218 protein-coding genes and 3 pseudogenes (2 of these 221 only partly in view) are annotated in these 226,245 nt (G+C 68.5%); 106 read left to right on the top strand and 115 right to left on the bottom strand.

Annotated features, from left to right (window positions below):
- Positions 1 to 2,108, top strand: the end of a protein-coding gene (locus tag AB0F43_RS25365) for a PxKF domain-containing protein (protein WP_360481550.1). The gene continues 4,270 nt to the left of window position 1, outside the view; 2,108 of the gene's 6,378 nt are visible here — the last part of the coding sequence; its start codon lies beyond the left edge, outside the window; it ends in the stop codon at positions 2,106 to 2,108.
- Positions 2,109 to 2,291: 183 nt separating this feature from the next.
- On the opposite strand, the gene AB0F43_RS25360 is transcribed toward AB0F43_RS25365, so the two are convergent.
- Positions 2,292 to 2,921 (bottom strand): helix-turn-helix domain-containing protein, encoded by a 630-nt coding sequence (locus AB0F43_RS25360; protein ID WP_360481547.1) that lies wholly within the window; start codon positions 2,919 to 2,921, stop codon positions 2,292 to 2,294.
- A 60-nt stretch (positions 2,922 to 2,981) separates the two neighbouring features.
- On the opposite strand from AB0F43_RS25360, the gene AB0F43_RS25355 reads away from it, so the two are divergent.
- Complete coding sequence (locus AB0F43_RS25355; protein ID WP_360481544.1) at positions 2,982 to 3,281, top strand: hypothetical protein; 300 nt, start codon at positions 2,982 to 2,984, stop codon at positions 3,279 to 3,281.
- Positions 3,282 to 3,344: 63 nt separating this feature from the next.
- On the opposite strand, the gene AB0F43_RS25350 is transcribed toward AB0F43_RS25355, so the two are convergent.
- The 9 genes and pseudogenes from AB0F43_RS25350 to AB0F43_RS25310 all read right to left on the bottom strand — a co-directional run bounded on the left by AB0F43_RS25350 (position 3,345) and on the right by AB0F43_RS25310 (position 13,822).
- Positions 3,345 to 3,842, bottom strand: a complete 498-nt coding sequence (locus AB0F43_RS25350; RefSeq protein ID WP_360481541.1) for a carbonic anhydrase — start codon at positions 3,840 to 3,842, stop codon at positions 3,345 to 3,347.
- Positions 3,839 to 4,780 carry a sucrase ferredoxin gene (locus AB0F43_RS25345; protein WP_360481539.1) on the bottom strand — a complete coding sequence of 314 codons (942 nt, stop codon included), beginning with the start codon at positions 4,778 to 4,780 and terminating at the stop codon, positions 3,839 to 3,841. The genes AB0F43_RS25350 and AB0F43_RS25345 overlap by 4 nt, the downstream gene beginning before the upstream one ends.
- A 46-nt stretch (positions 4,781 to 4,826) precedes the next feature.
- Positions 4,827 to 6,536 (bottom strand): MFS transporter, encoded by a 1,710-nt coding sequence (locus AB0F43_RS25340; protein WP_360481536.1) that lies wholly within the window; start codon positions 6,534 to 6,536, stop codon positions 4,827 to 4,829.
- The gene (locus AB0F43_RS25335) at positions 6,533 to 7,243 is read right to left on the bottom strand and encodes an LppX_LprAFG lipoprotein (protein ID WP_360481533.1); all 711 of its coding nucleotides are present in this window, start codon (positions 7,241 to 7,243) and stop codon (positions 6,533 to 6,535) included. The genes AB0F43_RS25340 and AB0F43_RS25335 overlap by 4 nt, the downstream gene beginning before the upstream one ends.
- 4 nt (positions 7,244 to 7,247) lie before the next feature.
- Positions 7,248 to 9,317: pseudogene (locus AB0F43_RS25330) on the bottom strand (DNA gyrase subunit A); the annotation flags it as partial.
- Between the two features lie 390 nt (positions 9,318 to 9,707).
- A pseudogene (locus AB0F43_RS25325) lies at positions 9,708 to 10,322 on the bottom strand (LAGLIDADG family homing endonuclease); the annotation flags it as partial.
- A 39-nt stretch (positions 10,323 to 10,361) separates the two neighbouring features.
- Positions 10,362 to 10,973, bottom strand: a pseudogene (locus tag AB0F43_RS25320) (DNA gyrase subunit A); the annotation flags it as partial.
- Positions 10,974 to 11,105: 132 nt separating this feature from the next.
- The gene (locus AB0F43_RS25315; protein ID WP_360481530.1) at positions 11,106 to 13,046 is read right to left on the bottom strand and encodes an FtsX-like permease family protein; all 1,941 of its coding nucleotides are present in this window, start codon (positions 13,044 to 13,046) and stop codon (positions 11,106 to 11,108) included.
- On the bottom strand, positions 13,043 to 13,822 hold the full coding sequence (locus tag AB0F43_RS25310) for an ABC transporter ATP-binding protein (protein ID WP_360481527.1): 780 nt from the start codon (positions 13,820 to 13,822) through the stop codon (positions 13,043 to 13,045). The genes AB0F43_RS25315 and AB0F43_RS25310 overlap by 4 nt, the downstream gene beginning before the upstream one ends.
- Positions 13,823 to 13,931: 109 nt before the next feature.
- Here AB0F43_RS25310 and AB0F43_RS25305 point away from each other — a divergent pair, with 109 nt between their 5' ends.
- The 4 genes from AB0F43_RS25305 to AB0F43_RS25290 are packed head-to-tail and all read left to right on the top strand — an operon-like array spanning position 13,932 to position 16,737.
- Positions 13,932 to 15,206: a sensor domain-containing protein gene (locus tag AB0F43_RS25305; RefSeq protein ID WP_360481525.1), complete on the top strand. Its 1,275-nt coding sequence runs from the start codon at positions 13,932 to 13,934 to the stop codon at positions 15,204 to 15,206.
- A complete protein-coding gene (locus AB0F43_RS25300; protein WP_360481522.1) occupies positions 15,188 to 15,841 on the top strand; it encodes a response regulator transcription factor in 654 nt (217 codons plus the stop codon). Before AB0F43_RS25305 ends, AB0F43_RS25300 begins: the two co-directional genes overlap by 19 nt.
- Before the next feature lie 56 nt (positions 15,842 to 15,897).
- Positions 15,898 to 16,302, top strand: a complete 405-nt coding sequence (locus AB0F43_RS25295; protein ID WP_360481519.1) for a CoA-binding protein — start codon at positions 15,898 to 15,900, stop codon at positions 16,300 to 16,302.
- A 12-nt stretch (positions 16,303 to 16,314) separates the two neighbouring features.
- The gene (locus AB0F43_RS25290) at positions 16,315 to 16,737 is read left to right on the top strand and encodes a TIGR03667 family PPOX class F420-dependent oxidoreductase (RefSeq protein ID WP_360481516.1); all 423 of its coding nucleotides are present in this window, start codon (positions 16,315 to 16,317) and stop codon (positions 16,735 to 16,737) included.
- A 99-nt stretch (positions 16,738 to 16,836) separates the two neighbouring features.
- On the opposite strand, the gene AB0F43_RS25285 is transcribed toward AB0F43_RS25290, so the two are convergent.
- From AB0F43_RS25285 to AB0F43_RS25270, 4 genes are read right to left on the bottom strand one after another with little or no spacing between them, the layout of a single operon-like run.
- Positions 16,837 to 17,085, bottom strand: coding sequence for a DUF2630 family protein (locus tag AB0F43_RS25285; protein WP_360481513.1), 249 nt, complete (start codon positions 17,083 to 17,085; stop codon positions 16,837 to 16,839).
- Complete coding sequence (locus tag AB0F43_RS25280) at positions 17,082 to 17,849, bottom strand: ABC transporter permease (RefSeq protein ID WP_360481510.1); 768 nt, start codon at positions 17,847 to 17,849, stop codon at positions 17,082 to 17,084. Before AB0F43_RS25280 ends, AB0F43_RS25285 begins: the two co-directional genes overlap by 4 nt.
- Before the next feature lie 42 nt (positions 17,850 to 17,891).
- Positions 17,892 to 19,601: an AMP-binding protein gene (locus AB0F43_RS25275; RefSeq protein WP_360481508.1), complete on the bottom strand. Its 1,710-nt coding sequence runs from the start codon at positions 19,599 to 19,601 to the stop codon at positions 17,892 to 17,894.
- A gap of 10 nt (positions 19,602 to 19,611) precedes the next feature.
- Positions 19,612 to 20,637, bottom strand: coding sequence for an SLC13 family permease (locus AB0F43_RS25270; protein ID WP_360481505.1), 1,026 nt, complete (start codon positions 20,635 to 20,637; stop codon positions 19,612 to 19,614).
- A 63-nt stretch (positions 20,638 to 20,700) separates the two neighbouring features.
- Between AB0F43_RS25270 and AB0F43_RS25265 the strand changes: the two genes are divergently transcribed.
- Positions 20,701 to 23,406: a GNAT family N-acetyltransferase gene (locus AB0F43_RS25265; RefSeq protein WP_360481502.1), complete on the top strand. Its 2,706-nt coding sequence runs from the start codon at positions 20,701 to 20,703 to the stop codon at positions 23,404 to 23,406.
- On the opposite strand, the gene AB0F43_RS25260 is transcribed toward AB0F43_RS25265, so the two are convergent.
- Entirely contained in the window at positions 23,399 to 25,423 is a 2,025-nt protein-coding gene (locus AB0F43_RS25260; protein WP_360481499.1) for a serine/threonine-protein kinase, read from the bottom strand. The two genes, AB0F43_RS25265 and AB0F43_RS25260, sit on opposite strands and share 8 nt — an antisense overlap.
- Before the next feature lie 51 nt (positions 25,424 to 25,474).
- Positions 25,475 to 25,999, bottom strand: a complete 525-nt coding sequence (locus AB0F43_RS25255; RefSeq protein WP_360481496.1) for a DUF2087 domain-containing protein — start codon at positions 25,997 to 25,999, stop codon at positions 25,475 to 25,477.
- Positions 26,000 to 26,056: 57 nt separating this feature from the next.
- Between AB0F43_RS25255 and AB0F43_RS25250 the strand changes: the two genes are divergently transcribed.
- From AB0F43_RS25250 to AB0F43_RS25230, 5 genes are all read left to right on the top strand, one after another.
- On the top strand, positions 26,057 to 27,124 hold the full coding sequence (locus AB0F43_RS25250; protein WP_360481493.1) for a P1 family peptidase: 1,068 nt from the start codon (positions 26,057 to 26,059) through the stop codon (positions 27,122 to 27,124).
- Positions 27,125 to 27,232: 108 nt separating this feature from the next.
- Entirely contained in the window at positions 27,233 to 27,931 is a 699-nt protein-coding gene (locus tag AB0F43_RS25245; RefSeq protein ID WP_360481490.1) for an ABC transporter ATP-binding protein, read from the top strand.
- Complete coding sequence (locus AB0F43_RS25240; protein ID WP_360481488.1) at positions 27,928 to 29,577, top strand: FtsX-like permease family protein; 1,650 nt, start codon at positions 27,928 to 27,930, stop codon at positions 29,575 to 29,577. The genes AB0F43_RS25245 and AB0F43_RS25240 overlap by 4 nt, the downstream gene beginning before the upstream one ends.
- A 56-nt stretch (positions 29,578 to 29,633) precedes the next feature.
- Positions 29,634 to 30,245: a DUF5998 family protein gene (locus tag AB0F43_RS25235; RefSeq protein WP_360481485.1), complete on the top strand. Its 612-nt coding sequence runs from the start codon at positions 29,634 to 29,636 to the stop codon at positions 30,243 to 30,245.
- Positions 30,246 to 30,250: 5 nt separating this feature from the next.
- The gene (locus AB0F43_RS25230) at positions 30,251 to 31,375 is read left to right on the top strand and encodes a nucleotide pyrophosphatase/phosphodiesterase family protein (protein ID WP_360481482.1); all 1,125 of its coding nucleotides are present in this window, start codon (positions 30,251 to 30,253) and stop codon (positions 31,373 to 31,375) included.
- Positions 31,376 to 31,385: 10 nt separating this feature from the next.
- On the opposite strand, the gene AB0F43_RS25225 is transcribed toward AB0F43_RS25230, so the two are convergent.
- The gene (locus tag AB0F43_RS25225) at positions 31,386 to 33,032 is read right to left on the bottom strand and encodes a S8 family serine peptidase (RefSeq protein WP_360481479.1); all 1,647 of its coding nucleotides are present in this window, start codon (positions 33,030 to 33,032) and stop codon (positions 31,386 to 31,388) included.
- A gap of 121 nt (positions 33,033 to 33,153) precedes the next feature.
- Here AB0F43_RS25225 and AB0F43_RS25220 point away from each other — a divergent pair, with 121 nt between their 5' ends.
- Together AB0F43_RS25220 and AB0F43_RS25215 are read left to right on the top strand one after the other, a co-directional pair.
- On the top strand, positions 33,154 to 33,807 hold the full coding sequence (locus tag AB0F43_RS25220) for a thymidine kinase (protein WP_360481476.1): 654 nt from the start codon (positions 33,154 to 33,156) through the stop codon (positions 33,805 to 33,807).
- 76 nt (positions 33,808 to 33,883) lie between these two features.
- Positions 33,884 to 34,699: a sulfurtransferase gene (locus AB0F43_RS25215; protein ID WP_360481473.1), complete on the top strand. Its 816-nt coding sequence runs from the start codon at positions 33,884 to 33,886 to the stop codon at positions 34,697 to 34,699.
- 29 nt (positions 34,700 to 34,728) lie between these two features.
- Here the strand turns inward: AB0F43_RS25215 and AB0F43_RS25210 are convergent, their stop codons facing one another.
- A complete protein-coding gene (locus AB0F43_RS25210; RefSeq protein ID WP_360481470.1) occupies positions 34,729 to 35,721 on the bottom strand; it encodes a zinc-binding dehydrogenase in 993 nt (330 codons plus the stop codon).
- 204 nt (positions 35,722 to 35,925) lie between these two features.
- Here AB0F43_RS25210 and AB0F43_RS25205 point away from each other — a divergent pair, with 204 nt between their 5' ends.
- Positions 35,926 to 36,552 carry an AraC family transcriptional regulator gene (locus tag AB0F43_RS25205; RefSeq protein ID WP_360481467.1) on the top strand — a complete coding sequence of 209 codons (627 nt, stop codon included), beginning with the start codon at positions 35,926 to 35,928 and terminating at the stop codon, positions 36,550 to 36,552.
- Here the strand turns inward: AB0F43_RS25205 and AB0F43_RS25200 are convergent.
- The gene (locus AB0F43_RS25200; protein ID WP_360481464.1) at positions 36,536 to 36,970 is read right to left on the bottom strand and encodes an N-acetyltransferase; all 435 of its coding nucleotides are present in this window, start codon (positions 36,968 to 36,970) and stop codon (positions 36,536 to 36,538) included. The genes AB0F43_RS25205 and AB0F43_RS25200 overlap by 17 nt on opposite strands.
- 181 nt (positions 36,971 to 37,151) lie before the next feature.
- On the opposite strand from AB0F43_RS25200, the gene AB0F43_RS25195 reads away from it, so the two are divergent.
- The 3 genes from AB0F43_RS25195 to AB0F43_RS25185 are packed head-to-tail and all read left to right on the top strand — an operon-like array spanning position 37,152 to position 39,882.
- On the top strand, positions 37,152 to 38,030 hold the full coding sequence (locus AB0F43_RS25195) for an NAD(P)-dependent oxidoreductase (RefSeq protein ID WP_360481461.1): 879 nt from the start codon (positions 37,152 to 37,154) through the stop codon (positions 38,028 to 38,030).
- Positions 38,031 to 39,284, top strand: a complete 1,254-nt coding sequence (locus AB0F43_RS25190) for an enolase C-terminal domain-like protein (protein WP_360481458.1) — start codon at positions 38,031 to 38,033, stop codon at positions 39,282 to 39,284.
- Between the two features lie 40 nt (positions 39,285 to 39,324).
- Entirely contained in the window at positions 39,325 to 39,882 is a 558-nt protein-coding gene (locus tag AB0F43_RS25185) for a GNAT family protein (protein ID WP_360481455.1), read from the top strand.
- A 59-nt stretch (positions 39,883 to 39,941) separates the two neighbouring features.
- Here the strand turns inward: AB0F43_RS25185 and AB0F43_RS25180 are convergent, their stop codons facing one another.
- Genes AB0F43_RS25180 through AB0F43_RS25170 form a run of 3 tightly spaced genes read right to left on the bottom strand, consistent with a single transcriptional unit; the run spans position 39,942 to position 42,159 of the window.
- Positions 39,942 to 41,045: a Gfo/Idh/MocA family oxidoreductase gene (locus tag AB0F43_RS25180; protein WP_360481452.1), complete on the bottom strand. Its 1,104-nt coding sequence runs from the start codon at positions 41,043 to 41,045 to the stop codon at positions 39,942 to 39,944.
- Positions 41,046 to 41,052: 7 nt separating this feature from the next.
- Entirely contained in the window at positions 41,053 to 41,307 is a 255-nt protein-coding gene (locus AB0F43_RS25175; RefSeq protein WP_360481449.1) for a hypothetical protein, read from the bottom strand.
- 33 nt (positions 41,308 to 41,340) lie between these two features.
- A complete protein-coding gene (locus tag AB0F43_RS25170) occupies positions 41,341 to 42,159 on the bottom strand; it encodes an NAD(P)H-binding protein (RefSeq protein ID WP_360481447.1) in 819 nt (272 codons plus the stop codon).
- A 90-nt stretch (positions 42,160 to 42,249) separates the two neighbouring features.
- Here AB0F43_RS25170 and AB0F43_RS25165 point away from each other — a divergent pair, with 90 nt between their 5' ends.
- On the top strand, positions 42,250 to 42,633 hold the full coding sequence (locus tag AB0F43_RS25165; RefSeq protein WP_360481444.1) for a helix-turn-helix domain-containing protein: 384 nt from the start codon (positions 42,250 to 42,252) through the stop codon (positions 42,631 to 42,633).
- Between the two features lie 68 nt (positions 42,634 to 42,701).
- On the opposite strand, the gene AB0F43_RS25160 is transcribed toward AB0F43_RS25165, so the two are convergent.
- Positions 42,702 to 43,115: a hypothetical protein gene (locus tag AB0F43_RS25160; protein WP_360481441.1), complete on the bottom strand. Its 414-nt coding sequence runs from the start codon at positions 43,113 to 43,115 to the stop codon at positions 42,702 to 42,704.
- Positions 43,116 to 43,362: 247 nt separating this feature from the next.
- Here AB0F43_RS25160 and AB0F43_RS25155 point away from each other — a divergent pair, with 247 nt between their 5' ends.
- Entirely contained in the window at positions 43,363 to 44,367 is a 1,005-nt protein-coding gene (locus tag AB0F43_RS25155; RefSeq protein WP_360481438.1) for a BtrH N-terminal domain-containing protein, read from the top strand.
- Between the two features lie 31 nt (positions 44,368 to 44,398).
- On the opposite strand, the gene sepH is transcribed toward AB0F43_RS25155, so the two are convergent.
- Together sepH and pepN are read right to left on the bottom strand one after the other, a co-directional pair.
- On the bottom strand, positions 44,399 to 45,685 hold the full coding sequence (sepH, locus tag AB0F43_RS25150) for a septation protein SepH (RefSeq protein WP_360481435.1): 1,287 nt from the start codon (positions 45,683 to 45,685) through the stop codon (positions 44,399 to 44,401).
- 188 nt (positions 45,686 to 45,873) lie between these two features.
- Positions 45,874 to 48,330 (bottom strand): aminopeptidase N, encoded by a 2,457-nt coding sequence (gene pepN, locus AB0F43_RS25145; RefSeq protein ID WP_360481432.1) that lies wholly within the window; start codon positions 48,328 to 48,330, stop codon positions 45,874 to 45,876.
- 114 nt (positions 48,331 to 48,444) lie between these two features.
- Between pepN and AB0F43_RS25140 the strand changes: the two genes are divergently transcribed.
- From AB0F43_RS25140 to AB0F43_RS25125, 4 genes are all read left to right on the top strand, one after another.
- Positions 48,445 to 49,392 carry an aldo/keto reductase gene (locus AB0F43_RS25140; RefSeq protein WP_360481429.1) on the top strand — a complete coding sequence of 316 codons (948 nt, stop codon included), beginning with the start codon at positions 48,445 to 48,447 and terminating at the stop codon, positions 49,390 to 49,392.
- Positions 49,389 to 50,150, top strand: a complete 762-nt coding sequence (locus AB0F43_RS25135; RefSeq protein ID WP_360481426.1) for a peroxide stress protein YaaA — start codon at positions 49,389 to 49,391, stop codon at positions 50,148 to 50,150. Before AB0F43_RS25140 ends, AB0F43_RS25135 begins: the two co-directional genes overlap by 4 nt.
- A gap of 221 nt (positions 50,151 to 50,371) precedes the next feature.
- Positions 50,372 to 51,193: an MBL fold metallo-hydrolase gene (locus tag AB0F43_RS25130; protein WP_360481424.1), complete on the top strand. Its 822-nt coding sequence runs from the start codon at positions 50,372 to 50,374 to the stop codon at positions 51,191 to 51,193.
- A 139-nt stretch (positions 51,194 to 51,332) separates the two neighbouring features.
- The gene (locus tag AB0F43_RS25125) at positions 51,333 to 51,938 is read left to right on the top strand and encodes an HNH endonuclease family protein (RefSeq protein WP_360481421.1); all 606 of its coding nucleotides are present in this window, start codon (positions 51,333 to 51,335) and stop codon (positions 51,936 to 51,938) included.
- Positions 51,939 to 52,000: 62 nt separating this feature from the next.
- Here AB0F43_RS25125 and AB0F43_RS25120 read toward each other — a convergent pair whose 3' ends face one another.
- Positions 52,001 to 52,951, bottom strand: a complete 951-nt coding sequence (locus AB0F43_RS25120; protein ID WP_360481418.1) for a helix-turn-helix transcriptional regulator — start codon at positions 52,949 to 52,951, stop codon at positions 52,001 to 52,003.
- A gap of 189 nt (positions 52,952 to 53,140) precedes the next feature.
- Entirely contained in the window at positions 53,141 to 54,100 is a 960-nt protein-coding gene (locus AB0F43_RS25115; protein ID WP_360482056.1) for a DUF389 domain-containing protein, read from the bottom strand.
- A 114-nt stretch (positions 54,101 to 54,214) separates the two neighbouring features.
- Between AB0F43_RS25115 and AB0F43_RS25110 the strand changes: the two genes are divergently transcribed.
- On the top strand, positions 54,215 to 55,633 hold the full coding sequence (locus AB0F43_RS25110) for an APC family permease (RefSeq protein WP_360481415.1): 1,419 nt from the start codon (positions 54,215 to 54,217) through the stop codon (positions 55,631 to 55,633).
- On the opposite strand, the gene AB0F43_RS25105 is transcribed toward AB0F43_RS25110, so the two are convergent.
- Positions 55,575 to 56,777 (bottom strand): Cmx/CmrA family chloramphenicol efflux MFS transporter, encoded by a 1,203-nt coding sequence (locus AB0F43_RS25105; RefSeq protein WP_360481412.1) that lies wholly within the window; start codon positions 56,775 to 56,777, stop codon positions 55,575 to 55,577. The genes AB0F43_RS25110 and AB0F43_RS25105 overlap by 59 nt on opposite strands.
- 224 nt (positions 56,778 to 57,001) lie before the next feature.
- Between AB0F43_RS25105 and AB0F43_RS25100 the strand changes: the two genes are divergently transcribed.
- Positions 57,002 to 57,607: a rhomboid family intramembrane serine protease gene (locus AB0F43_RS25100; RefSeq protein WP_360481409.1), complete on the top strand. Its 606-nt coding sequence runs from the start codon at positions 57,002 to 57,004 to the stop codon at positions 57,605 to 57,607.
- On the opposite strand, the gene AB0F43_RS25095 is transcribed toward AB0F43_RS25100, so the two are convergent.
- Positions 57,604 to 58,524, bottom strand: coding sequence for a serine/threonine dehydratase (locus tag AB0F43_RS25095; protein ID WP_360481406.1), 921 nt, complete (start codon positions 58,522 to 58,524; stop codon positions 57,604 to 57,606). The two genes, AB0F43_RS25100 and AB0F43_RS25095, sit on opposite strands and share 4 nt — an antisense overlap.
- 39 nt (positions 58,525 to 58,563) lie before the next feature.
- Here AB0F43_RS25095 and AB0F43_RS25090 point away from each other — a divergent pair, with 39 nt between their 5' ends.
- Positions 58,564 to 60,444, top strand: coding sequence for a propionyl-CoA synthetase (locus AB0F43_RS25090; RefSeq protein ID WP_360481403.1), 1,881 nt, complete (start codon positions 58,564 to 58,566; stop codon positions 60,442 to 60,444).
- A 22-nt stretch (positions 60,445 to 60,466) separates the two neighbouring features.
- On the opposite strand, the gene AB0F43_RS25085 is transcribed toward AB0F43_RS25090, so the two are convergent.
- Positions 60,467 to 61,234 carry an alpha/beta fold hydrolase gene (locus AB0F43_RS25085; RefSeq protein ID WP_360481401.1) on the bottom strand — a complete coding sequence of 256 codons (768 nt, stop codon included), beginning with the start codon at positions 61,232 to 61,234 and terminating at the stop codon, positions 60,467 to 60,469.
- Positions 61,235 to 61,287: 53 nt separating this feature from the next.
- Between AB0F43_RS25085 and AB0F43_RS25080 the strand changes: the two genes are divergently transcribed.
- Together AB0F43_RS25080 and AB0F43_RS25075 are read left to right on the top strand one after the other, a co-directional pair.
- Positions 61,288 to 61,938: an SDR family oxidoreductase gene (locus AB0F43_RS25080; RefSeq protein WP_360481398.1), complete on the top strand. Its 651-nt coding sequence runs from the start codon at positions 61,288 to 61,290 to the stop codon at positions 61,936 to 61,938.
- 30 nt (positions 61,939 to 61,968) lie between these two features.
- A complete protein-coding gene (locus AB0F43_RS25075) occupies positions 61,969 to 62,403 on the top strand; it encodes an OsmC family protein (RefSeq protein WP_360481395.1) in 435 nt (144 codons plus the stop codon).
- Here the strand turns inward: AB0F43_RS25075 and AB0F43_RS25070 are convergent.
- Positions 62,400 to 63,173 (bottom strand): sugar nucleotide-binding protein, encoded by a 774-nt coding sequence (locus AB0F43_RS25070; RefSeq protein WP_360481392.1) that lies wholly within the window; start codon positions 63,171 to 63,173, stop codon positions 62,400 to 62,402. The genes AB0F43_RS25075 and AB0F43_RS25070 overlap by 4 nt on opposite strands.
- 9 nt (positions 63,174 to 63,182) lie before the next feature.
- Positions 63,183 to 63,644, bottom strand: coding sequence for an Lrp/AsnC family transcriptional regulator (locus AB0F43_RS25065; protein ID WP_360481389.1), 462 nt, complete (start codon positions 63,642 to 63,644; stop codon positions 63,183 to 63,185).
- Between the two features lie 94 nt (positions 63,645 to 63,738).
- Here AB0F43_RS25065 and AB0F43_RS25060 point away from each other — a divergent pair, with 94 nt between their 5' ends.
- Both AB0F43_RS25060 and AB0F43_RS25055 read left to right on the top strand, forming a co-directional pair.
- On the top strand, positions 63,739 to 64,572 hold the full coding sequence (locus AB0F43_RS25060) for an LLM class flavin-dependent oxidoreductase (RefSeq protein WP_360481387.1): 834 nt from the start codon (positions 63,739 to 63,741) through the stop codon (positions 64,570 to 64,572).
- Positions 64,573 to 64,583: 11 nt separating this feature from the next.
- Positions 64,584 to 65,009, top strand: coding sequence for a nucleoside deaminase (locus tag AB0F43_RS25055; protein ID WP_360481384.1), 426 nt, complete (start codon positions 64,584 to 64,586; stop codon positions 65,007 to 65,009).
- Positions 65,010 to 65,027: 18 nt separating this feature from the next.
- On the opposite strand, the gene AB0F43_RS25050 is transcribed toward AB0F43_RS25055, so the two are convergent.
- Entirely contained in the window at positions 65,028 to 65,897 is an 870-nt protein-coding gene (locus AB0F43_RS25050; RefSeq protein ID WP_360481381.1) for a toxin-antitoxin system, toxin component, read from the bottom strand.
- Between the two features lie 97 nt (positions 65,898 to 65,994).
- Here AB0F43_RS25050 and AB0F43_RS25045 point away from each other — a divergent pair, with 97 nt between their 5' ends.
- Positions 65,995 to 66,429 carry a GNAT family N-acetyltransferase gene (locus AB0F43_RS25045; RefSeq protein ID WP_360481378.1) on the top strand — a complete coding sequence of 145 codons (435 nt, stop codon included), beginning with the start codon at positions 65,995 to 65,997 and terminating at the stop codon, positions 66,427 to 66,429.
- 54 nt (positions 66,430 to 66,483) lie between these two features.
- Here the strand turns inward: AB0F43_RS25045 and AB0F43_RS25040 are convergent, their stop codons facing one another.
- Positions 66,484 to 67,425, bottom strand: coding sequence for a WYL domain-containing protein (locus AB0F43_RS25040; protein WP_360481375.1), 942 nt, complete (start codon positions 67,423 to 67,425; stop codon positions 66,484 to 66,486).
- A gap of 122 nt (positions 67,426 to 67,547) precedes the next feature.
- Between AB0F43_RS25040 and AB0F43_RS25035 the strand changes: the two genes are divergently transcribed.
- Genes AB0F43_RS25035 through AB0F43_RS25015 form a run of 5 tightly spaced genes read left to right on the top strand, consistent with a single transcriptional unit; the run spans position 67,548 to position 71,257 of the window.
- Positions 67,548 to 68,105, top strand: a complete 558-nt coding sequence (locus AB0F43_RS25035; RefSeq protein WP_360481372.1) for an RNA polymerase sigma factor — start codon at positions 67,548 to 67,550, stop codon at positions 68,103 to 68,105.
- Positions 68,105 to 68,920 (top strand): zf-HC2 domain-containing protein, encoded by an 816-nt coding sequence (locus tag AB0F43_RS25030; RefSeq protein WP_360481369.1) that lies wholly within the window; start codon positions 68,105 to 68,107, stop codon positions 68,918 to 68,920. The genes AB0F43_RS25035 and AB0F43_RS25030 overlap by 1 nt, the downstream gene beginning before the upstream one ends.
- On the top strand, positions 68,917 to 69,786 hold the full coding sequence (locus AB0F43_RS25025; RefSeq protein WP_360481366.1) for an ATP-binding cassette domain-containing protein: 870 nt from the start codon (positions 68,917 to 68,919) through the stop codon (positions 69,784 to 69,786). Before AB0F43_RS25030 ends, AB0F43_RS25025 begins: the two co-directional genes overlap by 4 nt.
- A complete protein-coding gene (locus AB0F43_RS25020; RefSeq protein ID WP_360481363.1) occupies positions 69,783 to 70,661 on the top strand; it encodes a hypothetical protein in 879 nt (292 codons plus the stop codon). The genes AB0F43_RS25025 and AB0F43_RS25020 overlap by 4 nt, the downstream gene beginning before the upstream one ends.
- Positions 70,658 to 71,257 (top strand): hypothetical protein, encoded by a 600-nt coding sequence (locus AB0F43_RS25015; protein ID WP_360481360.1) that lies wholly within the window; start codon positions 70,658 to 70,660, stop codon positions 71,255 to 71,257. The genes AB0F43_RS25020 and AB0F43_RS25015 overlap by 4 nt, the downstream gene beginning before the upstream one ends.
- Here the strand turns inward: AB0F43_RS25015 and AB0F43_RS25010 are convergent.
- A complete protein-coding gene (locus AB0F43_RS25010; protein WP_360481357.1) occupies positions 71,208 to 71,873 on the bottom strand; it encodes a DinB family protein in 666 nt (221 codons plus the stop codon). The genes AB0F43_RS25015 and AB0F43_RS25010 overlap by 50 nt on opposite strands.
- On the opposite strand from AB0F43_RS25010, the gene AB0F43_RS25005 reads away from it, so the two are divergent.
- The 3 genes from AB0F43_RS25005 to AB0F43_RS24995 all read left to right on the top strand — a co-directional run bounded on the left by AB0F43_RS25005 (position 71,836) and on the right by AB0F43_RS24995 (position 73,674).
- A complete protein-coding gene (locus tag AB0F43_RS25005; RefSeq protein WP_360481354.1) occupies positions 71,836 to 72,750 on the top strand; it encodes a WYL domain-containing protein in 915 nt (304 codons plus the stop codon). The two genes, AB0F43_RS25010 and AB0F43_RS25005, sit on opposite strands and share 38 nt — an antisense overlap.
- Positions 72,743 to 73,045 (top strand): DUF1905 domain-containing protein, encoded by a 303-nt coding sequence (locus tag AB0F43_RS25000; protein ID WP_360481351.1) that lies wholly within the window; start codon positions 72,743 to 72,745, stop codon positions 73,043 to 73,045. Before AB0F43_RS25005 ends, AB0F43_RS25000 begins: the two co-directional genes overlap by 8 nt.
- A gap of 71 nt (positions 73,046 to 73,116) precedes the next feature.
- The gene (locus AB0F43_RS24995) at positions 73,117 to 73,674 is read left to right on the top strand and encodes an isochorismatase family protein (RefSeq protein ID WP_360481349.1); all 558 of its coding nucleotides are present in this window, start codon (positions 73,117 to 73,119) and stop codon (positions 73,672 to 73,674) included.
- A gap of 164 nt (positions 73,675 to 73,838) precedes the next feature.
- On the opposite strand, the gene AB0F43_RS24990 is transcribed toward AB0F43_RS24995, so the two are convergent.
- Positions 73,839 to 74,327 carry a MarR family transcriptional regulator gene (locus tag AB0F43_RS24990; RefSeq protein WP_360481347.1) on the bottom strand — a complete coding sequence of 163 codons (489 nt, stop codon included), beginning with the start codon at positions 74,325 to 74,327 and terminating at the stop codon, positions 73,839 to 73,841.
- 323 nt (positions 74,328 to 74,650) lie between these two features.
- On the opposite strand from AB0F43_RS24990, the gene AB0F43_RS24985 reads away from it, so the two are divergent.
- On the top strand, positions 74,651 to 75,028 hold the full coding sequence (locus AB0F43_RS24985; protein WP_360481345.1) for a DUF4267 domain-containing protein: 378 nt from the start codon (positions 74,651 to 74,653) through the stop codon (positions 75,026 to 75,028).
- A gap of 201 nt (positions 75,029 to 75,229) precedes the next feature.
- Here AB0F43_RS24985 and AB0F43_RS24980 read toward each other — a convergent pair whose 3' ends face one another.
- A complete protein-coding gene (locus AB0F43_RS24980; RefSeq protein WP_360481342.1) occupies positions 75,230 to 76,156 on the bottom strand; it encodes an NAD(P)-dependent oxidoreductase in 927 nt (308 codons plus the stop codon).
- Between the two features lie 261 nt (positions 76,157 to 76,417).
- Here AB0F43_RS24980 and AB0F43_RS24975 point away from each other — a divergent pair, with 261 nt between their 5' ends.
- On the top strand, positions 76,418 to 77,416 hold the full coding sequence (locus tag AB0F43_RS24975; RefSeq protein ID WP_360481339.1) for a right-handed parallel beta-helix repeat-containing protein: 999 nt from the start codon (positions 76,418 to 76,420) through the stop codon (positions 77,414 to 77,416).
- 150 nt (positions 77,417 to 77,566) lie between these two features.
- Positions 77,567 to 78,436: a metallophosphoesterase gene (locus tag AB0F43_RS24970; RefSeq protein ID WP_360481337.1), complete on the top strand. Its 870-nt coding sequence runs from the start codon at positions 77,567 to 77,569 to the stop codon at positions 78,434 to 78,436.
- 172 nt (positions 78,437 to 78,608) lie between these two features.
- Here AB0F43_RS24970 and AB0F43_RS24965 read toward each other — a convergent pair whose 3' ends face one another.
- Together AB0F43_RS24965 and AB0F43_RS24960 are read right to left on the bottom strand one after the other, a co-directional pair.
- Positions 78,609 to 79,247, bottom strand: a complete 639-nt coding sequence (locus AB0F43_RS24965) for a haloacid dehalogenase-like hydrolase (protein WP_360481334.1) — start codon at positions 79,245 to 79,247, stop codon at positions 78,609 to 78,611.
- Positions 79,248 to 79,257: 10 nt separating this feature from the next.
- Entirely contained in the window at positions 79,258 to 80,139 is an 882-nt protein-coding gene (locus AB0F43_RS24960) for a LysR family transcriptional regulator (RefSeq protein WP_360481331.1), read from the bottom strand.
- 75 nt (positions 80,140 to 80,214) lie between these two features.
- Here AB0F43_RS24960 and AB0F43_RS24955 point away from each other — a divergent pair, with 75 nt between their 5' ends.
- The 4 genes from AB0F43_RS24955 to AB0F43_RS24940 all read left to right on the top strand — a co-directional run bounded on the left by AB0F43_RS24955 (position 80,215) and on the right by AB0F43_RS24940 (position 82,821).
- Positions 80,215 to 80,718: a cysteine dioxygenase family protein gene (locus tag AB0F43_RS24955; protein ID WP_360481328.1), complete on the top strand. Its 504-nt coding sequence runs from the start codon at positions 80,215 to 80,217 to the stop codon at positions 80,716 to 80,718.
- Between the two features lie 225 nt (positions 80,719 to 80,943).
- A complete protein-coding gene (locus AB0F43_RS24950) occupies positions 80,944 to 81,075 on the top strand; it encodes a hypothetical protein (RefSeq protein ID WP_360481326.1) in 132 nt (43 codons plus the stop codon).
- 147 nt (positions 81,076 to 81,222) lie between these two features.
- A complete protein-coding gene (locus AB0F43_RS24945) occupies positions 81,223 to 82,164 on the top strand; it encodes an LLM class flavin-dependent oxidoreductase (protein ID WP_360481323.1) in 942 nt (313 codons plus the stop codon).
- A gap of 99 nt (positions 82,165 to 82,263) precedes the next feature.
- Entirely contained in the window at positions 82,264 to 82,821 is a 558-nt protein-coding gene (locus AB0F43_RS24940) for a dihydrofolate reductase family protein (RefSeq protein WP_360481320.1), read from the top strand.
- A gap of 544 nt (positions 82,822 to 83,365) precedes the next feature.
- On the opposite strand, the gene AB0F43_RS24935 is transcribed toward AB0F43_RS24940, so the two are convergent.
- Positions 83,366 to 83,629 (bottom strand): hypothetical protein, encoded by a 264-nt coding sequence (locus AB0F43_RS24935; RefSeq protein ID WP_360481318.1) that lies wholly within the window; start codon positions 83,627 to 83,629, stop codon positions 83,366 to 83,368.
- Between the two features lie 685 nt (positions 83,630 to 84,314).
- Between AB0F43_RS24935 and AB0F43_RS24930 the strand changes: the two genes are divergently transcribed.
- The 6 genes from AB0F43_RS24930 (at position 84,315) to AB0F43_RS24905 (ending at position 93,571) form a co-directional block, all read left to right on the top strand.
- The gene (locus AB0F43_RS24930; RefSeq protein WP_360481315.1) at positions 84,315 to 87,080 is read left to right on the top strand and encodes a LuxR family transcriptional regulator; all 2,766 of its coding nucleotides are present in this window, start codon (positions 84,315 to 84,317) and stop codon (positions 87,078 to 87,080) included.
- A 269-nt stretch (positions 87,081 to 87,349) separates the two neighbouring features.
- On the top strand, positions 87,350 to 88,132 hold the full coding sequence (locus AB0F43_RS24925) for an SDR family oxidoreductase (protein ID WP_360481312.1): 783 nt from the start codon (positions 87,350 to 87,352) through the stop codon (positions 88,130 to 88,132).
- Positions 88,133 to 88,147: 15 nt separating this feature from the next.
- Positions 88,148 to 88,897: an SDR family oxidoreductase gene (locus AB0F43_RS24920; protein WP_360481310.1), complete on the top strand. Its 750-nt coding sequence runs from the start codon at positions 88,148 to 88,150 to the stop codon at positions 88,895 to 88,897.
- 24 nt (positions 88,898 to 88,921) lie between these two features.
- Positions 88,922 to 90,100, top strand: a complete 1,179-nt coding sequence (locus tag AB0F43_RS24915) for a low temperature requirement protein A (protein WP_360481306.1) — start codon at positions 88,922 to 88,924, stop codon at positions 90,098 to 90,100.
- A gap of 536 nt (positions 90,101 to 90,636) precedes the next feature.
- On the top strand, positions 90,637 to 91,455 hold the full coding sequence (locus AB0F43_RS24910) for an LLM class flavin-dependent oxidoreductase (RefSeq protein ID WP_360481303.1): 819 nt from the start codon (positions 90,637 to 90,639) through the stop codon (positions 91,453 to 91,455).
- A gap of 484 nt (positions 91,456 to 91,939) precedes the next feature.
- Positions 91,940 to 93,571 (top strand): PAS domain S-box protein, encoded by a 1,632-nt coding sequence (locus tag AB0F43_RS24905; protein ID WP_360481300.1) that lies wholly within the window; start codon positions 91,940 to 91,942, stop codon positions 93,569 to 93,571.
- Here the strand turns inward: AB0F43_RS24905 and AB0F43_RS24900 are convergent.
- Together AB0F43_RS24900 and AB0F43_RS24895 are read right to left on the bottom strand one after the other, a co-directional pair.
- Positions 93,522 to 93,764 (bottom strand): hypothetical protein, encoded by a 243-nt coding sequence (locus AB0F43_RS24900; protein ID WP_360481297.1) that lies wholly within the window; start codon positions 93,762 to 93,764, stop codon positions 93,522 to 93,524. The two genes, AB0F43_RS24905 and AB0F43_RS24900, sit on opposite strands and share 50 nt — an antisense overlap.
- Positions 93,749 to 93,967, bottom strand: a complete 219-nt coding sequence (locus tag AB0F43_RS24895) for a hypothetical protein (protein ID WP_360481294.1) — start codon at positions 93,965 to 93,967, stop codon at positions 93,749 to 93,751. The genes AB0F43_RS24900 and AB0F43_RS24895 overlap by 16 nt, the downstream gene beginning before the upstream one ends.
- A gap of 166 nt (positions 93,968 to 94,133) precedes the next feature.
- Here AB0F43_RS24895 and AB0F43_RS24890 point away from each other — a divergent pair, with 166 nt between their 5' ends.
- Complete coding sequence (locus AB0F43_RS24890) at positions 94,134 to 95,183, top strand: HAMP domain-containing sensor histidine kinase (protein WP_360481291.1); 1,050 nt, start codon at positions 94,134 to 94,136, stop codon at positions 95,181 to 95,183.
- Positions 95,183 to 95,866 carry a response regulator transcription factor gene (locus AB0F43_RS24885; RefSeq protein WP_360481288.1) on the top strand — a complete coding sequence of 228 codons (684 nt, stop codon included), beginning with the start codon at positions 95,183 to 95,185 and terminating at the stop codon, positions 95,864 to 95,866. The genes AB0F43_RS24890 and AB0F43_RS24885 overlap by 1 nt, the downstream gene beginning before the upstream one ends.
- Before the next feature lie 15 nt (positions 95,867 to 95,881).
- On the opposite strand, the gene AB0F43_RS24880 is transcribed toward AB0F43_RS24885, so the two are convergent.
- On the bottom strand, positions 95,882 to 96,343 hold the full coding sequence (locus AB0F43_RS24880; protein ID WP_360481285.1) for an NUDIX domain-containing protein: 462 nt from the start codon (positions 96,341 to 96,343) through the stop codon (positions 95,882 to 95,884).
- A gap of 112 nt (positions 96,344 to 96,455) precedes the next feature.
- Here AB0F43_RS24880 and AB0F43_RS24875 point away from each other — a divergent pair, with 112 nt between their 5' ends.
- Both AB0F43_RS24875 and AB0F43_RS24870 read left to right on the top strand, forming a co-directional pair.
- The gene (locus AB0F43_RS24875; RefSeq protein ID WP_360481282.1) at positions 96,456 to 97,370 is read left to right on the top strand and encodes a metalloregulator ArsR/SmtB family transcription factor; all 915 of its coding nucleotides are present in this window, start codon (positions 96,456 to 96,458) and stop codon (positions 97,368 to 97,370) included.
- Positions 97,367 to 97,969 (top strand): dihydrofolate reductase family protein, encoded by a 603-nt coding sequence (locus AB0F43_RS24870; RefSeq protein WP_360481279.1) that lies wholly within the window; start codon positions 97,367 to 97,369, stop codon positions 97,967 to 97,969. The genes AB0F43_RS24875 and AB0F43_RS24870 overlap by 4 nt, the downstream gene beginning before the upstream one ends.
- A gap of 144 nt (positions 97,970 to 98,113) precedes the next feature.
- Here AB0F43_RS24870 and AB0F43_RS24865 read toward each other — a convergent pair whose 3' ends face one another.
- Positions 98,114 to 98,857: a VOC family protein gene (locus AB0F43_RS24865; protein ID WP_360481276.1), complete on the bottom strand. Its 744-nt coding sequence runs from the start codon at positions 98,855 to 98,857 to the stop codon at positions 98,114 to 98,116.
- A gap of 78 nt (positions 98,858 to 98,935) precedes the next feature.
- Positions 98,936 to 99,397, bottom strand: coding sequence for a VOC family protein (locus tag AB0F43_RS24860; RefSeq protein WP_360481273.1), 462 nt, complete (start codon positions 99,395 to 99,397; stop codon positions 98,936 to 98,938).
- A gap of 90 nt (positions 99,398 to 99,487) precedes the next feature.
- On the opposite strand from AB0F43_RS24860, the gene AB0F43_RS24855 reads away from it, so the two are divergent.
- Positions 99,488 to 100,456: a YafY family protein gene (locus AB0F43_RS24855; protein WP_360481270.1), complete on the top strand. Its 969-nt coding sequence runs from the start codon at positions 99,488 to 99,490 to the stop codon at positions 100,454 to 100,456.
- A 115-nt stretch (positions 100,457 to 100,571) separates the two neighbouring features.
- Here the strand turns inward: AB0F43_RS24855 and AB0F43_RS24850 are convergent, their stop codons facing one another.
- From AB0F43_RS24850 to AB0F43_RS24830, 5 genes are all read right to left on the bottom strand, one after another.
- The gene (locus AB0F43_RS24850; RefSeq protein ID WP_360481267.1) at positions 100,572 to 102,959 is read right to left on the bottom strand and encodes an excinuclease ABC subunit UvrA; all 2,388 of its coding nucleotides are present in this window, start codon (positions 102,957 to 102,959) and stop codon (positions 100,572 to 100,574) included.
- A gap of 174 nt (positions 102,960 to 103,133) precedes the next feature.
- Complete coding sequence (locus tag AB0F43_RS24845) at positions 103,134 to 103,541, bottom strand: VOC family protein (RefSeq protein WP_360481265.1); 408 nt, start codon at positions 103,539 to 103,541, stop codon at positions 103,134 to 103,136.
- Between the two features lie 5 nt (positions 103,542 to 103,546).
- Positions 103,547 to 103,987, bottom strand: a complete 441-nt coding sequence (locus tag AB0F43_RS24840; RefSeq protein WP_360481264.1) for a helix-turn-helix transcriptional regulator — start codon at positions 103,985 to 103,987, stop codon at positions 103,547 to 103,549.
- 112 nt (positions 103,988 to 104,099) lie between these two features.
- Positions 104,100 to 105,677, bottom strand: a complete 1,578-nt coding sequence (locus tag AB0F43_RS24835; protein ID WP_360481261.1) for a twin-arginine translocation signal domain-containing protein — start codon at positions 105,675 to 105,677, stop codon at positions 104,100 to 104,102.
- Positions 105,678 to 105,749: 72 nt separating this feature from the next.
- Positions 105,750 to 106,709, bottom strand: a complete 960-nt coding sequence (locus tag AB0F43_RS24830; RefSeq protein WP_360481259.1) for a saccharopine dehydrogenase NADP-binding domain-containing protein — start codon at positions 106,707 to 106,709, stop codon at positions 105,750 to 105,752.
- 94 nt (positions 106,710 to 106,803) lie between these two features.
- On the opposite strand from AB0F43_RS24830, the gene AB0F43_RS24825 reads away from it, so the two are divergent.
- Together AB0F43_RS24825 and AB0F43_RS24820 are read left to right on the top strand one after the other, a co-directional pair.
- A complete protein-coding gene (locus AB0F43_RS24825; RefSeq protein WP_360481256.1) occupies positions 106,804 to 107,739 on the top strand; it encodes a helix-turn-helix domain-containing protein in 936 nt (311 codons plus the stop codon).
- 14 nt (positions 107,740 to 107,753) lie between these two features.
- Complete coding sequence (locus AB0F43_RS24820) at positions 107,754 to 108,584, top strand: hypothetical protein (RefSeq protein ID WP_360481254.1); 831 nt, start codon at positions 107,754 to 107,756, stop codon at positions 108,582 to 108,584.
- Between the two features lie 44 nt (positions 108,585 to 108,628).
- Here the strand turns inward: AB0F43_RS24820 and AB0F43_RS24815 are convergent, their stop codons facing one another.
- A complete protein-coding gene (locus AB0F43_RS24815; protein ID WP_360481251.1) occupies positions 108,629 to 109,630 on the bottom strand; it encodes a DUF4037 domain-containing protein in 1,002 nt (333 codons plus the stop codon).
- A gap of 70 nt (positions 109,631 to 109,700) precedes the next feature.
- On the opposite strand from AB0F43_RS24815, the gene AB0F43_RS24810 reads away from it, so the two are divergent.
- Positions 109,701 to 110,042 carry an ASCH domain-containing protein gene (locus AB0F43_RS24810; RefSeq protein WP_360481248.1) on the top strand — a complete coding sequence of 114 codons (342 nt, stop codon included), beginning with the start codon at positions 109,701 to 109,703 and terminating at the stop codon, positions 110,040 to 110,042.
- A 138-nt stretch (positions 110,043 to 110,180) separates the two neighbouring features.
- On the opposite strand, the gene AB0F43_RS24805 is transcribed toward AB0F43_RS24810, so the two are convergent.
- A complete protein-coding gene (locus tag AB0F43_RS24805; protein ID WP_360481245.1) occupies positions 110,181 to 110,939 on the bottom strand; it encodes a phosphotransferase in 759 nt (252 codons plus the stop codon).
- Between the two features lie 117 nt (positions 110,940 to 111,056).
- A complete protein-coding gene (locus AB0F43_RS24800) occupies positions 111,057 to 113,234 on the bottom strand; it encodes an MMPL family transporter (protein ID WP_360481242.1) in 2,178 nt (725 codons plus the stop codon).
- A gap of 158 nt (positions 113,235 to 113,392) precedes the next feature.
- Here AB0F43_RS24800 and AB0F43_RS24795 point away from each other — a divergent pair, with 158 nt between their 5' ends.
- Both AB0F43_RS24795 and AB0F43_RS24790 read left to right on the top strand, forming a co-directional pair.
- Positions 113,393 to 114,535 (top strand): sensor histidine kinase, encoded by a 1,143-nt coding sequence (locus AB0F43_RS24795; RefSeq protein ID WP_360481239.1) that lies wholly within the window; start codon positions 113,393 to 113,395, stop codon positions 114,533 to 114,535.
- Positions 114,532 to 115,188, top strand: a complete 657-nt coding sequence (locus AB0F43_RS24790; protein WP_360481236.1) for a response regulator transcription factor — start codon at positions 114,532 to 114,534, stop codon at positions 115,186 to 115,188. The genes AB0F43_RS24795 and AB0F43_RS24790 overlap by 4 nt, the downstream gene beginning before the upstream one ends.
- A gap of 14 nt (positions 115,189 to 115,202) precedes the next feature.
- On the opposite strand, the gene AB0F43_RS24785 is transcribed toward AB0F43_RS24790, so the two are convergent.
- The 3 genes from AB0F43_RS24785 to AB0F43_RS24775 form a co-directional block, all read right to left on the bottom strand.
- Positions 115,203 to 116,168, bottom strand: coding sequence for a small ribosomal subunit Rsm22 family protein (locus AB0F43_RS24785; RefSeq protein ID WP_360481233.1), 966 nt, complete (start codon positions 116,166 to 116,168; stop codon positions 115,203 to 115,205).
- Positions 116,169 to 116,380: 212 nt separating this feature from the next.
- A complete protein-coding gene (locus tag AB0F43_RS24780) occupies positions 116,381 to 117,040 on the bottom strand; it encodes a VOC family protein (protein ID WP_360481230.1) in 660 nt (219 codons plus the stop codon).
- 60 nt (positions 117,041 to 117,100) lie between these two features.
- Complete coding sequence (locus tag AB0F43_RS24775) at positions 117,101 to 117,760, bottom strand: dihydrofolate reductase family protein (RefSeq protein WP_360481227.1); 660 nt, start codon at positions 117,758 to 117,760, stop codon at positions 117,101 to 117,103.
- Positions 117,761 to 117,964: 204 nt separating this feature from the next.
- On the opposite strand from AB0F43_RS24775, the gene AB0F43_RS24770 reads away from it, so the two are divergent.
- Positions 117,965 to 118,423, top strand: a complete 459-nt coding sequence (locus AB0F43_RS24770) for a hypothetical protein (protein WP_360481224.1) — start codon at positions 117,965 to 117,967, stop codon at positions 118,421 to 118,423.
- Between the two features lie 86 nt (positions 118,424 to 118,509).
- Here AB0F43_RS24770 and AB0F43_RS24765 read toward each other — a convergent pair whose 3' ends face one another.
- A complete protein-coding gene (locus AB0F43_RS24765) occupies positions 118,510 to 119,292 on the bottom strand; it encodes an aminoglycoside phosphotransferase family protein (protein WP_360481221.1) in 783 nt (260 codons plus the stop codon).
- 181 nt (positions 119,293 to 119,473) lie between these two features.
- Here AB0F43_RS24765 and AB0F43_RS24760 point away from each other — a divergent pair, with 181 nt between their 5' ends.
- Complete coding sequence (locus AB0F43_RS24760) at positions 119,474 to 121,456, top strand: translation factor GTPase family protein (RefSeq protein ID WP_360481218.1); 1,983 nt, start codon at positions 119,474 to 119,476, stop codon at positions 121,454 to 121,456.
- A 47-nt stretch (positions 121,457 to 121,503) separates the two neighbouring features.
- Here AB0F43_RS24760 and AB0F43_RS24755 read toward each other — a convergent pair whose 3' ends face one another.
- A complete protein-coding gene (locus tag AB0F43_RS24755) occupies positions 121,504 to 121,884 on the bottom strand; it encodes a VOC family protein (RefSeq protein WP_360481215.1) in 381 nt (126 codons plus the stop codon).
- 43 nt (positions 121,885 to 121,927) lie between these two features.
- Complete coding sequence (locus AB0F43_RS24750; protein WP_360481212.1) at positions 121,928 to 122,071, bottom strand: hypothetical protein; 144 nt, start codon at positions 122,069 to 122,071, stop codon at positions 121,928 to 121,930.
- A 99-nt stretch (positions 122,072 to 122,170) separates the two neighbouring features.
- On the opposite strand from AB0F43_RS24750, the gene AB0F43_RS24745 reads away from it, so the two are divergent.
- A complete protein-coding gene (locus tag AB0F43_RS24745; protein WP_360481209.1) occupies positions 122,171 to 122,809 on the top strand; it encodes a TetR family transcriptional regulator in 639 nt (212 codons plus the stop codon).
- On the opposite strand, the gene AB0F43_RS24740 is transcribed toward AB0F43_RS24745, so the two are convergent.
- Together AB0F43_RS24740 and AB0F43_RS24735 are read right to left on the bottom strand one after the other, a co-directional pair.
- Entirely contained in the window at positions 122,794 to 123,606 is an 813-nt protein-coding gene (locus AB0F43_RS24740; protein WP_360481206.1) for a putative protein N(5)-glutamine methyltransferase, read from the bottom strand. The genes AB0F43_RS24745 and AB0F43_RS24740 overlap by 16 nt on opposite strands.
- A 175-nt stretch (positions 123,607 to 123,781) precedes the next feature.
- The gene (locus AB0F43_RS24735; protein ID WP_360481203.1) at positions 123,782 to 124,675 is read right to left on the bottom strand and encodes a LysR substrate-binding domain-containing protein; all 894 of its coding nucleotides are present in this window, start codon (positions 124,673 to 124,675) and stop codon (positions 123,782 to 123,784) included.
- Between the two features lie 115 nt (positions 124,676 to 124,790).
- Between AB0F43_RS24735 and AB0F43_RS24730 the strand changes: the two genes are divergently transcribed.
- From AB0F43_RS24730 to AB0F43_RS24710, 5 genes are all read left to right on the top strand, one after another.
- On the top strand, positions 124,791 to 125,816 hold the full coding sequence (locus AB0F43_RS24730; protein WP_360481200.1) for a hydroxyacid dehydrogenase: 1,026 nt from the start codon (positions 124,791 to 124,793) through the stop codon (positions 125,814 to 125,816).
- Positions 125,817 to 125,835: 19 nt separating this feature from the next.
- Entirely contained in the window at positions 125,836 to 126,978 is a 1,143-nt protein-coding gene (locus tag AB0F43_RS24725; protein ID WP_360481197.1) for an enolase C-terminal domain-like protein, read from the top strand.
- 9 nt (positions 126,979 to 126,987) lie between these two features.
- A complete protein-coding gene (locus AB0F43_RS24720) occupies positions 126,988 to 127,752 on the top strand; it encodes a sugar phosphate isomerase/epimerase family protein (protein ID WP_360481194.1) in 765 nt (254 codons plus the stop codon).
- 52 nt (positions 127,753 to 127,804) lie between these two features.
- Positions 127,805 to 128,260, top strand: coding sequence for a carboxymuconolactone decarboxylase family protein (locus tag AB0F43_RS24715; RefSeq protein ID WP_360481191.1), 456 nt, complete (start codon positions 127,805 to 127,807; stop codon positions 128,258 to 128,260).
- An 81-nt stretch (positions 128,261 to 128,341) separates the two neighbouring features.
- Positions 128,342 to 128,692 carry a YciI family protein gene (locus AB0F43_RS24710; protein ID WP_360481189.1) on the top strand — a complete coding sequence of 117 codons (351 nt, stop codon included), beginning with the start codon at positions 128,342 to 128,344 and terminating at the stop codon, positions 128,690 to 128,692.
- A 98-nt stretch (positions 128,693 to 128,790) separates the two neighbouring features.
- Here AB0F43_RS24710 and AB0F43_RS24705 read toward each other — a convergent pair whose 3' ends face one another.
- From AB0F43_RS24705 to AB0F43_RS24695, 3 genes are all read right to left on the bottom strand, one after another.
- Positions 128,791 to 129,102, bottom strand: a complete 312-nt coding sequence (locus AB0F43_RS24705) for a hypothetical protein (RefSeq protein ID WP_360481186.1) — start codon at positions 129,100 to 129,102, stop codon at positions 128,791 to 128,793.
- Positions 129,103 to 129,593: 491 nt separating this feature from the next.
- The gene (locus AB0F43_RS24700) at positions 129,594 to 130,643 is read right to left on the bottom strand and encodes a LacI family DNA-binding transcriptional regulator (RefSeq protein WP_360481183.1); all 1,050 of its coding nucleotides are present in this window, start codon (positions 130,641 to 130,643) and stop codon (positions 129,594 to 129,596) included.
- A gap of 36 nt (positions 130,644 to 130,679) precedes the next feature.
- A complete protein-coding gene (locus tag AB0F43_RS24695) occupies positions 130,680 to 131,390 on the bottom strand; it encodes an SDR family oxidoreductase (RefSeq protein WP_360481180.1) in 711 nt (236 codons plus the stop codon).
- Positions 131,391 to 131,444: 54 nt separating this feature from the next.
- Here AB0F43_RS24695 and AB0F43_RS24690 point away from each other — a divergent pair, with 54 nt between their 5' ends.
- Together AB0F43_RS24690 and AB0F43_RS24685 are read left to right on the top strand one after the other, a co-directional pair.
- Positions 131,445 to 131,999 (top strand): MarR family transcriptional regulator, encoded by a 555-nt coding sequence (locus tag AB0F43_RS24690; protein ID WP_360481177.1) that lies wholly within the window; start codon positions 131,445 to 131,447, stop codon positions 131,997 to 131,999.
- 71 nt (positions 132,000 to 132,070) lie between these two features.
- The gene (locus AB0F43_RS24685) at positions 132,071 to 134,365 is read left to right on the top strand and encodes an excinuclease ABC subunit UvrA (protein ID WP_360481175.1); all 2,295 of its coding nucleotides are present in this window, start codon (positions 132,071 to 132,073) and stop codon (positions 134,363 to 134,365) included.
- On the opposite strand, the gene AB0F43_RS24680 is transcribed toward AB0F43_RS24685, so the two are convergent.
- The 7 genes from AB0F43_RS24680 to AB0F43_RS24650 form a co-directional block, all read right to left on the bottom strand.
- Positions 134,339 to 135,172 (bottom strand): SRPBCC family protein, encoded by an 834-nt coding sequence (locus AB0F43_RS24680; protein ID WP_360481172.1) that lies wholly within the window; start codon positions 135,170 to 135,172, stop codon positions 134,339 to 134,341. The two genes, AB0F43_RS24685 and AB0F43_RS24680, sit on opposite strands and share 27 nt — an antisense overlap.
- Positions 135,173 to 135,204: 32 nt before the next feature.
- The gene (locus AB0F43_RS24675) at positions 135,205 to 136,263 is read right to left on the bottom strand and encodes a winged helix DNA-binding domain-containing protein (RefSeq protein WP_360481169.1); all 1,059 of its coding nucleotides are present in this window, start codon (positions 136,261 to 136,263) and stop codon (positions 135,205 to 135,207) included.
- A gap of 150 nt (positions 136,264 to 136,413) precedes the next feature.
- Positions 136,414 to 137,202 carry an SGNH/GDSL hydrolase family protein gene (locus tag AB0F43_RS24670; protein ID WP_360481167.1) on the bottom strand — a complete coding sequence of 263 codons (789 nt, stop codon included), beginning with the start codon at positions 137,200 to 137,202 and terminating at the stop codon, positions 136,414 to 136,416.
- Between the two features lie 165 nt (positions 137,203 to 137,367).
- Positions 137,368 to 138,138, bottom strand: a complete 771-nt coding sequence (locus AB0F43_RS24665) for an ABC transporter ATP-binding protein (RefSeq protein WP_360481164.1) — start codon at positions 138,136 to 138,138, stop codon at positions 137,368 to 137,370.
- Positions 138,135 to 138,893, bottom strand: a complete 759-nt coding sequence (gene cbiQ / locus AB0F43_RS24660) for a cobalt ECF transporter T component CbiQ (RefSeq protein ID WP_360481162.1) — start codon at positions 138,891 to 138,893, stop codon at positions 138,135 to 138,137. The genes AB0F43_RS24665 and cbiQ overlap by 4 nt, the downstream gene beginning before the upstream one ends.
- 12 nt (positions 138,894 to 138,905) lie before the next feature.
- Positions 138,906 to 139,925, bottom strand: coding sequence for an energy-coupling factor ABC transporter permease (locus AB0F43_RS24655; RefSeq protein WP_360481159.1), 1,020 nt, complete (start codon positions 139,923 to 139,925; stop codon positions 138,906 to 138,908).
- Positions 139,926 to 139,968: 43 nt separating this feature from the next.
- A complete protein-coding gene (locus AB0F43_RS24650) occupies positions 139,969 to 141,327 on the bottom strand; it encodes an NAD(P)/FAD-dependent oxidoreductase (protein WP_360481156.1) in 1,359 nt (452 codons plus the stop codon).
- Between the two features lie 197 nt (positions 141,328 to 141,524).
- Here AB0F43_RS24650 and AB0F43_RS24645 point away from each other — a divergent pair, with 197 nt between their 5' ends.
- From AB0F43_RS24645 to AB0F43_RS24635, 3 genes are all read left to right on the top strand, one after another.
- Complete coding sequence (locus tag AB0F43_RS24645; protein ID WP_360481154.1) at positions 141,525 to 142,394, top strand: hypothetical protein; 870 nt, start codon at positions 141,525 to 141,527, stop codon at positions 142,392 to 142,394.
- A 964-nt stretch (positions 142,395 to 143,358) separates the two neighbouring features.
- Positions 143,359 to 143,607 (top strand): hypothetical protein, encoded by a 249-nt coding sequence (locus tag AB0F43_RS24640; RefSeq protein ID WP_360481151.1) that lies wholly within the window; start codon positions 143,359 to 143,361, stop codon positions 143,605 to 143,607.
- Entirely contained in the window at positions 143,607 to 144,671 is a 1,065-nt protein-coding gene (locus AB0F43_RS24635) for a hypothetical protein (protein ID WP_360481148.1), read from the top strand. Before AB0F43_RS24640 ends, AB0F43_RS24635 begins: the two co-directional genes overlap by 1 nt.
- 164 nt (positions 144,672 to 144,835) lie before the next feature.
- Here the strand turns inward: AB0F43_RS24635 and AB0F43_RS24630 are convergent, their stop codons facing one another.
- Complete coding sequence (locus tag AB0F43_RS24630; protein ID WP_360481145.1) at positions 144,836 to 146,959, bottom strand: peptidoglycan DD-metalloendopeptidase family protein; 2,124 nt, start codon at positions 146,957 to 146,959, stop codon at positions 144,836 to 144,838.
- Between the two features lie 169 nt (positions 146,960 to 147,128).
- Here AB0F43_RS24630 and lpdA point away from each other — a divergent pair, with 169 nt between their 5' ends.
- Together lpdA and AB0F43_RS24620 are read left to right on the top strand one after the other, a co-directional pair.
- Complete coding sequence (lpdA, locus tag AB0F43_RS24625; RefSeq protein ID WP_360481143.1) at positions 147,129 to 148,526, top strand: dihydrolipoyl dehydrogenase; 1,398 nt, start codon at positions 147,129 to 147,131, stop codon at positions 148,524 to 148,526.
- Between the two features lie 99 nt (positions 148,527 to 148,625).
- Positions 148,626 to 149,084 carry a PGPGW domain-containing protein gene (locus tag AB0F43_RS24620; RefSeq protein ID WP_360481140.1) on the top strand — a complete coding sequence of 153 codons (459 nt, stop codon included), beginning with the start codon at positions 148,626 to 148,628 and terminating at the stop codon, positions 149,082 to 149,084.
- On the opposite strand, the gene AB0F43_RS24615 is transcribed toward AB0F43_RS24620, so the two are convergent.
- On the bottom strand, positions 149,052 to 150,245 hold the full coding sequence (locus AB0F43_RS24615) for an FAD-dependent monooxygenase (protein WP_360481137.1): 1,194 nt from the start codon (positions 150,243 to 150,245) through the stop codon (positions 149,052 to 149,054). The genes AB0F43_RS24620 and AB0F43_RS24615 overlap by 33 nt on opposite strands.
- An 80-nt stretch (positions 150,246 to 150,325) precedes the next feature.
- Between AB0F43_RS24615 and AB0F43_RS24610 the strand changes: the two genes are divergently transcribed.
- Entirely contained in the window at positions 150,326 to 150,997 is a 672-nt protein-coding gene (locus AB0F43_RS24610) for a TetR/AcrR family transcriptional regulator (protein WP_360481135.1), read from the top strand.
- On the opposite strand, the gene AB0F43_RS24605 is transcribed toward AB0F43_RS24610, so the two are convergent.
- Entirely contained in the window at positions 150,978 to 151,874 is an 897-nt protein-coding gene (locus AB0F43_RS24605; protein WP_360481132.1) for an AraC family transcriptional regulator, read from the bottom strand. The two genes, AB0F43_RS24610 and AB0F43_RS24605, sit on opposite strands and share 20 nt — an antisense overlap.
- Before the next feature lie 181 nt (positions 151,875 to 152,055).
- On the opposite strand from AB0F43_RS24605, the gene AB0F43_RS24600 reads away from it, so the two are divergent.
- Genes AB0F43_RS24600 through AB0F43_RS24585 form a run of 4 tightly spaced genes read left to right on the top strand, consistent with a single transcriptional unit; the run spans position 152,056 to position 158,065 of the window.
- Entirely contained in the window at positions 152,056 to 154,869 is a 2,814-nt protein-coding gene (locus tag AB0F43_RS24600; RefSeq protein ID WP_360481129.1) for a glycoside hydrolase family 78 protein, read from the top strand.
- Positions 154,870 to 154,927: 58 nt separating this feature from the next.
- Positions 154,928 to 156,259 (top strand): ABC transporter substrate-binding protein, encoded by a 1,332-nt coding sequence (locus tag AB0F43_RS24595; protein WP_360481126.1) that lies wholly within the window; start codon positions 154,928 to 154,930, stop codon positions 156,257 to 156,259.
- Between the two features lie 31 nt (positions 156,260 to 156,290).
- Positions 156,291 to 157,217, top strand: coding sequence for a sugar ABC transporter permease (locus AB0F43_RS24590; protein WP_360481123.1), 927 nt, complete (start codon positions 156,291 to 156,293; stop codon positions 157,215 to 157,217).
- Positions 157,214 to 158,065, top strand: coding sequence for a carbohydrate ABC transporter permease (locus AB0F43_RS24585; RefSeq protein ID WP_360481120.1), 852 nt, complete (start codon positions 157,214 to 157,216; stop codon positions 158,063 to 158,065). Before AB0F43_RS24590 ends, AB0F43_RS24585 begins: the two co-directional genes overlap by 4 nt.
- Before the next feature lie 69 nt (positions 158,066 to 158,134).
- Here the strand turns inward: AB0F43_RS24585 and AB0F43_RS24580 are convergent, their stop codons facing one another.
- Positions 158,135 to 158,752, bottom strand: a complete 618-nt coding sequence (locus AB0F43_RS24580; protein WP_360481117.1) for a methyltransferase domain-containing protein — start codon at positions 158,750 to 158,752, stop codon at positions 158,135 to 158,137.
- Entirely contained in the window at positions 158,749 to 159,882 is a 1,134-nt protein-coding gene (locus tag AB0F43_RS24575) for an aminotransferase class I/II-fold pyridoxal phosphate-dependent enzyme (protein WP_360481114.1), read from the bottom strand. Before AB0F43_RS24575 ends, AB0F43_RS24580 begins: the two co-directional genes overlap by 4 nt.
- 26 nt (positions 159,883 to 159,908) lie before the next feature.
- On the opposite strand from AB0F43_RS24575, the gene AB0F43_RS24570 reads away from it, so the two are divergent.
- Together AB0F43_RS24570 and AB0F43_RS24565 are read left to right on the top strand one after the other, a co-directional pair.
- Positions 159,909 to 160,661: a glycerophosphodiester phosphodiesterase family protein gene (locus AB0F43_RS24570; RefSeq protein ID WP_360481111.1), complete on the top strand. Its 753-nt coding sequence runs from the start codon at positions 159,909 to 159,911 to the stop codon at positions 160,659 to 160,661.
- A gap of 54 nt (positions 160,662 to 160,715) precedes the next feature.
- Positions 160,716 to 162,089, top strand: coding sequence for an MFS transporter (locus tag AB0F43_RS24565; RefSeq protein WP_360481108.1), 1,374 nt, complete (start codon positions 160,716 to 160,718; stop codon positions 162,087 to 162,089).
- 132 nt (positions 162,090 to 162,221) lie between these two features.
- On the opposite strand, the gene AB0F43_RS24560 is transcribed toward AB0F43_RS24565, so the two are convergent.
- The 3 genes from AB0F43_RS24560 to AB0F43_RS24550 all read right to left on the bottom strand — a co-directional run bounded on the left by AB0F43_RS24560 (position 162,222) and on the right by AB0F43_RS24550 (position 164,555).
- On the bottom strand, positions 162,222 to 162,956 hold the full coding sequence (locus AB0F43_RS24560) for a GAF and ANTAR domain-containing protein (RefSeq protein WP_360481105.1): 735 nt from the start codon (positions 162,954 to 162,956) through the stop codon (positions 162,222 to 162,224).
- A 46-nt stretch (positions 162,957 to 163,002) separates the two neighbouring features.
- Positions 163,003 to 163,710: an ANTAR domain-containing protein gene (locus AB0F43_RS24555; protein ID WP_360481102.1), complete on the bottom strand. Its 708-nt coding sequence runs from the start codon at positions 163,708 to 163,710 to the stop codon at positions 163,003 to 163,005.
- 473 nt (positions 163,711 to 164,183) lie between these two features.
- Positions 164,184 to 164,555: an RNA polymerase-binding protein RbpA gene (locus AB0F43_RS24550; RefSeq protein WP_130448290.1), complete on the bottom strand. Its 372-nt coding sequence runs from the start codon at positions 164,553 to 164,555 to the stop codon at positions 164,184 to 164,186.
- Positions 164,556 to 164,843: 288 nt separating this feature from the next.
- Between AB0F43_RS24550 and AB0F43_RS24545 the strand changes: the two genes are divergently transcribed.
- Positions 164,844 to 166,028, top strand: a complete 1,185-nt coding sequence (locus AB0F43_RS24545) for a GDSL-type esterase/lipase family protein (RefSeq protein ID WP_360481099.1) — start codon at positions 164,844 to 164,846, stop codon at positions 166,026 to 166,028.
- Here AB0F43_RS24545 and AB0F43_RS24540 read toward each other — a convergent pair.
- The 8 genes from AB0F43_RS24540 to AB0F43_RS24505 all read right to left on the bottom strand — a co-directional run bounded on the left by AB0F43_RS24540 (position 166,000) and on the right by AB0F43_RS24505 (position 174,809).
- On the bottom strand, positions 166,000 to 166,509 hold the full coding sequence (locus AB0F43_RS24540) for an FxsA family protein (protein WP_360481096.1): 510 nt from the start codon (positions 166,507 to 166,509) through the stop codon (positions 166,000 to 166,002). The two genes, AB0F43_RS24545 and AB0F43_RS24540, sit on opposite strands and share 29 nt — an antisense overlap.
- Positions 166,510 to 166,511: 2 nt before the next feature.
- Positions 166,512 to 167,270, bottom strand: coding sequence for a polyprenol monophosphomannose synthase (locus AB0F43_RS24535; protein WP_360481093.1), 759 nt, complete (start codon positions 167,268 to 167,270; stop codon positions 166,512 to 166,514).
- A gap of 61 nt (positions 167,271 to 167,331) precedes the next feature.
- Positions 167,332 to 168,897 (bottom strand): apolipoprotein N-acyltransferase, encoded by a 1,566-nt coding sequence (gene lnt, locus AB0F43_RS24530; RefSeq protein ID WP_360481090.1) that lies wholly within the window; start codon positions 168,895 to 168,897, stop codon positions 167,332 to 167,334.
- Between the two features lie 573 nt (positions 168,898 to 169,470).
- On the bottom strand, positions 169,471 to 169,860 hold the full coding sequence (locus tag AB0F43_RS24525; protein ID WP_360481087.1) for a hotdog domain-containing protein: 390 nt from the start codon (positions 169,858 to 169,860) through the stop codon (positions 169,471 to 169,473).
- A 4-nt stretch (positions 169,861 to 169,864) separates the two neighbouring features.
- Positions 169,865 to 170,617 carry an OAM dimerization domain-containing protein gene (locus AB0F43_RS24520; protein ID WP_360481084.1) on the bottom strand — a complete coding sequence of 251 codons (753 nt, stop codon included), beginning with the start codon at positions 170,615 to 170,617 and terminating at the stop codon, positions 169,865 to 169,867.
- On the bottom strand, positions 170,614 to 172,191 hold the full coding sequence (locus tag AB0F43_RS24515) for a lysine 5,6-aminomutase subunit alpha (RefSeq protein ID WP_360481081.1): 1,578 nt from the start codon (positions 172,189 to 172,191) through the stop codon (positions 170,614 to 170,616). Before AB0F43_RS24515 ends, AB0F43_RS24520 begins: the two co-directional genes overlap by 4 nt.
- Positions 172,179 to 173,762: an amidohydrolase family protein gene (locus tag AB0F43_RS24510; protein WP_360481078.1), complete on the bottom strand. Its 1,584-nt coding sequence runs from the start codon at positions 173,760 to 173,762 to the stop codon at positions 172,179 to 172,181. The genes AB0F43_RS24515 and AB0F43_RS24510 overlap by 13 nt, the downstream gene beginning before the upstream one ends.
- Before the next feature lie 3 nt (positions 173,763 to 173,765).
- On the bottom strand, positions 173,766 to 174,809 hold the full coding sequence (locus AB0F43_RS24505; RefSeq protein ID WP_360481075.1) for an L-erythro-3,5-diaminohexanoate dehydrogenase: 1,044 nt from the start codon (positions 174,807 to 174,809) through the stop codon (positions 173,766 to 173,768).
- Positions 174,810 to 174,960: 151 nt separating this feature from the next.
- Here AB0F43_RS24505 and AB0F43_RS24500 point away from each other — a divergent pair, with 151 nt between their 5' ends.
- Both AB0F43_RS24500 and AB0F43_RS24495 read left to right on the top strand, forming a co-directional pair.
- Positions 174,961 to 176,433 carry a lysine 2,3-aminomutase gene (locus AB0F43_RS24500; RefSeq protein WP_360482053.1) on the top strand — a complete coding sequence of 491 codons (1,473 nt, stop codon included), beginning with the start codon at positions 174,961 to 174,963 and terminating at the stop codon, positions 176,431 to 176,433.
- 66 nt (positions 176,434 to 176,499) lie between these two features.
- Entirely contained in the window at positions 176,500 to 177,042 is a 543-nt protein-coding gene (locus AB0F43_RS24495; RefSeq protein WP_360481072.1) for an MOSC domain-containing protein, read from the top strand.
- Positions 177,043 to 177,048: 6 nt separating this feature from the next.
- Here AB0F43_RS24495 and AB0F43_RS24490 read toward each other — a convergent pair whose 3' ends face one another.
- Both AB0F43_RS24490 and AB0F43_RS24485 read right to left on the bottom strand, forming a co-directional pair.
- Entirely contained in the window at positions 177,049 to 177,729 is a 681-nt protein-coding gene (locus tag AB0F43_RS24490; protein ID WP_360481069.1) for an HAD family hydrolase, read from the bottom strand.
- Positions 177,726 to 178,166 (bottom strand): AsnC family transcriptional regulator, encoded by a 441-nt coding sequence (locus AB0F43_RS24485; RefSeq protein WP_360481067.1) that lies wholly within the window; start codon positions 178,164 to 178,166, stop codon positions 177,726 to 177,728. Before AB0F43_RS24485 ends, AB0F43_RS24490 begins: the two co-directional genes overlap by 4 nt.
- 72 nt (positions 178,167 to 178,238) lie before the next feature.
- On the opposite strand from AB0F43_RS24485, the gene AB0F43_RS24480 reads away from it, so the two are divergent.
- On the top strand, positions 178,239 to 179,159 hold the full coding sequence (locus tag AB0F43_RS24480) for a 5'-3' exonuclease H3TH domain-containing protein (RefSeq protein WP_360482050.1): 921 nt from the start codon (positions 178,239 to 178,241) through the stop codon (positions 179,157 to 179,159).
- A complete protein-coding gene (locus AB0F43_RS24475) occupies positions 179,156 to 180,358 on the top strand; it encodes a M20 family metallopeptidase (protein ID WP_360481064.1) in 1,203 nt (400 codons plus the stop codon). The genes AB0F43_RS24480 and AB0F43_RS24475 overlap by 4 nt, the downstream gene beginning before the upstream one ends.
- On the opposite strand, the gene AB0F43_RS24470 is transcribed toward AB0F43_RS24475, so the two are convergent.
- The 4 genes from AB0F43_RS24470 to AB0F43_RS24455 all read right to left on the bottom strand — a co-directional run bounded on the left by AB0F43_RS24470 (position 180,355) and on the right by AB0F43_RS24455 (position 184,945).
- The gene (locus tag AB0F43_RS24470) at positions 180,355 to 181,554 is read right to left on the bottom strand and encodes an MFS transporter (protein ID WP_360481061.1); all 1,200 of its coding nucleotides are present in this window, start codon (positions 181,552 to 181,554) and stop codon (positions 180,355 to 180,357) included. The genes AB0F43_RS24475 and AB0F43_RS24470 overlap by 4 nt on opposite strands.
- A gap of 71 nt (positions 181,555 to 181,625) precedes the next feature.
- The gene (locus AB0F43_RS24465; protein ID WP_360481058.1) at positions 181,626 to 182,207 is read right to left on the bottom strand and encodes a TetR/AcrR family transcriptional regulator; all 582 of its coding nucleotides are present in this window, start codon (positions 182,205 to 182,207) and stop codon (positions 181,626 to 181,628) included.
- 40 nt (positions 182,208 to 182,247) lie between these two features.
- Complete coding sequence (locus AB0F43_RS24460) at positions 182,248 to 182,898, bottom strand: response regulator transcription factor (protein WP_360481055.1); 651 nt, start codon at positions 182,896 to 182,898, stop codon at positions 182,248 to 182,250.
- The gene (locus AB0F43_RS24455) at positions 182,891 to 184,945 is read right to left on the bottom strand and encodes a sensor histidine kinase (RefSeq protein ID WP_360481052.1); all 2,055 of its coding nucleotides are present in this window, start codon (positions 184,943 to 184,945) and stop codon (positions 182,891 to 182,893) included. Before AB0F43_RS24455 ends, AB0F43_RS24460 begins: the two co-directional genes overlap by 8 nt.
- Before the next feature lie 151 nt (positions 184,946 to 185,096).
- Between AB0F43_RS24455 and AB0F43_RS24450 the strand changes: the two genes are divergently transcribed.
- Entirely contained in the window at positions 185,097 to 185,732 is a 636-nt protein-coding gene (locus tag AB0F43_RS24450) for a hypothetical protein (RefSeq protein WP_360481049.1), read from the top strand.
- Between the two features lie 47 nt (positions 185,733 to 185,779).
- On the opposite strand, the gene AB0F43_RS24445 is transcribed toward AB0F43_RS24450, so the two are convergent.
- The 7 genes from AB0F43_RS24445 to AB0F43_RS24415 form a co-directional block, all read right to left on the bottom strand.
- On the bottom strand, positions 185,780 to 185,923 hold the full coding sequence (locus tag AB0F43_RS24445; RefSeq protein ID WP_360481046.1) for a hypothetical protein: 144 nt from the start codon (positions 185,921 to 185,923) through the stop codon (positions 185,780 to 185,782).
- A complete protein-coding gene (locus AB0F43_RS24440) occupies positions 185,899 to 186,648 on the bottom strand; it encodes a nucleoside hydrolase (protein WP_360481043.1) in 750 nt (249 codons plus the stop codon). The genes AB0F43_RS24445 and AB0F43_RS24440 overlap by 25 nt, the downstream gene beginning before the upstream one ends.
- Positions 186,649 to 186,730: 82 nt before the next feature.
- Positions 186,731 to 187,840, bottom strand: coding sequence for a hypothetical protein (locus tag AB0F43_RS24435; RefSeq protein WP_360481040.1), 1,110 nt, complete (start codon positions 187,838 to 187,840; stop codon positions 186,731 to 186,733).
- Between the two features lie 315 nt (positions 187,841 to 188,155).
- The gene (locus tag AB0F43_RS24430; RefSeq protein ID WP_360482048.1) at positions 188,156 to 190,078 is read right to left on the bottom strand and encodes an ABC transporter ATP-binding protein; all 1,923 of its coding nucleotides are present in this window, start codon (positions 190,076 to 190,078) and stop codon (positions 188,156 to 188,158) included.
- Between the two features lie 149 nt (positions 190,079 to 190,227).
- Positions 190,228 to 191,961: an ABC transporter ATP-binding protein gene (locus AB0F43_RS24425; RefSeq protein ID WP_360481037.1), complete on the bottom strand. Its 1,734-nt coding sequence runs from the start codon at positions 191,959 to 191,961 to the stop codon at positions 190,228 to 190,230.
- Positions 191,961 to 192,623 (bottom strand): TetR/AcrR family transcriptional regulator, encoded by a 663-nt coding sequence (locus tag AB0F43_RS24420; protein ID WP_360481034.1) that lies wholly within the window; start codon positions 192,621 to 192,623, stop codon positions 191,961 to 191,963. The genes AB0F43_RS24425 and AB0F43_RS24420 overlap by 1 nt, the downstream gene beginning before the upstream one ends.
- A gap of 42 nt (positions 192,624 to 192,665) precedes the next feature.
- Positions 192,666 to 193,436, bottom strand: coding sequence for a TetR/AcrR family transcriptional regulator (locus tag AB0F43_RS24415; RefSeq protein ID WP_360481031.1), 771 nt, complete (start codon positions 193,434 to 193,436; stop codon positions 192,666 to 192,668).
- Positions 193,437 to 193,653: 217 nt separating this feature from the next.
- Between AB0F43_RS24415 and AB0F43_RS24410 the strand changes: the two genes are divergently transcribed.
- The 6 genes from AB0F43_RS24410 (at position 193,654) to AB0F43_RS24385 (ending at position 202,507) form a co-directional block, all read left to right on the top strand.
- Positions 193,654 to 195,540: an ABC transporter ATP-binding protein gene (locus tag AB0F43_RS24410; RefSeq protein ID WP_360482045.1), complete on the top strand. Its 1,887-nt coding sequence runs from the start codon at positions 193,654 to 193,656 to the stop codon at positions 195,538 to 195,540.
- Between the two features lie 175 nt (positions 195,541 to 195,715).
- Positions 195,716 to 198,373 carry a DEAD/DEAH box helicase gene (locus tag AB0F43_RS24405; protein WP_360481028.1) on the top strand — a complete coding sequence of 886 codons (2,658 nt, stop codon included), beginning with the start codon at positions 195,716 to 195,718 and terminating at the stop codon, positions 198,371 to 198,373.
- The gene (locus AB0F43_RS24400; RefSeq protein WP_360481025.1) at positions 198,370 to 199,542 is read left to right on the top strand and encodes an SWIM zinc finger family protein; all 1,173 of its coding nucleotides are present in this window, start codon (positions 198,370 to 198,372) and stop codon (positions 199,540 to 199,542) included. Before AB0F43_RS24405 ends, AB0F43_RS24400 begins: the two co-directional genes overlap by 4 nt.
- A gap of 177 nt (positions 199,543 to 199,719) precedes the next feature.
- A complete protein-coding gene (locus AB0F43_RS24395; protein ID WP_360481022.1) occupies positions 199,720 to 200,010 on the top strand; it encodes a hypothetical protein in 291 nt (96 codons plus the stop codon).
- Complete coding sequence (locus AB0F43_RS24390; protein WP_360481020.1) at positions 199,965 to 200,216, top strand: hypothetical protein; 252 nt, start codon at positions 199,965 to 199,967, stop codon at positions 200,214 to 200,216. The genes AB0F43_RS24395 and AB0F43_RS24390 overlap by 46 nt, the downstream gene beginning before the upstream one ends.
- Positions 200,217 to 200,749: 533 nt before the next feature.
- Positions 200,750 to 202,507, top strand: a complete 1,758-nt coding sequence (locus tag AB0F43_RS24385) for a gamma-glutamyltransferase family protein (RefSeq protein WP_360481017.1) — start codon at positions 200,750 to 200,752, stop codon at positions 202,505 to 202,507.
- On the opposite strand, the gene AB0F43_RS24380 is transcribed toward AB0F43_RS24385, so the two are convergent.
- Positions 202,489 to 203,169, bottom strand: a complete 681-nt coding sequence (locus AB0F43_RS24380; RefSeq protein ID WP_360481014.1) for a GntR family transcriptional regulator — start codon at positions 203,167 to 203,169, stop codon at positions 202,489 to 202,491. The two genes, AB0F43_RS24385 and AB0F43_RS24380, sit on opposite strands and share 19 nt — an antisense overlap.
- Before the next feature lie 97 nt (positions 203,170 to 203,266).
- On the opposite strand from AB0F43_RS24380, the gene AB0F43_RS24375 reads away from it, so the two are divergent.
- Positions 203,267 to 204,160, top strand: coding sequence for a GNAT family N-acetyltransferase (locus AB0F43_RS24375; RefSeq protein ID WP_360481011.1), 894 nt, complete (start codon positions 203,267 to 203,269; stop codon positions 204,158 to 204,160).
- Here the strand turns inward: AB0F43_RS24375 and AB0F43_RS24370 are convergent.
- The 3 genes from AB0F43_RS24370 to AB0F43_RS24360 all read right to left on the bottom strand — a co-directional run bounded on the left by AB0F43_RS24370 (position 204,128) and on the right by AB0F43_RS24360 (position 206,877).
- A complete protein-coding gene (locus AB0F43_RS24370; RefSeq protein ID WP_360481008.1) occupies positions 204,128 to 204,655 on the bottom strand; it encodes a TrmH family RNA methyltransferase in 528 nt (175 codons plus the stop codon). The genes AB0F43_RS24375 and AB0F43_RS24370 overlap by 33 nt on opposite strands.
- A gap of 105 nt (positions 204,656 to 204,760) precedes the next feature.
- On the bottom strand, positions 204,761 to 206,527 hold the full coding sequence (locus AB0F43_RS24365; RefSeq protein ID WP_360481005.1) for a M1 family metallopeptidase: 1,767 nt from the start codon (positions 206,525 to 206,527) through the stop codon (positions 204,761 to 204,763).
- Positions 206,528 to 206,634: 107 nt separating this feature from the next.
- Complete coding sequence (locus AB0F43_RS24360) at positions 206,635 to 206,877, bottom strand: hypothetical protein (protein ID WP_360481002.1); 243 nt, start codon at positions 206,875 to 206,877, stop codon at positions 206,635 to 206,637.
- Here AB0F43_RS24360 and AB0F43_RS24355 point away from each other — a divergent pair.
- On the top strand, positions 206,876 to 207,634 hold the full coding sequence (locus AB0F43_RS24355; protein ID WP_360480999.1) for a M28 family peptidase: 759 nt from the start codon (positions 206,876 to 206,878) through the stop codon (positions 207,632 to 207,634). The genes AB0F43_RS24360 and AB0F43_RS24355 overlap by 2 nt on opposite strands.
- Here AB0F43_RS24355 and AB0F43_RS24350 read toward each other — a convergent pair.
- A complete protein-coding gene (locus AB0F43_RS24350; RefSeq protein ID WP_360480997.1) occupies positions 207,631 to 208,989 on the bottom strand; it encodes a CapA family protein in 1,359 nt (452 codons plus the stop codon). The two genes, AB0F43_RS24355 and AB0F43_RS24350, sit on opposite strands and share 4 nt — an antisense overlap.
- 75 nt (positions 208,990 to 209,064) lie before the next feature.
- Between AB0F43_RS24350 and AB0F43_RS24345 the strand changes: the two genes are divergently transcribed.
- Complete coding sequence (locus AB0F43_RS24345; protein WP_360480994.1) at positions 209,065 to 210,621, top strand: adenylate/guanylate cyclase domain-containing protein; 1,557 nt, start codon at positions 209,065 to 209,067, stop codon at positions 210,619 to 210,621.
- Here AB0F43_RS24345 and AB0F43_RS24340 read toward each other — a convergent pair.
- The 3 genes from AB0F43_RS24340 to AB0F43_RS24330 all read right to left on the bottom strand — a co-directional run bounded on the left by AB0F43_RS24340 (position 210,604) and on the right by AB0F43_RS24330 (position 213,001).
- Positions 210,604 to 211,320, bottom strand: a complete 717-nt coding sequence (locus AB0F43_RS24340) for a TioE family transcriptional regulator (protein ID WP_360480991.1) — start codon at positions 211,318 to 211,320, stop codon at positions 210,604 to 210,606. The two genes, AB0F43_RS24345 and AB0F43_RS24340, sit on opposite strands and share 18 nt — an antisense overlap.
- A 124-nt stretch (positions 211,321 to 211,444) precedes the next feature.
- Positions 211,445 to 212,197, bottom strand: a complete 753-nt coding sequence (locus tag AB0F43_RS24335) for an SDR family oxidoreductase (RefSeq protein ID WP_360480988.1) — start codon at positions 212,195 to 212,197, stop codon at positions 211,445 to 211,447.
- Positions 212,198 to 212,206: 9 nt separating this feature from the next.
- The gene (locus AB0F43_RS24330) at positions 212,207 to 213,001 is read right to left on the bottom strand and encodes a GNAT family N-acetyltransferase (protein ID WP_360480985.1); all 795 of its coding nucleotides are present in this window, start codon (positions 212,999 to 213,001) and stop codon (positions 212,207 to 212,209) included.
- A gap of 121 nt (positions 213,002 to 213,122) precedes the next feature.
- On the opposite strand from AB0F43_RS24330, the gene AB0F43_RS24325 reads away from it, so the two are divergent.
- Positions 213,123 to 213,929, top strand: coding sequence for a metalloregulator ArsR/SmtB family transcription factor (locus tag AB0F43_RS24325; RefSeq protein ID WP_360480983.1), 807 nt, complete (start codon positions 213,123 to 213,125; stop codon positions 213,927 to 213,929).
- A gap of 107 nt (positions 213,930 to 214,036) precedes the next feature.
- Here the strand turns inward: AB0F43_RS24325 and AB0F43_RS24320 are convergent, their stop codons facing one another.
- Positions 214,037 to 216,169, bottom strand: coding sequence for a DEAD/DEAH box helicase (locus tag AB0F43_RS24320; protein WP_360480980.1), 2,133 nt, complete (start codon positions 216,167 to 216,169; stop codon positions 214,037 to 214,039).
- A 158-nt stretch (positions 216,170 to 216,327) separates the two neighbouring features.
- On the opposite strand from AB0F43_RS24320, the gene AB0F43_RS24315 reads away from it, so the two are divergent.
- Positions 216,328 to 216,801, top strand: coding sequence for a carboxymuconolactone decarboxylase family protein (locus AB0F43_RS24315; protein ID WP_360480977.1), 474 nt, complete (start codon positions 216,328 to 216,330; stop codon positions 216,799 to 216,801).
- Between the two features lie 116 nt (positions 216,802 to 216,917).
- On the opposite strand, the gene soxR is transcribed toward AB0F43_RS24315, so the two are convergent.
- Together soxR and AB0F43_RS24305 are read right to left on the bottom strand one after the other, a co-directional pair.
- On the bottom strand, positions 216,918 to 217,397 hold the full coding sequence (gene soxR / locus AB0F43_RS24310) for a redox-sensitive transcriptional activator SoxR (RefSeq protein WP_360480974.1): 480 nt from the start codon (positions 217,395 to 217,397) through the stop codon (positions 216,918 to 216,920).
- A gap of 48 nt (positions 217,398 to 217,445) precedes the next feature.
- A complete protein-coding gene (locus AB0F43_RS24305) occupies positions 217,446 to 218,720 on the bottom strand; it encodes an MFS transporter (RefSeq protein ID WP_360480972.1) in 1,275 nt (424 codons plus the stop codon).
- A 70-nt stretch (positions 218,721 to 218,790) separates the two neighbouring features.
- Between AB0F43_RS24305 and AB0F43_RS24300 the strand changes: the two genes are divergently transcribed.
- Entirely contained in the window at positions 218,791 to 219,786 is a 996-nt protein-coding gene (locus AB0F43_RS24300; protein WP_360480969.1) for a helix-turn-helix domain-containing protein, read from the top strand.
- A gap of 1 nt (position 219,787) precedes the next feature.
- Here the strand turns inward: AB0F43_RS24300 and AB0F43_RS24295 are convergent, their stop codons facing one another.
- Entirely contained in the window at positions 219,788 to 220,915 is a 1,128-nt protein-coding gene (locus AB0F43_RS24295; RefSeq protein ID WP_360480966.1) for a Xaa-Pro peptidase family protein, read from the bottom strand.
- Between the two features lie 146 nt (positions 220,916 to 221,061).
- Here AB0F43_RS24295 and AB0F43_RS24290 point away from each other — a divergent pair, with 146 nt between their 5' ends.
- Positions 221,062 to 221,859, top strand: coding sequence for an alpha/beta hydrolase (locus AB0F43_RS24290; RefSeq protein ID WP_360480963.1), 798 nt, complete (start codon positions 221,062 to 221,064; stop codon positions 221,857 to 221,859).
- A 10-nt stretch (positions 221,860 to 221,869) separates the two neighbouring features.
- On the opposite strand, the gene AB0F43_RS24285 is transcribed toward AB0F43_RS24290, so the two are convergent.
- The gene (locus AB0F43_RS24285) at positions 221,870 to 222,646 is read right to left on the bottom strand and encodes an SDR family oxidoreductase (RefSeq protein WP_360480960.1); all 777 of its coding nucleotides are present in this window, start codon (positions 222,644 to 222,646) and stop codon (positions 221,870 to 221,872) included.
- Between the two features lie 183 nt (positions 222,647 to 222,829).
- Between AB0F43_RS24285 and AB0F43_RS24280 the strand changes: the two genes are divergently transcribed.
- Positions 222,830 to 223,693 (top strand): helix-turn-helix transcriptional regulator, encoded by an 864-nt coding sequence (locus AB0F43_RS24280; protein WP_360480957.1) that lies wholly within the window; start codon positions 222,830 to 222,832, stop codon positions 223,691 to 223,693.
- Between the two features lie 46 nt (positions 223,694 to 223,739).
- Here AB0F43_RS24280 and AB0F43_RS24275 read toward each other — a convergent pair whose 3' ends face one another.
- Positions 223,740 to 224,591: an EamA family transporter gene (locus tag AB0F43_RS24275; RefSeq protein ID WP_360480954.1), complete on the bottom strand. Its 852-nt coding sequence runs from the start codon at positions 224,589 to 224,591 to the stop codon at positions 223,740 to 223,742.
- A 251-nt stretch (positions 224,592 to 224,842) separates the two neighbouring features.
- On the opposite strand from AB0F43_RS24275, the gene AB0F43_RS24270 reads away from it, so the two are divergent.
- Entirely contained in the window at positions 224,843 to 225,595 is a 753-nt protein-coding gene (locus AB0F43_RS24270) for a hypothetical protein (RefSeq protein ID WP_360480951.1), read from the top strand.
- Positions 225,596 to 225,610: 15 nt separating this feature from the next.
- Here AB0F43_RS24270 and AB0F43_RS24265 read toward each other — a convergent pair whose 3' ends face one another.
- Positions 225,611 to 226,245, bottom strand: the 3' portion of a protein-coding gene (locus tag AB0F43_RS24265) for an SDR family oxidoreductase (protein ID WP_360480948.1). 109 nt of this gene lie beyond the right edge of the window; 635 of the gene's 744 nt are visible here — the last part of the coding sequence; its start codon lies off the right edge, out of view; its stop codon occupies positions 225,611 to 225,613.

Raw genomic sequence — 226,245 nt, 5'->3', positions numbered from 1 at the left:
CCGGCAACGTCGAGAACGCAGGCAGCAACGGCATCACGCTGTCGGTGGACACGGTTGCCCCGGGCATCGAAGGCGCCCGTACGCCGGACGCGAACAAGCACGGCTGGAACAACACCAACGTCGATGTCACGTTCATCTGCCGCGACTCCGACTCCGACATCGCCGGCTGTAGCCCCAGGACCATCGTCAGCAATGAGGGCGCCGGTCAGAAGGTCGTGGGAGACGCTCAGGACGTTGCGGGGAACAAGAGCTCGGCGACGGTCGACAAGATCAACATCGACAAGACCGCGCCCGGCTTGACCGGTGTGGCCACCACCACCCCGAACGCGGGCGGCTGGTACAAGGGCGACGTCCAAATCAAGTGGAACGGCACGGACGGTCTGTCGAGCATCGACCCGGCGACCCAGCCGAACAACAGCACCATCACCGGCGAGGGCGACAACCTCGGCGCTACGGCGAGCATCTCCGACAAGGCCGGCAACGAGACGACCGCTTCGGTGAGTGGGGTCAAGATCGACCGCACCGCGCCGGTCGTCACCGGGGCTCCGACCACCAACCCGAACGAGGACGGCTGGTACCGCGACCAGGTCAAGGTGGACTTCAAGTGCACCGACAACCTGTCCGGGGTGGCGGCCTGCCCGACCAGCAAGGTGGTCGCGGGTAACGGCGCTAACCAGAGCGTCTCCAGCGACCCGGCCACCGACAACGCCGGCAACGACAGCGCCGGCACGACGGTTGGCGGTATCAACATCGACGGAAGTGCCCCGAGCACGACCGCGAACAACCAGTGCACCAAGCTCAACGGTTGGTGCACCGGCGACACCGCTGACGTCGTACTAACCGCGACCGACCAGGCCGCTCTGGCTGGGGTGAAGGAGATCCACTACAAGGTGGACGGCGGCGCCGAGCAGGTGGCCGCGGGTTCCACCAAGACGGTCACCGTCCCGCTCAACGGCAGCGGCGAGGGCACCGTGACCTACTGGTCGGTCGACAAGGCCGGCAACGTCGAAACGGCGAGCGCTGTGGCTCTGAAGTGGGACAACATCGCCCCCACGGTGACCCACACGCTCAGCCCGGCGGCGAACGCGAACGGCTGGAACAAGAGCAATACCACCGTGACGTTCACCGCGAAGGACGATGACGCCGGATCTGATGTGGCCAACGTGACCGAGCCGGTCACCGTCTCTACCGAGACCACGGGCCAGGTCGTCGAGGGTTCAGCGACCGACACCGCCGGCAACGTCGGCAAGGACTCGGTCACCGTCAAGCTCGACAAGACCGCTCCGAGCATCACTGGAGCGATCGTCAGCGGCGACATGGGCAGCAACGGCTGGTACGTCGGACCGGTGAAGGTCCACTTCACCTGCGCCGACGCGCTCTCCGGGATCGCCATCTGCCCCGACGACGTGACGCTGAACGACAACGGCACCAACTCGGCCAGCGGTACGGCGACCGACAACGCCGGCAACACCGCGACCGCGACGGTGTCGGGGATCAAGATCGACAGGGAACTGCCGACGATCACCAGCGTCAACGTGGCGAACGGGTTCTACACGCTGGGTGCCGTCCCGGCCGCCACCTGCACGGCGAGCGACAGCTTCTCCGGGTTGGCCGCATCCTGCACTGTCACGGTGACCGGTGGCACGCCGAACGGGGTAGGCACATTCACCTACACCGCCACGGCCGTCGACAACGCCGGTAACACGAACACGGCGACAGGCACCTACAAGGTGGTCTACCGGTTCGACGGGTTCCTGCAGCCGATCAACGACACCGCGCACCAGGTCGGCAGCTCGACCAGCGTGTTCAAGGCCGGCAGCACCGTTCCGGTGAAGCTCCAGCTCAAGAAGTCCAACGGGACTGTAGTGCAGACGAACGCCACACCGGTTTGGCTGACGCCCGTCAAGGGCAGCGCGATGAGCCTGCCGGTGGACGAGAGCCTGTACACGGCGTCGGCGGATAGTGGCAGCACCTACCGGTACGACTCATCCGCACAGCAGTACATCTACAACTGGAAGACGCCGAACACCGGAGGCAGCTACTACCGCATCGGTGTCACCCTCGATGACGGTCAGTCCTACTACGTCAACATCGGCCTGAGGAACTGACCATCTGAGCCGAGCAGCTCCCTGCACTCCCGTCGGGGAGTTGCTCGAGTGGCCGGCAGGACCCCGTGTCCTGCCGGCCACCGCCATGTCTGGCCGACGTTCGGTCGAGGTCACGGTGATCAGGATCTCCCAGCGCGACAGATCGAGCAGACTCATCTCCTTGTGAAGGATTACCGAGCCATGTCAGTCGCAGAGCTGAGTGTGGAGGGTTCTTGTTGCCCACTGCACCCAGTTGCCGTGGGGCCAGTTGCGGTCGCGGACGAAGAGTAGGTAGAGCTCCGGGCTGAGGATCCCGTACAGCACGTCGGCCGCCTCGTCGGCGGTCAGGCCTTTGCGGGCGTCTGGTTTGGCGACGAGTGCATCGGCGGCTGCGCGTTGGACGACGTACCGCATGTCCTCGTCCTGCGGCCAGAGGGTGGCGACCTCTGGGTCGTTGGCGACGGCGGCCTCCAGGACCCGCATGATCGGCGCGACCCTGGCCAGTACGGCGCTCGACCCGGGGACATAGGCGGTCAGCATCTCCCCGGCTGTGGGTGCGGCCACGGCCTCGGTGAACCACGGGCGGTCCATCGTGGCGACCGGCTCCGTGTCGCCGGCGATGGTGACGTCGACGAGTTCCTTGAGCAACGCGCGTTTGTTGCCGAAGACGAAGTAGATCGTCTGTACGGCGACACCGGCCCGATCGGCCACGTCCTGCAGGTTGGTCGCGCCGTACCCGGCCTCGACGAACAGGTCTGTCGCGGCCTGGACGATCCGACGCCGGGTCTCCTGTGCCTTCTCCGCGCGCTTGTTGGGTCGCTTGACAACGGTCATGACTAGAGCCTATCTCTAGATTCATTCGCTATAAGTCAACTCTAGAGAAAGGCGCTAGTCATGTCGCTGATCGCAGTCACCCGCTTCGAGGCCGTGGACCCCGTCGAGGCGACCGAGGTCCGGGATCGTCACACCGCACTGGTCGAGGCCGTCCGGGCCGCGACACCTGGCCTGACCGAGGCACGCCTCGGCCGGCTGGCGGACGGCCAGTGGGTCGGTGTGTGGCGCTGGGACTCCCCGGCCACGCTGAAGTCCGTCCGCGAGCTGGCACCGAACCTGCCGGAGGTGAAAGCCGCCTTCGCACTCGTCCGGGAAGGCACCGCCGCGGTCGACGAGATCGAGGTCGTCGACGAACTCTGACGCACGGGTCGTCCCCGCAGCCACCTTCGGGGCGGGGACGACCCGGTCGGCTCGGCGGAGGTGTCAGTCGACCTGGGCGAGGCGGCCGGTGTCCACGTCGTACATGAAGCCGCCGACCAGGATGTCGTCGCCGATCAGCGGGTGGTCGCGGACGGCGGCGACGTCGTGCCGGAGCGCTTCGAGCTGGTCGGGGATGACGTGGATCGGCAGGTAACCGGCCGGTTTCCCCGCCGCGGCCGCGACCTTGGCGCGCAGCTCATCCTCGGACATCGCGGCCATCGCGCAGCGGGTGTGCGGAATGATCATGATCCGGCGGACGCCGAGCAGTTGAACCCCGAGCACCAGCCCGGTCATCGTCACCTCGGTGACCCGGCTGCCCGCGCTCCGCAGGACTTTCGCGTCACCCGGCTTGAGCCCGAGCATCTCCAGCGGCGGGATGCGCGAGTCCATACAGGTGACGACACCGACGCCGGCGTGCGCGATCCCGTCGAATCCGCCGTACGCGAAGTCGGCGGCGTAGTCGGCGTTGGCGGCGAGCAGGTCCTCGAATCCAGTGGTCATCGGACATCACCCGGCACAGGTGTTCCGGCATGCAGGATCGACATGGCGAACGGCTCCTTTCCACAGGATTCCGGACGGGGTGGATCGGCGGGTGCGCTGGTGACCGGTACGTTCCAGCACCGGCCGTCGCGGTGTGCGACGGTCACGGTGCCAAGGTCTTCGCCCACGACTCTGAGGGCATCCAGCGCGAGCTCACCGATGAGCTGACGTACGGCGATCTCCGCGGCCTGACCGCGTTTGGTCCAGGTCGACCGGCCGCGCAGCCCGGTCAGCACTGTCTCACCACGAGCACCGGCCTCGAGCACCGCGACCGCGGTCTTGACCGAGAGCTGACCGTGCATCGTGCCGGCGGGCAGCAGTGTCGCGGTCGGCGCGAACCGGTGCCCGCCGAGGTGGTTCGCCTCCCAGACCCGGCCTGGCGCGACCGCCGAGAGCGCGGCGACGAGCGGCCGCCCGAGGAGCGCGCAGCACTCGTCGCGCTTCCCGTTCGTGCACACCAGCATGACCGGCTCGTCCACGGCACTCAGCGCGGACAGCGAATCGACCACGGCGTCTCGATCACCTCGGCCGACCGCTTCGAGATCGAGGTCGTTGAGCTCCAGCGGGTCGGCGACCACACCACCGAGCAGCCAGGTCCGGCCCGGCGCGGTCGAGGCGACGTACACCTGGTGGGACCGTTCGACCGCGTCCGGATGCCGGCCGGGGGAGCGGATCAGCCCGAACCGGACGTCCGCCTTCTTGCACGCCTCGTCGATGGCGCCGCCGAAGTCCGGATCGAGATGACTCTGTGTCGGCGCCTTGGCGCCCCACGGTCCGGATTGCTCGACCAGGACCCAGCCGTCGGCGACGACCGCCGTACCGGCGAGCGGCTCGCGCAGCTCGCGGCAGAAGGTCGAGCACAGGCCTGGCCGGCCGGGCGCGTCGAGTCGTGCGGTCACGGCATCACGGTACGACAGCCGGGACCGGCATCCGGCACGGTGACCATCATCTGTGCACAACGCCACGTCGGCCGAGCAGCAGGACGGCCAGGACGGCGGCCAGAAACGCGCAGCCGGCCGCCCCGGCGAAGATCGCGTGAACTTGTGAAATGGCCGCGTCGCGGAGCGCGTCGACGAACGGCCGGCACGAACCCGGCGCGGACGGGCACAACTCGTTCGGTGACGGGATGTCCTCGACGATCGCGAAGTACCGCCGCAGGCCGATCGCGGTGAGCGCCGACACGCCGACGAGCATGCCGACCATCCGGGCGACCACGACCAACGCGCTGACCAGGCCGTGGCTGTCCGGGGGAGTGGCACCGAGCATGGCCGTGTTCACCGGCGACAACGCCAGGCCGAACCCGAACCCGCACAGCAGCAGTACGACGGTCGCCGGCCAGTGATCGAGCGCGTCCCGCCCCCAGAATGTCATCACCACGAACATCACCCCGGCCAGCGCGAGCCCGGCCCCGGTGATGAGCCCGAGCCCGTAGCGCCGGGTCAGCCAGCCGCCGACGACCGCACCGACCGGCAACGCGATCAGGAACCGCAGCAACACCAGCGCTGCCGCCAACTGCCCGCCGCCCTGGGTGGTCCGCGCGAACACCGGTACGTCGACCAGCGCCGCGATGAGCGCGCAGCCGACAAGGAAGCTGACCACCAGCGATCCCCAGGCCGGCCGTGCGCCGAGTAAACCGTGCGGCACGATCGCCCGCGACGTACGCCGCTGCCAGATCGCGAAGGCCACGGCGAACACCGCCGCTCCGACCAGCAACCACGGCCCGGCCGGCGCCATCAACTCCCGCTCGGGATCCGCGGTGGCGAACGCGAGCACCACCCCGGCAAGGGCGACCCCGAGTAGTACAGCGCCGAAGACGTCGACCTGACCAACCAGCTCGCGCAGGCGGCTCTTCCGCAGCAGGAGTGCGATCCAGAGCAGCAGCAGGAAAGCGGTGACGACGCCGATCGGTGTCAGCAGGCGCGAATCGCCGGAGAACGGTATGAAGGGAATGCCCAGCGTGACACCGTTCGCCAGCCGTTCGGGTGCGGTGAGAGTGAGGCCGAGAGCCACGCAGGCGATGAAGCCGACCGCGGCTGAGAGCGGGGGTGGGCGTAGACCGCGCAGCAGCACCGCGAGCACGAGTGCGACGACGAGATTCAGCCAGAAGATGTACCGCCAGTCGGCCACCGCCAGCACAAGCGCACCCAGCAACGGGCCCAGCACCGACCCGAGCTCCTGGACGGCACCCACCACACCGAGAGGTAGTCCACGCCGGCCGGCCGGCCACAGGTCGGCGACCAGTGCCAACGTGGCCGGCACCAGCCCACCACCGCCGACGCCTTGGAGGAACCGACCGGTCACCACCAGGGACAGGTCATACGCCCCGGCCGTGATCAGCGACCCCACCGCGAACAACACCAGCGCCCCGATCAGGACTGGCGTACGCCCGACGACATCGGCGATCCGCCCGATCAGCGGCAGTACGGCGATGTAGCCGAGCAGGAACCCGGAGATGATCGGCGCCGCCCGCTGCAACTCGTCCGCGGACAGCCCGACGCCGGCCATCATGTCCGGCAACGCCAGGACGACGACATAGGTGTCCGCGGCCGCGAACGCCACCGCGATCGAGGCGAGCGTGAGTCGGACCCGAGGACTGCTCACCGGCGAGGGGGCGGCCGCACCGGACCGCTGGCTGACAGTCGGCTCCTCGCTCACGGCTTGGTGATCTCGACCTGTTCGCCGTACCTGTCCAGGGTCACGTCGTAGCTGCTGGTGGCGCCGTCGTAGAACGGGCCGGTGATCGTTGCCGACACCAACTGCTTGGCGTCCTTGTCGATCTTGAACGTGCTCGGGAAGTCCTGGTCGGCCGGCGCTTTCGGGAAGATGCCCTGCAGCGACTTGCCCTGGACCGCGCCGGTGATCTCGGTCAGCACCTTCGCGCCGTCTCGGGTCTCGCCCTTGATCTTCGGGTCCTTCAGCGTCGGCAGCACCGAGGTCAGGCCCTTGTTCGGGTCCAGCAGGATCGCCGGGTCCGGCGCGCCGAGCGCGGTCAACTGCTCGGGCGGCAGCTCGGCGAACTTCGTCGTGAACGGCAGCTTGACGTAGACCTTGCTGCTAACCGCGACCACCTCGGCGTCGACCGGCGAGCCGGCCATCCGTACGGTCAGCTTGCCCTTGAACGCCGGCGCGTGCGTCGCCACACCGTCACCGCTGTTGAGGGTCTGCGCGTTCTCCGGAAGGTCGCGGCCGGTCAGCACGATGTGCACGCTGGCCGCTTCGTCGATGGTCTTCTTGGCAGCCGTCAGCAGCGCGACCGGATCGTCGGCGGACCGGCCGTCGCCGCCGTCGGCGTCCTTCTTGTCGTCGCTGCAGCCCGCCAGCGCCAGTACCAGCACCGCGCCCAGCGCGAGCAGTCTCTTCATGCCGTCAGCCTGCCATGTAACTGACACTGTCCGGAGCGCAGGCGGCAATAGGTTGCGCAACCGGTACGCCGGAGCCGTCGCGCCGCGGGTCGATCGGCGGCAGCTCCACCGGCGCACCGCTGTTCGCGCTCGCCCGGACCGGCGCCGCACCGACGAACCCGAGCAGCAGCCCGTCCTCGCCCTTGAGCAGCCGCTGGCAGCGCACACCGCCGGTGCCGCGGCCCTTGCCCGGGTACTCGCTGAACGGCGTCACCTTCACCGCGCCGACCTCGGTCCCCGGCAGCGCCGACGACGAGCCCGCGATGGTGACGACCTGCGCCTCCCGGCTGCTGTCGACGGCACCGAAGAAGACGACCTTCGCGTCCTTGCCCAGCCGGACACCGGCCATACCGCCCGCCGTCCGGCCCTGTGGACGCACCGCCGAGGCAGGGAAGTGCAGCAGTTGGGCGTCGGACGTGATGAAGCACAGCTCCTCGTCGCCGGTGGTCAGCTCAACCGCGCCGACGACCTCGTCGCCGTCGTTGAGCCGGATGATCTCCCACGCGTCCCGGTTGCTCAGGTGGTCGGGCACGACCCGCTTCACCACGCCACCCGCCGTACCCAGCGCGACACCGATCGAGTCGGGATCCATCGTGGTCAGCGCGAGCGCCCGCTCACCGGGCTCGAGCGACACGAACTCCGCCACCGGCGCGCCACCCTGCAGGTTCGGCGCGTTGGCGGTCGTCGGTACGGCGGGGAGGTCGAGCGACTCGAGCCGGATCAGCCGGCCGGCGCTGGTGAGCAGTCCGTACTGACCGCGGGCCGTGCTCTTCACCGCGGACACGATCGCGTCGTGCTTGGCCCGGGTGTCGCCGGTGCCGAACGGCTCGACCCCGTTCGTCCGGGCGAGCAGGCCGGTCGAGCTCATCAGCACCCAGCACGGGTCGTCGGTCACCTCGAGTGGCACGGCCGCGGTCTTGGTTGCGCCGGACGACTCCAGCAGCACGGTCCGGCGCGGCGTTCCGTAGGTCTTGGCGACCTCGGCCAGCTCGTCCGACACCGTCTTCTTCAGCAGGTTCTCGTCCTCGAGGATGGCGGTCAGCCGCTCGATCTCGCGCTCCAGCTCGCCCTTCTCGGTCTCCAGCTCGAGCTTGGAGTACTTGGTCAGGCGGCGCAGCGGCATGTCGAGGATGTAGTTGGCCTGCACCTCGGACAGGTCGTAGATCTCGATCAGCCGGCCACGGGCCTCACCCGCGTCGTCGCTGCCGCGAATGATCTGGATGACCTCGTCGATGTCGAGGATCGCGATCAGCAGGCCGTCGACGATGTGCAGCCGGTCCTGCGCCTTCTTCCGGCGGAACTCGCTGCGCCGGCGGACCACGTCGTACCGGTGCTCCAGGTAGACCTCGAGCAGTTCCTTCAGGCCGAGGGTGCGCGGCTGGCCGTCGACCAGGCAGACCGCGTTGACGTGGAAGGCGTCCTCGAGCGGGGTCAGCTTGTAGAGCTGCTCCAGCAGCGCCTCGGGGACGAAGCCGTTCTTGACCTCGATCACCAGCTGGGTGCCGTGGGTCCGGTCGGTCAGGTCCTTGACGTCTGCGATGCCCTGCAGCTTCTTCGCCTGGACCAGGGTCTTGATCTTCTCGATCACCTTCTCCGGGCCGACCGAGTACGGCAGCTCGGTGACCACGATGCCCTTGCGCCGCGGGGTGACGTTCTCGATCCGGGCGGTGGCGCGCATCTTGAAGCTGCCCCGGCCGGTGGCGTAGGCGTCCTTGATCCCTTCCAGGCCGACGATCTTGCCGCCGGTCGGCAGGTCCGGGCCGGGGACGAACCGCATCAGGTCGTCGAGGTCCGCGCCCGGGGTCTTGATCAGGTGGCGCAGCGCCTGGATCACCTCGACCAGGTTGTGCGGCGCCATGTTGGTCGCCATCCCGACCGCGATCCCGGCGGCGCCGTTGACCAGCAGGTTCGGGAACGCGGCCGGCAGCACCGACGGCTCCTGCTCCTGGCCGTCGTAGTTCGGCCGGAAGTCGACCACATTCTCGTCCAGGCCGTTGGTCATCGCCATCGCGGGCGGGGCCATCCGGCACTCGGTGTTGTGATTGACGAACCCGCCGGCGAGGAACGAGTGATCGGCGCTGTCGACCCGTATTGAATAGACCTCCTCGGGCGCACAGTCCTCGACCGCGGCTACCTCGACGAAGCGATAGCCCGAGTCCATGATCGGCGCGACCACACCCAGGATCTCAGGATCCTTGAACTTGGTGACGAGCAGGCTTCGATCGTTCTGCCAGCGCTCGATCCGATCGAAATTGTGGTTGAGCAGCCAACTCTTGCCCGTGCCTCTGCCCGGGCCGAGTGCTTCGCGCACAAAATCCGCCACGTACGGCGCGTGGTCCCGGGTCAAGCGATGCGTGTAGCGAGGAGCCTTCCGCAGCAGCGACCGGAGCTTGTGACGCTTAGCTGCGAGGAATCCGATCCGCTCGCCGAAAGCATGGATGTTGTGCTGCCCCGAAATGACCAGGCGATATTCACCGCGGCTGTAATGGGTGAGGTTGCTGTGCACGCCGAACTCGAGCAGGAGTTCCTGCAATTCGGCTGCCAGGACCTGGCTGTACGTCGAATACTGGATGGTCATCGACGCGTCGTTGGCGCGGCGGATTCCACCATCGCCTTCGTACAGCGCCATTAGAAACGCACGCTTCAGACCAACGGTGCCCGTCCACACGGCTTCTGGGATGTGCTTGTCGGCCGCTTTGAAGCCGATCAGGTCCGCCAGGGGGCTCTCGCGGAACGCGCTCAGGTTCTGGATGTCGAGCTCATGAATCGTCTGTTGCGATCGGCGAGCCTTCCTGGAGTACACGTACCGCGGACCGCCGACGACGGCGTCGTACGCCGTGAGAACGTACTGGAAGTAGTCTTCGTCGGTGTTGTTGAAGCCCGCTCGTTCGGCCGAGGCGAATCCTTCGGAGACCCAGGCGCCGAAGAGGGTGCCCAGCATCATCTCGTGGGCCATCGGAACATCTGTGGTCCACGCGTTGCGCGCTAGGCAGACGACCGTGCCGGGCGTCACCTCGTCCAGACGCAGCCACTGGAACATCGGTACGCCGGCGACCGGCACGAGGCACAACACTGGATGGTTGTGGCTGCCGCGCAACGCGTGGCCGCTCTTCGTCACCAGCTTCTTCACAGGGTGGACCCCGGAGTTGAAGAGCTTGGTGGCGCGAACTGGCTTGCCGTCCTTGTCGAGCACCTCCAGGTCCGTGTCGGCCTCGGAGTTCGCCGGTAGGTCCACGAGGTCGGCGATCTTGATGGAACGGCCGTCCGCGAGCCGTACCCGGGTGTCGCCCGTCAGGCAGTACCGCATCGCGGCCGGGCCGTCGTCGAGGGAGCCGAAGTTCCCGTGGCCGTCGATCAGCGGAACCCGCATCGACCACGGCTGCGCGGTCCGGACCAGGGCGTCATAGATCGCGCCGTCTCCGTGCGGGTGGTACTTACCCATCACCTCACCGACGACGCGGGCCGACTTCACGTGACCGCGGTCGGGGCGGATGTTGTTCTCCGCCATCGAGAACAGGATCCGCCGCTGGACCGGTTTCAGCCCGTCCCGCGCGTCCGGCAGGGCCCGGGAGTAGATCACCGAGTAGGCGTACTCCAGGTAGCTGGTGCGCATCTCGTCGGAGACGTCGACGTCGAGGATGTGCTCCTCGAAGTCCTCGGGCTCGGCGGTTTTGCTGGTACGGCGTGCCATGCGGGTCTACGAACTCCTCGATCAAACCGGTACGACGCCGCGACGGTCCGGCGCCGTGCCCATTGTCCCTGGTCAACGGCCATTTGCCCGGCCGCGACCCGCCATCCGTGCCGAACCGTCGCCGCAACCGGTCTAGTCCACCGCTGCGGACGGCTGCGACCGGCGCAGGATGTACGTCGTCGGGGCCAGAGCGGACCCTACCGCCAGCGTCAGACAGATTCCTCCGATACCCAGCAGCACACCCCACGGCACGGTCACGGGCACGTCTGTCAGCCCCTCGTTCATGGCCCGCCGGATCAGGACCCCGACCGTGACCATGATCGCCGTACCGAGGCTGAGCGCGACCGCGCCGACCAGGGACGCCTCCCACAGCACCATCCGGCGGATCTGCGCCGGGGTGGCGCCGAGCAGCCGCGAAGTGATGAACTCGCGCCGGCGCTGCAGACTGCCCATCAGCAGGGTGTTGGCGATCGCGATCGCGCTGTAGAGCGCAGCCGGCCCGAGCAGCAGGATCAGACCGAGCCGGTTGCCCTCCCGGACCCCCACGGCCTGCTCCGCTTCCCACTCGGCCGCCGGTACGGCGTTCGGCAGCCTGGTCACCAAGGTGGCAGGGTCGACCCCATCGGCGGGCAGGACGAACTGGCGGTCCGGCTGTGCCGTCGGAGCGTGCTTGCGGGCCAGGTCGAGCGGGATGAGGAACGACGGGTTCACGCCGAAAGCGTCCTTGACGATCGCGACGACCTTCAGCTTGACCGCGGTCCGGTCCAGGAACGTCACCGGGATCTCGTCGCCGACCCGGTAGCCCTCGAACCCCGACATCTCCTTGCCGATGGCAACAGTGTTGCCGGAGAGCCCGCCGATGTCGCCGGAGAGCGCGGTCAGGTCGCGGGTCCGGGCGGCGATCGCCGGATCGATGCCCTCGGCGTCCTCGAGTTCCGCGTAGTCCGGGGCGATCCGCACCAGCTGGAGCGGCAGTCCGGCATCGACCGCGCCGACGCCTGGCACTGAATCGACGTCCGCGGGGCCGGTGACCACGATCGGGGCGCGGACGGTGTCACGAATGGCGGCCTCGGCGCTGTCGGCGGCGAAGCTGAGGCTGAGCACCATGGACCCGGCGATCGCCGAGATCGCCAGGATCGGGGCCGCGAGTGACGCGCTGCGGCGGGGAGCGGCGACGACGTTGCTGCGCGCGAGCAGGCCCGACACCTGGGTCCACGCGGTCAGCGGTACCGCCCACAGCCGGGCGATCCACGGCACGACCAGCGGCGCGAGCAGGGTCAGCGCGATCACGAGCAACATCGGCGTGAACATAGCCAGCGGCATCACGCCCTCGCCGGTCGACGGCCGGATCAGCGCCAATAGAGTGATGGACCCGGCCAGGAAGAGCAACCCGAAGGCGATGCGCACCGGACCGATCCGCGGCGGCTCCAAGGCGGCCTCCCGCAGCGCGTCGATCGGCCCCACCCGCCCGGCACGACGCGCCGCGGACCTGGCCCCGAGCATCGCCACGATCAACCCGGCACCGACCGCGATCGCCAACGGCACCCAGGGCGAGGCGGGCTCGAGTTTGACCGGCGCGAGATCGGTGTACGACGCCTTGCTCAGCAGCAGCGGAGTCGTCAACTGGGCGAGCGCCGCCCCGGTCAGTGCGGCCGCGAGTGCGACGACGAACGCTTCACCGAGGACCATCCGCCGAACCTGCGAGGGCGTAGCGCCGATGAGGCGGAGGAGCCCGAGCTCCTGGCGCCGCGATGCGACTGCGAAGGCGAAGGTGCTGGCGATGACGAAGATCGTGATGAACGCGCTGATCGTGCCGACCAGACTGAGGACAACTTGCAGGCCGGACGCGTCCGCACCGGACAGTGGTATGCGGACCTGCGTCGGTGCGGTGTCGTCGCCGCCGAGCGTCATGACGGTCATGCTCTCGGCGAGCGGCCCGCGGTAGGCGATGGTGGCGGCCGTGGCGGTGGCTGCGAGGCCGAGCAGGAACACGCCGACCGCCAGCGCGATGAACGAACCGGCGTACAACGAACGGTTGCGGCCGACCGTCTGGCGGCTGAGGTAGAACATCATCGCTCCAGCGAACTCATGGCCGCGGCGATCTGGGCCGGCGTACCGCGGTCGATGTGTCCCGCGATCAGACCGTCGGAGAGGAACAGCACACGCTCGGCGTACGCGGCCGCGACCGGGTCGTGGGTGACCATCACCACGGTCTGCCCGGACCGCTCGGTTGCCTCACGCAACAGACTCAGGATCTGCCTGCTGGTCGAGCTGTCCAGCGCGCCGGTCGGCTCGTCGGCGAAGAACACCGATGGCTTGGTGATCAACGCCCGCGCGATCGCGACCCGCTGCTGCTGTCCACCGGACAACTCCGCGGGCCGCCGCTTGGCCTTGCCCTCCAGCCCGACCTGCTCGAGCACCCGGTGTATGTCGCTGCGGCTCGGACGACGACCGGTCAGCCGTAGGGGAAGTGCGACGTTGTCGTAGACCGTGAGCGACGGCAGCAGGTTGTAGGCCTGGAAGACAAAGCCCATCTCCTTGCGGCGCAGCTTGGTGAGTGCGACCTCGTTGAGGCCGCGCAGTTCCACTCCGCCGAGTACGACGGTCCCGCCGGTGGGCTGGTCGAGTCCGGCCGCGCACTGCAGCAGCGTGGACTTGCCGGACCCGGACGGGCCCATCACGGCCGTGAACGAGCCTCGGAGGAAGTGGTACGTCACGCCTCGCAGCGCGTCGACCGCACCGGCCTTGGACCGGTAGGTCTTGGTGATGCCGTCCAGCAGCAGGGCCGGCGGTTCGGTGGGTACGACGCTCGGGTACGTCGGCCCGGAATTCGTCACGGTAGCGGTCATGGAACCAGCCAACCGTCCAGCGCGGGTTCGCACCCTGGCCCAAACACGAGACCTGAAGTAGCGCACACGCTACCGTCCAACGGTCCGTCGCAGACCTAGGGTTGACGCCGTGGCGAGACCAATGACGACCTGGGGGGCGATGGCGTCGCCGCGCTATCTGGTGTCGTCGTGGCCTTGGCGTAGCTACGCGTACCTGTTCACGTCGGTGCCGGTCGGTGCGGTGACCATAGCGGTGCTCGGCGGGATCGCGGCGGTCAGTGCGCTGCTGAGCCCTATCCTGATCGGGATCCTGCTGATCGCCATGTTCCCGCTGATCGGGGTGGTGATCGGCCGGGTCGAACGGTGGCGGGCCCGGCTGGTGCTGATCGACGGGATCAGCAGTCCGCACGCGACCATTCCGGAGTCGTTGTCACTGCGGGAGAAGCTGAAGTTCCGCCGCCGGGAGCAGGCGTCGCTGCGGGCGCTCGGGTACGGGTTCGTGCTGGGTGTGTTCGTCTGGCCGCTCAGCGCCCTGGTCGCCGGCGTGAGCGCGACCATCCTCGGCATCACACTCGCGGCGCCGGTGATCGCCGACGGCGACCAGATGGGGATGGGGCCGTGGATCCTGGACAGCGCGCAGGAGGGCTTCATCTTCCTGCTCTGCTTCGGCCCGGTCTTCTACGTCCTGAGCTCCTACCTGCTGGGCGTCTTCGCCGGTGCCGAGGCCGCGCTCGCGAAGGTGATGCTCGGGCCTCGGCAGGACGAGCTGCAGCGGAACCTGGCCGAGTTGCGCCGGTCCCGGCTCGACCTGGTGGATGCGTTCGAGACCGAGCGGGCGCGGATCGAGCGGCATCTGCACGACGGCGTACAGCAGCGGCTGGTCGGGCTGACCATGACGCTGGGGTTGGCCGAGCTGGATCTGCCCGAGGGTGAAGGCAAGCGGCTGGTCGTGAAGGCGCACACGGAGGCGGAGGCGGCGCTGGCCGACCTGCGGGAGGCGGTCCGGGGGATCCATCCGCGGGTGCTGGTCGACCATGGACTCGAGGCCGCCGTACTGGAGGTTGCGGACCGGAGTCCGCTGCCGGTGAATGTTCAGCTGACGCTGCCGTCGCGACTGCCGCCGCCGATCGAGGCCGCGGCGTACTTCGTCGTCAGCGAGGCGCTGGCCAATGTCGCAAAGCACGCCTGGGCGTCCAGTTGCGACGTGACTGGGTGGGTCGAGCGCGATCGGCTGGTCATCATGATCACCGACGACGGCGTCGGCGGTGCCCGGACCGGCGCCGGCACCGGACTGATCGGGCTGGTGACCCGGTTGGACGCGTTGGGAGGCACACTCGACATCGACAGCCCACCCGGTGGGCCGACTCGATTGAGGATGGAGTGCCCGTGCCGACTCGGCGACTGAGCATCGTGCTGGCCGAAGACTCGCTGCTGTTGCGGGAGGGACTGGCCAGCATCCTGGACCGCGCCGGCCACGAGGTACGAGACGCTGTCGGCGATGCGGACACGCTGCTGGCCGTCGTACGCAAGGCACCGCCGGATGTCGTCATCACCGACGTACGGATGCCACCCGGTCACAGTGACGAGGGACTGCGGGCGGCGGCCGCGATCCGGGCCGAGCTCCCGTCGATCGGGATCCTGGTGTTGTCCCAGTACGTAGCCGACGCGTATCTGTCGTCGTTGCTCGAGACAACGACCGGTGGAATCGGGTACCTGCTGAAGGACCGGGTCGGGCACGTTGCGGAGTTCCTCGAGTCCTTGGACCGGGTCGCCGACGGCGGAACCGTCGTGGACCCGGAGGTGGTCCGGCAGTTGCTGGCGCGGCGGCGGAACGACGGGCCGCTGTCGGCGCTCACGCCGCGCGAGCTCGAGGTGCTCGCGCTGATGGCGGAGGGGCGGGTGAACGCGTCGATCGCGGAGCAGCTGGTCGTGAGTGAGGCCGCCGTACGCAAGCACGTCGGCAACATCTTCGCGAAGCTACAGTTGAACGACGGTCTGGATCGTCGCGTGTCCGCCGTCCTCACCTACTTGCGGGGCTGACACTCTCAGCAACCGCAGCGGTGGTGAGCAGTTGAGCGGCGAGGGAGGATCTCTGTATGGACAGTGACATCCGCAAGATCCTCGCGGACTGCGAGACGTGGGCCGTGGTCGGGCTGTCGAACAACACCAGCCGGGCGGCGTACGGCGTGGCGCGCTTCCTGCAGGGGCATGGCAAGCGGATCGTGCCGGTGCATCCGTCGGCGGAGACGGTGCACGGCGAGCAGGGCTATGCGATGCTCGCGGACATCCCGTTCCCGGTGGACTGCGTCGACGTGTTCGTCCGGTCGGAGCTGGCCGGCGACATCGCGGACCAGGCGGTGGGAATCAACGCGAAGGCGGTGTGGTTCCAGCTGGGTGTAGTGGATCCGGATGCCTACACGCGTACGACGGCCGCGGGGCTGACCATGGTGATGAACCGCTGCCCGGCGATCGAGTGGGGGCGCCTGGGTCCTAGTCACTGACGAAGGGCTCAGATGATCATCATCGACACCTCCACCGGCTTCGGCAAGCGGATCGCGCGGCAACTGGACGACGAGCGGGTGCTCTGGCTGACCACCGTCAGCAAGTCCGGAACGCCGGTGCCGACTCCGGTCTGGTTCCTCTGGTACGACGACCAGCTGCTGATCTCCAGTCAGCCGGACAAGGCCAAACTGCGCAACATCGCGGCCAACCCCCGGGTATCGCTCAACTTCAACGCCACCCACGGCGGCGGCGACGTCGGCGTCATCTCCGGTACGGCGGTGATCGAGGACACCCCGCTCACCGGTGATGCGCTGGCGGCGTACAACAACAAGTACGGCGACGACATCGCCCACCTGGGGATGACGAACGAACAGTTCCACGCCGACTACTCAGTCGTCATCCGCGTCACGCCCGACAAACTCCGCGGCTTCTGACCCCCCGACGTTCGAGGGGATCTCCCCTCCACTGCAGCCTTCTCCCCTCGTATACCAGGGGAGAAGGCATCGTTCGAGGTGAGATCCCCTCGAACGCGGTCAGCCCAGGTAGCCCTCGACGGTGCCGGGGGAGCGGGGCTGGGCGTCGTCGGGGTTCTCGCCGAACTCGCGCTTGGCGCGGCGCTGCCGGAGCAGGTCCCAGCACTGGTCGAGCTCGACCTCGAGGGCCTGCAGGCGCTCCCGCTCGTCCCCGTCGGCGATCTGCCCGGAGGCGTGCTTGGTGCGCAGCTCGTGCTCCTCGGCGACCAGCTCGTCGATCCGGCTGAACAGGCTCTTGTCATCACTCATGGGGAAACCGTACGCCCGTCCGGCAGGGACGAGCGGGCCAGCAGCTCGGTGATGGTGAGGATGGCGATGGCCTCGGCCGCGATCAGCCCGATCAGGACCACCAGTTGCAGCGCCGCGGCCTCGGTGGGGGATGCCCCGCCGAGCACCATCCCGACGAAGGCGCCGGGCAGCGAGACGAGCCCGACCGTCCGCGTCTGGTCGAGCGCCGGCAGGAGGGCATCACCCGCGACCGGCCCGACGACCAGCTTGAACGCGTCGGGCGACAGCAGCCCGATCGACAGTCCGGCCTCGAACTCGCCGTACCGGGTGTGGTACTCGCTCAGCACCCGGCGGCCGGCCAGCGTGGTGGCGGTCATGGCGCCGCCGATGATGATGCCCCCCATCGGCAGGATCGTGGCCGGGTTCCGCGGCACCACCCCGGGCAGGATCAGCAGCAGCAGTACGGCGAACGCGCCGCAGCCGATCGCGGTCGCGCAGTAGACCCACTGCCGGGGAATGACGGCCGCGGAGTGGATTCGCCGGGTACTGGTGATGGTCGCGACGACGAACATCACCAGCACGAACGCGATCGCGCCCAGAGTGTGCCGGAGCGCGACACCCACGACGAGACCGACCGCGGTCAGCTGCAGGACGGCGCGCAAGGCCGCCGTGACGACGCCTCTGTCGTGCCGGAGCCCGGCGTATCGCGACGCGCCGACGCCGATCGCGATCAACAGCGGCAGAACGACGACCGCCGCGAGCCCCAGCCCGGTGTCGAAGGACATCCGCCCATTTCAGCATGTAGGCCGACGGTTGCGCGGCTTGACTCACCCCTGCTTGAAGTCGTTCTCGTCATACTCGTGCTGGCCGGGCTTGCCGGTTTCGGCCTTGGTTGCCTCGTCGGCGCGGAGCTCGACGCGGCGGATCTTGCCGGAGATCGTCTTCGGGAGTTCGGCGAACTCGATCCGGCGGATCCGCTTGTACGGCGCCAGGTGCTCGCGGCAGAAGGACAGGATCTCGCCGGCCAGCTCCCGCGACGGCTCATGTCCCGCGGCCAGGACGACGTACGCCTTGGGCACCGCGAGCCGGACCGGATCGGGCGAAGGTACGACGGCTGCCTCCGCGACCGCCGGATGCTCGATCAGCACGGACTCGAGCTCGAACGGCGAGATGCGGTAGTCGCTGGCCTTGAACACGTCGTCGGAGCGGCCGACGTACGTGATGTAGCCGTCCTCGTCCCGGCTGGCGACGTCGCCGGTGTGGTAGTACCCACCGCGCATGACCTCGGCGGTGAGTTCCCGGGCATCGCGGTAGCCGCGCATCAGCGGGACCGGCGCGGGCGCCAGTTCGATGCAGATCTCGCCGTCGTCGCCGATCTCGTCGGTCGAGGGGGCGATCAGCGCGATCGTGTAGCCGGGCAGCGGACGGCCCATCGAGCCGAGTTTGACCGGCTGGCCGGGAGGGTTGCCGATCTGCGCGGTTGTCTCGGTCTGCCCGTAGCCGTCCCGGATGGTGATGCCCCACGCGTTGCGGACCTGCTCGATCACCTCGGGGTTGAGCGGCTCGCCGGCCGAGATGCACTCGCGGATCTGCACCTGCACCGCGGACAGGTCGGCCTGGATGAGCATTCGCCAGACCGTCGGCGGCGCACAGAACGTGGTCACGCCGTACGTCTGCAGGACCTGCAGCATCTTCTCGGCGTCGAAGCGCGTGTAGTTGTACAGGAAGACGGTCGCGCCCGCGTTCCACGGGGCGAAGACGTTGCTCCAGGAGTGCTTGGCCCAGCCGGGGGAGGAGATGTTGAGATGGACGTCGCCGGGCTGGAGGCCGATCCAGTACATGGTCGACAGGTGGCCGACGGGATAGCTGACCTGGGTGTGCTCGACCAGCTTCGGCTGGCTCGTCGTACCGGAAGTGAAGTAGAGCAGCAGCGAGTCGTTCGCCGCCGTGTCCACCTCGGGCATCGGCCCGTCGTACTCGGCCGAGTCGTCGTAGTGCAGCCAGTTGTCCACGGGTTCGCCGACGGCGACCCGGATGCAGTGGTCCGCGATACCGGCGTACCTGCCGGTGTCCGCGCTGCTGGTGACCACGACCCGTACTCCGCCGCGCTCGATCCGGTCCGCGAGGTCGGCATCGGTGAGCAGCGTGGTCGCGGGGATCATCACCGCGCCGGCCCGGATACAGCCGAGCATGGTCTCCCACAGCGGCACGGTGTTGCCGAGCACGATCAGGACCCGGTCACCCGGTTGCAGCCCGGCCTGGGTGAGCCAGCCGGCCACCTGGCGGGACCGCTCGGCCATCTCGGCGTACGTCCGGGAGTTGACCTCGCCGTCCTCCTCGACGATCGTCAGCGCGGCGACCTCGGGCTGCTCGACCGCGAGCGCGTCGAACCAGTCCCGCGCCCAGTTGAACCGGTCGAAGGCCGGCCAGCTGAAGTCCCGGTACGCCGTCTCGTAGTCCTCCCGGTGTGCCACCAGGAAGTCCCGGGCCGCCCGGAACTCCCGCGTCACGTCCGCCGTGCTCTGCTCCGGAGCCATGTCCCGCACCTTACCCACCCAGCGCGAGGACGGACCCCGCCACGACGAGCGGGGTCAGGATCAGGCCGCGCCAGAGAAAGGACCACCAGGAGATGTCGACCCGGGCGGCGTCGCAGCGGTCGCGCCACAGCAGAGTCGCGAGCGAACCCCAGAGGGTGAGCAGGCAGCCGCAGTTGACGCCGATCAGGAGCGCCATCATGCGGTGCGGGTCGCTCGACGCGACCGGCTCCATAGCCAGGTAGGCGGGGAGGTTGTCGGCCAGGTTCGCGCCGAGTGCCGCGGTCACGCTCAGCCTCAGCTCCGAGCTCGTTCCGGCTATGCGGCTCAGCAACTCCTCCAGTCCGTGGTCGCTGAGGAAACCGACGACGGCGAACAACACCACAACGGTGAGCACCAGCTTGGCTGGGATCAACGACCACCGCAGAACGCTCCGTCGCCGGACCGCGAACAACACGACCAGCACGACCGCGCCCACGGTGGCCGGCCAGGCGACCTCGATGCCGGACACGAAGGCCGGTCCGAGCAGCAGACACACCCCTGCCGACCCCCAGAACAGGACCTTGTCGTCCACGTGCGGAGTCGGCGGTACGACGTACGCCTGGCGCAGATCGCGGTGGAACAGGACGGCCAGCACGGCGACCGTGATCAGGATCGCCGCGATCGCCGGTCGCCAGCTCACCGCCACGAAGTGAGCGTCCAGGGCACGGAACTGGTGCAGCGCGAGCAGATTGGTCAGGTTCGAGACCGGAAGCAGCAGGGAGGCGGTGCCGGCCAGCCAGACGGTCGTGAAGGCAAAAAGTTTCGGCGGGATGCCGAGCTGACGGGCCATCGAGAGGACAACCGGGGTCAGCAGCACCGCGCACGTGTCCAACGAGAGGACGATCGTCAGCCCGGTGGCGAGCGCGACCACCAGCAGCCACAGCCGCCAGACCCGCCCGCGAGCGAGGTGAGCGGCTTCGCGGGCGGCGACGTCGAACACCTTGGCCCGGTCGGCCAGTTCGGCGATGACGGTGACGGCTATCAGGAAGACCAGCACGGGCGCGATCCGTGCAACCAAAATTCATGACCTCCGCTGTGGCTGGTTGAGTACGCTGGCCGCGTGACGCCGCCGCCGGACAAGTATGACTCGCAGCCGCCAGCCGGGTATCCGGCTGACTTCGAGGCGGACGTCGTACTGCGTGATGGCGCCACCGCGCACCTGCGGCCGATCACCCCGGACGATGCCGACCTGCTGGTGGCGTTCTACGCGCGCGTGTCCGAGCAGTCGAAGTACTACCGGTTCTTCGCGCCGTACCCGCAGCTGTCCGACCGGGATGTGGCGAGGTTCACGCAGGTTGACTACCACGACCGGCTGGCGCTGATCGTCACCGTCGGCAACGAGATGATCGGCGTCGGGCGGTATGAGCGGACCGGGCGGCGGACCGCGGAGGTCGCGTTCCTGATCGAGGACGCGCACCAGGGGCGCGGCCTAGGCCAGTTGCTGCTGGAGCATCTCGCCCAGGGCGCCCGGGAGAACGGGATCACCCAGTTCGTCGCCGAGGTGCTGCCGGACAACCGGAAGATGATCACCGTCTTCACCGAGGCCGGGTACAAGGTCGCCCGCGAGTTCGAGGACGGCGTGATCATGGTCGAGTTCGACATCGCCCCCACCGACACGTCGTTCGGCGTGATGCAGGCACGGGAGCAGCGGTCCGAGGCGTTGTCGATCGCGCGGCTGCTGACCCCGGCGAGTGTCGCGGTGATCGGGGCCAGCCGGCGGGAGGGGACGATCGGCAACGCGCTCCTGCGCAACCTCCGCGACGGCGGTTTCACCGGCCGGCTGTACGCCGTGAACACCGATACCGACGCGGACGAGATCGAGGGTGTCCCGGCGTACCCGACGATCCGGGATGTGGACGACACGGTCGACCTGGCCGTGGTCGCCGTCCGGGCCGAGATGGTGGCCGACGTGGTGCTGGACTGCGCCGCCAAGGGCGTGCGCGGGCTGGTCGTGGTGTCGAGCGGGTTCGCCGAGATCGGGGACGAGGGGCGGAAGCGGCAGCGGTACCTGGCCGGCCTGGCCCGGTCGTACGGGATGCGCGTGATCGGGCCGAACGCGCTCGGGCTGATCAACACCGCGCCCGGCGTGTCGCTGAACGCGACGCTCTCGCCGTTGATGCCGAGCCGGGGCCGGGTGGCGTTCTTCTGCCAGTCCGGCGCGCTCGGGGTGCCGATCCTGGCCGACATGGTCCGGCGTGGCCTGGGGCTGTCGAGTTTTGTGTCGGCGGGCAACCGGGCCGATGTGTCGGGCAACGACCTGATGCAGTTCTGGTACTCCGACGAGGCGACCGAGGTCGTGCTGCTGTACCTGGAGTCGCTGGGCAACCCGCGCAAGTTCAGCCGGGTGTCGCGCCGGCTGGCCGGTCGCAAGCCGGTGGTCGCGCTGAAGTCCGGCCGGACCACCCAGGGCGTGCCGCTCGGCCAGATGGTCCGGCGCAGCCAGTTGCCAGCGGCAACTGTCGACTCGATGTTCCGGCAGAGTGGTTTGATTGGCGTCGATACCACCGGCGAGCTGTTCGACGTCGCCCAGTTGCTCGCCCACCAGCCGCTGCCGAAGGGCCGCCGGGTCGCGATCGTCAGCAACTCGGACGCGCTGACACTGCTCGCGCTCGACACGATGGCCGGCTGCGGGCTGGTCGTCGCGGGGGAGCCGCGCAACCTGAGCGCGGACGCGACCGCCGCTGACTTCGGCGCGGCGTTGTCAGAGGTCTTCGCCGACGACCGCGTGCACTCGGTCGTGGTGATCTACACGCCACCGGTGCAGTCCAATGGTGCCGAGGTCGCACAGGTCCTGGCCGCCGCGGCTGCGGGGTCGGACAAGCCGGTCGTCTCGACGTTCCTCGCGTCGCGCAGCGTGCCCGAGGAGCTTCGGGTGCCGGATGCCGACGGCGGTGCGGCCCGCGGTTCGATTCCGTCGTTCCTGAACCCTCAGTACGCCGTGGGTGCGCTGGCCAAGGCGACGCGGTACGCCGAGTGGCGGCGGCGCTCGGACAGCCAGATCCCCGACCTGCCGGACATCGACACCCGGGCGGCGGAGGACTTCGTCGCGGAGTATCTGCAGCGGCATCCGAACGGCGCCGACCTGGACGACACCGACCGGCAACGGCTGCTCAGCTTCTACGGGATCTCGGTGCTGCCGGCGTTCGGGGTGCAGAGCGCCGACGAGGCGGTGCAACGGGCCGCGGATCTCGGTTTCGAGGTGATCCTGAAGGCGACGGCCGAGCAGTGGCGGATGCGTCCGGACCTGGCCGACATCTGGCGGCACATCCACGACGAGGACGACATGCGCGAGGCCTGGGCCGAGATGACCCGGACCTTCGGGGTCGCGTCCGACCCGAGCCGGGCGCAATTCGTCGTACAAAAGATGGCGCCGCCTGGTGTGCCCGTCGTCATCTCGGCGCTGGAGGATGTGTCCTTCGGGCCGGTGGTGTCCTTCGGCCTCTCCGGTGTCGCCACCGATCTGCTGGGCGATCGTTCGTACCGGATGCCGCCGCTGACCACTCGCGACGCCGCCGAGATGGTCCGTGAGGTCCGGGCGGCCCCGCTGCTGTACGGCTACCGCGGCACCGACCCGGTCGACATCTCCGCGATCGAAAACCTGCTGCACCGGGTCTCGCGCCTGACGCTCGACCTCGAGGAGGTCGTCAAGCTCGATCTCCGCTCGGTCCTCGTCGCGGCCGAAGGCGCCACCGTCCTCGACACCGCCATCCGCATCGCCCCCAACGAAAAACCCCGCCAAGACACCCCAGCCCGCCGCCTCACCTAGCCGGGACGGTCCACAGTCGGGTGGTCTGGTCCTTGCCGGCGGTGGCGAACGTGCGGCTGTCGGGGCTGAAAGCCATCATCACGATGTCTTCGATGGAGTCACCGATCTGCTTGCCGTCAGCAACGTTCCACAGGCGCATCCAGCGCTTGTCGGAGAGCTCGACGGTCGCGAGGGTACGGCCGTCCGGGCTGAGGACCGCCTGGAAGAGAGGGCCGGGAACCTTGACGGGCTGGAGCGTCTGAGTCCGCCTGGACACGTCCCAGAAGCGGACGGTCTCGTCGGAGCCCGTGGTCACCAGCAGGCGGCCGTCCGGGCTGAACGCGAAGACGCCGAACTTGGTGCCCGATGGCGCTCTGATGGTGCGGCCGAGGGACTGCCCGCCGGCGACATCGCGCAGTACCAGGTTGTTCAGTTGGGACTGATCACCGGACACCTCCGTCTCACGGCCGATGATGGTCTGCCCATCGGGGCTGAGCACCGAGGCCGTGCCGTAGGTTTCGGGCTGCAGGCCGGTGACCTGCGCGATCGGCCGACGGGTGGCCACGTCCCAGACCTGCAGGTGGGCTGCCCCGGTGAGGATCGCCAGCTTCCGGCCATCCTGACTGAGGGCCGGAAGATTGCCGCTGACGACGAGCGGCTGCCCGATCTGGGCCCCGGTCTCCACGTTCCATTGCTGGATGCTGACGCCGGGCTTTTGCCTGCTGGCGGTGACCAGGACCTTGCCACTCGGGCTGAAGGCCACATCTTGCACCGCCGACGCTCTCTCGTCGTCGCCAAGTGGGCCGATGATCTGACCGGTTCGCCGGTGGGTGTCCGTGTTCCACAGTTCGATGGTGCTGTCCTGATAGACGCTGGCCAGGACGCTGCCGTTTTGGCTGAAGGTCACGGAGTAGACGACTGAGAAGCCGCTCAGCTTGGCGACCTGACCGATACCTGACGGCCACAACACCCAACCCAGTACGACGGCCAGCACCAGCGCACCGACACCGGCACCCAGGTACGTCCGGCGCCGGCGCCGAGCTCCGGTTGGTACGTTGGACCTCGCAGGGCTGGTGTCCAGCCTGGTCGCCGCCGCTACGGTCGCCTGCTCGGGACCGGTGGTGTCCGGGACCGGAGTGACCACTGGCGGCAGGTCGGCTGCATCGAGGAGCTGGGAGAGCTCGGTCTGCCGCTGGGCGATCAGCCGGTGGATTGAGCCGGGCCAGGGTTGCGCGGACGGCGTGACAGACCCGATCGCGTCGAGCAGAGCGCTCGGCGTCGGCCGGTGTGCGGGGTCTTTGGCAAAGCATGGCTCGACGACGCGACGGATCGCGACGGGGACCTTGGAGAGGTCCGGCTCGGCGCGCGTGACGCTGTTCAAGGTCTGCAGTGCGGACCCGTCGGCAAACGGGCTCGCGCCGGTACACGCCGCGACCAGCACCGACCCGAGGGAGAAGATGTCACTGGCCGCAGTGACGGCCTGGCCGCCGGCCTGCTCGGGCGACATGAATGCGGGTGAGCCGACCAGCCAGCCCGTTCGGGTGACGTCCGGCCGGTCGTCGTCGATCGCGCGGACGATGCCGAAGTCGATGACTCTGGGGCCGTCGTCGGCCAGCAGCACGTTCGATGGCTTCAGGTCCCGGTGGACCAGCCCGGCGCGATGAATCTGGATCAAGGCTGTCGCGAGTCCGGCGGCCAACCGCAGTACCGACTGCTCTGGTAGTGGACCGAGCATCCGAAGGGTGTCATCCAGCGACGGGCCGGGGACGAAGACCGAGGCCAGCCACGGCGTCGGCGCATCCGGGGCGGCGTCGACCACCGCGGCGGTGTATGCGCCGGACACCGTTCGGGACGCGTCCACCTCACGGCGAAACCGGGCCCGGAACCCGGCGTCCTCGACGAACTGCTCGTGGATCAGCTTCACCGCGACCAGTCGCCCGTCCCGCCCGGCAGCCAAGAGCACCCGGCCCATTCCGCCGCGGCCCAGTTCGGCGAGCACCCGGTACTGCCCGACCTCACGCGGGTCTGCCGATCCCAACAGCCTCAATGCACCCTCCGGCGATCACATGAAGTCAGAGGGTGAATCCTCTCAGGCAGCAGGTTCAGCGGGGCGGGTGTAGATGGAGTTGGTGCGGCTCAAAAGGCGGGCGTCGACCAGTTCGCGGCGGAGGGCTGCGTGGTCGGGGTGCCAGCGGTTGAGGAGCTCGTTGACCTCGGACTCGGGGTAGCTGCGGCCGGGCTCGAAGCTCTTGACGATGTGCTCGAGGACGACCCGGAACTTGGCCGGCCAGGTCGGGAAGTGGGTCAGCCGGCCGTCGCGGATGAACGCCTTGAGCACCGCGTCGCGATCGGGGTCCGGGTCGAGCGGCACCCGCTCGGGCCGGCTCTCGCGAACTGCCTGCTTGAAGGCGTCCTCATCCGCCCCCAGACGGCCACCGGTGTCAGCGATGAGCCCGCCTTTGGCCAAGCGCTGCAAGGCTTTGTGGACGACGGGCGCGGAGAGACCGGTGCTTCCGGCAACCTGCTCGGGAGTGGTGGCGCCGAGGACGACCGCGGAGAACGTCCGCAACCTCGACGGTTCGGCCAGCAGACCACAGAGCAGCTCGGTGTTCATGCCATCCAAGTTAGTGTCCGTCGCAACCGGATTTCGGCGGAGTGCTAAACAGTGCGCATGACGATGACGCCGGGTCCGCACAACTCGATCACTGATGTTCCCGGGGTGCTGGTCGGTCAGGTGGAGCGGGTGGAGGCGCCGTACCTGACCGGGACGACGGTGGTGCACGTGCCTGGTACGGCGGTGGCCGGAGTGGATGTTCGCGGGGGTGCGCCGGGGACGCGGGAGACGGAGCTGCTGGAGCCGGTGAACGCGAATCCGGGGGCGAACGCGGTCGTGCTGACCGGTGGGAGTGCGTACGGGCTCGACACGGCGGGCAGTGTGATGCGGTGGCTCGAGGAGCGGGGAGAAGGCGTGCGGGTCGGGCCGGGGGAGCGCGACGTCGTACCGATCGTGCCGACCGCGGTGATCTTCGACCTCGGCCGTGGTGGTGACTTCCGCGCACGTCCCGAGCCCTCCTGGGGTGCCGAAGCGATCACCACCGCCACCGACGGTCCTGTTGCCCTCGGCAACCATGGCGCCGGCGCCGGTGCCCGGGCGCGCTCGCTCAAGGGCGGCGTGGGCTCGGCGAGTGTCCGGCTGGAGGACGGTACGACGGTCGGCGCGCTGGTGATCGTGAACGCGTCCGGCTCGACGGTGGACGCCGAGGGCCGATTGTACGGCGCCCGGCTCGGTCTCGGCGACGAGTTCGCCCACCTGCGACCGCCCACTGAGCGGCCGTCACTCATCACTCCCGGCCGGAACCTGATCCCCGGTCCGACGTCCGGGATGAACACGGTGATCGCGGTGGTGGTGACCGACGTACCGCTGGACAAGCCGGCGACGAAGCGGATGGCGATGATCGCGCACGACGGGCTGGCCCGGGCGATCGACCCGATCCACACGCTGGTCGACGGCGACAGCATCTTCGCGCTCTCCACCCGCACCCCCGGCGACGACCGTCCCCGGCTGAGCGTCACCGACCCGGCGGCACTCGGCCAACTGGAGACGGTCTACGCGGCCGGCGCCCGGACGCTGTCCCGGGCAGTCGTGCACGCGATGCTCAACGCGGAGACGGTCGAGACCCCGGCCGGCCGGATCCTGAGCTACCGCGACGCGTACCCGTCAGCCTTCCGGACCGATTGACGTACGACCCCGGTACTACGTCCACGCAACGAAGGACGCCGGAAGACGACATCAGGACCGGTCCGCGGGCCGACGAACTGTGCGCTGACTCGCGAAAGGCTCTGCACCATGAGCTTTCAGAGTCCCCAACAGGTGGTCCTCAGCGGCCACGGCCTGGTCAAGTACTACGGCGACGTCGTCGGTCTCGCCGGTGTGGATGTCGCCGTACGGTCGGGTGAAGCGCTCGCCGTCATGGGTCCGAGCGGCAACGGCAAGACCACTCTTCTGCACGTCCTGGCCGGCATCCTCACCCCGGACCAGGGTGAGGTCTGGCTGGCCGGTGAACGGGTCGATCAGCTGCACGACGCCGCCCGGACGGTACTGCGGCGACGCCGGCTCGGGTTCGTCTTCCAGGACAACCAGTTGCTCGCCGAGCTGCCCGCCGACGAGAACGTGGCGCTGCCCTTGATGGTCGACGGTGTGAGCAGGCGTGAGGCTATCGGCCGGGCCCGGACGATGCTCGCCCAGGTCGGCCTGTCCGCCGAAGCAGGTCGCCGTCCCGGCGAGCTCTCCGGTGGTCAGGCGCAACGGGTCGCGATCGCCCGGGCCCTGGTCGGCGAGCCGCAGGCCGTCTTCGCGGACGAACCGACCGGCGCTCTCGACGCCGCCACCGGCGCTCAGGTGATCGACCTGCTCGTCGGTGCCGCCACGCATCGCGGCGCCGCCGTCGTGGTGGTCACACACGACAACGCCGTCGCGGCCCACTGCCACCGGGTGCTGACGATTGTCGACGGCCGCGTGAGCGAGTCGCTGGGAGCCGGCCGATGAACCCCATGACCGGCCTCGGGCTGCGGTTTGTCCGCCGGCCTGGCCCCGGCGGTCGGGCGGCCAATCTCGCCGCCCTCGGAGCCACCGCCGTCGTGTCCTTGCTCGTCACCTTCCTGATCGCCGGATCGCTCGGCCTGGTGCACCGCTCGGACCGGATCGGCTGGCGCGGCGCCGACAAGGCGGACCCGGCGACCGCGATTGGCGCGATCAACCAGGACGACGACCAGCGGGTCCAGGGCGAACCGATGCTCCGCCTCGACCTGGCGACCCTCCGACCCAACGAGCTCCCGCCACCGCCGGGTCTCGACCACACCCCGAAACCAGGCGAGGTCTTCGTCTCACCCGAGCTCGCCAAGCGATGGTCCAGCCTCAGCAAGCAGTACGGCGTCGCACAGCCGACCGGAGTGATCAGCGACAAGGGCCTGTCGTCTCCGGAAGAGCTGGTGCTGATCAGAGGTGTCGCCACCAGCACCATCGGAGAACACCCGCAGTACGTCGCAAGTTGGCGCGAGAACGTGATGGACAGCCGGATGTTCGGCCTGCTGATAGCGGTTGCCTTCGGCATCGCTCTGGTGCTGTTCCCCCTGCTCAGCCTGGTCGGTCAGGCCGCAGGCGTCGCGGCCAAGCGTCGTGAGCACCGCCTGGCCGCCCTGCGACTTGCCGGCGCCACCAGGATCCAGGTGCTGTGGTTGAGCGCAGTGGAACAGGCGGTCATCGGCCTGGCCGGTGCCGTTGTCGGTCTGGTCGGCTACACGGTGCTGACTCCGCTCATCGCACGGATCCCGCTGGGTGGCGGTCGCTGGTTCGTGCAGGACATCACGGTCGACTGGTGGAACGTGCTCGTCGTGCTGGCCGCCGTACCCGTCCTGTCTGTTGTCAGCGCGCTGATCGGTCTCGGCCGGGTCAGCATCACACCGCTGGGCGTCGTACGCGGTCAGACTCGCAAGGCGACCAGTGCGCTGCGGTTGGGATTGTTGGCGATTGGACCAATCGTGCTTGCGTACTACGGCATGCAGGCGGCCGTGGTGCCGTTGCTGATTGGGATTGGTATGGCTGCGTTCGCCGTACGGGTGATCGGTCCGTGGGCGGTGCAGGTGATCGGCAAGACCCTGGCCAACCTGGCCAATGGACCGGTGGCGTTGCTGGCCGGCCGACGGCTGGCTGATGATCCCAAGGGTGCGTTCCGTCCGGTGGCCGCGCTGGTGCTGAGTGGCTTCGTCACCGGCTTCATCTCGGTGTTCATGCCGTCCGGGAACGATGATCCGTCGTTCCAGGACATGCGGATCGGCGTGGCTTTGCTGCTGGGCTTGGTGTTCATGACTGTGGCTGCCTCCACGGCGGCAGGTGCGGTCGGCACGGCGCTCGATCAAGCGGGTCCGGCGCGGGCACTGCGGCGGTCCGGTGTGCCGCTGTCTGTGATCGAGCGATCGGCGCGCCTGGCGGCCGTCGTACCGGTGATCGGAGTCGGGCTGCCGGTGGTCGGGTTCGGTGCGCTGTGCGGGCTCGCCCTGAGCGGCGGAAAGATCGTCACCGAAGGCAATTCGGGCCTCTTCCTGCTGATCGGGCAGGTCGTGGCCGGCCTGGTGCTGGTCGCCGTCGCGGGCGCCGCCGGGGCGCCGGTGCTGCGGAAGGCAAGTGCGAACTAGCGCGGTTGTCCACAAGGCGGAATCGAGCTGGGATCAGATCGTGCAAGGATGAGGGCATGCGTGACCTGAATGCGCCCCAACTGGCGGACGTCTCCGCCGCCTTGCGCGAGGCGATCGACCGGTGCGGCTACTACCCGGACGTGGTGACGGATTCGCTCGCGGTGGCGACCGCGGGCGAGCCGATCACCGCGTTCGTCCTGCAGCACGAGCCGACGTTCGACCGCGACGAGGTCCGGCGGCACATCACCATCCTGGCGCTGACCCCGACCCGGCTGATCGTCGGGCACACCGACGAGCACGCGGCCGACGAGCTGATCCGGGCGCCGTACGCGTCGACCTCGACCGAGGCGATCCCGCTGAGCCGGGTGAACGCGGTGGTGGTGAACCGGGTGGTGCCCAATCCGGCCGGCTACGCCTCCGGCAAGTCCGACCCGGCGGTGGCCGGCAGCGGCGAGGTCGTGCTCACGATCGGCTGGGGGATGGTGAACCGGATCGACCTCGAGCCGGCCGTCTGCGCCGACCCGAACTGCGAGGCCGACCACGGCTACACCGGTTCCGTCGCGGCCGACGACATCTCGTTGCGGATCAGCGCCGCCGCCGACGGCCCGGCCGGGATCCAGCAGGTGCTCGACTTCGCCCAGGCGCTGTCGTTCGCCACCAGCAGGTAGTGCCCATGTTCGTACCGGTGAGCCCGCGATACGGCGGTGGCTCGCTCGCCGACGTACTGCCCTCGGTGGCCGGTGCCCTCTCAGTTCCACACGAGCAGAACGTGCTCGGCCTCCCACCCGCACCCAGGTACGCCGTCCTGCTGCTCGACGGACTCGGGTGGAACCTGCTGCACCGGCATGCCGACGTCGCGCCGTACCTGGCGTCGCTGCTGCCGACCGGTCGCAGTCTGACGGCCGGAGTGCCGTCGACCACGGCAGTGAGCCTGACCAGCCTGGGGACAGGACTCCCGCCGGGTGCGCACGGCATCGTCGGCTACACGTCGATCGTGCCGGAGTCAGGTGCCCTGCTGAACGCCCTGCAGTGGGACGCCCCCGTCGACCCGCGAAAGTGGCAGCCGCACGGGACCGTCTTCGAGCGGATCGCCGCGTCGGGTGTCGCCACGCGCAACGTGAGCAAGGCGCGGTTCGACACGTCCGGGCTCACCGCCGCGGCCTTCCGGGGCAGTGCGCACCGCGGCGCGGACACGGTGGAGGACCGGCTGGACGCGACCCGGTTCGCCAGTCGCGAGGGGAAGTCGTCGCTGGTCTACGTGTACGACTCCCAGTTGGACTACACCGGTCACAACCAGGGATCCGAGTCCTGGCAGTGGCGCAAGGAGCTGGCCGCCGCGGACATGTTCGCGCTCCAGGTCCGGTCGGCGCTGCCGCGCGACGCCGTCCTGGTCGTGGTCGCCGACCACGGGATGGTCGACGTCGCGCCGGAGAACCGGGTCGACCTCGACCTCGAGCCCGCGCTGACCGAGGGCGTGCGGCTCATCGGCGGTGAGTCGCGGTTCCGCCACTTGTACTGCGTCGAAGGCGCCGAGGCCGACGTCCTGGCGACGTACCGCGAACGGCTCGGCGACTCCGCGCTGGTGCTCAGCCGCGATGATGCGGTCGGGCTCGGATGGTTCGGCGGCGTGGAGGATCGGGTCGCGCCGCGGCTCGGCGATGTCGTGGTGGCGTCCCTCGGGCCGGTCGCGTTGGTGGCGAGCCGGCGGAATGCCCCGGAGGCCGGGCTGATCGGCCTGCACGGATCGCTGACCGACGACGAGATGGCGATCCCGCTCCTCGTCGACGCCGGTAGCTGAGCTAGCCCACCTAGAAGCTCCAGACGTTCCAGAAGAAGCTGGTCTGGGCGGTCTTCGCCTCGCCGTCACGGGCGGTGACGGTCACCTTGTAGCGCCCGGAGCCCGGGGTGAGCACTCCGGTGATCCAGCCGCGCTCGGCGTCGATGCTCAGGCCCGGCGGCAGCCCGGACGCCGAGTAGCTGATCTCGCCCGTCCCGCCGGAACCCTTCATCAGCAGCGGAATCGCCGGTGCGCTGCCGAACCCGAGCTGATCGGACGGCTTGGTGATCGACACCGCACCGTTCGGTTGCGCGGCCGCGGCGCCCACCGCCTCGGCGGCGTCGACCATGCCCTCGCCGTAGTAGGAGTTGTTCGCCTGGGTGCCGATGCACTCGCCGGCGGCGCCGGGCGGGCAGGCCAGGTCGTTCGCCTGCTGGGCGAGCTGGCCGCGGACCTGAGCGGTTGTCAGCTTGGGGTTCAGGCTGCGGAGCAGCGCGGCGACACCGGCTACGTGCGGCGCGGCCATCGACGTACCGCTCATCGACTGGTAGCCGCCGCCCGGCACGGTCGAGTAGACGTTCTCGCCGGGGGCGGCGACGTTGATCTTGTTCTCGCCGAAGTTGGAGAACCGCGACTTCGCACTACTGCCGTCGACGGACGCGACCACGACCACGTTCGGCAGCTCGGTCGGCAAGCTGAGGCAATCGTTCGTGACTGTGCGCAGGGCCGGAGTCGAGTCGTTCGGGCTGGAGTCGTCGTCGGTCTTCTGGGCGAGGTTGTAGTCCTCGTTGCCGGCCGCGGCCACGTTCACGACGCCCTTGGAGTCCGAGTACGCGACCGAACGCCGCACCGCTTCGGCGATGGCGTCCTGGTCCTGGTCCGACGGGCAGAGGAACAGCCACGGGTCGGTGTAGTAGCTGTTGTTGGTGACCGACACGCCCTTGTCGGCGGCGAACATGAACGCGCAGACCGTGTTCTCCGGGAAGAACAGCTGGCTGTCGGCCTCGGCGACCCGGACCGACGACACCTTCACGCCGGGCGCGACACCGATCATGCCGGTGCCGTTGCGAGCGGCCGCGATCGTGCCGGCGACGTGCGTCCCGTGCTCGCCGACCGGCCGCCAGGCGCCTGGCCGGGTGTCGACCTTGCCGTAGGCGCAGGAGGCGGACTTGGTGGCGTCGAAGTTCGCCTTCAGGTCCGGGTGCTGGTCGTCCACACCGGTGTCGAGCACACCGACGGTGATGGTCTTGGCGCCCGGGTTCTTCTCCCAGGCCCGGTCGGCGCCGATCTGGGCCATGTCCGGCCGGTCGGTCTCCGGCGTACTGCTCGGGACCTCGGGGACCTGCTGCGGGATGGCCGGGGCGCCGACCTCGGCGGGCAGGTCCGAGGTGCGGGTGGCACCGGCCTTCTGGACACCGTCGACCCCGCGCATCTTGGCGGCGAAGTCGGTCGCGGTCGAGTGCGCCACGATCACGCCGATCGCGTCGTACGTCGCGTAGACGGCGCCGCCGTTGGAGGTGATCGCGCCGGTGACCTTGCCGGTCTGCTTCGGCTCGGTGATGACGAAGTACGCCCGGAGCCCGGCGTCGGCGCGAACCGGTACGGCGGCGGCCGCCGGAACGGTGGCGGACCCGGTCATCAGACAGGCCGCGAGGAGCAGGGCCAGAGGTTTGCGCACGATCCATTCAAACCGGACAGGGGCCCAGAACCCAAGCCGACCCCCGGGAACGGTACCGACCCGGTACGACGCGCCACCCCGGGGTGCGGGGTGATCCGCTGACTTGGCAGGATGAACGCCCGTGGCTGAGCTGCTCTACTTCACCGGGACCATGGACTGCGGTAAGTCCACCCTCGCTCTGCAGATGGACCACAACCACAAGGCGCGGGGCCGGATCGGCCGGATCTTCACCAGCCACGACCGGGCCGGCGATTCGGTGCTCTCGTCCCGGCTCGGGCTGGCGGCCAAGGCGATCGAGGTGCGGCCCGAGTTCGACTTCTGGGAGTACGTCGTCGGCGAGCTGACCCACGGCGGCCGGATCGACTACGTGGTCTGCGACGAGGCGCAGTTCTACAGCCCGGCGCAGATCGAGCAGCTGGCCCGGCTGGTCGACGAGCTGCAGATCGACGTGTTCTGCTTCGGCATCCTGACCGACTTCCGCGCCACGTTGTTCCCGGGGTCGGCCCGGCTGGTCGAGCTGGCCGACCGGATGGAACTGCTCCAGGTCGAGGCGTTGTGCTGGTGCGGTGAACGGGCCACGCACAACGCCCGTACGATCGGTGGGGAGATGGTGACCGAGGGCGAGCAGCTGGTGGTGGGTGACATCGTGTCGCACGACCACGAGGTCGCGTACGAAGTACTGTGCCGGCGGCATCACCGGCGCCGGCTCACCCAGGCCCGCGCCCGCGCCACGCTGTCACCCGAGGTACTGCCGTTCGGAGGAGCCGCGTCATGAACGAGCGCAGCGAGTTCATCAGAAAGCACAGTGCGGACCGTGTCTCATCCGCGCCCGGAGCGAAGCGAGGACGTGGATGAGCGCATTGATCACCGTCGAAGAGCTGCGGGCCCTGGGCGAGCGTCCGGTGCTGATCGATGTCACCTGGAACCTCGCCGGCCCGCCTGGCAAGGAGGCGTACGACGCCGGCCACATCCCCGGCGCGTACTTCGTCGACCTGGACACCGAGCTCGCCGGACCTCCCGGACCCGGCCGCCACCCGTTGCCGGCAGCAACCACAGTCACCGCGGCACTGCGCCGGGCCGGGGTCGGCCCGAGTACGCCGGTGGTCGTCTACGACGCGGCGAACTCGATGGCGGCCGCGCGGGCGTGGTGGATCTTCCGGTACTTCGGCGTCCGCGACGTACGCGTGCTCGACGGCGGACTCGCGGCCTGGCAGGCGGCCGGGGGAGAGGTCACCACCGAGGTCCCGGCCGCCGGGAACGGTTCCTTCATCGCGACGGCCGGCCACATCCCGATGCTGGACGCCGACGGCGCGGCTGAGGTAGCCGCAGCCGGGGTCCTGCTGGATGCGCGGGCCCCTGAGCGTTTCGCCGGTGAGGTCGAGCCGATGGACCCCGTCGCCGGCCACATCCCCCGCGCGGTCAACGCTCCCACCACCGCCAACGTGGACGAGACCGGTCACTTCCTCCTGCCCGACGAGCTCCGGGAACGCTTCGAAAAGCTTGGCGTCGACGGCTCGACCCAGGTAGGCGTCTACTGCGGCTCCGGCGTCACCGCCGCCCACGAAGCCCTCGCCCTCGAAATCACCGGCATCTCCTCCGCCGTGTACATCGGCTCCTGGTCAGAATGGATCACCGACCCGTCCCGCCCAATCGCCATCGGGCGCTGACGGCGAAGGCCGCAGCAGTCGCGGTGCGTCTAGGGCACCATGACGAGCTTTCCGGTGGCTTGGTTGGTTTCCATGTAGTGGTGGGCGGCGACGATGTCGTCCAGGGCGAAGGCACGGTCGATGTTGGGTCGATAGACGCCGGCCTCGACCTCCTGGATGATCCGCTGCAACACGATCGTGCCCGCGTTGCCCTGGATGTTCTTGCTGTGAAAAGCCGTGAGCTTGGTTCCGGACGGGATCATCGCGATCGCTTCGAAGTCCGGGATCGTCCATCCACTGAGCGAGCCCGCCACGCAGACCGTTCCGCCACGACGGACCACCTGCAGCGAGTCCACCGTCGTACTCGCCCCGACGAGATCCAGGACGTAGTCGGGACCCTCGGGCCAGACCGCGTCCATACTCGGCGCCAGCGATCCGCCGAGGTCGACGAGTGCGTAGTCGACGCCAGCGGCGGTCAACGCATCGACCTTGCTGCGCCGTCGAGTCGTCGCCATGGTGCGGACACCGTAGCCGGACGCGATCGACGCCGCAGCCATCCCCACCGACGAGGTCCCACCACGGATCAGCAACCGCCCCTGGTCACCCGGGACGACCCCCAACGTGTCCAGCGCGCCCTGTGCGGTCAAGTACGTCTCAGGTAGTGCCGCCAAGATGTCCCAGGGCAGCGTGGTACTGACCGGCATCAGCAGCGAGTTCGGCAACAACGCGTACTCCGCATAGCCGCCGTCGAACTCCCGGCCCATCTCACCCATCACCGCCGCGACGGTGGTCCCGTCCGGCAACCTGGGATCGGTCGACGCCGCCACGACTCCGACACATTCGATTCCAAGCACACGCGGGAAGGTCACGGTCGGCGAATGCCCCTGACGCGTCCTCAACTCCGACCGGTTCAAGCCCGCGGCCTTCACCTGCACCAGGCTCCAGCCCTCCCGCACCGCTGGAACAGGCACCTCACGGATCTCCAGAACGTCCGGGCCACCCGGCCGCCCACAGACCACCGCTCGCATCGTCGTACTCATCATGTCTGCAGTCTCGCCACCAGCCGGTGTGACCGGCCACCGTTAGAATGCCAACTTATGCCCGTTGGCCGCCAAGGTTCCCGCTCCAAGGTGACGTCGCAGCTGTGGCCATCCGGAGGGATCCATCTGTGGCCGTCGGGGGGCACAAGCTCGGTGCATTCCCATCCACGCGGACACCTGGTGTACGCCGCCCGCGGTGTCCTGTCGGTGCACACGGAACGTGGGACCTCGATCGTTCCGGCCAATCGAGTCACCTGGACCCCCGCCGGGTTCACGCACTACCACCGCGCTCACGGCAACACCGATATGCGCATCCTCTTCCTGCCGGCATCGCTGGCCAGGCTCGTACCAGGCCACCCGGCCGTGTTCATGGTCTCCGACCTGGCCCGCGAAATCCTGCTCACGCTCACCGGCCCGAGCCCCCGTGCCCGGGCTGCCCGCGTCCGTCTTCGTCGAGTTCTCGTCGACGAACTCCATGAAGCACAGGAGCGGCCGCTGCAATTGCCAGAACCACGCGACGACAGGTTGCGAGCCCTTGCGCAGTTGCTGTACCAGGAGCCCGCGAACAACACCTCGCTGGCCGAGCTGGGGCAGACGATCGGCGCCAGCGCCCGCACGCTCAGCCGACTGTTCCACAGCGAACTCGGCATGACCTTCTACGAGTGGCGCACGCAACTACGCATCTATCGCGCACTGGTTCTGCTCGCCGACGGGCACGACACGACGCACGTTGCCCACGCCTGCGGCTGGGCGAACCCCAGCAGCTTCATCGCAGCCTTCAGCAACCTCGTCGGAACCACACCAGGCCGTTACCGCCTCAGCGGCTTCGGCTAGAGCTCCAGGAGCATTGTGTCGGAGGTTTCGACTGTGCCGACCTTTTGAAGCCGAGGGAGTGGTAGAGAGCGGCCGCGGGGTTGGCCGGGTCGACGCTGAGGCTGAAACGTTTGTACGGCGAAGTCCGGATGAGCTCGGTCATAAGGGCGCGGGCGATGCCTTGGCGGCGGAACGCGGGGGAGACGCCGAGCGAGAGCTCGGGGACGTCGTCGGCGAGGTAGCCGTAACCGGGGGCTGCTCCGACATCGTCGACGCCAACGTAGAACAGGGCCTTCGGCTGAAGGCTCGGTCCGCCACCCACGCCGCCGTTCGGGCCGGTGCCGTCACCGTCGTACTCCCCATCGACGAAGCCGTAGCCACCGGGCTCGTACACCTGCCCGGAGACGCTGTCACCGACCTCGAACTCCCACCCGAACAATTCGCCGGTGATCGGTGGCGCTCACCGGGAACCGACCATCGGGGAGGTCGCCCTGCTGACCGTGATCGGCTCCTGGAAGGATTACCCCTGGCCACTCCTGGTGCTGCCGGATCCACGGCTGCGGCCGATCTCCGTAGCACTAGTTCCTGAGAGGTGTCGGAATGTCGGAAGGACTCAAGGCATGAGCGAAGCGCTCAACGGTCGGCGGGTGTTGGTTACCGGGGCCACGGGGCGGATCGGGCTGGTGGCGGTGCGGCATCTGACCGAGTTGGGGGCGCTGGTGACGACGCTGTCGAATGCGGAGCACCCGGATCTCAAGGCGGACCGGATCGTGGTGGGGGACACCCGGTCCGAGACCGACGTGGCCGAGGCGCTCACGGACGTCGAGTTCGTCGTCCATCTCGCCGCGCTGGCGCACCCTTCCGCCGGTACGCCGTACGACGTGTACTCGATCAACGTGGTGTCGACGTTCAACGTGCTCGCGCAGGCCGGTGCGCTCGGCATCCGGCGGGCGGTGATCGCGAGCAGCATCAACGCGACCGGGATCCCGTTCAACCCGCACGAGATCCTGCCGGCCTACTTCCCGCTGGACGAGAAGATCCCGGCCGACATCGGGGACGCCTACTCGCTGTCCAAGCAGAACGACGAGAACACCGCCCGGATGGCCTGGCGGACGTGGGGGATCGACGTGGTCGCGTTCCGGTTCCCGCACGTGAACTCGGTCGACGTCCTCCAGCAGCAGGCCGACGGGGCGCGTCGTGATCCCCGTGGTGGGCTGCGGGAGGCCTGGAGCTACCTGGATGCGCGGGACGCGGCGTACGCGATCGAGCTGGGCCTGACCGCACCGTTGTCCGGGGCCCACACCTTCTTCGTTGCCGCGAACAACACCAACGCGCCGTACGAGACCGAGGCCCTGCTGGAGGCCTTCGCGCCGAAGGTGCCGCGGTTGCGGCGCTTCATCGGGCGTGAGGTGCCGATCGACCTGACCGCGGTCCGGACCGTGCTCGGTTTCCAGGCCCGCCACGAAATGGAGCTGCCGACCCTTCCCCTGGAGATCTGAATGCCCTCGAACTTCGACCAGCCCTGGCCGGTCCGGGACGACGTACGGATCCGGGAAGTGAAGGCGATCGTCACCGCGCCGCAGGGCATCCCGCTGGTGGTGGTGAAGATCGACACCACCGAGCCGGGTCTGTACGGGCTGGGCTGTGCGACCTTCACCCAGCGGTGGAAGGCGGTGCAGACGTTCGTCGACGAGCACCTGGCCCGGCTGCTGATCGGGCGCTACCCGGGTGACATCGGCGACCTCACCCGGCTGGCGGCGTACTCGGGCTACTGGCGCGGCGGACCGGTGACCAACAACGCGATCTCCGGGATCGACCAGGCGTTGTGGGACATCGCCGGCAAACGGGCCGGTATGCCGGTCTACGAGCTGCTCGGCGGCAAGGTCCGGGCGGCCGCCGACACCTACATCCATGCCACCGGCCGCACGATCGAGGAAACCCTCGACCAGGCGCAGAAGTTCGTCGCGCAGGGCTGGCGCCACGTCCGCCTGCAGATGTCGACACCGGGCGGCGGTGGGTACGGCGCTCCGCTGGTGCCAACGCTTTACCCCGATTCGCCGTACCACAACGGCTGGTCGGCGCGGGACTACCTGCGCACAACTCCCGACCTCTTCGCGGCGGCCCGTGAGACGCTTCCCGACAACGTCGAGCTGCTGCACGACGTACATTCCCGGCTCACCCCGAAGGAGGCCGTGCTGCTTGCGCGCTCGCTCGAGCCGTACGGGCTGTTCTTCCTCGAGGACGTGCTGGCGCCGGAGCTGTGGGACCGGTTGCCCGAGGTGCGGGCCGCGTCGCCGGTGCCGCTGGCCGTCGGCGAGCTGACCACGTCGATGGGTGATGCCGTCCGCCTGGTCCGCGACGGCGGTGTCGACTTCATCCGATCGCACGTGTCCGACATCGGCGGCCTCACGCCGGCCCGCAAGCTGGCCGACCTGGCCGAGCTGTGCGGTGTCCGTACGGCGTGGCACGGCCCGGGCGACACGTCGCCGATCGGCGCCGCCGCGAACGTCGCACTCGACGTCAGCTCCGTTGCCTTCGGCATCCAGGAGGGACACATCTACAACGAGGCGACGCACGAGGTGTTCCCCGGCACGCTGAGGATCGAGAACGGCTGGCTGACCCCGAACGAGGCTCCCGGCTGGGGAATCGACCTCGACGTCGAGGCGGCCGCGCGTTATCCCGCGCGACTGTCCGCGCACGACGAGTGGGCGGCCGGCGTACGACGCATCGACGGGGCCCTGGAAGCACCGTGACGGCGTCGGCAGCGCCCTGTGCGCCGCGTAGGCTGTCGAAGTGATTGCTCCCCGCTCACTGACACCCGACGTACTGCTCCGGATCGCCACCCTGGACGACGCCGCCGGTCTCGCCGACGCCTACATCCGCAGCTGGGACCACCTGAAGCCGTGGGAACCCGACCGGCCGGACAGCTGGTTCACCGCGGCCGGCCAGCGCGATCGGTTGACCAGCTCGCTGGAGCGGTACAAGGACGGCCGGACCGTGCCCTGGGTCCTGGTCGAGGCTGACCGCATCGTCGGTGCGATCACGTTGAACGACCTCGTGCCGGGACCGTTCCGGAGCGCGAGCCTCGGCTACTGGCTCGCGATCGACGCGGTCGGTCGCGGCCTGGCGACCCGCGCGGTCGAGGCCGTCGCCGAGATCGCCGACACGGAGTTGAGGCTGCACCGGATCGAAGCCAGCACGCTGACGCACAACGAGGCCTCCCAACGAGTTCTCCTGCGCAACGGCTTCGCCCAGATCGGCATGGCCCCGACGTACCTGCACATCGCCGGCGCCTGGCAGGACTGCAACCTCTACCAGCGCATCCTCAACGACAGGGCTCCCGGCGCCTGACCGCTGATGGGTTGTGTCACCGCTGGCGGGTTGTAACCCGCCAGCGGTGACACAAGCCGCTAGTCGGGTGGGAGGCGGATGCCGCGGGAGACGTCGACGTCGTCGTAGCGGCCTTCCAGTACGTCGACGAACTTCACCGGTCGCTGGAGCGTCGAGGCGATGTAGACGGCGCGGACGGTCGCCAGCGCGTCGATCGCGTCCTGGACCGTGACACCAGGCTGCCCGCCGTTCGCGATCGCGTCGAAGATGTCGTCGTACTGTGCCAGGTGCTGGCCGGGCGGGCCCGCGTCGACCGGGACATCCTCGGTCGAGCCGTCGACGTTGAACCGCCGGAGCAGGTCGTTCTCCACCTCGGCACCGCCTGCGGTCCCGTGCACCGACACCCGCGTCCGGCCACCAGGAAAGGCCGCGGTCGTCGCGTGCAGGGTGGCGACCGCGCCGGACTCGAAGGTCAGTGTCGCGACGACGGTGTCCTCGACCTCGATCGCGTGGTGTGCCGCGCGGAGCGCCTGCGCCTGGATGTTCACCGGTCGGCCCATGAACCACAGCAGCAGGTCGACGGTGTGCACACCCTGGTTCATCAGCGCGCCACCGCCGTCCTGAGCCCAGGTCCCTCGCCAGCCGGCCGAGGCGTAGTACTCGTCGCTGCGCCACCAGGCCACCGTCGCGACGGCCGACGTCAGCTGCCCGAACCGGCCGGCCTTGATCGCCTCGTGCACGAGGGCGCTGCCCGCGTCGAACCGGTGCTGGCTGATCACCGACGACACCACACCATGGCCGGCCGCCCGGGTCGCGGCCGCGCCGAGACGACGCGCCCGGATCAGGTCGACGTCGAGCGGTTTCTCGATGACGACGTGCTTCTTCTCGTTCAGCGCCTGCTCGGCCAGCGCCGCGTGCGTCCCGCTGGGCGTGCAGATCGCGACCAGAGAGATGTCCGACCCGCTCAGCGCCGCGGACAGGTCGTCGTACACCTTGGGCTCCGGGTGCCCGGCCTCCGTCAACCGGGCGGCCATCGCCTCGCGGGCGGCGGCGTCGCCGTCGACGAGCGCGGTCACGGTCGCATCGGGCCGTGCGGCGATGGTGTCCGCGTGGGTTCGGCCGATGATGCCGCACCCCACGATCGCGACCTGGTGTTCTGTCGGGCCATTGGTTGGCGCAGCCATCTCGCTCCTACCTGAAGTTCGCGGTCAGGACCTGGTCCGTGCTGACGGTGACGGTGGACGACACCTCGGCCGAGACCACCGTGCCGTCCACGGACCAGTTCTGGAAAACGCTATCCGATGTTCGCGTCGCCGTCACGGTGACCTGCGCGCCGACCTCGGACGTCCCCGGCTCGGCTCGTTGCCGGCGAGCAGTAGGGCAGGGAGAACTCCCGCGAGCAGGCGTCTGGTCATGCCGAACCTCCAGGTCGCGGCCGATCCTCACTGAGCTGTTGCCCGCTGGCGCAGGCTCGGTCGGCTACTTGAAGGCTGCCGCGTTGCGGACTGCCCACTCGGCGAAGGACCGGGGCGGGCGGCCGATGACTCGTTCGACGTCCGGGCTGACGCGCTGCTCCTCGGCGGACGGTTCACCGAGGATGCCGAGGGTGGCCTCGACGACCGGTTCCGGCATGTAGGTCAGCATCCGGCTGTGCGCCTCCTCCCGGCTGAGCTCGATGAAGCGCACCGGCTCACCCACGGCCTGACCGATGGCTTCGGCCTGCTGCCGGGGTGAGACCCCTGCTGGTCCGGTCAGTGTGTAGATGGCGCCGGCGTGGTCAGGGTTGCGCAGTGCGACGGCCGCGACCGCGGCGATGTCGGCCGGGTCGACGGCCGGCAGGGCGACGTCGCCGAACGGTGCCTCGAGCACTCGGCGGGTTCGGATCGACTCAGCCCATTGGAAGGCGTTGCTGGCGAAGTTGCCTGGTCGCAGCATCGTCCACTCCAGTCCGGAATCCCTCACCACGTCTTCCAGGTCAGACGGGTGGCGCTGCGTGCCGACGCCCTGCGACGACAGATATACGACCCGCTGTACGCCGGACGCTTGTACGACGTCCATGACGTTGCCGAGATTGCCGTTCGCCAGGAAGAAGTCTGGCGAGGTGAGCAGGAAGGCAGCATCGGCTCCGTCGAGTGCGGGCTTCAGGCTCTCGGGCTCGGTCATGTCAGCCTGGACGTGCCGAACACTGCTGGTCTCCGCGATCCTCCGCGACACCGCCGTGACCTGCTCGCCTGCGGCGAGCAGAGCCTCCACCAGCGGCCGTCCGACGTTTCCCGTTGCACCGGTTACCACGATCATGTTCGCTCCTCGTTCGGTTGATCTGACGAGGACGCTACGTGCCGTGGGATAGTAGGTACCTAGAGGAAAGTACTGGGATTTGGGGTAGATGTGATCGACGGCACACAGGTGGACCCGGTCCAGGCGTGCCCGATCGCGCCGGTGGTCGACGTCGTGTTCAGCCGGTGGACGACACCGATTCTGTGGACGCTGAACGAGTTCGGCCGGCAGCGGTTCGTGGAGCTCGAACGGCGGATCGGGGTGATCACGCCGAAGGTGCTGACCCAGCGGTTGCGGCAACTGGAGCGTGACGGCCTGATCCTGCGGACCTACTACCCGGAGGTCCCGCCACGGGTCGAGTACGAGATCAGCGACCTGGGCCGCAGCCTCGCGCCGTTGTTCCAGTCACTCGCCGAGTGGTCGCCGAACCTCGCGAAGGTCGAAGAAGCGCGTCGCCACTACGACACCCACGAACCACCCCGCCGCCGCCCCTGACGATCCGCGCGACTTTGTGCACGCGTCAGCGCGTTCCGGCGTGCTCGAGGGGTGCACAACGTGCTGTTTCAGACGGCGACGAGGACGCGTTCGGGTGTCGTCTGGAGTTGGTCGACAAGGGTGAAGAAGTGCGTGGCCGCGTCGGGGAGGCGGAGGAGACCGGCCTCGTAGGACTGCCAGCCGAAGAGGAGCTCGCCGTCGATCGTGCGCTCGTCGAACGGTACGGCGTACCGGCTGAGCGTCAGGCGGGTCGGGCCGGTCTGCGGGTGGTGGTCGCCGCAACCGCACTCGGCGGCGATCGTGATCGCGGTCAGCGCGTCGGGGGAGAAGCGGCTCATCCGGAGCGTGGTGCCGCGCGCGGTGAACCGGGCAATCGTTGCGTCAGGCAACTGAACGAGCAGCTCGACCGGTACGGCGTGGGAGCCGGGCAGCAGCCGGAGGCCACGGGACGCGAGCAGATCGGCGAAGGCCGGGAGATTCATGTGCGGAAGATCCTGTGAGTGCTGGTGTCGGCGGGCGGGCCACGGAAAGGGGCAGGGCCTCGTGCGCCGGGACGGCGCGCGTCAGCGACAACAGCAACAACACAGCATCTGCATGCCGAAGATGATGGCAGAGCACCCACGGGATGCCAAACACCGTCCGCCATCTGGGACAACTGTCCGTGATGCGTCAGCCATGGCCTGGCGCGGCGGTGGACTCTTCCCCTGCCGGAGGGTCCACCATGAGGGCGTGCACGACGAACCTCTGACCACGGTGACCGACATCGATGCCCGCGGTGCCCAGCACTGCGAGACCACTGCGCTGGGTGTACTGCTGCGCCACCGAGGGCTCGATCTGTCCGAGCCGATGCTTTTCGGCCTCGGCTCTGGCCTGTCCTTCATCTACTGGGACAGTAAGAACATGGGCTTCCCCTTCCTCGGGGGCCGGGTCAAGCCGTTCGAGCTCACCAGAAACCTGGCCACCAGACTCGAGCTGGAGCTCCTGTTCCAGGAGACCACCTCGCCCCGCAGAGCCTGGCAGAACGTGGTGGCCGCCATCGACGCCGGCCACCCTGTCGGACTGCAGCTCGACAGCTACTACCTGGACTACTTCACGTCGAAGGTGCATTTCGGCGGTCACATCGTCGCCATGTACGGCTACGACGACCACGACGCGTACTTGGTGGACACCGACCAGCAAGGGGGAGCAGTGTCCACCAGCCTGACCAGCCTCGCCGAGGCCAGGGCCGCGCGGGGCCCGATGACCGCCAAGCACCGGTCCTTCACCCTCACCGCTCCCCGGGAGCTGCCCTCCCTGCCGGACCAGATCATTCCGGCCATCACCGCCTGCGCCGACGCCTTCCTCAACCCGCCCATCGCCAATCTCGGCCATCGAGGCATCGAGAAGACCGGCAAGCTGGTACGCACCTGGCTCGGGCGCACCGACAACGCGCAGCGCGACCTGCCGCAGGCCGCCCTCCTGATGGAGAAGGCCGGCACCGGCGGCGCCCTGTTCCGCAACCTCTACCGCGACTTCCTCGGCGAATGCACCCAACTGCTCGACAGTAGCCACTTGCGCACTGGCCACGCGCTCTACACCGAGGCAGCCAACCTGTGGACCGAAGCCGCGGCACTGATCGCCACAGCGGGAGAGTCAGGCGATGCTCAGTGTCTGGTGCAGGCAGGCAGCATCCTCTGTGAGCTCTCACAGCTGGAGCGCGAGGCCATGCAGGCACTCAGCAGGTTGGGAAGGTAGTCCGGCAGACCTCAATGCCTCGCGGACGAAGTCAGTCGGCCTTCTTGCCGAACATGATTTCGTCCCAGCTCGGGACGCTTGCGCGCTTGTTGTTCCGCCGGGCCGGCTTCTTCTTCGGCTCGGCGGGTGGTTCCTCCGCAGCGGCCGGCTCCGCGGTCGCGGCCGGCTCGGTGACCGGGGCGGGTTCGGGCTGGGCCGGCTCAGGCCGCGGGCGCTCGACCGGCTGCTGGGCCGGTGCAGCCGGTTCCGCGGTTTTCGCCGGGGTGGTGCGGTCTTCAGGAGTACGGCGGGCACCGGGTGTGCGGCGCTCGGTGAACGGGCTCTCCGGGGCGGCGGCGCGCTCTTCCGGTGGAGCCATCGACGCTGTTTCGGCCGGGGGCTGGGTCGGACGCTCGACTGCCCGCACAGCAGGTCGCAACGTCGGCGGCTGCTCGATCGGTACGTCGATCAGCGTCGGCTCGGTGTCCGGGTCCGGAACCGAGTGGACCCGGCGCGGACCACGCTCATCCCCGCGACTGGCGAAACCTTCGCGTCCCGGATGATCGCGTCCGGCGTCGCGGGAAACAGGGTGGTTTCTGCGCGGCAGGCTGACCGTGTCCTCGAAGCCGGCCTCGTAGCTGTCGGCGCCGTGGTCGGGGGCGAGGGACAGGTCGATGTCGGCGACGGCCGCGAGCCGGCGCTCACCGGGCTGCGGCTGAACCGGCGGAGGAGTCACCTGGGCCTGTTCGCCGACCAGCCAGCGGGCCTCGTCGTCGTCCGGGACCGCGTACCGACCGGGAGCGTCGTACGCGAACATCGCGATCTTCTCGTCCTTCTGCTCCGGCTCGTCGGCGCCCTCGACGAAGTAGGAGACGCGCACCGCCCAGCGGCCGTCCTCGCGCCGCCACGCGTCCCACTCCGCCGACGCGGGGTCGACCTGGCGGGTGCGGAGCCGCTCGGTGACCCAGGCGCCGAGGTTACGGGTCGGAGCCTCCGCGCCGCCGCGACGACGCACGGAGGCGCGCTGCGCGAGGCTGGCGATGTGGTCGCGCTCGGCCAGCACCGGGCCGGCGAACGCCATCACGCGTTCCATCGGCATCTGGGCGACGGCAGCGACCGCCTCGGGACTTTCGCCGGCGCGGATACGAGCCTGGATGTCTCGTGGGCGCAGCGCGCTCTCCATTTGAATCTCCAGCTGGCCGAGTCGGGCACGGTCACCGCGGAGGGCCGCACGCAACCGGTCGTCGACCGGGATGGCGAATTCCTCACCCGTCTCTGCCATCGCCAGGATGAGCTGCTTGCCATCCTGGCTCAGACCGACGAGCCTCGCCTCGCGCATTGCCTTTGTTCTCCTGTGCGGTTCTCGACAGTCTCTCCCGGGACGTGCTGCCTGACCAAGACCGGCGCGCCGTGCCGCGCAGTCATTGTGGAGGTTACGTCACGAAATCACATCTTGCCTGCTCACAAGGGTCCTTGTGATCACACCAGTCACATTAGTCACAACACGGTGTGACCGCGACTCAGTAGCTATCCAACGAACGCGGAACGGACCGCAAGAGCACGTTTCAGGTCGTCCACACCGTCGCCGACGGACCGCCGGATTCCGGCCGCGACCGAGTCGTCCGCGACCAGGTCGGAGGCGCGCGCGACGATGACCTGTTCGACGGCGTACCGGGGGAAGGCGAGCTTGGCGCTGGAGGCGACCACCCAGCCGGACCGCAGCTTCTCGGTGCCGGCGATCTCGGCGAAGTACCGGTCGACGTACGGCGCGGTGAGCCCGAGCTGGCCGGGGTGCCAGAAGCCTTCGCAGGCGGCGTACAACTCGTAGTTCGGGACGTCGGCGTCGGTCATGATCAGCGTCCAGGCGCGTTCCTTGGCCTCGGGTGTCGGCAGCGCGGCCCGGCACCGGGTGGCGTGCACGACGCCCTCGGACGACGTGTCGCGCTCGAGCTCGGCGTCGATCTCAGCGTCGCCGACGGCACCGAGCCGGGCGAGCTGGAGCAGGACCGTCCAGCGCAGGTCGGCGTCCATCGCGAGCCCGTCTGGCACGCCGTCGCCGTTCAGCCAGCCGGTCAGCACGTCGGCCTCATCGGTGAACCGGACATAGCCGCGGGCGGCCGCCAGCTGCAGGCTGCTCCCGGCCGGCGCCGTCCGGAGGCGCGCGGCGAGGGCGTCGGCCAGTCGGCCGCGGTACGGCTCGTAGGGAAGGTAGACACCGAGCAGGTGCGAGTTCGCCCAGCCGACCATCGTGCCGACCGCGATGTCGCTGGTCTCGTGCGGCAGCATCCCGAGCAGGACGTCGAACCCGAGCTTCGGGTCGAGCTCGGCGTCGGCGACCGCGTCCCGGATGCTGTTCAGTACGACGGCGCGCGTCACGCCGTCCGAGATCTTCGGCAGCACCGACGTCAGGTTCGCGAGGCTGTCCGCGTCGAGCCGGATCTTGGCCCAGGTGTCATCACCCGCGTCCGGGATCACGACGGCGACCGAGGGGTCGAGCGCGACCTCCACCTCGTCCGCGTCCAGCAATACGTCGACCGCCGTACCCTGACCGTCCGCGTCGTACCCGGCGACCGTCAGTTTGTGCGGACGCTCGGCCGGGAACTCGGCCGGCGCGACCCGGCGAAGGACGATCCCGGTGTCGGTGCGGGCAGCGCTGATCGTGTCCAGGCCTGGGGTGCGGAGCCACTGCTGTGCCCAGTTGTCCAGGTCGGCCGCGCCTGCCTCGGTCCACTTGGCGACCAGGTCGGCGAACGTCGCGTTGCCGAACTCGTTCGACCGGATGTGCGCCCGGACGCCGGCCAGGAAGACGTCGTCACCCAGGTAGGCGGCCAGCTGCTTGAGGACTGCGGCGCCCTTGGCGTAGGAGATGCCGTCGAAGTCGTCGAGCGAGGCGAGTGCGTCCTTGACCGGGTCGGCCGCGACCGGGTGGGTCGACGACCGCTGGTCGGCCTGCAGACCCCACCACTTACGGATGAAGGCGAAGTCGATCCAGTTGTCGGTGTACTGGGTCGCGTCGGTCGACACCCGGTGCGCCATGTACTCCGCGAACGACTCGTTCAGCCACAGGTCGTTCCACCACTCCATCGTGACGATGTCGCCGAACCACTGGTGCGCCATCTCGTGCACGACCGTCCGGGCCCGGCTGCTCCGCTCGCCGTCAGTCACGGCGGACCGGAACACCATCGGGTCGCGGAAGGTCACGCAGCCCGGGTTCTCCATCGCGCCGGCGTTGAACTCCGGCACGAATGCCTGGTTGTACTCACCGAACGGGTACCGGTAGCCGAACATCCGGTGGTACTCGTCGAACGACTGCTTGCTGACCGTGAAGATGTCCTCGGCCTCCCGCTCCAGCGCCTCCTTGAGCGACTGCCGGGCGACCACGCTGAGCGGGATCCCGTCGTGTTCGTCGGTGATCTGGTGGTACGGCCCGGCCACCACGGTGACGAAGTACGTCGACAGCGGCGGCGTCTCGGCCAGCTCCCAGCGACCGGGGGAGACCTGGGTGGCCGCGCCGTTCCCGAGCACCAGCCACTCCGGTGGCGCAGTGACCTTCATCCGGTACGGCGCCTTGAGGTCGGGCTGGTCGAAACACGCGAAGATCCGGGGCGCGGCGTCCAGGAACGACATCGCGTAGGTGTAGGCGAGTCCGTCGGCGGCGTCGACCGCGCGGTGCAGTCCCTCGCCGTCGTGCGAGTAGAGCATCGACGCGACCGCGACCAGTTCGTTGTCCGGCTGCAGGCCGGTCAGCTCCAGCCGTCCGTCGGTCAGCCCGGCAACGTCGACCGGCGTACCGTTCAGGGTCACCGAGACGAGCTCGTCCGGTTTGACGTCCAGCCACGTCGTCGTACTGCTGGCGGTGAACCTGATCGTGGTGGTGGACCCGAACGTCCGCTCACCCTGGGTCAGGTCGAGGTCGACGTCGTAGGACTGGACGGAGAGCGCGGCGGCCCGGGTACGGGCGCCGTCGACGGTGAGACTCGGCATGCCGGCAACTCTATGCCGTCACTAGGCTGGGTCCATGAGCGAGCGGAGCGAGGTCATCATCAAGCACAGTCGGACTCGTGCCTCATCCGCGCCCGGAGCGAAGCGAGGACGTGGATGAGTGCTATGGAGTACCGGCAGCTGGGTGACTCCGGCCTCACGGTCAGCGTGGTGGGACTGGGCTGCAACAACTTCGGGCGGCGGCTGGACGCGACCCGGACGGACGCTGTCGTGAACGCCGCGGTGGATGCGGGGATCACGCTGTTCGACACCGCGGACATCTATCACGGACCGCACGGGTACAGCGAGGAGCTGCTCGGCAAGGCGCTCGGCAGCCGCCGTGACGAGGTGGTGGTCGCGACCAAGTTCGGCGGTGACATGCAGGGTGTCAACGGCCCGGACTGGGGGGTCCGCGGTTCCCGCCGGTACATCCGCAAGGCGGTCGAGTCGAGCCTGCAGCGGCTCGGCACCGACTGGATCGACCTGTACCAGCTGCACGTCCCGGATCCGGTCACCCCGATCGAAGAGACGCTAGCAGCGTTGTCCGAACTGGTTGCCGAAGGCAAGGTCAGGTACATCGGCAGCTCCCAGTTCGCGGCCTGGCAGGTGGTCGACGCCGACTGGACCGCCCGGTCCAACGGCCTGGAGCACTTCGTCAGCGCGCAGAACCAGTACTCCCTGCTCGAGCGTGACGTCGAGGACGAACTGGTCCCGGCCTGCGAGCACCTCGGCATCGGCATCCTGCCGTTCTTCCCGCTCGCGTCCGGCCTGCTCACCGGCAAGTACAAGCGCGGTGAGGCGGCGCCGGAGGGCACCCGGCTGGCGACCCAGCCCGAGCGGCTGGCCCAAGCGGACTTCGACAAGATCGAGGCGCTGGAGACGTTCGCGGCCGAGCGCGACCTGACCCTGATCGACGTCGCGATCGGTGGTCTCGCGGCGCAGCCCGCGGTCGCGTCGGTGATCGCGGGCGCGACCAAGCCGGAGCAGATCGAGCAGAATGTCGCGGCCGGGCTGTGGGACCCGACCGCCGCCGACCTCGCCGCCCTGGACGAGCTGACCCCATGACACTGATTCTGCTGCCGCCGTCGGAGGGCAAGACCGGACGGACTCGTGGCCGCGCGGTCGACCACTCGTCGCTGTCGTTCCCGGAGCTGAATCCCGTCCGCGAGCAGGTCCTCGACACGCTGGCGAAAGTGTCCGCCTCCGCCGACGCGTACGACGTACTGAGTGTCGGCGCCTCGCTCCAAGGTGAGGTCGACCGGAACACCCGCTGGCGGACGGAGCCGGCGGTGCCGGTGTCGGAGCTGTACTCCGGCGTGCTGTACGACGCTCTCGGCTACGCGACGCTGTCCGCTGGCAGCAAGCGCCGGGCCGGCAACCGGCTGCTCGTCGTGTCCGCCGCCTGGGGTGCACTACGGATGGCTGACCGCGTACCGCCGTACCGGCTGTCGATGGGTACGACGTTGCCCGGCCTCGGACCGCTCGCGTCGGTGTGGCGCGACCCGCTGGCCGCCGTACTCGCAGAGGCCGACGGGGTGATCGTCGACTGCAGATCGTCCACCTACGTGGCCGCCTGGCGACCGACCGGTGACCAAGCTGCCAAGTGGGTCTCGGTGAACGTCGTCCGCGAACGCAACGGCGTCCGGTCAGTCGTCTCGCACAACGCCAAACACACCCGCGGACTGGTCGCCCGGCACCTGCTGGAGTCCGGCAAAGATCCCGGCACCCCCAAGTCCCTGCACAAACTGGTCAGCGAGCGCTGGAACGCAGAACTCGACCGCACCGGCGCCGGCTGGACACTGACCGTCGTCGAACACGACTGATCGAAGTCGGCCAAAGGTTGCCATCGGCATCTCTGTGTAAAGATGCACCGCCCTGGCGTTTCGGCACCGTGAAGTGCCGTAAACGGCAGATGTCAGCGGGACGAACTAGCGCTGATGGCCGGAATCTTGACACCGCCCGGTGGGCGGCGGACGCTCCGAAGAAGAGCAGTTCCGGCGTTCTCGCCGTGGGTGATGGCGAGGCTGCAAAGGGGGAAATCATCATGCGGATCAACCGTGTCGGCGCTGACATCAGTGTGCTGAGTGATCAGCTTCCGGTGCCTGGAATCGGCTTCCTGCCGATCAACGCGTTCGTTCTGCTCGCGGCCGAGCCGCTGGTGGTGGATACCGGGTTGAGCCTGCCGGACCGGGGTTTCATGGATGCGCTCGGCTCGGTCGTCGATCCGGCCGACGTGCGGTGGATCTGGCTGACCCACCCCGACCGCGACCACACCGGCTCTCTGTTCGACTTGCTCGAAGCGGCACCGCAAGCGCGCCTGATCACGACCTTCATCGGCGCGGGGATCATGTCGACCGAGCGGCCGCTGCCGATGGACCGGCTCTACCTGCTGAACCCGGGACAGTCGCTCTCGCTGGGGGATCGGACGGTGACCGCGTTCCGGCCGCCGTTGTACGACAGCCCGGCGACCGTTGGCTTCTACGACGACCGTTCGCGGGCGTGCTTCAGTTCGGACTGTTTCGGCGCGCCGATGCCGACCGCCGAGCTCGCCGACTGCGGTGACGTGAGCGACGCTCCGAGTGACGCGCTGCGCGGCGGACAGCTGCTATGGGCAACTCTCGACAGTCCCTGGGTGCACAACGTTGACCAGGAAGCGTTCCGGCGTACCATCCAGCCGCTGCGGGAGATGGATCCGGAGGTCATCCTGAGCACTCACTTGCCGCCGGCCCCGAGACATACCACCGAGTTCCTGGACCTGTTGGAGACGGCACCGCGCGCTGATCCGTTCGTCGGACCGGATCAGCGCGCCCTGGAGGAGATGCTGGCCGGCTTCGAGCCGGCCGGAGCCGCCCCTGCAGCGACCTGATCGGCAGGCGTTCACACGGCTTTCATCCGTGAGTGGTTTCTCACCGCGCGTGATCGGGGAAGGCTGAGGGCAGCACGTCAGGGGGGATCCGCCCGACCCTTCGGAGGCCTGACCGATGCGACGTTTCACCACTCTTGCGATGACTGCTGTCGCCGCTGCGACGGCGTGGGTTCTGAGTGCCGGCCCGGCACTGGCCTACCCACCGACGCCTCCGTCAGCCAGTACGGCGGCCAGCCAGCTCGCGAGCCTGAGCGTGAAGACCGAAGGCTCGACGACGGGCTACAGCCGCGACTTGTTCCCGCACTGGATCACCCAGTCCGGCACCTGCGACACGCGCGACCAGGTGCTCAAGCGCGACGGCAGCGGCGTCACGGTCGACAGCCAGTGCGAGCCGACCGCCGGCCGCTGGTACAGCGTGTACGACGCCACCTGGGTCGTGGGCGACTCGTCGGTCGACATCGACCACATCGTCCCCCTCGCCGAGGCCTGGAAGTCCGGCGCGAACACCTGGAGTACGTCGCGACGTCAGCAGTTCGCGAACGACCTGAGCGTCTCGCAGCTGATCGCGGTGTCGGCGTCGAGCAACCGCTCGAAGGGTGACAAGGACCCGTCCGCGTGGAAGCCGCCGAACGCCTCGGTGCACTGCATCTACGCTCGCGAATGGATCTGGGTGAAGCACACCTACAGCCTGTCGCTGCAGTCGGCCGAGAAGACCGCCCTGCAGCAGATGCTCGGCACCTGCTGACCTCCTTACGTCCGAAGAAGTGGTGTGACGTCTGCACAGTTCTTCGGACGTAGGGGGAGAGGTCAGGTGTCCTCGAGCAGGTGGCGGCGCTGGGCGTGGATGCCGGCCTGGAACCGGGTCCGCGCACCGAGCGTCTCCATCAGCTCGGCGACCCGGCGCCCGACCGTCCGGCTGCTCAACCCGAGCTGCCGCGCGATCGCGTCGTCCTTGAAACCCGCGGCCAGCAACGTCATCAACCGCGCGTCGAGCGGATCCGTCTTCGCCGGCGCTACCACCGGCACGGCCTGATCCCACAACAGCGTGAACATCTCGATCAGCGCGTCCAGCAGCGCACACGGATGGACGACGAGCGCGCTGTCGACCAGCTGGTCGACCGCCAACGGCAGCAGCGCGGCCTTCCGGTCGAAGACGGCCAGTTTCATCGGCACCTGCGGATGCATCCGGGACGTCTCCCCGGCATCGGCCGCGCTGTACGCCTGGTCCACGCCACCCGGTACGTCGAGGGAGTCGGGAGAGTAAATGCCCTGGACAACGACACCCTCGTTGAGCAGTCCGCGCACTCGCGTGTCCGACTCGTCCACCCTCGACGCGTACGGCGGCCGGTCGAGGACCAGCAACTGCTCACGCGTCCCGTTCAGCAACTGCGCGAACCGGGCCGCGATCGCCTCCTGCCCGACGATCACCTCGACCAGGTTCTCCGGCCGGTGCTGCTCCTGCGCCCGCAGCTCGGACAGCAGCACCCGCGCTTCGGCGCGCACCCGATCCAGCTCGGCCCGCCGTACGGCGACCAGCGCGTCGACCGCGACGTCCGGACGGGTCGGCAGCAGGCGCGGCGGATCGTCGGAGGTCGTCGTCAGCAGTCCGAGCTGCTCCAGCCGCTCGACCGCCGCGATGACCTCCTTCTCGTCCCGGTCGAGACGCTTGGCCAACTCGGGGAGATCGCACCCAGGCGCGGACAACAAACCCCGATACACGTCCTCATCAGCCGGTTCCACCCCCAGCGATTCCAGCATCAAACCTCCCGCGCGACCGGATCCCGGACAGGCTATCTCGTCGCCCGGATGCTGTGGATTCGTTTTCAGTCGGCTGGCGACTTCGCGCCATGTCCGACATAGGTCAGCGAAGTCTCTGGTGCGAGCGCCCCCCGAATGGGGTACGACTAGCTGAGCAGGGCGCGCGCGGACCGGACAGGGGACGCCCGGTCAAGCCTCAACGCGCGCGCCCGCGCCTCTCCTGCCCTTCGCCCTCAGGTAGGCCCGCCAGATCACCCGCTGCAACACCAGCGTGACCACCCCGGCCGCCGTCATCCCGCCGAGGTTGATCCCGAGCTGCGCCGCCGCGCCGCCGATGTGCTGCGGTGCCCACAACGCGACCGACAGCGCCAGGTCGCCGGCGGCGGGCACCGTGGTGACCGAGATGAACACGCCGACCAGGGCGTTCGCCCGTCCGGCTGTCTGCGACAGCACCCCCGCACACCCGGCCAGTACGGCGACCACCGCCGACCACCTGTCCGGACGCCAGATGAACCCCGTCAACGGCCGAGCGGCAGTCACGTCGCCGACGTCGATCCAGCCGACCGCCCTGGCCAGCAGCGCCGCGAGAGTGGTGAGCACGATCGCCAGCACAAACCCCAGCACCAGCAGCAACGCGGACCGCCAGGTCAGGCCGAGATTCCGCAGCGCGATGCCGACGGCCACCGCGGCGACCACGCCGAACTCGGGCCCGACGACCATCGCTCCGACGACCAGGATCGACGAATCGGTGACCACGGCAACGGCCGCGATCATCGTGGCCAGCGTGAGGAACGCGTAGTAGACCCACGACCCTTTGGCCTCGCTGTACGCCTGGTCGACGACCGCGTCCCAGATGACCGCGTCGTCCGGTGCACCCGGCGCCGCCTTCTCGGTCCGGCGGGCGTTCCGCGACGGCGCCGCGGCGACCTGCGCCACGGCCACCGAGCCTTCGTCGTACAGGCCTTGTGCCTTGAGCCAGGAGAGAATGTCCGACGTCGCCTCCCGGGTGACGTCGCACTCGATCACGTCACCGGCCGGCCGGTGCGCCGCCCCGGGCAGCCGGACGATGCTGGTTACCCGCGGGTCATCGACGAGCGTGTCCAGGACGCGCTCGCTGCGAACCGGTGGGACGATGAGACGAAGGTGCATCACGGGCCATATGGTCGCAGGTCGCCGGTCACCTTCCGGTCACGGCCGGAGCGCTGTCCGTGCCGATGCACCCCCGGATATGGTCCACTGACGCACCGAATCCAGGGAGGCACAATGAGTGATAGCGCCAGCGCCAGCGCCGCACCGAAGGCCGGTGAGCGCCCCGAGCTGAAACGGGTCATGGGCCCGGGGCTGTTGCTGCTGTTCGTGGTCGGGGACATTCTCGGTACCGGCGTGTACGCGCTGACCGGCAAGGTGGCCGGAGAGGTCGGCGGCGCGGTCTGGCTGCCGTTCCTGTGCGCCTTCATCGTGGCGCTGCTGACCGCCACCAGCTATCTGGAACTCGTCACCAAGTACCCGCGGGCCGGTGGCGCCGCCGTTTACACTCACAAGGCGTTCGGCATCCACTTCCTCACCTTCCTGCTCACCTTCGCGGTGATGTGCTCCGGCCTCACCTCGGCGTCGAGCGCGTCGAAGGCGTTCGCGGCGAACTTCTTCTCCGCCGCCGACATCGACCCCGAGCGCGGCTCGCTGCTGATGATCACCTCGCTCGCGTTCATGAGCCTGATCGCGCTCGTCAACCTGCGCGGCGTCGGCGAGAGCGTGAAGGCGAACGTCGTGCTGACCTGTGTCGAGCTGTCCGGCCTGCTGATCGTGATCGCGATCGGCGTCTGGGCGATCGGCAGCGGCGACGGCGACACGTCCCGGCTGACCGAGTTCAATGTCCCGGAAGGTGACACGGCGTTCGGCGCCGTGACCGCGGCGACCGCGCTGGCGTTCTTCGCGATGGTCGGCTTCGAGGACTCGGTGAACATGGCCGAGGAGACCAAGGACCCGGTCCGGATCTTCCCCAAGATCATGCTGATCGGCCTGTGCGTCACCGGTGTCATCTACGTCCTGGTCGCGATCTCGGCGGTGGCGCTGGTGTCGCCGGAGGATCTGAACAAGGGATCCACACCGCTGCTGAAGGTGGTCGAGGCCGGCGCACCGGGCTTCCCGCTCCAGATCTTCGCCTGGATCACGATGTTCGCGGTCGCCAACTCGGCGCTGATCAACATGCTGATGGCGAGCCGGCTCCTCTACGGCATGTCGCACGAGCAGGTCCTGCCCGGTCCGCTCGGCCGCGTCCTGCGCCGGCGCCGCACGCCGTGGGTCGCCATCGTCTTCACCACGCTGCTTGCGTTCGCACTGATCGGGTTCGCCGACCTGGCCGCGCTCGGTGGTACGACGGCCTTCCTGCTGCTGTGCGTGTTCGCGATCGTGAACGTCGCCGTCCTGGTGCTGCGCCGGGACCGGGTGGAGCACAAGCACTTCCACGCACCGACCGCGCTGCCGGTGCTCGGCGCCGTACTGTGTGTCTACCTGGCCAGCCCGCTGTCCGGACGGGCCGCGGCGGACTACAAGATCGCCGGCTGGCTGATGGTGATCGGTGTCGGGCTGTGGGCGATCACCTGGCTGCTGAACAAGTACGTGTTCAACCGGCACGCCGACTTCGACCCGAGCCACATCGATCCGAGTGGTCCGGTGAACTGACCGGCAGGAGTGCCGCGACGAGGACCGTGCCCAGGGCCGTGAGCCCGGTGGCGACGGCGATCCAGCCGAGTGCGGGGTAGCCCGCGCCGGCATCGATCGCCAGCCCGCCGAGCCACGGCCCTGCGGTGATTCCGACGTTGAACGCGGAGAAGTTCGTCGCGGTCGCCAGCGTGGGCGCGTTGCCGGCCAGGCTGAAGACGCGTGCGTTCAGCGCCGGGTTGGTCGCGAAACCGAAGCCGCCGAGCAGGACGATGACCGCGATCGCGACGACCGTGCTGGCCGCGGTCAGCGCGAGGATCGCGGACAGGATGCTCAAGCCGGCGACGCCGGTGAAGAGGGTGTGAAAGGGCTGCGCGTCCGCGGTCCGGCCGCCGAGAGTGATGCCGATGAACGAGCCGAGACCGTACAGGGCGAGGACACCGGGTACGGCGCCTGGGGTCAGCCCGGTCGTCTGGATCAGCAGCGGAGCCAGGTAGCTGAAGACGACCAAGATGGCCGTGGTGACCAGCGCGGTGGTGCAGAACGCCAGCCAGAGCCGCGAGTTCGCGAGTGCGCGGACCTCCTCGCGTAGGCGCGGCCTCCGGTCAGGGTCGGGACGGCCCGCGGGGATCGTGGCGAGGACGCCGGCCATCGCGAGCACGCACAGTCCGGCGACGCTCCAGAACGCTGTACGCCAGCCGAGATGCTGGCCCATCATCGTGCCGGCCGGGAGCCCGACGATGGTCGCGATGGTGAGACCGCCGGCAACGATGCTCATCGCCCGCGCCCGAGAGTTGGCCGGGACGAGCGCGACCACGGTGACCGCGGCGACGGACCAGAAACCGGCATAGACGAAGGCGCCGATGACGCGGGTGACGAGCAGTACGGCGTAGTTCGGGGTGAGCGCACCGCCGACGTGCGTCAGCGCGAAGATGCCGAGGAAGAGCAGCAGTGCCGTACGCCGGGACCAGGTGAGCGTGACGACAGCGAGGACGGGTGCGCCGACCAGCATGCCGACAGCGAAGGCGGAGATGAGCAGTCCGGCCGCCGCCGGGATCGAGACGTGGAGGTCCGCTGACAACTCGGGGAGGAGCCCGGCCAGCATCAACTCCGACGTGCCCTGAGCGAAGATGCTCAGGCCGAGAACGTAGACGGCAATCGGCATCGCGATTCCCCCACACACCAGCCGCTCGAATCCGGCCCCACCCCAGAGACCTTTCAGGAACCGTGAGTATCGCAGAGGTCACCCTCCGCTGTCGCCGAGCCCGACCACAGTTTGAGACTTGGGGCGGTACGGCATCGTGGGGGTATGGACGAGCGAAGCGAGTTCATCATCAAGCACAGCGCGTGCCGAGTCTCATCCGCGCCCGGAGCGAAGCGAGGACGTGGATGAGCTCTCAGACTCCGGCGAAGCGGACCGGACGGACCGTCGACACGGCCCGGATCGGCAGCGGGCTGAAGTTGCTCGTCCTGCTGGTCGGCCTGATGTGGCTGAGCGAGTTCGTCGACACGGCGATGAACGGCGCTCTCGATCGGTACGGGATCATCTCGCGCGACTCCGAGGGCCTGCTCGGTGTTGTCACCGCGCCGTTCCTGCACCTCGGGTTCGGTCACCTGATCTCGAACACACTGCCGCTGGTGACGCTGGGGGCGCTGATCGCCATCAGCGGCGCGGCGCGGCTGTTCGCGGTGACCGCCATCGTCACGGTCATCGGCGGATTCGGGACCTGGCTGGTCTCACCGCCGAACACGATCACGATCGGCGCGAGCGGGCTGGTGTTCGGGTTCGCGGCGTACCTGATCGCGCGGGGCATCTTCAACCGCCGGCTCAGCCAGGTGCTGGTCGGCGTCCTCGTGGTGCTGGTCTGGGGGAGTGCGCTGCTCGGCGGTCTGCTGCCGCAGGACGGCATCTCCTGGCAGGGGCACCTTTTCGGTGCGATCGCCGGTGTTCTCGCCGCGTGGGTCCTGGCCGAGGATCGCCCGAAACGCGTCTAACCCAGCGTCGTGGGGTCGGTGTTCGCCCCACAGACCACGACCACGACCCGCTCACCACCTGCGGGTTTGTAGACCCCGGAGGCCAGCGCGGCGTACGCGACGGCCGCGCCGTGCTCGACCACGAGATGATGCTCGCGCCACAGTTCATTGCGGGCCGCAACGATTGCTTCCTCGTCCACCAGCAGTGAGGTCAGGTCATACTGCTCGGCCGCGGCGAACGCCAGATCGCCCAGCCGCCGGCCGCCCAGCGAATCCATCGCGACACCCCCGACGGGTCCATCGACTGGTCCGCCGGCCGCGAGGGCACGGTGAAAGGTCGGCGCGAGTTCAGGCTCGACGCCGATGACCCGGGCGTTGTCGCCGATCGCCGTCGCGATACCGGCGATCAGCCCGCCACCGCCGACCGCGACGAGCACGGTGTCGAACATGCCGGCCTGCTCGAGCAGTTCGAGCCCGATGGTGCCCTGCCCGGCGACGACCTCCGGCTGGTCGTACGCGTGCAGCAGCAGGGCCCCGGACTCGTCTCGTGCTTGCAGGGCCGCCTGGTACGCCTCGGCGTACTCGTCTCCGGTCTGGATGACCTCGGCCCCGAGAGTGTCCAGCTTGGCGACCTTCTGTCTGGGCGTGGTCACCGGGACGAAGATCCGGGCCGGTACGCCGAGTTCGCGCGCGGCGTAAGCCGCCGCCAGGCCGGCGTTGCCACCCGAGGCCGCGACGATGCCCTGCCCGGTGAGCTCGCCGTTCTCCTTCGCGGTGAGCAACCGGTTGAACGCGCCGCGCGGCTTGAACGACCCGGTGTGCTGCAGCAACTCGAGCTTGAACGTCAGGCCCGGCGCCACCTGGATCACCGGCGTACGTCGTACCCGCCCGCCGATCCGCTCCGCCGCCGCCCGCACGTCCTCGAGACTTACCGTCATGGCTCAACCCTGCCACGATGATTGGTGAGGAGGTCGAGGATGGGTGCTTACGAAGAGAGTTACCGGCAGAGTCTCGAGGATCCGGAAGCCTTCTGGCTGGCGGCGGCCGAGGCGATCTCCTGGACCCGGCCACCGACGCGGGCGCTGGACAACTCCCGCGCACCTCTGTACCGGTGGTTCCCCGACGCCGAGCTGAACACGTCGTACAACGCTCTCGACCGGCACATCGAGGCGGGCAACGGTGACCGGACCGCCTTGGTCTACGACTCACCGGTCACCGCGACCAAGCGGGCCCTGACGTATCACCAGTTGCGGGACGACGTCGCGGTGTTCGCCGGGGCACTGCGGTCGCTCGGGGTCGGCAAGGGCGATCGCGTCATCGTCTACATGCCGATGGTGCCGGAAGCTGTCATCACGATGCTCGCGTGCGCACGGCTCGGTGCGATCCACTCGGTCGTCTTCGGCGGCTTCGCACCGAAAGAGCTGGCGGCCCGGATCGACGACGCCACGCCTCGGGTCATCGTTGCCGCGTCCTGCGGCATCGAGCCGACCCGCGTGGTGGAGTACAAACCGATCATCGACGCCGCGCTCGAACTCAGCCGGCACCAGCCCGAACACACGATCGTCCTCCAGCGCGAGGCCGCGCTCGCGAAGCTCGGCGACCGCGACCTGGACTGGTCCGAGCTCATCATCGGAGCCGAACCCGCCGACCCGGTCCCGGTGGCGGCGACCGATCCGCTCTACATCCTCTACACCTCCGGTACGACGGGGAAGCCGAAGGGCGTGGTCCGCGACAACGGCGGCCACGCCGTCGCACTGTCCTGGTCGATGCGCGCGGTCTACGACATCGGACCGGGTGACGTGTGGTGGACGGCATCGGACGTCGGCTGGGTCGTCGGCCACTCCTACATCGTCTACGCACCGCTACTGGTCGGCGCGACGTCGGTCCTCTACGAAGGCAAGCCGGTCGGTACGCCGGATGCCGGAGCATTCTGGCGGGTGATCTCCGAGCACGGCGCGAAGGCCCTGTTCACCGCACCGACCGCGCTGCGCGCGATCAAGAAGGTCGACCCGTCCGCCTCGGAGCTGGCGAAGTACGACCTCGGCAGCTTCCGCACGCTGTTCATGGCCGGCGAGCGCCTGGATCCGGAGACCTACCACTGGGCGCACGAGCACCTCGGCGTACCGGTGGTGGACCACTGGTGGCAGACCGAGACCGGCTGGCCGATCGCGGCCAATCCCCGCGGTCTCGAACCGTTGCCGGCCAAACCCGGCTCGGCCACTGTCCCGATGCCCGGCTGGAACCTGCAGATCCTCGACGCCGACGGCACCCAGCTGCCCGCGGGGCAGGAAGGCGCGATCGCGATCAAGCTGCCGCTGCCGCCGGGTGCGTTGCCGACGCTGTGGGGCGACGACCAGCGCTACGTCGACAACTACCTGAGCCGGTATGACGGCTATTACCTGACCGGCGACTCCGGCTACCTCGACGAGGACGGGTACATCTTCGTGATGGGCCGCACCGACGACGTGATCAACGTCGCCGGACACCGGTTGTCGACCGGCAGCATGGAGGCCGTGCTGGCGGCGCATCCTGCGGTCGCCGAGTGCGCGGTGATCGGCGTACACGATGCGTTGAAGGGCCAGCTCCCGCGTGGTCTCGTCGTACTGAAGGCCGGAGCCGACATCTCCGAAGAGGTTTTGCGGGACGAGCTGGTGGCCGCGGTACGACGCGACATCGGGCCGGTCGCGGCGTTCCGGGACGTATCGGTGGTGGACGCACTGCCGAAGACGCGGTCGGGGAAGATCCTGCGCAAGACGATGCGCGGCATCGCGGACGGGCGGGACGAGCCTGTCCCGTCCACGATCGAGGATCCCGCCGTACTGGAGGCGCTGCGCCCGGTCCTGCGTCAGTCCGACTAGGCCGTGTCTGGCAATTCCCCGCCTAAGCGAGGAAGTCCAGCACCAGCGGGCCGGCCGTGGTGTGGAACTCGTGGAAGTAGGCGTGCCGCGCGCCGTGGATCAGCTCGGCGCGGGCCCCGGGGATGCGGTTGGCGAGGAGCGGCGCGTTGGCGGCCGGGCTGAAGACGTCATCCGAGCCGTGCAGGATGAGCGTCGGGGCGGTGATGCTCGGTAGGCCGTCCCACGCGTCGTGCTTGTTGCTCGCGACCAGGTGCCGTGCCTTCGCGTACGACGGCATGTTCCGGTCACCGAGGACCGGGTGCGGACCGGGGTTCGCCGCCAGCCAGGCCGGCGTGTACATCAGCTCGAGCAGCACCCGCCCCGTCCGCTTGGGGTCGGCGAGCGCGCGGCGGATCTCCTGGCTTCGCTCGTACCCGTGCGCCGCGCCAGGCGACGTACACCCGAGGACGAGCGCGTTGACTCGGTCGGGGTGGTTGATCGCGACCCACTGCGCGACCCGTCCGCCCATCGAGGTGCCGTAGACGTGTGCCGCGGCCAGCCCGAGATCGTCCAGTACGGCGACGACGTCGTCGGCGAACCCGGGCGTGCTGTAGACCTCGTCCGGCTTGTCGCTGTCGCCGGTACCACGCCAGTCGAGCGTGATCGTCCGGTACGACGCCTCGAAGTCGGCGCGGACCGGGTCCCACCAGGTGTGGTTGTTGGACTGGCCGGCCAGCAGGACAAGCGGTTGCCCCTCGCCACGGACCTGATAGGCGATGCGCTGACCGTCGGGCGTTGTCGCATGGGGCACGGGAGCAGTCTGCCTGATCCGGTCGTGTCCAGGCGGCGGGTTAGGCTCGGGGCATGCGAGTGGTGATAGCGGGTGGACACGGGCAGATCGCGCTGCGGCTGACCAAGCTGCTGGCCGCCGACGGGCACGACGTCGTCGGGCTGGTCCGCAACCCCGACCACGAAGGTGACATCACCGCCGCCGGCGGACAGGCCGCCGTACTGGATCTCGAGCAGGTCGACTCGCGGACGGTCGCCGAGGTGCTGGCGGGTGCCGACGTGGCGATCTTCTCCGCCGGCGCGGGACCGGGCAGCGGGAAGGCGCGCAAGGACACGGTCGACCGCGCGGCTGCCGCACTGTTCGCCGACGCGGCCGAGCAGGCCGGCGTACGGCGGCACATCCAGGTCGGCTCGATGGGCGCCGACCGGGCTGACTCGCTGACCGACGACGAGGTGTTCACCGTCTACCTGAAGGCGAAGAAGGCCGCCGAGGACGACCTGAAGCGGCGCGACCTCGACTGGACCATCCTGCGACCCGGCAGCCTCACCAACGACCCGGGAACCGGCCTGGTCCGGCTCGAGGACAAGACCGGCAACGGCCGGATCAGCCGCGACGACGTCGCCCTGGTGCTGGCCGGACTCTGCGACACCCCGGCCTCGATCGGCCGGACCCTCGAACTCGTCGCCGGCCAGACCCCGGTGACCGAGGCTCTGAAGAATCTCTGACGTTGCCACAAGCAACAGAATGTGACGGTTATGGGCGACTCTCTCCGGCAGGTGCACTTCGAGCGCCTGGCCAACAGCAGCTACGAGGTCCGCAACGCACGGGGCGGCAGCATCCGCATCGGTTCCGGTGGTGAGGACACCGACTTCACGCCGGTCGAGCTGCTGCTCGCCGCGATCGGGACCTGCTCGGCGATCGACGTCGACGTGGTGGTCAGCCGCCGCGCCGAGCCGACCGAGTTCCGCGCGGTCGTCCGCGGCGACAAGATCCGCGACCCCGAGGAGGGCAACCGGATGGAGAACCTCGCGGTCGAGTTCACCATCCGCTTCCCCGAGGGCGAGGACGGCGACAAGGCCCGGGAGGCGCTCCCGCGCGCGGTGAAGATGTCGCACGACCGCCTCTGCACCGTCAGCCGCACGGTCGAGCTCGGCACCCCGGTGACCACCACAGTCGACGAGACGACCTAGGCCAGAAACTCACTGACCGGCCGCAGCCGGGTCCGAAGGATGGCCTGCGTTCGCTTGCCGTCGAGGCGGACGTTTGACGGCGGGCCGGGGGCGAACGGCAGGGCGTGAGGATCGAGTCCGTCGCGGGCGGCGATGAGGCGGCCGAGCTCGAGGCGGGTGACTGCCTCCGGTCCGGCAACATGGGCCGCCCCGCGGACGTCGGATACCAGGAGCTCGAGCAACGCCGATGCCAGGTCGGTCACGTGGACGGGGCACCGGATGTTGCCGGTGTAGAGGGCTCCTGGCTCACCGGTGGCCAACGCGTGCACGAGTCGCTCGGTGGACGACGTGCGATCCGACCCGATGATGAGCGACGTACGGGCGATGACAGCGGTGGGATCGATCGCCCGGACGACCGTCTCGGCGGCCGCCTTCGCCGCGCCGTACGGCGTCACCGGGCAGGGCATCGCGTCCTCGTCGTACGGCTGGTCGCCGCCGCCGAAGACCACGTCGGTCGAGACGAAGACGATTCGGGTGCCGCGAGCTGCCCGTGCGATGTGGGCCGTACCGTCGGCCGTGGTCGCCCAGTCCGACTGCTGGAAGGCGGCGTGAATGATGCCGTCCGGCCGGACCTTGCGGATGACGTCCTCGACCTCACCCCGCTCGCGGACATCCATCCGCACCCCACCCGGCACTGGAACTCTGTAGTACGTCGGTACCACCTCGTGCTCGGCCAGCCGCACAACCTCGCTCCCCAGCAGCCCGGCGGCCCCAGTGACGAGCACCCTCACGCCTCCAGGCTACGCGGACGTCCCGGAGCTCTGTTGCGGACCTCGGTAGGGGAGGGTCTGGGAGTAGACGAGGTTGGTGGTGGTGCTGCCGAACTCGGTGAGCTCGTTGACCAACTCCTCCAGGTGCGGCATGGACGAGGCGGCGACCTTGAGGGTGTAGCAGTCGTCGCCGGTGGTGCGCAGGCACTCGAGGATCTCGTGGCGTTCCTTCAGCAACCGGTGCAGCGGCTCGTGCTTGTTGCCGGGGTACTTCAGCCGTACGACGGCCAGCACCGGGTAACCCACCTTCGTCAGATCCACCTCGGCCCGATAGGCGGTGATGACCCCGGTCGACTCCAGCCGGCGAACCCGCTCGGTGGTCGCCGACGCGCTGAGGTTCACCCGCCGGCCCAGTTCGGTCAGCGAGATCCGCGCGTCGTTCTGCAACTCGGCCAGGATGGCCCAGTCGGTTGAATCGAGACTCTCGGTCATACCGCGAATATACCGCTGATTCCACGGCAGAATCCGTCGTACGCCGGGAGGATTCCCTTCAAAACTCGGCCTGCGCCCGGATAGCCTGAACGGCGTGGAACTCGGTGTGAATGTCCCCAACTTCGGCCCCGGTACGAACCCGGCCCGGCTGCGCGACTGGGCCCGAACGGTCGAGGGCCTCGGCTACGACCTGCTGATGGTCTCCGACCACGTCGCCATCACCCCCGACGTCGCGGAGCAGTACCCGGCACCCTTCTACGAACCGTTCACCACCCTCAGCTGGCTGGCCGGCATCACCGATCGGATCCGGCTCGGCACCACCGTGCTGATCGCGCCGTACCGCCATCCGTTGCTGGTGGCAAGGATGGCGGCGAACCTCGACCAGCTCAGCGGCGGCCGGCTCGTCCTCGGCGTCGGAGTCGGCTGGGCGCGGCAGGAGTTCGAGGCCCTCGGCGCCGACTTCGACCGGCGCGGCCGGCAGACCGATCTGATGCTGCAGCAGGTTCGCAGCGCCTGGGAGAACGACAAGGACTACGGCGGCGGGAGCATCCCGCTGTGGGTCGGCGGCCGCAGTACGGCGGGACTTCGCCGGGCCGTCCGTCACGGCGACGCGTGGCACCCGCTCCGGGAGCGGCTCGACTGGTTGCGCACGGCAATGGATCGGCTCCGGCAGATCGCGGCCGAGGAAGACCGTCCGGTGCCGGAGTTCGCACCCCGGATCCTGCTCCGGCTCACTCAATCGCCCCTGCCGGGCGACAAGCGGGTCGCGGGTGAGGGTTCGCTCGACCAGGTGCTGACCGATCTCGACGTACTCGGTGAGCTCGGCGCGCGGAGCGTCGTACTGGATCCGTTTTCCGGAGATCCCGCCGAGACCGAACGGCCCGAGGCGGCCTGGCAGGCGCTCGCGACCATCGCGGCGCATCGATGACAGGAGAACACGTGACCCCCGAAGCAGAAGGCTTCCTGCGCCGCGCGATCGAGCTGGCCGCGGCGGCGCGCCGATCCGGCAATCCGCCGTTCGGCTCGCTGCTGGTCGGCCCGGACGGGACGGTGCTCGCCGAGGAACAGAACTCGACCATCTCCGACGGGAACATCAGCTTCCACCCGGAGCTGAAACTCGCGGTCTGGGCGGCCCGTGAACTGGATGCCGACACGGCCGCGGCGACGACCATGTACACGAGCTGCCAGCCGTGCCAGATGTGCTCCGGCGCGCTGGCCCGGTCCGGACTCGGCCGGGTCGTCTACGCGCTGTCCGGTGAGCAGCTCGACGGACTCAAGTCCACCGGCGGCTTCCCCGCCGTACCGCAGGAAGGTCCTGCCCTGTACGACGAGGCGAAGGTGCCGGTCGACGGGTACTACGCGTAGACCGGCACCCGCTCAGGATCAGATCGGGCCGAGGCAGAGGGTGTACCTCTGCGAACCGACCTCGGAGGTGTACGCCGCCTCGTAGCCGGGGAACTGCGCACACTGCGAGTCGTCGATCGTGTTGTCGAGCTTGCCGACGACCTTGTACTCCGCCTCGGACGAGGCGCAGTCGACGACGTCCACCTCCGGGCTGGTCGCGGAGCCCTTGTTCACCACACACGAGCCGACCGCGGCCTCGGACGGGGTGGTGATGTTCAGGTTGATCACCACGATCGTCGCGATCAGCGCGATCGGCAGCAGCAGCATCGCGATCGCCGGGCGCTGGATCAGCGGCTTGCCCGGATTCATCGGCCGGCCCGGCGCACCCGGAGCCGGCTCCGGCAGCTTGCGGAACTTCGCCCAGGGCTCGAGGTTCATCAGCATGGTGATCGGGTTGACGATTGCCGAGCCGATACCCCACCAGCCCTGCCACAGGCTCTTCGCGGTCATGTCGCGCACAGACGCGATCCCACAGGTGCGGCAGAACGGACCCTGCAGCTTGAGGAACCGCATCACCACGATCATGCCCTGGTGACCGCGCACGGTCGCCTGCACCGCCGGGATGCCACCACAGAACCGGCACTGCACGGTCGCCTGCGGCATCGGCTGCCCCTGGTGCTGCGGGAACTGGCCTTGCTGCGGGAAGGACTGCCCCTGCTGGGGGAATGACTGGCCTTGCTGCGGTGCCTGCTGCGGGGACGGCTGCTGCTGGTACTGCTGCGGCGGCTGCTGACCGTGCTGCTGACCGTGCGGCTGGGTGTACTGCGGGAACTGCTCCGGCGGCGGTCCGTAACCACCCGGTTGGCCGGGGTACGGGTTCTGCGGGGGCTGGGGAGGGGATGTGGTCACGGACGCTTCCTGAAAGACGATGACGGAACAAGACGAACCACCGCACCTTACTCACCCCGGTGGTCCATCCACCCGCCCGGTGTGAAACCTTGACGCCATGCTCACCATCGGTCCGCTCGAGCCGTCCGACCGCGCCGCCTGGCAGCAACTGTTTGCCGGGTACAACGAGTTCTACGGCCGCACGATGCCGGCCGAGTTCTACGATCAGGCCTGGACCAGATTCCAGCTGGGCAACGAGATCCACGCCCTCGGCGCCCACCTCGACGGCCGGCTGGTCGGCATCACGCACTTCCTCACCCACGCCAGCACGACGTCGCCGGACTCGTGCTATCTGCAAGACCTCTTCACCGCGCCCGAGGCCCGGGGCCAGGGTGCCGCCCGCGCGCTGATCGCGGCCGTCACCGACTGGGCGAAGGACCGCGGCTGCGGCCGGGTCTACTGGTCCACCCAGGAGTCGAACGAGACCGCCCGGCGTCTCTACGACCAGGTCGCCGAGAACCGAGGCTTCATCCTGTACTCGATCCCGCTGTGAGCACGGCCGTCACCCGCATCCTCAACACGCTCCCGCTATAGGCCGGGCAGGCCGTCAGCCGCCGTACTGACTGGCGAGCTCAGTGCCGAGCCTGGCCAGCTCCGCCTGCACCGACGGAGGGTCGATCACCTCGATCGACCCACCCCAGCCGGCCAGGTGCTGGGCGATCATCAACGGTGTCGGCGCCGTCACCTTGATCCGCACCCGGTCGCCCTCGCGCCCGTCGACCTCGCAGTGCCGGCCGAGCCGGCCCTGCATCACCCACAGGTGCCGCTCGTCCATCAGCACGGTCGCGGTGAGGCCGGAGCGCCGTTCCTCCATCTGTTCGACGATCTCGCTCCACGCCGCGGACAGGTCGAAATCGGCCGGCCGCTCGAACGACTCGTCGGTCAGCTCAGCCGACACCACTCGCTCGACCCGGAACGTCCGCCGGCCTTTCGGCGTACCTGCGATCAGGTACCAGATCTCGTCCTTGTCCACCAGGCCGAGCGGATCGACCACCCGCTCCGACTGCTCCCGCCGGCGTCCTGCATAGACCAGCCGCACCTTGACCCGTCGTACGACGGCATCCTGCAACCGGCGGACCAGCTCCGGACGCTCCTTCGTGTGCTCACCCCAACGCGCGGGATCGATCACGACCGCTTCGGCCGCCGCCTCGGCATGCTCGCGGAACGTCTGGGGGAGGGCGCGCACCAGCTTGCGCAGCGCCGCCTTCGCGTCCGGCGCGATCGATGCGGCCGGACCGACCAGCAGGAACAACGCCTGAGCCTCCCGCGCGCTCAGTCCACTGAGATCCGTCCGCGCGCCGCCGATCAGCTGCCAGCCGCCGTTGCGTCCCGGCTGTGGATAGACCGGGATCCCGGCCGTCGACAGCGCCTCGAGATCGCGCCGCGCCGTCGCGACCGAGATCTCGAGCTCCTCGGCGACCTCGGCCGCGGTGACCCGGCCGCGTGCCTGCATCAGCAGTAACACCGCCACCAACCGATCCGCACGCACCCGCCCATGCTCGCAGACAAACCGCTCAACTGCTGAGCACTTATCCCGGCCACGGAACGTCGCTGAAGCACCACGGAAAATCAGGTCGATCCGCCGGCGTCCTCCACTGCGACAGTAAGGACATGAGCACCCAGTCCGACGCCGATCTGCTGCGGAACATCGCCGCGGGGGACGAGTCGGCGCTGCGGCAGCTCTACGACCGGCACGCGGGCTGGCTGCTGCTCCGGCTGAATCGGCGCTGCGGCAGTCAGGAACTCGTGGCCGGCGCGTTGCAGGACACATTCGTCGCCGTCTGGCAGTCAGCCGGGCGGTTCCGGGGCGAGGGTGACGTGGCGGCCTGGCTGTGGGGCATCTCGATCCGGCGACTCATCTCCGCGCTGCGCGGTCACCCGGCCGCCGATCCGCTCGGCGATGACGTCGTCGGCGCCGCCGTACCGGTCGTCAACAGCGCGGAGGACGAGCTGCTCCGGGGAGTCGAGTACGGCGACGTCGGTCGCGCACTCCGGACGCTGCCGCCCGAGCTGCGCGCGACTTTGCAGGCAACGGTGATCGACGGGCTCACCACGAAGGAGGCGGCCGTGCTGCTCGGCATTCCCCAAGGCACTGTGAAGAGCCGTCTCCGAGTAGCCAAGAGCCGGCTGCGCGAGCAGCTGATGCCGAACCCGGACCGGAGGATCTGATGAACTGGCACCTCGGTCCCGAACTGCTGGACCGCTACACCGACGGCGATCTCGACCTGGCCCGGCAATCCGCGGTCGAGACACATCTGCTGGCCTGCGCCGACTGTCGTCAGCTGACAGCTGCCAAGGCTCCTCAGGACCTGCTCGCCGACATCTGGCAAGGCGTGCGGATCGCGACCGCCCAGCCGCGGATGCCCTGGCCGCTCCGACTGTTGCGCAAGCTCGGCCTCCGCGAGACCGACGCTGTCGTCCTGCGCGCTTCCAGCTCGCTCTACCGGCCCTGGCTGCTGTCGCTTGTCGGCGCGTTCGTGATCGGCGTCGGCGGAACGATGATGCCGGCCGTGGAGCAGCGCGCGTTCTATCTGCTCTTCGCTCCGTTGCTACCGGCCACCACCGTCGCGGCGGCCTATGACGGCACCGACCCCATTCGCGAACTGGCCGTGGCCACACCGTTCAGCAAGCTGCGCATCGCCTTGCTCCGAACGGCGTCCGCAGTCGCTGTCGCGCTGCCCGTCGTACTGCTCGCGGGCCTTGTCCTGCCCTTCGTCGGCGCGGACGCGTTCGCCTGGCTGCTGCCGTCGCTGACACTCACCGTGCTCGCACTCGCGCTGCTGACCTGGTGGACCGCGCCGGTGACGGCTTGGGTCGTCGCCGTCCTCTGGCTCTCAGCGGTCGGCATCCTGCGGTCCGTCGATCAGCTCAGTGCGGTCGACACCCCCTTCGCCCAACTGGCCTTCGCTGTCGCAGCCCTCCTGGCGCTGGCCGCTCTCGCCATCCGGCTGACCTCACATCACGCACCAGGAGGCTACGCATGAGTTCCCAAATCGCCGTCCTCGACGGCGTCACCAAGTCGTACGGCGGTACCGAGGTGCTGCACCGCACCGATCTCGGCTTCGACCGCGGCGTGATCGGCCTGCTCGGCCCGAACGGCGCCGGCAAGTCGACCATGCTCCGGCTGCTGGCCACCGCGATGCCGCCGACCACCGGCCGGATCGTGGTCAGCGGCCACGACGTCACCGGCGGGATCGCCGACCGTACGGCGGCCCGTCGCCGGCTCAGCTACCTGCCGCAGGACGTCGGCATCCCACGCCGGATGACCAGCTTCGGGTTCCTCGACTACATCGCCGTACTGAAGGAATGGAACGACACCGACGCGCGGCATCGTGAGGTCGACCGCGTACTCGGCCTGGTCGGGCTGGCGGATCGGCGGACCAAACGCGTGTCCGCGCTGTCCGGCGGGCAACGCCGGCGCCTCGCCCTCGCGCAGGCGTTGATGGGCGATCCCGACCTGGTCGTGCTCGACGAGCCGACAACCGGTCTCGATCCGGAACAACGGGCCTCGTTACGCGGTGTGCTCTCGTCGTACGCCGATCGAGGCGCCGTACTGCTCGCGACCCATCAGACCGAGGACGTCTCCGCGTTGTGTGACCGGGTGATCATCCTCGACGAGGGCCGGATCCGGTTCGACGGATCGGTGTCGTCGCTGATCGCGCTGGCCGACGGGCAGGTGTGGATCGGCGCCGAGGTGAACCCCGGGGCGTTGTCCTCCTGGCGTACCGGCACCGGGCAGGTGCGATCCCTCGGTGGCGTCCCCGAGCCTGGAAGCCGCCCGGCCGAACCAGCGGTCGAGGACGCGTACCTGCTGGTCCGGACGTCCGCCATGATCGGAGAGCCGCGATGACGACCACAGCTGCGATTGGTGCCAGGCCCTCGTCGATGCTCGGTCAGCTGGCACGCAAGGAGATCGCTCGCTATGCCTCGCATCCGCTCTTCCTGGTCGGCGTCGCGCTGGTCGCGCTGACCTCGATCGGCAAGCCGGACGGCAACATGTCGGTGCTCGGCAACGTGATCGCACCGGCCGCGGGCCTGGGCGTGATCGGACTGCTCGTGATGGCGTCGCTGACCCGGACGTCCGACCAGCTGGCGACGGCCGCCGGCGCGGCCGTGGTGAGTGAACGGACCCGGACAATGGGTCTGGTCTGTGCGTTGATCGTGCCGTTCGCCGCCGGTCTGTGCTGGCTCGGCTGGGCGATCTGGGCATATCGCCACTGGCCGCCGCCGGCCCATGGAGCGCCGTTCGGCGGGATCGGCGACGGCTGGGTCCTCGCGAACCTGGTCGCGCTCGGCCTGATCCCGTCACTCGGCGGACCGATCCTCGGGCTGCTGACCGCGCGCTGGCTTCCGCGTCGCGGTGCGGCACCGCTGTTCGCCGTGCTGCTGGTGGCCGAGACCATCGTCATGCAGGGCCTGTTCGAGCCGCTGCGCTACATCCGGCTGGTCGTGCCGTGGACCCCGTTCGCCGGACCGTTAGGCGTACCCGGTGACGCCGACCGGATGGTGATCCTGACCGGGGCGCCGCAGTGGTACTGCGTGTATCTGGTCGTGCTGTGTGCGCTGGGCGTCGTACTCGCGCTGCTGCACGATCCTGAGCGTCCCCGGCGTCCGTTGCTGATGGCCCTTGGCGTGATCGCCGCGATCGCGGTGGTCAGCGCCGTACTGGCGATCACTACAGGGGTGCAGGACGTCATGATCAACCCGCTGCCGTCACAGCCATGATCCGCTACGCAGCCCGCGCCGTTCCCTGGGGACTCCTGGGGACCGGCGCGGGTTTCACGATCGCGCTGCTCCTGCTCGTGGAGCAGTGGCCGTACACCTTGTGGCCGTTGCAGGGGGCCGCCGTTGGGTTGCTTGCGGCAACAGTCGTCTGGTGCTACCCCGAGCCGGCCGCCGCGGTCGTCGACACGTTGCCGCGTGGTCTCTGGTGGCGTACGACGGCACGCTCGGCCGGTGCCGTCGCGGTGCTGGCGTTGTGGCTGGTAGCCGTCCGGGCCACGCGGCCTGGGTACTTCGGACACGCTGAGGACGTGGCCTGGCAGGGGATCGCGCTCCTCGTCGCCGCTGCCGGGTTGCTCACCTGGCAGCGGTCGCGCGGCTCCACCGGTCCGGCCCGAGCGGTGTCGGCCGGGATCGTCGGAGTCGCTCTGTTCGTCGCCTTGGCCCGGCCGTTCGCCGACGTCGTACCGGTGTTTCCGTACACCGCCGGAGACGACTGGACGACCAGCCGGGTGCTCTGGGTCTCGCTGCCCCTGGTGGTCGGCGTGATCAGCCTGGTACGCCCTCGCCGACAAGGCCGTCGATGGACTCGCGGATGAGATCGGCGTGGCCGCTGTGGCGCGCGTACTCCTCGATCATGTCGACGAGGATGTAGCGCAAGCTCGCTGACCGGCCGTTGCGGGAACGCTTCGCGAGCTGGTCGATGCCGCCGGTGGCCAGCGCCTCCTCGACCGCCTTGCGAGAGCGCTCGACCGCGTCCTGCCACAGCGTCATGAGCTCCTCGGGGGAGTCGTCGGCGGCGCTCTGCCACTCCCAGTCTGGCGTCGCATCCCAGTCGACGGCATTCCACGGTGCAGGGAGCTCGCGGTCGTGCAGCCGGCCGGTGAAGTACTCGTCCTCGACCAGCGCGAGGTGCTTGAGCAGGCCGCCCAGCGTTACCTTCGACGGCGGATGCTCGGCGGCGAGACCATCGGCGTCGAGGCCGCCGCACTTCCACGCGAAGGTCCGGCGATTACGCTCCAGCGCGCCGAGCAGGGTGTCGATCTCACTGCCGGCGATCGGCGGTTCCTGGAGAATTCCTCGTCCATCCGGGCAGGCTACAGTCTGTTCCGGACGGTTCTCTTCCGGAATGGTGGGGACGATGGCGTACGACGTGAGCCCGACGGCACGGACGTTGATGGTGCTCGAGCTGATCCAGAACAGTCCGGGGATCACGGCTGACCAGCTCGGGGACAAGCTCGGGGTGTCCGAGCGGGCGGCCCGGCGGTACGTCGCGATCCTGCGCGAGGCCGACGTACCGATCGAGTCCGTCCGCGGCCCATACGGCGGTTACCGGCTGGGACGGGGACTGCGGTTGGCGCCGTTGATGTTCACCCCCACCGAGGCGCTCGGGCTCGTGATGGCCGTGCTCGAGAGCCCACGTGGCGCGGACGATCCGGTCGAGAACGCGCTCGGCAAGATCATCCGGGTGCTGCCCGAGTCGATCGCCCGCTCGACGGACGCCGTACGGCGGGTCAGCGCCCGCGGACCCGATCCGGGCGCACGGACACCCGACCCCGAGATCACGGCGCAACTTGTCTCCCACAGCACCGCCCAGCACCGCGTGCTGCTGTCCTACGAGCGCTGCCCGGGGGAGAGCTGGACGATGGACGTCGACCCGTGGGCGGTCGTCGTCCGCCGTGGCCGGTGGTATCTGCTGTGCTGGTCGCACGCCAAGTCCGCGAAGCGCGTGCTGCGGGTCGACAAGATCAGACAGGTCGACGGTCAGGACGCGACCTTCACGCCGCCGGACGAGCTCGACCCGCTGGCGGCGGTGGAGGAACACCTCGCGCTGGGCTGGAAGTACAAGATCGAGGTCGTCATCGACGCACCGCTCGCGGACGCCGCGCACTGGATCCCGCGAAGTATGGGCCGGCTGGAGGAGATCGACGCGGACCACACCCGCCTGATCGCCAGCACCGACGAGCCGGACTGGTACGCCACTCAGCTCACCGCGATCAAGGCGCCGTACCGGATCCTCGGCGCACCCGAACTGCGGGAAGCCGCCCGCGCGCTCGGCCGACGACTGCTGGAGGCAACCAACAGTGAATGAGGTCGAGTTCGCCGGGGAGATCTGGTACTGGCGCGGGCCGGCGCCGTGGTACTTCATCACCGTGCCGGAGGAGGAGAGCGCCTACTTCGAGGCGGAGTCGAACTTCGTCACCTACGGCTGGGGGATGATCCCGGTCCGGGCCGAGATCGGGGACAGCGCGTGGGACACCTCGATGTTCCCGAAGGACGGGCGCTATGTCTTGCCGGTCAAGGCGGCGGTACGGCGGGCCGAAGAGCTCGACGACGGCGACGTACCGACCGTGCGACTGCGGTTGCGGAGCTGGAAGGTCTCCTGAAACTCGTTGCACGGAGAATGTCGGTGCCTTGGGTTAGCGTGCTTTGACACCCGGCAGAGGGAGGGAACGAGATGTCCACGTTGTCAGATCGGCCGAACACGGCACTGGTGGTGGTCGATGTCCAGAAGGGCGTCGTCGCCGAGGGGTATGAGCGAGACCAGGTGGTGGCGAACATCAGCACCCTCGTCGGCAAGGCCCGCGCCGGCGGCGTGCCGGTGGTCTGGGTCCAGCACAACAGCGAGCAGCTGCCGAAAGACAGCGACAACTGGCAGCTCGTCCCCGAGTTGTCGCGCGAGGAGTCGGAACCGCTTGTCCACAAGACGTTCGCGGACTCCTTCGAGGACACCGACCTCGAGGACGTGCTGGCGAAGGCCGGGATCGGGCGGATCGTCATCGGCGGTGCGCAAACCGACGAGTGCATCCGCTCGACCATCCACGGCGCCTTCGTCCGCGGGTACGACGTGACACTCGTCGGCGACGCCCACACCACCGAAGACCTCACCGAGTACGGCGCCCCGCCGCCGGACAAGGTCATCGCCCACACCAACCTGTACTGGCAATACCACCGAGCCCCCGGCCGAACAGCCGCCGTGGAGAACACCGCCGACATCACGTTCGCCAAGCCGTAGCCGGGGGACAGAACGGTCCCAGTAGCACTCACGTGTATGACCCTCCGCACCGTGGGCGCGGCGGGTTGCGGTCTGGGGTCGTGTCCATGCCGGGGTCGCGGCAGCACTCCCCGGCGATCCACCAGTACACCCGGCGCAGTACACACAGCGCCGTGCCGGCACGCCTACCGCGGGGGGGACGCGGTCGGAGCGCTGGCCGCTTCGAGGGCGATGACCTGTTCCAGAGCGCGCCGCAGCATGGTGACCTGGTCCCTACCGAGAAGCCGAGACCACCGCTGCTCGACGTCCGCGAGGATCCGGGCGGCTGCGTCCTGGGCCATCCTGCCTTGGTCCGTGAGCCGGATGATCTTCGCGCGGCGGTCGGCCTCGTCAGCGATCCGCTCGAGGTAACCGTGATCCTCCAGTTCGCCGACAAGTTCGCCGATCGCCTGCTTGGTGAGGCCGGAGCGTTCGGCGAGCGTGGTCAGCCGCGAACCTTCGGCGTCGATGTACCGGAAGACCGAGCCGTGGACGTACCGGATCCCCTCGAACCCTTCATTGGCCAGCTGCTGGTGAAGTCCCTCGAGCGCAATGTCCCTGGCCTGTGTGAGCAGGGTAGGGAGTGGCAGCTTCGGCTGGTGTCGCCGCTCCCGCGTTCGTGAACGCGTCGTCATAGTCGTGCGATCCTTCCTCCAGGCGAGTTCGTCAGGCTGCTTGACAGTATCAGGCTCCGTGGTAAGGTGACCTGACTGTCATGGAGCTTGACTAATTCGCCGGGAGGGACGAAATGCCCAACATTCGTATCTCCACGGCGGCCGGTTCCTCAACTTCATGAACGGCGAGAACGCCGCCAGCTAAGTGCGCTCCGCCTAACAACGGCACGGACTACCGGCGGCTGAGCGGCCTCAAAGCCCGCCTACGACCCGCAGAACACCTTCCGACTCAACCGCGACATCCCGCCCGTACCCGGGCCGATCCAAGACTGAGGAGACCACTCATGACCAGCAACATCGCCACCGTGCTCGCCGCACTGATCGGCGCGGGCGTCGTCTTTATGGGCACCAGCTTCTTCTGGGCGCCGCAGGGCGCAGCCGGCTTCGGTATCCCCGACACGCCGACCGGGGACCGGACCTTCCACGCCTGGCTGGCCGTCAAGGGCGTACGCGACATCGCCTCAGGGATCCTCATCCTCATCGTGCTGATCGGCGGGACACCCCACCTGCTGGGTTGGGTGATGCTGGCCGCCAGTGCCATACCGGTCGGCGACGCGTCGATCGTGCTGCGCAGCAAGGGGCCCAAGGCGGTCGCCTACGGCGTCCACGGCGCCACTGCAGTGGTGATGCTGGCGATCGGCGCGCTCCTGCTCATCGCGTAACCACTCGTCAAGCCGCCTTGGCCAGTTGTGGCTCGCGTACGCCGTGATGGGCTGCTCGGACTGGGCGTGGGGCGTCTTCTCCGCCGCCATGCCGGCCGCGATCCTCGCTGCCACCCCGCAGGAAGAGACGTCCAGCGCGATGAGCTTCAACCAAGTCGTACGCAGCGTGGGCTTCTCCGTCGGCAGTGCGCCCGGCGGTGGTCAGCCGTTGACCAAGGCGCGGAAGCCATCGCGCCAGCTCGCGTACGTCGGCTCCCAGCCAAGCTCCTGTCGCGCCTTCTCGTTCGACGCCCCGCGGACGGACGTCATCTGGGCGAGGACGAACTCGCCGGCGAGGAGTCGCCCGAGCCAGCCCGGCACCCGCAGCGGCGGCTTGGCGTTGGCGACCTCGGCCAGGTACGGGAGCCACTCCGAGACCGGAGCCGGGTCGTTGTCGACGATGTTGTAGGCGCCAGGCTCGCCTCCCTCGACCGCGGCGAGCGCGGCGGCCGCGGCGTCGCTGGTCTCGATGAACGACCAGATTCCGGCACCGCCACCGACGACCGGCAGTTGCCGTTTCCGCACCATCTCCAGCATCGGGTCCGAGGCGCCCGGCCCGTAGAAGGTGCCATAGCGCAGCACGATTCCCTCGGGCGCCTTCTCCTGCACGGTTTGGTCGACATACTTGATCGCCGCCAGCGTCTGGGCCGCGGACGGTACGGGGTTCGAGACGAGTGGATCGGTCTCGAACTTCACCGGGCCGCCGGATTGGTCGTAGATGAAGTTGTGGCCCTGGGCGACGACCCGGCGAGTGCCCGCTCGTTCCGCGGCTGCCAACAGGTTTTCCGTCCCGCGGGTCCGGAGGGCGTTGGTCGCGGCGAACACCTTGTCGACGTTGCGGAGGCTTCGCATGTCGGCCAGCGCTGTCATCTGGTGCACGATCACCTCGGGCTCGGCGGCGACGACCGCGGCAATCACGGACTCCCGGTCCAGGCCGTCGACGACGACAGGCTCCGCGCCGGCGGTGCGCAACTGCGCGACCTTGCCGGCCGATCTCGTGGTCGCGGTGACCTGATGACCCGCCGCGACAAGACCAGGCACCAGGTGCCGCCCGACCGCACCGGTCGCTCCAGTGACGAAGACTCGCATGTCTTTTCCTTTCGCATCGTGTTCTCGCCATGAAGACACGGTTCATCCGGACGCCGTGACATTGCGGGCCGAGCAACTTTGGAACGATCCATCGAATCGCTTCGAGCTACGAACAGTGACGAACCCTTGACAGGGAGAAACCGGTTTCTGTACGGTTCCATCTGAAGGAAAGCGTTTTCCGATTCATCTCGGTGAACCGGCCGCCGTACCTCACGGCGTACTGCGGCCTGCTCACCAACCGCCCCAATCGGAGGTTTTCTCATGTCCTTCTTCGCGTCCCCAACACGCCGGAAATCACTGCGGTTGCCGTTCCTGGCGGCGGCCACCGCACTGACCGTGGCCTCGGCGGCCGTAGTGTCGACCGTCGCCGTACCCCAGACCCTGCCTAAGGCGTCGGCGTCCACCTTCGCACTGCAGGGCTGGGCCACCCAGGGTGGTGGCACCACCGGCGGCGGCAGCGCGTCACCAGTCACGGTGACCACCGCCTCGGCGCTGATCAGCCAGATGCAGTCCAGCGGTTCGAAGGTGATCCGGGTGTCCGGCACCATCAATCTCTCGGGCATGAACAAGGTCGCGTCCAACAAGACGATCATCGGCGTCGGCAGCGGCGCCACCATCACCGGCGGCGGGCTCAACGTCGCCAGCGTCAGCAACGTCATCATTCGGAACCTCAACTTTCGGAACTGGGCTGACGACGCGATCAACGTCCAGTACTCGACCCGGGTCTGGGTGGACCACAACAACTTCAGCGACGGGTACGACGGCGCCGTCGACGTCAAGCGCGCGTCGGACTACGTGACCGTGTCGTGGAACAAGTTCTTCAACCACGACAAGGTCGGGCTGATCGGGCACAGCGACAGCAACGGCGGTGAGGACATCGGCAAGCTGCGGGTGACCTACTACGCGAACTGGTTCGACGGGACCACGCAGCGGCACCCGCGGGTCCGGTTCGGCAACCCGGTGCACGTCGTCAACAACTACTACCGGGGCAACAGCGGGTACGGCGTCGCGTCCACCTGTAACGCTGGCGTCTACGTGGAGCGGAACTACTTCGAGAACGTCGGCAGCACCGTCGTCACCCAGACCGGCGACTCACCGCAGGGCAACGTGAAGCTCCTCAACAACTGGCTGGCGAACTCCGGTACTCCGGCCTCCCGCAACGCCTCGAGCGTCGCGGCGATCCCGTACTCGTACGTCGTCGACGCCGCCGAGCAGGTGAAGTCGATCGTCACCTCCGGCGCGGGCACCGGCAGGATCTAGGGTGCGCCGCGGTGCCCCGGCCTTCTGCCGGCCGGGGCACCGCTAGGCTGATCGCACACGACTGGCGCGGGTGGGCACGAACCACCGGGGAGTGACAGCAGGGCATCGACCGCCTGGGTGCCCTCGGCAACGATGTCGAGGAGCCCGATCGTGCACCGTGTTCTGCACCTGTCCGACACTCACGTGAGCCGCACCGGCCCCGACGAGGACGGCGTCGACGGCCTCGCCGCTCTGAAGCAGTTGCTCTACGACGTACGCCACGTGCCGTCGGTGGACTTGGTCGTCGTCAGCGGGGACATCGCGGACGACGGCTCCCGGGAGGGTTGCCAGGCGGTGTGCTCGGTGGTCGGCTCCTTCGCGGCAGAGCGGGGAATCCCGCAGATCTACAGCACCGGCAACCACGACCGCCGCGAAGGCTTCGAGGCAGCGCTCGGCTGGGGTCACCTCGGTCCGGACGGCACACCGATCGGCCGCCGGGCGGAGGTGGATGACGTGATCGCGGCGGTGAGCGAGGTCAATGGGCTGCGGGTGATCACCCTGGACAGCCTGGTCCCTGGCGAGACGCACGGAGTGCTGGGCCGCGACCAACTGGACTGGCTGACCACCGAGCTCGCAACACCAGCGCCGGCCGGCTCGATCGTCGTACTGCACCATCCACCGATCTTCGTGGACGCCATCCCTTACCTGGAGTCCGTCGTACTGCAGGAGCCTGCGGCACTCGGCGACGTACTCGCGGGGACCGACGTACACGCCGTGCTCTGCGGTCATCTCCACCACCAACTGTCCGGCACGATCGGGCAGAAGCCGGTCTGGGTGACGCCTGGCGTCATCACCCGCATCGACCTCACCGCCCCAAGCGCCCTCGTCCGAGGCGTCCTCGGCGCCTCCGCGACAGTCGTCGACCTCGGCGGACCGTTCTCACCAACCTTCCACACCCTCCACTCCCGCGACCCCCACGCCGGCTCAGAGGTCTACGTCTACAACCCGATCACGGGCGAAGACACCACCGAAAGCGCGTGAAGTGATCGGACGCGACGTACTCCGGCCGCCGCGTGGACGTCGTCCCGGTCAACGAGAACGGCATCGATGCCGGCGGCGGCGCACCGCGAACGTCCTCGACAAACTCCCGCACGCGTTGGCGCCGCTGCTCACCTCCGCAGCACACCTCGGAGCGCTGGTTCAGGTGTAGCCACTACTGCAGCCAGGTTTCGAGGGCGGGGAGTACGGCGCGGAGGTCGTGGGCGGTGATCTCAACGTGTGCGAGGGCCCGGGCGCGTTCGGTGGCGTTGAAGGCGACGGCCAGGCCGACCTCCGCGAACAAAGGGAGATCGGACAGGCTGTCGCCGACCGCTGCGCATTGGTCCAGAGTGAATCCGTGTTCCTTGGCGAAACGCTGGGCGTAATCGCGCTTCGCGTATTGGTCATAGCTGGTGAGTGGAATGCCGGTATATGTTCCGTCGCGCACTTCCAGCGTCGGACCGCAGGCGTCGACAAAGCCGAAAGTCTCACACAAGTACACCCCAACCGGATGCCACGCGAGCGTCGCCAGCGCCGGAATCACCTCATGATCGACGCACCATTCGACGACCTCGGCGATTCCGTCGACCAAGGGGAGTAGCCCAAGCCATTCCCGTACCTGGACCTCACTGGTGCCGGCCCAACCGCGCGCGTCCAGCTCTTCCACGTACCGCGCCTCGACCAGGCCCGCATCCCACGCGGCCTCCGCCTCGAAGACAGCTTCCGCGTGCCCGAGATAACCGGCCAGATGGACCGCCGACGAGATGCCGGGGACGAGCGTTCCGTCGACGTCGAAGAAGGCAACAGCTCTCAACACACGCTCCTCATCCTCGGTCGACAGGAACCTTAGCCGCTTCGGCGAGCGCTGCGAGCAGAGCAGCGGTGGCGGGCGGATCGGGCGGTTCGCCGTACGTCGCGGCGTAGACGTGCCGGTGTGATCCCGGCAACCGGGTCGCGACGACCCCGTCGGCCCGATGGGCGCGCAGGGCCAGGCCCGGCATCGTCGTCACGCCCAGCCCGGCGGCGACCAGCGTCTGCATCACGACCATGTCGTCGGAGGTGTAGCCGATCCGCGGCTCGTACCCTTCCTCAGCGCACAGTGACAGCAAATGACTGCGGCACCGGGCGCATCCCGCGATCCACGTCGCGTCGCGCAGCTCGCCGAGTCGTTGCCCTTGGCCCGATGACAACAGGTAGACCGGGTCGTCGAGCAGATGATGCAGGCGTACGCCGCTCGGCTCGGGCTCGGTCTCGTCGTACCGGAAGATGACCGCGACGTCGATCTTGCCGGTACGCAGCAGGTCGAGCGCCTCGGGTGGATGCAGGTCGGTCAGGCCGACTTGCAGCCCCGGATGGGTGGCGGCGAGGGCGGCCACGGCGGGTGGGACGAGCGACCCGATCGCCGACGAGAACGCGGCGAGCCGCACCCGCCCGGCGGTCAGCCCGACGTGGGCGGCGAGCTCGGCATCGACCGCATCGATACGTCCGAGGATCTCGGCGGCCCGGTCGGCGAGCAGCTGGCCGGCCGGAGTGAGGCGGATACCGCGGCCGACCCGTTGCAGCAGCTGCGCGCCGGTCTCGGCCTCGAGCCGCGCGAGGTGATGCGTCACCGACGGCTGCGAGTAGTGCAGTTCCTTCGCCGCCGCGGTCACGGATCCGTGCCGCGCGACGGCCTCGATGACGCGTAAGCGGGTGACGTCCAGCATGAATCGACTCTATCTATCGATGACCATGAAATTTGGCATTAGACGTAATAGGTCACCCACCCGCACGCTCGAAGCATGACGACCACACTCATCCACCCCCTGACCGCACTGGTCGACGGTGTCCGCAACGCCGTCCACAAGCACGCGGACTGGTCGGACACCGCTCGACTCGTCGCCGAACAGCTCCGCCGTCACCTGCCCGGTCCCGACGTACTGACCGCCGCCCAGCGCGACGGCTCAACCGACAGCTACCGCAGCCACACGCTGCACGTCGAACCCGACGGCTCGTTCTCGATCATCGGCCTGGTCTGGAGACCCGGTCAGATCACGCGCATCCACGACCATGTGACGTGGTGTGTCTTCGGCGTACTGCAGGGCGTCGAGCACGAGGAGCTGTACGACGCCGACCTCCGGCTGATCGGTGAGAGCGACAACCACGTCGGCGACGTGAGCGGATTCGCCCCGCCCGGTGACATCCACCGCGTCCACAACACGGCCGACACCACAGCCATCTCGCTGCACATCTACGGCACCGACGTCACCCGCATCGGATCGAGCGTCCGCCGCTACTACGACTGACTGTCCGGGGGTGCGGGTGGTCGCCGGCCCAGGCCCAGGTGCGGCGCGGCGACCACCACGTTCCGATCTCAGTCGTCCCGGCGACCGTCCAGTGCGGCGATCTGCTCGGGGGAGAGGTGGATGTTGCCGGGTGCAACGTTCTCAGCCAGATGGCCAGGGCTGCTGGTGCCTGGAACAGCCAGAACGTGGTCGCCGCGGCGTCGCAGGGGGAGAGCGCCACAACGCGTGCGGGCCGACGCGGAGGCAAAGCTTTTGCTGACGCGGTATCTGCCGGGGGAGCTGGTGCGAGGCGTCCGCGACGAAGACTTCGAACGCCAAGGCCACCGAATGATCGCCGAGGTGCTGGGGGAGACCTGACGATCGCATACTGGGTCGAGAGCGGCGGGCGCGGGCCGCCGCAGACTCGGGCTGGGGCCGGCGAGCCGTGAAGGTGGTACCGCCGTCGCTGACAACGCGTGGGCGACGGACTTTGTGGTCCGCGCTGCGGACGGGTGGGAGGCAGGGATGGACCTCGGCGTACATCTACCGCTGATGGAGTTCGGCGACGAGGGTCAGTCGCTCGCCCGCCTCCAGGCGACCGTGGACGCGGCTCGGGCCGGCGGTTTCACCACGGTGTCGGCCAACGATCACTTCATCTTCTCCACTCCCTGGCTCGACGGTCCGACGGCTCTCGCGGCCGTGCTGGAGCGCTCCGGGCAGTTGACGTTGGCAACGACCATCTCCCTGGTCGCCCTGCGCGGTCCGGTGCCGCTGGCCAAGACCTTGGTCGCCCTGGACGTCCTGTCGGGCGGCCGTTTGATCGCGGGCGTTGGACCTGGTTCTTCCCGGCGCGACTACGACGCCGTCGGAATTCCGTTCGACGATCGCTGGAATCATTTCGACGAGGCGGTGACAGTCCTTCGCGCGCTGCTCGGCCGAGCTCCGGCGTCCCGGCGTACTCGCTTGTATCCGATGCCCGACGAACAACTACTGCCGTCTCCGGTCCGGCCCGGTGGCATTCCGCTGTGGATCGGAAGCTGGGGCTCGCCCGCCGGCCTCCGACGCGTCGCGCGGCTGGCCGACGGCTGGCTCGCTTCGGCGTACAACGCAACCCCTGAGCAGTTTGCGACGGCGCGAAAACACCTCAGCGCTGAACTGACAGCGTGCGACCGTCCGGCCTACTCGTTCCCGAACGCGCTTGTCACCATGTGGACCTACGTGACCGAGGACCGATCCGAGCGCGACCACGTCCTGGAGAACGTGCTGGCACCGCTGCTCAACCGCGACCCCGAGGACCTCCGCGACCGTTTGTGCATCGGGCCTGCAGCCCACTGCACCGAACTCCTGTCCCGCTACGCTCAGTCCGGCTGCCAGCGCGTCGACCTGTGGCCGGTGGGGGATTCACCTCGTCAACTCGAACGCTTCGTCACCCGCGTGGCCCCACACATCGACGGTATCTATGAATGATCCGAGAGATTGGCATTGGACGGCATCGTCCGGCTCGTGCACGCTGTAATACCTGACGAATCCCGCCGGGATATGCGCCTTTTTCTCAGGAGGCTCGTGATGGGCAAGCTGATTTACTCGATGATCACTTCACTCGACGGGTACGTCAGTGACCGGAAGGGACAATTCGGCTGGGGAGTTCCCGAGGAAGAGCCGCACCAATTCGTCAACGAGCAGAGCCGGGGGATCGGCACGTATCTGTACGGCCGGCGTATGTACGAAACAATGGTCTACTGGGAAACCGCGGACACGCCGGACCAACCGCCGTACGTTCGAGAGTACGCGCGGATCTGGCAATCAACCCAGAAGATCGTGTACTCCAGCACGTTGACCGAGGTCTCCAGCGAGCGCACCCGGATCGAACGAACCTTCGACCCGGACGCCGTACGCAGACTGAAGGCCGAATCAGACCTCGACCTCACCGTCGACGGCCCAAACCCCGCCGCCCAGGCGATCCAGGCCGGCCTGGTCGACGAATACCAGCTCTACATCGGCCCAGCCATCGTCGGCGGCGGCCACCGTTTCTTCCCCGACAACGTCCACACCAACCTGACCCTCCTAGACGAACACCGCTTCACCAACGGCGTCCTCTACCTCCGCTACGCCGCGAACCAGTAGCCACCCAGGGGAGCCTCCAAAGCCCCGCTCAGGCCCTCACGCATCGGCTGCTGGAACCCCTGCGTATCAAGACCGGTCGTATTCAGCGGGGGAGCGGGGCGTACAAAGAGGGGTCTACTCTCACATCTCCCAGCCCGATGGCTTCTTGGCCTGACCGGGCTTTGGCTGCTTTGAATTGCACCGGGTACAGACCATGAGAGTGCGGCCATGCACGTCACGTTCGTTCGGCAGAATCTTGAAATCTCGGGGCTCGCGGCAAATTGGGCATCGCTGGTGCGTGTACTTGCCGGCCACGACGCACAGCATAGGACGGGTGTCGACTGATGGTGGAACCGCTACGTAGCGTCCTGGTGACCGAAGCGCTCAAGGCGCCAAGGCGAACTGGGTCCCGGACAACTCGTGGGCGCCGTCCTTGAGCAGTCGCGGTGGTCCCAGCGTCGAGCCATCGAGCACACCTATCGCAAGCGGTAGGAAATGCACTTCAACCGAGCCTCGTACTTCGCGAACGGTCCGGCCGCAGATGCCTAAGCTGCTCCGTGTCTAGTCAGCGCTCAACGATACGAACCCGCTCAGGCCACGTCTTTCCGCTCGCCTCGCCGGTGACCGCCGCCCACAGAGCGGCGACCGTCAAGTGATCCTCGTCAACGCCGACCGTAAGGCCAGGGCCGACGAGCGCGACGAAACCATTACCTTCACGCACCACGCGAAAACCGGCCGGTAGCGCGTGCGCCTGGACCCAGTCCTGACCGCAAGTACAACGGCTGCCGTGATAGCGGCCCCATTTCGTATAGAGCGCTTCGTACACCAACTGGTCGCCGTAGTGCTGGCGTCTCGCGTGAAGCCGGACATTACCCTCCCTCTGTTCCGAGGCATTAGCTGTGCGGTTGGTCGCACCACGAGCAGTCTCGCCTATGAAGGACTACTTGCCATCGGTGATCGCACTGCCTTGGCGTCTTGATTTGGCTTCAGTCAACCTGCTCATGGCGCTCTCGCGTCGAGCGCCGTGATGTCTACGCGTCAAGGTGGACCCTATGCGGCGAACAACGGGTGCGGCTCTGGCTCGGGCCACGCGATCTCCAGGATCGCGATGCCTTCGGTTTGCATGTGCTTGAAGTGGCAGATGGCGTCCACCAGCGTGACGCTGTTGGGACGGACAATTTGACGGTGACGGTGCTTCTCTGTGTTGGCTCCATGGCCGCGACAGTAGGCCTCTCCGAGGCGCAATCACAGACATCGCCACACAGGGAGTGTGCGCATCCGCGCCTAGCCTGTGGATAACTCGGCTCCCTGAGCGTGGATTCTCCCGAGATTGCGTTCATACAGTTGTCGACAAAACCCGTGATGCCACCAAAAGGAGTAGAGGTTTCACGCTGGCCATGTTCTCGGGCCGCTGCTCGGCTGAGCGGTAAGATGCTGGATGAGCCTGCCGCTCGCCGGAGGGGTTACCGGGAAGCCGCGCGCCGCATCGGAGTCACGAGCCGCGAGATTGCGAGGTGGCGATCGTGTCGGAACATGCGCAACCCTTGTTCGGCCGGGAGCAGGACATCGATGACCTCCACGCGTTCGTCGACGAGGCCCTGACCAAGGGTGGTACTTGCGTTCTCCATGGGGATGCCGGTGTCGGGAAGACGCGACTCCTGACGCTGTGCTCGGAGGTCGCGACGGACCGCGGTGCCCGGGTTCTTTCGGCATCTGGCGTCCAGTTCGAGGCGGATCTCAGCTTCGGTGTGCTGCATCAGCTTCTTCGTCCGATCCTCACGGAGGTGGAGGCCCTCGACGCGTCATCCGCGGCCGCACTCAGGTCCGCGCTCGACCTCGGGTCGGGGGCAGGGACGACGGACCCGGTCGCCGTCTGCACAGCCGCACTCGCCCTCCTCGTACTCGCCGCTCGACAGGGACCCGTGTTACTCGTGGTGGATGACCTCCAATGGCTGGACACGTCCACTGCATCGGTCCTCGCGTTCATCGCCCGCCGGCTCGCGGGGCACCGCATCGGTTTCGTCGGCGCCCTCCGCCTGGGTGAGGCGGCGCGATTCGACAGTCATGGACTGAGGTCACAGAGCGTGCATCCCCTCGTCCGAGAAGATGCACAGCAACTCCTCCTGCGCCAGTTTCCGATGCTTGCTCCGCGCACGCGCCAACGAATCGTGGACCGGGCTGCTGGGTACCCGCTCGCGCTGGTCGAATGGGGAGCGTCGCTGGCTCGCCTTCCCGAGGCCGAGTCCGACGCGGGGGCGGCTGCGCTGTTCCTACCGCGGCGGCTGGAGGAGTCCTTCGCCGCCCGCATCGATGCACTTCCGGCCCAGACTCGTCGCGCACTGCTGATGTTGGCGCTGGACGGTCGCCGGGACCTGCGGGAGCTGCTGGCTGTCGGTCTCTCGATCGAGCACCTGGCACCGGCGGAGGCGGTGGGGGCGCTGGTGATCGATGATGCGACCGGCATAGTCGACTTCCGGCACCCACTGATGCGTTCGGCTCTCGTGGGATCGTCGACGAGCTTGGAGAGGAGAGCGATTCACCGCGCGCTCGCGGCCGCCCTGGCGGACCGACCGGACCGCCGTGCATGGCATCTCTCCAGCGCCGCAGTGGGCCCCGACGAACATGTGGCACAGCTTCTCGAGCAGCTCGCCCAGCGGTCGTTCGCCCGCGGAGACGCTGTCGGCGCCAGCACGGCCATAATTCGAGCTGCCTACCTGAGCCCCCGCGATGAAGACAAGTCGCGCAGGCTTGCTGAGGCGGCCTATCTCGGCTCTGATGTCACCGGCGAGTTCTCCCAGGCGTCCCAGCTGCTCGCGGACTCGCACATCGGCCTCGGCGGGGGACCCGGGTCGCTGTATGCGGTGGCCGCTCGCGCACAGATTTCAGTCAACGGTGACGGCGACTACCACACGGCGCTCAAATTCGTTGAGAGCGCCGTCGCCGCTGGTGGCCACGGCTGGAGCGCCGAGAACCATGAACTCATCGACACGTTCCGGAGCTGGTTAATGCTTTGCTCGTACGCCGGCGATGCGGACCTGTGGCGGGGCTACTTCAACTGCCTGCAGCGGTTGACCCCTGAGGTGCCCGCCGCCCTGCGGGCCGAGAGCCAGGCGATCGGTGATCCGGCTCGGACGGGCGCAGCGGCGCGGCCGACGCTGATCTCCTTGGGCGAGCGTCACGATATCCTCGAACCTGCGGTCCTGTCGCTCACCCTCGCAGCCATGTACCTGGATCTGGTCGAGGTGTATTGCACGAGCGCCTGGCGATTCGTGCAGGAGGGGCGCAACGGGGGACCAGCCCGACCGTACGCCCGTTCGCTAGCACACCTCGGCATTGACGAGTTCCTGCACGGCAACTGGCGGGAGGCCCAGACGCTCGCGGACGAGGGTGCCAGCGTCTGCGATGAGTACGACTACATGAACGGCGCCTGGTACTTCGCCTATATCCACGCGCTGCTCGCCGCTGGGCGTGGCAACACGGGCCGTGCCAGGCAGCTCGTCGCCGAGATCGGCAATGCGTGCGCTCCCCGTCGGAGCTGGGGTGCGCAGAGGTTCTCCCACCAGCCACTCACCTTGGCGGCCGTGGCCGACGGCAACTGGGAAGAGGCGTACCAGGTGGCCTGCCAGCTCAGTCCGCCTGGAGAGTTCGCACCCTTCGTTCCTCAGGCCCTCTGGGTCGCCTTCGACGTTGTCGAGGCCGCGCTCAGGACGGGGCGCGACGCTGACGCACGCAGGCACGCGAGTGCGATGACCGCAGCGAATCTTCCACTCATATCGGATCGCCTGGCTCTGCATACGGCAGGAGCAACGGCGATGGTGAATGACGGTGAACACTGGCGAGCTGCCTTCGAGGCTGCGTTGCAGACACCAAACGCTGGAAGCTGGCCGTTCGATCTGGCCCGCATCCAACTGGCTTACGGCGAGCGTCTCCGCCGGGCACTCGATACGACGCGCGCCAAGGAGGTCCTTCACGCGGCGCTCCAGACCTTTGATCGGCTCGGAGCATTGCCCTGGACGGAACGGGTCAGCGAGGAGCTTCGTGCCGCTGGGGACCCACAGTTTCGCCCAACGCGAGCGGTGCCAGCGGCGCTTCTCCTCACGCCTCAAGAGCTGGCCATCGTTGAGATGGCAGCGGCCGGCCTCAGCAACAAGGAGATCGGCAGTCGACTGTTCCTCTCGCCGCGCACGGTCAGTGGACACCTTTACAAAGCCTTTCCCAAGCTCGGCGTCACCAGCCGTGCAGCGTTGCGGGACGCGCTTGCCGAACCAACGGACACGTAAGGCCACCGACCAACAGGGACCGCGGTCGGACTAAGGGAGCGCCTCCGTCTCCCGCTCCGATACCTGTCGATACTCCTGACCTGCTAAAGGCATAGCGAACGGGTCAGATGACTGATGTCGGCATCGGGTTGAGCGTCGAGACTCGGGATAGACACCGCCGAGCGAGGAGGAACGATGAGTCATCAGATACCCGATGAAGCATGTGGTCATCACAGGGAGCAGCGCCGTGGTCGCGTTGCTTGGTTCGCGATCATTCTGGAGGAACAACGATGAGCAACAGTCAAGAGGCAAGCGATCAGCCGCGCATCGGCCTGATCACCGGAGGCAGCAGGGGTATCGGGAAGGCGACGGCGCTCGACCTGGCCAGGGCCGGTGGAGACGTCATCATTACCTACAGGGACAACCGTGACGAGGCGGAAACGGCGGTTAAGGAAGTCGCTGACCTCGGCCGTCGGGCGGTTCCGCTGGCCCTCGAGCTAGGCGACGCCCGGACCTTCGAGGCCTTCGCTGACGCGGTGGCGGCGACTCTGCAGGAGACCTGGGGGCGCGACACCTTCGACTATCTGGTCAACAACGCCGGCAGCCAGCGGGCGGGCTCGCTGACCACAGCGACGGAGGAGGACTTCGACGAGCTCGTCGGCGTGCAGTTCAAGGGTTTGTTCTTCCTGACCCAGAAGGTCGCGCCATTGATCGCCGACAACGGCTCCGTCGTCAACATCTCGAGCGGAATGACCCGCTTCTACGTGCCCGAGCGAGTGCTCTACTCGGCTACCAAGGGAGCGGTCGAGGTCCTCACTCGCTACCTGGCGCAGGAATTGGGCGGGCGCGGGATTCGCGTCAACACGATCGCGCCGGGCGCTACAGCGACGGACTTCAGCGGCGGCCTCCTGCGCGACAACCCGACGGTCCAGCAGGCGGTCGCGTCGATGACGGCCCTCGGGCGGCATGGCGTGGCCGAGGACATCAGCGGCGCCATCGTCGCGCTGCTGGACGACGGGAACCGCTGGGTGACCGGTCAAAGGATCGAAGTTGCCGGCGGCGTACATCTCTAAACCAAGGAGCGTGCTATGACAGACTTGCATAACAAGGTGGCGCTGGTCACCGGGTCCGGTCGGGGTATCGGACGAGCGATCGCGCAGCGCTATGCGCATCTCGGCGCCAGCGTGGTGATCAACTACGCGAGCAACCAAGCGGCGGCCGCCGAGACTGCCAAGGCCATCGAGGCGATGGGCGGGCGTGCCTTACCGCTTCGTGCGGACGTATCACGCCTCCGAGAGCAGGAGGAAATGTTCTCGAGGGTGCTCGAGACGTTCGGGCGGCTCGACATCGTCGTAGCCAATGCCGGAGTCGAGGTCGTCGGCCAACCCGTCCTCGACGTCACCGAGGCGGACTTCGACCGCGTCTTCGCCATCAATGCCAAGGGCACCTTCTTCACGCTGCAGCTCGCGGCCAAGCACGTTGCCGACAATGGCCGAATCATCTACGTCGGGACCAGCAACTCCACATTCCCGACACCGGGCCACGGTCTCTACGGAGGAAGCAAGGCTCCGGGCGAGTTCCTGGTCCAGGTCCTTTCGAAGGAAGTCGGCAACCGCGGCGTGACCGTCAACACGCTGCTGCCTACGGCGACGGACGGTGCAGGTCTCTACGCCGACTCGGTCAGCGAGGCCATGCAGGAGTTCGTCCGCTCGCAGCGCCCAATCCAGCGAATGGGAACCGTCGATGACGCCGCCGACGCGGCCGAGTTCCTGGCCGGGGACTTGGCCGGCTTCATCAGCGGCCAACGCCTGCTCGTCAGTGGTGGTGCTCCGGCATGAAGCCTCCGGGCAATGAGTGTCGCCGTGTCTGAGAGCTGGCCATACCTTCGGGCGCGTGCGGAGGCCGCGACTCCCGTCACGTTCGTCGAGCTGTTCTTCGACCTGGTCTATGTCTTCGCGATCACCCAGTTCTCCCAATTGCTGCTCGAGGACCTCTCCTGGCACGGCGCGTTCCGGGTTGGCCTGCTACTCGTCGCGATGTGGCAGGCCTGGATGTACGTCACCTGGATGACGAACTGGCTTGATCCGGAGTCAATGCCGGTCCGCGTCGTGCTGCTCGGCACTATGCTGGCTGCGCTCGTCGTCTCAGCGAGCATTCCAGCGGCGTTCGACTCCCGCGGGCTGTGGTTCGCGGGTGGGTACGTCGTCATGCAGGTGGGACGGACAGTCGCGATCCTCTGCCTGGTGCGCCGGCATCCCAGTCTCGGCGTGATCTTTCTCAAAGTCACGATCTGGCTCGCCGCTTCCGGCGTGCTGTGGGTAGCCGGCGGCTTCGCCGAGGGCAGGGACCGTGAGCTGTTCTGGATGGCTGCGGTCACAGTGGACAACCTGGCGCCGATCTCGGGCTTTTGGGTCCCGAGGCTCGGCAAGACGGCCCCCGCCGACCAGGCGATCACCGGCTCGCACATGGCTCAGCGCTGCCATCTCTTCGTGATGATCGCGCTCGGAGAGACGGTCATCGCCATCGGCGTCGCCTTCGCTGGGCGCGAGCCGACTGGTACCGCGCTTGCCGCGCTCGTCCTGGCGTTCCTGGAGTGCGTGGCGCTGTGGTGGATCTACTTCGACCGCGCTGCTCGCTCCGGAGTGCAGGTCATTTCCCGCTCCGACGATCCCGCACGGCTCGGCCGCTCGGCATACAACTTCCTTCACATCCCGATGGTGGCGGGCATCATCGCGGTCGCGGTGGCGGACGACGTCGTGATCGCCCACTCCACCGAGCAGCTGTCGGCGCCGGCCGTCCTCACGATCGTCGTAGGACCGGCGCTCTTCCTCGCTGGCGACCTGTTCTTCAAGCGGGCGCTCTTCGGCAGCGTGTCCCGGTCGCGCGTGGGCGCGCTCGCAGTCCTTGTCCTATTTGCCGCGACGCAGCAGTGGTTCTCGCCTCTGGTCCTCTTCGGGCTTACCACTGCCGTCGTACTCGTCGTCGCGGCGGTCGACACCGTTGAAGGACTGTCGGGTGATGTCGGACTGACGGTTCGTTGACCGCATGGACCCGGTGCATGCATGAGATACGAACCGTGTCGGCTTGGCGGACTTCCTGACGCGCCGCCGTCTCCACACCCACCCATCCGTCCTCAGCCTGCTTTTCCCAGGGCCGCCTCGTGGGCATGACGTGCACGGTGTAGGTGCTCTCGACCAAGTTGAGCGATCGGCCAGCCCACAGACTGGACTGGCAGTTCTCCAGCAGGGCGCGTTTCAGCAGGTCAGAGCACCTTTCGGCGGCACGCACAGGGGAGCGACGTCGCCAGGTGTGGATGATTCATCTGATGCAATACGCAGACTACAAGTTGACATAATGTCGCTTATCGGCGCATACCGGAGGTGGATGGGATCGTTCGTCGGGTAGGTTTCCGGGACGGAAGGTGCCCGATGATCTCGCGATCTGCAGACTGATCGCCGGCGGTTCACCTCCGATCGAAGTTGTCGACGTTCTTGGGCGGGGTTGTCGGATTCCGGGTGGCGGGTTCGTGGATAGGGCAACCGGACCGAACAAGGTCCCAGGCTCAAGGAGAACCACGATGAACGACCAGGCCAGGCGAGTAACCAGACCATTCCGATTCGGGGTCGTTGCGCCGATCCGTTCTGACCTGCCGACGTGGCGAGACCGTGTGCGCCGCATCGCCGACAGTGGTTACTCGACGTTGCTGATGCCCGATGTTCCTACGTGGCAACCAGCACTTGGCCCCACGCTGGCAACCGCGGCCGCGCTCGCTGACCTGCGGATCGGCTCGTGGGTCTATGCCGCCGCGCTGCGCGAACCATGGAGCACAGCATGGGAGGCTCACTCACTCTCAGTACTCACAGAAGGCCGCTTCGAAATGGGCATCGGCGCCGGCCGACCCGGGATCGAAGTCGAGCTGGGGCGGCCTGCCGTCTCCCCAGCTGAGCGTCGTGCCAGAATGCGCGAGACCGTGGCCGCCCTACGTACGTTCGACGGCCCCGATCTGCACACGCCGGTGGTCCTGGCGGTGAGCGGACCGAAGTCGCAGGCGCTGGCACTCGAAGTCGCTGACGCAGTCACGTTCGTACTCTCACCGGAAGACGATCGGGTCGAAACCACGAACCGGGTACGCGACTTTGCCGGCCGCCGGGACATCGAACTCGCCCAGCACGTCGCCGCCGTCGGTGACGGTGTCGCTCCGTTCATGGCGCCGCCCAACCTCGACACCGCAGCGCTCCGCGCGGCAGACTCGCTCGTCATACTTCCGAGTGACCCCGCGGCAGCCGCCGAAGAAATCCAACGCCGACGCGAAGAGATCGGCTTCTCCTACTTCGTCATCGGCGCCGACTTTGCCGACACACTCGCGCCGGTCGTGGCCAAGCTGGCCGGACAGTAGGCGGCGCACGCCTCGCAGGCACAGGCCGGCTGGCCGCCCTCGCCCACGGGTAGATGGTGTCTTGTGCGCACGAACCGAACCGACACGATGGCCCCCAGCGCGCCTGGCGCCTCGTGACGTCGGATCCAGGCCGGTTCCACTCCCCCGGAGCCGGATTACGACGTTCTTGCACCCGTCCTGGTTCGTGGGTGTGTCTTGCTCATGATGTCTCGTCGCGGCACGTCGATGTTGAGCAGCCAGTGGGGTGGCGGCCCCACTCGTCACCCCACTGACTGCAGTACAGCGGGCCGGTACGCGGCGGGTCGATGGTCCGGTTGGAACCATTTCAAAGGGTGTCGGTTCCGCCTGTACCTGAGGCTGCGGCGCCTGTGGTGCGGGCGCGGGTGCCGTCAGGTTGCAGAACGGGTGTTATTTCTGCCCAAGGCCGCAGCCCGGGTGGGAGGGTTGCTTATAGTGCAGACGTCGTCACACGGGGGTGGCATAGATGCTCGAGCAGCCGACAGAACTGCCTGTGGGATGGCTGGAGGTGGCTCCGGACGCCATCGTCGGCGTCACGTCCGACGGCCTCATTGTTCTGGCGAACGCACGCGTGGAGACGTTGTTCGGATATACCCGCGAGGAGTTGATCGGTCAGCCGGTGGAGATCCTGGTTCCGGAGGGCGCACGCCCGCTGCACCCGGTGAAACGGGCTCGGTACGCCGTCGATCCGCGGCCGCGGCTGATGGACGGGAGCTCCGAGCTCACGGCCCGCCGTAAGGACGGCACCCAGTTCCCTGCCGAGATCTCGCTGTCGCCGATCGCGACCGAGAATGGGACGATCACCTTCGCCGCGATTCGCGACGTCACCGAGCGGCGCGAACTGCAGGCCGAGCGCGAGGCACTCAGGGCCCAGGCGGATCGGGAGCAGGCGGAGAACCGGTCGCACCAGTCGCAACGACTGGAAAGCCTGGGCCAGCTCGCCGGCGGGGTGGCACACGACTTCAACAACCTTCTCTCCGTGATCCTCAACTACGCCTCGTTCGTCGAGGAGGAGATCAAGGCCGTGAGCGGTACAGACCAGGGGCGGTGGGATGCGGCCTTGAAGGATCTCCGGCAGATCCAGGGCGCCGCCGAACGCGGTGCCGGGCTGACCCATCAACTGCTCACCTTCGGCCGCCGGGAGGTGGTCAGGCCCCGGGTTCTCTCACTCAACGCGGTCGTGACCAACGTGAAGCAACTGCTCCAGCGGACCCTGAACGAGCAGATCGACCTGGTCGCCGAGCTGGCGCAGGATCTGTGGCCGGTGATGGCCGATCCCGGCCAGATCGAGCAGGTCCTGGTCAACCTCGCGGTCAACGCCCGGGACGCGATGCCGAACGGTGGGGTACTGCGGATCGACACCGCCAATGTCGTCGTGGACCAGGCCTATACGGCCAGCCATCACGGACTCAGCCCGGGCCAGTACGTCCGGCTCCGGCTGAGCGACACCGGCAGTGGCATGGCGGAGGAGGTGATCGAGCACGCCTTCGAACCGTTCTTCACCACCAAACCGAAGGGCGAGGGCTCGGGGCTCGGGCTGGCGACGGTCTACGGGATCATCATGCGGATGGACGGGTTCGTGAAGATCATGTCCCGGCCAGGGGAAGGCAGCACCTTCTTCATACTGATCCCGGCCACGGTGGTCTCGACGGACGATGTGGGGGCCGCAGAACATGAGCCGCCGGCCCAGTCTGCCGGCCGATCCTCCGGCGGGGGCGAGACCATCCTCGTGATCGAGGACGAGGACGCCATGCGTGAGGTCACCCGCCGCGTGCTCACACGGAAGAGATACCGGGTACTGACCGCACCCGATGGTGTCACCGCGCTGGAGTTGCTGAGCACGACCGACGAACCGATCCAGTTGCTGCTCACCGACGTCGTCATGCCGCGCATGCTGGGCCAAGACGTGGCGGACAAGATCTCTGTACTGCGGCCCGGCGTACGCGTGCTCTACATGTCGGGCTATGCCCAGCCAATGCTGACCTCGCAAGGGACCATGAAGCCGGGCGTCGCCCTGATCGAGAAACCGTTCACACAGACGGAGTTGCTCAAGATGGTCCGCGCCGTTCTGGACGCGCCTGGCCCAGCGGCGAACTGACTACCTGGGTGCCGGTCCCGTTGTCGTCGAGGGCCGCCCGGATCGACTCGGCCAGCTGAGCTGGGGTGAACGGCTTCTCGAGAAAGCTTGCCTCCGGACCCACCAGTCCCTTGCCGATCGCGAGCTCCTTCGGCAATCCGGAGACGTAGACCACGCTCAGGTTCGGGTAGCGGCCGGTCAGTTGTTCTGCCAACGTGGAAGCGCTGGTGTCTCCGGGCATCCACACATCGGTGAGCAACAACTGATCGGACCGTCGACAGCCTGCGCGGCACGCAGGGCGGCCCGGGCGTCGGAGGCAGCGAGAACCGAGTAGCCGCACTGGGTGACGATTCGCCTGATCGCCTCGCGGATGTCCTCGTCGTCGTCGACGACGAGCACGACGTCCGCTGCGGCCATAAACCTTCTCCTGATCCATGGAGCTGCTACAGGACCATCCAGCGCCGAACTCTCACTCAAGGTAAGCGAATCACGACTCATAGCTGATGTCTCGACTATAGTGAAGGGTCGGCCTGTGGTGTACTCGAAGCTGCCGCACCCCGACGCAAGTGGACAGGCGAGACAGATGGCAACAACGGGGTTCGACATCGGCGCAGGCGGTCAGACTGTCTCGACGCGGCCCGATCTGCAGACCGTGCTCGCTCTGCTGGGCCCGGCCATGGCCATCCGCAGCAGGGATGACGCCCCCGGGGTGGTCGCTCGGTTGGCGGAGGTGCCCAGCATCAGCTCCGCGCGACTCGACGCAGCTTCGGCCGGCCAGCCTTCACCCGAAGCGACCGACCTGGTGTGGGTGATCGGAGCTGGTCGCGACGGGCAACTGCTCTCGGTCCGTACGACTGGCGCGGCGACCGACGACGCGTTGGTGGCAGCACTCGACGCATTCGCGGGCGTTCTCGCCGAGCGGGTGAGGCATCTCGACGGTCCGGCGTCTGACAACGACTTCGTCACCGCCGTGTGCCATGCGTTGCGGGGCTCGCTGACGTCGTTGATCGTCTTCTCCGGCTTCCTGACCGACGCCGAGGACGAACTGACCGAGGAAAATCGCCAGTTCGCTGAGATCATCCGGCGTACCGGCGATCGCATGCTCGCCGTCATCGACGAGTTGGCTCTCATCGCTCGGTTGGAGTCAGGGGAATTGCCGTTGGATCTGGCGCTCGTCTCTGTCCCTGAGCTGGTGCGGACTGTCGTCGCGGAGCAGCAACCCCACGCCCGGTCCGCGGCGGTCGCCCTGCGCGGCGAGGATGTCGACGGACCGCGTATCAGCTGTGATCGGGTCCGCCTGCACCAGTTGCTGACCAGTCTCGTCGTCAACCGGCTCGAGGTCGCCACGCCAGGCGGCGCCGTGGTACTCCGAGCCGTGCCGGGGCCCACCGGGTGCGAGATCGAGGTCACCGCTTCCGGCCCCGGATATCCGGAGGGTGAGCTGGACCAGCTCTTCACCGCCTTCCACCAGACATCCAGCCGGCCGCGACCCGGTACATCCGCGACTGGGCTCGGGCTGGCGCTGAGCCGGGCGATCGCCCAAACTCACGGGGGCACCATCCGAGCCGCCAACACCGTTGGAGGCACCACGATCAGCGTTTGGCTTCCCTGGCGGCGACCGGGTGAGCGGTGATGAGCCGCGTCCTGGTGATCGAGGACGACGCCGACGTCGGACTGGCGCTCGGTGTACTTCTTCGCCGGTCAGGTTATGAGGTCGACCATGTCGAGGACGGGCGGGCGGGTCTGCGGGCCGTGCACTCCCTGCGCCCTGATCTCTTGGTGCTGGACATCGGGCTGCGGGGCATGGACGGCTGGCAGATTCTCGAGCGGGTCCGGGACATCAGCGACCTGCCGATCCTGATCCTCAGTGGACATGGCCAGGAGGCGGACAAGGTCCGCGGACTGCGGGCAGGAGCAGACGACTACCTCACCAAGCCGTTCGGCAGCAACGAACTGGTGGCGCGGCTGGAGGCGTTGCTGCGCCGGACGGCGCCGCCGACCTGGGCGGTCGAGGTCTACGACGATGGCCGGCTGCGGATCGATCCGCAGCGGCGATCGGTGCGACTGGACGGTCTGGACGTGCGACTGACGCCGACAGAGTTCCGCCTGCTGGCCGTCCTGGTCCGGCATCGGGGCTCGATCTTGAACCCGACCCAGTTGCTTGCCCAGGTGTGGGACGACCCCAGCGGCCTCGGCCTGGAACGGGTGAAGTTCGCCGTTCTTCGGCTCCGCCGAAAGCTCGAATCGCAGGACTCGACGGGCGCGCAGATCGAGTCCGTTCGAGGCTTCGGCTACCGCTTCCGCGGCTCGGCGTGACAGCAACCAGGCGCATCAGTCCGCCGAAGAGCCAGGAACTCTGGCTGGGTGTTTCGCGAGAGCGACGTCGATGATGTCGGCGCGCGGGGACAGGGATGCGACCTGGTCGAGTGGGACCCACTGGGCATAGGCGGTGGTGCCGTTCAATTCGGTGGTGCCTAGGGATCCGCCTGTGATGGTGGCTGCGAAGACCACTCTCACGGCCTTGTAGGGGCGGCGGCTGCGACGGGTGTGGGGTTCGGTCGAGGTGTGTACGGCGATGGGGGCTCCGACGTCGACCGTGTAGCCGGTCTCCTCGAATACCTCACGTACGACGGCCTGTTGCGGCGATTCGTCGTACTCCACACCGCCGCCGGGCATGGTCCAGCAGGCTCGTGCATGCTGACCGCCGACGTACCACGTCAGCAGCATTCGGTCCGCGTCGTCGACAATCAGCGCGTACGCCGCCAGCCGGGTGTCGTAGTCGGTGAACTGCACCGCCTGAGGATAGCGACCGGGTTGGTCAGGCTCGGCAGGACAACGGACCGCTTGTCCACTGACACCGAATCATTCCTTGACACGAATATTCGTTTGGGTGAATAGTTGAGGCATGGATGAAGTGCTCAGTGCTTTGGCGGATCCGGCTCGGTGGCGGCTGGTGGGGTTGTTGGCGGAGCGTCCGCGGTCGGTCGGGGTGCTGGCGCAGTTGGCGGAGGCTCGGCAGCCGCAGACAACCAAGCATTTGCAGACGCTCGAGCGGGCCGGCATCGTCACCTCGCAGCGGACCGGGCAGCGGCGGATCTACGCGTTGCAGCCCACTCCCCTGCGGGATTTGGCGGCCGCGCTCAATCGGCTCGCGGATACGGCGGACGAAGCAGGCGGCGCGCGGGAGATCTTCGACCGCCACGGGCTGAGTCTGGACGCGGAGCGGCTTGCTGCGGAGCGGACGGGGTGGGCTGATGGGCGTTTGTTCACATTCCATCGGTCGCTGACGGGAAGTCCCGAGTTTGTCTGGCGTCACCTCACCGAGGCGTCACTGCTGGCGCGATGGTGGACGCCGGATGATCTGCGCGTCTCCGAGCTCGTCTTCGAGGCCCGCCCGGGTGGGCGGATCGTCCTGGAGTACCGCGATGTCGAGGACGTCGACGACACCGATCTGGTTGCCGGACGCGGGGTCGGAGCGGTCGACGACGTACGCGAAGGGGAACGCCTCGCCTACCACCTCTCCCCTGCGTTGCCCGACGGCAGCACCGCCTTCACTTCGCACGTCGACCTCACTCTCCGGCCCACCGGCGCCGGCACCGACCTCGACGTGCAGTACCGCATCACCGACAGCACGGTCGACTCCGCGGACTTCATCGCAGGAATCGAGATCGGCTTCGGCCAGAGCCTCGACAAACTCGCGGCGATCCTCGCCACAGCAGCCGACCGGCCCGCAGGTGACAGCGAAGCCGACATCAGCACCGCAACCGACAGCACGGCGGACCGCAACGCCGCCACCACGAACTCGAGGAGTACGAAATGACCGAGCAGACTGGCAGCCGCAGGGTCGTCACCAGCATGAACCTGTCCCTCGACGGCCACTACGACGCACCGGGCGCCCCGACGGACATGCGTTGGGTCCTGCCGTACGCCGTGACCGACGTCGCGCGTGACCACATGGTCAGCCTGTTCCAGCCGGCCACGACAGCGCTGCTCGGCCGGGTCAACGCCGAGGGGTTCCTCGGTTTCTGGCCGACCATCATCGGCGCTGAGGGCGTCGACCCGCGGGACGAGGCCTTCGCGAAGTGGCTCGTCGCCACCGACAAGGTCGTCCTGTCCTCCACTCTGACCGAAGCTCCGTGGGAGCGTACGTCGATTGTCGACAATCCGACCGCAGACGTGGTGGATGAGCTCAAGAAGCAGGAGGGAGGTGACATCGTCGTGTTCTCCAGCGCGAGCGTCATCAAGGCGCTGCTGGCCGCCGACAAGGTCGACCGGCTGGCCCTGATGATCTTCCCGGTCTTCCTGGGCGGTGGCCCACGCCTCTTCGGCGACGGCCTGCCCGCCGGCCAATGGGAACTGGTCAGCCAGACCGCCGGCGACCAGGGCACCCTGGCCCTCGTCTACGACCGAGTCCGCTAACTGCCTGCGCAGCCGGTGGTCGATAAGACAGATCTCGAGTACGAGCGCGACGACCGGGTCCGCTGATCGCCCGCAGTTGCACGACCGCGTCCCCGGACAGGCCGCCCAGGCGTGGGCGCGACGCGGCAGGCGGGAGGGCCCGCGTCAGGCCGGGCCGAGGACGCAGAACTCGTTGCCTTCCGGGTCGGCCAGAACCTTCCACGGGACGTCGCCCTGGCCGACGTCGGCGGGCGTCGCGCCGAGGGCCTCGAGCCGGGCTACCCCCGCCGCTTGACCATCACTGTCAAAAGGGTAGGGCGCCAGGTCGAGATGGAGGCGGTGCCGCCGGTCTTTCAGGTGGGGCGTGCGGAGGAACTCCAGGTACGGGCCGACACCCTTGGCGGAGCGCAGCACCGCGTGATCGTCGGTCACCTCGTGCACGGTCCAGTCCATCGCCTCGCCCCAGAACCGGGCCATGGCCCGCGGATCCGCGCAGTCGACCACCACCGCGGCAATCGGCCCGGTGTCCCGGTAGATCTGCCGAGGCTGCAGGACGCAGAACACGTTGCCCTCCGGGCCGGCCAGAACTGTCCGCGCGGGGTCGCCTTGGCCCACCTCGGCGGGCGTCGCGCCGAGCTCCTTCAGGCGCACGACCAACTCCGCGTGATGGGCCGCAGAGGTGGTGGCGAGTTCGAGGTGCGCGCGGTCGTTCACCGTTTCGGGGTCCGGGACGGCGATGACTTCGACGCGGACGGCGGCGGGGTCCGGCCAGGCGGAACCCACGGGCTTGACGCTGGTCGCTCCGGGTTCCTCGCTGGAGACGCTCCAGCCGAGCGCCTCCGCCCAGAACCGGCCCAGCGCGGAGTCATCCCGGGCTTTGAAATTCACCTCGAAGAGTTGCAGCGCCATGCCGCCGAACCCTATCTCCATGGGGATGGACTGACAGCCGCGGTCGCCGACTTCGCCGCCGTTCGGCCCCCGGCCGCGTCAGTCCAGGCAGAACTCGTTGCCTTCGGGGTCGGTCATGGTGATGGTTCCGAGCTCCAGCGGAGGTGCGGGATCGAAGCGCCGTACTCGGGTCGCTCCCAGAGCCACGAGGCGTTCGCACTCGGCCTCCAGCGCCGCCATCCGTTCGGCTCCTTCGAGTCCGGGAGCCGCGCGGACGTCGAGGTGGACGCGGTTCTTGGCGACTTTGTCCTCCGGCACCTGCTGGAAGAACAGCCGGGGACCCTCGCCATCCGGGTCTTCGAGAGCCGATCGCGTGTTGCGCTGTTCCTCCGGTACGCCGACCCGCGCGAGGAACTCCTCCCACGCGGCCAGCGGATCGGCGCCCTCGGGCAGCTCGACTCCGGGCGGGCCGGGGTGGACGTAACCCAGGACGTCGCGCCAGAACATCGACAGCGCCCGAGGATCGTGGGCGTCGAAAGTGACCTGGAATGCGCGGCTCATCGGATGCTCCATTCGTATCGGTTGTGGTGAAGCCACTCTGACACGGCTAGCGGACAGGATCGGTCCGCTATCTCTGGCAGAGTTGGTGACATGGACACGGCAGGCGGCGACGAGCGGGGTACGACGGAACGAGTGCTCACCCTGCTCGGACTCCTGCAACAACGCCAGGTCTGGACCGGCACCGAGCTAGCCGAGCGGCTCGGTGTGACGCCGCGGACCGTACGGCGTGATATCGAGCGACTGCGGACACTCGGCTATCAGGTACACGCGAGCCAGGGTGTCGGCGGCGGCTACCAGCTGGGCCACGGGCAGGACCTGCCGCCGCTGCTCCTCGACGACGAGGAAGCGATCGCCACAGCCGTATCGCTGCTCGCAGGTGCGGGCGGCGCGGTCGTGGGCGCCGGCGACGCCGCGGTCCGGGCGCTGACCAAGCTCGATCGGGTGCTGCCGACGAGACTGCGGCGCGAGGTACGGGCGCTCTCAGGCTCGGTGGAGTCCTTCGGCGGCGGCCGTACGCCAGTGGACCCTGAGGTGATCATGACACTGGCCAGGGCCTGCCGCGACGAGGTCGTGACTGGCTTCGACTACCCGTCCAGGGGTGAGGTACGTCGGCGTCGGATCGAGCCGTACCGTCTGGTCGCGTCCGACCGGCGTTGGTACGTGTTCGCGTATGACCTTGAACGCGAGGACTGGCGCAGCTTCCGCGTCGACCGGATGACGGACGTGTCCGCCGGGACCTGGCGTTTCCGTCCCCGCGCGGCACCCGACGCGGCGACGTACGTGCAAGAGAGTGTGGCGAGCCGGGTCTACCCACACCAGGCCCGCTTCCTCGTCCACGCGGCGGCCGACGCCGTACGCGCACAGATCCCGGCGTCGGCAGCCGTCGTACTACCGCGAGGCGCGAGGCACTGCGAAGTCCGCAGCGGCGCCGGCAGCCTCGACTTCGTCCTCCTGCACGTGGTCCTCCTCGGCCACGATTTCGAGGTCCTGGACCCGCCGGAGCTCAAGGACCGCTGTCGCGCGCTGGCGGACAGACTGGTGTCGGCGGCGAAAAGCTAGGCGGCGTGATGGCGGCGTGCCAGGCCCCCGGTCTGGCTCCAGTGAGGCGCCGGGGGCCCGCGTGGTACTGGCCGACGATGACCTGATCAACGCTCCCCCGGCGCGTTCACAGGTCTCAGGCGACGTACGCCGCGAGGTGTTCGCCGGTCAGGGTGGACTTTTTGGCCACCAGGTCGGCGGGGGTGCCTTCGAAGACCACCCGTCCGCCGTCGTGGCCGGCACCAGGGCCGAGGTCGATGATCCAGTCGGCGTGGGCCATCACGGCCTGGTGGTGCTCGATGACGATGACCGACTTGCCGGAGTCGACCAGCCGGTCGAGCAGGCCGAGCAGTTGCTCGACGTCGGCCAGGTGCAGACCGGTGGTCGGCTCGTCGAGGATGTAGACGTCACCCTTGTCGCCCATCTGCGTGGCGAGCTTGAGCCGCTGCCGTTCGCCACCGGACAGCGTGGTGAGTGGCTGGCCCAGTGTCAGGTAGCCGAGCCCGACGTCGGCCATCCGGTCCAGGATCTTGTGCGCTGCCGGCGTACGTGCGTCACCGTCCTCGAAGAACTCCGCGGCCTCGGTCACGGGCATCGCGAGTACTTCGGCGATGTTCCGGCCGCCCAGCGTGTACTCGAGCACCGACGCCTGGAACCGCTTGCCCTCGCACTCCTCACAGGTGGACTCGACGGTCGCCATCACGCCCAGCTCGGTGTAGATGATGCCGGCGCCGTTGCAGGTCGGGCAGGCACCTTCGGAGTTCGAGCTGAACAGCGCCGGCTTCACCCCGTTGGCCTTGGCGAACGCCTTGCGGATCGGTTCGAGTGCGCCGGTGTACGTCGCCGGGTTGCTCCGGCGCGAGCCCCGGATCGCACCCTGGTCGATCACCACGACGCCCTCGCGGCCGGCGACCGAGCCGTGGATCAGCGAGCTCTTGCCGGAGCCGGCCACGCCGGTGACCACGCAGAGCATGCCCAGCGGGATGTCGACGTCGACGTTGCGCAGGTTGTTCGTCGACGCGCCGCGGATCTCCAGCGCGCCGGTGGACGAGCGGACCGATTCCTTGAGCTTCGCCCGGTCGTCGAGGTGGTGGCCGGTCGTGGTGTCACTCGACCGTAGGCCTTCCACGGTCCCCTCGTAGCAGACGGTGCCGCCGGCCGAGCCCGCGCCGGGACCGAGGTCGACGACGTGGTCACCGATGGCGATCGTCTCCGGCTTGTGCTCGACGACGAGCACGGTGTTGCCCTTGTCGCGCAGCTGCAGCAGCAGCTTGTTCATCCGCTCGATGTCGTGCGGGTGCAGGCCGATCGTCGGCTCGTCGAAGACGTACGTGACGTCGGTGAGCGACGAACCGAGGTGACGGATCATCTTCGTCCGCTGCGCCTCACCCCCGGACAGCGTGCTCGCCGGCCGGTCGAGGGACAGGTACCCGAGCCCGATCTCGGCGAACGCGTCGAGCAGGTGTTGCAGACCGGTCAGCAACGGAGCCACCGACGGCTCGTCGAGGCCGCGGATCCAGTCGGCCAGGTCGCTGATCTGCATCTTGCACAGGTCGGCGATGTTCTTGCCCTTGATCTTCGATGCCAGGGCCTCCTGGCTGAGGCGGGTGCCGTCGCAATCCGGGCAGGTCGTGAACGTCACGGCCCGCTCGACGAAGGCGCGGATGTGCGGCTGCATCGCCTCGACGTCCTTGGACAGGAACGACTTCTGGATCTGCGGGATCAGGCCCGAGTAGGTCAGGTTGATGCCCTCGACCTTGATCTTCGTCGGCTCCCGGTAGAGCAGGTCGTGCAGTTCCTTCTTGGTGTACTTCTTGATCGGCTTGTCCGGGTTGAAGTAGCCGCAGCCGCGGTAGATCCGGCCGTACCAGCCGTCCATGCTGTAGCCGGGGATTGTCAGCGCGCCCTCGTTCAGCGACTTGGTCTCGTCGTACAGGGCGGTCAGGTCGAAGTCGTTGACCGAGCCCATGCCTTCGCACTTCGGGCACATGCCGCCGTGGTAGACGGCGTTGCGCACCACGGTCTTCTCGCCGGCGCCCTTGTCGGCGACCATCGAGCCGGTCGCCGTCCGCTTCGGGACGTTGAAGGAGTACGCCGTCGGCGGCCCGACATGCGGCTTGCCGAGCCGACTGAACAGGATCCGCAGCATCGCGTTCGCGTCGGTGGCGGTGCCGACCGTCGAGCGCGGGTTCGCGCCCATCCGCTCCTGGTCCACGATGATCGCCGTCGTCAGGCCGTCCAGCAGGTCGACCTCGGGACGGGACAGGTTCGGCATGAAGCCCTGCAGGAACGCGCTGTAGGTCTCGTTGATCAGCCGCTGCGACTCCGCGGCGATGGTGCCGAACACCAGCGAGCTCTTGCCCGAGCCCGAGACCCCGGTGAACACCGTGAGCCGGCGCTTCGGGATCTCGATGCTGACGTCTTTGAGGTTGTTCTCGCGCGCGCCCTGGACCCGGATCAGGTCGTGGCTGTCGGCGGCGTACCGCGCGGAAGACGACGTCGTCTTCCTCGTGGCCTTGGTCATCGTGGTCTCCATCGGGTCTCAGGCGGGGACCGCGTGTGTGGCCCCCAGTGGCGTCGCGTGGCTCGATTCAACCAGCTTCACGCCGATTTCTACGTTCGTTGAGGCATGGCTGTGGACAAGTGCGGCCCCGAACTGAGACGCGGGGTAGTCGCGCCTCAGCTTGGTCAGGGGCCGTCAGCCGGCTTGGGCGATACGGACCATGTTGCCGGCGGGATCACGGAACGCGCAGTCGCGGACGCCGTACGGCTGGTCGGTCGGCTCCTGGACCACTTCCGCGTTGGTCGCCTCGATCTTGGCGAAGGTGGCGTCGAGGTCGGGGGTGGCCAGGTTGATGCTGGCATAGGTGCCCTTGGCCATCATCTCGGTGATCGTACGGCGCTCGTCGTCGGTGAGCCCGGGGGTGGCCTCCGGCGGGTACAGCACGATGCCCACCGGCTGGCCGACCGGGCCGACGGTGATCCAGCGCATCCCCTCGTACCCGACGTCGTTGCGGACCTCGAAGCCGAGGACGTCGCGGTAGAACGCGATGGCCGCGTCCGGATCGGTGTGTGGCAGGTAGGTCTGCTGAATTCTGATGTCCATGACGGTCACGCTAGTCGGCGGCCGCCGGCCGGCGCTTCTCGATTCCTGATCGGTCTGGTGACCTGTTTGGCCAGGCACGCCGGGATCCCCGCGATCGAGCGCGCTTCCTCCTGCTCCCGGTAGACGCTGGGCGGTACGCCGACCAGCTCGGTGAACCGGGTGCTGAAGGTGCCGAGCGACGAGCACCCGACCGCGAAACACACCTCGGTGACACTCAGCTCGCCGATCCGCAGCAGCGCCATCGCGCGCTCGATCCGTCGCGTCATCAGGTAGCTGTACGGCGCCTCGCCGTACGCGAGCTTGAACTGCCGGCTGAGGTGCCCGGCCGACATGTTCACCCCACGAGCCAGCGCCTCGACATCCAGCGGCTGCGCGTACTCCCGGTCGATCCGATCCTTGACCCGCCGCAGCAACGCCAGATCCCGCACATCCTTCACCCCAGCCACCCCCGAATCATGCCACGCCCATCCCGATCACACCTCCGATCACCCTCCGCAACCGATCAGCTTCAGGTAGGAATGACCCGCGCACTTATCAGCCGGGATTGGAGGGGCGCGCCTACCCGCCGTACTTCGCGCCCCAGTTCAGGTAGGCGACGTTGGCCAGGAGCCAGCCGAAGCCGATGGCTTGTTGGCCGTCCTTTTCGGGGGTGGGTTGGTAGCGGTTGTAGAGGGCGAGGCAGTGATGGTGGATGGCGGGGTCCCAGGGGGTTGCCTGCATCCAGCGGGGGGCCTGGTGGGCCACGGAGGCGGCGCCGAGCGTGGTGCCGGCCACGGTGGTGCGGATGGCGGGCAGGCCGTTGGCGTCGGTGGTGGCGACGTTCTGGGTGTAGGTCCTGGCGAGCCGGGCCATGTCCGCGCCGGTGAACCCGAGCCGGGCCCGGAAGGCGCGTACGGCGAACTCGACGTCGATCGCCCCGTGGCTGATGTCCTCGAACTGCCGGGCCGGCCCACCAGCAGGCGTGAAGATCGACACATCAGTCGCCGGCGACCCCGTCTTCGTGAATCCCTCGAAGATGCGCCCGCCCATCGGCCAGTAGCGCCACTGGTACGCGTCACCACTGTCCACCGCCAGCTGGCCGGCGAACATCTTCGCCAGCGCGGCCACCTTCCGCCGATACTCGCGATCGCCGGTCGCCAGCCCGAGCTCGACCAGGGTCTGCCCGAGTCCGAGTGACTGATTGATCGGCTGCTCGCATCCGTCGTACGCGAGCGGCTGTTCCTTCGGCCAGATGAAGTATCCGCCGCCCGCCGAGGTCTCGCGATATTCCCAGTCGTGTACGGCGACCGCCTCGTGGCACGCGGTGAGGTACTCGGCCGCCTTCGCCCGATACCGTCGCCGCAGCACCGCCGAGCCGCGGACAAGCCGCACGAAACTCGCGATCGGATACGTGATCATCCCGGTGTGTACGGCGAAGATCACCGCCCTGGTGACCATCGGGAACTCCCCCGTCACCGGCATCAACGCCGCCTCGGACACATCGCGGGCAGTCAGCTGCAACGGTCCCGGCGCGGCCGCGTAGATCCTGCTCACCGCGTAATCCGGACTTGCCGGGTCCATCGAGAGATCGGTCAGTGTCACCGTCCGATTGACCTGCGTGTTCACCAGCCGGACCGTGAACGCGTCCGGCCTGCTTCCCGCGGTCACGGTCACTGTGGTGTCCTCGGCGTACGGCAATGCCTGCCGAAGCTCCAGCACCAGACGACCGTTGCTATCGGCAAGTGTCGTGTAGCCGGTGGTGTACGGGTGGTCGGCCCGCCAGGCGGGTAGCGACAGGCCGCGGTAGTCGGTGACGCCGCGCTCGCTGTCGCGGACCGAGAGGACCTGGTCGACGTTGTCGATCAACCGGTCGAGGTAGTACGTGTCCCGGTACGTCTCGTACATCCGGATCAGCCCGAGCAGCACGTAGGACTGACTCCACGCGAGCATCCCGGACCGGCCGTCGGCGTTGGTGTTGTCGTTCGGCTGGTCGGGCTGACCCGGTCCGCCTTGCTGGAACAGCCGGTCCCAGTCGTCGAACGTCTTGCGGGCGGTGTAGTCGATGTCCGCGGCGGCGAACGCCGGAGTGATGGAGAGGGCGGACGCGGCGACGACACCGCCGCTCACCTTGAGAAAGTCGCGACGGTTGAGGTTCATGGTGGGCGGCCTCCAGCTGGACGTGGGCGGTACGTGCTGCAGGGAGGCTCACATCGTCTCGCAGTCAGGGGGTTATGGCAGCTCGACCGAGATGTACGGCGACAGCGACCGCAGAAAGTCGGCGGCGTCGAACATCGCGCCGGCCGAGGCCACGCCCGTCGTCCGGGTTTGTCCCGCGAGCAACCGCCGTACCGCTTCGACCGCCAGCGGCGCGGTGACCGCGTAGATGTCCCGGCCGCGAGCGATCGCCCGCCGTTCGACGCCGTCGGCACGGACCACGACATCGACGACGAAAGTCTGGTCGGTGCTCCCCGGCTCGTCCCGCGCCGGCGTGTCCGGATTCGCCAGGTCGGTCGCGGCCTCGACACTCATGTACGTACGCACTTCCGGTACGGCGACATGGCTGGGAACAGTCACCACATCGGCCATGGTGAACTCGGCGATCACCTCTCGCGGACCATCCGGGAACTGCCACTTCTCCCGCGTCGGCTGGTCGTCGTGGTACTCGAGTCCGCCGTTCCTGAAACGCACCCGACGACCCGCGCGACGATCGTGCGACACGCGACCCGCGTCCCGCGTGCCCTGCGTGGGCTGCCAACTGCTCAAGCCGTAGGCGACATGCACCTCGTCCGCCGTCGTTCGCTCCCCCAGCGCCGCCGACACGAGCAGGTCGCCGAGCCCGCCGTAGAACGCCATCGCCGGCACCACAGGCGTCTGCGCCCCCGCATAGTCCGCGAACGTCGACACATTCGCCTCGATCTCGGCCGCGACATCGACGTACGGGATCCCGGCCCGCAACGCCGCCTCGATCACCGGGCCGGCGGTGGTCGCGAAGGGGCCGGCGCAGTTGATGACCGCCGCCGCTCCGGCGAGCGCACGGTCAAGACTGCCGGGGTCGTCCACCGTGGCCTGGCGGCCGTCTCCCTCCACTCGGCGGCCCGCCGCGATCGGAGTGAGACCGCGCTTGGCGAGTTCGGCGACGACAAAACGACCGGTGAGCCCGGTCGCTCCATAGACCACAACTGCAGACATTCCGTTTCCTTCCGCTCCTTGGTGTGACGAGTCTGGCGGAACGCCGGTCTGGAATGTGAGAGTCCGGAACGACACCGTACGTACACTTTCGGACATGCCCACCGTCGCGCTGGCCACCGCCGGCCACCTCCTGCACTTCGAGCTCGGCGTCGCCTACGAGATCTTCGGCAATCCACCGGTCGAGCTGTCCGGGAGGTGGTACGACGTCGAGCTCTGCGGACCGGGCTCGGTCCGGGTCGGCCCGTTCGCGGTCGAGCCGGACCACGGCCTCGAGCGACTCGTCAGCGCCGACACCGTGATCGTGCCGGCGTGCGCCGACGTGGACGAACCACCGCCGTCGGAGCTGGTGGACGCCGTACGCGCGGCGCACGAAGCTGGTGCGCGAATCGCATCGCTCTGCACCGGCGCGTTCGTCCTCGGTGCCGCCGGTCTGCTCGACGGTCGGCGGGCCACCACGCACTGGGCACACACCGCGGAGCTGCGTGCGCGGTATCCGCTGGCTGAAGTCGATCCGGACGTGCTCTACACGGACAACGGCAGTGTGCTCACCTCCGCGGGCAAGGCTGCCGCGGTGGACCTCAGTCTGCATCTGATCCACCTCGACTACGGCGCGAGTGTCGCGAACAGCGTTGCCAGGCGTCTCGTCGTACCGCCGCACCGGTCCGGCGGTCAGGCGCAGTTCGTGGCGACGCCGGTGGAGGTGAGCGGTGACAACAGGCTCGCGCAGTTGCAGGCGTGGGTTCTCGAGCGGCTGGATCAACCATTGACGGTGACGGACCTGGCTCGGCGGGTGAACACGAGTCCTCGCCACCTTGGCCGGCAGTTCCGGTCGGTGACTGGGCAGACGCCGCTGCAGTGGCTGCTGACTCAGCGGGTACGTCGTGCCCAGGAGCTGCTGGAGACGACGGATCAGAGTATCGAGTCGATCGCGGTCGCTACCGGGATGGGTACGGCGACCACGCTGCGACGGCAGTTCAAGCGGGTCGTCGCGGTGCCGCCGGACAGCTACCGGCGGGCGTTCCGCGGGTAGGTAGCCTCAGCGCCATGCGTGAAACACCGTGGATGGTCCTTGTCGGACCGGCATGCGCCGGCAAGACCACGCTGGGGCAGAGAATCGCGGCGATCACTGGGCGCCCTTTTGTGGACCTGGACAATGTCAGTCTCAAGTATTACGAGGAGGCCGGCTGGCCAAGGGAGCGCTGGGACGCGCAGGTAGCCGCGGTGGGTTTCAACAACTTTGAGAAGGCGATGGAGCCGGCTCGCGCGCACGCTGTCCGCCGAGTGGTCGCTGACCATCCCGGCGCGATCATCGCGCTGGGGGCCAATCACACCGTTTACTTCGACAAGGACCATCTGAAAACAGTTCAGGATGCCTTGCAGAAGTGCTCGCAGGTGGTGCGGGTCTTGCCGTCGCCGGAGAGGCCAGTCGCACTTTCCGTCCTGCGTGAGCGGGCCGTGACGACCAGAAACCGTGACTGGATCCGCGATGGCTTCGACTATCTCACCCATTGGGTCGACGACCCCGGCACAGCGCAAGTCGCGACCCACACGGTCTACAACCTCGATGAGACACCCGACCAAACGGCAGGACGTCTACTCCAGCACCTCTCGAGTTCTGGCATGGACGCGAGAACACGGAGCGAACTCGCCCCCGGGGCCTACGGGAGGAGCGACGCTGGCCGGGACGGCGGAAGGCCAGGGTCAGGCTCGGCCGCCGAGCAGCAGGCTCGCGCGGCAGCAGCCGTCGCCGGGTCCACCCCCGTTGATCTGCGGAAGGTCCCCAGGCCCGCACCAGAAACGAGCCAGCGTCCAGCCCACATCGAGAGGAAAACCAGGACGCCGCGCCATGACACAGGCCGCGGCAGATCGACGTGACGAGATCCCCCCGACTGACGGATGCCGGTTCGCGACGCCGCCGGTCACGTCAGAGCCGCTCGCCGGGCGGCGGGATCGACCAGGACGGCCACGTTGTCGCACCGCTGCTCGATGCTCCCCCGGCCTCTGGGCAGGTCCGGCGCGTCGGCCAGCAGCGCGGTGATGATCTTGTCGTTCGGGTGCAGGTACGGGCGGTCCCAGAAGTCGACCGTCGCCGGGCCGGGCGCCGGGAGCCCGACCGCTCGCTGGCGACTCAGCAGGTGGTCGAGGGCTCGCGCGAACTGTTGCTGCCGGTACCGCCAGTGGTCCGCCTTCACCGCTTTCCGGAGCGCGTCCCCCACCTCGCGTGCACAGGGCAACCGCGCGAACATCGTCCCGCGCCACTTCGAGTACGGCGGCCAGCGCCGCTCGATCATGAACGCCAGGTGCATCGCGACGTCGATCAACCGGGCCGCGATCACCCGCGAGCCCAGGTCGTCACCGAGGTCACCGGCCCGGCTCATCAGCGGCGTCTCCTCCGCGAGCCGGAGCCAGTCGCAGGCCAGGACGTACCGCCAGACGTCGTCCGGGTACCACTGCAGCCGGTCTCGCACGGCCGAGATGTCACCGGTCTGGTCGACGAACACCGGCCCGCCGACGACCTCCAGAACCGCCTGGCCGGTCATGGTCAGCCAGTCGATCGTCGACAATCCTTGCCGAGGATCGACGCCGAGCCGCTTGATGACGAACGCGTGCACCGAATCGACCTCGACGTGGTGGATGCTCTCGGTCTGTCCGGAGAACGGGAACCTCGTCGGCAGACCGGCGTACGTCGCGGGCAACTCGGCGGCGAGATACGCGTCGACCTCGTCACGGCTCGCTTCGTCGACGAGGAGGGTCAGTCGAAGTCCCCAGTCATGGTCCCGGGACGTCGCGTCGTCGAGCCCCAGTACGTCGGATCCACTGCCGAGCCGGCCGGCGGCGTGCGGAAGCCCGGGCCACTTTGCCGCGAGCAACGGCCCGACCACGTCGTCGTAGTACGCGCGAGCCAGCCCCCGACCATCCACACCCTGATCCTGCCTGACCGATCCCCCTGACACGAACGGATTTCGGCCGCCGGACGTAGGCTCCATGTTCGTGAACACGACTCCGGACACCTCGCGCGAGGTGCAACAGCTGCGGTTCCGGGCTACACACCTGCCTGCGGTCCGTGCGGGAAGAAAACGGATCACGATGCGCTACAACGATCCGGTGCAGGTGGGACCGGCGCTGCTGGTGTTCGAGTTCCCCGACGAGGTCACCATCCCGGGCCGGATCACGTCGACCGTGACCAAGACCGTCGACACCGTCACCGACCAGGAGGCGCAAGAGGACGGTTTCGCCAACGCCGCCGAGCTCCTCCCAGGCCTGCGCTCCTACTACCCGACCCTGCAGCCAACCGACCAACTCGTCATCGTCCGCTTCGAAGTCGACGCCTGACCGAAGGTTGCTCTTGACATCCTGTGGCGCCTGACGGGCGGGCGTTCAACCAAGATGTGATCCAGCCTGAGGGCGTGTCGTCCCTGTGCCGGGCAGGTGGGCTGGGACGCGGACCACGAACCCACTTGATGGGCGGGGTCAGCGGAGGGTGGGTAGTTGGTTGAGGGCGATTGTCAGGTCTTGGTCGCGGCCGGCGGTGAGCATGCGCTGGTAGGTGGGGTCCCCGGAGGCGGCGGCTTGCGTCATCAGGGTCAGTTGCAGGGTCAGGCGTTCGGCGATGAGGTCGAGGATGTCGCCGGTCGTGCCTTGCCAGCCGTACTCACCGAGGAAGAGCTCCAGCCGCGCCAGGCGCGAGTCGAGGTCGGTGAAGCCTTCGGCCGCGACGACGTGTGGGGCGTGCAGCGGCGTCCAGGAGAAGGCGACCCAGGCGACATCCAGCTCCAGCTGAACCGGTCCGGCCATGTCCCAGTCGACGAAGCCGACCAGGCCGTCGGCGTTCCACACCGCGTTGTACGGCGCCGCGTCGTTGTGCGCGACGATCATTCCCGGCCGCCACGCCTCACCCTCGCGCCAGCACGCGTCCACCGGCGGAACGAAGTCCGCAACGGCCGCGTGATAGCGCCGCAGCCACCGCGCAACGTCCACCAGGGCCGCCGAGCTGTGCGTCCACGACGGCCACGGCCGCGCGTTCCCCACCGTTTGTCCCGGCAGGAAGCTGACCATCTCCCGGCCCCCGGCATCCACTCCCAACGCCCGAGGCGCCCCCGAGAACCCGGCCGCCTCCAGATGAGCTAGAAGCGCCTGCACCGACGACGTCCACGCCCCCGCAGTACGCCGTACGACGCCATCCACCAACGACGCCCCGCCGTCGAACCCACCCTCCAGCCGCTCACCCACACCGCACATCCTGCCAGCCGATCCCAGCCATCACACCACGATCGTCCATCCGCGGCGGGTGATTGCCTGGCCGGGCTTCGAGAAGGACGCGACCAGGCTCACCTGTGGCGGTTGTGGTCAGACGAGGGCGGGGTCCTTGTCGGTGACTGGCTGCGGGCGCTGTACCCGCTCCGTGGGAAGGAGGCGGGCCAGCCAGGCCGGGAGCCACCAGTTGGCGTTGCCCAGGAGCTTCATCGCGGCCGGGACCAGGACCAGGCGCACGATGGTGGCGTCGACGAAGACCGCGGTGGCCAGGCCCAGGCCGAACATCTTGGTGCTCGGATCGTCGCTCAGGACGAAGCTCAGGAAGACCGAGATCATGATCAGGGCGGCCGAGGTGATCACCCGTCCGGTGGACGCGATGCCATGGATGACCGAGGTGTCGTTGTCGCCGGTGTCCAGGTACTCCTCCCGGATCCGGGAGAGCAGGAACACCTCGTAGTCCATCGAGAGCCCGAAGAGAATCGCGAACATGAACATCGGGATGAACGGCAGGATCGGCACGGTCGTCTCCAGCCCGATCAGGTCCGCGCCCCAGCCCCACTGGAACACCATCACCATCACCCCGAACGACGCACCGATACTCAGCAGGTTCATCAACGCCGCCTTGAGCGGTACGACGACCGACCGGAAGACCACCGTCAGCAGCACGATGGACAACAGGATCACCGCGCCGATGAACAGCGGCAGGCGATCGCTGACCCGGTCGGCGACGTCGGCCAGGCTCGCCGTCTGACCACCGACGTGAGCCTTGGCCGGGCCATCGCCGATCACGGGCGGAAAGACCTCTGCACGAAGCCGCTCGATCGTCTCGACCGTGGCATCGTCCTGAGGCCCGGTGGTCGGGAACGCGACCAGCGTCGCGACACCGGCCGCGGGGTTCACCTGCGGTGGCATGACATCGGCGATCCCCTCGTCGGCACTGACGGCGTCGAGCAGGGGCTGTACGACGCTCGCGTCCTTGGAGATGTCGACGGCGATGACCAACGGCCCGTTGATCCCGGGGCCGAATCCGGCGGCGACCAGGTCGTACGCCCGGCGCTGCGTCACGTTGTCGGGCAGTGCACCCTCGTCAGGTGTGCCGACCCGGAGGGCGAGCACGGGTGCGGCGAGTGCAAGGAGCAGGACCGTGGCGCCGACGACGTAGGCAACGGCGTTCCTGGCGACGTGCCCACCCCATCGCTGCCAGCCGGAACCCGGGGAGGACGCCACCCTCCGGATTGCGAGACGGTTGATCCAGTGCCCGGCAAGGCCCAGGAACGCCGGCAGCAAGGTGATCGAGACCAGCACCATGGTCAGCACGATGAGCGCGATCGCGACCCCAGCAGCAGTCATGAACGGTACGCCGGCCACGGCCAATCCGAGGATCGCGATGACGACAGTGCCACCGGCGAAGACGACGGACCGGCCCGCGGTGGCGACAGCCCGTCCGGCCGACTCCACGACGCTCATCCCTTGCGCGAGGTGTTCGCGGTGCCGGGTGACCAGGATCAGCGCGTAGTCGATGCCCACCCCGAGACCGACCATGCTGCCGAGCACAGGTGCCCAACTCGGAATGTCGATCAGATAGGTGACGAGGGACATCGAGCTGATGCCGAGGGCGAGGCCGAACAGCGCCATGCCGATCGGCAGCCCCATCGCGATGATCGATCCGAAGGCCAGCAGCAGTACGACGATCGCCGCGAACAGGCCGATCGCCTCGCCGAGTCCGGTCTCGGGCTCCTCGAACGCGAAGAACAGGTCGCCGCCGAGCTCGATCCGCAGCGGCAGATCCTGGCCGGCCTGTGCCGCGAACGCCTTCAATCGAGCGAGGTCGTCCTTCTCCAGTTCCTCGAGCACCGGGTACTGCAGCCGGATGATCGCGACCCGGCCGTCCGGTGAAAGGACCCCGGGCGTCGCGGTCGCCGTACCCGCGGGATCGCTGGTCGCCAGCACGTGCGGCAGTTTGGCTGCTGCCGACTGGACCCGCGACAGGGCTGCCCGCGCATCCGGTGAACTGAAGAACGTCACCTGATCGTCGCGAGGTGTCACGACCACCTGTGCGGTGAGGCCTGCCTGGTTCGAACCGGCGGCCGACAGCAGGTCGGTCGCGTGCTGGGAGTCGACTCCCGGTGCTCCGAAGGAGTCCTCGAGCTTTTGACCGAAGGTGCTCGACGCCGCGACCACGAGCGCGGACAGGACCAGCCAGGCCCCGATGACAGCCCACGGCCGGCGCGCGGCGAACCGGCCCAACCGGTACAGCGAATTCGACATCATCCTTGTTTCCCCTCCAGCGACAGATGTGCTCACAGCGTGTCGACGGACGGCGTCCGACGCCTCGGGCGAAGGGCCGGACTTTCCTGGGCTGATCGGCCGATCGGCGCGCCGTACTTTGGGCTGATCCGCCGGGCGCCGGGGGTATCTACGCTGAGGTCATGCTGACCAACGCCGTACGCGCACTCTGGGCTGAGGCGCGGGCGCCCAAGCCACCCCGGCGGGTGTGGCGCGACTGGGCGCTCGTCGCGGTGCTGCTGCCGACGGCGATCCTCGAAGGCATATTGCGCGATCCGCTCACCTGGCGGCCTGTCGCTCTCATGCTCGGGGTGGGAGTCGTCTGCGCGCTGCTGTGGCGTCGTACCCACCCGCTCGCGGTGGTGGCCGGCACCTTCGGTGCACTGATCGTCCTCGATATCGGCAGCCTGCTCACGACCTCTGGGCCCGTTGGGCTCTACACGATGATCTGCGTGGTGATGCTGCCGTACTCGCTCGTGCGCTGGGGGTCCGGGCGCGAGATCGGGATGGGGATGGTGGTCATCCTGGTCGCTTTGGCCATGGGGCTGGCCGTCGACAACACCGGCGTACTCGACTCGGTGCTCGGCAGCATGTTCCTGCTGTTCCCGGCGACGCTCGGCGCCGCGGTGCGGTACTGGGGGACCTCCCGGATGCGTGAGCTGGACCAGGTGCGGCTTCGGGAGCGCGAGCAGTTGGCCCGCGAACTGCACGACACGGTCGCCCATCACGTCTCGGCCATCGCCATCCGGGCGCAGGCCGGCCAGGTCGTCGCGGCGGCCGACCCCTCAGCCGCGCTGGACGCGCTCGCCGTGATCGAGCAGGAGGCTTCGCGTACGCTCGCCGAGATGCGCATCATGGTCGGCGGTCTGCGCGACAACGGCTCGGCCGTCCTGGCTCCGCAGCCCGGAGTGGCCGACCTCGAGCGGCTCGCCCGCAGCGTCGGCGACCGCCCGCGGGTCGAGCTCACGCTGTCCGGTGACCTCGAGAACCTCGGATCACCCATCGGTACGGCGATCTATCGGATCGCGCAGGAGTCGATCACGAACGCCGTACGGCATGGCCGGCGCGCCACCCTGATCGACGTCCACGTCGACGGCGATCCGGACCGCGTCCGGCTGACCGTCTCCGACAACGGCGATGGCGGTTCGACCCCACGGAACCCGTTGGGCTACGGCCTGATCGGGATGACCGAACGCGCGATCCTCCTCGGCGGCTTCCTCGAAGCGGGTCCCGGGCCGGACGGCGGCTGGACCGTCGAGGCGACGCTGCCCAGGGCGGCCCGATGACGATCCGCGTACTGGTTGCCGACGACCAGGACCTCATCCGGACCGGGCTCGCGATGATCCTCGACGCACAGCCCGATATCGAGGTGGTCGGTCAGGCGGCCGACGGCCATGAGGCGGTGGCGTTGGCGCGGCGACTGCGTCCCGACGTGTGCCTGTTCGACATCCGCATGCCCGGCATGGACGGGATCGCGGCGACCCGCGAGCTCGCCGGTGCCGGCGTGGACGATCCGCTCGCGATCGTGGTCATCACCACCTTCGACCTCGACGAGTATGTGCACGGCGCGCTCAAAGCGGGTGCCCGTGGGTTCCTGCTCAAAGACTCCGGGCCCGCGCTCCTGATCCAGGCGATCCACGCTGCCGCCGATGGTGACGCCCTCATCGCCCCGAGCATCACCGCCCGCCTGCTCGCCGCGTTCTCTGACGTCCAGCGCGGGCGGCCGCCGGCGCAGCCGATCGAACCGCTCACCGGCCGGGAAGAGCAGGTGTTGGTCACGGTGGCCCAGGGCCGGACGAACGCCGAGATCGCCGCCGAACTCCACGTCAGCCTCAGCACCGTCAAGACCCATCTCGCCAGCATCATGACCAAGCTCGGCGCCCGGAACCGGGTCGAGATCGTCATGTGGGCCTACGAAACAGGCCGCGTCAAGCGCTGACTCGCTCGGGTTCCTTACTGCGTCAGCGGTGGCCAGACATCGCCCCAGGAGGCTCCGCGGGCGGCGCGGTACTCCTCGGCCGACCTCCCGACGACGAGTCGCTCGCGGGTGCCGGTGGAGCCGCAGACGTCCAGTAGGACTTGACCTTTCGGGTGAGCCGGCCGGGTGATGATGCGGGATCGGGCCGGCCGGATCGGTGCGCGGGTCGCGACCAGATAAGTGAACTTCTCGTCCTCGTAGTTGCGGGTGCCGTGCTTGGTGAGGCGATGGAGTTCCGTTCTCGGCAGTCGTACGGCGAAGTGGCACCAGTCGGGCGTGGTCAGCGGGCAGAGGTGCTGGTGTGGACAGGGCGCGGCGATGGTCAGATCGTGCTCCATGAGGTGCCGGCGGGTCTCGAGGATCCGGTGGAAGCCGCGTGGAGTGCCGGGTTCGACGACGACCACGGTGTCGGCCGACTCGGCTGCGGTGGTGATGAGCCGGTGGCGAGTGGCGTCGGAGAGTTCGTTCAGGACGTAGGCGATGCTGATCAGGTCGACCCGACGCTGCGACGTCCAGTGCCGGAGATCGGCGCTGATCCAGCGGTGGTTGCTGTTGGCAAGCGTTGCGCTGAGGCGCCGGCCGAGCCGGATGGCGGATGGTTGTCGCTCGACGATCTCCGTGGAGATGCCAGGCCACAATCCCGCGGCGGCCCAGGCGGCGGATCCGGTGCCGCCGCCGAGGTCCAGGTGGGTGGCAAAGGCACCGACATGAGCATCCGCCGCGAGCAGTGCCGAGCGGATCGCGGCGTAGGTGGCGGGCATGCGGAAGACGGCGTACGCGAGGCAGTCGAGGTCGTCGGCCATGCCGAGGGTCGTGTCGTCGACCTGCTCGGCGCGGTAGCGGGCGGACACCGCGCTGACGCGAGCGCGCAAGGCGTCGTACGTCACGCCGTCGAGGGCCTGATTGAGGGCAGCATTCAGTTGTGTGTCCAAGGTGGACATGCGGAAATCTCCGGTTCGGTCGGTACGGGCGTGCGCGTGGGCGCACAGGACCCGCGGCCTACGCCGCGACGTACCGACCGGTCCGGAGTGTCAGTCAGCTGGACAGGGAGGGGTCGGTACGGAACCGGATAGCCATGCAAACCATGACCCACCTCCTCCATCGACCGTTGGCCCGACTGTAGCCAACGGCACAGCGGAACGCTCCCGATTTGTCAGCGGCTGAGGCAACAGCAGATACAGACCTGGTTGCCGTCGGGGTCGGCCAGCACCGTGAAGGCCGGCGCCTCCTTGTCATAGGTGATCCGGCCGCCGGCCGCGACACCGGCCGCGATCCGTTCCTCCGCGACGTCGTGCGGAACCCACAGATCGACGTGGAACCGCTGCCGCGGCGTCTCATGAGCCTCGGTGCCTTGGAACCACAGGTTCGGCACACGTCCGGTCGGATCGAACACATCACCAGACTTGAAGGACTCCGTGCTGCCGGTGAGTACGGCGGCCCAGAACGGACCAATCGCCGCCAGATCCGCGGTGTCCAGCGCAAGCTCGACCTGCACCACCGCCGAAGGCTCAGCGACGAGCCCCATCGACTGAGCCACTGAACTGATCCGCCGAGCCACGTCCACGTCCCGCTGAGTCACGCCCGGGAACACGTGCCTGGTCCCGTCGTCAGCTCGGTAGACGGATTCCTTGCTGATCAGCTTCACATCGACGAAGTTGTCACCGAGCCTGACCTCCGCGCACTCCTCGCCGACGGCCTGCGCGAAGCGAAGGCCGTCGGCGAGGGACTCGGTCACAAACCGCGCGTGCAGGGCCTGGGCCAGCTTGCGCCAGTCGTCCAGACCGGCGTCCAGGATCGCCTGCGTGGTCAGCATGTCCATGTCCGTGCCCCAATCGCCGATTGCGTCGAGGCTAGGACATACCTCCGACAGTCGTCAGATCAGGACCTCCTTCCCGTCCTCGACCACGATGTCGCCCGTGCCGACCGAGCCGAAGCCGTCCTGCCGCAGCGTCAGCGACACCACGCCGGCCCCGCCGCGCAGCACCTCCCCCGAGGTGATCTTGTACGTCGCCGGTACGGCCCCGCCCTCGAACAGCCGCTTCCCCGTGCCGACCACGACCGGGAACTGGATCAGCCGGTAGGTGTCGACCAGCCCGGCGTCGTGCAACGTCCGCGCCAGTTGCCAGCTCCCGTGAACCTGCAGCTCACGCCCCGGCTGTTCCTTCAGCCGCCGTACCTGCTCGACGATGTCGTCACCGCGCAGCACGGTCGTGTCACCCCAGGCCGCTTCCTCGTCGGACAGCGTGTTGCTGACGACGTACTTCTTCCACGTGTTCAGCGCGGTCGAGACGATGTTGCCCGGTTCGACCGTGACCTGCGACCAGAACGTGCGCATCATCTCGAACGTCGACCGGCCGAGCAGGATGGCGTCCGCCTCCCGGAACCAGCCGTCGACCGGGTCCAGCTGACCTTCACCAGCGTGTGGCACCAGCCAGCCGCCGTGCTCGAACCCGTTGCTGCGGTCCTCGTCCGGTCCGCCCGGACCCTGCATGACGCCGTCCAGGCTGATGAAGGTGTTGACGCTGAGTTCCATGACTGTCTCCCAAGCTCGTAGGTGCGCTCTCGCCTACGCGTCGATCACCCGTTGCCGGACTCGACACATCAGTCCTGACCTTTTTCCAGTAGGGGCGAGGTCCCGCTCGGCCTCGCGCGCGCACGCGCCCAGGTCCAGACTCAGGACAAGTGAACAACAATGCATCCCACATCCATCACCGCTCTCTCCAGCAGCAGGAGGACCATGTATCGCAGGCTTGTTCTGAAGCTGTCCGGGCAGGCGATCGCCGGGCCGAACGAGTTCGGGTTCAACAGCGACCGGCTGACTCACCTCGCCAATGAAGTGATCGCGGTGCGGGCCACCGGTGTGCAGGTCGCGGTCGTGGTGGGCGGTGGCAACGTGTTCCGGGGCAACCGGGCCGGCGACTGGGGTATCGATCGGGTGGAGGCCGACAACATCGGCATGCTCGGCACGGTGATCAACGCCGTGCTGCTTCGCGGCCGGCTCTCCGCTCTCGGCGCGGACGACGTACGCCTGATGACGGCGATCCCGATCAACAACCTGTCCGAGCCGTACATCAGGCTGCCCGCGTTCATCCTTGCCCGCGACCACAACCTGCCGCTGCACGTCTTCGACATCGACCAGTCCGCCGCGGCAAGCAGCATCGCCTCCGGCAAGCACCTCGGCACCCTGATCAACTGAAACCGGAGGCGCGGGCTCGCGGGGTGTAGAGGCCGGCGTAGCTCGTCGCGCGTTCCCACCTCCATGATGCGGCCGGAGTTACCGCTTCACGCGGAGAGTTCTTTCGTCATGGTGGTGACGTGTGCGGCGAACCAGTCGCCGCCGGCGTCGTGTTCGGCGTGCAGGGCCATCAGGGACCACAGAACTCGGTAGAGCGAGAGGGTTCGGCTCAGGGCCGGTGTTCGGCGGAGGTCGTAGCCGGTGAGGAAGGCCTTGGTCGCGGCTTCGCCGGCCATCGAGAAGCGGGCCACGTCGAAGAGCGGGTCGCCGTACACGGCGTCGCCCCAGTCGATCACGCCGGTGAGTTCGTTGCCGACGGCATACAGATGCCGAGGATGCAGGTCACCGTGCAGCAGCACCGGCTCGACCGCGGCCACGGAATCGACGAAGGGCGGGACGACCTGGCGCAGGCGTCGTACCAAGTCTTCGGGCACGATGCCGGCGAGGACGTCGAGTCGCTCGATCGGCCGCAGGAGCCGATCGGCCCAGTCACCGTCGTTGCCGCGGAGGTCGTGCAACCGGCGGAGCCCGCGCCCAGCCTCGGTGATGACCGCGTCAGCGTCGGACGGACTGCCGGGAACCTCGGCACAGATCAGGTACGACGGCTCGACAGCCAGGATCTCTGGAGCCGGTACACCGACGGAGCGCGCCAAGGAACACGCGCGAGCCTCGGCCTCGACGGTGTCGGCGGATTTCAGGTACACCGTCGTCCCGGCGGCGGTGTGCAGGCGAAAGGTCTGGTTGCCGACGAACCCATTCACCGGTTCGACCCGGGTGATGGGACCGACGACGGCGCCGGCGAGAGCGCGGGCATCGAGTAGGGGCGGCATCCACGTCAGGGTAGCGGCGCCACCGTTAAGCCTCCAGCTAAATAGTTTGCCCGGGCGCTGACCGCCTTGCTGTACTCGCATCGGTAACTGCAGGTGTCGAGTCAAAGGAGCGCAGCGATGCGACCTCGCTTCATGTCTATCGCGGAACGTACTGACACCTGTTCAAGGGACATGAAGCTTTGTGAAATTACTGAACTTGGGGATCCTGGCGCATGTCGACGCCGGTAAGACGAGCCTGACCGAGCGGCTGCTCTACGCCGCCGGGGTCATCGACGAGATCGGCAGCGTCGACGACGGCAGCACCCAGACCGATTCGCTCGCGCTGGAACGCCAGCGCGGGATCACCATCAAGTCGGCGGTCGTGTCGTTCGCGATCGGCCGGGCCGACCCGGTCACGGTCAACCTGATCGACACCCCCGGTCACCCGGATTTCATCGCCGAGGTGGAGCGGGCGCTCAGCGTGCTCGACGGCGCCGTCCTCGTCATCTCGGCGGTCGAAGGCGTCCAGGCGCAGACCCGCGTGCTGATGCGAACGCTGCAGCGGCTGCGCATCCCGACGCTGATCTTCGTCAACAAGGCCGACCGCGCCGGCGCGCAGTACGAGCCGGTGCTGCAGTCGATCGCGGACAAGCTCTCGGCCGCGATCGTGCCGATGGGTTCGGCCGACGGTCTCGGCACCCGGTCGGCGACCTTCACGCCGTACGGGCCGGATCACCCGCACCTGCTCGAGATCCTGGCCGAGCGCGACGACGAACTGCTCGCGATCTTCGTGGAGAACGAGAAGGCGCTCTCGTACGACGACCTCCGGAAGCGACTCGCCGTACAGACGCAACAGGCGCTGATGCACCCGGTGTACTTCGGTTCCGCCATCACCGGGGCCGGCACGGACGCCCTGACGGAAGGCATCCGGGAGTTGCTTCCGCTCGCGTCCGGCCGGGCTGATGACCCGGTGGACGGCTCGGTCTTCAAGGTCGAGCGCGGTCCGGCCGGGGAGAAGATCGCCTACGTGCGGATGTTCTCCGGTACGGCGCGGGTCCGCGACCGACTGCGCTTCGGCCCCGCCGGCGAGGCGAAGCTGACCGCTCTCGAGGTCTTCGGATCGCCGGCGACGACTGAGGTTCGTGCGGGCCAGATCGGCAAGCTGTGGGGACTGACCGACATCCAGATCGGCGACCGGATCACCTCGACCGGCCAGGAATCAGGCCCGGCCACCGGTGGGTTCTTCGCGCCGCCGACGCTGGAGACGGTGATCTCACCGGTCCGGCCGTCGGACAAGGGCAATCTCCAGGTCGCGCTCACCCAACTGGCCGAGCAGGACCCGCTGATCAACCTCCGCCAGGACGACCTGCGGCAGGAGACGTACGTGTCGCTGTACGGCGAGGTGCAGAAGGAGGTCATCCAGACGACATTGGCGACCGAGTTCGGTATCGACGTCGGCTTCCGGGAGACGACCACGATCTGCATCGAGCGGATCGACGGCGTCGGGCAGGCGGTCGAGTTCAAGAAGAAGGACGAGAACCCCTTCTTGGCCACGATCGGGCTGCGGGTCGAGCCGGCGCCGGTGAACGCCGGGGTGAGCTTCGAGCTCGAGGTGGAGCTCGGGTCGATGCCGTACGCGTTCATCAAGGCGGTCGAGGAGACCGTCCGGGAGACGCTCCAGCAAGGGATCCACGGCTGGGAGATCCCGGACGCGCGGGTTGTGATGACGCACTCGGGCTACTCAGCGCGGCAGAGTCACGCGCACGCAGTGTTCGACAAGAGCATGTCGAGCACTGCCGGCGACTTCCGCTTCCTCACGCCGCTCGTCCTGATCACCGCGCTCCAGCGGGCCGGTACGACGGTGCACGAGCCGATGCACCGCTTCCAGTTGGAGATCCCGACCGACACGACCCGCGCCGTACTGGCTGCTCTTGCCCGGCTGCGGGCAATCCCGCAGGTGCCGGCGTTGGCGGCCGAAACCTCAATCCTGGAAGGAGAAATCCCGGCAGCCGCGGTGTACCAGCTCGAGCAGCAACTGCCGGCACTGACACGTGGCGAAGGTGTGCTGGAGTCGGCGTTCGAGCGGTACCAGCCGGTGACCGGGCCGGTGCCGTCGCGCCCGCGGACCGACCATGATCCGCTCAATCGGCGGGAGTACCCCCTGCACGTCCAGCGACGGGTCTGAACACACCGCCGCCCCGGCCTCGATGAGGCCGGGGCGGTTGGGTGGGGTCAGTTCGGCGAGGTCCATTCGACGAACTGGATGACGACACCGTTGGGATCGGTCACCTGAAACAGGCGTTCGCCCCAGGGCTCCTCGCGCAACGGCATGGTGATCTCGACACCTGCGTCCCGCAGGCGCTTCTCCTCGCCGTCGAGCGCGTCGACGGTGAACGCGAGGATCAGGCCGGACGCGCGCTGGTCGCGCTGCTCGGGCGGAAGCACCTCGATCCCCCGCTGCAGCAGTACGACGTCGACGGCGTCCTCACGGGTCAGCGACGCGAAGTCCTCGGCCGCGACGCGTTCGGTGTAGCCAAGGTGGTCGACGAAGAACGCTCGCGAGGCCGCGACGTCCTCGATGGTCAGAGAAATGGTAGAGGCGTTGATTTTCACAGCACTTCCTTCCACAGAACTCGGCGAATGACGGAGGGTTGGGTCAGCGGGCCCCGCGCCGCGGGTTGCCGCGACGAGAGTTGACCACCGGGTTGCGCACGGGGCGGGTCTGCGCCGTACGCCACTCATCACGGCGCAGGCGCGGGAACGCACCGGACTGCGAACTGCCGAGAGCTGGATTGCGCATCCACTACTTCCCTTCGAGGTAACTTTACGACGGTGGTAACTTTAGCTCGAGCGGAGTGTGCTGTCAACATACTTTTACGACGAGGGTAAGATTGCCCTCATGGACACCACCGCTCCGACCGGCCTGCGTGAGCTCAAGAAGCAGGAGACCCGCCAACTGATCAGCGACCAGGCGACCCGGCTGTTCATCGCCCAGGGCTTCGAGCAGACCACCATCGCCGAGATCGCGGCCGCCGCCCGGGTCGCGAAGAAGACGGTCACCAACTACTTCGCCCGCAAGGAAGACCTTGCGCTGGATCACCAGCAGGAGTTCGTCGCGTCCCTGGCCGACGCCGTGGCGTCCCGCCGTACCGGCGAATCCGCGCTGACCGCGCTCCGCCGCAATTTCGAGGCGGCCGTGGAAGCTCAGGATCCCGTCGCAGGTTTCGCCGGCCCTGACTTCACCCGCATGATCGCCGACAGCCCCACGCTCACTGTCTGCCTGCGCACTCTCCACGACCAACGCGAGCAAGCCCTGGCCGCGACGCTCGCCGAAACCGTCGGCGAGCGCCCCGACCACATCACCGTCTCCACCGCCGCCGCACTCCTTGGCGCCGTCCACCGGACCCTCTTCCAGCGCATCCAAGCTCTGACCCTCACCGGTCAGTCCAATGACGCCATCGCCGCGACGATCGCCAAGGAAGCCGGCCAGGCCTTCGACCTGCTGGAGCCGGCGCTGGGTAGCTACGCCGTCGCCTGACCGACACCCACCGGGTTGGTGCCGATGACAACATTCGCCCCGATCTCGTCATCGGTGCTGATGCGGACGGTCAGGCCGGCCTGCTCGAGGACGGATCGGGCCAGCGGTGCCTGGTGCTCACTCATCTCGACGAAGAGGTGACCGCCGGGAGCCAGCCATTCGGGTGCTGCGGCGGCAACCCTGCGCAAGGTGGCGAGACCGTCCGGGCCACCGTCCAGGGTGACGTGTGGTTCGTAGAGACGTGCCTCCGGCGGGAGGAGGCGGATCTCGTTCGTCGGCACGTACGGGACGTTCGCGAGCAGGATGTCGACGCGGCCCCGCAGGCCGGCCGGGAGGGCGGAGAAGAGATCGCTCTGGTGGACCGAGCCTCCCAACGGCTCCAGGTTCCGCTGGGCGCACCGGACCGCGGCCAGCTCGATGTCGGCGGCGTACAACTCGACCGAGCGCTCGGCCGCGACCGCGGCAGCGAGGACGCCCGAACCACAGCCCAGGTCCAGTACGACGGCCCCCGGCGCGGTCACCCGCAGCGCCTCCTCGACCAGGAACTCGGTACGGCGGCGCGGAATGAACACCCCGGGATCGACCGCGATCCGCAACCCGCGGAAGGACGCCCAGCCGAGGACGTGTTCCAGCGGAAGACCGGCGATCCGGCGGTCGACCATGACCGCGGCCTCGGCCTCGTCGCGAGCGGTATCGGCGATCAGCGCCGCCTCGTCCTCGGCGAAGACACAGCCGGCCGCACGCAGCCGGTCGACGACGTGGGAAAGCTCAAAGGAAGGAACAGAAGATACAGACACGGAAACCCTTCACGTACGAGGCTCCCGCGGTCAGCGCACGACGCTGACCACTCGAGGCGGGAGCAACCAACCTGCACAATCGGTGATCGGTCCCACCTCCTCAGTCCGTAGTCGAGACCACCTTACCCGACAGGCTGGTCCCACCGGGTGCCGTCGGCATCAAGCTGAACGGCCTCTAGGTCAACCCGGTCGCGCGGACCTCTCGGAGTGACTCGGCGAGGCGTTGCAGGGCTGGGTTCGGGCTGTCGGGGCTCCAGCAGGCGTGCAGCGTGACCGAATGCGCGTCCGCCGCGTCGAGCTCGCGGTAGCGCACGCCTTCCACCCGCATCGCCATGATCGACCGCGGGATCAGGGCGCATCCGAGCCCGGCCCGCACCAGTGCCAGCATCGTCGGGACCTGCGACGCCAGCTGACTCACCGCATACCGATCCATCCCGATCATCGCCGCGCAGATGTCGTGGAGATACTGCGAGCCTTCCGGGCTGTACCCGATGTAGTCGTCGGTCACATCGACCAGCGCGACCGGCGACTCCCCCACCGCCAGCGGATGATCAGCGGGTACGGCGAGCACGAGGTCTTCCGAATGCACCAGGACCGACTCGAACCCGGCTGGGATCGGCGGCCGCACCAATCCGATGTCGATCTCCAGGTTCGCCAGCGCCTCGAACTGCGCCGGGCTGACCAACTCGGTCAGTTCCACGGTCACCGCCGGCGTCCGCTTCCCGACCATGGTGAGGAAGTCGGCCAGTACGGCGTACGCCCCGATCGCGGTGAAGGCGATCCGCAGAGTCCCGGTCTGCCCCTCGGCCGCGCGCCGCGTCGCGTCCGGAGCGACCTCCAGCAGCGCGAGCACCCGCCGCGCGTGTTCCAGGAAGACGTCACCGGCCGCGGTCAGCCGTACTCCCCTGCCGGTGCGGTCGAACAGCCGCACTCCGAGCGTTCGCTCCAGCCCCTGGATCTGGCGGGTCAGCGGCGGCTGCGTCATGTTCAGCCGCTGCGCGGCCCGGCCGTAGTGCAGCTCCGCGGCGACCGCGACGAACCCACGGAGTTGCTGGAGGGACAGATCCATAGGCGGCACCGTACCGATACCCGCACGGTATCGGCCAATGCGAAATCGGGCTTGGACCTGCATAACGGGAAGCGTCTACCGTCAAGCCACCGCCCACCCCGAAGGAGCCGTCACGGTGCTCAGACTCGCTGCCCTGTTCACCCCCGAACGCGCTGACGATGTGGTCGATCCGCAGACCCGCCAACTGCTCGAGGACCGCTTCGACGTCGTCTGGGCAGCACCCGAGCACGCCGCCGGCCCCGGATCGCCCGGCCGCCCGCCGGCCCTCGACCCGGCAGCTGTTCCGAACTTGGTCGCCGGCTCCGACGTCCTGCTGACCAGCTGGGGTACGCCGCACCTCCGTAAGGAACTGTGGGCCGACGGCAACGGTCCGAAGGTGGTCGCGCACGCGGCCGGCTCGGTGAAGAACCTGATCGACCCGGTCATCCTCGACCAGGGTGTCGCCGTCTTCTCCGCCGGACCGCGGATCGCCTGGTCGGTCGGCGAGTACTGCCTGGCCGCCATGCTCACCCTCGCCCGCCGCCTCCCCCGCTTCGACCAGGCGATCCGGCAGGGCGGCTGGAAGCAGGCCGGTTTCCGAGGTCACGAACTGGCCGGTGCCAAGGTCGGCATCATCGGCGCCAGTTCCACTGCCCGCGCGCTGATCAACCTCCTCAAGCCGTTCGGCTGCGACGTCGCCGTCTACGACCCGTACCTCACCCCCGAGCGCGGCGGCCAGCTCGGCGTCCGCAGCACCACCCTGCAAGAAGCGCTGCAGAGCACCTTCGTCACCATCCACGTCCCGAACGTGCCGGAGACCAAGGGCATGATCACCCGCAAGCTGATCGAACAGCTGCCCGACGGCGCGATCGTGGTCAACTCCTCGCGTGGCCCGGCGATCGACCAGCAGGCCCTGCTCGACCACGTCCTCGACGGTCGGTTGTACGCCGCCCTCGACGTCTACGACCCTGAGCCGCCGACCTTCGACGCCACCGTTCTCGAAGCGCCGAACCTCCTGCTCAGTCCGCACATCGCCGGTGACACCGCCGAGGGTCATCTCGCGCTCGCCGGCTACGTGCTGGCCGACGTGCTGAAGTGGCTGGACGACGGCACCCGCGGCCCGAGCTTCGTCGATCCGGCCGTCTGGTCGATCGCGGCCTGAGCTCGGAGAGGACGACGAAATGTCCCGGATCACCCAGGTCGAGGTCTTCCCGGTCGCGGTCCCGTTCGCGCGCCGGTTCGTTCTCGGCAGTGGCGCCGTCGGCGCACCCGGTCAACGACCGGACCAGGCCACCGCCGTCATCTTCGTGAAGCTGACCACCGAGGACGGTGTGGTCGGCTGGGGTGAGCAGCGTGCACTGCCGAGCTGGAGCTACGAGACCGCAGAGACGATGGCCGTGGTGATCAAGCGGCACCTCGCACCGATCCTGTTCGAGCTCACCCCGTTCGACGTCGAGCTCTTCCACCAGCGAGCCGCCAAACGCCTCAGCCCCGCGGTGTCGAACGGCTTTCCGTTCGCCCGCGCCGCCGTGGACGTCGCGATGCACGACGCGGCCGGCAAGCTGGCCGGCGTACCGGTGCACGCGTTGCTCGGCGGCAAGCTGTACGACGAGATCCCGCTGTGCTCGGCGATCGGGGTCGGCGACTCCAGCGCCGTCCGTGAACATGCGCTGCGGTCCTCGGACTATTCGGCGTACAAGGTCAAGATCGGCGGCGACCTGGACGCGGACACCGCGGCGATCGAGACCGTTGCCGAGGTGGCCGCCGGCAAACCGTTGTGGCTCGACGCGAACCAGTCCTACCGGCCGAGCCGGCTGCGACAACTCCGGGACCGGACGGCGGGGATCCGCACGATCCACTGTGTCGAGCAACCGGTGCCGAGCACCGACACGCTCGCGATGCAGCGGCTGCGCGGACTCATCGACCTGCCGATCGCGATCGACGAGGGCAGCTTCTCCGCCCAGGACCTGGCCCGGGCGATCCGGCTGGAAGCCGCCGACCTGGTCGTCATCAAGGTGTGCAAGTCCGGCGGCCTGCGCAACGCCCTGAAAACCGCGCAGACCGCCCTGGCCGGCGGTCTCGAGATCCTGGCCAGCGGCCTCACCGACTGCGGTGTCGCGTTCGCGGCCGCGTTGCACGTGTTCAGCCAGCTCGACCTCGCCTTGCCCGCCGAGCTCAACGGACCGGAGCTGCTCTCCGACCTGTACGTCGAGGGGCTGACCATCACCAAGGCCGTCGCCACGGTCCCGACCACCCCGGGATTGGGCGTCCAGGTCGACGAGGCCCGCATCCGCGCCGAGTCGATCGACCTCGATTACAGCTGAGGAGCAGCCATGCATCTGTGGTCCGTCTTCACCAAACCTTGGTCCGGGCTGCCGGGTGGCGAGCTCGGTCGGCTGGTCGCCGGGCTGGGGTTCACCGGCGCTGAGATCCCGGTTCGCGACTCCGCCTATGTCACGCCGGCCACGGCCGAGGCCGAGCTGCCGAGGTTCACCGAGCAGTTGCGGGCCGAAGGCATCGAACCGATCAGCATCGCGAGCTGTCTGTCCGAGCGCGTCTTCGCCGCGTGCGCGCAAGCCGCCGTACCGATGATCCGGATCATGGCCGAACTCGGCCCGGACGGCTACGCCGCATCGGTACGACGTACTCGCGGACTACTGGAGGAGGCCGCGGTTCTTGCCGCGCAGTACGACGTGCAGGTCGGGATCCAGCCGCATCACGGGCGGTTCGTGCCGTCGACGCTCGGCGTACTGCAACTGCTCGACGGCATGCCCGAGCACTTCAAGCTCGTCTGGGACGCGGCCCACGACGCGCTCGCCGGCGACGATCCAGCGGTCACCCTCGAGCTCGGCGTGGATCGCCTCGGCATCGTCAACCTCAAGAACGCGTACTACGTCCGGACCGACGATGGGTGGAAGACGCATTACGTACAAGGTGACGAAGGGATGTCCGACTGGTCGGCCGTCTTCGCCACACTGCGACGGCTCGGGTGGACCGGGCCGATCTGCCTGACCGGGCAGTACTCCGATCCCGCCGTACGGGTGGAGGACCGACTCGAGAAAGATCTGTGGGCCGCTCGTGTCACATCGTCCGGCTAGGCTCCGTCAGGAGGGTGAAGACAACAACACCACACCTGATGGAGATCCTCCCATGACTGCACGGATGACCAACCCCGCAATGCTGTTGCCTGACGCCACCAAGGGCGTGCAGAACATCTTCAAGGCCGTCCACCAAGGCGGTGTGCCGGCCACGACGCTCGAGCTCGTCCACCTGCGGGCCAGCCAGATCAACGGTTGCGGGCCCTGCGTCTTCGGCGGAGTGAAGTCGGCGGTGAAGAACGGCGAGAGCGAAGAGCGGCTGCACCAGGTCGTCGCGTGGCGCGAGTGTGACCTGTTCACCGACGCGGAGCGGGCCGCGCTCGCGCTGACCGAGGCCGCGACCCGGATCGCGGACCGGCCGGGCGCGGTGACGGACGAGATCTGGGCCGAGGCGGCGAAGCACTTCGAGGAGAAGCAGCTCGCCGCGATCATCCTGATGATCGGGCTGACCAATCTGTTCAACCGGATCAACACCACCACCCGGGAGCCTGCCGGCGCGACCTGGTGAGCGAGTAGCGTCAGGAACGCCGGATGTCGAGACTGACTCCGGCGTTCCGACGTACCCAGGTAACCGGAACCGGAGGCCGTGATGAAGTACATGCTGTTGATCTACGGGAACACCGAGACCTGGGACGCGCTCGGCGCGGAGGGAATGGACGCGGTGTACGGCGCACATCGCGCGCTGTTCGAGGAGATGAAGGCGAACGGTGAGTTCGTCGCCGCCGACGGCCTGACCACGGTGGACGCCCGAGTGGTCCAGGTCAGGGACGGCGTACCAGCGGTGACTGATGGGCCGTTCACCGAGGCGAAAGAGGTGCTGGCCGGGTATTACCTGGTCGATTGCAGCCTGGAGAGGGCGACCGAGTTGGCGGCGAAGCTGCCGGAGGCTCGGTTCTCGCCGATCGAGGTGCGCGCGCTGACCGATCCGATGCCCGCCTAGGCCGATGCCGCTGCTCCAGGGACTTGCCGGCCTCAGCTGGGCGTTGACACCTGAGACCGGCGAGTCACTGACTCAGCCCCTCACTTCGGGCCCTGTGCTCAGTGCGGGTCGGCCGACGCGAGGATGACCCCACCTGAGGCGGGCTGATCACCCATTCCCCGGCCACCCCGGACGAACACGGTGGCGCCCCGCTCCGGCGCTTGCGCGCCCTCGCCGAGTCGCAGCGTGGTGGTCATTCCGTTGCTCAACCGCAGCACCGCCACGCGTCGCGGCTGGACCGACGGGATCGACGAGCTCACCTCGTGGATGCCGGTGCAGACCGCCGGTTGGATCGAAGCCCGACCGAGCCCTGCGTTGCCGTGACTCCTCACATCACGGCACTGCTCGGCGAGCTTTGTCATCGCAGACACACTTCCCCCTTCTTCTCATGGTTACCCCCGAGTGGCGGATGGCGCGACCGCCACGAAGGCAGCGGTCGCACACTCCCCCGTCCTTCCCGCACCCCGGAAACGACGCGGAAGTGATCACGGAAGCCTTGCTGAGCGTGACGACGTTTTCAAGGGATCGTGACAGGAATCCCGCGTACCGGAACCGGTGTCCAGCAGTGGCCCGGGCCGGCGAAACTTTCGGCTCACCGCCCAGCGAATGCTGTGGTCCTAGTTCCCACCGAAAACCACCGTTCTGGAAAAACGTTTGAAATCAGCACATCACCGCGACGCTCGCGGTGAGCGGGGATCGTGCTGAGCACCGTGAACCACACGGTTGAACAGTACGGCGAACACCTCTTCGGCCGGCGTCTCCCCAGATGTGGCCCGGGCCAGAATCCGGGCCCTCGGCAACGACCGGCTGGTGGCCGCGCGGCACTCGGCGCACAGCCGAGCACCATCATGCACTGTGCCGGTCAGCGTGTGGTGCTGGTGCGTTTGATGATGCGGTGCGGGATGATCACCCGGCGGGGTGCGGCGCCGTTGTCGGCCATCCGCTCGGCGAGCAGGTCGAGCGCCGACCGGACGAACTCGCGCCGATCGAAGTCGACCGTCGTCAGCGGCGGGATCATGAACTGGCTCTCGAGAATGTTGTCGAACCCGGCGACCAGCGTCTGCTCCGGCACGCCGACCCCGGCGGTCCACAACGCCGACAGCGTGCCCGACGCGACCGTGTCGGTGAAGCAGAAGAACGCATCAGGCAGTTCATGCTCGGTCAGATACTTCCCGACCACGGTCGCGGCACCCTCCGGCCGCCACCGGTCCAGGTTGATCTCCAGTGCCGGATCGTTCGGTACGCCGGCCTCCTCGAGCGCCTGGCGATAACCCGCGGTCCGCAGCCGGGACGCCGCCGTACCGGGTGCGTCCGTGCTGCTCGCGAGGACGCCGGCGCCACTCGATCCGCGGGGGACTTCCGGCGTACCGACAGCTGCGATCCGGCGGCAGCCCTGTGCCAGCAGGTGTTTCGTCATGTCCCTGGCCGCGGCGACGTTGTCGATCGCGACCTGACTCACCACGTCCTGGTCGACGTCACCGATCAGGACGACAGGCGGCAGCGGGCCGGCGGTCATCACCGCACTGTCGTCCAGGTTCACCGGGTTCAGGATCAGGCCGTCGACCAGGTGCGCACGACCCTTCGACAGCAGCTCGAACTCGCGCTTCGGCTCGGCCGCGGTCTGCTCGATCTGCACACCCCAGCCGCGCTCGTGCGCCAACTCGACGACCAGGTGCGTGATCTCGGCGGAGTACGGCCGGAGCAGGTCAGGCAGCGCGAGCGCGATCATCCCGGACCGGCCGTTGCGCAGCCCGCGGGCGCTCATGTTCGGAACGTAGTCGAGCTCGTTCAGCGCCTGCTCGACCCTGGCTCGCGTCTCCGGACGGACGAAAACGACACCGTTGATGACGTTCGACACCGTCTTCGGAGACACTCCGGCCAGCTTGGCGACGTCTTTGACGGTGGCACGCATGCGGCCATTGTCACACCTGGCGACGTTGTCACGAACTCACCGGCTGGTGAGCGCGCCACCGTTCACGTGCAGCACCTGACCGGTGATGTGCCGGCCGCCGGGTGAGGCGAGGAAGTGGATCGTTTTCGCGATGTCGGCCACCGTACCCTCGCGCTTGGTCATCGTTGCCTCAAGCAACCACGTACGGCGCTCATCGATGAGCTGCCCCCGGAAGAACTCGGTGTCCGCGGTGAACCCGGGTGCGACCACGTTCGAGGTCACACCGCGCGGGCCCAGCTCCGCCGCGACGTCGAGGTTGTACGTGGCGAGCGCGGCCTTCGAGGCGCCGTACGACCCTGGCCCACGGGCGCCGGCGATCGAGCCGAGATGGATCACGGCGGTGGTCAGCCGCGGCCCGAGGGCGGTGGTGGTGAGAACCGCGGAGAGCAGGTTCGCCTCGAGGTTGGCCAGCCAGTTCGCCTTCAGTTGCGCGAGTCCGCCCTGCTCACGACCGAAGTCGGTGTTGCCGCCCGCGTTGTTCACCAGTACGTCGACCTGCTCCGGCAGTTCGTCGAGCAGTCGCTGGACCTGGGCCGGATCGGTTGCGTCGCACACCACTCCCCTGACGCCGAGATCGGCGGCGGTCTTGGCCAGCACGTCCTGGCGCCGGCCGGTGATCACCACCTCGTCGCCGTCCTGGCGGAAGCGCTCGGCGGTCGCCCGCCCGATTCCGGTCGATCCTCCGGTCACCACGATCGTCCGGGTCATCTCACTCCTAACGTTTAGGGCTAAATGTTTAGGTCTAAACGTAGCATGGGACGTATGGCTTCCCAACCTGACGGCTATCCCTTCGACGGCCCGAACCCGTACCCCGCCGCGGAGATCGCCGCGGCCTGGCAGCGGGAGCGGCCCGGGACGCCGACGGACTCGATCGAGATCGTCACTCCCCTGTGGCGACTGGCGAAACTGTTCGCCGACGACCGTCGCCGCGTCCTGTCCGATCTCGGCGTCGATCCAGCCACGCTGGATCTGCTCAGCGTCCTGCGCCGGGCGGGCCGGCCGTACGAACTGACCACGCGCGAGTTGAGCCGCCGTACCCTCGTCACCGCGGGCGCGATCTCGCAGCGGGTCGCCCGGGCCGAGGAGTCCGGCCTGGTCACCCGGCGTACGGCGACCGACGGCAGCCGGGCGGTCCTCGTCACGCTGACGAACGCCGGTCACGACCTGATCGAGCGAACGGTCGACCAGGTGCTCACCCGCGAGGCCGAACTGGTCGCCTCCCTCACGCCGAAGAACCGCGAACTGCTGGCCGGCCAGCTCCAGGACCTCCTCGATCAGGTCGAGCGGATCGCCCGCAAACCTTCGTCGAACGTATAAGCTTTGGAGCGGGCTTGAACGGCAGAGTGCAGGCCAACTTCACACAGGCGGTTCAATGTCACAATTGAAGGATGCCTGCTACCGAATCGACCGGGTACGCCGGTCACACGGCCGCCGACAGCCATGACGTCATCGAGGTGCGGGGAGCCCGCGAGAACAACCTCAGCGGTGTCTCGCTCGACATTCCCAAGCGCCGCCTCACCGTCTTCACCGGAGTCTCCGGCTCCGGCAAGTCGTCCCTCGTCTTCGACACCATCGCCGCCGAGTCCCAGCGGCTGATCAACGAGACCTACACCGCGTTCGTCCAGAACTTCCTGCCCAGCCGCAGCCGTCCGGACGTCGACTCGCTGCGCAACCTGTCCGCCGCGATCATCGTCGACCAGGAACGGATCGGCGCCAACTCCCGCTCCACCGTCGGTACCGCGACCGACGCCCACACGATGTTGCGCATCCTGTTCAGCCGTGCCGGGACGCCGTACGTCGGACCGCCGTCGGCGTTCAGCTTCAACCTGGCCGAGGGGATGTGCCCGGAATGCGAAGGGCTCGGCCGGACCACCGAGTTCGTCCTGGACGAGCTGGTCGACCGCGACAAGAGCCTCAACCAGGGCGCGATCCGGGCTCCCGGGTACGCCGTCGACAGCTGGCCCTGGCAGCTGCTCGCGACCACCGGCCTGTTCGATCCGGACCTGCCGCTGAAGGACTACCCGGCCGAGAGCTGGGAGCGGTTCCTCTACTCCGAGCCCACCAAGATCCGGGTCGGCAAGAGCAACCTGACCTTCGAGGGGCTGGTCTCGAAACTGAAGCGCAGCTTCCTCGGCAAGGACCGCGACTCGATGCAGAGCCACCTGCGGGCGTTCGCCGACCGGGCGATCCGGCAGGCGACCTGCCCGGCGTGCGGCGGGGCCCGGCTGAACGAGGCGGCCAGGTCGGTCACCGTCGACGGCCGCACGATCGCCGAGTGCTCGGCGATGCAGATCAGCGACCTCGCCAAGTTTGTTGCCACCATCAACCATCCGGGAGTCGGGCCGATGATCGAAGGGCTGCGGCAGACGCTGGACTCGATGGTGACGATCGGGCTCGGGTACCTGAGTCTCGATCGCGAGTCGTCGACGTTGTCCGGCGGCGAGGCCCAGCGGGTGAAGCTGGTCCGGCATCTCGGGTCGAGCCTGGCCGATGTCACCTACGTGTTCGACGAGCCGACCGTCGGGCTGCACCCGCACGACATCCAGCGGATGAACGACCTGCTGCTGCAGTTGCGGGACAAGGGCAACACGGTCCTCGTGGTCGAACACAAGCCGGAGACGATCCGGATCGCCGACCACATCGTCGACCTCGGCCCGGGCGCCGGGCTCGCCGGAGGACGGCTCTGCTACGCGGGCGACCTTGACGGCTTGAAGAGGTCGGGCACGTTGACCGGCCGGTACCTGGACCACCGGGTCACTGTGCGAGACGACGTACGGCGTCCGACCGGCAAGCTGTCGATCGAGGGTGCGACGTTGCACAACCTGCGGAACGTCAGCGTCGACATCCCGCTCGGGGTGCTGACCGTGGTCACCGGCGTCGCGGGGTCGGGTAAGAGCTCACTCATCCATGGCTCGCTGGCCGGGCGGGACGGGGTGATCGTCGCCGGGCAGGAGCCGATCCGTGGATCGAAGCGGAGCAATCCGGCGACGTACACCGGTCTGCTCGATCCGATCCGGGCCGAGTTCGCGAAGGCCAATAACGTGAAGCCTGGACTCTTCAGTGCGAACTCGGTGGGTGCCTGCAAGACCTGCAAGGGCATCGGTCTGGTCTACACGGATCTGGCCATGATGGCCGAGGTCGCATCGGTGTGTGAGGACTGCAACGGCGCGCGATTCACACCGGAAGTGCTTGCCTACAAGGTCCGCGGCAAGAACATCAGCGACGTACTGCGGATGACTGTCACCGAAGCGCGGGAGTTCTTCACCCGCGGTCCCGCCCGGAGCGTCCTGGACCGGTTGTCGACCGTCGGCCTCGGCTACATCGGACTCGGGCAGCCTTTGACCACCCTGTCAGGCGGTGAGCGTCAGCGGCTGAAGCTGGCCATCAACATGGGGAAGAGCGGGTCGATCTACATCCTGGACGAGCCGACCACAGGTCTGCATCTGGCCGACGTGGACCAATTGCTGGCGATGCTCGACACTCTGGTCGACGACGGCAACACCGTCATCGTGATCGAGCACCACCAAGCCGTGATGGCCCACGCCGACTGGCTGATCGACGTCGGTCCGGGCGCCGGCCACGACGGCGGGCAGGTCGTCTTCACCGGCACGCCCGCCGACCTGGTCGAGAGCAGCCCGAGCCTGACCGCGGAACACTTACGCCTGTACGTCGCGGGTCAGTAGGTCGGCGGCCAGGGATTCGATCAGCTCCCGCCAGGCATCGAGGTAATCGGCGGCGGGGCCGGTCTGGGCAAGTACCAGGCGGGCTCCGCCGTTGCCGTCCCGGAGGCTCCAGGTGACTTCGCCGTGCGGCCAGGTGTAGGTCAGCCGCTCCGGCTCGACCACGTCGGTGACCGGGCCGGCATCAATGCCTTTGGCAACGAACCCGGCCGGCGGAGGACTCCCTGCGCTCGGGGTCGACGCTCCGGCCAGCGACTGCCAGACCAGCTCCTTCGGCCGGACCAGCTGTCGCTCGAACCGGACACCACCGTCGTCCTGCACCACACCCCGGTCCAGGCCATACACCTTGACGAAGTGCTCATGCAGCGGGGCGTAATCCTTCTGCGGCACCGCCGACCCGCTGAGCAGCCCCTCGAGTGCGTCGAAGCACAAGGCCCAGCCGCTGGTGAAGCTCGCCGCCCCCGGCCGGTCGTCGAACGTCGCGGTCAGATGCAGCGTGCACCCGCCAGCCGCGGGGACCAGCTCCCAGCGGAGCACCTCGTCTCCCCAGGTGTACTCGAGCAACCGCGGTGGATCGTACGCGCGGATCACCCCGGAGCCGTGCTCGTCCACGGGTGCGTCGGGCTCCTCCTCGAAGGTGAACGTGATCGGCCCGTCCAGCCGCAGGTCCACCTCGACCGCGGCCGGGAACCACCCGCGCAACTCCCCCGGCTCGGTGATCGCCCGCCAGACCCGCTCCACCGGATGCCGCAACTCCCGCCGCATCCGCAGTACCGTCCGGCCGTTCTCCGTGCTCAAGGTCTCGGTCATGTCCCCATATATACCGGATGAGGCATATACGATCAACCGGCGAACCGGGCCACGTCCGCCAGCTCGTCCGCCAGCGCCGCGGGCCCCCGCCCGGGCTCAGCACCGGACTCGGCACCTGGCTCGAACAGCTGGTAGGACCGGTCCGCGTGCACCCAGGATCCGATCACCCGCCCGCCCTCGACCACGGCCGGACGCAACATCCCACCGCCGGGATGGATGTGCTTGCGATACTCGTCGGCCAGCGCGTGCCGCCGGTCGACGTACCCGAGCAGGTACGGATCGAACTCCCCCAGCAAGCGCAGGTCGTGGCATCCCGGCAGATCCTCGACCGCCGCGAGCTCCACCCCTTCGACGTCGAAGGACCTGGTCGCAGCTGCCTGCAGTCCCCGGCGCGCGACCGGCACCGACAAGCCTGACCAGGTCGCGAAATCGCGTGCGGTCGCCGGGCCGTAGGCCGACAGATAGCGCCGGGCCAGTTCGTCGACATCACCATCGAGGACCAGCGGCTTCCCCAGCCAGTCGCGGACGGCGACCCAGGTCTCGTCCCTGTCATGGCCGGGCCCGTAACACAACCGCCCGAGCAACCCGGCATGCCGGATGAGCGCGTAGACCTGCTGCCCCTTCACCTCGGCGATGAGCCCCGCTTTCACGAGTACGTCGGCCAGCGCCGCGCGAGGCGTCGGACCATTCGCGAGCAGATGCTCCTCGATCACGTCGGCGGCTTCGGCCCGGATCGGCTCGCTCAGGCCGAGTTCGCCGTACCTGCGCTCGGTGTCCTTGATGAGTTTCGGGCCGAGGAGCCCGAGCAGCGGACCGGCGTGTTCGGTGGCCACGAGTTGGAGCGTGCCGCGCATGAACCAGCCGCGCACGACCGACCGTTCCACCTCCTGAGCGTGCGACACGTCGGCGAAGGTGGTCGCGGTGGAGCGGGCCCGGACGGCGTACGCGGCACCGCGCCAGGTCTGGGCCTGCAGGCCCCCCGTCCGGCGCACGACGTCGGCCACCCCTCCGGGGCCGGCCTCGTCCACCGGACGTGCCAAGCAATTGGCCTGCATCCGGGCTGCCAGCAGCCAGTCCACAGACCTACGCACCACCCCAGCATGACACCACAAACCGACAATCCCCGCAGCCCCCGGCCCCCATCGCATTTGATGGGTGGACCCATGAAGTTGGGGGTTTGCCACCCTGATTCCGGGTGGCAAACCCCCAATTCGGTGGGTCAGCCAGGCAAATGGGAGTTGTCAGTCGAGGGCGGGACTGACGAGGTTCGCGTAGGCGGCCTGGCCGGTCACGTTCGGGTGGTACGACTCGCTGACCGGGTTCGAGAGGCCGTTGATCCACTCGGGGCTGCCGCAGACCGCGTGGCCGATGAACTGCGACGTCGGGTTGACGAAACCGAAGCCGGCCGCGCCGGCCGAGGCCGCGATCTTCGAGTTGAGCAGGTCGGCGGTCTGGTTCAGCCGGGTCATCTCGGTCGGGCTGAACCAGGTGCCGGCGTTGCAGTCGGTGCCGTTGAACAGGCGCGGATAGCCGACCACGACGACGCGGGCGGACGGCGACTTGCTCTTGATCGACCCGTACAGGCCGTTCAGCCGGCTGGGCAGCGTGTTGTTGATGATCGACTGGGCGTTGTTGACCGCACCGGTGCAGTCGCCGAGCCAGGACGGCTTGGCGCACTCGGTGATCACCGACGAGAACCCGGCATCGTTGCCACCCACCTGGACGGTGACGAGCTCGATACCACTGTTCAGCGCGCTGAGCTGGTTGTTGGTGACGTCGGCGACGCGGGCGCCCGAGCAGGCGACGAAGGACAGGTTGGCGCCGAGCCGGGTCGCGTCGATATAGGGGTAGGCCTTCGTCGAGCGCTGGCACGAGCCGCTGCTCGAGATGTAGCTGCGGGTTCCCACACCCGAGGCGTAGGAGTCGCCGAGGGCGACGTAGTCGGGTGCCGCGGCGTAGGCGACGCCGGGACTGACGAGGATCGCGGCGCCGAGGGCCGCGGCGGAGATGAGGCCGGTGAGGGACTTCATGGGCGGACCGCCTTTGCGGGTACGAGGGGTGGCGACTGAAGTACTCAACGTCACGATCTCGGACTCGCGAGTAACACACAAGGGCCAAGTAAGAAATTGACGGCGGATTCCTGGTGTCGGTAGCGGCGTACCGGCTAGCGCTCCAGGCCGGGGATGCGACGGCGACTAGCGCTCCGGGCCGGGGACGGACAGGGGGTCGAAGCCATAGGGCAACTCGAGCCGGTGGGCACTCATCAGGTCGGCGTCGCCAAGCAGGTCGCGGGTCTTGCCGTCGGCGACGATCCGGCCGCCGTCCATCAGCAGGCTCCGCTCGCACAGCTGCAACGCGTACGGGAGGTCGTGCGTGATCATCAGCAGGGTCACGTCGAGGCCGGCCAGGATGTCGGCGAGTTCGCGCCGCGCGGCCGGGTCCAGGTTGCTCGACGGCTCGTCCAGCACCAGTACCTCGGGCCGCATCGCCAGCACCGTCGCCACGGCCACCCGGCGGCGCTGGCCGAAGGACAGGTGGTGCGGCGCCAGGTCCGCGTGATCCTGCATGCCGACCTGCACGAGCGCCTCGTGAACCCGGTCGTCCAGCTCGGATCCGCGCAGACCGAGGTTCGCCGGCCCGAATGCCACGTCGTCCCGCACGGTCGGCATGAACAACTGGTCGTCCGGGTCCTGGAACACGAGCCCGACCTTCCGCCGTACCTCGGGAAGGTGCTCGCGGTGCAGGCCGGTGCCGCCGATCTGGATCCGCCCGCTGCCGGTCCCGCCGGCCACCGAGCCGAGGATCCCGTTGAGATGCAGTACGAGCGTGGTCTTGCCGGCACCATTCGGACCGAGCAGCGCGACCCGCTCAGCGCGCTGGACGGTGAAGTCGACACCGAACAGCGCCTGCCGCCCATCGGGATAGGCGAAGACCAGACGCTCGACCTGAATCGCCGGACCGCTCACAGGCCGACCAGCCTAGCGGTGATGGCGATGGTGACAGCGGCCAGGGAGATCGACAGGCCTTGCAGCCACTTCGCTCGAGGTGCGCCCTGGTCGCTCAGCAGCGGCATCCGGCCGGTGTATCCACGGGACCGCATCGCCAGGTGCACCCGTTCTCCCCGCTCGAAACTGCGCACGAACAGTGCGCCCACTCCCCCGGCGACCGCCTTCAGATGACCGGCCCGGCCGCCGGTGTATCCGCGCGACTCGCGCGCGATCCGCATCCGGTGCAGGTCGTCGGACACCACATTCAGGTACCGGATCATGAACGACAGGATCGCCACCAGCGTCGACGGGAGCCGCAGGCGTTCCAGCCCGGCCAATAGGTCCCGCGGCCCGGTCGTCGCCGACAACAGGATCGCCGCGACCACGCCGAGGGTGCCCTTCGCCAGCACGTTCCAGGCCCCGAGTACGCCGGACTCCGACAGCTCCAGCCCCAGGACGTCGACCCGCGGCCCGGTCGCCACGAACGGGAGCAGCAGGGCGAACACGATGAACGGCGTCTCCACCGCCAGCCGCCGCGACACCACCAGCGCGGGCAGCTTCGCGACGACCACGGTGGCCACGAGCATCACGGCGTACAGGCCGAACGCCCAGAAGGCTGAAGCGGGGGTGGACACGACGGCGAGGACGAAGACGAACAGCGCGACGATCTTCACCTGCGCCGGGATGCGGTGGACCCGGCTGTCCACCGCGACGAGGAGACCATCTCCGCTCACGAGACCCCGTTCTCAGGAAGCACGGTTTGCGCGGAGTGCGGCCAGCTTCGCGATCGCCAGGCCGACGACGATGGTCACCAGTACGCCGATGATGCCGGCCAGTGCACCGGAGACCTGGGCGTTGCCGATACCGCTGACGCCGTAGTCGGCGACCGGGCTGCCCGCGACAGCGGAGTCCTTGGCCGCGCTCTCGAAGCCGAGCTTGGCGCCGACGAACTCCAGCCCGTCCGGATGCGCGCTCGCGAACAGGCTGAGGCCACCGGCCACCAGCAGGCTCACCGCGACCCCCGCGCCGAGCATCCGTCCGGCCGGCTTGGCCGCGATCGGCTTGTCCGGCGATACCGTCGAGGTGTTGCCATCGGCATCGACCAGGACGAGGTCCCGCTGCAGGTGGCGAGCGACGTACACCAGGTCCGGACGGGTGGCCACGACCGCGCTCAGGACCGCGGCCGTGATGACCGCTTCGCCGATCCCGACCAGGATGTGCCAGCCGACCATCGCGGTCGCGAGCTTCCCGAGCGGGATGTCCACCGCGCCGCCGAGCGTGTACAGACCGGTGAAGGCGAGTGCGGCGACCGGCACCGACACGAGCGCGCCCAGGGTCGCCGCCGGGACGACGCTGCCGAGCCGCTTCGGCAGCATCCGCAGCACCGCGCGGGTCAGGAAGTACCCGACCAGGACGGTGATGATGCCCATCAGGGTGATGTTGGTGCCGAGCGCGGTCAGACCGCCGTCGGCGAACAGCAACCCCTGGACCAGCAGCACGGTCGACATCACCAGTACGGCGCTCCACGGCCCGACCAACGCCGCGGCCAGGGCACCACCGAGCAAGTGCCCGCTGGTCCCCGCGCCGACCGGGAAGTTCACCATCTGCACCGCGAACACGAACGCCGCGGTCAGGCCGGCCAGCGCCGGGCCGGTCTCGCGGATCTCCCGGTTGGCCCGCTGCAGGCTGAATCCGACCGCTCCGGCCGCGATCAGGCCGGTGGCGATGGAGGTCGGTGCGTCGAAGAAGCCATCAGGAACATGCACGCGCACATTCTTGATCTTCCTGCGACCCGATCGCAACAACGTCTCACAATGACTTCAGCGCGTCCCCGATCGCCCGGTGGAAAGTCGGGTACGCGTAGATCATCTGTTGCAGACTGTGAACGGGCACCGCGGCGTGCACGGCCACCGCGAGGGCGCCGAGCACCTCGCCGCCGGTCGGGCCGGCGCTCGTCGCACCGACCAGGACACCGCGCTCGGTGTCGACCACCAGCTTGATGAAGCCCTCGTTGCCCGCCTTGTGGATCCAGCCGCGCGACGACGACGGGATCTGGGACGACCCGATCTTGACGTACAGGCCGGCCTCCCGCGCCTGCTTCTCGGTCATCCCGACCGCCCCGATCTCCGGGTCGGTGAACGTCACCCGCGGCATCGCGTGGTAGCTCGCCAGCGGTGCGCCCTCGGTGCCGAGGATGTCGTGCACCGCGACGTTCGCCTGGTACATCGCGTTGTGCGTGAACGCGCCGACGCCGGTGACGTCGCCGACCGCCCAGACACCGTCCGTCGCCCGGACGTGCTCGTCGACCTCGATCCGCCGTACGCCGGGATCGATGCCGACCTCGTCGAGACCGAGCGCCTTCACGTCCACCCGGCGCCCGGTTGCCACCAGCAACTTCTCGCCGGTGACCGTGCCACCGTCGGCCAGCGTCACGGTGAAGGTGCCGCCGTCGTACCCGACCCGCTCGGCGAGTACGCCGGTGTGGAAGGTGACGCCGTCGCGTTCGAGTGCCTCACGGGCCAACTGGCCCGATTCGGGCTCCTCCATCGACAGCACCTGACCGGCGCCCTCGACAACGGTCACCTCGACGCCGAACCGCGCGAACACCTGCGTCAGTTCCAGCCCGACCGCGCCGCCGCCCAGCACCACGATCGACGCCGGCAGCGTGTCCGCCTCGATCGCCTCGTGGTTCGTCCAGTACGGCGTACCGGCCAGGCCGTCGATCGGCGGCACCACCGGGACGGTGCCGGTGGCGATCACGATGCCCCGGGACGCCTCGAACTCTCGGTCGCCCGCCTGGACCGTCCGGGGCCCGATGATGGTGCCGCGCTCACGCAGGAACGTGACGCCCTTCTTCACCAGCCGGTCGACCGCGACCTGGTCGTTCCAGCTGTCGGTCGCCTCCTCGCGGATCCGCTTGGCCACCGGAGCCCAGTCCGGCCGCACGGTCGCCGTACCGGCCATGCCGTCGACCCGGCGGGTCTCGGCGATCAGGTTCGCGGCCCGGATCATCATCTTGCTCGGAATACAGCCCCAGTACGGGCACTCACCGCCGACCAGCCGCGGGTCCAGGCCGACGACATTCAGCCCGGCCTCCGCCAGCCGTCCCGCCGTCTCCTCGCCACCGACACCGAGCCCGATCACGACCACATCCACCTGTTCAGCCATGCCGCCCAATCTCGCAGACACTCCCGCCCCGGCCAAGGCCGACCCCGGTGCGTCATCGGTCGGTAAGGGTCCGCTCTCCGTGGGCAGGGGTGCAGGGCTGGACGTCATCGACCTGCTGCTGCTCACCGCGGTGGTCACGGCGAATTCCTCTCGAAGCCTAGGTGACAACGAATTGTGAAAATGTCACCATCGTCGGCATGACCGCCTATATCGGCTCCGGAAGTTATTGTTATGCGAATTCACTGGCGATGATCGTGAATTCGGCCCCGCCGACCGCGATCGAGGTGCTGACCGGCTCGCCGTACGGCGCCCAGATCGAACCGTCGGGCCTGCCGTACTTCGATCCAACCGGCTGGAACCCGGATCTCGGCCTCGACGCCGCCATCACCCTTCTCGGCTGGACCTGCGACCGCACCGAAGGCGGATCCGCGGACGACGCACTCGCCCGCCTTCGCGCCGCGGACGGCCCGGCCCTCGTCGGCCCGGTCGACATCGGCCTGCTCACCCACCAACCCTGGGCACCGGGTACGGCGATCGGCGGCGATCACTGGATCGTCGTCCTGGAGGTCACCGACGCGGACGTCGTCATGCACGACCCGGACGGCTATCCCTATGCCACCGTGCCTATTCAGGCCTTCCTGAATGCCTGGCAGGCGGAGAAGCTCGAGTTCTCCGCGCCATACGTACTGCGGACGGGCTTCCGGCGCCTGCGCGACGTACAGCCTGAGGAGGCGATCACGCAGTCGCTGCCACAAGCCAGACAGTGGCTCTCGACGGACTCGGCCGGCGCCGTTTACCGGCTCGCCGAAATGCTTGCCGCCGGCATCGACGGCGACCTCCAGCGCCATCTGGCGAGCTTCGCGGTCCGCTCCGGCGCCCGCCGCCTCGACGACGCGGCCACCTGGCTCACCGCCATCGGAAAGAGGGACGCGGCGACCATCGCCCGCAACCAATCGAGAATTCTGGGCCGGCTCCAATTCCCGCTGGCGCGCGGCGAATTCGCGCAAGCCGCCGAAATCCTGACCGGCCTCGCGCCGGGCTATGAACGAATGCGCGCCGCGCTCTAGTACTCCAGCCGTAATTCGTGATGTGGCGGTGTGGCGTGAGACCGGCTCAACGACGCGGTCGCGGCCGCCCGGGCAGCAGGCGCTTCCTGGGAAGGCATAGGCGATGCCACCGGCCTCACTCCCCCGCCGATCCGCTCCGGATCGAGTGCTGTCGATGCTGCTCAGTGTCTCGTCGGTGAGCAGCTGCCCGGTGGCGTCGGTGCGCAACCCGCTGCGGTCGGCCAGATCGGGCACACCGAAACCCGCAGCCCAAATGGTGACCGACGCACCGATGGTTCCGTATCGAGGATGACGCTGCGGTAAGTGATCCACATCACCGGCCAAGGCTGTCAGAAATCACGGCTGGCGGTGTCTTATGCCCGACCAGTTACACCATCGGGAAAGCCGACAGGGATGCCCGTGAACGGCATTGCCCGGCAGCCCGCCGGCGACGAACGGCTCGGCGGACCGAGGGTCGGCCCGAGTCGCCCGCACCTGAAGGAGATGCTCATGAACCTCACAAAGCGTCGCGCTGTGTCTCGCCCTCCTCGCTGCGGCTGCCTTCGTGGCCTGGGGCCGCTTCGGCCCCGAGTCGTTCACCGGCTGATGTTCGGCAGTCCGGTTTTTGTGCTGGTTGGCATTGAGGCGTGCTTCTTCTGACGATTCCCGCACGTGTTCATGGCACATCATTTGCGGGTGCGACTTTGACTGGTGTCCGAGAAGGCGGCTTGCCAGGTTGGCGGCGCGCGCGAGGCCAATTCTCCGTCTCGTTCGCCTGCGAGGATGCTGATCGCGTCGGCGGCGATTTGTTGTGGCCGCCTGAAGACGATCTCGCGGTAGCCGCGTGGCACGGCGTAACCCCCTCGACGGAACGGGCGGGTGTTCGGTGGCGTCGAAAGGTCTGTCGGTGACCAAGGGTGACCCTTGTGGGTGCCTATGGTCGTGGACCTGATGTTGCCCGAGCGTTTGGCGTGAGGAGGCTTGCATGTCTGTTCGCAGCGTGCCTGCAGATGTGGTGCGGCAGTTGGTCGAGTTGGGGCGGGCGCGGCCGCTGTTCGAGGGGTTCGAGGTGGGACCGACGTGGCATCAGGGCGAGTGGTGGTACGTGCCTGACGGTGCGGGGGACGGCGCGGATTACGTGCCGGCTGGGCCTGAGTTGTCGGCACACTTCGATCGGAGTAGGTCGCGGATCGATCGGATCGAGACGTACATAGCCGGATCAGGGGCGAGGTGATGACGGCCGACGGTGTGAAGGGGGATGCGGCGGAGCGCGATCGGCGGGCTGCCGCGGACAAGACTGTGGAGTTTCTTGCGTGGGACGCGCTCCAGGCGTTGATCGCGTACCAGGACTCCGTCGAGTCAGGACCAAACGCCTCGCAAACGGTCGGGAAGCGGCTCGTCACGTTGTGGAACCAGTTCGAGCTGACCAAGGACGATTTCCCGGAGCCCACCGAGGAACAGCGGATCCTGGTGGCTGCTGCCGGGAGGGCTGCGAGCGGCGGCGAGTTCACGGTCGAGGCGGCGGTCCAGGATGCTGCGGTCCAGAATGCGCTGGCAAGCGGTGGCGATCCGTCCTCGGTGGCGGATGCTGCTCGGTCCCATCAGGGCGTCATGAAGCGCCTGCGCGGCGAACGCGAAGCGGCGTACGGCAGCGCGGGTAGCAATGAGCCTGGCGCCGGCGAGTGGCTAACGCAGTCGCTGAGTCGGCTCGCCGTCGCGGCGGAGATGCGCCGCGTGGTGCGGAGCGGGGTCGTGGTAGAGCCCGGTCGAGAGGCACGCACGCATGCGGACGAGACCCTGGCAAAACAAGCGGCCGCCAACATCGAGACCGGGATGGACCCCGACGCGGCCCGCCAGAGCGCTGAAGCATCGCTTCGCCAACACGCAGAAGATGTCCTCGACCATGGTCGGCAGCTGAACGACAGCCGGGGCGCTCTCACCGCTTCGGCCAAACCAGCACGTGTTGGCGAAACGGTCCGGTCGGCCGCAAATGTCGCGATGGGGGCAACGGCTGGCGCTGCGGGCATGACCGTCGTCGCCTCTCAGGGGAGTTTGCTGGGAGCCACCTGGGCGGTGTCGGTGGCGGTGGCGGTGGCGCTGGCGACGGCACGGGAGATCTCGCAGCGAGCCATGGATAAGCACGCCGCCAACCGGAATGAGTTGCGGACGGCTCGGGGCGGTCTTACAGACGCAATTGAACAGTCACCGTTCAGTGTACGGTCGCCAGGCCACACGCAACTCGGCGAGCGATCGGGAGGTTCCGCCAAGATGCGACCACGGGGTGGCGTCGAGCGGTAGAAGCGCGCTACCGGCGGGCGGGCGCACCAGGAGGGCGCCCTCCCCCGGGCCACGAGGTCAACACCGTGCCACCGTCTGTAGTCCACACAACTCTGGATCATCAATCGGCGCCGCCCCGCGCCCCAGATCACCACGTCGCCAGATCACGAAGCACGGCTGGAGTACTAGGCGCTGGCTGGTTTGCCGAATTCCCAGTGCCATGGTTCTTCGCGCGAGCCGCCCTGGTCGGCCCAGGCGGGGTGGACCCAGCCGAACTGGGCGGCGTGCGTCTTCATCCACCGGTACTGCGCTGTCCCGAACCGGTCCACGCCACCGCACAGGTCGACGGCCACGCCCCAACCGTGGTTGGACGTACCGGGCAGCGCGGCGAGCGAGGGCTTGCGGGCGTAGAGGCTGACCTGGGCCGAATAGGAGCGGTACGAGTCGGTGATGCACAGCGTCTTGCCGAACTGGGCGCGGTAGGCACGAGCCAACTGCAGGTACGCCGCTGCGGCGTCGCAACGCAGCAGGTGACCGGACCCCAGCGCGCAGAGCCTGCTCGCCGGAATCATGCCGTTGCTGTAGCCACCCCAGCCCACGGTCGCGCTACCAGTGGCGAGGAACGGCATCGGGTTCACCGGGTCGCCGCCGAGCCGGACCTCGAAGTGCAGATGAGGGCCGGTGGAGTTCCCCTCCGAACCGACGGCACCGATTCGCTGCCCGGCGGTGACCTGTGCGCCGTCAGCCACGTCGACCGAGCTCAGGTGGGCGTACAGCGTCTCCAGTCCGTTGCCGTGGTCGATGCGCACCAGGTTCCCCGCCCAGCCTGGGTGCTCGACGCGGACGACACCGGACGTCACGGCGCGAACCGGCGTACCGACAGAGGCTGGGAAGTCCTGGCCGGTGTGGTACCCGCTCGACCACAACGCCCCAGCCTGGCCGAACGACGTACCGATCTCGTAGGTGCCATCGGCCAGCGGCCACGTCCAGGAGCCGGTCCCGACGTTGTACGACGTTGCCGTGTTGCCGCAGCGGAACGCGTACGCCTCCGACGTCGCGACCGGCGCGACCTGGGCCTTGACCGGCTTGCCGAGCGTCGGGCGCAGGGCGGCGTACAGGTTGTCCGGGACCCTGGTCACGACGACTGAGCCCTTGGCTTCGTCGGCGGCGATCATCTCGCCGTTGTCGAGGGCGACGCCGATGTGGACCAGGCCGAGCGACTTGCTGCCCATCACGAGCAGGTCACCGGGCTGGATCTGGGAGTTCGGGACCGCTTGGTAGTTCGGGTAGGCCTTGCCGATCAGATTGGGCAGCGTGGTGTACGGCTGCCACGCGACCCGGGCCGCACCGAGACAGCCGTACTTGTCCGGGCCGGTCGCGGCGACGCCGTACGGCTTCCCGAGCAGGCTGAACGCCTGGTTCACCGCCCGGATCGTCTCCGCCGACAGCACCTTGACGGTACGACGGCCTTGGACCACAGCGGCCGCACCGGGAACGGGTGCACCGGCGGCGGTCAGCGGCTGCAGACCGGCCGGAAGCTTGGCCGGGTTCTTCAGTACGGCGGCCGCCGGCGGCGTGATCTTGGCGGTCGTCAGCTCGGTCAAGTACGCCCGCCAGCGCGCCAGCGCCTGCTGGTTGCGGGCGAGCTGCAACTGCTTCGACAGCTCGGACGCACCCTCGAGCTCGGCGAACTGGCTCTCCGCCCGCACCGCGGAGTCGGCAGCCTTCTGCTGCACCTCTTTGCTGAGCTGCTGAGCCTTGGCCGCGGCCGCGTCCGCCGCGGCCCGTTTCGTCGCCGCCTCGGCCTTGGCCGTGCCGGCCTCGTTCTCGGCGGCCATCGCGGTCTGGTACTGCGTGACCTGGGTGCTGCCGAGCTGCTGGATGGCGGTCTGCCGGTCGGCGATCTCCTGCAGGTTCTCGGCGATCGGGGCCAGCGACCAGAGCATCGACTCGGCGCCGAGGACGGTCGGGATGCCCGTTTGGTAGGCCTGCGCGGTCAGCAAGCCGAGCCGCCGGCGCTCCTCCTCCGCCTTGCCCTTCGACGCGACCGCGGTCGTCTCGGCCTTCTTCGCGGCCGCTTCGGCGGTCTGCGCGGCCTTGAGCGCGGCGGTGTAGGCGATCGTCGCCTTCGCGAAATCGGCCTGGACGGCGGCCGCGTCCGCCTGGAGCTGCTCCAGCGACCGGTTCACGTCCGTCACCGACGCGGGTGGCGGTGGGGTGGGGTTGTCGGCGTACGCGGGCAGCGCGAACACCGCGAGCAGTGTGCCGAGTGCCGCGAACCGCAGCCCCCGACGGCTCCCCACACCCATCAGGCCCCCATCCTCCATCGCCTCACGCGCGCGCAGGAGGTGACGGCCCCGCGCGTGCCCAGCGTAGGCGTCGAACGGTCCGCACGAAACCCCGAGTCACAGACTGTGACTTACAGCAGCGTCGTACCACTGGTCGGGACGGCTGGTGCGACCCACTAAAGTTCACCCCATGGCCTCGCACTTTGACGTTGTTGTCCTCGGCGCGGGTCCGGGTGGGTACGTCGCGGCGATCCGCGCCGCCCAGCTCGGGCTCAAGACCGCCATCATCGAGAAGAAGTACTGGGGCGGTGTCTGCCTGAACGTGGGCTGCATCCCGTCCAAGGCGCTGCTGCGCAACGCCGAGCTGGCGCACATCTTCCGGGCGGAGGCGAAGACCTTCGGCATCAGCGGCGAGGTCAGCTTCGACTTCCCGACCGCGGTGCAGCGCAGCCGGAAGGTCGCCGACGGCCGGGTCAAGGGCGTCCACTTCCTGATGAAGAAGAACAACATCACCGAGTTCGACGGCTGGGGCTCGTTCACCGACGCCAGCACCCTCGACGTGACGCTGAACGACGGCTCCTCGGAGACCGTGACGTTCGACAACTGCATCATCGCCACCGGCGCGACCACCAAGCTGCTGCCGGGCACGCAGCTGAGCGAGCGGGTGGTGACGTTCGAGGAGCAGATCCTCACCGAGGAGCTGCCGGGCTCCATCGTGATCGCCGGCGCCGGCGCGATCGGCGTCGAGTTCGCCTACGTGCTGGCCAACTATGGCGTCAAGGTCACCATCGTGGAGTTCCTGGACCGGATGGTGCCGCTGGAGGACGCCGAGGTGTCCAAGGAGCTGGCCCGGGCCTACAAGAAGCTCGGGATCGACGTGCTCACCTCGACGCGGGTCGACGCGATCGACGACTCCGGCGACAAGGTGAAGGTCACCGTCACCGGCAAGGACGGCAACCAGCAGACGCTGGAGGCCGACAAGGTGCTGCAGGCGATCGGCTTCCAGCCCCGCGTCGACGGCTACGGCCTGGACAAGGCCGGCGTGCAGCTGACCGACCGCGGCGCGATCGACATCGACGGCTTGTGCCGCACCAACGTGCCGAACATCTTCGCCATCGGCGACGTGACCGCGAAGCTGATGCTCGCGCACGCGGCCGAGGCGATGGGAGTGATCGCCGCCGAGACCATCGCCGGAGCCGAGACGATGGAGCTCGACTACGTGATGATCCCGCGGGCGACCTTCTGCCAGCCGCAGGTGGCCAGCTTCGGCTACACCGAGGAGCAGGCCAAGGAGAAGGGGTACGACGTCAAGGTGGCGAAGTTCCCGTTCACCGCGAACGGCAAGGCGCACGGCCTCGGCGACCCGTCCGGTTTCGTCAAGGTGATCAGCGACGCCAAGTACGGCGAGCTGCTCGGCGCCCACCTGATCGGTCCCGAGGTGACCGAGCTGCTGCCCGAGCTGACGCTGGCGCAGAAGTGGGACCTGACCACCACGGAACTGGCCCGCAACGTGCACGCCCACCCGACGCTGAGCGAGGCGCTGCAGGAAGCCTTCCACGGTCTCGAAGGGCACATGATCAACTTCTGAGCCAAAAGCACCGAACGACGGCAGATCCTGCGGGGTCTGCCGTCGTTTTGTTACGGCGCCGGTCGTGGGATCGGCTGACCCCTCACGTACGCTTGGGCCGTGGCCGAGAAGAGGGGTCCCGACCGCACTGATCACAACCTCACGCTGGACGCTGAGGACGACCGGTGGGAGTGGCGGCGGCGGATACGGGCGGACCCGAAAAAGCATCTGATCTACCGGATCGGTGTGGGCGTGGTGGGTGGGGTGCTGCTCATTGCCGCGCCGTTGACCGGATGGCTGCCCGGCCCCGGCGGCATCCCCTTGTTCATCGCGGGCCTCGCCGTACTGGCCAGCGAGTTCGAGTGGGCGCAGCGCCTGCTCTACAAGGTGAAGGACTGGGTCAAGGAGCTCACCGCCTGGACCGGTAAGCAGCCGGCCTGGCTGAAGGCCCTCGGCACCCTTGCCCTGTTCCTCTGTGTGCTGGTCGTGATCTGGCTCTACCTGGCCGTGCTCGGGGTGCCCGGGTGGTTCCCTGACTCCTGGGAGTCATTCCTGCACAAACTGCCTCTGCTCGACTGAGTAGCTGCGCAGTTCAACCAGATTGCTCACCTTCTCTCCCAGTTTGAGCATCTGGTTCAGCAGGAACGGCTGCGACAGCAACCGGTTCCGTGCGGCCAGGCCGAAATGGGTGCCCGGGGCAAGGAACTTCCCGGTCCGGTTGCCGCCGCTCTGCGTCTTCGCCACGGGCCTGCGCAACTGCGCCTCGTAACGCTGGAACGCCGCACGGTAGTCGCCGCCTGAGGTGGCCAGCTCCCCCGCCAGGACATACGCCGCGACGACCGCCGTACTCGTGCCCATGCCGCCGACGGTGGCGCCGTACCCCGCGTCGCCGAGCAGCACGATCCGCCCGCTCGACCAGCGATCCACGTCGACGCGGCTGATCGAGTCGAAGTACAACTCGGTTGCCGACGGCAACCCTTCGAGCAGCTGCGGAACGTACCACCCGAGGTCCGCGAAGGCGGCCGCGATGATCGCCTTCTGCTGCTCGCGATCCCGCCGGTCGTAGGCCAGCTCCGGCGACTTGAACAAGAACATCGTGCCCGCCGTCGCGGGATCCCGCCGGTCCGCGCCGACGCTCGCCAGCCGCCCAGGCACGTTGTACATCAGTGCGTCACCGGAGATCCCGAGCATGTTCGGCACCTCCCAGCCGGCGATGTAGTACCCGAGATGACGCACGTAGTCCTGCTCGGGACCGAACGCCAGCCGGCGGACGATCGAGTGCAGCCCGTCCGCCCCGATCACCAGGTCGTACGTCTCCTCAATGCCGCTCTCGAACCGCACATCCACCCCGCCGGCGTGCTCGGTCAGACCCGCGATCGAGTCCCCGAACCGGTACGTCGCCTTGTCGCGGCTGTGCTCGTACAACACCCGCGACAGGTCCGACCGCAGTACCTCGAGCTCGCCCCCGGCGAACTCACCGGGCAACCGCAGCAACTGCCGGCCGGCTGAGTCCACGAAACGCATCGGACTTCCACCCGTCTGGCGGGCTCGCAAGTCGTCGAGGACCCCCATCCGCGACAGCACCTCGAGATTCACCGGACCGCGGAAGTCGACCGCGTAACCGCCGTGCCGGAGCGCCGCCGCGATCTCCACCACGGTCACGTCGTACCCGTACCGGCCCAGCCAGTGGGCCACCGCCGGACCTGCCACGCTCGCCCCTGACACCAAGACCTTCATCATCGCCTCCACCATTAATTGTGTCCGATGGACACAGTAATGCGTATGGTAGACACAGTTCAACCGCTGAGGAAAGGACGGCGATGACCGAACTGCTCTGGGGTCCGCAGCACCGCAGTCGCGGGCCGAAGCCGGCGATCACCCTGGCCGAGATCGCCGCTGCCGGGATCCGGATCGCCGACACCGAGGGTCTGGACGCGGTCTCGATGCAGCGCGTGGCCGACGACCTGCCGGTCACCAAGATGGCGCTCTACCGGCACGTCCCCGGGAAGACCGAGCTGGTCGCGGTCATGAGTGACCTCGCCATCGGTCCCCCGCCCGCGCACTCGAAGCAACCCTGGCGACAGGCACTGAAGACGTGGGCGCTGGAACTGTACGCCGTGTTCGCCGAGCACCCGTGGCTGCTGCAAGCCATGATCGGCCGGCGCCTGCTCGGTCCGAACGAACTCGCGTGGATGGATCGCGGCATCCAGGCGCTCACCGACTCGGGCCTCGACGGCGGCGAACAGTTCGATGCGATCCTGGTGCTCAGCAGCCACGTCCGGAACATCGCCCAGCAGACCATCTCCACCGGACTCACCGAAGAGCACCTCAATCAGGCCCTGGCCGAGATCCTGGCGACCGAGGCCGCCCGGTTCCCCAGCCTCGCCGCCGCGATGCGGACCGCCGGAGGCAACCAGAATCAGGGGCTGGAGTTCGGTCTCGAGCGCATCCTCGACGGGCTCGAGCTGCTGATCAGCGGACGGAAGGGCTGAGTTTCCGGGTGTTGAAACGTTGTCGATAGGCCGTCGCGCTCAAGCCGTAGTGGGACTTGAAGCGGCGGGCGAAGTAGTTCTGATCCGGCCAGCCGACCGACTCCCCGATCCGGGCGATCGGCAGGTCGGTGTGCAGCAGCTGGTCGGCCGCGAGCTCCACCCGATGCCGGGACAGATACGCCATCGGCGGCAACCCGGTCGCCGACTTGAACAACCGGACCAGGTAGCCCGGCGCCAGGTGCAAGGCCTGGGCCAGGTCGGTGAGCATCCACTGCCGGGCCGGATCCGCCTCCATCATCCGCATCGCATCCAGTACGGCGGGATGCGTCTGCTCGCCGAGCTCGTCGTGCTCGGCGACGGTCCGGGCCAGGCAGCTCAGGTACAGCGACAACCAGCCGATGATGTCACCGCGATGACGGCTGAGTGATTCCTTGCGCAGCCGCCGCAGCTCTTCGAGGTGCTCCAGCCCTTCCTTGACGGTGGCCGGCTCGAGTCGCGTGGTCAGCATGCCGCGTCGCTGCGCGGAGAACGGTCCAGTCCACAACAGGTAACCCAGCAAGGGATCCTCGCGCGTCCAGGCCAGCTCGCGCTGCACCAGGTCGGCCGAGAAGCAGCAGTTGTAGACCTGTAGCCCGCGGCACTCGTCGTACTGATGCCAGACGCCCGGCCGGAGCAGGATCATGTCGCCGATCTCGAGTTGCTGGCGGCCGGCCAGGCTGTGGTGGACGCCCTCTCCGCCGGTCACCAACGCGATTTCGAAGAAGCTGTGCGTGTGCAGCGGGTGGGTGTTCTCGTGCAGGTGCGGGCCCGCGTGCACCAGCGTCCCCTCGACGAAGTGCAACAGCGTCCCGTGGTGCGTCACCGGCTCGTCGGCCATACCTCACGATAGGGGCCGAGGTGCATTTTGTGCTACCACGAGTTCACTTCGGGCTACTCGCGAGCGCATACCGCCTTCAGGATCGGGAGACAGGCGAAACGTCCTCGCCATCAATCCGAAACGCACCGAGACCCTTCGCCACAGCAGCCAATGAATCGTTTCACTTGTCGGTTGGAGTCACATGTCGAACCTCGCCGCACCCACCGCTCTGCGCTTCGAACACCGCACCGACACCGGGCCCGTGCTCGGTATCGGCACCGCGACTCCGCGGCTGTCGTGGCAGGTCCCGACCGCTGACGCCGGGTACACGCAGACGGCGTACGAGGTGGAGATCGCCGACTGGGGTGGTGGGGCGCGGAACACGGCTACGGCTCAGGTGTTCACGGTCCAGTCCCCCGATCAGGTCCTCGTCCCGTGGCCGGGCGAACCGCTGCGGTCGCGTGACGCGGTCGAGGTCCGCGTCCGTGTTCGCGGGAACGACGACGACTGGAGCGCGTGGAGCGAGCCCGCGACAGTTGAAGCCGGCCTGCTCAGCGCAACTGACTGGACCGCGCGGTTCGTCAGCCCGCGGGACAACAGCTACGGCTCGCCCGCTCCCCTGCTCGCGGGCGTGCTCGATCTGCCCGGCGACATCGCGAAGGCTCGCCTCTACGCCACGGCGTACGGCGTCTACCTGCCGGAGCTCAACGGCGAGCGCGTCGGCGACGAGGAGCTCGCGCCGGGCTGGACGGCGTACCAGCAGCGGCTTCGCTACCAGACGTACGACGTGACCGGGCTGGTCCGGTCCGGGGAGAACCGGCTCGAGTTCCTGGTCGGCAACGGCTGGTACCGCGGCCGGCTCGGCTTCCACGGCAAGAACTCCCTGTACGGCGACCGCATCGCCGTCCTTGCCCAACTCGAAGTCACCACGACCGACGGCCAGGTCCACACGTTCGGCAGCGACGACACCTGGACCGCACGCGAGAGTGCGATCGTCGCCGACGACCTGTACGACGGCCAGCGCACCGACCTCAGGCGGACACCCGGCGAGGCCACCCCGGTCGACGTACTCGACGGGGACCTGAGTCTGCTCGTCGCACCCGACGGGCCGCCCGTGCGCATCACCGAGGTCGTTCCGGCGGTCGAGATCAGCACCTCGCCCTCCGGTAAGACGCTGGTCGACTTCGGCCAGAACGTCGTCGGCCGGGTCCGGCTGAAGGTCCGTGGCGGCGCCGAGGGTGACGAGGTCGTACTGCGTCACGCCGAGGTGCTCGAGAACGGTGAGCTCGGCGTCCGGCCGCTGCGCACCGCCAAGGCGACCGACTCCTACGTGCTCGCCGGGCCCGACGAGGTCACGCTCGACTCACCGCTCACCTTCCACGGCTTCCGGTACGCCGAGGTGACCGGTGTGGACAATCTCCAGCTCGAGGATCTGGAGGCCCTCGTGGTCGGCTCCGACCTGCGACGCACCGGCTGGTTCGAGTCGTCGCACGAGCTGCTGAACCGCTTCCACGAGAACGTCATCTGGGGTATGCGCGGCAACTTCGTCGACGTACCGACCGACTGCCCGCAGCGCGACGAGCGGCTCGGCTGGACCGGTGACATCCAGGTCTTCTCCCCGTCGGCGAGCTTCCTGTTCGACACCGCCGGGTTCCTCACCAACTGGCTGGCCGACCTGGCGGCCGAGCAGCAGAAGGACGGCTCGGTGCCGTTCGTCGTACCGGACATCCTCAAGCACACCGGGCCGGCCACGGCCGCATGGGGTGACGCGGCAACGATCGTGCCGTGGGTGATCTACGAGCGCACCGGCGATGCCGGACTGCTCGCCCGCCAGCTGCCGAGCATGCGTGCCTGGGTGGACAAGATGGTGGAGCTGGCCGGCGGCGACCTGCTGTGGGCCGGCGGGTTCCAGTTCGGCGACTGGCTCGACCCGACCGCGCCGCCGGACAACCCGTTCCGGGCGAAGGCCGACCCGGATGTCATCGCCACCGCGCATCTGGCGCGTTCGGCCGAGGTGGTCGCCAAGGCCGCCGAGGTCGTCGGCGACACCGACCTCGCGCGCGAGTACGCCGACCTGGCCGCACGGGTCCGGCAGGCGTTCGCGGCCGAGTACACCACCGAGGGCGGACGCGTATTGAGCGACGCGGCAACGACCTACGCGCTGGCGCTCCAGTGGGCACTGCTGCCGTCCGAGACCCAGCGCAAGCGGGCCGGCGAACGCCTCGCGGATCTGGTCCGGACAGCCGGCTTCCGGATCAGCACCGGATTCGTCGGTACGCCGCTGATGGCCGACGCGCTGACCGATTCCGGACATCCTGCCCTCGCGTACCGCCTCCTGCTAGAGACAGGCTGCCCCTCCTGGCTGTACGCAGTGACCATGGGCGCCACGACAGTCTGGGAACGCTGGGACAGCATGCTGCCCGACGGCAGCATCAACCCGGGTCAGATGACGTCGTTCAACCACTACGCGCTCGGCGCGGTCGCGGACTGGATGCACCGCCGCGTCGCCGGCCTGGCCGCAGGCGACCCCGGCTACCGGACGATCGTCGTACGACCGCTGTTCACCTCACACCTCACCAGTGCGTCGGCCAAGCACCTCACTCCGTACGGCGAGGCCGCGGTGTCGTGGACGCGGTCCGACGGACAGGTCCGGCTCAGCGTCACCGTGCCGGTCGGTTCGCGGGCGCGGGTCGACGTACCGGGTGAAAGTGAGCCGGTCGAGGTCGGTCACGGTACGCACGAGTGGACCGCGGACGACCCGGCCGCCCAGCTCCCGGCGCTGCCCGCGGATCCGACCGTCCGGCAACTCATCGACCACGAGCCGAGCTGGGACGCGATCGTTGCCACGGCCAAGGAAACGGAGGTCGCCACCGACGACGCCGAGCTCGCGGCCCGGCTGGAACGGTACCTGGACCAGCCGGCCGACCAGCTGGTCGAAGCGATCAGCCCGCACGGCTTCTCCCCCAGCGCCGAAGCACTGCAGGCCAAGCTCGACGTCCTGCTCGACACCAACTGACCGATCCCGACGACCCCGCCCCGATGCAGATGCCCTGAAGAAACATCCTTTGGAGGTCATGATGACGTTCCGCCCAGGTACGAGAGGACTGGCCGTCCTCGCGGTCTGCTCGCTCGCCCTGACCGCATGCAGCGCGGGCAGCCTCGGATCCAGTGACGACTCGGGCGGCGGCTCGGTCGAGATCACCTATCTGATCGGCAACCAGGAGCAGGACCTGAAGGAGGCTCAGCAGCTCAGCAAGGACTTCACCGCCAAGAACCCCGACATCACGGTGAAGGTGGAGACCCGCCCGGCCGGCACCGAGGGCGACAACATCGTCAAGACCCGGTTGTCCACCGGTGACATGACCGATGTGTTCGGATACAACACCGGGTCGCTGTTCCAGGCGATCGCCCCGGAGAAGAACCTGGTCGCGATCAGCGACGAGCCCTACATCGGCGACCTGGACGAGAACTTCACGAAGACCGTCAAGGCCGGCGACAAGATCTACGGGGTGCCGTCCGGCGGGTTCATGGGCGGTGCGGTCCTCTACAACATCCCGATCTACACCAAGCTCGGGCTGCAGGTGCCCAAGACGTGGGCCGAGTTCATGGCCAACAACGCCAAGATCAAGGCGGCCGGTGGCGGAGTCGCGCCCGTCATCCAGACGTACGGCGAGACCTGGACCTCGCAGCTGTTCGTCCTCGGCGACTTCCACAACGTGGCCGCCGCCGAGCCGGACTTCGCCGACCGGTACACCAAGAACCAGGCGAAGTACGCGACGTCGCCGGCCGCGCTGAAGGGTTTCGAGCACACCCAGCAGGTGCACGACCTCGGCTACGAGAACAAGGACTTCGCCTCGGCGAAGCTGCCGGACGGCCTGAAGATGCTGGCCACCGGCAAGGGTGCGCACTACCCGATCTTGTCCGGTGTGGTCAACGACATGGTCGCCACAAACCCCAACGCGGCCAAGGACGTCGGTCTGTTCGCTCTTCCTGGTGACGACGCGAGCAAGAACGGGCTGACCGTGTGGACGCCGGGCGGTATCTACATCCCGACCACCACGACCGGCGACAAGCTCGAGGCGGCGAAGAAGTTCCTCGCCTTCGTGGCCAGCCCCGACGGCTGCAAGTCCCTGGCCGCCGCCGGCGTCCCCACCGGCCCGTACGCGGTCAAGGGTTGTGAGCTGCCGACCGACGTACCGCAGTCCATCAAGGACATGCAGCCGTACCTCGACAAGGAGGGTGGGTCCAGCCTGGCGCTGGAGTTCCTCTCGCCGGTGAAGGGCCCGTCGCTGGAGCAGATCACCGTCGAGGTCGGATCCGGCATCCGCAAGGCCAAGGACGGCGCGGCGCGGTACGACGAGGATGTGAAGAAGCAGGCGCAGCAACTCGGACTGGCGGGTTGGTGACTGTGTCGATGCTTCCAGGCAGGGAGGCTCCATGACCACCACCTCGGTGAAGCCCCACGCGCGCAGTGACTCGACCCCGGCCGCATCCGCGGCCGGGGGGAAGTTCTACACGCCGTACTCGTTCTGGTTCTACCTGCCCACCGCGCTGATCTACAGCGTGCTGTTCCTGGTGCCGACGTTCGCGTCCTTCTACTACAGCCTGACCCGGTGGACGCTGTTCGACTCGAAGTTCATCGGGCTCGACAACTTCGTCATGTTCTTCCAGGAGCCGGCCCTGATCAAAGGCTTCACCAACACGTTGATCTTCGCGGTGGTGACGTCGGGGTCGAAGGTGGTGCTCGGGTTGCTGCTCGCCGTACTGCTGACGTCGCGGATCGTCGGGCGCGGATACCTGCGGTCGGTGGTCTTCTTCCCGGTACTGGTCAGCACCATCGGTGTCGGCATCACCTTCACGGTGCTGATGAATCCCGAACGCGGCATCATCAACGGTGCGCTGAGCGTGGTCGGCATCGACGGACCCGGGTGGCTGACCGACCCGAAGTGGGCGCTGCTGTCGATCGCCCTCGTCGACGTGTGGAAGGGCGTCGGGCTGGCGACGCTGATCTACATCGCCGGGATCGTGTCGATCCCGCGGGAGTACATGGAGGCCGCGCGAGTCGACGGGGCCGGGGCGTGGGAGTCGTTCCGCCGGATCGTGCTGCCGCTGTCCCGGCCGGCCACCGTCACCGTGATCATCTTGTCCCTGATCGGCGGCCTGCGGTCGTTCGAGCTCATCTGGGCGATGACGCGCGGCGGTCCCGGGTTCACTTCGGACGTGATCTCGTCGGTGATCTACAAGCAGTACCAGGCTGGGTTCTACGGCCTGTCGACGGCCGGCAACGTGATCCTGTTCCTGGTCGTCACCGCCATCGTCCTGCCGCTGAACTGGTTCCTCAACCGCAAGGAGGTGAACCTGTGAGCACCGCCGAACTCGTCAACCACAGACCGGGCCGGAGCTACCTGCTCAGCGCGGTCGCGATCGTGTCGTCGATCGTGGTGTTCGTCATCCCGTTCGCCTTCATCGCGCTGACCGCGGTGAAGGACCGGCAGCAGGCCGCGGACCTCGACTTCGCCTGGCCGCACCAGTTCCGGATCGTGCAGAACTTCATCGAGGTGCTCGAGGCCCGCGACTACATGCTGGTGATCGCCTTCATCAACAGCACGATCCTGACCGTCGCCAGTGTGGCCGGCATGGTCGTGCTGGCCGCGATGGCCGGCTTCGTGCTGCAGCGGCGCAAGAGCCGGTGGAACCCGTTCATCAACTTCCTGGTGCTGTCCGGTCTGATCATCCCGCCGGCCGTCGTACCGACGATCTGGGTGCTGCAGAAGCTCGGGCTGTTCCGGACCATGTCGGGGTTGATCCTGATCGAGATCGCGTTCGGGCTGTCGTTCTGCATCCTGTTGTTCCGGGCCTTCGTCGCGACCATCCCCCGCGAGCTCGACGAGGCCGCGATCATCGACGGGGCCGGGCCGTTGCGGCTGTTCTTCCAGGTGATCTTCCCGCTGCTCAGATCCGTCATCATCACCGTCGTCGTGGTGCAGTCCGTCGCCGTGTTCAACGACTTCGTCAACCCGCTGTACTTCCTGCCCGGCGACCAGAACGCGACCGTCCAGCTGACCCTCTACAACTTCCAGAGTCAGTTCAGCACCCAATACAACCTGCTGTTCATGAACATCCTGCTGATCACGATCCCGCCGCTGATCATGTTCCTCTTCTTCAACCGCCAGATCGTCGCCGGCATGACGTCCGGCGCCATCAAGGGCTGAGGCTGGTCACGGACGCAGGGCGTCGCGCGCGATCCAGGCGCGATCCCCTGCGTCCTCCGGCTCGCGGACTCACGCCTTGCGGACCAGGACGTACGCCTGGGGCTGCTTCTCGTAGTCCAGGGGCGCGTGGGTGAGGGTGGCGACCTCGGTGAAGCCCGCGTCGCTCAGGAGACCGGTAATGTCGGCCGGGTCGTACCAGTACACGTCCAGGTCGAGATCGTGACCGTAGGCATTCGACAGGTGGTGCACACCATCGCCCACCTTGAAGGCGTGCAGAAGATAGCCGCCGGGCTGCACCACCCGATGGAGCTCAGCAAACACCGCTGGGAGATCCGAGCGTGGGGTGTGGACGAGTGAGTACCACGCGAGCGCTCCGGCCAGCTCGTCGTCCTTCAGCTCGAGCTCGAACAGCGTCCCGACCGAGAAACGGAGCTCCGGGTACGTCGACCGCGCGAGCGCGACCATCTCCGGCGAGAGGTCGATGCCGAAGGCATCCAGTCCGAGCCCGGCGAGGTACGTCGTGATCCGTCCGGGACCGCAGCCGAGGTCACCGACCGGTCCGGCCGGGACGAGCTCGGCGAAGAGGTTGAGCGCGGCCCGGTCGTACGGGTTGTCCTTCAGGTTGTCCTTGAGGATTTCGTGGTAGTCGGCGGCAACGGTGTCGTACGAGCCTCGGATGTCATTCACGCGAGGACTCTAGGCAACCGTTCCGACAGTTCCTCGTAGTCCGGCAGTGAGTTGTAGGCGTGCGCGGACAGCCGGATGAATCCGCGGCCGTCGAATCCGGTCAGCGTGATCTCCGCCTTCAGTTCCCGGGACACGCGCATCTTCAATCCCTCGGCGTCGGTGAGGTCGACGCTCGACGGCAACTCGACCAGCCGCATCGTCGCCGCCGGACGCACCACCTCGGCGATTCCGGTCCCGAGCGCTTTCGCCACCACGCGAGCGCCTTCGTCGACCAGGTCGCTCAACTGCGAGCGGCGTACCGGCCATTCGAGCTCGTCCAGGACCCGCAGCGACTCGAGCGCCGCGATCCAGGGCACGTAGTCGTACGTCCCCTGTACGTCGAACCGCTCCGGCAGGCGCTCGTCGTTCTCGGACCACGACACGATCAGCGGCAGGGTCGCCGTACGCCACTTCTCCGCGACCACGAGACCGGCCGTCGCCCGCGGCGAGGCCGGCCACTTGTGGAAGTTGCCCGTCCAGAAGTCGGCCCCGTCGGCGGCCGGGGCGTCGATCAGCCCGGGCGCGTGCGCACCATCCACCACGATCGGAACGCCGTACTCCGCGCACAAAGAGACCAGCGCACCGATCGGGAACACCATCGCCGTCGCCGAGCTGATCTGGTCCACGATCAGTACGGCGGCCCCGTCCAGAGTTGGCTCGATCAGTGAGGCCACGGTCTCGTCGTCAGCCTCCAGCGGTACGTCGACCACGGCCACCTCGGCCTGGTTGGCCCGGGCGAACCGCTCGGCGGCGTACCGCACCGCGCCGTACGCGTGGTTGGTCAGGACGATCCGGCTGCCCGCGGGGATCGGCAGGGTCGCGAGCGCGACAGTCACCCCGGCACTGGCGTTCGGCACGAGCGCGAAGCCGGACGGGTCGGTCCGCAGGTACGACGCCAACGCGAGCCGGCTCGTGGTCAGCCGGGCGGCGACCGAACGGAACCAGAGCATCGGATTGGCCTCGGTCTCGGCGCGCAAGGCGGCCATGACGTCCTGGGTACGCCGCGGCACAGCGCCGTACGAACCGTGGTTCAGGTGCAGGACATCGGGGTCGAGGGTCCACAGATCGGGGCGTGGGCTGAGTACCGTCACCACCCAAACGGTACATACTTCCAGTCGTGTATCCCTACCTCGACCACGACGGGCCGATCGCGATGGCCCACCGTGGCGGCGCGCTGCACCCGGACAACGTCGGCTACGAGAACTCGCTGCGCGCCTTCGAGCACGCGGTGAAACTCGGCTATCGCTACCTCGAGACCGACCTGCACGCGACCAGCGACGGGGTCGTCATCGCCTTCCACGACAGCCGGCTGGACCGGGTCACCGACCGGACCGGCGTGGTCGCGGAGCTGCCCTGGTCCGAGGTGAGCAAGGCGAAGATCAACGGGAACGAGCCGATCCCCCGCCTGGACGAGCTGCTCGAGCACTTCCCGCAGACCAGGTTCAACCTCGACATCAAGGCCGAGAACGGTCTGCGACCGGCGGCCGCCGTCCTCCGGGCCGCCAACGCGATCGACCGGGTCTGCGTCTCCTCGTTCTCCCAGTCCCGGGTACGGCGTATCCGTCGCGAGCTCGGGCCGAGTCTGTGCACCGGGTACGGCGACTGGGAGACCGCGCTGATCCGGTTCCTGCCGATTCCGCTGAAGTCGGGTGGTGCTTGTCTGCAGATCCCGGAGCGCTATGGCCGGCTCCGCGTGCTCACCCCCGGACTGATGAAGCGGGCGCATGCCCTGGGCAAGCAGGTGCACGTCTGGACCGTCGACAACCCGGCCGACATGCACCAGCTCCTCGACGCCGGTGCGGATGGGCTGATCACCGACCGGACGGACCTGCTGCGCGACGTCCTGATCGAACGGGGCCAGTGGCACTGAAGTGTTATCCGCGGGTCCGTCGGTTCGTCCCTCTGACCTGACAAACTCCTGCGCATGGGACTTCTCTCCGCCCCGGCGGCGGTCGACAAGCGTGAGTACTGGGGTTTCAGCCTCTACGACTGGGCCAACTCCGGTTACGTCACCACCGTCGGCACGGTGCTGTTCGCGCCGTACCTGACCTCGGTCGCCGAGACCGCCGCCTGCGGATACGTCGGTACGACGGACAGGCCCTGCCACACCAACCTCGACGTCCTCGGGCTGGGCATCTCTCCCGGTTCGCTCGCCTTCTACGTCGTCACCGTCGCGACCCTGGTGTCGGCGCTGTTCCTGCCCGTGGTGGGCGCGATCGCGGACCGGCTGGAGCGCAAGAAGCTGCTGATGTGCGGTTTCGCCTGGTCCGGCGCGCTCGCCGCCTGCTGCATGGTGTTCGTCGGCGGCGGTCGCTGGGAGCTCGGCGCGCTGCTGCTGTTCATCGGCAACCTGTGTCTCGGCTCGTCTCTGGTGGTCTACGACTCGATCCTGATCGACATCACCGGCCCGGACGACCGGGACGACGTCTCGTCCCGCGCCTGGGCCTTCGGCTACCTCGGCGGCTTCATCCTGCTCACGATCAACCTGGCCGTGGTCACCGCCCACGAGGCGCTCGGCCTCAGCCAGGGTGCGGCGGTCCGCCTCAGCCTGCTGTCCGCCGGGCTGTGGTGGGGTGCGTTCACCTTCATCCCGTTCGTGAAGCTGCGCAACCGGCCGCCGACCCACGTCGTACCGGTGCGCAGCGGCAGTCTGGTCCGGCAGAGCTTCGGCCAGCTGGCGGCGACGTTGAGGCACATGCGGACCTACCCGATGACGCTGCTGTTCCTGATCGCGTACCTGTTCTTCAACGACGGGATCCAGACGGTCATCTCGGTCTCCTCGACGTACGGGGAGAAGCAGCTCGGGTTCGAGACGCAGGTGCTGATCGCGACCATCCTGCTGGTGCAGTTCGTCGCGTTCTTCGGTGCGCTGGCGTTCGGGCGGTTCGCGCGGCGCTTCGGCACCAAGCGGACCATCATGGGCGGGCTGGTGTTCTGGATGCTGATCGTGATCGCCGGCTTCCTGCTCCCGGCCCGGCAGATCGTGCCGTTCCTCGCGATGGGTGTGGCGATCGGCGTCGTCCTCGGCGGCACCCAGGCGCTGTCCCGCTCCGCCTTCAGCCAGCTGATCCCGGCGGGGCGGGAGGCCGAGTACTTCTCGCTCTACCAGGCCGGTGAGCGCGGCACGTCGTGGCTCGGCACGCTCGTCTTCGGCCTGGTCCACCAGATCACCGGCTCCTACCGTCCGGCCATCGTCGCCCTCGGCCTGTTCTTCGTCGTCGGCCTGGTGCTGCTGTCCCGCGTCGACATGCGCCGCGGCATCACCGAAGCCGGCAACACCCAACCCACCCTCATCTGACCTCGGCAACAACCCGGGTCAAATCAACCAGCTTCCCACCATCGGCGCGCAGCTCGTCTCGTCAGGCTCGAAGCCTCGCCCGACCAGTTTGCAGGCCTCCAGCCGGCACAGCCAGCACAGGGGAGACTGTCGCTACTTCCTGTGCTCGATGGGAGGCGACAGGGTCAAGTCCAGGGAGCCGTCGATCACGGCGGCGGCGACGGCGCTGAGGTGGCGTTCGTTGCGGCGCGCGTAGGTGCGCAGGACGGCGAAGGCCGCGTCCACGCCGATACCGGCTCGCTCGGCCAGTACTCCTTTGGCCTGTTCGATGAGGATGCGGCTGTTCAGCGCACCCTGGAGTTGTTCGGCGATGATCTCGCCGCGGCGGACGGTGCGTTCCTGCAGCAGACCGATGGTGGCGACGTCCGACAAAGCTTGGCCCACCGCGAGGTCGTCGTCGCTCAGGCTGGTCTGGTTCCGGCAAAACAGGTTCATCGCCCCGATGACCTGTCCGCGCAGCCGCAGCGGCAGGGCGTGCACGGAGCGGAAACCGGCCGCGGTGGTCGCTGCCTGGAAGCGCGGCCAGCGGGTCTCGACCTCGGCCAGGTCGATGTTCACGACTGGCTGCCCGGTGGTGAAGCAGTCCAGGCAGGGTCCTTCGGAGTTCTGCAGCTCGAACAGCTCCAGCACTCGGGCCTGGTCGGTGGTGGAGGCCAGCACGTGCAGCTGGTCCCGTGGGTCGGCCAGAATGAGGCCGGCCGCGTCGGCGTGCAGCAGTTCGACGCTGCGTTCGGTGAGCGTGTGCAGGAACTCGATCATGTCGAAGTCGTCGACGAGGGTGTCGGCGAGCTCGACGAACACGCCGGCCAGTCGCTGCTCCCTGCTCATGGCACTCTCTTTCCTGACGTGATCGTGTCCCGTGACCGGGTCGTGTCTATTCATGATGATCGTCTTCGGGCGGGAAGCGTAGCTGCCGGGCCACCACGTCCTTGGCTACGTCGAGCAGAGATCGTTCGCTGCTGTAGGCGTAGGCCTGGAGCAGCAGCATTGCCTCGGCCAAGCCGACCCCGGCCTGCACGGTGATCATCCCGGTCGCTTGATGAACCTCACGGCGGCTCTCGACGGCCTCGGCCAGCTCGGGGTGCAGCGGCTGACCCGACGGTACCCCGTCCTGCAGGTGCAGCAAGATCGTGGTGGCCGCCTCGGCGAAGGCCAGCGCCTCGGCCAACTGGGGCCGGTCCAGCGGCCCGGTCGCGTCGCGGTACAGGTCGAGCGTTCCGAGCCGGATCGCACCGACCTGCAGTGGAAACGCGAACACGGCAGCGATACCTGCTTGGAGGGCGGCGGCGGTGAAGCCCGGCCACCTTGCCGCCCCAGTGGCGGCCAGGTCGGATTGCAGCACCGGGTGCCCGTCGTGCGACGCGTCCACGCACGGGCCCTCGCCGAGAGTCGCCTGGAGATCCTCCATCACCGCGGCCGGCCCGTCCGTGGCCGTGATGGTGCCGCCGTGGCCGGTCGCGGTCACCAACGCCAACCCCACTCCGCTGACCGGTATCGCCACCGCACAAGCGCGGCACAGCCGCTCCGGGAGCCCGGCTGTCTCGGTGCCCATGATGTCGGCCAGGATCTGCCGAACCCGCAACGATGACACCTGACCACACCGCCTTCCCACTCCACATCGCCAACCAAGGCCAACCCACTGATCAGCTGATCACCGGAGATCCATCGGCGGCTCCGGCTGGTGATCTGGTGGGAAGCCGGCGGGTGGTGACAGCCACCACCACGCCCGTCGCGGGCGAACTTGAACTGGGGCGGTAACTGCCGGCCGCAGGGGGCTGATGATCCACAGCGCGTGTGAACATGGGCCCGCCTCCCTGCAATAACACTCCACCGGAGCGCCGCCGGGTCTATGGCAGCCCAACACGCCGCTCCGAATCGCAGCGGTGTGATACCTCGAACGATACCCCCAATCCGCACCCACAGCGCCACTGAGGTCCCCAGCTGTACAGGACGCGCAGAAGCGCCGGTCCGAGCGCACCCACAACGCATCAACGTGACCAGACGCACGAAACGGGCCCTACCGCGCCATTGCGGTAAGGGCCCGTTCGAGGTCTGTCAGGCGGTGCGCTTGGTGCGGTGCAGGTGGGCGGGGCCGATCTCGCCCTTGCGGAGCAGCTCGACGCGCTCGGCGAGGAGCTCCTCGAGCTCGGAGATGCTACGGCGCTCGCGCAGCATGTCCCAGTGCGTACGGGCCGGCTTCTCCTGCTTCGGCTCCGGCTTCTCTCCGGTGGACCGGGCGGCCTCGCTGCCGCAGTGCGGGCACTCCCAGACCGCGGGCACCTCGGCGTCGTGCGCCATCGTGACCTCGACCACGTGGCCGCGGGGGCAGTCGTACGTGATCATCTGGCGCGGCGCGAACTCGACACCACGGTCGTCCTCGAAGCTGACCCCACCCAGCCCCGAACCACGCAGTACGCGATTAGACATGTCAAACCTCCGAGATTGTCATCCGTGCCAACGGTCGGCCGGCCCGGATCATTCCCATTTTGGCATGCCCGAGCCACATGTACGCACCTGACAGCACCGTTGTGACGCCCTGTCATCGAGCGTTCACACATCACGGTGTGTCGCCGTCACAAGCTCAGGTAGCGGTTCAGCCAGGAATGGCTCGACCTCAGGTCAAGGTTCAGCCTCCGGCACCACGACACGGCACAACCTCAAGGACAGGTTTCGTCGACCGGGGCCGACCTCAAGGCGCCCGTCCATACTGGGCCGATGCAGAACTGGATCACCACACCCATCACACTCGAGCTGTTGCGCGGCGCGCTGGAGCTGGAACCGACCGAGGTCGGGTTGTTGCCGCATCGGTTACCCGCGTGGGCGCGGCGGCAGTACGACGATCCGCAGTTGGAGATGGTGGAGTCGCAGCCGTCCGGGGTGCGGTTGGTGTTCAGCACCCGGGCTACCGCTGTCGAGCTGGAGGTACGGCCGACCAAGCGGGTCTACACCGGTGCGCCGCCTACACCGGATGGGGTGTACGACGTACTCGTCGACGGGAAGCTGGTCGACCAGGCGACAGTGCCCGGCGGGAACGTACTGACCATCGATATCACCACCGGAGCGATCTCACAGCGACCCGGTGAGATCGGAACCGTGCAGGTCAGCGGGTTGTCGGGTGACCAAAAGACAATCGAGATCTGGCTGCCACACACCGAGACCACCGAACTCGTTGCCCTGCGCACCGATGCGCCGATCGAGCCGGTCGCCGGCTCCGGGCGGCGGATCTGGGTGCATCACGGGAGCTCGATCAGCCATGGTTCGAACGCGACCAGCCCCACCGGCACCTGGGTCGTTCACGCTGCCTCACTCGCCGGCGTCGAGCCGATCAACCTCGGCTTCGGCGGCAGTGCGCTGCTCCAGCCGTTCGTCGCCCGCACGCTGCGGGACCTACCCGCCGACCTGATCAGCGTGAAGCTCGGCATCAATGTGGTGAACACCGACGTGATGCGCCGACGTGCCTTCGGCCCCGCCGTGCACGGCTTCCTGGACATCATCCGCGAGGGCCATCCCACCACCCCACTCCTGGTCGTCTCCCCCATCCTCTGCCCGATGCACGAGGACACCCCGGGCCCGGCCACGTGGGACCTGGACGCGCTGAGCCGAGGCGAACTGCGGTTCGCCGCTACCGGCGACCCGGCCGACGTACCGGCCGGGAAACTGACGCTCAACGTCATCCGGGACGAACTGGCCCGCATCGTGGGTCAGCGAGCCGCCGAGGACCCGAACCTGCATTACCTCGACGGCCGCGACCTCTACGGGCCGGCCGACAACGCCGAGCTGCCGCTGCCCGACGACCTCCACCCCGACGGGCCGACCCACCAGCGGATGGCCGAACGCTTCGCCGAGCTGGCGCTCAACGGCCCGTTCGGCGCTACGGCTTCTTCGGGTCCGGGTCGATGACCTCGCCCTGGATCACGTCGCCCGCGGCCGGTCCGGGCCGGGCCGTCGTCGGACCGGTCGGACCTGTCGGCCCGGCGCCCGGGATGAAGCCGGTGAGGTTCGCGCCGCCCAGCTGAGTCGTCAGCCGGCGGCTCAGGAACGCCGACAGCCCACGACGCGCCAGCGGGCGGGTGAACGGCAGCACGAAGAAGAAGCCGAAGACATCCGTGACGAACCCGGGCGTGAGCAGCAGCGTGCCGCCGACCAGGACCAGGGCGGCGTCCGACAGCTCCCGGCCGGGCATCTTCCCGGTCTGCAGGGCGTTCTGGAGAGCGTTCCAAGCCCGCCGGCCCTCGCGCTTGATCAGCCAGGCACCGAGCGCACTCTCCACCAGCAAGAGCCCGACCGTCGGCCAGCCGCCGATCACCTGGCCGATCTGGATGATCACGTAGATCTCCAGAATCGGCACCACCAGCAGCGCGAGTGCCACGAACCACGGCATGTTCATCCCTTCCTGACCAAGTCCCGGACCTGCCGAGCGCGATGCGCCAGTCCCCAGCGTCCGACCCGGGCCATCGCCTCGATCACGATGGACCGCGACATCTTCGACTGACCGCGTTCCCGCTCGACGAACGTGATCGGCACCTCGACCACCCGGAACCCGGCCTTGATCGCCCGCCACGCCAGATCGACCTGGAAGCAGTAGCCCGCCGAGGCGACCTCGTCCAGCCCGATCCCCTCCAGTGTTGCGCGCCGGAACGCGCGATACCCGCCGGTGGCGTCCTTCAGCGGTACGCCGAGCGCCAGCCGGGTATAGACGTTCCCGCCCCGGCTGAGGATCTCGCGCGACTTCGGCCAGTTCTGGACGGCGCCGCCCGGCACGTACCGCGACCCCAGGACGAGGTCCGCGTCCCGCAGCGCGGTCAGCAGCCGGGGCAGCTGCTCCGGCTGGTGCGAACCGTCCGCGTCGTGCTCGACGAGTACGCCGTACTCGCGCTCGATGCCCCAGCGGAAGCCGGCGATGTACGCGGCGCCGAGGCCCTCCTTGCCCTTGCGGTGCAGGACATGCACGTGAGCGTCGTTGGCGGCCAGCTTGTCGGCCAGGTCGCCGGTGCCGTCCGGCGAGTTGTCGTCGGCGACCAGCACGTCCGCCTCCGGTACGGCGTCGCGCAGCCGGCTGACGATCGGCTCGATGTTCTCGGCTTCGTTGTACGTCGGGATGATGACCAGGATCCGGCCGAGATCCGCGAAGGGGGTGCTCACGCTGCGACTACTCCTGCCTCCGGTGACGACTCTGTCACCGGGTCCGAGCCGGCCTGTTGACTCAGGCCGGGACCTTTTCGCGGCTGCGCGTGGGCGCCGGCGGGGTCTGCGGGCCGCTGTCCGCCCGCCGGCGGCGAGCCACCAGCGCGAGGACCACGGCCAGGATCCCCAGGCCGGTCAAGATCCACTGCGGCCAGCCGCCGAGTGTGGTGGCCAGCGTATGGGTATCGCGGACCGGAACGGAGGCGACATACACATCCGGCACGAACTGTGACGACTTGTGCTCCACCGTGCCGTCCGGTCGGATCACGCCGGAGATCCCGCTGGTCGACGCGATCAGCACGGTCCGGCCGGTCTCGATCGCGCGCATCCGGGTGATGGCGAACTGCTGCTCGGGCTGACCGGTGCCGCCGTACGTCGCGTTGTTCGTCTGTACGACGAGGATCTGGGCGCCGCCCTTCATCACGTCCTCGACCACGTCGTCGTACGCGACCTCGAAGCAGATCACGTCGCCGTAGGTGACTCCCCCGATCGGCAGCACACCGGGCACCGTGCCGGGCGCGGTCTGCCGGCCGACCATCTCCAGGCGCTTGATGTAGGGCAGCAGTTGCTCGCGGAACGGGATGTACTCCCCGAAGGGCACCGGGTGCCGCTTCGCGTAGATCTGCCCGGGTCCCTTGACCGGATCCCAGACGACGCCCGTGGTCTGGCGCTCGTTCGGGCCAGGGCCTTCGAGGACGGCGCCGACCAGGATCGGCACGTCGACGGCCCTGACCGCTTCCTCGATGTCGGCCTTGGTCTCGGGGTCCTTGAACGGGTCGATGTCGGTGGAGTTCTCCGGCCAGATGACGATGTCCGGCTTGTCTTCCGTGCCCGCCTGGACTCGCTGCTGCAGTTCGAGGGTGGCGTTCAGATGGTAGCGGGTGACGGTCCGGGCGCGGCCGAGGAACTCCAGCCCCTTGCCCGGGACGTTGCCCTGCACCATCGCGGCCGTCACCACCTTGCCGTTGCCCTCGGTCGACAGGTTGATCAGCGCACTCCCGCCGACGATCGCGACGCCGGCGACCAGCGCGACGGCCCGGAGCTTGAGCGCGCTCTTCGGCCGCAGGACGGCGTACACCAAGACACCGAGGACGGCGATCACGAAGCTCAGGCCGGGGATGCCGACCAGCGACGCCAACTTGCCCAGCGGCGAGTCGGCGAACGCCCACGCCAGCCGGCCCCACGGGAACCCACCGAACGGGATCGACGCGGTCGCGAACTCGGTCGCCACCCACAGGCACGGGATCCACAGCGGCCACAGCTTCAGCTTGAGCACCTGCGTCGCGAACGCCCCGAAGACCGCGTAGAAGAGTCCCTCCAGAATCGCCAGCGCGATCGCGGCGTCACCACCGATGACGCTCAACCACGGCACCAGGACCAAGTAATAGGTGATGCCGAAGCCGGCGCCGATCAGGAACCCGGCCTTGGCCGAGACGCCGTTGAGGGCGGCCAGGAACAGCGGTACGGCGACGACCGTCAGCCAGGGGTAGTCGTGCGGTTCGAAGGCGAATCCAAGCAGCACGCCCGCGACCACGGCCACGGCCACCCTCGGGAGGACCCGCCCCAGCGCCTTCAACCGGTCCACTCGGTACCCCTTGTCCTCACTGTCCCGGCCGACGCCGGTTGCACGACCGTACAACGTGCCGGACAAGCAAATGTATCCGGTCGGTAAGCCGATCAGCACCGATTGCGGAAAGTGAAGGAATATCAGCACCGGGCGAGGAAGTGAGAGGACCTCAGCCAACTCTGGACGGGCCGCAACAGGAAAGAGGCTCGGCGCGCCTTCGGACCAACCGCCGATGCGCTGGCTGCGAACCGTCCGGCTGTTGTCTACTGGCCGCCGAGCCTCTTCCACCTCTGCCCCGCGGGGGGCTAACCACCGGCGATCTCAGCCCCCGTCGACTCAAGCCTGGCACTGGCCTGGTCAGCGTCGCGGGATCATCCGGTGGCCGAACTTCGTGTAACCGTTGATAAAACGGGATATGACGACCCCCAAAACGATGCTCGCTGACGGCGATGGTGTCAACCTCTCCAGCCCCTCCTTGAGGCCGTTGTAACACTTCGCCCGCCCTGCAGGGGAAATGAGGAAGTCTCAGTGGAGTCACATTACAGAGCCGTATCGGCACTCCAAGTGACCGTTACCCACGGCAACCAACCGTCACCCAACCGGTACGACGACCGTCCCGATGGCGCGGGTGATCACCAGGGGCTCGGCCAAAACCTCGGCCGCCGACCCGGACACGTCCGGCCGGCCCCGGCAGACCACCGAGGCACTGAACTCGAGCTCCCGGCTCCGGTTTCCGACCCGGGTGATCGTCGCCGTCACCTCCACCACGTCACCGGCCCGCAACGGCTGCAGGAACTGGACGTCCGAGTAGGAGGCGAACAACCCCTCGTCGCCGTCGGCCTGGATGCAGACCTCGGTCGCCACGTCGCCGAACAGCCCGAGCACGTAGGCACCGTCGACCAGGTTCCCGGCGTAGTGCGCATGGCTGTACGGCACATAGCGCCGGTGCGTCACGGACAGCCCGATAGTTGCCTTTGACACCTTTTCACGCACTCTTTCGTTGCGGGGTTCGCCTGGTCACCAGTGCGTCGACCAGGTAGCTGGCCACCTCGCCCGGTGTGGTGCCGCGGCCGAACACCCGGTCCACCCCGAGATCGGCGGCCATCTGCTCGGTAAAACGGGGGCCGCCGGCAACCAACACCGGCCGGGCGTCCTCGGGGTACGCCTCCCGGAACGCGGCCGACATCTCCTTCGTGTTCAGCACGTGCGCCTCCCGCTGGGTGACCACCTGCGACACCAGGATCGCGTCCGCCTTCTCCGCCTTCGCCCGGCGGACCAGCTCCGGTACGGCGACCTGGGCGCCGAGGTTGACCACCTTCAGCTCGCGGTAGTACTCCAGGCCCTTCTCCCCCGCGAAGCCCTTGATGTTCATGATCGCGTCGATCCCGACCGTGTGCGCGTCGGTGCCGATACACGCGCCGACGATGGTCAGCCGGCGGCGCAACGTCTTGCGGATCGCGAGGTTGACCTCCTTCGGCGACAGCAGCGGGTAGTCGCGCTCGATCACCTCGACCTTGCTGGTGTCGACCAGGTGGTTCACCGGGCCGTAGACCACGAAGAAGGTGAAGTCCGGTCCCACCGCCTTGGCGTGCACGACCAGCGCCGGGTCCATGCCCATCTTGTTCGCCAGTTGCACGGCGGCGCCCTCGGCCCGCTTGTCGTGCGGGATCGGCAGCGTGAACGACAGCTGCACCATCCCGTCACCCGTCGTGTCGCCGTACGGCCGGATGATGCTCACCGGTCCTCCTCCAACAATTCGATCGCCGGGTTGTAGTAGGTGCCGGCTCGCTTGGCGACACCGTCGAGGCCGCGGCCGGCGTCCTGCGGGCGCTTCATCAGTCCGAAGGTGCCGTCGCCGATCGCGTTCAGCAGGCCGTCGTCGACGATCTCCTCCAGCAGCTCGACCGATTCGGCCAGCACCTGCCGGGCGCGCTGGGCGATGAACCCGTCCGGCGCCGGCCGGAAGTCCTCATGAAGGTTGCCGGCGGCACCCATCACGTAGCGGACGTTCTGCAGGGCCAGGTCGCGGTCGGAGATCCACGGCGTCACCACCGCCTCGGTCATCATGCCGACCAGCAGGATGCCCTGCCCGGTCATCGCACCGACCAGGTTGAAGAAACCGTCCAGCAGGTAGCCGCGGAACACGTCGCCGGTCATGTGCCGGGTCGGCGGCATCCACTTCAGCGGCGCGTCCGGGAACAGCTGCCGGGCCAGCATCGCGTGCGCGAGCTCGAGCCGGAACGAGTCGGGCAGATCCGGGTTGATCTCGAACGCGTGCCCGAGGCCGAGCTGCCAGTCCTCGAGTCCGGCCTCCTTGGCGAAGTACTCGTTCAGCAGCTGTGAGACCGTCACCGTGTGCGCGGCCTCGACCGCGTCCGCGGTGGTCAGGTAGTTGTCCTCGCCGGTGTTGATGATGATCCCGGCGCGGGCGTGGATCTGCCGGCTGAACCGCTGGTCGACAAAGGTCCGGATCGGGTTGATGTCGCGGAACAGGATTCCGTACATCGAGTCGTTCAGCATCATGTCCAGCCGTTCGAGACCGGCCAGCGTCGCGATCTCCGGCATGCACAGCCCGGACGCGTAGTTCGTCAGCCGCACGTACCGGCCGAGCTCCTTCGAGGTCTCGTCCAGCGCGGTCCGCATCAGCCGGAAGTTCTCCTGCGTCGCGTACGTGCCGGCGAACCCTTCGCGGGTTGCTCCCTCGGGCACATAGTCGAGCAGCGACTGGCCGGTCGACCGGATCACCGCGATGATGTCAGCACCCTCCCGCGCGGCCGCCTGCGCCTGCGGGATGTCCTCGTAGATGTCGCCGGTGGCAACGATCAGGTAGATCCACGGCCGCTGCTCCGGGTCACCGTGCCGCTTGATCAGCCGGTCCCGCTCGCGCCGCCGCGCGTCGATCCGCTTCAGCCCGGCCGCCGCCGCCTTCCGCGACGCGGCCCGAGCCCGGACGGCGTCTCGTCCCTCAGGCACCCGGAACGTCACCGACCCCGTTGCCGCCTTCTGCGCCAGGACGCTCAGGTCCTCGGCCTCGCCACGCACCAGCGCGTCCCAGACCGGCAGCGCGAGTCCATGCTCGAGCCCGACGTCCGCACGGACGGTGTCCGCGAGCCGGTTGACCCATGGAATCCCGTCCGTGTCCGCGCCGGTCAGCCCGGCCAACCGCAGGACCGCACGCTCGACCGACACCGTCGTGTGCTGCCGGGCCAGGTTGACGATCGGCCGGCCCGCTTTCCGGGCCAGGCTGCGCGCCTTCCGGATGGTGACCGGATCGAGGTCGAGCTTCTTCACCGCACGCGTCACCGCGACCATCCTTCGGATTCGTAGATCACGCGGCCGCCGACAGCGGTCCGCACACACGTCGGCGTCCCGTCGCTGAGGTCCGGCAGCACCGGCACCCCGGCCCGCGGGTCCGTCGACCACGCGGCCACACGCTCGTCCGGCGTTTGTACGACGAGGTCCGCATCGGTCTGCCAGATCGCGTACGTCGCGGCCGTACCGGGCGCGAGCACACCGGCGTCGTCGATCCCGGCCGCCCGCCAACCACCGCGGGTGTGCGCCTGGAACGCGGCCCGCACGGTGATCCGCTCCGCCTTCTCGTGGTGGAACGCGGCCGCCCGCACGGCTGCCCACCCGCCGAGCTCGGTCACCGGCGAGTCCGAACCGAACGCCAGTACGACGCCCGCGCGGGCCAGCGAACCGAACGGGTTCATGCCCTGCCACCGATCGCCGACCCGCTCGGCGTACATGCCGTCCGGACCGCCCCAGAGTGCGTCGAACATCGGCTGGACGCTGGCGACCACCCCACACCGGGCCAGCGTCGCGATCACGGCGTCATCCACCATCTCGACGTGCTCGAGGCGGTGGCGCGCGGCAACGAGTGCCTGGACGCCGACCTTCTCGGCGGCGAGCTCGAAACCGCGGGCGATGTTGTCGAGTGCCTGGTCGCCGATGCAGTGGAAGCCGGCCTGCACGTTCCGCTCGGTGCAGGCGATGACGTGCTCGGCGATCTCCTCGGCCGTCAGGTACGCATGGCCGCGGTGATCCGCGCGATCGGCGTACGCCTCGCGCAGAGCCGCCGTCCGGGAACCGAGCGCGCCGTCGGCGTTGAGGTCACCGGCGAGACCCGCGAGCCCGTAGGTCTCGACGTGCTCGAAGACGCCCGGCTGACCCCAGTACAGCGTGGCCGAGAGGCCGAGCTCGTCGGCGACCGAGCGGACCAGCGGCAGTTCCCAGAGCGGTCCGATGTGCGGCGCCGCCAGCTCGTGGAAGGCGCCGATCCCCTTCGCTGCCATCGCCTTCAGCGCGGCCTCGATGTGCTGACGCCGTTGGTCCGGGCCGATCAGTTCGCTCAGCGCGTCTCGCACCGCGTGGTGCGCGTCCCGCTCCACCCGGCCGCTGGCGTCGTACCCGTCGCCTTGCGCGGTCGGCACGAGAGTGGACGAGATCACTCCGGAGTGACCGTCGACGCGGGACAGGTACACCATGCGGCCGCCGGCCGCGCGATCCAGCTCCCCGGCCGTCGGCGGGCGACCTTCCGGCCATTTCGTCTCGTCCCAGCCTGCGCCGTCGATCACCGCGTCGGCGGGCAGCGTTCGGGCGAAGGACGCGAGCTTGTCGAGTGCTTCGGTGAGCGACGTCGTACCCGCGAGGTCGAGGCCGGTCAGCAGCGCGCCGGTCTGCGCGGTGTGGACGTGAGCGTCGACGAAGGCCGGCGTGACCAGCTTGCCGTCGAGGTCGATCACCTCGTCCGCACCGTCGGAGTACGACGAGGCGCCGGTGTCGTCACCGAGCCAGGTGACCACACCGTCGTCGAACGCGATCGCGGTCGCGTGCGGGTCGGCGGGAGAGTAGACGGAACCGTTCGTCAGAAGTGTGCGCACGACTCAATCCTCCGCCAGCCTGCCCTCGAACAGTTCGCGGACACCCGGCTCACCCCGCAACAGCTCCAGCGCGTACTCCGCATGACCGGGCACATACCCGTTGCCGACCAGCATGGTCACGTCCGCGGCCAGGCCTTCCGCGCCGAGCGCGGCGGCGGAGAACGACGTCGCCATCGAGAAGAAGATCACCGTGCCACCGGCCGCGGTGGCGAGAACGGCACCGTGCTCGCACCCCGGCACGTCGACGCACACGACGGTGATGTCCGCCGGTCCCCCGGCCTGCTCAACCGCCTCGGCGAGAGCCACCGGATCGCGGGCGTCGGCCAGCGCGACCATGTCGGCCAGGCCCGCGGCCGCGAGCCGGTCGAATTCCTGCTGCACCGGAACGATGCCGATGGTCCGAGCCGCACCGGCGTGCCGGGCCGCGGCCAGCGACAGCGATCCGCTCTTGCCTGCGCCGCCGATAACTGACACGACAGGTTTTGTGCCTTTGTCGACATACTGGCGGACCACGCGGGCGGTCAGCGCGGGTGCCCCGCACACGTCCATGACGGCCAGTGACAGCTCCGCTTTCAGGTCGTCGGGCAGCTTCGCGACGACCGAGCGGGCGAACAGGATCGCATGACCCTGCGCCGGGACCTGCTCGCCGCGGCCGTCCCAGTCCTTCAGGCCGTCGGTGATCCGGAGCGGCGTGAGCGTGAGCGAGACCAAAGTGGCGACCCGGTCCCCCGGGGCGACGCCGAGCGGCGACTCCGGGCCGACCTCGTCGACCACTCCGACGAGCATGCCACCCGAGCCGGTGACCGGGTTCTGCATCTTGCCGCGCGCCTCGACGATGTCGAGCACCGCCCGGCGGACCGCCGTACCGTCGCCGCGGTGCGCCTCGGCGAGCTGGCGGTAGGACGCGGCGTCCAGATTCAGCCGCTCGACCAGGATGCGGACCTCGTCCGGCCAGATCTCGGGACGCGCGTCGAGTTTCTCCGCCGCCTGCGGCAACACGCCGGACGGGCTGAGCACACGGTGCAGTCCTACCGGGCTAGACGACACGGGGCCTCCTTGAGAAGTCAGGCAAACTACTACTGAAACCGGAGTACTACGGGAATTCTTGCGGTGTAACGTTGGATCTGAAGGACGTTCTATCGCTATCCTCACATATGACCGCATCGCCCCTGAAGCCCCGGAGGCCTTCGTGACCGACCTGATCAGCCCGGAACTCCAGGTACCGAAGCCAGTACCGGAGCCGCGTGACCTCGCCGGCCAGCCGTACGCCTACCAGCGGGCTGAGCTGGTGGAGCCGGACTGGACCCGGATCCCCGGCTGGAAGGACGTCACCGCCGACGAGTGGCGGTCGGTGCAGTGGCAGCGCGCGCACTGCGTGAAGAACGTGAAGCAGTTGCGCGACGTGATGGGCGGCCTGCTCGAGGAGAGGTTCTACGAGGACCTGACCCGGGACCAGGCCGAGCGGGCGACGATGTCGATGCTGCTCCCGCCGCAGATGCTGAACACGATCGTTCCGCACGGCGCCGAGGATTACACCGAGGCGTTCTACGCGGACCCGGTCCGCCGCTACATGCTGCCGGTGTTCTCGGACCGTCGTTCCGACTGGCCGTCGCACCCGCACGCGACTCGGGACTCGCTGCACGAGCACGAGATGTGGGCCACGGAGGGGTTGACCCACCGCTACCCGACGAAGGTGCTGGCCGAGGTGCTGCCGACCTGTCCGCAGTACTGCGGCCACTGCACCCGGATGGATCTGGTCGGCAACTCGACGCCGGTGATCGACAAGCTGAAGTTCGTGGCCAAGCCGCAGACCCGGCTCGACGACATGCTCGACTACCTGCGCCGGACGCCGGGAGTCCGGGACGTGGTCGTGTCGGGTGGCGACGTGGCGAACATGCCCTGGCCGCGGTTGGAGGCGTTCCTCACCAACCTGCTGGAGATCGAGAACATCCGCGACATCCGGCTGGCCACCAAGGCGCTGATGGGCATGCCACAGCACTGGCTGTCGGACGACGTCCGCGCCGGGGTCGAGCGGGTGTCCAGGACCGCCCGCGAGCGCGGGGTGATGATCGCCATCCACACCCACGTCAACGCGGCCCAGTCGGTGACGCCGCTGGTGGCCGAGGCGACGAGGGCGATGTTCGACGCCGGGATCCGCGACGTCCGCAACCAGGGCGTGCTGATGCGCGGCGTGAACGACTCCGTGCCGCAGCTGCTCGACCTGTGTTTCGCACTGCTCGACGGCGCGACCATCACGCCGTACTACTTCTACATGTGCGACATGATCCCGTTCTCCGAGCACTGGCGGGTGTCGGTGCGCGATGCGCAGCACCTGCAGCACGGGATCCTCGGCTACCTGCCCGGCTTCGCCACGCCGCGCATCGTCTGCGACGTCCCGTACGTCGGCAAGCGGTGGGTGCACCAGCTGTCCGAGTACGACGAGGTCCGCGGCATCTCGTACTGGAAGAAGAACTACCGCACCGGTATCGAGCAGCAGGACCCCGAAGCGCTGAACCGGACCTACGAGTACTACGACCCGATCGACACCCTGCCGGCCGCGGGCCAGGAGTGGTGGAAGCAGCACGCCGGCACCTCGCTGGCGGAGGCCGAGAAGCGTGCGGCCGCCTCCCGCGAGGCCGCCGAGTCGCAGAAGCTGCTGCAGATCACCTGACCGATCCGCCTTCGGTGCCACCGATGCAGGGGGCGGTACCGAAGGTGTTCTGCTTGAATCGATCGGGTGAGCGCTTACGTGGTGGGAGTCAGCCGGGATTCCGGGCATCGGTTCAGCAAGCCGGTGGTGGCGTCGATCCGGGTGATCGCGGGTCACGGGGTCGAGGGTGACGCCCACGCGGGTGCGACGATCCAGCACCGGCACCCGAAGCGCCTCGACCCCACCAGGCCCAACCTCCGGCAGGTGCACCTCATCCAGGCCGAGTTGCATGACGAGCTTCGGGAGCTCGGGTACGACGTAAAGCCGGGTGAGCTGGGTGAGAACGTCACCACCCGCGGGATCGACCTCCTGGGTCTCCCCCAAGGCACCCGACTCCGCATCGGCCCCGATGCCGTCGTCGAAGTCACCGGGCTGCGCAGCCCGTGTCAGCAGATCAACAAGTTCACGCCGGGGCTGCTCAAAGAGGTCATCCACACCGACCCCGACGGCATCGTCGTACGCAAGACCGGCATCATGTCCGTCGTCCGCGCCGACGGTGTCATCCACCCCGACGACGCCATCGTGGTCGAGTTGCCGGACGGCCCCCAGGTGCCGCTTGAGGTGGTCTAACGAGGGTCAAGCAGGCGTGCCGATCAAGGAGGGCAGCTCGGTGAACGAGGTGACCGTCGGGCCGGTCCAGCTCGGGTCGCTGTCGGAGTGCTCGGTGGTGCGGATCGCGTACATGCCGAGAGCGGACGCTCCGGGGAGCTCCTTGTCGTTGCCATCACCGACGAACACACAGTCGGCGGGCGCCACACCGAGCCCGTTACACGCCGCCAGGTAGATCTCGGGCTCCGGCTTGGCCGCTCCGACCTCGGCTGAGAACGCGGTCGTCTCGAAGTACGGCGGGAGCGGACTCTCCCGCCACTGCAGTTGAGTCTCGGCCGTGATGTTGCTGACCAGCCCGATCCGCCAGCCGGCCGCCCGTAGCTCGGCCAGCGCGCCCAGCGTGCCGGCCGGGACAGCTTTGAGCAGTCGACGAGACAGCTCCCGACGTAGGCTCGTTGCCTCCTGCACCTGTCCGTCCGTGGGGTCGGCACCGGTGCGGCGGGCGATCACCCGCAGCGTGCTGGGCAGGTCGCCGTACGCCCCGGTGAAGCGCTCGTACGACGCCGCGGCGAACTCACGCAGGAACGCGTCCCGGTCGACCCCGAGGACCTCGCACATCTTCTGGTTGACCACATCGCGCTCGGCCTCCCCACCGGGCACGAGCGTGCTGAACAGATCGAGCAACAAGGCCCGGCGCCGGCCGCTCACAGGGCCGGCGGACGACGCTCGTACGGCGTGCTGAGGACGATCGTGGTCGTGGTGGAGACGTTGGCGCGGGCGCGGATGACGGCGAGGAGGTTCTCCAGCGCGGCCGGCGAGGCGACCCGGACGACGAGGATGTAGCTGGAGTCGCCGGCGACCGAGTAGCAGGACTCGATCTCGCGGACGTCGCGGAGGCGTTCGGGCGAGTCGTCCGGCTGGGACGGGTCGATCGGCCGGATCGCGATCAGCGCGGTGAGCGGCAGGTCGAGCGCGGTGTGGTCGACCGTGGCGGCGTACCCTTGGATGATGCCGCGCTGCTCCAGCCGCTTGACCCGCTGGTGCACCGCCGACGTGGACAAGCCGGTCGCCTTCCCGAGGTCGGTGAAACTCATCCGGCCATCGGTCGCCAGCAACCCCACGATCTTGCGGTCCAGGTCCTCCACCCTGGAGACCCTACTGCCGCGACGCCCCGGCATGAAAGCATCACCCCCATGGCTGACTCACCGCAACGGCTGATGCTGCTCGATACCGCGTCGCTGTACTTCCGTGCGTTCTTCGGCGTGCCGGACACGATGAAGGCCGCCGACGGTACGCCGACCAACGCGATCCGCGGCCTGCTCGACTTCATCGCCCGGCTGACCGAGAACCACCGGCCGACTCACCTGGTCGCCTGCTGGGACGACAACTGGCGGCCGTCCTGGCGGGTCGCGCTGATCCCGTCGTACAAGGCGCAGCGGGTCGAGTTCGTCACGCCCAAGGGCGAGCAGGTCGAGGACGTGCCGGACCGGCTCGAGGTCCAGGTGCCCTACATCCGCGCCTGCCTGGAAGCCCTCGGCATCGCGGTCGTCGGCGCGCCGGACCACGAGGCGGACGACGTGATCGGCACGCTGTGCCACCAGGCGACCATGCCGGTGGACGTCGTCACCGGTGACCGCGATCTGTTCCAGCTGATCGACGACAGCCGCGGCATCCGCATCGTCTACACCGCCGCCCGCGGTGTCGGCCGGGCCGACGTGTACGACGAGAAGGCGCTGCTGGCGAAGTACGAGATCCCCGCCAACCGGTACGCCGACTTCGCCACCCTCCGCGGTGACGCCTCCGACGGCCTGCCCGGTGTGAAGGGGGTCGGCGAGAAGACGGCCGCCTCACTCGTCGCGGCCTACGGCGATCTGGACGCCATCCGGAAGGCGGCGGCCGACCCGGGTACGCCGATGTCGCCGTCGGTGAAACGGAAGATCCTGGACGCGAGCGACTACCTCGACGTCGCCCCGAAGGTCGTCGCGGTGGCCAAGGACGCGCCGGTCGGCACCTTCGACGCGACGCTCCCGCGCGAGGTGAAGGACCCCGAACGCTGGCTCGACCTCGTCGAGCTCCTCGAGCTCGGCGGCAGCGCCCAGCGCGTGATGACCGCGCTCAACCTGGGCCCCAAGGCATGAGCGGGACAGTCGAACTGGCCGAGGGTTTCCGCGATGAGATCGTTGCGCTCCGCCGCGCTCTGCATCAGGTCCCGGAGTACGACCTCGCCCTTCCGAAGACCCAGCAGCTGATTCTCGACGCGCTGGAGGGTCTGCCGCTGGAGATCACCCTCGGCAAGGAGCTGTCGTCGGTGACGGCGGTACTGCGCGGAGGCCGCGGACCGGGACCGGTCGTCCTGCTGCGGGGCGACATGGACGCGCTGCCGGTCACCGAACGGGTCGACGTACCGTACGTGTCACAGCACCCGGGCATGATGCATGCCTGCGGCCACGATCTGCATGTCGCCGGGCTCGTCGGCGCGGCGAAGATCCTGTCGGCGATGCGGGCGGAGCTGGCCGGCGACGTGGTGTTCATGTTCCAGCCCGGCGAAGAGACCAGCGGCGGGGCGCCGATCATGATCCGGGAGGGCGTGCTCGATGCCGCCGGCCGCCGGGCAGATGCGGCGTACGGCCTGCACGTCGGGGCCGCCGTGCAACCGTTGGGGATGTGGAGCAGCAAGCCCGGCGCGTTCATGGCCGCGGCCGACCAGTTGCACGTGCGCGTCGTCGGCGAAGGTACGCACGGGGCGACCCCGTACCGCGGTAAGGACCCGATTCCGGTGGCCTGTGAGATGGTGACCGCGCTGCAGACCATGATCACGCGGCAGTTCGACGTGTTCGACCCTGTTGTCCTCACCGTCGGTCGGATCGCCGGTGGGACGAAGGAGAACATCATCCCGGACGACGTGCACTTCGACGCGACCGTACGGACGTTCTCCGAGGAGACCCGCACCAAGGTGCAGAAGGCGGCGACGCAGCTGGTCGAGTCGATGGCCGCCGCGCACGGCCTGACCGTCGAGGTGGACTACCACCTCGGCTACCCGGTCACGGTGAACAACACGGAGGAGTACCTGTTCGCTCGGCAGACCATCGTCGACCTCTTCGGCCCCGACCGCTTCCGCGAACGCCCGAACCCGAGGTGTGGTGCCGAGGACATGTCCTACGTCCTCAACGAGGTCCCCGGCGTCTACCTCAACATTAGCGCCTGCGCCTCCCCGAATCCGGACACCGCCGCCGACAACCACTCCCCTTTGGCCACCTTCGACGACTCCATCCTCCCCGACGCCGCAGCCCTCCTCGCCGAACTCGCCGTACGCCGCCTCACCCGCGGTCTCACCTAAGCCGGTACGGCGCTCCGCGCGCGGCGCCAGGCCAGAGCGCTCAGCGCGATCCCGAGGACCGTGCTGAGCGCGGCGGCCAAGTAGATCGCGCGGAGCCCTGGCCCGGCGATCACGCGGCCGCCAAGCCAGCCCGCGAACGCGGCCGCGAGCTGGTAGGCCGATGCGTTGACGGCGATTGCCAAGGTTGGAGCCGCGGAGGCTGCCGTCATGACGCGGGTCTGCATGCCGGGAATGACGGAGAACCCGACTGCTCCAGCGGCGAACACCAGCAGTGCTGTGGTTGTTGTGCCGCTACTCAACCACCAGGCCAGGAAGAGCAAGACCAGCAGGGTCAATGCACCGACTTGCGTCGGGAGCAACGCCCGGTCGGCGAGCCAACCGCCGGCCAGGCTGCCGATGGTTGCGCCGAGACCGTAGACGAGCAGCATCGGCGCAACGGCATCGGCGCTGAACGATCCGAGGTCCGTCAGCAACGGAGCCAGATAGGTGAACACCATCAGCAGCCCGAGGTTTGCGACCGCCGTGATCGCGATCGCCAACTGCACCTCCCGCTCCTTCAATACCGCCAACTCCCCCAACGCTGTGCCACCGGCGCTCATCGAGTCGTGGATTTCGGCTCGCGACACGCCGGGACTGTCTGCCGTGATCCACGACTCGGCGGGCACGAGGCGTGCGACGAGGACGAGGCCGGTGGTGCAGAAGACGGTGATGGCGAGGAAGGTGGCGCGCCAGCCTAGGGCGTCGCCGATCCACGTGCCCAGCGGGGCGCCGAGGATCATCGCCAGGTTCATGCCGAAGGCAAGCTTCGCGACCGTGGAGGCCTGCTTCCCTTCGGGCGCGGCGGAGACCGCGATCACGATCGCGTTGGCGAAGAAGGTGGCGGTGACCAGGGCGGTGACGATCCGGGCCGCGAACAGAACGCCGTACCCGGGAGCGAGGGCGGAGATCAGGTTACCGGCGACCGCGACTCCCAGCAGCGCGAGGACCAGGGGTTTGCGCGGGCGGCCGGCGGTGATTGCGGTCAGCAACGGTCCGCCGGCGATCATGCCGATCGCGTAGGCCGTGACCAGCAGGCCGGCCGACGGAATCGACACCTCGAGCTCGGCCGCGACCCCGGGCAGGATGCCGGCCAGGACGAACTCGCCGGTGGTGACGCCGAAGACGCAGACCAGCAGCGCCGGAAGAGTGCCCTTCATCGATCTCCTCAGATTCTTTATCGTGCAGTACAAAACATAGGCGAAAGACAAGACCACAGGCGTTCAGAGAGTCAGAGCGCGGCGATCGTCCCGTCGACCACGTCGAGCAGCGCCTGGCGGTCGTCCGTGACCTTGGCCAGCGTCCGCAGGCCGTAGTACGCGCTCTGGAACATCCGCGCTGCCTGCAAAGGCGGCCTGGACGTCGACAACTCCCCCGCATGCTGACCGACCGCGATCAGCACAGCGAGCGCTTCCTCGAGATCCTTGAACTGCCGCTGCACCAGCGACGCGACCTCGCCGCTGCGGCCGGCAGCCTCGCTGGCCGCGTTCAGCGCGAGACACCCACGCCGTCCCCGATCCTCCAGATCGAGGTCGATCATCGCGACCATCAGATCCCGAAGCCGGTCCCGCACCGAGCCACCCGCCGGCGCCAACTCCTGCAACTGCAGTGCCGCGCGCGTCGAGGCGTACCGCTTGATCGCCTCTTCATACAACGCATGCTTACTGCCGAAGGCGTTGTAGAGACTCCCCCTGCCCAGCCCGGTGCACTCGCAGAGGTCCTGCGTCGTAGTCGCCTCGTACCCCTTCTCCCAGAACACCTCCATCGCCGCATCCAGTACGGCGGTGTCGCTGAACTCCCGGGGTCTGGCCACCAGCCCACGCTAGCCCGTTTTTTATCGCTCAGTCAAAAACCTAGCGGCCGAGGCCGGCGTCGCGGGCGCGGATGATGGCTTCGGCGCGGTCGGCGACGTGGAGTTTGGCGAAGATGTTGGAGACGTTGTTGCGGACCGTCTTCGGAGACAGATAGAGCTCGGACGCGATCTGGGCGTTGGACCGGCCGGCGGCGACCAGGGCGAGGATCTCGTGCTCGCGGGTGGTGAGTTGCGGGAACGGGCCGCCGGGCGCCGCGGTCGGGGCGGTCGAGAAGAACTCTGCGACCCGCCGCGCGATCGCCGGGCCGAAGATCGCCTCGCCCTGAGCGACCGCGGTGATCGCCCGGACGATCTCGGCCTGGTTCGCGCCCTTGAGCAGGTAACCGCGCGCCCCCGCCCGCATCGCGGCGAACAGCGTCTGGTCCTCCTCGGCCATGGTCAGTACGACGACCCCGATGTGCGGACTGTCCGCCGTGATCGCCCGGGTCGCCTCGATCCCGTCCAGCCGGGGCATCTGCACGTCCATCACCACGACATCCGGCTGCAACTCCCGCGCCCGGTCCACGGCCTCCGCCCCGTCAGCCGCCGTACCGACGACCTCGACGCCGTCCAGCGATCCGAGCAACGCGGCCAGTCCGTCGCGGTAGACGGGATGGTCATCGGCGAGCAGCACCCGAACGGGTTCAGCCATGAACAACCTCCGGTACGGCGTCCAGCGGCAACGTCACCCGGACGACGGTGCCACCGGCGGCCGGGCACGTGACAGTGCAGACTCCCCCGAGCTCGGCGGCTCGTTCGCGGACCGACAACATGCCCACGCCCGCGGTCACCTCCTCATCGATCCCGATCCCGTCATCGCTCACCGACAACTCCAATGCCGTCCCGTCCACCCGCAGGGTGATCTCGCACCGGCTGGCTTCAGCATGCCGGGCGACGTTCGTCAGCGCCTCCGACGCTATCCGGTACGCCGCCACCTCGACCCCGGCCGGCAACGGCCCGAGCGCGTCCGCCTCGACCGACACCGCCAATCCACCGAGCCGGAACCGCTCGGCCTGCTGCTCGATCGCCCGTACCAGCCCGAGCTCATCCAGTGCCGGCGGCCGCAGGTCATGGACCAGCCGTCGTACGTCGGCCAGCGCGGCAGCGACCTCGGTCGTCGCCTGCTCCAGCATCCGGTCCGCCTCAGCCGGCGCCGACTTCGCCAGATTCCGGGCGGTCTCGATGCGCAGCGCGACCGCGCCGAGGCTCGGGCCGAGGCTGTCGTGCAGGTCCCGGCGGATCCGTCGGCGCTCCTCCTCACGGGCCGCGACCAGGCGGCTCCGGCCCTGTTGCAGCTCCGCGCTCAGCTCACTGGCTCGCGCCGCCGCGGCAGCCTGCCGCACCAGATCACCGAGCAACCGCTGGTCCCGCTCGGACAACGCCGTACCGTCACCCGGACTGAACACCAGCCGGCCGACGGCCTCACCGCGATAGCCGACCGGCAGCGCATGCGTCGGGCCCGACTCCCGCCCGTGCTCGACGATCGCCAGGCTGCCACTGGATCGCTCGATCTCCACGCGGACATAGGGCAGCCGGAACGCGTCGGCCAGCGTGCGGGCGACCGCGCGGAGTTGCTCGTCCGGGTCGGCGGCCGACTCGAGTCGCTCGGACAGGGTGGACATCGTCGCGTACGGGTCATCGCGTGAGCCGCGGACGAGTCGCCGTACCCACCGCCAGAGCCGGCTCCGCAGCGGCGCGTAGACCACGGCAACGACCGCGATCGCGACCAGCGCGGCATCACGCTCGCCGAGCACCCCACCGGCGACCGCGAACACGGCCAGGTCGACACCGACCACGAGCACCGCGAGGACGCCGTACAGGAAAGTGGCCGACAGCAACCGATCGACGTCGTACAGGCGATGCTTGCTGACGGCGACGACGATCGCGGCAGAGGTGAGCGCGATCGCGAGGCCGAACATGATCACCGGCACGGCGGGTGGGTTCTCGAACGGCACGACCAGCACGATCATGTCGACCAGGGCGGCCCACATCAGCCAGTGGATCTGCGCCCGCCGCTCCCGTGACGCCGCCCGGTAGCGATGGACCGTCACGGCGAACGGTACGACGAGGCTCAGGAGCACAGCCGTGTAGGCCACGCGGAGTATCGGCTCCCAGACGCCGTACGAAAGATCGATGCTGAATGGGTCCAGCGTCAACCGGCTGATCTCCGGCGGCAGCAGTGCGCTGTGGTAGCGCTGCATGACTTCCATCGGCGCGACCACCAGCAGGAGCGGAAGCAGCACAGTGAGCGCGAGGCTGACGATCGACAGCCACCGCCAGAGCCGCGCGGTGGCGAGCTTCCCGTCCGGGAAGAGCAGGATCAGCAACGGCAACCCGAGTAGCAGGAACGCGCCGAACCGGGAGTAGAACCAGTACGCCGCCGACGCGCCCGGCAGCCCTGGAGACGTGTAGATCGCGTACGTCGCCCAACTTGCAGCGAACCCGTCCACGATCCAGAGCAGACCGGAACCGGTGAGAATCCACGCGATCGGGTGCCGCGGGAGGCGGTGCAGAAGTAGCAGACCTGGCACCAGTTGCGCGAGCCCTGACAGGCCGGCGGTCCAACCCTCGTCGAGCTCGGCGGCGGGCGGTATGTCCGTGCCGTTCCGGAGGTCGAGAAGCACGGTCGCAGCAACCAGCAGGAGCGCGGCTGCCCCGAGTGCAGCCGGCCCCCATCCCCTTCGTGTGTCCTCCCCCACCGCTGCATTGTCACCCAGAGTGTGTCCTGCCGTCGCGGGTCAACTGTCCCTTATGGACTCGGGACACAGCTCAGGACCCCAGCCCCTGCCCGCCGGGTCGGCCCGCCGCGAAGACTCGTTGCCAAGACAAACCTCAGGGGGAGGAACCGCAATGACTACTACACCTGCCAGGGCCCGCACCGACGTGACACCGACGCTGCGGACGCCGGCCGGTCCGGCAGAACGCACGATCCGGCGACTGGGTCTGGGACTGACCGCGGGGACGCTGGCGTGGGCCGCGAGCATTTTCGCGTTCAGCACGGTGAACGAGGGGGTGCCCGGGCGGATCGGGGACCTCACCGGCCTCGCCTTCCAGCTGGGCTTGTTCTGCCTGCTGGCAGTCCAGTTCAAAACTCGTGCAACCGGGCTCACCCGGCCGGCCGTCGTACTGCTGAAAGTCGAGGCCGTGGTGCTGGCACTGGCAAGCGTCTGGTCGCTGCTGCACGGGGTGCTCCCGGCGAGTGTGCAGGACGCGACCTGGATGCTCGTGCTCGACATCTGCTGGCCGCTGTCGATGATCGGGATGATGGTGATCGGGATCAAGCTGGCGATCGCCGGTCGGTGGCGCGGTCTGCTGCGCTGGTGGCCGCTGGTCGCGGAGAGCTGGGTGTTCGTGACGCTCCCGGCGATGATCGTGTTCGGTGACGCCGCATCCCGCTGGGTCGGCGGCGGCCACCTGCTGATCGGCTACGCGACCCTCGGCGTACTGCTCGCGCTGAAGCCACACCTCGTCGTACCGAAGAACTGAAGCTGGTCGCTTGAAGGGGGTGCCACTCACGGCGGATGGCACCCCCTTCAACGTGAAGTCCACCCGACGTTTCGACCAGATTGAAGGCGATCCTCGAGCCACGCCATGAAGGCCTGGTAGTCGGTGCTGATCGACATGATGATCTCGGTGCCGTGGTCGCTGCGGCTCATCCGTCCGATCGCGTCGAGCACGACACGCTCCCTGGCGAACCGGATGCCCGGCCAGAGCATCGCGGCCGCCAGCGTGAGCCGTCGTGCTGCATCGTGCAGGGATATCGCTCCATCCAGCGATCACAGTGCGCCTTGAGGATGGTCGCCCATGGCGGTGCATCCGGGACAGCCCACCTCTGGTAGATCGGCGATGCCGCGGTGATCTCCATCGCGGTGTTGAAGGTGACATCGGAGACGACAAGCGTGGGAAGACCCGGTTCGAGTGCGGGCAGCAGACGGATCGCTGCCTCCGGATCGACGCGGAAGTTGTGCTCCGCCCGAGCCGGGTCGCGGTACTCGATCGCACCGCCCATCTGCGTCACGACCATCCGCTCCACCAAGTCCGGCCGCTCTGACTGCAGGTAGGCCAGGTTCGACAGCGGCCCCATGCCGACCCAACGGATCCGGCCCCGCGTCGACGCGCAGACCGCCGCAACGGCCGAGACGAGATCGCCGTCCTGCTTCGGCACCTCCGACGGAAACAGACCGTCCACGATGTACAGCCGGCTGTTCCCGAGATCCGACCCGGCGACCACCCGCACGTCCTGCCGCCCGGTCAGATCAAGCAGATACCGCACAAGCCGCGCCCGCTCACCGCCGTACTCATCACTGGTGATCACCAACGCAAGCTCCGGCACATTCAACGCCGCAACCACCACAGCCACCGCGTCATCAGGATCCCCACCGACATCGGTGTCGATGATCATCGGTGCTTCGGCGATCGGCGCGCGCCCGACCGGAGGCGGAGGCCCTCCCGAGGTCAACGAGTCGGCAACCTCACCGAACTCCTCATAGCTCTCGCCCAACCCGACGAGCGCCAACCACTCGCCGGTCGAATCCCGCTCCCTCCCGCCACCCATCCCTACCTCCACCTGTCTGCGCCGAGCTGAGAACATTCTGTACGAAGACCCCCTTGTCGTCGTCGCTGCCGCAACGGTCGTAGGCGGCCCAGATCGCAGCGCGGTCGCTCTCGGGTGTCCGTGCCGTCTCCAGTGTTCGCTGGAGCAACTCCGCGTGGCGCTTGTCGCCCCGGTGGACAAAGGAATCGAGAAACTCCTTGAGTCGAGGATCGGTCTCGCCACCTTCGATCCAACCACGAATCTCGGCACGGTAACGCCGGGCACCTGCCTCAAGTCGAGGGCGATATTCCCCACTTGAATCCCGTAGCGAGGCCGCGGCCTGGGCGCAATCCGCGACCGCGAGGAGGTTCACGACCTTCACACCTTCGCGCACCCGCAGCTGTCGAAGCCGCGGTGAGACGAGACCATGGCTCAAGCCGGTGAGAAGGCCCGGCTCGTTGCGTTGACCGGTCTGCGCTGGACCGTCGGCGACAATCCGCACTGGACTCGTCATCGGACCGTCGAGCAGTTCCTCGACACTGTTCAGCGCGAGCTGATGCGCAAAGGTCTTCGACTCCTCAGCCGGCAGCACGTAGAACGGACGACCTTGCCGCGACTCAGCGGCTGCGAGGTGAACCTCGTACCCCTTCTTGCTGCCTGGAGGGGGATCGTGCGGTGATTCGCCGAAGAACGCGTACCGCCCCGTGAAGGCCGTTTCCGGGTAGATCGCTGCGAGAAGCTCTTGCACGGTGCCCTTGAAACTGGTGTCGAACACGGTGACCCGGCTCTGCGGCCGACCGACTGGCACGTGATGCGCCTGTAGGTAGTCGCTGAGCACTCGGAATCCACCGATCGTGTCCGCGGGGTCCACGCGGGGTGCGACGCGTCGATAGGCCTCGACCTGAGGGAATTCCAGGCCTTGGTGGTGCTCCAGATCCTGTAGTGCGTTCTCGACCAGGGCACGCGACAGGACAAGGTTCGAGACATGCCGGCGGAAGAAGTGACGGTCGAGTCTGGACATTGCGATGGCGAGACTGTGTCCGTCGCGCCCGAGGGCCACGAGCGGTCCGTGCGGCGCGAGCCGATGTCCGCACGCAGGTCGGCAAGCATGTCGTCGGCGACTCTGACCATCAGCGGGGCCGGAAACTCGTACGTGACCACGTAAGCGTCGCGCAGTGTCAGGATGTCGCGGTCGTCGGAGATCCCCAGCTTTGTGGCGACGCGGCGGGCAGCATCGGCGGCTCGAGCGGTGACGGTCCGATCGGGTTCGGGCGGCATGCGTCAAGTAGCTCATATTCGGCGATGACGCATCGGGAGTTATCCACAGGGTCTGTTCCGGTGAAGGGGACGCCGGGTGGGCGTCCCCTTCGGGGTGTTAGCGGGGTGTGGCGGGGGCTGGTGTGGGGGGTGCGGTAGTGGCGGTTTGGTCGTCGATGTCGCCGACCGCGCCGCTGAACTGGGCGTTGTAGAGGCGGGCGTAGGCGCCGTTGGTGGTGAGGAGTTGGTGGTGGGTGCCCTGTTCGACGATGGAGCCGTTCTCCATCACCAGGATCAGGTCGGCGTCGCGGATCGTGGACAGGCGGTGGGCGATCACGAAGCTGGTCCGGTCCGAGCGCAGGGCGGCCATCGCGCGCTGCACCAGCACCTCGGTCCGGGTGTCGACCGAGCTGGTCGCCTCGTCCAGGATCAGCAGTTGCGGGTCGGCCAGGAACGCCCGGGCGATGGTGAGCAACTGCTTCTCACCGGCGCTGACGTTGCTGCCTTCCTCGTCGATCACCGTGTCGTACCCGTCCGGCAGGCTGTGCACGAACCGGTCGACGTACGTCGCCTTGGCCGCGGCGAGCATGTCCTCCTCGGTCGCGTTCAGGTTGCCGTACAGGATGTTGTCCCGGATCGTGCCGCCGAACAGCCAGGTGTCCTGCAGCACCATGCCGATGCGAGACCGCAGGTCGTGTCGGGTCAGCTCGGTGATGTCGACCCCGTCCAGGGTGATCCGGCCGCCGTTCAGCTCGTAGAACCGCATGATCAGGTTGACCAGCGTGGTCTTGCCGGCCCCGGTCGGGCCGACGATCGCCACCGTCTGACCGGGCTCCGCGACCAGGCTCAGGTCGGTGATCAGCGGCTTGTCCGGGTCGTACGAGAACGACACGTGCTCGAACTCGACCCGTCCCCGCGAGTCGGTCACCTGCGCCGGCGTCTTGTCGTCCGGCACCTGCTCCTTGGCGTCCAGCACCTCGAAGACGCGCTCGGCGGAGGCGACCCCGGACTGCAGCAGGTTCGCCATCGAGGCCACCTGGGTGAGTGGCTGGGTGAACTGACGCGAGTACTGGATGAACGCCTGGACATCACCGAGGGACATCGTGCCGGAGGCGACCCGCAGACCGCCGACCACCGCGATCACCACGTAGTTGACGTTCCCGATGAACATCATCAGCGGCATGATCAGGCCGGAGATGAACTGCGCCCCGAACGCGGCCTGGTACAGCTCCTCGTTCTTCTTCGCGAACTCGGCCTCGATCTCCTTCTGCCGGCCGAAGACCTTCACCAGCTCGTGCCCGGTGAACGCCTCCTCGATCTGGCCGTTCAGCGCACCGGTGTGACGCCACTGCGCGACGAACTTGGTCTGGGACCGTTTGGCGATCGCCGCGGTCACCACCATCGAGATCGGGATGGTGACGAGGGCGATCAGCGCCAGCAGCGGCGAGACCACGAACATCATCGTCACCACGCCGATCACGGTCAGCAGCGAGGTGAGCAACTGGCTCAGCGTCTGCTGGAGGCTGGTCGAGATGTTGTCGATGTCGTTCGTCACCCGGCTGAGCAGCTCACCACGTGGCGCGCCGTCGAAGTAGCTGAGCGGCAACCGGTTCAGCTTCGCCTCCACCTCGGCGCGCAGGTCGTAGATCGTCTGCTGGACGATGCCGTTCAGGACATAGCCCTGCAGCCAGGACAGCAGGAACGCACCGGCGTACAGGCCCAGGACCAGCAGCAGGACGTTGCGCAGGGCATCGAAGTCGATCCCGACCCCCGGAATCAGGTCGATCCCCTGGAGCAGGTCCGCGAACCGGCCGTTGCCGGCGGCCCGGGTCTGCTCGATCACCTGCTCCTTGGTCTGCCCGCTCGGCAGCTGCTTGCCGATCGCGCCGGCGAAGATGATGTCGGTCGCCTTGCCGAGGATCTTCGGGCCGAGGACCGACAGGCCGACACTGAAGACGGCGAGCAGGATGACCCCGAACACCTGCACCCGGTGCGGTCGCAGCCGGCCGAGCAGCCGCTTCGCGGACGGGACGAAGTTCATCGACTTGTCCCCCGGGATCCCACCTGGTGGCCCGAACGCCCGCCCGGTCGTCGGCCGCTCGGTCGCCTTGACCGTCACCGACGTACTCCCTTCGGCCGGAGGCCGAGCCTGTCCGTTCGCGGAGACCGGCGGTGTCTGCTTGTCGTCGTTCACGCCGCCTCCTCCGCGGAACGCTGGGACTCGACGATCTCGACGTACGTCGGGCAACTGTCGAGCAACTCGTCATGGGTGCCCTTGCCGACGATCGCGCCGTCCTCGATGACGACGATCTGGTCGGCGTCGACGATGGTCGACACCCGCTGCGCGACGATCACCAGGCACGCGTCCGCCGTCACCGGCCGCAGCGCTGCCCGCAACCGGGCGTCGGTGGACAGGTCGAGTGCGGAGAACGAGTCGTCGAACAGGTAGATCTCCGGCTTGCGGACCAGGGCCCGGGCGATCGCGAGCCGCTGCCGCTGACCGCCGGACACGTTCGTCCCGCCCTGCGCGATGGGAGCGTTCAGCCCCTCCGGCATCGCCTCGACGAAGTCCTTGCCCTGGGCAATCTCCAGCGCTTCCCACAGCTCGTCGTCGGTAGCGTCCGGGTTGCCGTAGCGCAGGTTGCTCGCGACGGTGCCGGAGAACAGGTACGGGCGCTGTGGCACCAGGCCGATGCGCTCCCAGAGAGCCTCCGGCTCGATCTCCTTGACATCGATTCCATCAACCAGCACCCGGCCCGCGGTGGCGTCGAACAACCGCGGCACCAGCGAGAGCAGCGTGGTCTTGCCGGCGCCGGTGCTGCCGATGATCGCCGTGGTCTGGCCCGGCGCGGCGACGAAGCTGATGTCCCGCAGGACCGGCTCGGCCGCACCCGGGTACTGGAACGAGGCGTTCTCGAAGACCAGCTGGCCGCGGCCGGTGAAGGTCCGGATCGGGGTGACCGGCGGCTTGACCGAGGACTCGGTGTCCAGCACCTCGGCGATCCGGTCCGCGCAGACCGACGCGCGCGGCACCATGATCATCACGAACGTCGCCATCATCACCGAGAACAGGATCTGGATCAGGTAGCTCAGGAAGGCGGTCAGCGCACCGACCTCCATCGCCCCGTTCTCCACCCGGGAGGCGCCGAACCAGAGCACCGCCACGCTGGACAGGTTCAGGATCAGCATCACCACCGGGAAGACCAGCGCCATCAGCCGGCCGGCCCGGATCGCCGTGTCGGTGAGGTTTCCGTTCGCCTCGGCGAACCGCTCCACCTCGTGCGGTTCGCGGACGAAGGCGCGGACCACCCGGATCCCGGTGATCTGCTCGCGCAGCACGCGGTTCACGCCGTCGACGTTCTTCTGCATCTTGCGGAACTGCGGGACCATCCGGCTGGCGATGAAACCGACCGATGCCGCCAGCAACGGTACGGCGACCGCCACCAGCCAGGACAGGCCGACATCCTCCCGGATCGCCATCACCACCCCGCCGACCATCGTGATCGGCGCGGCCACCAGCATCGTGCAAGTGGTGACCACCAGCATCTGGATCTGGGTCACGTCGTTGGTGCTGCGGGAGATCAGTGTCGGCGCACCGAACTGGTTCACCTCACGGGCGGAGAACTCCCCGACCCGGTGGAAGACCGCGGCCCGGACGTCGCGGCCGAACAGGGCCGCCGTCTTCGCGCCGAAGTACACCGCGCCGAACGTGCACACGATCTGCGCCAGGCTGACGCCGAGCATCCAGCCACCGGTCTCCATGATGTAGCCGGTGTCGCCCTTGGCCACGCCGTTGTCGATGATGTCGGCGTTCAGGCTGGGCAGGTAGAGGGAGGCGATCGTCCCGATCAGCTGCAGGACGACCACCAGGGTCAGGTTTCCCGCGTACGGCCGCAAATGCGTACGCAAGACGCGAAGTAGCATCAAACATCCCCGGAGTCGTGGTTGCGAGGACCGTCGAGGGCCAACTCGGCGGTCTCCTGGGCGGTCGGCCGACTGTCACGCTGCCGGAGGCCGTCGAGGGCGAAGTCGACGATCTCCTCGGCGGACAGCACGACGCCGCCCGAAATCAGTGGGTGGGTGGCGGAGAAGGTGATCAGGCCGATCCGGCGGACCACCTCCTCGGGCGGGAAGCGCAACTGGTCGGCGTCCGGCCGGAGCAGGTCGGCGAACGCCGCGTTGGCCAGGTCGGACTGGCGCTTGCGCCGCGCCTCGTCCATCGGCCAGGACTTCGGCTCCGGCGGCTTGCGCATCCGCAGCGCGAACATCAGCTTGAAGACGCCGCGCAGCCGGGTCTGGCCGACGTCGACCGCGGCGATCATCCGCTCCCGCAGCGGCAGTGAGCGGTCGATCCGCTCCAGCGCTCTGATCAGGTCGGTGGTGTCGAACGCGGTCGCCATCGCAGCGTCGATCAAGGCTTCCTTGCTGCCGAAGGCACGAAAGATGGTGCCCTCGGCAATCCCGGCCGCCTCGGCGATCTGCTTGGTGCTCACCTCGGTGCCGAACTCCTCCAGCAACGGCAGGGCGGCTTTGACGATGGCCGCGCGCCGCTCCTCGGGAGGCAGTGGTGTCGCTCGTGGTGTCACGCCGTCGAGGTTAACTGAGTGAGTACTCACTCACAACTGGATTCACCCTTTCGGACCGGACCGGTTCTCGACCAGCGCGGATACGCCGTCCAGCAGCCGGTTCAGACCGTATTCGAACGCATGATCGGCATCGTACGGGGCGTCGAACTCATTCCCGACCGCGGTCCCGACCCGGGAAGCGAGCGGAAACTTCTGCGCGTCGCCGATCTTGTCCAGGTGCGGGACGTGCGCCAGCCACCACTCCTTGTCGGTCATCCCCGACCGCTGGATCACCTGCCGCGCCTCCACCGCGGTTCGTACGGCGCCGTGCACGTAACCGTTGACCAGCGCGACAGTCGCGTCCATCTCGATGTCGGTCAGGCCGATCCCCTCGACGGCGGCCAGCTCGTACTCGTACTTGGCCATCACGTTCGGCCCGAGGGGCGGACGGGTGACGGCGACCTGGAGCAACCAGGGATGGCGGAGATAGAGCTCGCGGTTCTCCCGGGCGACCTCGTCGAGCCTGGCCCGCCAGTGGCCGTCAACCTCGCGCCGCGGCAGTTCGCCGTACACGGTGTCGAGCATGACGTCGAGGAGCTCGGCCTTGCCCGGGAAGTAGCGGTACAGCGTCATCGCCCCGGCCCCGAGCTCGTCGGCGACCCGCCGCATTGACATGCCGCCGATCCCCTCGGCATCCGCGATCCGCAGCGCGGCCTCGACGATCCCCTCCACGGTGAGCGCCGGCTTGGGCCCGCGAGTCGGCTGCGGCCGGCGCCGCCAGAGCAGTTCGAGACTCTTCGCCGGGTCACCGCTGCCGGTGTACTCCTGATTCATGTGCGTGTTTTCTTCCCGAGTGGTTACACTCTCCGGGTTACTTCGTACAGCGTACTCAGTTGACCGGGGGCGGTGGGGTGGGGAAGGAATTCAGTACAGGAATTCGGTTGACCTCAAGGATTGTTGAGGTTCTAGGGTCGGAAACTGTCGGTGGTCTGCGGGATCATCGGCTCCTCCTAATCAACCGAGCCGCCGGAGTCTCGCCGTGAGTATGGAAATGACCGCGTGGACGTCGATGTACCACGCGATGCACCGACAGGACGAGAAGCGCCCGTTCTCGCGCGCGACGCTGAAACGCATCCTGGCCTTCGCGCGCCCGCACCGGCGCGCGCTGAGCCTCTTCCTGGTGCTGAGCGTCGGCGCCGCTGTCCTCGCGGTGGCGACGCCGGTGCTGGCCGGGCGGGTGGTCGACGCGATCGTCGGCGCCAAACCGTTCAGCACAGTGCTGTGGCTCGCCGTACTGATCGCGGTGATCGCGGTCGCGGAGGCCGGGATCGGGCTGCTGACCCGTTGGCTGTCCGCGCGGATCGGTGAAGGGCTGATCCTCGACCTGCGGACCGCCGTGTTCGACCACATCCAGCGGATGCCGATCGCGTTCTTCACCCGGACCCGGACCGGTGCGCTGGTCTCCCGGCTCAACAACGACGTGATCGGCGCGCAGCGCGCCTTCAGCGACACGCTCTCGGGCGTGGTCAGCAACCTGGTGATGCTGGTGCTGACCCTGGTCGTGATGCTGCGGGTGTCGTGGCAGATCACCTTGCTCGCGCTGGTGATCCTGCCGATCTTCGTCATCCCGGCGCGCCGGATCGGGAACCGGCTGGCCGCGCTGGAGCGGGAGGCGGCGAACTACAACGCCACGATGAGCACGCAGATGACCGAGCGGTTCTCGGCTCCGGGTGCGACGCTGGTGAAGCTGTTCGGCCGGCCGTCGCGGGAGTCGCTGGAGTTCGCGATCCGGGCGCGGCGGGTGCGGGACATCGGCGTCCGGACGGCGATGGTGCAGTGGGTGTTCGTCACCTCGCTGACCCTGGTGTCGGCGCTCGCGCTGGCCGTGGTCTACGGGCTGGGCGGGTTCTACGCGTTGCGCGACCAGCTCGACGCCGGTGCCGTCGTCTCGATGGCGCTGCTGCTGACCCGGCTGTACTCGCCGCTGACCGCGCTGGCGAGTGCGCGACTCGAGGTGATGACAGCGCTGGTCAGCTTCGAGCGCGTCTTCGAGGTGCTCGATCTCGAGCCGCTGATCAAGGAGAAGCCGGACGCCGGCCGCGTGCCGGACGGCCCGGTGTCGGTCGAGTTCTCCCACGTGCACTTCGCGTACCCGTCGGCCGAGAAGGTCTCGCTGGCGTCGCTGGAGGAGGTCGCCAAGCTGGACACCCGCGGCGGCGTCGAGGTGCTGCACGACCTGTCGTTCCGTGCCGAGCCCGGGCAGATGGTCGCGCTGGTCGGCTCGTCCGGCGCCGGCAAGTCGACGATCGCCCAGCTCATCCCCCGCTTGTACGACGTCGACTCGGGGTCGGTGCGGTTGGCCGGGGTCGACGTACGGGACGTGACCGCGGAGTCGTTGCGGGACACCCTCGGCATGGTCACCCAGGACGGGCACCTGTTCCACGACAGCATCCGGGAGAACCTGCTGCTGGCCCGGCCGGAGGCGACCGAGGACGAGCTGTGGGACGCACTGACCCGGGCGCGGCTGGGTGAGTTGATCAGGTCGTTGCCGGATCAGCTGGACACGGTCGTCGGCGAGCGGGGGTACCGGTTGTCGGGCGGTGAGCGGCAGCGGTTGACGATCGCTCGGCTGCTGCTGGCTCAGCCACGGGTCGTCATCCTCGACGAGGCAACGGCCGCGCTGGACTCCACCAACGAGGCCGCGGTGCAGGCCGCCCTGACCGAGGCGCTGGAAGGTCGCACCGCGGTTGTCATCGCGCATCGGCTGTCGACGATTCGGGCCGCGGACCAGATCCTCGTGATCGAGGACGGGCGGATCGTCGAGCAGGGCACGCATACGGAACTGCTGGCCGCCGGGGGTCGGTACGAGGAGCTCTACCGGACCCAGTTCGACCAGCCGGCCACGGGGACCGCCGACGCGGAGGTGGTCGCGGTCTGAGGGGCTGTGCGGGATCGGGTGATCGGCGTTGTGACGAGCTAGGAGGGTGTCGGGGTTGGCGAGTGCGGGGCAACAGGAGCTGGCTGGTTGTGCGGTGGTCTTCAGGCCGGCTGATCCGCCACGAGAAGGCCGAGTGTGCTTCTGGGAGCCGGACGGGGGTGACCTCCCACTCGGTGTGGGTGACCAGACGAGGCTCGACCTGATCGTTGACTCGGAGCCGGTGACCGTTCGGGCGGTCGAGCTTCCGGTCGCCGGAGCAGTTCCGCTGCTCGGCCGTGCCCGCCGGACACCCGGTGCACACTCGTCGGCCGCCTTCTGGGGTGGTGCCGCACTGGCCGCCCTCCAACTGGTTGCCCGTGGCAAGCTGCTTCCCGGCGTCTCCCCCGACGGCCACGACGCCTGGCGGGTCGGCCCACTCGACGCCGCCGACGTGACCCGTCTCCTCGCCCTGGCCGAGTCGATGCCGCCGGCCGCGCGCGCACTCCCCCTGCCAGGAGACGACGTTCGGCTCCCCGTGGCGGAAGATCTCCTGCGAGGCTTTCTGGACGCTGTCGCAGACGGCATGCCCCGGTCGCCGGCTGCGGCGAAAGCCCACCGGACCAGCCTCTTCACCAGCACGAAACCTCAGCGGACCGAGCGGCTGCGGTCATGGGCCGACGAGGTGTCGGTGGGGCTGGACAGCGGGGTGCGGATCTCGTTGCGGATCGAGCTACCCGAGTCGATGGCGTTCCGGGCGGTGGTCCAGTTGCACAGCCTGCAGGATCCGACGCTCGTCCGGGACGCGGGTGACGTGTGGGCGGAGGACATCGCGGGGTTCGGGCCGCGGGCGCGGATCGACGCGACGTTGGCGATTCGGCGGGCCGGGCGGGTCTGGACGCCGCTGGGCCGGCTGCTGGAGTCCGCCGTCCCGGATCGGATGGAGTTGTCCGACGAAGAGGTCGGTGACCTGCTGGCCGGTGGAGCGCAGCGGCTGGCCGCTGCCGGGGTCGACCTGCATTGGCCGCGCAGCCTTGGCCGCGCACTCACGGCACGGGCGGCGATCACGTCGTCCGACGGGCCGCCGAGTGACCTGCCCAGCTTCTTCGGCGGGGACGCGACGCTCGACTTCAGCTGGCAGGTTGCGCTCGGCAACGATCCGCTGACCGAGGCGGAGATGGACCAGCTGGCCGAGGCGACCCGCCCGGTGGTCCGGCTGCGCGATCAATGGATGCTGATCGATCCCGACCTGGCGCGCAAGGCGCGGGAGCGGATCCTCAAGCCGGTGACGGCGATCGATGCCCTCGGCGCCGCGCTCACCGGCACCACCGAGATCGACGGCCGCCAGATCGCGGTGAAGCCGACCCAGTGGCTCGAGGACCTCCGCGCCAGGATCGCCGACCCCGACCGTGCCGACGAGCCGATCGAGGCTCCCGCCGGTCTGCAGGCGACGCTGCGCGATTACCAGCTCCGCGGTCTTCGCTGGCTGGCCCGGATGACCTCGCTCGGTCTCGGCGGGTGCCTGGCCGACGACATGGGTCTGGGCAAGACGATCACGCTCATCTCGCTCCACCTGCACCGCCAGACCTCGGCCGGCACCGCCGGCCCGACCCTCGTCGTCTGCCCCGCCTCGTTGCTCGGCAACTGGGAGCGTGAGGTCCATCGGTTCGCGCCAGGTACGCCGGTACGCCGCTTCCACGGGTCGGCGCGATCACTCGACGGCGCCGACGACGGCTTCGTGCTGACGACGTACGGCACCTTGCGGCGCGACGCCGTACGGCTGGCTGCGCATCGGTGGGCGCTGGTCGTCGCGGACGAGGCGCAGCACGTGAAGAACCCGTCGTCCGGTACGGCGAAGGCGTTGCGGACCGTGCCGTCGCAGGCCCGGGTGGCGCTGACCGGTACGCCGGTGGAGAACAACCTGTCCGAGTTGTGGGCGATCCTCGACTGGACCACGCCCGGGCTGCTCGGCCGGCTCGGCACCTTCCGGAACCAGTGGGCGGCGCCGATCGAGGCCGACAAGGACGAGGAGGTCGCGCAGCGGCTGGCCAAGCTCGTCCGCCCGTTCCTGCTCCGGCGGCGCAAGTCCGATCCTGGTATCGCGCCGGAGCTGCCGCCGAAGACCGAGACGGATCAGCCGGTCTCGCTCACCCGCGAGCAGGCCGCGCTGTACGAGGCGACCGTCCGCGAACTGATGGCCGAGGTGAAGGCGAGCGACCGGATGGCGCGGCGCGGCCTGATCGTGAAGCTGCTGACCGGGCTCAAGCAGATCTGCAACCACCCGGCGCAGTACCTGAAGGAAGGCGAGGCAGCGCGGCTGACCGGACGGTCCGGCAAGCTCGAGCTGCTCGACGAGCTGCTGGAGACGATCCTCGCTGAAGACGGCGCGGTCCTCGTCTTCACCCAGTACGTCGCGATGGCGCGGCTGCTCGAGCGGCACCTGGCCGAGCGCGGCGTCGGCACCCAGTTGCTGCACGGCGGGACGCCGGTGCCCAAGCGTGAGGAGATGGTCGAGCGGTTCCAGGCGGGCGACGTGCCGGTGTTCCTGCTGTCGCTGAAGGCGGCCGGGACGGGGCTCAACCTGACCAGGGCGGATCATGTCGTGCACTACGACCGGTGGTGGAATCCCGCCGTCGAGGATCAGGCCACCGACCGCGCGTACCGGATCGGCCAGACCCGGCCGGTCCAGGTGCACCGATTGATTGCCGAAGGCACCATCGAGGACCGGATCGCCAGCATGCTGGCCAGCAAGCGCGAGCTGGCCGAGGCCGTCCTCGCCGGCGGCGAAGCAGCCCTGACCGAGCTGTCCGACGCCGAGCTGGCCGACCTGGTCGAGCTGCGAGGTGGGCTGCGATGACTGAGGCACAAGGGTTCCCGGCGTTCGAGGCTCAGCGGCGGAGCACCCGCGGGCGATCGTGGTGGGCGCGAGCCTGGGTGCAGGCCCTGGAGGACACGTCGCTGGACTCGGACCAGCTGCGGAGGGGCCGGCGGTACGCGAACTCCGGGCAGGTCGGGACGATCACGATCAGCCCGGGCCGGATCGCGGCGACGGTCTACTCCCCCGAGGACACCTACGAAGCCGTCGTTCGGGTGGACGAGCTGAGCGAGGACGAGTGGAGTCGCTTCCTCGATCAGGTCGCGGAGCGGGCCGGTCACATCGCCGCGCTGCTGGACGGCGAGATGCCCCACGACCTGGTCGAGGCGGCGTCCGACGCGGGCGTTCCGCTCCTCCCGGGCATCGGCGACCTCGATCCCAGCTGCACCTGTGACGGCTGGGAGCTGCCCTGCCAGCATGCCGCCGGACTCTGCTACCAGGTCGCCTGGCTGCTCGACTCGGACCCGTTCGTCCTGCTCCTCCTGCGAGGTCGCTCCCGCGAGGAACTGCTCGACCAGCTCCAGAGCCGCAGTCAGCAGCCCACAGTTGAGGTGCAGCCAGGTTTGTCGCCTGACGAGGTTCTCGAGACCCCGGTTGGTGAGTTGCCGGACGTACCGGAGCTTCCGGCCAAGGTGACACTCGACGAGTTGGCGGTCAGCGGCATCGAGCCGCCGCAAGGCTTCGCGCCCGTGACACTCCCGCTGCTGGTCCTCGACGCCTCGCGACGGGCACGCGCGCTCCTCAACGCCCTGCTCCATGGCACACCCGAGCCGCAACCGCTCGACGAGTGGCAGGACGGTGTACGTCTGGCCGCCGACTTCCCCGAGCTCACCGACTCACTGGCCGAGGGCTCCCCCGAAGACCTTGCCCTCGGCATCCAAGCTTGGAGGTACGGCGGCGCGCCCGGGCTCGATGTCCTCGAACACACCTGGTCGCCCGACCCGGCCGACCTGGCCCGGGCCCGGACCGAACTCGTCGCCGCCGAGCTCACCGTCGAGATCCTGGACAACCGCATCACCGTGGGCGCGGACACCCAGCTTCGGCTCGATCGGCACGGGCGCTGGCACCCGTACCGTCGCGTCGGCGAGACCTGGACGCCGACCGCGCCGGCGACCGCGGATCCGCTCACCGCACTGGCCACGGACTGGTAAATCCCGTGCACCCGGGGCATCGGGCCGGATAAGGTGACGCCGACTTCGGAGACGTGAAGGAGGTGAGTTGATGACCGCGTCAGCGGGCGCTGCAGTTCGTGCTGCCGCCATTCCGGTCGTCCAATTCACTGAGGGTTCCGTCTGACGCGGAACCCCTTGCCCGAAAGGGATTCTCCGTTGTCCATCACCTGGAAGACCCGCGCCGAGACCAGCGCGGACATCGAGCCCATCCGTGAGCTCACCCGGCGGGCGTTCGGCCGGCAGTTCGAGGTCGACTTCCTCGACGCGCTGCGCGCCGACCCGGTCGCCTGGATCGACGGCCTGTCGTTCGTCGCGACGGTGAACGACGAGCCCGTCGCTCACGCGCTGCTGACCCCGGCCATGTCGGCAAGGCGCCCGTCCTGTCTCTCGGGCCGGTCGCGGTGCTGCCGTCGTACCAGCGTCAAGGCGCGGGCAGTGCGGCCGTGATCGCGGCGCTCGGCACAGCGCGTGATCGTGGTGAGCAATCCGTGGTTGTGCTCGGGCATGCCGAGTACTACCCGCGGTTCGGATTCCGGCAGGCCACCGAGTTCGGCATCCATCACCCGGAGTTCGACGGGCCGAACCTGATGGCACTCTCGCTCACCGGTGACACCGTGCCGGCGGGAGATCTCCGCTACCCGGTGAACGCGTAACGCAGGACCGCCGGGAGGCGTACTCCGCCTCCCGGCGGCGCTCGACCGTTCACTACGAACGACGGCAGGCGGTCGTAAAGGGTTCACCCAGACTCGCCGATTCACTTGCGCAACCACCTTGTATACATGAAACAGTCGTGACGACCGCTTACTCAGGAGGTGGCGATTGACATCTGCCGGACGGTCGTGCCGGAACAGCGCATGATCGGCGAAGGCGGACACCAGGTCGCCTGTCACCTGGTCGAGGATGACGGGCACCGGTGCTGATGCACGCACAGTCGAAGGAGTTACCCGATGACAGTATTGATGCCACGCCTCGGGCGCGGCGGGTCATGGGGCTTTGACTCCCGCCCTTCCCTCGTCGCTGTGCCTTCGGCCGGGCCTTCGGCGCCGGCGGGTCATGGGGCCCTTGGCTCCCGCCCTTCCCTCGTCACTCCGGTCGCTGCGCTCCCTCCGCTCCTCAGTCCAGGGCGGGAGGGCCCCACGACCGTCGCTTCGCTCCCTACGCTCCTCAGTCCAGGCCGGGAGGCCCCATGACCTTCACCACCCGGCCCACGCTGCGCGGTACGTTCGGGATGGTCTCGTCCACGCATTGGCTGGCGTCGCAGTCGGCCATGCGCATCCTGGAGCTCGGCGGCAACGCCTTCGACGCGGCGGCTGCTGCAGGGTTCGTGCTGCACGTGGTGGAGCCGCACCTCAACGGTCCGGGCGGTGAGGTGCCGGCGATCATCGCCACCGCCGAAGACCCGAGACCGCGTGTGCTGTGCGGTCAGGGTGTCGCTCCGGCCGGTGCGACGATCGAGCACTTCCGCTCACTCGGTCTGTCGCTCATCCCCGGCTCCGGGCCTCTCGCGGCGGCTGTGCCTGGTGCTGTCGACGCATGGCTGCTCCTGTTGCGTGACCACGGCAGCATGCCGCTGCGCGTCGTACTGGAGCCTGCTATCGACTACGCGCGTAACGGTCATCCGCTGGTCCCACGGGTCGGTGAGACCGTCGGCAGGGTGCAAGAGCTGTTTGAAGAGCACTGGCCGACGTCGGCGGCGCTTTGGTTGCAGGACGGGCGTCCGCCAAGCGGGATGTTCCGCAACGAGGCGTACGCCGCCACGCTCGAGAAGCTCGTCCTGGAAGGCGAAGCCGCCGGTGCGGATCGGCAAGCACAGGTGGAGGGGGCGCGGAAGGCCTGGCGGGAAGGGTTCGTCGCGGAAGCGATCGACAGGTTCTCGCGGCTGCCGCATCGGGACTCCAGCGGGTCCGATCACGGCGGGCTGATCACTGGCGACGACCTGGCAGGCTTCGAGGCAAGTTGGGAGGAGCCGGCCACCCTCGACTGGAACGGGTACACGGTCGCCAAGACCGGTCCGTGGGGGCAAGGTCCAGGGCTCCTGCAGTCGCTTGCTGTGCTCGCCGAGTTGGGTGAGGTCGATCTGGACAGCGCCGAGGGCGTGCACACGACGGTCGAGGTGATGAAGCTTTCGTACGCCGACCGCGAGGCCTGGTACGGCGACGGAGCCGACGTACCACTGAAGACGCTGCTCTCCCCCACGTACGCCGCCGAGCGGGCGAAGCTCATTGGTCCGGACGCATCGCGGGAACTGCGCCCGGGCCGGCCGGACGGTCGCGAGCCGAGTCTGCCGTCGGTTGTCGTCAGCAACGATCTCGGGGACGCGACGACCGGAGAGCCGACGGTGTCGTCGGAGGGCATGACTCGCGGGGACACCTGCCATGTCGACGTGATCGACCGGTGGGGCAACGTGATCTCCGCGACGCCGAGCGGCGGCTGGCTGCAGTCGTCGCCGACGATCCCTGAGCTTGGGTTCTGCCTCGGCAGCCGGTTGCAGATGTTCTGGCTGGAGGAAGGACTGGCGTCGTCGCTGGCTCCCGGTTTGCGGCCGCGGACCACGCTGACGCCGACGCTCGTACTGCGTGACGGGCAGCCGGTGCTTGCCTGCGGTTCACCCGGCGGAGACCAGCAGGACCAGTGGCAGTTGCTCTTCCTGCTGCGTCACCTGGGCGGCGGCATGGACCTCCAGGAGGCGATCGACGCGCCCGCCTGGCACACCACCGGCTTCCCGTCGTCGTTCTACCCGCGCGCGACCGAGCCGGGTGGTCTGGTGATGGAGAGCCGCCTAGGGCCTGCCATCCGCGACGAGTTGGTACGACGTGGGCACGTCGTCACCATGGGCGACGCGTGGAGCCTTGGCCGACTGTGCGCCGTACGCAAGGAGGCGGACGGCGTACTCGCCGCGGCCGCGAACCCACGCGGCATGCAGGGTTACGCGGTCGGCCGCTGAGCCTGTCCGTTGAGGGCCGCCTTCGCGGCGGCTTCGACGTGCAGGCGGGCGGCGGTCGTGGCGGCCGCGCGGTCGCCGGCCGCGATGGCGTCGACCAGGCGGATGTGTTCCTCCCACGAGTGCGGTGCGCGCTGGGCGGCGCCGACGCGGAAAACCCAGTGGACGTGGTGGTACAGCGCGGCCGACATCGACAGCAGCCAGCGGTTGGCGCTGACCGTGATGACGGCGCGGTGGAAGGCGCTGTTCAGCTCGGCGACCCGGTCGAAGTCCTTGGCCTCGGTCGCCTCGCTGGCGTCCGCCAGCAGCCTGCGCAACCGGTCGACGTCCTTCGGAGTCGCCCGCTCCGCCGCCAGGCCGGCGGCGAGCGTCTCCAGTTGCTCCCGTACTGCGAACAGATCGCGGACCGCGGTCTCGTCGAGTGTCGCCACCACGGCACCCCGTCGCGGCAGGATGTGCACGAAGCCCTCCGCCTCGACCACCCGCAGTGCTTCCCGGACCGGGTTGCGAGAGACCCCGAAGTCGTCGGCGAGCCGGGTCTCGGTGAGCCGCTCGCCCTGGGCGTAGTCGCCGTCCACGATCCGCCGGCGGAGCTCCGCGAGGACCTGCTCCCGCAACGCGACATGGTCCGCGCCGATCGTCCGCACCTCGCCCGTGTAGTCCACCCCGTCGACTCCTCTCCCCCGCTGCAGTATTCGCAGCACGCTAGCGGATGCGGGGTCGCGACGGAACGTGATCCCGGAGCGGCGCTATCTTGGCTGCTTGAGCATCAGACTGACTCCCCTCACGGATCCCGACTACCGGCCGTTCAGCCGCCGGATCGCCTGGCTTGCCGCCGACAGCGACGGCAACCCGGTCGGGTCGGCGTTCCTCCGGCTCAACAGCCGCGAGTCCAACTCTCATCTGGCCGAGCTCGAGCTGAACGTCCACCCGGCCGAGCGCCGGCGCCGCATCGGGTCGCAACTGCTGGACGCGGTCGTCGCCGGCGCCCGGGACCACGAAGTTCGCCTTCTGCTGGCCGACGCCAGGGTCGACTCCCCGGCCGACCGCTTCCTGGCGAAGCACGGCTTCACGGTCGGAGCCACGCTGATCTATGCGCGACTGCGGCTGGACGACGCCGGCATCGCCGTACCTCCTGAGCCCCCGGGTTATCGGCTGGTGTCCTGGCAGGGCGTCGTACCGGATGAGTGGGCGCAGACGTTCACCGACGCGCGGGCCGGGATGGACGACGCGCCGACGGGCGGGATCGCGTACGGCGAAGACGTCTGGGACGTCGAGCGGACCCGGTACGCCGCTCAGGTGATCGAGCAACGCGGCGAGCAGCTGAACACGATCGCAGCCGTCGAAGAGTCGACCGGCACGATCGCCGGCTTCAGCGAGCTCGTCGTACCGGGTGACGGCAAGGGCGAGGCCCAGCACTACGGCACCGCCGTACTCCCAGCCCACCGCGGGCACGGCCTCGCCCTGTGGATGAAGGCCGAGCAGATCCGCCAGACCCGCGACCGCTTCCCCGATCTCGACGCTCTTCTGACCGACACAGTCAGCACGAACGCCCCGATGCAGCGGATCAACGCCCGGCTCGGCTACCACCCCACCCACACCGACAACCGCCGCACCCTCGCCCTACATGAGCCCGGACAGGCGGTACAGCACTAACGAGCCGGCGACGGCTACGTTCAGGCTGGCGCCGGTGCCGATCATGGGGATCTCCACGACGAGGTCCAACTGGTCGAGGGCTTCGGGTGGGATACCGGTGCGCTCGTGCCCGAGCACGGCGATCGTGCGGTTGCGCGCCGGGGGCAGGTCGGCCAGGCGGATCGACTCGTCGGCGAGTTCGACCCCGACGATCGTGGTCACATCGTGGGCTTTCTGGTCGATCAGCCAGCGGATCGGGTCGTGGCCGGTCCAATGCACGCAAGCACGGCGCTTGAGCGTGTTGCCGCGGGCAAGCGCATCCGGCACCCACGGCAGCTTGGGTACGGCGAGGCAGGCCCCGACCGCGTCACACGTGCGCAGCAACGTGCCGAGGTTGACCTCGTGCTTCGGCCAGAGCGGCGCGATCAGCAGATGGTCCCAGCAGGAATGCGAATGGCGGCGACGCTGGCGTCGGAGGTCCTTCTTGCTCCGCACCCGGACCTGTGGGCCGCTCATCGAGCGACCGGGACAAACCTCCCGGCAGAAAACTCGTTCATCGGCAAGGCGCTTCGCGGCGCGCCCGGGCCATCGTCGATGATGTCGAGCGACCAGGATACGCGACTACTGGCCGAGGATCTTCTGGACCGCGGCTGTGGTGATGGGGTGGTAGCCGCGGCGTGCCTTGGTGAAGACCTCGGTGGCGAAGGCGCGGTCGGTTCCCGCCAGCGCGTGGTACACCGGTAGCACCAGCTTCATCCGCCCGACCTTGGTCAGGAAGGAGGCGAGATCGGCGTACGCCGCCTCATAGCTGCTCGCGGCAACGATCTGGTACCAGCGCCGGGCGATCTCGCCGTTCGCCGTACCGGTCAGACCGAACTCGCGGTCGAGTTGCTGGAGCTGCGTCGCGCCCAGCACGTCCGGAGCCGCGTCGAGGAACCTCAGCCACTCCTGTGTCGTCCATTGCGCCGCACCGGCCGGCAGCTCGCCGGTCGTCAGCCACAGGTTCCTTGCCTGGTCGACCACCAGGAAGCGGGCGGACACGGCCCGGCGGGCGAAGGCCGGGATGCCCGGTTCGTCGAGCCAGGCGGACAGCTCCTCGTCGGTCACCACGCCGGGGTGTTTGGCGAGCAGGTGTTCCTCGAGGTGCGCGACGAAGTCCTCGGAGTTGATACTGCGGAACGCGAACCGGTCGAAGTACCCGCGCAGGAACGGGTCGAACACCTCCCGCGAGAACCGCTCTTCCAGCCAGGACAGGAACCACGTCCCCTTGAGCGGACCGCACGACGTCGTGCCGTGGTACTCGGACCGGTGGTTCAGCCCGGGCAGCTCGACCGCCAGCTCGGCCGGCGTCAGCGGGTCCAGCTTGACCACCGTCGCGTGCTGCTTGATCGCCGTCTCCATCATCGCGAACTCGGTGCTATAGACGGCCTCGACGATCCGGTTCTCGACGTAGGCCGTGAAGCCTTCGTTCAGCCAGATGTCGTCCCAGCTGTCCTGGGTGACCAGGTTTCCGGACCAGCTGTGCGCCAGTTCGTGCGCGACCACGCTGACCAGCGACTTGTCCCCGATCACCACGGTCGGCGTCGCGAACGTCATCCGCGGGTTCTCCATGCCGCCGTACGGGAACGACGGCGGCAGCACGAGCAGGTCGTAGCGACCCCACCGGTACGGGCCGAACAGCGCCTCGGTGACCCGCATCATCTCCTCGGTGTCGGCGAACTCGGTCGCCGCCCGCTTCGCCATCTCGGGCTCGGCCCACACCCCGGTCCGTTCGCCGATCGGCTCGAACACCAGGTCACCGGCCGCGATGGCCAGCAGGTACGACGGAATCGGCTCGGGCATCACCACGTCGTACGAGCCGGTACGGCGTGACGTCGTACCGTTGTCCGCACTCATCAGCACCATCAGCTCCGGCGGAGCGGTCACGTGCGCGGAGTAGCTGAACCGCACGCCCGGAGTGTCCTGCACCGGGACCCAGCTGCGCGCGTGGATCGCCTGCGACTGGCTGAACATGAACGGCATCACGCCACCCGCGGTCATCGACGGCTCCAGCCACTGCAGGCCGGTCGCGGTCGGCGCGGTGCGGTAACTGACCCGGACCCGATGGTGCGACGCGGTGCGGATGTGCAGAGCGGAGCCCAGCTCGGGGTCGGGCACCGCCAGGCTGTACTCGAGCGGCTCCCAGCCGTCCGCCGTCGCACCCTCGACCGCAAGGACGGTCAGGTCACGGGTGTCGAGCACGAGCCGGTCACCGGCACCGGTCCAGGCGAGAGTGTGCGTGGCACTGCCGGCCAGCACCTTCTCGTCGAAGTCGAGCTCGAGATCGAGCTCGAGGTGGGTGGTCCGAACCATGGCAGGTTCGGCGTAGGAGTGGCGATCGTGCGTCACGGAAAACTCCCGGAGTCAGGTGTTCGGGGAACAGTACCCACGGGAGGCCCGGATCGGACGGCCAATCTGAGCCATCAGCACCACCGTGCCAAAAGGCCTAGATTTGATCAGACCCGGCAGGATGGACACATGTGGGCCGCCAACCGGCCGCTGGCCGCCGTCTGCGCTGTGCTGGCCACCGCCGCGTGCACCAGTGACACTTCCACCCGCGCCCCGACGCCCACCAGGGCCCCGCCCGTCACCACCTCCACGCCGCCCTCTGTCAGGACGTCGACCCCGCCTTCTACGCCCACGCCAACCCCCGCGACCACCACGCCTCGGCCGGCCTCCTTCAACAGCGCCGCCGCCATGAGCACAGTGCGGTACCTGGCCGGACTCGGACCACGTGAGGCGACCAGTCCGGCGTACGCGCAGGCCCTCACCTGGCTGGAGCAGCGCTTCCGCGCAGCCGGCTATCAGACCCGGCGCCAAGCTCTGCGCGTACCCGCAGGCGTCTCCTGGGGTGTCCCCGTCCGCGCAGGCACCACCTGGAACCTGATCGCCACCAAACCCGGCTTCAACCCCGCCGCACCGCACCGAATCGTCGGAGCCCACCTCGACACTGTCCCCCAAGCCCCAGGCGCCGAGGACAACGCGTCAGGTATCGCCGTACTGCTGGGCACCGCTCAACTCGCTCCACGCTTCCCCACCGTGTTCGTTGCCTTCGGCGCCGAAGAGCCTCGTGGCGACGGCGACAACCGTCACCATTACGGCTCCCGTGCGTACGTCGCGTCTCTGCCGGGCGCACAACGCAATGCCCTGCGTGGCATGGTCTCCCTCGACCGTGTGGGAGTCGGCACCGTCGTACCGATCTGCTCCGCCCAAGCGGACGACCTGGCCCTGCGCAACGAACTGCGCGCGGTCGCAGCCGGCGCAGGTGTGCAGAACCGAGTCTGCGTGAACAGGTCGAGTGACCACTGGTCTTTCGTCCGCTCCGGGCTACCAGGGGTCCGTCTCGGCAGTACGCCGTACGCCGAGTACCACAGCGCGCGCGACCTGCCTCGGGTCGTGTCACCGGCTCAGCTTGGCCGAATGGGTCGAGTGGTCGCCGCCTGGCTGGACAGCTAGCGCATATCGGCCAGGATCCGCTCGGCCCGCGGTCCTGACACCACCCGCGGGCTGAAGTCACTCCCGATCACGTACGGCGTGAGCCGGGCAGCCTTCACCGTCTTGCCCCAGTAGGTGGTCTCCAGCAGCACGCCCTCCTGCGTCTGCTGGGAGAAGTCCATGTCGAACACCAGGTTCCCCAGTGAGTGCGCCACCACCTTGCTAGCCGGGAACTGCACGCTCTGCACCCAGTGCGGATGCCCACCGATCACCAGGTCAGCACCCGCCTTCATGAGTGCGGCCGCCACGGTGTGCTGCGCCGACACCGGTGTATGGGTGTACTGCTGACCCCAGTGCGGCAGTACGACGACCACGTCGACAGCGGCCTTCAGCGTCGTCACGGCGCGGGTGACCGCGGCCAAGTCAGCGGTGTTGAGCGGTCCGGTCCGGGGCGGCATCCGCAGGCTGAATGCTCCGGCGCTGGTCGCGGTCGCACGCGGCGTCTCGCCGATCGCGTTGAAGGCCAGGAACCCAAAGCGCACGCCTTCACGCTCGATGATCACCGGCCGGGCGGCCTCCGCGAGGTTGCTTCCGGCCCCTACCGGTTGGATGCCACCGGCCCGCACCAGCCGGACCGTTTCCAGCAGGGCACGCTGCTGGAAGTCGCCGGTGTGGTTGTTGGCCAGCGAGAGTACGTCGACGCCCGCGTCACGCAGTCCGGCAACGACACCCGGTGGAGCTGCGAAGGAGTCGCTGCCTTGTTGCGGCGTACCGGCTCGGGACAGTGTGCTCTCCAGGTTCAGCACGGTCAGGTCGGCGGAGGCAAGGCGAGGGCCGACCGCGCGCAACGGTCTGGATACGTCACTGGTTCTGGCGGCAGCGGTTGCCACCCGGCGGCCGAGCATGACGTCACCGCCGACGGTCAGGTCGACGACGGGAGCGGTGGGTTGAGGTCCGGGAGTGCGGAGCGGATAACGCGCCGGGGCCTTGAACGGGTCGATTCCGGCGACGGTCAGTGGGCGGACCGACGGGCCGGCCGTGGAGCCGGGAACCAGAGCCAGGGTGGTGGTCGAGCGTTGAGCCTGGCGCAGCGAGCCGACCTGGAAGCCTCGCCAGGACTTGAGGGTCCCGCGGACGATCGAGCGTGCGGTGGTCAGGTCGATGTCCTGGGCCGCTCGAGTGGGGTGGATCGCCAGCACCAGTGGCTGGGTCGTCGCCGGGGTGGTCGGGGTCGGCTTCGGCGTGGTGGTTGCCGGGGTGCTCGCGGGCTTGGACGGCGTACCCACGGGCGAGGGTTGTGCGGCGCCATTGTTCGAGCAGGCGACCATTGCGGCCGCGGCGAGGGCGGCCAGCGAGAGCTGCCACCGCGCGGCCATATCGACACGGTAGCGAGACGCGCCAAGTGGTGTACCGGTTGCAAGAAGTGGGGTGGTTGCCAGCAGACTGTGGACATGCTGTCCGAGGGAAGACCCGAGCTCGTGCTCAAGCGGCGTCCGTTCGGATCCTGGCTCCTCGGACCGGCCGACCAGAGCCCGCGGCTGCTGCGCGTGCGGCTCCGGGTGCTGATGACGACCTTCTCGATCGCGACCAACCTGATCGGCGCTGCGGTCGTGTTCGTGCTGGCGGTGTTCGTGCTGCCAGGGCCGCCGTTGGTCGACCGGCTTCAGCTGCTCGAGGCGATCTTCATTCCGGCGTACTTCGTGCTGGCGGTGCTGATCGGCTGCTGGTGGAGCGTGCGGCTGACCCGGCGCGTGACCCGGTGGGTGGACGAGGACCGGCCGGCCACCCGGAAGGAGCAGATCGCCACTCTGCAACTGCCGCTGCGACTGACTCTGATCGAGGTCTTCCTCTGGTTGCTGGCCGGCGTGATCTTCACCGTGATGACGCTGGTACTGCAGCCGGAGAACGCGCTGCGGATCGCGGTCACGATCCTCGACGGCACGATCGTCACTTGTTCGGTCTCCTACCTGCTGACCGAGTTCGCGCTCCGGCCGGTCGCAGCCCGTGCACTGGCTGACTCACCACCGCCGCGGCGACTGCTCTCGGCGGGGCTGAAGGCGCGGACCGTGTTCTTCTGGGCCGTCGGCTCCGGTGTCCCAGTCGCGGGGCTGATGCTGGCCGCCGTACTCGCGCTGATCGACCAGGATGTCTCCCCCACCCGGCTGTCGGTGATGATCCTTGCCTTGGGCATGGTCGTGCTGCTCAACGGCTGGCTGCTCACACTGCTGTCGGCGCGGTCGGTGGTCGCGCCGGTCCGGTCGGTGCGGAACGCGCTGACGCTGATCGGTGAGGGGCAGCTGGATGTTCGCATCCCTGTGTTCGACGGCACAGAACTGGGGTCGTTGCAGGCCGGGTTCAACAAGATGGCCGAAGGGCTCCGTGAACGCGAGCGGATCCGGGACCTCTTCGGGCGGTACGTCGGGCCCGAAGTGGTGCAGGAGGCGCTGACCAGTGATCAGCTCGGTGGGGAGGAACGGTTCGCCGCCGTACTCTTCGTCGACCTGGTCGGCTCCACCGAGCTCGCGGCGGAGCGGCCGCCGACCGAGGTGGTCCAACTGCTCAACCGGTTCTTCACGATCGTGGTGGACGAGGTGGTCCGGCAAGGCGGGTTCGTGAACAAGTTCGCCGGTGATGCCGCGCTGGCGGTCTTCGGCGCACCGGCCGAGCTGCCGGACGCGGCCGGGAGTGCGCTGCGCGCCGGCCGTACGCTGGCCCGGCGGCTGGCCGAGGAGTTGCCCGAGGCAACAGCCGGTATCGGGGTCACCGCCGGCATCGTGGTGGCCGGCACGGTCGGCGACGTACGACGTCACGAGTACACAGTCATCGGTGACCCGGTCAACGAAGCGGCCCGTCTCTCCGAGCTGGCCAAGTCGACCCCGGCCCACCTCATCGCGTCGATGGCAGCCGTCAACGAAGCCGCACCCGCCGAAGCCGCGCACTGGGATCCTGGCGACGAGGTCACCGTCCGAGGCCGCTCGGAACCGACTCACTTAGCCGTCCCGCAGTGACCGCTTCTCCTCCATCAGTTGATGCAGCAAGGCAGCGCCGTACAGCATCGCCTTGGTGCGGTTGTCGTGGGCGGTACGGCGTTCCGCGATCGCGGAACGCAGCGCCTCCGTGCTGCCGGTACGACGTAAGCCCTCGAGCACAGGCTTGATCTGCTCGAAGTAGTACCGACCCTGGCGCAGCATGTGAATAATGCGTGCGTCCCGCACTTGCTCCGGCCCGTACCGGCGGTACTTCGTGCCCGGCTCCCGCGTCGGCGACAGCAACCCCGCTGCCTCCCAGACGCGTAGTGCCGAGGTGCGCACACCCAGCTGGTGCGCGAGCTCACCCACCAGCAACGACGGACCCGACGCCGGCTGATCGTCGAGAAACTCCGCAGCCGCGGCGCCCAGCGCCTCACTGGCCGCATCCGTCGCCAGCCGCTGCTGATGCAATCCCGCATGTGCCGCGTCCACCAGGCGGTAGGCCAACGCCTCGTCGCCGGCGTGCACCGCCTGCATGATCTCCGTTGCAACCTCCGGCCCGAACCCCGGGGCGAGGGCACGGTAGGTGAGCAGCGCGGACAGATGCTCCTCGCCGTACTGCCGATACCCGCTCTCCGACCGTGGCGCGGGCGGCAGGATTCCCGCCGCCTCGTAGTTCCGCACCAGTTGGGTCGAGATCCCGGCCCGCCGGGCCAGGTCCACCGGCCGCAACCCCACGCCGCACCTCCACTCGCTCTCGACCTTCAACAAGATACTTCCAGCCTTGAGTCGAAGGTGCATCGTGGGGGCCACCGCAGTAGATGCCGCCGGCAACCTCTTCTCGCGGCGGGCCAGCGGCGCTCTAGCGGCCGCCGGAGACGTCGAGGGTGGTGCCGGTCATGTAGGAGGAGCGGTCGGAGGCCAGGAAGGTGATGACTTGGGCGACCTCCTCCGGCTTGCCCGGGCGACCGAGCGGCGGGGTGGTGCCGATGCGCTGCAGCCGGCCGGCTTCGTGGATGTCGGTCTCGATCAGGCCGGGGCGAACACCGAGGACGCGGATACCTTCCTTGGCGACCTCGTTCGCCAGGCCGGTGGTGAGGGCGTCGACCGCGGCCTTGCTCGCGGCGTAGTCGACGTACTCCCCGGCTGAGCCGAGCACTGCCGCTCGGGACGAGACGTTGACCAGCACTCCGCCGGATCCGCCGTACGCCGTGGACATCCGTCGTACCGCCGCACCCGCGACCAGGATGGCGCTGATCGAGTTGATCCGGAACACCCGCTCCAGCCGGGCGGCGTCGTACTCGGCGACCCGGCCGGACGGTGACACGACACCGGCGTTGTTGATCACGGCACCGATCGGCCCGAGCTCGGCGGTCACTGTGTCGAACAGCCGCTCGATCTGATCGGCCTCGGTCACGTCGGCCTGCACCGCGAGCGCCCGGCGGCCGTGCTCCTGGCACGCCTTCACGACGCGTTCCGCCTCATCGGCGCGGGTCCGGTAGTTCACGCCGACATCCCAGCCGTCGGCCGCCAGCGCGACCGCCGCCGATGCCCCGATCCCACGACTCCCACCAGTGATCAGCACGACCCCACGCCGTACGTCAGTCTCAGTCATGCCCCCACCCTACGAACCGGGCGGCACGGACAGCTGCAGCTGGGTCTCGGAGTCGGTGAAACCGAGCGCGCGGTAGATTCCGATCGCGAGATAGTCCGGATCCGCGACCATCACCAGAGTCTTCGCCCCGCCTTCGGTCAGACCGTACGTCGACGCGCGGTGAACCAGCGTGCTCGCAAGGCCCTTGTTGCGATCGTCCGGATGCGTCTGCACGGTCTGGAAGCGCGCCAGCCCCTTGCCGTCGAACATCAGCCCGAGCGAACTCTGCAGCCGCTCGCCCTCGAACGCGCCGAACCACTTTCCGTGCCCGGCCTCCACCAGCGAGCGCCTCGACTCCAGCCCCCGGCGGGTGAACTCGATGTAACCATCGTCGACCTCCCTCGGCGCGGTCGCCAGGGCCAGCTGTACCAACTGCTCCCAGTCGTCATCACCGCTCAGGAAGCGGTACGTCGCCTCCTCGTTCGGCCGGCTCGGCGGGACGACCTCGCTGGTCGTCATCACCACGTCCCGGGCGACCTCGAATCCAGCCGCGACCACCTCGTCCTCGGCGCCGACCACGCCGTCCACACCGTCGATGCCCAGGGCGACGTGAGTGGCTGCCGGAAGCTCCCGATGGAATGCGTCCAGCCGGGTCTCCACGTCGCCCGGCGCGAACGGCGTCCGGTACAGCAGGAAGTTGCCCCACCAGTACCCGGGGTTGTCCGGCGTGCGCACCACGACGTACTCCCCGGTGTCGGTGAACTCGCTGCCGCCGAGCTCCAGCAACAGCAGGTCGGTCCGGAAGCCAAGGCTCCTGATCTCCACTCGCCCATCCTCCAGGCTCCGTCAACCGGATTGGCGGAGCGTTGACATGCAGCCGTTTGGCTGCCTATGGTGATTAGGCAGCCAAACGGCTGCATGACCAGATCGGCAGATCGGGAGGGCGATGGACGACGAGGTGTTCCGCGCGCTGGCTGACCCGAGCCGCCGGCAGTTGCTCGACATGCTGAACGAACGCAACGGGCAGACGCTGCGTGAGCTGTGCGCCGGCCTCGACATGGCCCGGCAGTCGGTGAGCAAGCACCTCGCCGTGCTGGCGAGCGCCAACCTCGTCACCACCGTGTGGCGCGGCCGGGAGAAGCTGCACTACCTCAACGCCGAGCCGATCAACGCCATCGCCGACCGCTGGATCAACCAGTACGACCGCCGGCGAGTGCAACTGTTCGCCGATCTCAAGACGGCACTGGAGGCCGAGAACATGAGCGACACCGACTTCGTCTACACCACCTACATCAAGACCACGCCGGAGCGGCTGTGGCAGGCGCTGACCGAGCCGAAGTTCACCGACCAGTACTGGCAGGTGCACCACGAAACCGACTGGAAGGCCGGATCGGAGATGGTCTGGCACATGGGCGACGTCGCGATGGCCGGCCCGGGGCAGAAGGTCCTGGAGTACGACCCGTACCGGCGGCTCTCCTTCACCTGGCACCGCATCACTCCGGAGTTCGCGCAGGCGGTGAAGATGTCCGACGACCTTTACCAGAAAACGAGCAGCGAGCCACTCTCCACGGCGACGTTCGAACTCGAGCCGGTGGGCGACCAGGTGAAGCTCACCGTCGTCCACACCGGCTTCGAACCAGGCAGCGCCATCCGCGAGATGGTCGGCGAAGGCTGGGTCCAGCTGATCTCCGACCTGAAGTCCTTCGTCGAGTCCACCCCGGAGCTACGCGCTGAGCCTTCACCGTCGAGCTGAACGGCAGATCTCCAGGAGTCTCAACCGGGAAGGTCAGCCCTGCTCAAGGGACGTAGGTGAGACGTCAGCCCTGCTCAAGGGACGTAGGTGGGGGAGGTCAGCCCGGCTCACGGACGTTTGTGGATGAGTAAGGGCAGGACGGCGGCGGCACCGGCCTCGCGGAGTTTGGCGGCGGCCACGGTGATCGGCCACTGCGAGGACGAAGCGTCGGCCAGGAGAAGGACCGTCCGCCCTGCGACCGCCTGGGCAGTCGGCCCCTCCACCTCGATGCCGTCACGCCACACCTTGGCCTCCTCGGCTGAGGACAGGTCGTCGGTGAAGCCCGCGCGGTTCACCGTGAGCTCGGCTCGGTCGAGGCGGCCGACCGTGGCGACGTGGTCCGCGATCTCGGCGGTCAAGCGGCCGTACCCTGCGGCCACCAGCGGTACGACGACCTCGGGACGACTCGACCAAGAGCCACGCCAGCGGGAAAGAGCCGCCACCGCGCCGGCCTTCAACGCCTCGAGCGAGTCGGGATCCGGCGCCGCATCGGTGAATGTGCCGCGCAGCACTTCCCGCCACTCGGGCGCGTCGGCGTAGATGATGGTCCGCCCGGGCTCGGCAGCCAGCTCCGCGGGGATCCGGCCCTTCGCGCCGAAGGCACCACCCGGCCACATCTTGCGCGGCTCCAGCACATGCACCTCGCCGCGCAGCAGCCGGACGATCGACTGCACCGTCTCCGGCTCGGGCTTGGCCCGCAGTGGATCCGGTAGTTCGCCGAGGCAGACCGAGCAGCGTCCGCACGGCTCGGCCGACGGGTCGTCCAGCGACTCCTGGAGAAGTTGCATCAGGCAACGGTCGCCGCGGGTGTACGCCCGCATGATGTCTGCCTCGCGTCGCCGGACCGCCACGATCCCGTCGTAGTGGGCGGCGTCGAACGTCCACTCCGCGCCGGTCCGCACCCAGCCCCGCTCGAGGCGCTCGACCACTCCGTCGACTGCGAGTTGCTTCAGCATCAGTTCGACCCGGGTACGGCGCAGGCCCGTCTCGGCCTCGAGCGCCGGAACGGTCACCGGCTGGTCCGGCCCGTAGCCGTCCAGCCCACGCAGCAAGCGATTCACGTTCTCCGGCACGGGGATGGTCGCGGTCGCGAAGTAGTCCCACACCCCCGCATCCGCGTCCGACGGGAGCAACGCCACCACCGCATGGTCGATCCCGCGGCCGGCCCGCCCGACCTGCTGGTAGTACGACACCGGGGACGGCGGCGAACCCACATGGACGACGAACCCGAGATCCGGCTTGTCATAGCCCATCCCGAGCGCGGATGTCGCGACCAGCGCCTTCAACTCGTTGGCCCGCAACGCGTCCTCGAGACGCTCCCGCTCACCCGCGTCCAAACCACCCGTGTACGCCGCGACCGGGACGTCCCGGCCATGCACCTCCTGGATCGCCGCCGCCAGCCGTTGCGCGTCGGACACGGTCAGCGTGTAGACGATCCCCGAACCAGGCAACTTCGGCAGGTGGTCGACCACCCAGGCGAACCGATCCAGCGGCGACAGCGCATCGACAACCGCCAGCTGCAGACTCGATCGAGCCAGCGGACCCCGCAGTACGAGCGTGGACTCCCCCAGCTGACGCGCGACGTCATCGGTCACCCGCGCGTTCGCGGTCGCGGTCGTCGCGAGCACCGGTGTCGTCGGGTTGAGCTGCTGCAGTACGTCGGACACGCGGCGATAGTCCGGCCGGAAGTCGTGGCCCCAGTCCGACACCGCATGTGCCTCGTCGATGACCAGCAACCCAACCTGTCCGGCCAGGCCGTCCAGCACCCGTCGGCCGAAGCCCGGATTTGCCAGCCGCTCCGGAGACACCAGCAGCACGTCGACCGCACCGGACCGCAGATCGTGCTCGATGCTGGACCACTCGTCGATGTTGTTCGAATTCAGCGTCGCCGCGCGCAGGCCCGCCCGGCTCGCGGCAGCGACCTGGTCACGCATCAACGACAGCAGTGGCGACACCACCAGCGTCGGCCCGGCTCCCTCGGCTCGGCGAATCGCGGTCGCCGCCCAGTACACGGCCGACTTGCCCCAACCCGTCGCCTGCACGACCAGCACGCGGGCACTCGCCTCACACAACGCGGCGACCGCGGTCTCCTGGTCAGCCCGCAGTCGCGCGCTCTCCCCCGCGATCGCCCGGATCACGCCGCCGGCGATCCCGGCGCGCGCCTCGGTCAGCGTGCTGGTGGTCGAACTGGTGTCAGCCATGCCGAAACCCTAGACGCCCACACCCTCACTTTTCTCGTCCCGCTGGTTCACCTGTGGAAAACCCGACCGGGAGATCCAGATCACGCTGCGCGTGGCTCACACTCCGCAGAGCTGTCTCGTCGGTGGAGGTACAGCGAAAACACGAGAGGGAGATGGTTATGGACGCCCGGTTCGATCACCTCAGCAACCCGGTCGGCGCCAAGGTGATGAAGTACGTCGTCTCGGCGAGCAAGGTCGTGTGGGACTCCACGCTGCCGGCCACGACCCAGCATCTGGTGGAGATTCGCGCCAGCCAGATCAACGGCTGCGGTTACTGCGTCGACATGCACACCAAGGACGCCGCGCACGCTGGGGAGAGCTCGGTGCGGCTCAACCTCATCGCGACCTGGCGGGAGGCGACGGTCTTCACCGAGGCCGAGCGGGCAGCGCTCGAGCTCACCGAGGAGGGCACCCGGATCGCCGATGCCGCCGGTGGTGTGTCCGACGAGGTCTGGGCCAACGCGGCCAAGCATTACGACGACGATCAGCTCGCCGCGCTGTTGTCTCTCATTGCCCTGATGAACACCTGGAACCGCCTGAACGTCATCACCCAACGCCCCGCCGGCGACTACGTCCCCGGCCAGTGGGGATAGGCAGCACCGCAGCTGCTAGGCCCGGGGACGCCTGTCTCCGGGCCCTGGCAGGCGTGGGGACCGCCCACCGCACAACCGCAGACCATGCGTCGTTCCCCGGCCCTCGTTGCCAGGGGTCAGGCGCACTTGCCGGGGTGACAGGGACCGCCGGTGGCGGAGACCAGGCGTTGCGGACCTGGGCCCTTGGCGGCCAGAGCGTCGTACGGGTTGGCCAGGGAGCAGCGGTCGAGGGAGAGGCAGCCGCAGCCGACGCAGTCCTTGAAGTCGTCGCGGAGTTGCTCCAGGTGCAGGATGCGCTTGTCGAGCTCGGCCTGCCAGCACTCGGAGATGCGCTCCCAGTCCTGGCGCGTCGGGGTGCGGTTGTCCGGCAGCAGCGCGAGGATCTCGGCCACCTCGGCGAGCGGAATGCCGACCCGCTGCGCGATCCGGATCAGCGCGACCCGGCGGAGCGTGTCGCGCTTGTACCGGCGCTGATTGCCCGACGTACGGCGGCTGACGATCAGGTTCTGCCGCTCGTAGAAGTGCAGGGCCGAGATCGCCACACCGCTGCGCTGCGCCAACTGCCCGACCGTCAACTCACCCGGCTCGATGTCCACCCGCTCAATCCCTCCGGCCTCGACCTGGATCGAGGCTAGCCGACGGGATCAGGCGGTCACGAGGCGGCGTCCGATGCTCGCGGACATCAACGCCGCCGCCGCGCACAGCCCGCCGGCCAGGTACCAGGCGAGGTTGTAACTGCCCTGCACGTCCCGGATCGCGCCGGCACCGGTCGCAGCCAGCGCGGCACCGATCTGGTGCGACGCGAACACCCAGCCGAACACGATCGGCGCGTCCACACCGAACCACTCCCGGCACAGGGCAACGGTCGGTGGCACCGTCGCAACCCAGTCCAGACCGTAGAAGATGATGAAGACCCACATGCTCGGCTGAGCCGACGGACCGAGCAACGACGGCAGCACGAGCAGAGACAGGCCACGCAGCGAGTAGTACGCGATCAGCAGGTACCGCGGATCCCACCGGTCCGTCAGCCACCCCGACACGATCGTGCCGCCGACGTCGAACACGCCGACCAGCGCCAGCAACGACGCGGCCGTAGTCACCGGCATCCCATGGTCGTGTGCCGCGGTGACGAAGTGGGTGCCGATCAAGCCGTTCGTCGACGCACCGCAGATGGCGAAGCCGCCCGCGAGCAGCCAGAACGCGGGCCGGTGCATCGCGGACCACAACGCGTTCAGAGCCCGCAGCGCACTGCTGCCGGTCGCCTCGACCCGCTGACCCACGGTGCTGCCCTCTGGAGCGCCGTACGCCGTCAACCCGACATCGCTCGGGTAGTCGCGCAGGAAGAGCAACACCAGCGGTACGACGGCGAGCGCCGTACCAGCCGCGACGAGTGCCGGAACACGCCACCCATAGGCACTGGCCAGACCCGCGATCAGGGGGAGGAAGATCAGCTGACCGGTCGCGCCGGCCGCCGTCAGGATGCCGGTGACCAATCCGCGGCGGCGGACGAACCAGCGACCCGTGATCGTCGCGACGAACGTCATCGACATCGACCCCGTGCCGACGCCGACGAGCAGGCCCCAGCACAGCAGCAACTGCCAGGGCGAGTCCATGAAGATGGTCAGGCCGCTGCCGAGCGCGATCAGCACGAGCGCACCGCTGACCACGCGACGCAGGCCCAACCGGTCCATCAGGGCCGCGGCGAACGGCGAGATCAGGCCGAACAGCAGCAGGTTGATCGACACGGCCGACCCGATCGTCGCGTGCGACCAGCCGAACTCGTCGTGCAGCGGATCGAGCAGCACGCCCGGCACCGAGCGGAACCCGGCCGCCCCGATCAGGGTCACGAACCCGACACCGGCGACTGCCCAGGCCAGGTGCACCCGGGCAGGCTTCTTCGTCTCCAGAATCTGCGTCACCCGCCTACTGTGCCGTCGCCTCACCGCGCGAACCAGTGGCCAGAACGCCAGCATGTGTCAAGATATGGCCATGGCAGTTCGAGGCAAGCGGCGGCTCAAGGCGGTCGGCCCGCACGTGGTCGCCGTACTGGCGCTGGAACCGGTGGTCGGATTCGACCTGACCATCCCGCCGACGGTCTTCGGCGCGGCGACGACGGCCGACGGGACGCCCATGTACGACGTACGCATCTGCGGGCTCGAGATCGCGCCGATCCGCGCCGGTGCCGGTTTCAGCCTGATTCCGGACTTCGGGCCGGAGGTGCTGGCCGAGGCGGACACCGTCATCATCCCGGGCACCTACATCGCCCAGCCGCGGTACGAAGGCACCCTGCCGGACGACCTCGCGAAGGCGCTCGGCACCATTCGGCCGGGCACCCGGATCGCGTCGATCTGCACCGGCGCGTTCGTACTCGGTGCGGCCGGCTTCCTCGACGGCCGCCCGGCGACCACGCACTGGCGACGCGCCGAGATGTTCCGTGCCCTCTACCCGCAGGTGAAGCTGAACGAGGATCTGCTGTTCATCGACGACGGCGACATCGTCACGTCAGCGGGGCTGGCCGCGGGAGTGGACCTCTGCCTGCATCTGATCCGCCGCGACTTCGGCAGCGAGGTCGCCAACCGGGCCGCGCGGCACTGCGTCGTACCGCCGTGGCGGGACGGTGGGCAGTCACAGTTCATCGAGCGCGTCGTACCGGACGAGGGCAGCGAAGGTACGGCGCCGACCCGCGCGTGGGCACTGGAGCGGCTCGGCGAGGAGTTGACTCTGCCGGCGCTGGCCGGCCACGCACGGATGAGCGTGCGCACGTTCAGCCGGCGGTTCAAGGCCGAGACAGGTCAGTCCCCGGGCACTTGGCTGCTGCAGCAACGCGTCCGGCACGCGTGCCACCTGTTGGAGACCACGGACCTGTCCGTCGACCGTGTTGCCGAGTCGGCCGGCCTTGGTACTGCCGCCTCGCTGCGTCATCACCTCCGGTCAGAGCTGGGCGTCTCCCCGCTCGCCTACCGCAAGACCTTCCGGGCCGGCTGAGTTACAGCACCACCAGGTCGTGCGGTCGGCGGTTCATGGGCTCGACGCCGTCCTCGGTGACCACGACGATGTCCTCGATCCGCGCACCCCAGCGCCCTGGCTGGTAGATGCCCGGCTCGACGCTGAACGCCATCCCCGGCTCGAGAATCAGCCCGTTCCCACTGACAATGTACGGCTCTTCGTGCACGTCGAGCCCGATCCCGTGTCCCGTCCTGTGGATGAAGAGCTCGCCGAATCCGGCCGCCGCGATCACGTCCCGCGCGGCCGCGTCGATCGCCTCCGCGGACACCCCCGGGCGGACCGCGTCCACCGCCGCCTGCTGCGCGTCCCGCAGTACGGCGTAGGTCGCGGCGACATCCGCGTCCCGCGGCTCGCCGACGGCGTACGTCCTGGTCGAGTCGGAGCAGTAGCCCTCGGCAACCGGTCCGCCGATGTCGACGACCACCAGGTCGCCGGACTCGATCACCCGGTCGGACAATCCGTGGTGGGGACTGGCGCCGTTCGGCCCGCTGCCGACGATGACGAACTCGGCCACGACGTGGCCTTCCTCGACGATCGCCGCCGCGATGTCGGCGCCGACCTCGGTCTCGGTCCGGCCGGGTCGCAACCACTCGCCGACTCGGGCGTGTACGCGGTCGATCGCGGTCCCCGCCCTCCGCAGCGCATCGATCTCGGCCGCGTCCTTCCGCATCCGGAGCTCACGCACGATTGGCCCGGCCAGGACCTGCTCGGCCTTGGGCAACGCCTCGCGCAGAGCCAGCACATGCAACGCCGGAGTGAAGTCGCTGACGGCAACACGCTCCGATCCACGCAAGCGCTCCGCGGCAACGCCGTACGGATCGTCACCGTCGACCCACGTGACGACCTCGACCCCGAGCTCGGCCAATGGCAGGCCGGCGAATCCAGGCGCTTCCAGCTTCGGCACGACGAGCGCCGGCGAGCCCTCGGCCGGGATGACCAGTGTGGTCAGGCGCTCGAATGACCCGCCAGCTTGTCCAAGCAAGTACCGCAGATCCGACCCAGGCGCGATCAGCAGACCAGTACCGGCGGCAGCCTCACGGGCACGCTGCAACCTGGCACGCAGTACGGCGGCATCGGGCACTGGACCGTGTGAAGTTCGACTCGACATGAGACGACTCTAGGTCGTGGCCGCGCACCGACCGAACCCAAACGCCTCCTGGCCGTCCCTTACCGAGTGGAAACTGTCGGCGGGGGTTGCTAGAACTTGTCGCGGCTCGATCGAGACCCGATCGGCGATGGCGAAAGGCGACCACGATGGCACTCCACCATGTGACCTTCGGCGAGGGCGTTCCGGTGCTCTCACTGCACGGCTGGACTCCCGACCACCGGCTGATGACCGGCTGCCTGGAGCCCGTGTTCGCCGAGTTACCCGGGTACCGGCGGCTCTACCCGGACCTGCCCGGGATGGGCCGGACCCCGGCGGGCGAGATCGACAGCTCCGACGGGATCATGGCCGAGCTGCGTGCGTTCATCGACGAGCAGATCGGCGCCGAGCCGTTCCTGCTGATCGGAGAGTCGTACGGCGGCTACCTCTCGCGCGGCCTGATCGCGGAGCGACCCGAGCAGGTCCTCGGCCTGGCCCTGATCTGCCCGACCGGCACCGCCTTGATGCACGCGGACCGGACCCTGCCCGAGCACGTCGTCCTGCGGACCGAGCCAGGGGTGCTCGACTCGCTGACCGACGACGAGGACTTCACCGAGCTGGCAGTCGTCCAGACCGCCGCCGCGCTAACGGCGTACCGCTCGGACATCGCGCCCGGGCTGGCCGCGGCCGACGTCGAAGCGCTCGACCGGATCCAGAAGAACTGGGCTCTCTCGATCGCACCCGAGAGCGGTCCTGCCTACCGGCGGCCGACGCTGATCGTCTGCGGCAGGCAGGACGCGGTCACGGGTTTCGAAGACCAGTACGCACTGCTCCCCCACTACCCGCGGGCGACGTACGCCGTCCTGGACGTTGCCGGGCACAACCTTCAGATCGAGCAACCCGAGCTGTTCGCGGCGCTGATCCGCGAATGGTTGCAACGCGTCTCGACGGAGGCTGTCGCTCGGTGACGCGACTGAATCAGCTGGCCTGGCCGGTGGGCATGATGGTGAGCTGCTGGAGGTTCACGCGCGGCGGCAGGGTGGCGATGAAGCCGATGGTCTGCGCGACATCCTCCGGGGTCAGCCATTCCATCGCCTCCTTGGCTCCCGCCAGCCACTGGAGTGCGCCTTCATCGGTCACATGGCTCTGCAACTCGGTGCCGACGATGCCCGGCTCGACCGCGGACACCCGAACGTTCTTCGAGCCCAGCTCGGCCCGCAGGTGGCGGGACAGGTGGGTGACGTACGCCTTGGTGCCCGCGTAGACGGCGAAGTTCGGATAGATGTTCTGCGCGGCGATCGACGAGGTGTTGATCAGGTCGGCCACGCCTCGCTCGGCGGCCGCGGCCACCAGTTGCGGCGTGAACGCGGCAATGGCGTTCATCAGGCCGGTGATGTTCAGCTCGATCTGGTGCTGCCACTGGCCGATGGGTCGCTCCTCGACCGGCGCCGGAAGCATGACGCCGGCGTTGTTGAAGAGCAGATCGGCGCCGCCCAGCTCGGTGGCGACCCGGTCGGCCGCCGACTGCACCGCCGCGGCATCGGTCACGTCGACCGACAGCGCCAGTGCGTCGCCGCCGTCCTTCTCGATCCGGTCCACCAACTCGCTCAGGCGGTCGGCCCGGCGCGCCAGGACGACAACTTTCGCGCCCAGTGCGGCCAGGTGCTCGGCCGAGGCTTCACCGATGCCGCTTGACGCGCCGGTGACAACCGCGACGCGACCGCTGAGGGGCTTGGCAACAGATTGCGTGGACATGTGATGCGTACCTTCCTGTCAGGATCACAGCCGGCGATCACCGGCCATGTCTCCAGCACACCAGTCCGGGAGCGCCCGCGGAGGCGTTGAACAGTCCCTGTCCAGGCAGGTGCCGGGAAGGCAGGTACTGGCAGGGCCACCCTGCCGCACGGCTCCAGAGCGGGTCTCGATCACACTGGGGACATGGAACGCAGTACAGAGCTCGCCGACTTCCTCCGCTCGCGCCGCGCCGCCATCTCGCCCGACCGCGCCGGGCTTCCCGAGGACGGCCGCACTCGGCGAGTGCCCGGCCTGCGGCGTGACGAGGTGGCACGGCTGGCGGGCGTCAGCACGGAGTACTACACGCGTCTCGAGCAGGGCCGCGCCGGCAACCCGTCGCCCGAGGTCCTCGACGCTCTCGTACGGGCTCTCCAACTCGACACTGTCGAGCGCGAACATCTCACTGACCTGCTCGCGCGGCCGACGCCGGCACGTCGTACTCCGGCCAGTCCTCAGCGGGTCCGGCCGGGCCTGTATCTGATGTTGCAGACACTCGACCAGATCCCCGCGTTCATCCTCGGACGGCGGACCGACGTGCTGGCGACGAACCGGCTGGCGCGTGAGGTGCTGACCGACTTCGAGGCTCTGCCGGCGCCGCGTCGCAACCTCGCGCGGTACTACCTGCTTGACCCCGAGGCTCGCGAGCGGGTCGGCGACTGGGAGCGGATCGCCGCCGAGACCGTCGCCATGCTGAGGCTCGAAGCCGGCCGCTCGCCGCACGACCGCCTGCTCGCGGATCTTGTCGGGGAACTCACCCTGCGATGCCCCGAGTTCACCGGCTGGTGGAACGACCACCGCGTCCTCCGGCGGACGCACGGCAGGAAGGTCTACCACCACCCGGCGGCCGGGGATCTCGAGTTCGCCTACGAGTCGTTCCAGGTGCCGGGCGATGCCGAGCAAACCTTGTGCGTCTACAACGTCGAGCCCGGTTCCGCCACCGCTGAAGCCCTCCGACTCCTCGCCAGCTGGACCGCGCCCCAACGAATGAGCCCGCCCACCGGCGGCTGAGCAACAGACGGCCACGCCACGGCCAGGCGCCGTACTGCGTTCAGTGTCACTCGCGCATCGCCTGGAGTACGACGGCGGCCAGTAGTACGGCGGCGCCGACGAGGCTCAGCGACGACAGGTGCTCGTGGAACGCCAGTACCCCGATCAGCGCGGCCAGGAGCGGTTCGACGAGAGCTATCACGGCCGCGGTCGAGGCGCGGATGGTTCGGAGGCCGGTGTAGAAGAGGGCGTAGGCGAGGGCGGTCGGGACCAGGCCGAAGTAGGCGAGCAGCGGCAAGCTGGCCGGCGTCGGGACCAGGCCCGCGATCATTGCTAACGGCAACAGAATGACGGCGCCGGTGGCGAAGGCCAGGAAAGAACTGGTGATCGGGTCTTGCTGATCGCGGTTGACCAGAGTGTTGAGGGCGTAGCCGGCGGCGGAGAGGAGCGCGCAGACGATCCCGAAGACGGATCCGCTGCCGGTGCCTCCGCCGCCGGAGATCAGGAGGGCGAGGCCCAGGACGGCGAGCACCATGGTGAAGGTGATGCGCTCACGGGCGCCCACGGCGATGAAGAGTGGGCCGGCGCCGAGGGCGATGACTGTCGCCACTGCGACGCCAACCTCGGGGATGGCGGCGAAGTAGCCGAGTTGGCAGACGGCCAGGCCCGCGCCGCTCAGCACAGAGCGCCCTGGGGCGGCGGCGAACTGCTGGACGATCGGGCCGCGGCCGAGCACCCGGCGGGCGAGGGCGAGCCAGAGCGCGCCGCCGAGCAGGCGCCAGAACGATACCGCTGTCGAATTCAGGCCGCTGTGCTGGAAGAGCAGGGCGCCGGCCGGGCCGCCGGTGCCCCAGGCGACTCCGGCCAGGGCGACATACAGGAGACCGCGCGCCGTTGAGGGCGCGAGACGGTGGTGCATCAGACACTCCAGGGTGTTCGCAAGAAGAGTTCGGGGCGTCTGCGAACAGCCCGGAGAAGCCCAGGTCAGCAACCTGGGCGCAGTGGGGTCGGCCGTCCGCTAAGCGGCGGCCGGCGGAGTGATGATGCGATGCACGACCGAGACCCTAGCAACCTCAGGGTCGCGGTGCCGAACCGTTTTCGGTGCCACCCGCGTCGGCTGGTGAGTGCCAGACGGCTGACGGGACGCCGCTGCGGAGGTACCGTCAATGGATGTGGTGGTTGTTGACCGCCCTGGGGGGCGGCGGGGTGGTGCTCGTGGGCCGGTATCTGTGGGACCTGCGGGCGGCGCGGCACGGCGACGCGGAGGAGCTGGAGCAGATCCGCACGCTTGCCGACGAGGACGTGACGCTGCTCGGCGAGGAACTCCGGCGGCTGGATGACGAAGTGGCCGGGCGACCGCTCGACGCCGACGGGCGGGCGGATTACCAGGTCGCGCTCGACGCGTACGAAGCGGCGCAGCGAACGGTCAAACGGATCCGGAAGGCCGAAGACATCAGCGCGGTGACGGACACGTTGGCGACCGGCCGGTACGCGATCGTCTGCGTGCGAGCACGGGTCCACGGAGAACCGGTGCCGGAGCGCAGGGTGCCGTGCTTCTTCAACCCGCAGCACGGTCCCTCGACAACCGACGTGGTCTGGACCCAACCGAAGGTCGGCACTCGAACGGTCCCGGCCTGTGCCCAGGACGCCGCGCGAATCCGGGCCTACGAGGAGCCCGAGGTCCGATACGTCATGATCGCGAGTCGCCGGGTGCCGTACTGGCAGGCCGGTACGGCGGTCGCGCCGTACGGTCAGGGGTACTTCGCGGCGGGAGCCGGCGCGAGCTACCTCGCCATCGCCAGCTTCGGGATCGGCACCGCGGCGTGGGGCGACACCGGTAGCTACAGCGGCGGGCACGACCTGGGTGGCTTCGACGGTGGTGGCTGGGCGGACGCGGGCGGAGGCGGCGAAGGCGACGGCTGAGCACGGAGTCGCCGGCTACATGCGCAGGTGCGAGCCGCCGTTGAAGTCGAGGACAGTGCCGGTCGCGAACTCGGCCTCGGGCGAGGCGAGGTAGACGATCGCGGCGGCGACCTCCGACGGGTCGGCGACGCGCTCCAGCGGACTCTCCAGGCGCCGTCGGTCGTACCCCTCCCCGACAAGGTGCACCGACGCCATGTCGGTCGTCGTCCACCCGGGCGCGATCGCGGTCACCGCGATCCCTTCCGGCCCGAGTGCGCGCGCCAGCGATTGGGTGAACGACACGATGCCGGCCTTCGAAGCGCCATACGCCGGCTGGTTCGGCTCGCCCCGGAACGCACCACGCGACGACACGTTCACGATCCGGCCGCCGCGACCCATGTGCCGGACCGCGCACCACGCGACGTTCGACGGGCCGACCAGATTCACCGCGAGCGTGTCGGCCCACGCCTGCTGCCACTCGGCGTACGTCGCCTCGCGGATGCGGTGCGGGTGGTACACCCCGGCGTTGTTCACGAGTACGTCGATGCCGCCCAGCGCGGCCGCGGCCTCGTCGACCATCGTCTCGATCGCCGCCGGATCGGCAAGATCGGCCTGTGCCAGCACGTGGCCGGACCCGGGCAACTCCTTCCGCACCATCGCCGCGGCCTCGG

This window comes from Kribbella sp. NPDC023972, from assembly GCF_040639075.1.
Classification (GTDB): domain Bacteria; phylum Actinomycetota; class Actinomycetes; order Propionibacteriales; family Kribbellaceae; genus Kribbella.
This window is presented reverse-complemented; position numbering and strand designations above follow the sequence as displayed.

Bases quoted from the DNA above. Each gene is read 5' to 3' on its own strand.
- AB0F43_RS25360 (WP_360481547.1), bottom strand. From the start codon at position 2,921: ATGACCGTTGTCAAGCGACCCAACAAGCGCGCGGAGAAGGCACAGGAG.
- AB0F43_RS25355 (WP_360481544.1), top strand. From the start codon at position 2,982: ATGTCGCTGATCGCAGTCACCCGCTTCGAGGCCGTGGACCCCGTCGAG.
- AB0F43_RS25350 (WP_360481541.1), bottom strand. From the start codon at position 3,842: ATGACCACTGGATTCGAGGACCTGCTCGCCGCCAACGCCGACTACGCC.
- AB0F43_RS25335 (WP_360481533.1), bottom strand. From the start codon at position 7,243: ATGAAGAGACTGCTCGCGCTGGGCGCGGTGCTGGTACTGGCGCTGGCG.
- AB0F43_RS25315 (WP_360481530.1), bottom strand. From the start codon at position 13,046: ATGATGTTCTACCTCAGCCGCCAGACGGTCGGCCGCAACCGTTCGTTG.
- AB0F43_RS25310 (WP_360481527.1), bottom strand. From the start codon at position 13,822: ATGACCGCTACCGTGACGAATTCCGGGCCGACGTACCCGAGCGTCGTA.
- AB0F43_RS25295 (WP_360481519.1), top strand. From the start codon at position 15,898: ATGGACAGTGACATCCGCAAGATCCTCGCGGACTGCGAGACGTGGGCC.
- AB0F43_RS25290 (WP_360481516.1), top strand. From the start codon at position 16,315: ATGATCATCATCGACACCTCCACCGGCTTCGGCAAGCGGATCGCGCGG.
- AB0F43_RS25285 (WP_360481513.1), bottom strand. From the start codon at position 17,085: ATGAGTGATGACAAGAGCCTGTTCAGCCGGATCGACGAGCTGGTCGCC.
- AB0F43_RS25280 (WP_360481510.1), bottom strand. From the start codon at position 17,849: ATGTCCTTCGACACCGGGCTGGGGCTCGCGGCGGTCGTCGTTCTGCCG.
- AB0F43_RS25275 (WP_360481508.1), bottom strand. From the start codon at position 19,601: ATGGCTCCGGAGCAGAGCACGGCGGACGTGACGCGGGAGTTCCGGGCG.
- AB0F43_RS25255 (WP_360481496.1), bottom strand. From the start codon at position 25,999: ATGAACACCGAGCTGCTCTGTGGTCTGCTGGCCGAACCGTCGAGGTTG.
- AB0F43_RS25250 (WP_360481493.1), top strand. From the start codon at position 26,057: ATGACGATGACGCCGGGTCCGCACAACTCGATCACTGATGTTCCCGGG.
- AB0F43_RS25245 (WP_360481490.1), top strand. From the start codon at position 27,233: ATGAGCTTTCAGAGTCCCCAACAGGTGGTCCTCAGCGGCCACGGCCTG.
- AB0F43_RS25240 (WP_360481488.1), top strand. From the start codon at position 27,928: ATGAACCCCATGACCGGCCTCGGGCTGCGGTTTGTCCGCCGGCCTGGC.
- AB0F43_RS25235 (WP_360481485.1), top strand. From the start codon at position 29,634: ATGCGTGACCTGAATGCGCCCCAACTGGCGGACGTCTCCGCCGCCTTG.
- AB0F43_RS25230 (WP_360481482.1), top strand. From the start codon at position 30,251: ATGTTCGTACCGGTGAGCCCGCGATACGGCGGTGGCTCGCTCGCCGAC.
- AB0F43_RS25215 (WP_360481473.1), top strand. From the start codon at position 33,884: ATGAGCGCATTGATCACCGTCGAAGAGCTGCGGGCCCTGGGCGAGCGT.
- AB0F43_RS25210 (WP_360481470.1), bottom strand. From the start codon at position 35,721: ATGATGAGTACGACGATGCGAGCGGTGGTCTGTGGGCGGCCGGGTGGC.
- AB0F43_RS25195 (WP_360481461.1), top strand. From the start codon at position 37,152: ATGAGCGAAGCGCTCAACGGTCGGCGGGTGTTGGTTACCGGGGCCACG.
- AB0F43_RS25190 (WP_360481458.1), top strand. From the start codon at position 38,031: ATGCCCTCGAACTTCGACCAGCCCTGGCCGGTCCGGGACGACGTACGG.
- AB0F43_RS25180 (WP_360481452.1), bottom strand. From the start codon at position 41,045: ATGGCTGCGCCAACCAATGGCCCGACAGAACACCAGGTCGCGATCGTG.
- AB0F43_RS25170 (WP_360481447.1), bottom strand. From the start codon at position 42,159: ATGATCGTGGTAACCGGTGCAACGGGAAACGTCGGACGGCCGCTGGTG.
- AB0F43_RS25160 (WP_360481441.1), bottom strand. From the start codon at position 43,115: ATGAATCTCCCGGCCTTCGCCGATCTGCTCGCGTCCCGTGGCCTCCGG.
- sepH (WP_360481435.1), bottom strand. From the start codon at position 45,685: ATGCGCGAGGCGAGGCTCGTCGGTCTGAGCCAGGATGGCAAGCAGCTC.
- pepN (WP_360481432.1), bottom strand. From the start codon at position 48,330: ATGCCGAGTCTCACCGTCGACGGCGCCCGTACCCGGGCCGCCGCGCTC.
- AB0F43_RS25140 (WP_360481429.1), top strand. From the start codon at position 48,445: ATGAGTGCTATGGAGTACCGGCAGCTGGGTGACTCCGGCCTCACGGTC.
- AB0F43_RS25135 (WP_360481426.1), top strand. From the start codon at position 49,389: ATGACACTGATTCTGCTGCCGCCGTCGGAGGGCAAGACCGGACGGACT.
- AB0F43_RS25130 (WP_360481424.1), top strand. From the start codon at position 50,372: ATGCGGATCAACCGTGTCGGCGCTGACATCAGTGTGCTGAGTGATCAG.
- AB0F43_RS25125 (WP_360481421.1), top strand. From the start codon at position 51,333: ATGACTGCTGTCGCCGCTGCGACGGCGTGGGTTCTGAGTGCCGGCCCG.
- AB0F43_RS25120 (WP_360481418.1), bottom strand. From the start codon at position 52,951: ATGCTGGAATCGCTGGGGGTGGAACCGGCTGATGAGGACGTGTATCGG.
- AB0F43_RS25115 (WP_360482056.1), bottom strand. From the start codon at position 54,100: ATGCACCTTCGTCTCATCGTCCCACCGGTTCGCAGCGAGCGCGTCCTG.
- AB0F43_RS25110 (WP_360481415.1), top strand. From the start codon at position 54,215: ATGAGTGATAGCGCCAGCGCCAGCGCCGCACCGAAGGCCGGTGAGCGC.
- AB0F43_RS25105 (WP_360481412.1), bottom strand. From the start codon at position 56,777: ATGCCGATTGCCGTCTACGTTCTCGGCCTGAGCATCTTCGCTCAGGGC.
- AB0F43_RS25100 (WP_360481409.1), top strand. From the start codon at position 57,002: ATGAGCTCTCAGACTCCGGCGAAGCGGACCGGACGGACCGTCGACACG.
- AB0F43_RS25095 (WP_360481406.1), bottom strand. From the start codon at position 58,524: ATGACGGTAAGTCTCGAGGACGTGCGGGCGGCGGCGGAGCGGATCGGC.
- AB0F43_RS25090 (WP_360481403.1), top strand. From the start codon at position 58,564: ATGGGTGCTTACGAAGAGAGTTACCGGCAGAGTCTCGAGGATCCGGAA.
- AB0F43_RS25080 (WP_360481398.1), top strand. From the start codon at position 61,288: ATGCGAGTGGTGATAGCGGGTGGACACGGGCAGATCGCGCTGCGGCTG.
- AB0F43_RS25075 (WP_360481395.1), top strand. From the start codon at position 61,969: ATGGGCGACTCTCTCCGGCAGGTGCACTTCGAGCGCCTGGCCAACAGC.
- AB0F43_RS25065 (WP_360481389.1), bottom strand. From the start codon at position 63,644: ATGACCGAGAGTCTCGATTCAACCGACTGGGCCATCCTGGCCGAGTTG.
- AB0F43_RS25045 (WP_360481378.1), top strand. From the start codon at position 65,995: ATGCTCACCATCGGTCCGCTCGAGCCGTCCGACCGCGCCGCCTGGCAG.
- AB0F43_RS25035 (WP_360481372.1), top strand. From the start codon at position 67,548: ATGAGCACCCAGTCCGACGCCGATCTGCTGCGGAACATCGCCGCGGGG.
- AB0F43_RS25030 (WP_360481369.1), top strand. From the start codon at position 68,105: ATGAACTGGCACCTCGGTCCCGAACTGCTGGACCGCTACACCGACGGC.
- AB0F43_RS25025 (WP_360481366.1), top strand. From the start codon at position 68,917: ATGAGTTCCCAAATCGCCGTCCTCGACGGCGTCACCAAGTCGTACGGC.
- AB0F43_RS25020 (WP_360481363.1), top strand. From the start codon at position 69,783: ATGACGACCACAGCTGCGATTGGTGCCAGGCCCTCGTCGATGCTCGGT.
- AB0F43_RS25015 (WP_360481360.1), top strand. From the start codon at position 70,658: ATGATCCGCTACGCAGCCCGCGCCGTTCCCTGGGGACTCCTGGGGACC.
- AB0F43_RS25005 (WP_360481354.1), top strand. From the start codon at position 71,836: ATGGTGCTCGAGCTGATCCAGAACAGTCCGGGGATCACGGCTGACCAG.
- AB0F43_RS24995 (WP_360481349.1), top strand. From the start codon at position 73,117: ATGTCCACGTTGTCAGATCGGCCGAACACGGCACTGGTGGTGGTCGAT.
- AB0F43_RS24990 (WP_360481347.1), bottom strand. From the start codon at position 74,327: ATGACGACGCGTTCACGAACGCGGGAGCGGCGACACCAGCCGAAGCTG.
- AB0F43_RS24985 (WP_360481345.1), top strand. From the start codon at position 74,651: ATGACCAGCAACATCGCCACCGTGCTCGCCGCACTGATCGGCGCGGGC.
- AB0F43_RS24980 (WP_360481342.1), bottom strand. From the start codon at position 76,156: ATGCGAGTCTTCGTCACTGGAGCGACCGGTGCGGTCGGGCGGCACCTG.
- AB0F43_RS24975 (WP_360481339.1), top strand. From the start codon at position 76,418: ATGTCCTTCTTCGCGTCCCCAACACGCCGGAAATCACTGCGGTTGCCG.
- AB0F43_RS24960 (WP_360481331.1), bottom strand. From the start codon at position 80,139: ATGCTGGACGTCACCCGCTTACGCGTCATCGAGGCCGTCGCGCGGCAC.
- AB0F43_RS24955 (WP_360481328.1), top strand. From the start codon at position 80,215: ATGACGACCACACTCATCCACCCCCTGACCGCACTGGTCGACGGTGTC.
- AB0F43_RS24945 (WP_360481323.1), top strand. From the start codon at position 81,223: ATGGACCTCGGCGTACATCTACCGCTGATGGAGTTCGGCGACGAGGGT.
- AB0F43_RS24940 (WP_360481320.1), top strand. From the start codon at position 82,264: ATGGGCAAGCTGATTTACTCGATGATCACTTCACTCGACGGGTACGTC.
- AB0F43_RS24925 (WP_360481312.1), top strand. From the start codon at position 87,350: ATGAGCAACAGTCAAGAGGCAAGCGATCAGCCGCGCATCGGCCTGATC.
- AB0F43_RS24920 (WP_360481310.1), top strand. From the start codon at position 88,148: ATGACAGACTTGCATAACAAGGTGGCGCTGGTCACCGGGTCCGGTCGG.
- AB0F43_RS24910 (WP_360481303.1), top strand. From the start codon at position 90,637: ATGAACGACCAGGCCAGGCGAGTAACCAGACCATTCCGATTCGGGGTC.
- AB0F43_RS24905 (WP_360481300.1), top strand. From the start codon at position 91,940: ATGCTCGAGCAGCCGACAGAACTGCCTGTGGGATGGCTGGAGGTGGCT.
- AB0F43_RS24895 (WP_360481294.1), bottom strand. From the start codon at position 93,967: ATGGCCGCAGCGGACGTCGTGCTCGTCGTCGACGACGACGAGGACATC.
- AB0F43_RS24890 (WP_360481291.1), top strand. From the start codon at position 94,134: ATGGCAACAACGGGGTTCGACATCGGCGCAGGCGGTCAGACTGTCTCG.
- AB0F43_RS24885 (WP_360481288.1), top strand. From the start codon at position 95,183: ATGAGCCGCGTCCTGGTGATCGAGGACGACGCCGACGTCGGACTGGCG.
- AB0F43_RS24875 (WP_360481282.1), top strand. From the start codon at position 96,456: ATGGATGAAGTGCTCAGTGCTTTGGCGGATCCGGCTCGGTGGCGGCTG.
- AB0F43_RS24870 (WP_360481279.1), top strand. From the start codon at position 97,367: ATGACCGAGCAGACTGGCAGCCGCAGGGTCGTCACCAGCATGAACCTG.
- AB0F43_RS24865 (WP_360481276.1), bottom strand. From the start codon at position 98,857: ATGGCGCTGCAACTCTTCGAGGTGAATTTCAAAGCCCGGGATGACTCC.
- AB0F43_RS24860 (WP_360481273.1), bottom strand. From the start codon at position 99,397: ATGAGCCGCGCATTCCAGGTCACTTTCGACGCCCACGATCCTCGGGCG.
- AB0F43_RS24855 (WP_360481270.1), top strand. From the start codon at position 99,488: ATGGACACGGCAGGCGGCGACGAGCGGGGTACGACGGAACGAGTGCTC.
- AB0F43_RS24850 (WP_360481267.1), bottom strand. From the start codon at position 102,959: ATGACCAAGGCCACGAGGAAGACGACGTCGTCTTCCGCGCGGTACGCC.
- AB0F43_RS24845 (WP_360481265.1), bottom strand. From the start codon at position 103,541: ATGGACATCAGAATTCAGCAGACCTACCTGCCACACACCGATCCGGAC.
- AB0F43_RS24835 (WP_360481261.1), bottom strand. From the start codon at position 105,677: ATGAACCTCAACCGTCGCGACTTTCTCAAGGTGAGCGGCGGTGTCGTC.
- AB0F43_RS24830 (WP_360481259.1), bottom strand. From the start codon at position 106,709: ATGTCTGCAGTTGTGGTCTATGGAGCGACCGGGCTCACCGGTCGTTTT.
- AB0F43_RS24825 (WP_360481256.1), top strand. From the start codon at position 106,804: ATGCCCACCGTCGCGCTGGCCACCGCCGGCCACCTCCTGCACTTCGAG.
- AB0F43_RS24820 (WP_360481254.1), top strand. From the start codon at position 107,754: ATGCGTGAAACACCGTGGATGGTCCTTGTCGGACCGGCATGCGCCGGC.
- AB0F43_RS24800 (WP_360481242.1), bottom strand. From the start codon at position 113,234: ATGATGTCGAATTCGCTGTACCGGTTGGGCCGGTTCGCCGCGCGCCGG.
- AB0F43_RS24795 (WP_360481239.1), top strand. From the start codon at position 113,393: ATGCTGACCAACGCCGTACGCGCACTCTGGGCTGAGGCGCGGGCGCCC.
- AB0F43_RS24790 (WP_360481236.1), top strand. From the start codon at position 114,532: ATGACGATCCGCGTACTGGTTGCCGACGACCAGGACCTCATCCGGACC.
- AB0F43_RS24785 (WP_360481233.1), bottom strand. From the start codon at position 116,168: ATGTCCACCTTGGACACACAACTGAATGCTGCCCTCAATCAGGCCCTC.
- AB0F43_RS24780 (WP_360481230.1), bottom strand. From the start codon at position 117,040: ATGCTGACCACGCAGGCGATCCTGGACGCCGGTCTGGACGACTGGCGC.
- AB0F43_RS24775 (WP_360481227.1), bottom strand. From the start codon at position 117,760: ATGGAACTCAGCGTCAACACCTTCATCAGCCTGGACGGCGTCATGCAG.
- AB0F43_RS24770 (WP_360481224.1), top strand. From the start codon at position 117,965: ATGTATCGCAGGCTTGTTCTGAAGCTGTCCGGGCAGGCGATCGCCGGG.
- AB0F43_RS24765 (WP_360481221.1), bottom strand. From the start codon at position 119,292: ATGCCGCCCCTACTCGATGCCCGCGCTCTCGCCGGCGCCGTCGTCGGT.
- AB0F43_RS24750 (WP_360481212.1), bottom strand. From the start codon at position 122,071: ATGCGCAATCCAGCTCTCGGCAGTTCGCAGTCCGGTGCGTTCCCGCGC.
- AB0F43_RS24745 (WP_360481209.1), top strand. From the start codon at position 122,171: ATGGACACCACCGCTCCGACCGGCCTGCGTGAGCTCAAGAAGCAGGAG.
- AB0F43_RS24735 (WP_360481203.1), bottom strand. From the start codon at position 124,675: ATGGATCTGTCCCTCCAGCAACTCCGTGGGTTCGTCGCGGTCGCCGCG.
- AB0F43_RS24725 (WP_360481197.1), top strand. From the start codon at position 125,836: ATGTCCCGGATCACCCAGGTCGAGGTCTTCCCGGTCGCGGTCCCGTTC.
- AB0F43_RS24720 (WP_360481194.1), top strand. From the start codon at position 126,988: ATGCATCTGTGGTCCGTCTTCACCAAACCTTGGTCCGGGCTGCCGGGT.
- AB0F43_RS24715 (WP_360481191.1), top strand. From the start codon at position 127,805: ATGACTGCACGGATGACCAACCCCGCAATGCTGTTGCCTGACGCCACC.
- AB0F43_RS24710 (WP_360481189.1), top strand. From the start codon at position 128,342: ATGAAGTACATGCTGTTGATCTACGGGAACACCGAGACCTGGGACGCG.
- AB0F43_RS24700 (WP_360481183.1), bottom strand. From the start codon at position 130,643: ATGCGTGCCACCGTCAAAGACGTCGCCAAGCTGGCCGGAGTGTCTCCG.
- AB0F43_RS24695 (WP_360481180.1), bottom strand. From the start codon at position 131,390: ATGACCCGGACGATCGTGGTGACCGGAGGATCGACCGGAATCGGGCGG.
- AB0F43_RS24690 (WP_360481177.1), top strand. From the start codon at position 131,445: ATGGCTTCCCAACCTGACGGCTATCCCTTCGACGGCCCGAACCCGTAC.
- AB0F43_RS24685 (WP_360481175.1), top strand. From the start codon at position 132,071: ATGCCTGCTACCGAATCGACCGGGTACGCCGGTCACACGGCCGCCGAC.
- AB0F43_RS24680 (WP_360481172.1), bottom strand. From the start codon at position 135,172: ATGACCGAGACCTTGAGCACGGAGAACGGCCGGACGGTACTGCGGATG.
- AB0F43_RS24670 (WP_360481167.1), bottom strand. From the start codon at position 137,202: ATGAAGTCCCTCACCGGCCTCATCTCCGCCGCGGCCCTCGGCGCCGCG.
- AB0F43_RS24650 (WP_360481156.1), bottom strand. From the start codon at position 141,327: ATGGCTGAACAGGTGGATGTGGTCGTGATCGGGCTCGGTGTCGGTGGC.
- AB0F43_RS24645 (WP_360481154.1), top strand. From the start codon at position 141,525: ATGACCGCCTATATCGGCTCCGGAAGTTATTGTTATGCGAATTCACTG.
- AB0F43_RS24640 (WP_360481151.1), top strand. From the start codon at position 143,359: ATGTCTGTTCGCAGCGTGCCTGCAGATGTGGTGCGGCAGTTGGTCGAG.
- AB0F43_RS24635 (WP_360481148.1), top strand. From the start codon at position 143,607: ATGACGGCCGACGGTGTGAAGGGGGATGCGGCGGAGCGCGATCGGCGG.
- AB0F43_RS24630 (WP_360481145.1), bottom strand. From the start codon at position 146,959: ATGGGTGTGGGGAGCCGTCGGGGGCTGCGGTTCGCGGCACTCGGCACA.
- lpdA (WP_360481143.1), top strand. From the start codon at position 147,129: ATGGCCTCGCACTTTGACGTTGTTGTCCTCGGCGCGGGTCCGGGTGGG.
- AB0F43_RS24615 (WP_360481137.1), bottom strand. From the start codon at position 150,245: ATGATGAAGGTCTTGGTGTCAGGGGCGAGCGTGGCAGGTCCGGCGGTG.
- AB0F43_RS24610 (WP_360481135.1), top strand. From the start codon at position 150,326: ATGACCGAACTGCTCTGGGGTCCGCAGCACCGCAGTCGCGGGCCGAAG.
- AB0F43_RS24605 (WP_360481132.1), bottom strand. From the start codon at position 151,874: ATGGCCGACGAGCCGGTGACGCACCACGGGACGCTGTTGCACTTCGTC.
- AB0F43_RS24600 (WP_360481129.1), top strand. From the start codon at position 152,056: ATGTCGAACCTCGCCGCACCCACCGCTCTGCGCTTCGAACACCGCACC.
- AB0F43_RS24595 (WP_360481126.1), top strand. From the start codon at position 154,928: ATGATGACGTTCCGCCCAGGTACGAGAGGACTGGCCGTCCTCGCGGTC.
- AB0F43_RS24590 (WP_360481123.1), top strand. From the start codon at position 156,291: ATGACCACCACCTCGGTGAAGCCCCACGCGCGCAGTGACTCGACCCCG.
- AB0F43_RS24565 (WP_360481108.1), top strand. From the start codon at position 160,716: ATGGGACTTCTCTCCGCCCCGGCGGCGGTCGACAAGCGTGAGTACTGG.
- AB0F43_RS24560 (WP_360481105.1), bottom strand. From the start codon at position 162,956: ATGAGCAGGGAGCAGCGACTGGCCGGCGTGTTCGTCGAGCTCGCCGAC.
- AB0F43_RS24550 (WP_130448290.1), bottom strand. From the start codon at position 164,555: ATGTCTAATCGCGTACTGCGTGGTTCGGGGCTGGGTGGGGTCAGCTTC.
- AB0F43_RS24545 (WP_360481099.1), top strand. From the start codon at position 164,844: ATGCAGAACTGGATCACCACACCCATCACACTCGAGCTGTTGCGCGGC.
- AB0F43_RS24540 (WP_360481096.1), bottom strand. From the start codon at position 166,509: ATGCCGTGGTTCGTGGCACTCGCGCTGCTGGTGGTGCCGATTCTGGAG.
- AB0F43_RS24515 (WP_360481081.1), bottom strand. From the start codon at position 172,191: ATGGTCGCGGTGACGCGTGCGGTGAAGAAGCTCGACCTCGATCCGGTC.
- AB0F43_RS24480 (WP_360482050.1), top strand. From the start codon at position 178,239: ATGCTGCTCGATACCGCGTCGCTGTACTTCCGTGCGTTCTTCGGCGTG.
- AB0F43_RS24475 (WP_360481064.1), top strand. From the start codon at position 179,156: ATGAGCGGGACAGTCGAACTGGCCGAGGGTTTCCGCGATGAGATCGTT.
- AB0F43_RS24470 (WP_360481061.1), bottom strand. From the start codon at position 181,554: ATGAAGGGCACTCTTCCGGCGCTGCTGGTCTGCGTCTTCGGCGTCACC.
- AB0F43_RS24460 (WP_360481055.1), bottom strand. From the start codon at position 182,898: ATGGCTGAACCCGTTCGGGTGCTGCTCGCCGATGACCATCCCGTCTAC.
- AB0F43_RS24450 (WP_360481049.1), top strand. From the start codon at position 185,097: ATGACTACTACACCTGCCAGGGCCCGCACCGACGTGACACCGACGCTG.
- AB0F43_RS24440 (WP_360481043.1), bottom strand. From the start codon at position 186,648: ATGATCATCGACACCGATGTCGGTGGGGATCCTGATGACGCGGTGGCT.
- AB0F43_RS24430 (WP_360482048.1), bottom strand. From the start codon at position 190,078: ATGAACTTCGTCCCGTCCGCGAAGCGGCTGCTCGGCCGGCTGCGACCG.
- AB0F43_RS24425 (WP_360481037.1), bottom strand. From the start codon at position 191,961: ATGCTACTTCGCGTCTTGCGTACGCATTTGCGGCCGTACGCGGGAAAC.
- AB0F43_RS24415 (WP_360481031.1), bottom strand. From the start codon at position 193,436: ATGAATCAGGAGTACACCGGCAGCGGTGACCCGGCGAAGAGTCTCGAA.
- AB0F43_RS24410 (WP_360482045.1), top strand. From the start codon at position 193,654: ATGACCGCGTGGACGTCGATGTACCACGCGATGCACCGACAGGACGAG.
- AB0F43_RS24400 (WP_360481025.1), top strand. From the start codon at position 198,370: ATGACTGAGGCACAAGGGTTCCCGGCGTTCGAGGCTCAGCGGCGGAGC.
- AB0F43_RS24385 (WP_360481017.1), top strand. From the start codon at position 200,750: ATGACCTTCACCACCCGGCCCACGCTGCGCGGTACGTTCGGGATGGTC.
- AB0F43_RS24370 (WP_360481008.1), bottom strand. From the start codon at position 204,655: ATGAGCGGCCCACAGGTCCGGGTGCGGAGCAAGAAGGACCTCCGACGC.
- AB0F43_RS24355 (WP_360480999.1), top strand. From the start codon at position 206,876: ATGAGCACAGTGCGGTACCTGGCCGGACTCGGACCACGTGAGGCGACC.
- AB0F43_RS24360 (WP_360481002.1), bottom strand. From the start codon at position 206,877: ATGGCGGCGGCGCTGTTGAAGGAGGCCGGCCGAGGCGTGGTGGTCGCG.
- AB0F43_RS24350 (WP_360480997.1), bottom strand. From the start codon at position 208,989: ATGGCCGCGCGGTGGCAGCTCTCGCTGGCCGCCCTCGCCGCGGCCGCA.
- AB0F43_RS24345 (WP_360480994.1), top strand. From the start codon at position 209,065: ATGCTGTCCGAGGGAAGACCCGAGCTCGTGCTCAAGCGGCGTCCGTTC.
- AB0F43_RS24335 (WP_360480988.1), bottom strand. From the start codon at position 212,197: ATGACTGAGACTGACGTACGGCGTGGGGTCGTGCTGATCACTGGTGGG.
- AB0F43_RS24325 (WP_360480983.1), top strand. From the start codon at position 213,123: ATGGACGACGAGGTGTTCCGCGCGCTGGCTGACCCGAGCCGCCGGCAG.
- AB0F43_RS24320 (WP_360480980.1), bottom strand. From the start codon at position 216,169: ATGGCTGACACCAGTTCGACCACCAGCACGCTGACCGAGGCGCGCGCC.
- AB0F43_RS24315 (WP_360480977.1), top strand. From the start codon at position 216,328: ATGGACGCCCGGTTCGATCACCTCAGCAACCCGGTCGGCGCCAAGGTG.
- AB0F43_RS24300 (WP_360480969.1), top strand. From the start codon at position 218,791: ATGGCAGTTCGAGGCAAGCGGCGGCTCAAGGCGGTCGGCCCGCACGTG.
- AB0F43_RS24295 (WP_360480966.1), bottom strand. From the start codon at position 220,915: ATGTCGAGTCGAACTTCACACGGTCCAGTGCCCGATGCCGCCGTACTG.
- AB0F43_RS24290 (WP_360480963.1), top strand. From the start codon at position 221,062: ATGGCACTCCACCATGTGACCTTCGGCGAGGGCGTTCCGGTGCTCTCA.
- AB0F43_RS24285 (WP_360480960.1), bottom strand. From the start codon at position 222,646: ATGTCCACGCAATCTGTTGCCAAGCCCCTCAGCGGTCGCGTCGCGGTT.
- AB0F43_RS24280 (WP_360480957.1), top strand. From the start codon at position 222,830: ATGGAACGCAGTACAGAGCTCGCCGACTTCCTCCGCTCGCGCCGCGCC.
- AB0F43_RS24275 (WP_360480954.1), bottom strand. From the start codon at position 224,591: ATGCACCACCGTCTCGCGCCCTCAACGGCGCGCGGTCTCCTGTATGTC.
- AB0F43_RS24270 (WP_360480951.1), top strand. From the start codon at position 224,843: ATGTGGTGGTTGTTGACCGCCCTGGGGGGCGGCGGGGTGGTGCTCGTG.